General features: G+C 55.5%; 191 protein-coding genes, 1 tRNA gene and 8 pseudogenes (1 of these 200 running past the window's edge). 102 read left to right on the forward strand and 98 right to left on the reverse strand.

The window, feature by feature from the left end; translation table 11 throughout:
• Positions 1-52 precede the first annotated feature (52 nt).
• Positions 53-328, reverse strand: coding sequence for a hypothetical protein (locus tag AC2FH9_RS06430; RefSeq protein WP_496871108.1), 276 nt, complete (start codon positions 326-328; stop codon positions 53-55).
• A gap of 239 nt (positions 329-567) precedes the next feature.
• Complete coding sequence (locus AC2FH9_RS06435; protein ID WP_496871109.1) at positions 568-1,590, reverse strand: permease; 1,023 nt, start codon at positions 1,588-1,590, stop codon at positions 568-570.
• Between the two features lie 85 nt (positions 1,591-1,675).
• On the opposite strand from AC2FH9_RS06435, the gene AC2FH9_RS06440 reads away from it, so the two are divergent.
• Positions 1,676-2,533: a LysR substrate-binding domain-containing protein gene (locus AC2FH9_RS06440; RefSeq protein WP_496749932.1), complete on the forward strand. Its 858-nt coding sequence runs from the start codon at positions 1,676-1,678 to the stop codon at positions 2,531-2,533.
• 304 nt (positions 2,534-2,837) lie between these two features.
• Positions 2,838-3,311 (forward strand): tyrosine-type recombinase/integrase, encoded by a 474-nt coding sequence (locus tag AC2FH9_RS06445; protein WP_496749933.1) that lies wholly within the window; start codon positions 2,838-2,840, stop codon positions 3,309-3,311.
• Between the two features lie 343 nt (positions 3,312-3,654).
• On the opposite strand, the gene AC2FH9_RS06450 is transcribed toward AC2FH9_RS06445, so the two are convergent.
• The 3 genes from AC2FH9_RS06450 to AC2FH9_RS06460 form a co-directional block, all read right to left on the reverse strand.
• On the reverse strand, positions 3,655-4,545 hold the full coding sequence (locus AC2FH9_RS06450; protein WP_496749934.1) for a DUF2950 family protein: 891 nt from the start codon (positions 4,543-4,545) through the stop codon (positions 3,655-3,657).
• A 1-nt stretch (position 4,546) separates the two neighbouring features.
• Positions 4,547-5,890 carry a DUF3300 domain-containing protein gene (locus AC2FH9_RS06455; RefSeq protein WP_496749935.1) on the reverse strand — a complete coding sequence of 448 codons (1,344 nt, stop codon included), beginning with the start codon at positions 5,888-5,890 and terminating at the stop codon, positions 4,547-4,549.
• A 175-nt stretch (positions 5,891-6,065) separates the two neighbouring features.
• Positions 6,066-6,902, reverse strand: a complete 837-nt coding sequence (locus tag AC2FH9_RS06460) for an amino acid ABC transporter substrate-binding protein (protein WP_496709591.1) — start codon at positions 6,900-6,902, stop codon at positions 6,066-6,068.
• A 369-nt stretch (positions 6,903-7,271) separates the two neighbouring features.
• Between AC2FH9_RS06460 and AC2FH9_RS06465 the strand changes: the two genes are divergently transcribed.
• From AC2FH9_RS06465 to AC2FH9_RS06475, 3 genes and pseudogenes are all read left to right on the forward strand, one after another.
• Positions 7,272-8,144, forward strand: a complete 873-nt coding sequence (locus AC2FH9_RS06465; protein ID WP_496871110.1) for a hypothetical protein — start codon at positions 7,272-7,274, stop codon at positions 8,142-8,144.
• Positions 8,141-8,905, forward strand: a complete 765-nt coding sequence (locus tag AC2FH9_RS06470; protein ID WP_496871111.1) for a hypothetical protein — start codon at positions 8,141-8,143, stop codon at positions 8,903-8,905. The genes AC2FH9_RS06465 and AC2FH9_RS06470 overlap by 4 nt, the downstream gene beginning before the upstream one ends.
• A gap of 291 nt (positions 8,906-9,196) precedes the next feature.
• Positions 9,197-10,074, forward strand: a pseudogene (locus AC2FH9_RS06475) (DUF3604 domain-containing protein).
• Positions 10,075-10,500: 426 nt separating this feature from the next.
• Here the strand turns inward: AC2FH9_RS06475 and AC2FH9_RS06480 are convergent.
• The 6 genes and pseudogenes from AC2FH9_RS06480 to AC2FH9_RS06505 form a co-directional block, all read right to left on the reverse strand.
• Positions 10,501-10,833, reverse strand: coding sequence for an antibiotic biosynthesis monooxygenase (locus AC2FH9_RS06480; RefSeq protein ID WP_496871112.1), 333 nt, complete (start codon positions 10,831-10,833; stop codon positions 10,501-10,503).
• A 459-nt stretch (positions 10,834-11,292) separates the two neighbouring features.
• Positions 11,293-12,039, reverse strand: a complete 747-nt coding sequence (locus AC2FH9_RS06485) for an alpha/beta fold hydrolase (protein ID WP_496871113.1) — start codon at positions 12,037-12,039, stop codon at positions 11,293-11,295.
• A gap of 38 nt (positions 12,040-12,077) precedes the next feature.
• On the reverse strand, positions 12,078-12,590 hold the full coding sequence (locus tag AC2FH9_RS06490; RefSeq protein WP_496871114.1) for a DUF6653 family protein: 513 nt from the start codon (positions 12,588-12,590) through the stop codon (positions 12,078-12,080).
• A gap of 130 nt (positions 12,591-12,720) precedes the next feature.
• A pseudogene (locus AC2FH9_RS06495) lies at positions 12,721-13,776 on the reverse strand (alpha/beta fold hydrolase); the annotation flags it as partial.
• Positions 13,777-14,162: 386 nt separating this feature from the next.
• On the reverse strand, positions 14,163-14,666 hold the full coding sequence (locus AC2FH9_RS06500; RefSeq protein ID WP_496871115.1) for an outer membrane protein: 504 nt from the start codon (positions 14,664-14,666) through the stop codon (positions 14,163-14,165).
• Positions 14,667-14,811: 145 nt separating this feature from the next.
• On the reverse strand, positions 14,812-15,465 hold the full coding sequence (locus AC2FH9_RS06505) for a hypothetical protein (protein WP_496871116.1): 654 nt from the start codon (positions 15,463-15,465) through the stop codon (positions 14,812-14,814).
• A gap of 196 nt (positions 15,466-15,661) precedes the next feature.
• Between AC2FH9_RS06505 and AC2FH9_RS06510 the strand changes: the two genes are divergently transcribed.
• Positions 15,662-16,387, forward strand: coding sequence for a TetR/AcrR family transcriptional regulator (locus AC2FH9_RS06510; protein WP_496749944.1), 726 nt, complete (start codon positions 15,662-15,664; stop codon positions 16,385-16,387).
• A gap of 345 nt (positions 16,388-16,732) precedes the next feature.
• On the opposite strand, the gene AC2FH9_RS06515 is transcribed toward AC2FH9_RS06510, so the two are convergent.
• Positions 16,733-17,404 carry a TetR/AcrR family transcriptional regulator gene (locus AC2FH9_RS06515; protein ID WP_496871117.1) on the reverse strand — a complete coding sequence of 224 codons (672 nt, stop codon included), beginning with the start codon at positions 17,402-17,404 and terminating at the stop codon, positions 16,733-16,735.
• Between the two features lie 69 nt (positions 17,405-17,473).
• Between AC2FH9_RS06515 and AC2FH9_RS06520 the strand changes: the two genes are divergently transcribed.
• Both AC2FH9_RS06520 and AC2FH9_RS06525 read left to right on the forward strand, forming a co-directional pair.
• Positions 17,474-18,697, forward strand: coding sequence for an FAD-dependent monooxygenase (locus AC2FH9_RS06520; RefSeq protein WP_496871118.1), 1,224 nt, complete (start codon positions 17,474-17,476; stop codon positions 18,695-18,697).
• Between the two features lie 400 nt (positions 18,698-19,097).
• On the forward strand, positions 19,098-20,132 hold the full coding sequence (locus AC2FH9_RS06525) for an AraC family transcriptional regulator ligand-binding domain-containing protein (protein ID WP_496871119.1): 1,035 nt from the start codon (positions 19,098-19,100) through the stop codon (positions 20,130-20,132).
• Positions 20,133-20,557: 425 nt separating this feature from the next.
• On the opposite strand, the gene AC2FH9_RS06530 is transcribed toward AC2FH9_RS06525, so the two are convergent.
• The 3 genes and pseudogenes from AC2FH9_RS06530 to AC2FH9_RS06540 all read right to left on the reverse strand — a co-directional run.
• A complete protein-coding gene (locus AC2FH9_RS06530; RefSeq protein WP_496749701.1) occupies positions 20,558-21,568 on the reverse strand; it encodes an autotransporter outer membrane beta-barrel domain-containing protein in 1,011 nt (336 codons plus the stop codon).
• A gap of 469 nt (positions 21,569-22,037) precedes the next feature.
• The gene (locus AC2FH9_RS06535; RefSeq protein WP_496749703.1) at positions 22,038-22,436 is read right to left on the reverse strand and encodes a hypothetical protein; all 399 of its coding nucleotides are present in this window, start codon (positions 22,434-22,436) and stop codon (positions 22,038-22,040) included.
• A gap of 171 nt (positions 22,437-22,607) precedes the next feature.
• Positions 22,608-23,023: pseudogene (locus AC2FH9_RS06540) on the reverse strand (Tn3 family transposase); the annotation flags it as partial.
• Positions 23,024-23,143: 120 nt separating this feature from the next.
• Between AC2FH9_RS06540 and AC2FH9_RS06545 the strand changes: the two are divergent.
• Positions 23,144-23,713, forward strand: coding sequence for a hypothetical protein (locus AC2FH9_RS06545; protein ID WP_496749704.1), 570 nt, complete (start codon positions 23,144-23,146; stop codon positions 23,711-23,713).
• Positions 23,714-24,036: 323 nt separating this feature from the next.
• Here the strand turns inward: AC2FH9_RS06545 and AC2FH9_RS06550 are convergent.
• Positions 24,037-24,144 (reverse strand): annotated as a pseudogene (locus AC2FH9_RS06550) (IS6 family transposase); the annotation flags it as partial.
• A gap of 270 nt (positions 24,145-24,414) precedes the next feature.
• On the opposite strand from AC2FH9_RS06550, the gene AC2FH9_RS06555 reads away from it, so the two are divergent.
• Positions 24,415-24,927, forward strand: coding sequence for a class I SAM-dependent methyltransferase (locus AC2FH9_RS06555; RefSeq protein ID WP_496749705.1), 513 nt, complete (start codon positions 24,415-24,417; stop codon positions 24,925-24,927).
• A gap of 208 nt (positions 24,928-25,135) precedes the next feature.
• On the opposite strand, the pseudogene AC2FH9_RS06560 reads toward AC2FH9_RS06555, so the two are convergent.
• Positions 25,136-25,342 (reverse strand): annotated as a pseudogene (locus AC2FH9_RS06560) (isochorismatase family protein); the annotation flags it as partial.
• A 181-nt stretch (positions 25,343-25,523) separates the two neighbouring features.
• On the opposite strand from AC2FH9_RS06560, the gene AC2FH9_RS06565 reads away from it, so the two are divergent.
• Entirely contained in the window at positions 25,524-26,711 is a 1,188-nt protein-coding gene (locus AC2FH9_RS06565) for a YbfB/YjiJ family MFS transporter (RefSeq protein WP_496871120.1), read from the forward strand.
• A 97-nt stretch (positions 26,712-26,808) separates the two neighbouring features.
• Here AC2FH9_RS06565 and AC2FH9_RS06570 read toward each other — a convergent pair whose 3' ends face one another.
• On the reverse strand, positions 26,809-28,461 hold the full coding sequence (locus AC2FH9_RS06570; RefSeq protein WP_496871121.1) for an NAD-dependent malic enzyme: 1,653 nt from the start codon (positions 28,459-28,461) through the stop codon (positions 26,809-26,811).
• 123 nt (positions 28,462-28,584) lie between these two features.
• The gene (gene budA / locus AC2FH9_RS06575; protein ID WP_496871122.1) at positions 28,585-29,379 is read right to left on the reverse strand and encodes an acetolactate decarboxylase; all 795 of its coding nucleotides are present in this window, start codon (positions 29,377-29,379) and stop codon (positions 28,585-28,587) included.
• A 178-nt stretch (positions 29,380-29,557) separates the two neighbouring features.
• Between budA and AC2FH9_RS06580 the strand changes: the two are divergent.
• Positions 29,558-30,024 (forward strand): annotated as a pseudogene (locus AC2FH9_RS06580) (IS6 family transposase); the annotation flags it as partial.
• 454 nt (positions 30,025-30,478) lie between these two features.
• On the forward strand, positions 30,479-31,432 hold the full coding sequence (locus AC2FH9_RS06585; protein WP_496871123.1) for an autoinducer binding domain-containing protein: 954 nt from the start codon (positions 30,479-30,481) through the stop codon (positions 31,430-31,432).
• Between the two features lie 46 nt (positions 31,433-31,478).
• On the opposite strand, the gene AC2FH9_RS06590 is transcribed toward AC2FH9_RS06585, so the two are convergent.
• Entirely contained in the window at positions 31,479-32,045 is a 567-nt protein-coding gene (locus AC2FH9_RS06590; RefSeq protein WP_496691418.1) for a recombinase family protein, read from the reverse strand.
• Positions 32,046-32,154: 109 nt separating this feature from the next.
• On the opposite strand from AC2FH9_RS06590, the gene AC2FH9_RS06595 reads away from it, so the two are divergent.
• From AC2FH9_RS06595 to AC2FH9_RS06620, 6 genes and pseudogenes are all read left to right on the forward strand, one after another.
• Positions 32,155-33,612: an NCS1 family nucleobase:cation symporter-1 gene (locus tag AC2FH9_RS06595; protein ID WP_496749710.1), complete on the forward strand. Its 1,458-nt coding sequence runs from the start codon at positions 32,155-32,157 to the stop codon at positions 33,610-33,612.
• A gap of 222 nt (positions 33,613-33,834) precedes the next feature.
• Positions 33,835-35,268 carry an NCS1 family nucleobase:cation symporter-1 gene (locus AC2FH9_RS06600; protein ID WP_496691416.1) on the forward strand — a complete coding sequence of 478 codons (1,434 nt, stop codon included), beginning with the start codon at positions 33,835-33,837 and terminating at the stop codon, positions 35,266-35,268.
• 349 nt (positions 35,269-35,617) lie between these two features.
• Complete coding sequence (locus AC2FH9_RS06605) at positions 35,618-36,292, forward strand: phosphatidylserine decarboxylase (RefSeq protein ID WP_496749711.1); 675 nt, start codon at positions 35,618-35,620, stop codon at positions 36,290-36,292.
• Positions 36,293-36,304: 12 nt separating this feature from the next.
• On the forward strand, positions 36,305-37,051 hold the full coding sequence (gene pssA, locus AC2FH9_RS06610; RefSeq protein ID WP_496691414.1) for a CDP-diacylglycerol--serine O-phosphatidyltransferase: 747 nt from the start codon (positions 36,305-36,307) through the stop codon (positions 37,049-37,051).
• Positions 37,052-37,060: 9 nt separating this feature from the next.
• Positions 37,061-37,684 (forward strand): class I SAM-dependent methyltransferase, encoded by a 624-nt coding sequence (locus tag AC2FH9_RS06615; protein ID WP_496749712.1) that lies wholly within the window; start codon positions 37,061-37,063, stop codon positions 37,682-37,684.
• 53 nt (positions 37,685-37,737) lie between these two features.
• A pseudogene (locus AC2FH9_RS06620) lies at positions 37,738-38,916 on the forward strand (IS3 family transposase).
• 129 nt (positions 38,917-39,045) lie between these two features.
• On the opposite strand, the gene AC2FH9_RS06625 reads toward AC2FH9_RS06620, so the two are convergent.
• From AC2FH9_RS06625 to AC2FH9_RS06665, 9 genes are all read right to left on the reverse strand, one after another.
• Complete coding sequence (locus AC2FH9_RS06625) at positions 39,046-39,762, reverse strand: glycoside hydrolase family 25 protein (protein ID WP_496749713.1); 717 nt, start codon at positions 39,760-39,762, stop codon at positions 39,046-39,048.
• 21 nt (positions 39,763-39,783) lie between these two features.
• On the reverse strand, positions 39,784-40,422 hold the full coding sequence (locus AC2FH9_RS06630; RefSeq protein WP_496702403.1) for a tail fiber protein: 639 nt from the start codon (positions 40,420-40,422) through the stop codon (positions 39,784-39,786).
• Positions 40,419-43,715, reverse strand: coding sequence for a hypothetical protein (locus tag AC2FH9_RS06635; protein WP_496749714.1), 3,297 nt, complete (start codon positions 43,713-43,715; stop codon positions 40,419-40,421). The genes AC2FH9_RS06630 and AC2FH9_RS06635 overlap by 4 nt, the downstream gene beginning before the upstream one ends.
• Before the next feature lie 5 nt (positions 43,716-43,720).
• A complete protein-coding gene (locus AC2FH9_RS06640) occupies positions 43,721-44,401 on the reverse strand; it encodes a hypothetical protein (RefSeq protein ID WP_496702476.1) in 681 nt (226 codons plus the stop codon).
• Between the two features lie 41 nt (positions 44,402-44,442).
• Positions 44,443-45,750: a hypothetical protein gene (locus AC2FH9_RS06645; protein WP_496787383.1), complete on the reverse strand. Its 1,308-nt coding sequence runs from the start codon at positions 45,748-45,750 to the stop codon at positions 44,443-44,445.
• Between the two features lie 36 nt (positions 45,751-45,786).
• The gene (locus tag AC2FH9_RS06650; RefSeq protein WP_496787385.1) at positions 45,787-46,380 is read right to left on the reverse strand and encodes a hypothetical protein; all 594 of its coding nucleotides are present in this window, start codon (positions 46,378-46,380) and stop codon (positions 45,787-45,789) included.
• Positions 46,381-46,403: 23 nt separating this feature from the next.
• Complete coding sequence (locus tag AC2FH9_RS06655; protein WP_496871124.1) at positions 46,404-47,003, reverse strand: hypothetical protein; 600 nt, start codon at positions 47,001-47,003, stop codon at positions 46,404-46,406.
• Between the two features lie 73 nt (positions 47,004-47,076).
• Positions 47,077-47,703, reverse strand: coding sequence for a hypothetical protein (locus AC2FH9_RS06660; protein WP_142640307.1), 627 nt, complete (start codon positions 47,701-47,703; stop codon positions 47,077-47,079).
• A 210-nt stretch (positions 47,704-47,913) separates the two neighbouring features.
• Positions 47,914-48,759: a helix-turn-helix transcriptional regulator gene (locus AC2FH9_RS06665; RefSeq protein WP_496788944.1), complete on the reverse strand. Its 846-nt coding sequence runs from the start codon at positions 48,757-48,759 to the stop codon at positions 47,914-47,916.
• Between the two features lie 157 nt (positions 48,760-48,916).
• Between AC2FH9_RS06665 and AC2FH9_RS06670 the strand changes: the two genes are divergently transcribed.
• Together AC2FH9_RS06670 and AC2FH9_RS06675 are read left to right on the forward strand one after the other, a co-directional pair.
• A complete protein-coding gene (locus AC2FH9_RS06670; protein ID WP_496871125.1) occupies positions 48,917-49,939 on the forward strand; it encodes an Ldh family oxidoreductase in 1,023 nt (340 codons plus the stop codon).
• A gap of 64 nt (positions 49,940-50,003) precedes the next feature.
• Positions 50,004-52,310 (forward strand): Tex family protein, encoded by a 2,307-nt coding sequence (locus AC2FH9_RS06675; RefSeq protein ID WP_496871126.1) that lies wholly within the window; start codon positions 50,004-50,006, stop codon positions 52,308-52,310.
• Positions 52,311-52,348: 38 nt separating this feature from the next.
• Here AC2FH9_RS06675 and AC2FH9_RS06680 read toward each other — a convergent pair whose 3' ends face one another.
• Positions 52,349-53,608, reverse strand: coding sequence for a replication initiation protein (locus AC2FH9_RS06680; protein WP_496749725.1), 1,260 nt, complete (start codon positions 53,606-53,608; stop codon positions 52,349-52,351).
• Between the two features lie 581 nt (positions 53,609-54,189).
• Between AC2FH9_RS06680 and AC2FH9_RS06685 the strand changes: the two genes are divergently transcribed.
• The 3 genes from AC2FH9_RS06685 to AC2FH9_RS06695 all read left to right on the forward strand — a co-directional run bounded on the left by AC2FH9_RS06685 (position 54,190) and on the right by AC2FH9_RS06695 (position 57,985).
• On the forward strand, positions 54,190-55,575 hold the full coding sequence (locus AC2FH9_RS06685; protein WP_496871127.1) for an AAA family ATPase: 1,386 nt from the start codon (positions 54,190-54,192) through the stop codon (positions 55,573-55,575).
• Entirely contained in the window at positions 55,568-56,635 is a 1,068-nt protein-coding gene (locus tag AC2FH9_RS06690; RefSeq protein ID WP_496749727.1) for a ParB/RepB/Spo0J family partition protein, read from the forward strand. The genes AC2FH9_RS06685 and AC2FH9_RS06690 overlap by 8 nt, the downstream gene beginning before the upstream one ends.
• A gap of 462 nt (positions 56,636-57,097) precedes the next feature.
• Positions 57,098-57,985: a LysR family transcriptional regulator gene (locus AC2FH9_RS06695; RefSeq protein ID WP_496871128.1), complete on the forward strand. Its 888-nt coding sequence runs from the start codon at positions 57,098-57,100 to the stop codon at positions 57,983-57,985.
• Here AC2FH9_RS06695 and AC2FH9_RS06700 read toward each other — a convergent pair.
• The 4 genes from AC2FH9_RS06700 to AC2FH9_RS06715 form a co-directional block, all read right to left on the reverse strand.
• On the reverse strand, positions 57,896-58,204 hold the full coding sequence (locus AC2FH9_RS06700; RefSeq protein WP_496871129.1) for a DDE-type integrase/transposase/recombinase: 309 nt from the start codon (positions 58,202-58,204) through the stop codon (positions 57,896-57,898). The two genes, AC2FH9_RS06695 and AC2FH9_RS06700, sit on opposite strands and share 90 nt — an antisense overlap.
• A 286-nt stretch (positions 58,205-58,490) precedes the next feature.
• On the reverse strand, positions 58,491-59,141 hold the full coding sequence (locus AC2FH9_RS06705) for a hypothetical protein (protein ID WP_496702083.1): 651 nt from the start codon (positions 59,139-59,141) through the stop codon (positions 58,491-58,493).
• Positions 59,142-59,162: 21 nt separating this feature from the next.
• Complete coding sequence (locus tag AC2FH9_RS06710) at positions 59,163-60,563, reverse strand: selenium-binding protein SBP56-related protein (protein WP_496871130.1); 1,401 nt, start codon at positions 60,561-60,563, stop codon at positions 59,163-59,165.
• 81 nt (positions 60,564-60,644) lie between these two features.
• Positions 60,645-61,403 carry an IclR family transcriptional regulator gene (locus AC2FH9_RS06715; protein WP_282021716.1) on the reverse strand — a complete coding sequence of 253 codons (759 nt, stop codon included), beginning with the start codon at positions 61,401-61,403 and terminating at the stop codon, positions 60,645-60,647.
• An 87-nt stretch (positions 61,404-61,490) separates the two neighbouring features.
• On the opposite strand from AC2FH9_RS06715, the gene AC2FH9_RS06720 reads away from it, so the two are divergent.
• On the forward strand, positions 61,491-61,646 hold the full coding sequence (locus tag AC2FH9_RS06720) for a hypothetical protein (RefSeq protein WP_282021717.1): 156 nt from the start codon (positions 61,491-61,493) through the stop codon (positions 61,644-61,646).
• A gap of 485 nt (positions 61,647-62,131) precedes the next feature.
• The gene (locus tag AC2FH9_RS06725; RefSeq protein WP_496697191.1) at positions 62,132-63,958 is read left to right on the forward strand and encodes a BCCT family transporter; all 1,827 of its coding nucleotides are present in this window, start codon (positions 62,132-62,134) and stop codon (positions 63,956-63,958) included.
• Between the two features lie 371 nt (positions 63,959-64,329).
• Here the strand turns inward: AC2FH9_RS06725 and AC2FH9_RS06730 are convergent, their stop codons facing one another.
• Positions 64,330-65,091, reverse strand: a complete 762-nt coding sequence (locus tag AC2FH9_RS06730; RefSeq protein WP_281972993.1) for a helix-turn-helix transcriptional regulator — start codon at positions 65,089-65,091, stop codon at positions 64,330-64,332.
• A gap of 128 nt (positions 65,092-65,219) precedes the next feature.
• On the opposite strand from AC2FH9_RS06730, the gene AC2FH9_RS06735 reads away from it, so the two are divergent.
• The 8 genes from AC2FH9_RS06735 to AC2FH9_RS06770 all read left to right on the forward strand — a co-directional run bounded on the left by AC2FH9_RS06735 (position 65,220) and on the right by AC2FH9_RS06770 (position 75,744).
• Positions 65,220-67,196 carry a CocE/NonD family hydrolase gene (locus AC2FH9_RS06735; protein ID WP_496871131.1) on the forward strand — a complete coding sequence of 659 codons (1,977 nt, stop codon included), beginning with the start codon at positions 65,220-65,222 and terminating at the stop codon, positions 67,194-67,196.
• Between the two features lie 21 nt (positions 67,197-67,217).
• Positions 67,218-68,783 carry an ABC transporter substrate-binding protein gene (locus AC2FH9_RS06740; RefSeq protein ID WP_496871132.1) on the forward strand — a complete coding sequence of 522 codons (1,566 nt, stop codon included), beginning with the start codon at positions 67,218-67,220 and terminating at the stop codon, positions 68,781-68,783.
• Between the two features lie 86 nt (positions 68,784-68,869).
• On the forward strand, positions 68,870-69,808 hold the full coding sequence (locus AC2FH9_RS06745; RefSeq protein WP_271948705.1) for an ABC transporter permease: 939 nt from the start codon (positions 68,870-68,872) through the stop codon (positions 69,806-69,808).
• 12 nt (positions 69,809-69,820) lie between these two features.
• Positions 69,821-70,678 carry an ABC transporter permease gene (locus tag AC2FH9_RS06750; RefSeq protein ID WP_281995038.1) on the forward strand — a complete coding sequence of 286 codons (858 nt, stop codon included), beginning with the start codon at positions 69,821-69,823 and terminating at the stop codon, positions 70,676-70,678.
• The gene (locus tag AC2FH9_RS06755; protein WP_496871133.1) at positions 70,675-71,655 is read left to right on the forward strand and encodes an ABC transporter ATP-binding protein; all 981 of its coding nucleotides are present in this window, start codon (positions 70,675-70,677) and stop codon (positions 71,653-71,655) included. Before AC2FH9_RS06750 ends, AC2FH9_RS06755 begins: the two co-directional genes overlap by 4 nt.
• A complete protein-coding gene (locus AC2FH9_RS06760) occupies positions 71,652-72,575 on the forward strand; it encodes an oligopeptide/dipeptide ABC transporter ATP-binding protein (RefSeq protein ID WP_142636099.1) in 924 nt (307 codons plus the stop codon). The genes AC2FH9_RS06755 and AC2FH9_RS06760 overlap by 4 nt, the downstream gene beginning before the upstream one ends.
• Positions 72,576-72,586: 11 nt before the next feature.
• The gene (locus AC2FH9_RS06765) at positions 72,587-74,233 is read left to right on the forward strand and encodes an amidohydrolase (protein ID WP_496871134.1); all 1,647 of its coding nucleotides are present in this window, start codon (positions 72,587-72,589) and stop codon (positions 74,231-74,233) included.
• Entirely contained in the window at positions 74,230-75,744 is a 1,515-nt protein-coding gene (locus AC2FH9_RS06770; protein ID WP_496871135.1) for a M81 family metallopeptidase, read from the forward strand. Before AC2FH9_RS06765 ends, AC2FH9_RS06770 begins: the two co-directional genes overlap by 4 nt.
• Before the next feature lie 151 nt (positions 75,745-75,895).
• On the opposite strand, the gene AC2FH9_RS06775 is transcribed toward AC2FH9_RS06770, so the two are convergent.
• A complete protein-coding gene (locus tag AC2FH9_RS06775; RefSeq protein WP_496871136.1) occupies positions 75,896-76,081 on the reverse strand; it encodes a hypothetical protein in 186 nt (61 codons plus the stop codon).
• 195 nt (positions 76,082-76,276) lie between these two features.
• Between AC2FH9_RS06775 and AC2FH9_RS06780 the strand changes: the two genes are divergently transcribed.
• The 5 genes from AC2FH9_RS06780 (at position 76,277) to AC2FH9_RS06800 (ending at position 81,822) form a co-directional block, all read left to right on the forward strand.
• On the forward strand, positions 76,277-76,873 hold the full coding sequence (locus AC2FH9_RS06780) for an RNA polymerase sigma factor (protein ID WP_246097204.1): 597 nt from the start codon (positions 76,277-76,279) through the stop codon (positions 76,871-76,873).
• Positions 76,870-77,610: a hypothetical protein gene (locus AC2FH9_RS06785; protein WP_496871137.1), complete on the forward strand. Its 741-nt coding sequence runs from the start codon at positions 76,870-76,872 to the stop codon at positions 77,608-77,610. The genes AC2FH9_RS06780 and AC2FH9_RS06785 overlap by 4 nt, the downstream gene beginning before the upstream one ends.
• Before the next feature lie 54 nt (positions 77,611-77,664).
• Entirely contained in the window at positions 77,665-78,741 is a 1,077-nt protein-coding gene (locus AC2FH9_RS06790) for a helix-turn-helix domain-containing protein (protein ID WP_496871138.1), read from the forward strand.
• Positions 78,742-79,262: 521 nt separating this feature from the next.
• Positions 79,263-80,657, forward strand: coding sequence for a bifunctional enoyl-CoA hydratase/phosphate acetyltransferase (locus tag AC2FH9_RS06795; RefSeq protein WP_281972984.1), 1,395 nt, complete (start codon positions 79,263-79,265; stop codon positions 80,655-80,657).
• Entirely contained in the window at positions 80,650-81,822 is a 1,173-nt protein-coding gene (locus AC2FH9_RS06800) for an acetate/propionate family kinase (RefSeq protein WP_496871139.1), read from the forward strand. Before AC2FH9_RS06795 ends, AC2FH9_RS06800 begins: the two co-directional genes overlap by 8 nt.
• Before the next feature lie 3 nt (positions 81,823-81,825).
• Here the strand turns inward: AC2FH9_RS06800 and AC2FH9_RS06805 are convergent, their stop codons facing one another.
• From AC2FH9_RS06805 to AC2FH9_RS06835, 7 genes and pseudogenes are all read right to left on the reverse strand, one after another.
• The gene (locus tag AC2FH9_RS06805; RefSeq protein ID WP_496871140.1) at positions 81,826-82,299 is read right to left on the reverse strand and encodes a hypothetical protein; all 474 of its coding nucleotides are present in this window, start codon (positions 82,297-82,299) and stop codon (positions 81,826-81,828) included.
• Positions 82,300-82,308: 9 nt separating this feature from the next.
• Positions 82,309-82,578, reverse strand: a complete 270-nt coding sequence (locus AC2FH9_RS06810; protein ID WP_496677238.1) for a hypothetical protein — start codon at positions 82,576-82,578, stop codon at positions 82,309-82,311.
• A 127-nt stretch (positions 82,579-82,705) separates the two neighbouring features.
• Positions 82,706-83,371, reverse strand: a complete 666-nt coding sequence (locus tag AC2FH9_RS06815) for a D-lyxose/D-mannose family sugar isomerase (protein ID WP_496701954.1) — start codon at positions 83,369-83,371, stop codon at positions 82,706-82,708.
• A gap of 16 nt (positions 83,372-83,387) precedes the next feature.
• Entirely contained in the window at positions 83,388-84,314 is a 927-nt protein-coding gene (locus AC2FH9_RS06820) for a carbohydrate kinase family protein (RefSeq protein WP_496705191.1), read from the reverse strand.
• A 36-nt stretch (positions 84,315-84,350) separates the two neighbouring features.
• A complete protein-coding gene (locus AC2FH9_RS06825) occupies positions 84,351-85,331 on the reverse strand; it encodes a glucokinase (protein WP_496789047.1) in 981 nt (326 codons plus the stop codon).
• Positions 85,332-85,370: 39 nt separating this feature from the next.
• Positions 85,371-86,675, reverse strand: a pseudogene (locus AC2FH9_RS06830) (GH1 family beta-glucosidase); the annotation flags it as partial.
• Positions 86,676-86,677: 2 nt separating this feature from the next.
• Complete coding sequence (locus AC2FH9_RS06835) at positions 86,678-87,709, reverse strand: LacI family DNA-binding transcriptional regulator (protein WP_282027173.1); 1,032 nt, start codon at positions 87,707-87,709, stop codon at positions 86,678-86,680.
• A gap of 223 nt (positions 87,710-87,932) precedes the next feature.
• On the opposite strand from AC2FH9_RS06835, the gene AC2FH9_RS06840 reads away from it, so the two are divergent.
• The 14 genes from AC2FH9_RS06840 to AC2FH9_RS06905 all read left to right on the forward strand — a co-directional run bounded on the left by AC2FH9_RS06840 (position 87,933) and on the right by AC2FH9_RS06905 (position 105,182).
• Complete coding sequence (locus AC2FH9_RS06840; RefSeq protein ID WP_281995047.1) at positions 87,933-89,201, forward strand: ABC transporter substrate-binding protein; 1,269 nt, start codon at positions 87,933-87,935, stop codon at positions 89,199-89,201.
• A gap of 66 nt (positions 89,202-89,267) precedes the next feature.
• Positions 89,268-90,275: a carbohydrate ABC transporter permease gene (locus AC2FH9_RS06845; protein ID WP_281995048.1), complete on the forward strand. Its 1,008-nt coding sequence runs from the start codon at positions 89,268-89,270 to the stop codon at positions 90,273-90,275.
• 3 nt (positions 90,276-90,278) lie between these two features.
• Positions 90,279-91,427: a carbohydrate ABC transporter permease gene (locus tag AC2FH9_RS06850; protein ID WP_496871141.1), complete on the forward strand. Its 1,149-nt coding sequence runs from the start codon at positions 90,279-90,281 to the stop codon at positions 91,425-91,427.
• 9 nt (positions 91,428-91,436) lie between these two features.
• A complete protein-coding gene (locus AC2FH9_RS06855) occupies positions 91,437-93,092 on the forward strand; it encodes an alpha-amylase family glycosyl hydrolase (RefSeq protein ID WP_496871142.1) in 1,656 nt (551 codons plus the stop codon).
• Between the two features lie 3 nt (positions 93,093-93,095).
• On the forward strand, positions 93,096-94,178 hold the full coding sequence (locus AC2FH9_RS06860) for an ABC transporter ATP-binding protein (protein WP_496697111.1): 1,083 nt from the start codon (positions 93,096-93,098) through the stop codon (positions 94,176-94,178).
• Between the two features lie 84 nt (positions 94,179-94,262).
• Positions 94,263-95,015: a sugar phosphate isomerase/epimerase family protein gene (locus AC2FH9_RS06865; RefSeq protein WP_496749746.1), complete on the forward strand. Its 753-nt coding sequence runs from the start codon at positions 94,263-94,265 to the stop codon at positions 95,013-95,015.
• Positions 95,015-96,061 (forward strand): LacI family DNA-binding transcriptional regulator, encoded by a 1,047-nt coding sequence (locus AC2FH9_RS06870; protein WP_496749748.1) that lies wholly within the window; start codon positions 95,015-95,017, stop codon positions 96,059-96,061. The genes AC2FH9_RS06865 and AC2FH9_RS06870 overlap by 1 nt, the downstream gene beginning before the upstream one ends.
• 22 nt (positions 96,062-96,083) lie before the next feature.
• Positions 96,084-96,833: a basic amino acid ABC transporter substrate-binding protein gene (locus AC2FH9_RS06875; protein ID WP_142636138.1), complete on the forward strand. Its 750-nt coding sequence runs from the start codon at positions 96,084-96,086 to the stop codon at positions 96,831-96,833.
• 65 nt (positions 96,834-96,898) lie between these two features.
• Positions 96,899-98,545, forward strand: coding sequence for an amino acid ABC transporter permease (locus AC2FH9_RS06880; RefSeq protein WP_496749749.1), 1,647 nt, complete (start codon positions 96,899-96,901; stop codon positions 98,543-98,545).
• Positions 98,542-100,506 carry a beta-galactosidase gene (locus AC2FH9_RS06885; protein ID WP_496871143.1) on the forward strand — a complete coding sequence of 655 codons (1,965 nt, stop codon included), beginning with the start codon at positions 98,542-98,544 and terminating at the stop codon, positions 100,504-100,506. Before AC2FH9_RS06880 ends, AC2FH9_RS06885 begins: the two co-directional genes overlap by 4 nt.
• Positions 100,507-100,647: 141 nt before the next feature.
• Positions 100,648-101,772, forward strand: coding sequence for an extracellular solute-binding protein (locus AC2FH9_RS06890; RefSeq protein WP_496691368.1), 1,125 nt, complete (start codon positions 100,648-100,650; stop codon positions 101,770-101,772).
• A gap of 117 nt (positions 101,773-101,889) precedes the next feature.
• A complete protein-coding gene (locus AC2FH9_RS06895; protein WP_142636146.1) occupies positions 101,890-103,002 on the forward strand; it encodes an ABC transporter ATP-binding protein in 1,113 nt (370 codons plus the stop codon).
• A gap of 12 nt (positions 103,003-103,014) precedes the next feature.
• Positions 103,015-103,935, forward strand: coding sequence for an ABC transporter permease (locus tag AC2FH9_RS06900; protein ID WP_142636148.1), 921 nt, complete (start codon positions 103,015-103,017; stop codon positions 103,933-103,935).
• A complete protein-coding gene (locus AC2FH9_RS06905; protein WP_496786379.1) occupies positions 103,932-105,182 on the forward strand; it encodes an ABC transporter permease in 1,251 nt (416 codons plus the stop codon). The genes AC2FH9_RS06900 and AC2FH9_RS06905 overlap by 4 nt, the downstream gene beginning before the upstream one ends.
• 27 nt (positions 105,183-105,209) lie before the next feature.
• Here AC2FH9_RS06905 and AC2FH9_RS06910 read toward each other — a convergent pair whose 3' ends face one another.
• The 10 genes from AC2FH9_RS06910 to AC2FH9_RS06955 form a co-directional block, all read right to left on the reverse strand.
• Complete coding sequence (locus AC2FH9_RS06910) at positions 105,210-107,129, reverse strand: beta-galactosidase (protein WP_496871144.1); 1,920 nt, start codon at positions 107,127-107,129, stop codon at positions 105,210-105,212.
• Complete coding sequence (locus AC2FH9_RS06915) at positions 107,126-107,986, reverse strand: SMP-30/gluconolactonase/LRE family protein (protein WP_271948752.1); 861 nt, start codon at positions 107,984-107,986, stop codon at positions 107,126-107,128. Before AC2FH9_RS06915 ends, AC2FH9_RS06910 begins: the two co-directional genes overlap by 4 nt.
• On the reverse strand, positions 107,983-108,588 hold the full coding sequence (locus tag AC2FH9_RS06920) for a 2-dehydro-3-deoxy-6-phosphogalactonate aldolase (protein ID WP_271948753.1): 606 nt from the start codon (positions 108,586-108,588) through the stop codon (positions 107,983-107,985). Before AC2FH9_RS06920 ends, AC2FH9_RS06915 begins: the two co-directional genes overlap by 4 nt.
• Complete coding sequence (locus AC2FH9_RS06925; RefSeq protein WP_496703136.1) at positions 108,585-109,478, reverse strand: 2-dehydro-3-deoxygalactonokinase; 894 nt, start codon at positions 109,476-109,478, stop codon at positions 108,585-108,587. Before AC2FH9_RS06925 ends, AC2FH9_RS06920 begins: the two co-directional genes overlap by 4 nt.
• Positions 109,479-109,482: 4 nt before the next feature.
• Positions 109,483-110,250, reverse strand: coding sequence for an SDR family NAD(P)-dependent oxidoreductase (locus tag AC2FH9_RS06930; RefSeq protein ID WP_496749756.1), 768 nt, complete (start codon positions 110,248-110,250; stop codon positions 109,483-109,485).
• Positions 110,250-111,959, reverse strand: coding sequence for an IlvD/Edd family dehydratase (locus tag AC2FH9_RS06935; protein ID WP_496693727.1), 1,710 nt, complete (start codon positions 111,957-111,959; stop codon positions 110,250-110,252). The genes AC2FH9_RS06930 and AC2FH9_RS06935 overlap by 1 nt, the downstream gene beginning before the upstream one ends.
• Positions 111,960-111,983: 24 nt before the next feature.
• Positions 111,984-113,324 carry an alpha-glucosidase/alpha-galactosidase gene (locus tag AC2FH9_RS06940; RefSeq protein ID WP_496871145.1) on the reverse strand — a complete coding sequence of 447 codons (1,341 nt, stop codon included), beginning with the start codon at positions 113,322-113,324 and terminating at the stop codon, positions 111,984-111,986.
• A gap of 22 nt (positions 113,325-113,346) precedes the next feature.
• Positions 113,347-114,195: a carbohydrate ABC transporter permease gene (locus AC2FH9_RS06945; protein ID WP_142636166.1), complete on the reverse strand. Its 849-nt coding sequence runs from the start codon at positions 114,193-114,195 to the stop codon at positions 113,347-113,349.
• 1 nt (position 114,196) lies between these two features.
• Entirely contained in the window at positions 114,197-115,120 is a 924-nt protein-coding gene (locus tag AC2FH9_RS06950; protein WP_142636168.1) for a carbohydrate ABC transporter permease, read from the reverse strand.
• A gap of 94 nt (positions 115,121-115,214) precedes the next feature.
• Positions 115,215-116,474, reverse strand: a complete 1,260-nt coding sequence (locus AC2FH9_RS06955) for an ABC transporter substrate-binding protein (protein WP_142636170.1) — start codon at positions 116,472-116,474, stop codon at positions 115,215-115,217.
• A 140-nt stretch (positions 116,475-116,614) separates the two neighbouring features.
• Between AC2FH9_RS06955 and AC2FH9_RS06960 the strand changes: the two genes are divergently transcribed.
• From AC2FH9_RS06960 to AC2FH9_RS07030, 15 genes are all read left to right on the forward strand, one after another.
• Positions 116,615-117,421, forward strand: a complete 807-nt coding sequence (locus tag AC2FH9_RS06960) for an IclR family transcriptional regulator (protein WP_496871146.1) — start codon at positions 116,615-116,617, stop codon at positions 117,419-117,421.
• Complete coding sequence (locus AC2FH9_RS06965; RefSeq protein ID WP_496697090.1) at positions 117,418-118,476, forward strand: ABC transporter ATP-binding protein; 1,059 nt, start codon at positions 117,418-117,420, stop codon at positions 118,474-118,476. The genes AC2FH9_RS06960 and AC2FH9_RS06965 overlap by 4 nt, the downstream gene beginning before the upstream one ends.
• Before the next feature lie 158 nt (positions 118,477-118,634).
• Complete coding sequence (locus AC2FH9_RS06970; RefSeq protein WP_496871147.1) at positions 118,635-119,594, forward strand: dihydrodipicolinate synthase family protein; 960 nt, start codon at positions 118,635-118,637, stop codon at positions 119,592-119,594.
• Complete coding sequence (locus AC2FH9_RS06975; protein ID WP_281995061.1) at positions 119,585-120,517, forward strand: 4-hydroxyproline epimerase; 933 nt, start codon at positions 119,585-119,587, stop codon at positions 120,515-120,517. The genes AC2FH9_RS06970 and AC2FH9_RS06975 overlap by 10 nt, the downstream gene beginning before the upstream one ends.
• Positions 120,514-121,752: an NAD(P)/FAD-dependent oxidoreductase gene (locus AC2FH9_RS06980; RefSeq protein ID WP_496871148.1), complete on the forward strand. Its 1,239-nt coding sequence runs from the start codon at positions 120,514-120,516 to the stop codon at positions 121,750-121,752. Before AC2FH9_RS06975 ends, AC2FH9_RS06980 begins: the two co-directional genes overlap by 4 nt.
• 11 nt (positions 121,753-121,763) lie before the next feature.
• Entirely contained in the window at positions 121,764-122,789 is a 1,026-nt protein-coding gene (locus tag AC2FH9_RS06985) for a trans-3-hydroxy-L-proline dehydratase (protein ID WP_282021742.1), read from the forward strand.
• 219 nt (positions 122,790-123,008) lie between these two features.
• Positions 123,009-125,225 carry an NADP-dependent isocitrate dehydrogenase gene (locus AC2FH9_RS06990; protein WP_496749765.1) on the forward strand — a complete coding sequence of 739 codons (2,217 nt, stop codon included), beginning with the start codon at positions 123,009-123,011 and terminating at the stop codon, positions 125,223-125,225.
• Positions 125,226-125,830: 605 nt separating this feature from the next.
• Entirely contained in the window at positions 125,831-127,153 is a 1,323-nt protein-coding gene (locus AC2FH9_RS06995) for an alginate O-acetyltransferase AlgX-related protein (RefSeq protein ID WP_496697080.1), read from the forward strand.
• 54 nt (positions 127,154-127,207) lie between these two features.
• Positions 127,208-128,773: a carbamoyltransferase C-terminal domain-containing protein gene (locus AC2FH9_RS07000; RefSeq protein WP_496677171.1), complete on the forward strand. Its 1,566-nt coding sequence runs from the start codon at positions 127,208-127,210 to the stop codon at positions 128,771-128,773.
• A gap of 290 nt (positions 128,774-129,063) precedes the next feature.
• Entirely contained in the window at positions 129,064-130,920 is a 1,857-nt protein-coding gene (locus tag AC2FH9_RS07005; protein ID WP_496703151.1) for a GumC family protein, read from the forward strand.
• Between the two features lie 173 nt (positions 130,921-131,093).
• Positions 131,094-132,440 carry a lipopolysaccharide biosynthesis protein gene (locus tag AC2FH9_RS07010; protein ID WP_271948781.1) on the forward strand — a complete coding sequence of 449 codons (1,347 nt, stop codon included), beginning with the start codon at positions 131,094-131,096 and terminating at the stop codon, positions 132,438-132,440.
• Positions 132,437-133,714, forward strand: coding sequence for an O-antigen ligase family protein (locus tag AC2FH9_RS07015; protein ID WP_496749771.1), 1,278 nt, complete (start codon positions 132,437-132,439; stop codon positions 133,712-133,714). Before AC2FH9_RS07010 ends, AC2FH9_RS07015 begins: the two co-directional genes overlap by 4 nt.
• Positions 133,711-134,922, forward strand: coding sequence for a polysaccharide biosynthesis/export family protein (locus tag AC2FH9_RS07020; protein ID WP_496749773.1), 1,212 nt, complete (start codon positions 133,711-133,713; stop codon positions 134,920-134,922). The genes AC2FH9_RS07015 and AC2FH9_RS07020 overlap by 4 nt, the downstream gene beginning before the upstream one ends.
• A gap of 75 nt (positions 134,923-134,997) precedes the next feature.
• Positions 134,998-136,161: a glycosyltransferase family 4 protein gene (locus AC2FH9_RS07025; RefSeq protein ID WP_496749775.1), complete on the forward strand. Its 1,164-nt coding sequence runs from the start codon at positions 134,998-135,000 to the stop codon at positions 136,159-136,161.
• A 33-nt stretch (positions 136,162-136,194) separates the two neighbouring features.
• Complete coding sequence (locus AC2FH9_RS07030; RefSeq protein WP_496749777.1) at positions 136,195-137,043, forward strand: sulfotransferase family protein; 849 nt, start codon at positions 136,195-136,197, stop codon at positions 137,041-137,043.
• A gap of 12 nt (positions 137,044-137,055) precedes the next feature.
• On the opposite strand, the gene AC2FH9_RS07035 is transcribed toward AC2FH9_RS07030, so the two are convergent.
• The gene (locus tag AC2FH9_RS07035) at positions 137,056-138,288 is read right to left on the reverse strand and encodes a glycosyltransferase family 4 protein (RefSeq protein WP_496749778.1); all 1,233 of its coding nucleotides are present in this window, start codon (positions 138,286-138,288) and stop codon (positions 137,056-137,058) included.
• 424 nt (positions 138,289-138,712) lie between these two features.
• Here AC2FH9_RS07035 and AC2FH9_RS07040 point away from each other — a divergent pair, with 424 nt between their 5' ends.
• The 3 genes from AC2FH9_RS07040 to asnB all read left to right on the forward strand — a co-directional run bounded on the left by AC2FH9_RS07040 (position 138,713) and on the right by asnB (position 143,035).
• Positions 138,713-139,876 carry a DegT/DnrJ/EryC1/StrS family aminotransferase gene (locus AC2FH9_RS07040; RefSeq protein WP_496705147.1) on the forward strand — a complete coding sequence of 388 codons (1,164 nt, stop codon included), beginning with the start codon at positions 138,713-138,715 and terminating at the stop codon, positions 139,874-139,876.
• A gap of 81 nt (positions 139,877-139,957) precedes the next feature.
• Positions 139,958-141,082, forward strand: a complete 1,125-nt coding sequence (locus AC2FH9_RS07045) for a glycosyltransferase (RefSeq protein ID WP_496749780.1) — start codon at positions 139,958-139,960, stop codon at positions 141,080-141,082.
• Positions 141,083-141,085: 3 nt separating this feature from the next.
• Entirely contained in the window at positions 141,086-143,035 is a 1,950-nt protein-coding gene (gene asnB / locus AC2FH9_RS07050; protein ID WP_496871149.1) for an asparagine synthase (glutamine-hydrolyzing), read from the forward strand.
• 30 nt (positions 143,036-143,065) lie between these two features.
• Here asnB and AC2FH9_RS07055 read toward each other — a convergent pair whose 3' ends face one another.
• The 3 genes from AC2FH9_RS07055 to AC2FH9_RS07065 are packed head-to-tail and all read right to left on the reverse strand — an operon-like array spanning position 143,066 to position 145,274.
• Complete coding sequence (locus tag AC2FH9_RS07055; protein WP_496871150.1) at positions 143,066-143,761, reverse strand: PIG-L deacetylase family protein; 696 nt, start codon at positions 143,759-143,761, stop codon at positions 143,066-143,068.
• Positions 143,758-144,672, reverse strand: coding sequence for a methionyl-tRNA formyltransferase (locus tag AC2FH9_RS07060; RefSeq protein ID WP_496871151.1), 915 nt, complete (start codon positions 144,670-144,672; stop codon positions 143,758-143,760). The genes AC2FH9_RS07055 and AC2FH9_RS07060 overlap by 4 nt, the downstream gene beginning before the upstream one ends.
• Positions 144,669-145,274, reverse strand: coding sequence for a sugar transferase (locus tag AC2FH9_RS07065; RefSeq protein ID WP_496697059.1), 606 nt, complete (start codon positions 145,272-145,274; stop codon positions 144,669-144,671). The genes AC2FH9_RS07060 and AC2FH9_RS07065 overlap by 4 nt, the downstream gene beginning before the upstream one ends.
• A 1,020-nt stretch (positions 145,275-146,294) precedes the next feature.
• Here AC2FH9_RS07065 and AC2FH9_RS07070 point away from each other — a divergent pair.
• The 10 genes from AC2FH9_RS07070 (at position 146,295) to AC2FH9_RS07115 (ending at position 157,950) form a co-directional block, all read left to right on the forward strand.
• Positions 146,295-148,229 (forward strand): polysaccharide biosynthesis protein, encoded by a 1,935-nt coding sequence (locus tag AC2FH9_RS07070; protein WP_496871152.1) that lies wholly within the window; start codon positions 146,295-146,297, stop codon positions 148,227-148,229.
• Positions 148,230-148,312: 83 nt separating this feature from the next.
• Positions 148,313-148,735 carry a GtrA family protein gene (locus AC2FH9_RS07075; RefSeq protein ID WP_496693742.1) on the forward strand — a complete coding sequence of 141 codons (423 nt, stop codon included), beginning with the start codon at positions 148,313-148,315 and terminating at the stop codon, positions 148,733-148,735.
• Between the two features lies 1 nt (position 148,736).
• The gene (locus AC2FH9_RS07080) at positions 148,737-150,371 is read left to right on the forward strand and encodes a glycosyltransferase family protein (protein ID WP_496871153.1); all 1,635 of its coding nucleotides are present in this window, start codon (positions 148,737-148,739) and stop codon (positions 150,369-150,371) included.
• 96 nt (positions 150,372-150,467) lie between these two features.
• The gene (gene rfbF / locus AC2FH9_RS07085) at positions 150,468-151,277 is read left to right on the forward strand and encodes a glucose-1-phosphate cytidylyltransferase (protein ID WP_142636222.1); all 810 of its coding nucleotides are present in this window, start codon (positions 150,468-150,470) and stop codon (positions 151,275-151,277) included.
• Positions 151,278-151,285: 8 nt separating this feature from the next.
• Complete coding sequence (rfbG, locus tag AC2FH9_RS07090; protein ID WP_496871154.1) at positions 151,286-152,419, forward strand: CDP-glucose 4,6-dehydratase; 1,134 nt, start codon at positions 151,286-151,288, stop codon at positions 152,417-152,419.
• A gap of 24 nt (positions 152,420-152,443) precedes the next feature.
• Positions 152,444-153,646 carry a DegT/DnrJ/EryC1/StrS family aminotransferase gene (locus AC2FH9_RS07095; RefSeq protein ID WP_142636227.1) on the forward strand — a complete coding sequence of 401 codons (1,203 nt, stop codon included), beginning with the start codon at positions 152,444-152,446 and terminating at the stop codon, positions 153,644-153,646.
• Entirely contained in the window at positions 153,646-154,890 is a 1,245-nt protein-coding gene (locus tag AC2FH9_RS07100; RefSeq protein ID WP_496709020.1) for a class I SAM-dependent methyltransferase, read from the forward strand. The genes AC2FH9_RS07095 and AC2FH9_RS07100 overlap by 1 nt, the downstream gene beginning before the upstream one ends.
• Before the next feature lie 10 nt (positions 154,891-154,900).
• A complete protein-coding gene (locus AC2FH9_RS07105; RefSeq protein WP_496871155.1) occupies positions 154,901-155,848 on the forward strand; it encodes an NAD-dependent epimerase/dehydratase family protein in 948 nt (315 codons plus the stop codon).
• A complete protein-coding gene (locus tag AC2FH9_RS07110; RefSeq protein ID WP_185956666.1) occupies positions 155,809-156,828 on the forward strand; it encodes a glycosyltransferase family 2 protein in 1,020 nt (339 codons plus the stop codon). The genes AC2FH9_RS07105 and AC2FH9_RS07110 overlap by 40 nt, the downstream gene beginning before the upstream one ends.
• A gap of 3 nt (positions 156,829-156,831) precedes the next feature.
• Positions 156,832-157,950, forward strand: a complete 1,119-nt coding sequence (locus tag AC2FH9_RS07115) for a glycosyltransferase family 4 protein (protein ID WP_496871156.1) — start codon at positions 156,832-156,834, stop codon at positions 157,948-157,950.
• On the opposite strand, the gene AC2FH9_RS07120 is transcribed toward AC2FH9_RS07115, so the two are convergent.
• The 16 genes from AC2FH9_RS07120 to AC2FH9_RS07195 form a co-directional block, all read right to left on the reverse strand.
• Positions 157,925-158,581, reverse strand: a complete 657-nt coding sequence (locus tag AC2FH9_RS07120; RefSeq protein ID WP_496871157.1) for an HAD family hydrolase — start codon at positions 158,579-158,581, stop codon at positions 157,925-157,927. The genes AC2FH9_RS07115 and AC2FH9_RS07120 overlap by 26 nt on opposite strands.
• Positions 158,581-159,552, reverse strand: a complete 972-nt coding sequence (locus AC2FH9_RS07125; RefSeq protein ID WP_496705131.1) for an ATP-grasp domain-containing protein — start codon at positions 159,550-159,552, stop codon at positions 158,581-158,583. Before AC2FH9_RS07125 ends, AC2FH9_RS07120 begins: the two co-directional genes overlap by 1 nt.
• 155 nt (positions 159,553-159,707) lie before the next feature.
• Entirely contained in the window at positions 159,708-163,082 is a 3,375-nt protein-coding gene (locus AC2FH9_RS07130) for an error-prone DNA polymerase (RefSeq protein WP_496871158.1), read from the reverse strand.
• Positions 163,079-164,557: a Y-family DNA polymerase gene (locus tag AC2FH9_RS07135; protein ID WP_496871159.1), complete on the reverse strand. Its 1,479-nt coding sequence runs from the start codon at positions 164,555-164,557 to the stop codon at positions 163,079-163,081. Before AC2FH9_RS07135 ends, AC2FH9_RS07130 begins: the two co-directional genes overlap by 4 nt.
• A gap of 258 nt (positions 164,558-164,815) precedes the next feature.
• A complete protein-coding gene (locus AC2FH9_RS07140; protein ID WP_496697039.1) occupies positions 164,816-165,922 on the reverse strand; it encodes a peptidoglycan-binding protein LysM in 1,107 nt (368 codons plus the stop codon).
• A 44-nt stretch (positions 165,923-165,966) separates the two neighbouring features.
• Positions 165,967-167,208 (reverse strand): peptidoglycan-binding protein LysM, encoded by a 1,242-nt coding sequence (locus AC2FH9_RS07145; RefSeq protein ID WP_496691621.1) that lies wholly within the window; start codon positions 167,206-167,208, stop codon positions 165,967-165,969.
• Positions 167,209-167,227: 19 nt separating this feature from the next.
• Positions 167,228-168,016, reverse strand: a complete 789-nt coding sequence (locus tag AC2FH9_RS07150) for a PP2C family protein-serine/threonine phosphatase (protein WP_281995081.1) — start codon at positions 168,014-168,016, stop codon at positions 167,228-167,230.
• Positions 168,017-168,019: 3 nt separating this feature from the next.
• Positions 168,020-168,991 carry an FHA domain-containing protein gene (locus AC2FH9_RS07155; RefSeq protein WP_496871160.1) on the reverse strand — a complete coding sequence of 324 codons (972 nt, stop codon included), beginning with the start codon at positions 168,989-168,991 and terminating at the stop codon, positions 168,020-168,022.
• Between the two features lie 202 nt (positions 168,992-169,193).
• Positions 169,194-171,353: a serine/threonine protein kinase gene (locus AC2FH9_RS07160; protein WP_496871161.1), complete on the reverse strand. Its 2,160-nt coding sequence runs from the start codon at positions 171,351-171,353 to the stop codon at positions 169,194-169,196.
• Positions 171,354-171,687: 334 nt separating this feature from the next.
• Entirely contained in the window at positions 171,688-172,974 is a 1,287-nt protein-coding gene (locus tag AC2FH9_RS07165; protein ID WP_271948831.1) for a dynamin family protein, read from the reverse strand.
• Positions 172,971-175,013 carry a dynamin family protein gene (locus AC2FH9_RS07170; RefSeq protein WP_496701886.1) on the reverse strand — a complete coding sequence of 681 codons (2,043 nt, stop codon included), beginning with the start codon at positions 175,011-175,013 and terminating at the stop codon, positions 172,971-172,973. The genes AC2FH9_RS07165 and AC2FH9_RS07170 overlap by 4 nt, the downstream gene beginning before the upstream one ends.
• A 67-nt stretch (positions 175,014-175,080) precedes the next feature.
• Positions 175,081-175,953, reverse strand: a complete 873-nt coding sequence (locus tag AC2FH9_RS07175; protein WP_496871162.1) for a hypothetical protein — start codon at positions 175,951-175,953, stop codon at positions 175,081-175,083.
• Positions 175,954-175,975: 22 nt separating this feature from the next.
• Complete coding sequence (locus AC2FH9_RS07180; protein WP_142636257.1) at positions 175,976-176,377, reverse strand: hypothetical protein; 402 nt, start codon at positions 176,375-176,377, stop codon at positions 175,976-175,978.
• A gap of 30 nt (positions 176,378-176,407) precedes the next feature.
• Complete coding sequence (locus AC2FH9_RS07185; RefSeq protein WP_496697029.1) at positions 176,408-178,123, reverse strand: dynamin family protein; 1,716 nt, start codon at positions 178,121-178,123, stop codon at positions 176,408-176,410.
• Positions 178,124-178,131: 8 nt separating this feature from the next.
• Positions 178,132-180,144, reverse strand: coding sequence for a dynamin family protein (locus tag AC2FH9_RS07190; RefSeq protein ID WP_496749804.1), 2,013 nt, complete (start codon positions 180,142-180,144; stop codon positions 178,132-178,134).
• 2 nt (positions 180,145-180,146) lie between these two features.
• Entirely contained in the window at positions 180,147-180,551 is a 405-nt protein-coding gene (locus AC2FH9_RS07195; protein WP_496677113.1) for a hypothetical protein, read from the reverse strand.
• 741 nt (positions 180,552-181,292) lie between these two features.
• Between AC2FH9_RS07195 and AC2FH9_RS07200 the strand changes: the two genes are divergently transcribed.
• The 5 genes from AC2FH9_RS07200 to AC2FH9_RS07220 all read left to right on the forward strand — a co-directional run bounded on the left by AC2FH9_RS07200 (position 181,293) and on the right by AC2FH9_RS07220 (position 186,364).
• Positions 181,293-181,377, forward strand: a tRNA-Leu gene (locus AC2FH9_RS07200).
• A gap of 404 nt (positions 181,378-181,781) precedes the next feature.
• Entirely contained in the window at positions 181,782-182,987 is a 1,206-nt protein-coding gene (locus tag AC2FH9_RS07205; protein ID WP_496871163.1) for a YcaO-like family protein, read from the forward strand.
• Positions 182,984-184,306, forward strand: a complete 1,323-nt coding sequence (locus AC2FH9_RS07210) for a TfuA-like protein (protein WP_496871164.1) — start codon at positions 182,984-182,986, stop codon at positions 184,304-184,306. Before AC2FH9_RS07205 ends, AC2FH9_RS07210 begins: the two co-directional genes overlap by 4 nt.
• A 43-nt stretch (positions 184,307-184,349) precedes the next feature.
• The gene (locus tag AC2FH9_RS07215; protein ID WP_496697021.1) at positions 184,350-185,645 is read left to right on the forward strand and encodes a gluzincin family metallopeptidase; all 1,296 of its coding nucleotides are present in this window, start codon (positions 184,350-184,352) and stop codon (positions 185,643-185,645) included.
• A gap of 140 nt (positions 185,646-185,785) precedes the next feature.
• A complete protein-coding gene (locus tag AC2FH9_RS07220; protein WP_496697019.1) occupies positions 185,786-186,364 on the forward strand; it encodes a hypothetical protein in 579 nt (192 codons plus the stop codon).
• Positions 186,365-186,416: 52 nt separating this feature from the next.
• On the opposite strand, the gene AC2FH9_RS07225 is transcribed toward AC2FH9_RS07220, so the two are convergent.
• The 6 genes from AC2FH9_RS07225 to AC2FH9_RS07250 all read right to left on the reverse strand — a co-directional run bounded on the left by AC2FH9_RS07225 (position 186,417) and on the right by AC2FH9_RS07250 (position 194,190).
• Positions 186,417-188,186 (reverse strand): adenylate/guanylate cyclase domain-containing protein, encoded by a 1,770-nt coding sequence (locus AC2FH9_RS07225; protein ID WP_281286267.1) that lies wholly within the window; start codon positions 188,184-188,186, stop codon positions 186,417-186,419.
• An 85-nt stretch (positions 188,187-188,271) separates the two neighbouring features.
• Positions 188,272-188,919, reverse strand: coding sequence for a GNAT family N-acetyltransferase (locus tag AC2FH9_RS07230; RefSeq protein ID WP_246097210.1), 648 nt, complete (start codon positions 188,917-188,919; stop codon positions 188,272-188,274).
• Positions 188,920-189,072: 153 nt separating this feature from the next.
• Positions 189,073-190,017: an ABC transporter substrate-binding protein gene (locus AC2FH9_RS07235; protein WP_271948847.1), complete on the reverse strand. Its 945-nt coding sequence runs from the start codon at positions 190,015-190,017 to the stop codon at positions 189,073-189,075.
• 48 nt (positions 190,018-190,065) lie between these two features.
• Positions 190,066-191,073: an ABC transporter permease gene (locus AC2FH9_RS07240; RefSeq protein WP_142636296.1), complete on the reverse strand. Its 1,008-nt coding sequence runs from the start codon at positions 191,071-191,073 to the stop codon at positions 190,066-190,068.
• Positions 191,070-192,596: a sugar ABC transporter ATP-binding protein gene (locus tag AC2FH9_RS07245; protein WP_496871165.1), complete on the reverse strand. Its 1,527-nt coding sequence runs from the start codon at positions 192,594-192,596 to the stop codon at positions 191,070-191,072. Before AC2FH9_RS07245 ends, AC2FH9_RS07240 begins: the two co-directional genes overlap by 4 nt.
• Positions 192,597-192,636: 40 nt before the next feature.
• A complete protein-coding gene (locus AC2FH9_RS07250) occupies positions 192,637-194,190 on the reverse strand; it encodes a UxaA family hydrolase (protein WP_496749951.1) in 1,554 nt (517 codons plus the stop codon).
• Between the two features lie 83 nt (positions 194,191-194,273).
• Here AC2FH9_RS07250 and AC2FH9_RS07255 point away from each other — a divergent pair, with 83 nt between their 5' ends.
• The 6 genes from AC2FH9_RS07255 (at position 194,274) to AC2FH9_RS07280 (ending at position 199,009) form a co-directional block, all read left to right on the forward strand.
• Entirely contained in the window at positions 194,274-195,011 is a 738-nt protein-coding gene (locus tag AC2FH9_RS07255; RefSeq protein ID WP_281995093.1) for a GntR family transcriptional regulator, read from the forward strand.
• A complete protein-coding gene (locus tag AC2FH9_RS07260; protein WP_496871166.1) occupies positions 195,008-196,060 on the forward strand; it encodes an aldo/keto reductase in 1,053 nt (350 codons plus the stop codon). Before AC2FH9_RS07255 ends, AC2FH9_RS07260 begins: the two co-directional genes overlap by 4 nt.
• Positions 196,050-196,478, forward strand: coding sequence for an RbsD/FucU family protein (locus tag AC2FH9_RS07265; protein ID WP_142636301.1), 429 nt, complete (start codon positions 196,050-196,052; stop codon positions 196,476-196,478). Before AC2FH9_RS07260 ends, AC2FH9_RS07265 begins: the two co-directional genes overlap by 11 nt.
• A complete protein-coding gene (locus AC2FH9_RS07270) occupies positions 196,475-197,305 on the forward strand; it encodes an amidohydrolase family protein (RefSeq protein ID WP_496749809.1) in 831 nt (276 codons plus the stop codon). The genes AC2FH9_RS07265 and AC2FH9_RS07270 overlap by 4 nt, the downstream gene beginning before the upstream one ends.
• A gap of 86 nt (positions 197,306-197,391) precedes the next feature.
• Positions 197,392-198,147 carry an SDR family oxidoreductase gene (locus tag AC2FH9_RS07275; RefSeq protein ID WP_496749811.1) on the forward strand — a complete coding sequence of 252 codons (756 nt, stop codon included), beginning with the start codon at positions 197,392-197,394 and terminating at the stop codon, positions 198,145-198,147.
• Positions 198,148-198,166: 19 nt separating this feature from the next.
• Complete coding sequence (locus AC2FH9_RS07280; RefSeq protein ID WP_496693755.1) at positions 198,167-199,009, forward strand: fumarylacetoacetate hydrolase family protein; 843 nt, start codon at positions 198,167-198,169, stop codon at positions 199,007-199,009.
• 32 nt (positions 199,010-199,041) lie between these two features.
• Here the strand turns inward: AC2FH9_RS07280 and AC2FH9_RS07285 are convergent, their stop codons facing one another.
• On the reverse strand, positions 199,042-200,079 hold the full coding sequence (locus AC2FH9_RS07285) for a GlxA family transcriptional regulator (protein ID WP_246097212.1): 1,038 nt from the start codon (positions 200,077-200,079) through the stop codon (positions 199,042-199,044).
• 157 nt (positions 200,080-200,236) lie between these two features.
• Between AC2FH9_RS07285 and AC2FH9_RS07290 the strand changes: the two genes are divergently transcribed.
• A complete protein-coding gene (locus AC2FH9_RS07290; protein ID WP_142636309.1) occupies positions 200,237-200,914 on the forward strand; it encodes a GntR family transcriptional regulator in 678 nt (225 codons plus the stop codon).
• 1 nt (position 200,915) lies between these two features.
• On the opposite strand, the gene AC2FH9_RS07295 is transcribed toward AC2FH9_RS07290, so the two are convergent.
• From AC2FH9_RS07295 to AC2FH9_RS07325, 7 genes are all read right to left on the reverse strand, one after another.
• Entirely contained in the window at positions 200,916-201,872 is a 957-nt protein-coding gene (locus AC2FH9_RS07295; protein ID WP_496871167.1) for an ABC transporter ATP-binding protein, read from the reverse strand.
• Positions 201,869-202,846 (reverse strand): ABC transporter ATP-binding protein, encoded by a 978-nt coding sequence (locus AC2FH9_RS07300; RefSeq protein ID WP_142636312.1) that lies wholly within the window; start codon positions 202,844-202,846, stop codon positions 201,869-201,871. Before AC2FH9_RS07300 ends, AC2FH9_RS07295 begins: the two co-directional genes overlap by 4 nt.
• A 4-nt stretch (positions 202,847-202,850) precedes the next feature.
• Positions 202,851-203,753 carry an ABC transporter permease subunit gene (locus AC2FH9_RS07305; RefSeq protein WP_185956667.1) on the reverse strand — a complete coding sequence of 301 codons (903 nt, stop codon included), beginning with the start codon at positions 203,751-203,753 and terminating at the stop codon, positions 202,851-202,853.
• Positions 203,753-204,760, reverse strand: a complete 1,008-nt coding sequence (locus AC2FH9_RS07310; RefSeq protein WP_142636316.1) for an ABC transporter permease subunit — start codon at positions 204,758-204,760, stop codon at positions 203,753-203,755. Before AC2FH9_RS07310 ends, AC2FH9_RS07305 begins: the two co-directional genes overlap by 1 nt.
• On the reverse strand, positions 204,760-205,854 hold the full coding sequence (locus AC2FH9_RS07315; RefSeq protein ID WP_496691599.1) for a M24 family metallopeptidase: 1,095 nt from the start codon (positions 205,852-205,854) through the stop codon (positions 204,760-204,762). Before AC2FH9_RS07315 ends, AC2FH9_RS07310 begins: the two co-directional genes overlap by 1 nt.
• A 65-nt stretch (positions 205,855-205,919) precedes the next feature.
• Complete coding sequence (locus tag AC2FH9_RS07320) at positions 205,920-207,503, reverse strand: ABC transporter substrate-binding protein (RefSeq protein WP_142636319.1); 1,584 nt, start codon at positions 207,501-207,503, stop codon at positions 205,920-205,922.
• Between the two features lie 368 nt (positions 207,504-207,871).
• Entirely contained in the window at positions 207,872-208,489 is a 618-nt protein-coding gene (locus tag AC2FH9_RS07325; RefSeq protein WP_142636321.1) for a TetR/AcrR family transcriptional regulator, read from the reverse strand.
• A gap of 193 nt (positions 208,490-208,682) precedes the next feature.
• Here AC2FH9_RS07325 and AC2FH9_RS07330 point away from each other — a divergent pair, with 193 nt between their 5' ends.
• The 5 genes from AC2FH9_RS07330 (at position 208,683) to AC2FH9_RS07350 (ending at position 213,216) form a co-directional block, all read left to right on the forward strand.
• Positions 208,683-209,612 (forward strand): AEC family transporter, encoded by a 930-nt coding sequence (locus tag AC2FH9_RS07330; protein WP_496871168.1) that lies wholly within the window; start codon positions 208,683-208,685, stop codon positions 209,610-209,612.
• A 103-nt stretch (positions 209,613-209,715) separates the two neighbouring features.
• Complete coding sequence (gene fghA, locus AC2FH9_RS07335; RefSeq protein WP_142636325.1) at positions 209,716-210,549, forward strand: S-formylglutathione hydrolase; 834 nt, start codon at positions 209,716-209,718, stop codon at positions 210,547-210,549.
• Positions 210,550-210,552: 3 nt separating this feature from the next.
• Positions 210,553-212,001, forward strand: a complete 1,449-nt coding sequence (gene sthA / locus AC2FH9_RS07340) for a Si-specific NAD(P)(+) transhydrogenase (protein WP_496677079.1) — start codon at positions 210,553-210,555, stop codon at positions 211,999-212,001.
• Entirely contained in the window at positions 211,998-212,453 is a 456-nt protein-coding gene (locus AC2FH9_RS07345) for a YaiI/YqxD family protein (protein WP_281972917.1), read from the forward strand. The genes sthA and AC2FH9_RS07345 overlap by 4 nt, the downstream gene beginning before the upstream one ends.
• Positions 212,454-212,595: 142 nt before the next feature.
• Positions 212,596-213,216 carry an HAD family hydrolase gene (locus AC2FH9_RS07350; RefSeq protein ID WP_496749818.1) on the forward strand — a complete coding sequence of 207 codons (621 nt, stop codon included), beginning with the start codon at positions 212,596-212,598 and terminating at the stop codon, positions 213,214-213,216.
• Position 213,217: 1 nt separating this feature from the next.
• Here the strand turns inward: AC2FH9_RS07350 and AC2FH9_RS07355 are convergent, their stop codons facing one another.
• Complete coding sequence (locus AC2FH9_RS07355) at positions 213,218-214,456, reverse strand: MFS transporter (RefSeq protein WP_496749819.1); 1,239 nt, start codon at positions 214,454-214,456, stop codon at positions 213,218-213,220.
• Positions 214,457-214,602: 146 nt separating this feature from the next.
• Between AC2FH9_RS07355 and zapE the strand changes: the two genes are divergently transcribed.
• Positions 214,603-215,661 carry a cell division protein ZapE gene (gene zapE, locus AC2FH9_RS07360; RefSeq protein ID WP_496693759.1) on the forward strand — a complete coding sequence of 353 codons (1,059 nt, stop codon included), beginning with the start codon at positions 214,603-214,605 and terminating at the stop codon, positions 215,659-215,661.
• Between the two features lie 59 nt (positions 215,662-215,720).
• Here zapE and AC2FH9_RS07365 read toward each other — a convergent pair whose 3' ends face one another.
• From AC2FH9_RS07365 to AC2FH9_RS07380, 4 genes are read right to left on the reverse strand one after another with little or no spacing between them, the layout of a single operon-like run.
• A complete protein-coding gene (locus tag AC2FH9_RS07365) occupies positions 215,721-216,995 on the reverse strand; it encodes a bifunctional folylpolyglutamate synthase/dihydrofolate synthase (RefSeq protein ID WP_496749820.1) in 1,275 nt (424 codons plus the stop codon).
• On the reverse strand, positions 216,992-217,909 hold the full coding sequence (gene accD / locus AC2FH9_RS07370; RefSeq protein WP_142636339.1) for an acetyl-CoA carboxylase, carboxyltransferase subunit beta: 918 nt from the start codon (positions 217,907-217,909) through the stop codon (positions 216,992-216,994). Before accD ends, AC2FH9_RS07365 begins: the two co-directional genes overlap by 4 nt.
• Positions 217,910-217,968: 59 nt before the next feature.
• Positions 217,969-218,865, reverse strand: coding sequence for a CPBP family intramembrane glutamic endopeptidase (locus AC2FH9_RS07375; RefSeq protein ID WP_496693760.1), 897 nt, complete (start codon positions 218,863-218,865; stop codon positions 217,969-217,971).
• Positions 218,858-221,956, reverse strand: coding sequence for an ABC transporter transmembrane domain-containing protein (locus AC2FH9_RS07380; protein WP_496871169.1), 3,099 nt, complete (start codon positions 221,954-221,956; stop codon positions 218,858-218,860). Before AC2FH9_RS07380 ends, AC2FH9_RS07375 begins: the two co-directional genes overlap by 8 nt.
• A gap of 246 nt (positions 221,957-222,202) precedes the next feature.
• Between AC2FH9_RS07380 and AC2FH9_RS07385 the strand changes: the two genes are divergently transcribed.
• Both AC2FH9_RS07385 and AC2FH9_RS07390 read left to right on the forward strand, forming a co-directional pair.
• A complete protein-coding gene (locus AC2FH9_RS07385) occupies positions 222,203-222,964 on the forward strand; it encodes a DUF6478 family protein (protein ID WP_496871170.1) in 762 nt (253 codons plus the stop codon).
• 10 nt (positions 222,965-222,974) lie between these two features.
• Positions 222,975-223,322 carry a hypothetical protein gene (locus AC2FH9_RS07390; protein WP_496786289.1) on the forward strand — a complete coding sequence of 116 codons (348 nt, stop codon included), beginning with the start codon at positions 222,975-222,977 and terminating at the stop codon, positions 223,320-223,322.
• A gap of 74 nt (positions 223,323-223,396) precedes the next feature.
• Here AC2FH9_RS07390 and AC2FH9_RS07395 read toward each other — a convergent pair whose 3' ends face one another.
• Entirely contained in the window at positions 223,397-224,095 is a 699-nt protein-coding gene (locus tag AC2FH9_RS07395) for a helix-turn-helix transcriptional regulator (RefSeq protein ID WP_496813706.1), read from the reverse strand.
• A 133-nt stretch (positions 224,096-224,228) separates the two neighbouring features.
• Here AC2FH9_RS07395 and AC2FH9_RS07400 point away from each other — a divergent pair, with 133 nt between their 5' ends.
• Positions 224,229-224,585 carry a VOC family protein gene (locus AC2FH9_RS07400; protein WP_496871171.1) on the forward strand — a complete coding sequence of 119 codons (357 nt, stop codon included), beginning with the start codon at positions 224,229-224,231 and terminating at the stop codon, positions 224,583-224,585.
• Positions 224,586-224,710: 125 nt separating this feature from the next.
• Here AC2FH9_RS07400 and AC2FH9_RS07405 read toward each other — a convergent pair whose 3' ends face one another.
• The 5 genes from AC2FH9_RS07405 to nqrM all read right to left on the reverse strand — a co-directional run.
• Positions 224,711-226,051 (reverse strand): S41 family peptidase, encoded by a 1,341-nt coding sequence (locus tag AC2FH9_RS07405; protein ID WP_142636359.1) that lies wholly within the window; start codon positions 226,049-226,051, stop codon positions 224,711-224,713.
• A 6-nt stretch (positions 226,052-226,057) separates the two neighbouring features.
• The gene (locus AC2FH9_RS07410; protein WP_281972910.1) at positions 226,058-227,188 is read right to left on the reverse strand and encodes a murein hydrolase activator EnvC family protein; all 1,131 of its coding nucleotides are present in this window, start codon (positions 227,186-227,188) and stop codon (positions 226,058-226,060) included.
• Complete coding sequence (gene gpmI / locus AC2FH9_RS07415; RefSeq protein ID WP_496871172.1) at positions 227,185-228,702, reverse strand: 2,3-bisphosphoglycerate-independent phosphoglycerate mutase; 1,518 nt, start codon at positions 228,700-228,702, stop codon at positions 227,185-227,187. The genes AC2FH9_RS07410 and gpmI overlap by 4 nt, the downstream gene beginning before the upstream one ends.
• 104 nt (positions 228,703-228,806) lie before the next feature.
• On the reverse strand, positions 228,807-230,480 hold the full coding sequence (locus tag AC2FH9_RS07420; protein ID WP_496871173.1) for a sulfatase-like hydrolase/transferase: 1,674 nt from the start codon (positions 230,478-230,480) through the stop codon (positions 228,807-228,809).
• Between the two features lie 66 nt (positions 230,481-230,546).
• A protein-coding gene (nqrM, locus tag AC2FH9_RS07425; protein WP_271948901.1) for a (Na+)-NQR maturation NqrM crosses the window boundary here: on the reverse strand, positions 230,547-230,686 show its 3' portion. 97 nt of this gene lie beyond the right edge of the window; 140 of the gene's 237 nt are visible here — the last part of the coding sequence; its start codon lies beyond the right edge, outside the window; its stop codon occupies positions 230,547-230,549.

Below are 230,686 nucleotides of genomic sequence, written 5' to 3' on the forward strand. Positions count from 1 at the left end.
CGCAGTTCGGGTGTTATATGCACCTGTCCCTCGTTGAACGCCCGATCTGCTGTCACATGCCTTCGATAATGGCATTTCTGGCCGTGGCATTTTCCCTAACGATGTACCGCAGCAAGTTATTACCCTCGGCGATGAGGTCGAGGCGATCTTCGTTCTTTTTCACCACGGCTGCCCACGCCATTTGATCGTGTATGAAATCGTCAAGGATCGCTATGCGTTGTCCACGGCCGATTTCCTTGGTTTTGCTTTTTAACACCAAAAGTCTGTCAATATGCCCGATGAGGTCGGGTGCCAGGTCCTGATCTTTAATGAGATCATGCAGGTTCATCGGCGGCGACATATCGGGTACCGTAGGTTTTTCGTATGCGTCTCAGGGGGCATTCTAGCAGACCTAGAAAACTCTTGGTTCGGCCCATACCAGCCATTCATCAGGACAGACCACGCCGCAATGCAGCTTCACCAGACCGGACTTTCGCTGCGAGCGCAAAATCGGGGGCGAGTCGAACTTACAGCCCGCCGAACGAAGCTGCCGGTTGCTGAACGTCTGCTTCCCGTTAACGCTGAATCTCAGACGATCCACCCAAAGACATACCCCGCCCCAAGCGACCCCAGAACTGCAAGCAGCAGATAGAGCATGAACGGTTGCAATTTGAGCACCGGTGCGATGGCCATAGCACCCCAGATGCTGACAACACCGCCCGAGACAAGGAAAGCCATCGCCGCGCCTTCGGACATGCCGTTGTCGATCAACCCGCGTGTCAGCGGGAGCGCAGCGTAACCGTCGATATAGGCCGGGGCACCGACGAAGACTGCGGCGGGTATTGCCCACCATTTGTCTTCGCCAACATATGTTGCTAGTGCGCCCGGCGTCAGTGCGGTGTTCAGGGCATACTCGGCGGCAAATGCCGGGATCAGGCAGATCAGGATCAGCCGCGTGGTCGCCCAGAACTGTCTGCTGAAAGAATGCCTTCGTGCCTCAGACTGCCATACCCATGGATCAAAGGGTTGATCCCTGCCGCATCGTGCGGCACTCAGTTGGCGCGCAAGACCATTGTTTCGAAGCGCGCTCATTGCCCAAGGTGTCTTGGCGAATAGCCCTGTGACCACGCCCCCGAATATGCCTAATCCGAAAGCTGCGAGTGTTTTGCCGATCGCAAAGCTCAAACCCAGTGTCGCGGCTGTTGTCGCGAGCATCGCCGGATCAGTTATTGGGGAGGACAGCCAGAATGCCATGATCGGAGCGAGTGGCACGCCCGCTGCCAGCAATCCGGCCATTAAAGGCAGCACTGTCACACCGCAGACCGGCGTGATGGCTCCGATGAGCGATGCAGCCAAAACCGTTCGCAACGTCCTGCCCTCGAACGCGCCAGCGATGTGGGTATCCGCGCCGCTGGCGATGATCCAAGCTGCTAGAACGATGCCCGGAATGACAATGGGGGCAACGACAATTAGACCCCATAGGACGAACCTTGCTGCGTTTGCGGCGTGTTCCGGCCAAGCAAAACCTACACCTGCCAACAGAAGCAGAAACAGGCCCCACACTAAGGGTTTCCGGTTGGATGGTCGGTTGGCAGCTGTCTGATCGGACATGGGATACTCCTCTGACCTTGAAAAATAGTGCGGCGCGAGGCATCTGTGAAACGCATAGTTTCAATTTCCGATATTGGAAAATCAAATGGAAAACCTGGATAGCGATCTTCTGCGAACCTTCGTCGCCGTGGCTGATGCCGGAAGCGTCACAGACGGTGCTGCCCGCATCCACCGGTCGCAATCTGCAACAAGTCTTCAAATCAAGCGCCTCGAAGCGATCCTGGGTCAGCCGGTCTTTGACAGGCATGGTCGCGGGGTGGTCCTGAGCGACACGGGACGAAAGCTCTTTCCAGTCGCGCAGGAGGTGACGGCACGTCTCGACGCGGCACTACAGGAGATTTCCCAGAACACTGTAAGCGGGAAACTACGTTTGGGCATACCCGACGATCACGGACGAACGAAACTCGCGGCGATCATTGCGACCTTCACCCGCCATCATCCGAAAGTCGAACTGGATATCACATGCGCTCTGAGCACCAGTTTTCCCGAGGCCCTCGACAAAGGTTCGCTGGACCTTGCGGTCTATGAGGTCGAAAACCCGTCCAGCCATGAGGAAGTTCTTTATGAAGACCCAACTTGTTGGGTGTCGTCGGCGCGCCGCAATTTTCAGATCGATGAAAGCCTTCCGGTTGCCTTGTTCGATCATGCATGCTGGTGGCGCGACGCGGCAGTCAATTCATTGCAGGCCCGCGGAGAGCCATATCGCGTTGTATATTCCAGCCAGAGCGTCTCTGGCGTGATTGCAGCGGTTGAAGCTGGGATTGCAGTAGGTCTACTTGGTCGCTCGTCGTTTCACGCAGGTCTATCTGTGGTGAACGACGCATTGGGCTTCGGGAACACACCTGCCTCCAAGCTGGTGATGGCATCCAGCAAGCCGAAAGAACGAGGGCCTCAGGACGCTATGAAGGAGGCGATCCGAGCCGCATTTATGGCCAAGCCATAAAAAGCTGACTTTCGCTGCGCTCTGTCGAATGGGCAGGTCGGACTCGGTTCCTGACATCGGAGGCGGCGCGGCATCCTGTGGTATGACGCCTGTGCCAACGTCGGGTCGTCGTTTTGGGAGGGCATGACGGATCGGAGGATTAGTCATGGAAATACCAAACTTACCTGCCATTCGCGCACTTCGGCTAGCCTGGAACAAGGGCCGCATTGTCGGTCAGAAGCGGCCACTGAAACCTAAGCATGTCTGAGCAATCTAGGTGCGGCTTGAATTGGCAGAGAACCATCGTGATCTTGCTCTGTTCAATATGGCAATCGACAGCAAGCTTTGCGGCTGCGACCTTGTGAAGATGAAAGTTGTGGATGTGATGGCGTCAGGCCAGATCAAGGAACGCGCCTCAGTGCTACAGAACAAGACGCAGAAGTCAGTTCGGTTTGAGATATCGGAAGGCACCCGCACATCCGTCGAGAAATGGATCGAAGACGAACTGATGGTCGGATCAGAGTATCTTTGGCCAGGCCGTTTTCATGAGCGGCTTCACATATCGACACGTCAGTATGCGCGGATTGTTCGGGACTGGGTCACGTCGATCGGATTGGAAGCCAGTGCATATGGCACGCATTCGATATGGCGCACGAAAGTCACTCAGATCTACAAGAAGACTGGCAACTTTCGCGCCGTTCAGCTTCTGTTGGGGCACACAAAGATGGACAGTACAGTCAGTTATCTTGGCGTTGAACTTGAGGATGCCTTGGCCATTGCTGAAGCCATTGAAATCTAACATTCTGGGCCGCCTACACGGTCGGCCCTTACCGGTCACTCGACATGCCGTCACGATGCTGCAGTTGCAGCCCACTTTGCGGTCATTCGCTACGACAGCAATATCTCAACACAAGCGGACTCACAGAACGCGGACAAAGCGGCCGTTCGGTCAAACCATTGCGGGCAAGTTGGGTCAAATTGAATCAAGGGCAGTTATTTCATCGATTAATTAGATTTCCCAAAATCGATCCTTCCCGAACCAGTGCCACTTAAGTCGAAAATTGCATTCAATCTACACCTGCACACGGCAAAAAATCGGTCAAACCAAAGCCCTGCAACTAAGCGTCGCCGCCGATCTAATTTTACTCGGCTGGTGACCAATTTGGGCCGGGATCATAGGTCGATATCTCAGCTGTTTTTTCAAGCGTATCCGGCCCAAAGTCCGCCTCGAACACGGTGCCGTTTTCACCCACGAGAAAAGAATGGATACCCGTTTCTCCGTAGTCCGCAGGCACCGCAAGCAAGGCGTGACCTGCCACGAACCGATCGCCGACAAAATAGGAATAGGCACCACCCGGAGCATTTGGTCCCTGCCCCTGCAAAATTGCGAAGTAGTAACCGAGGAAAGGTTCGGGTTCGAAATCATCCGCACCGTCGCTCCACCCCGAGGCGGTGGCGCGGGCAAGGGCTTCACCGACAAAACTGTCTTCTTCTGGCCAGAAGAGGCCGTTTCGTGCGCCGGGATCCGATATGATCGTTTGGGCAAATTCCATGACGCCATCGCCATTGTGGTCCACAAGACGAAACGCCGCCTGAAGATCAACATACGCCTCAAGCGTTTCGATTACTTCCAATTCATTCAGTCCGATTTCACGGGCGGAAAGCTCCTCTACCCCGGCTTCTAAATCAAACTTCCAACCATTCTCAGCTTGCAGAATTGGGATCGGAAAGGGCCAACTATCTTCGCCAAGCAGAAGAAAAACCCCATCATCCTCGGGCTGAAAGCGGTATCCCTCAGCATACATGCCAAGCACTTCCTGCCTTCTTTGCTGATCTTCCACCGGATCACCCGTTCCGATTAGATCTTCTGCCTCTGGTCCGAAAATCTCGAGCAGCTTGTTCTGATCATCGGCCCTTAACGCTTCGACAAAAGCGTCCAGTGCGGTTTGCGGAGTTTCGAACAGCGCACCGTCGGAAAACGCCGGTCCAGTAGCCACTGCGATCACTAAAATAGAAAAAACCGATTTACGCATGTTACCGCCTCCCCTTGCCTTTGGCAGCATGTCCCCGTTTGGACGCCTTGTGAGCTTTGCCGCCTGAAGATTTTTTCTTCATAGCCTTACCTTTGGACGCAGCGGTTTTTTGCTGAGCCGTGGCCTTTTTTACTTGAGGTTTCTTAGCTGCTTGCGGTTTCTTTTTGACAGGCTTTTTCGCCGCATCTGGCCGTTTAGTCCGATCGATGGCCTGCTGCTTGGCAGCAGCCTTGTCCCGATCTACGTTACCGCGATTAACCTGCGGCAAGGACTTGCTCCCACTACCTCGATTGGCCAGAGCACCGCTCGCGATAGCCCCCGCCCCTGCACCGGCTGCAACTGCTGCCGCGCCTCCCCTGCTAATATCTGCAGCACCGGATTCACGGCTCAGTTTTGCGCGGAGTTCGTCCGTGCGACCCTCGGGGCGGTTGACAGGCAGGTCGCCGCGACCACCTTCCGGCCTTTTGTGATCAGCGATCTTGTCCCGGGCTTCCTTTTTTCGGTCAGGATCGGGTTTCCATCCGATATCAGTTCGGTCACCAAGATCTATATCGTTACCGATATTGACGTTGCCGTCGACGTCTATGTCGATGTCCGGGTTTCTGTATATCGGGCCACCGCCCCATCCGCCGCAATTCCGGCACCCCCAATAGTCATACCAGTCGTCGTCATCGTCGAAAATCTCGTCGATCAGCGCCACGGTGCCAAATGTCAGCAAGGCCGCGCCCACTACGTCCCCGGTCGACGGGCCGGTATAGACAGTCTCGGGATTATATTGCGGGACGTACACTGTTTCGGGTTGTGTCGGAGTAATTACAACAGTTTCTTCATCAGATACCACGACAGTTTGCTCGGGCCCGGAAACAAGAGCTCCGCTGTCAATTGCCTGATCCCGCATTACCTGCACCGCATCCAGCACATCGTCGGACTGGGCCAGCATGGCGGTGCCGACTGTCTCGGTCCAATCGATGTGGGTGGCCATTTGACCGACGACTTCGGGGAACGCCGTGGCCAATACACTTACAGACGGATCCCAGCCCATAGCTTCGATTTCCGGCTCGAGCTCTACGGGGTCGCGGTCGGCGTTATCCAACAAATACCGTTCTGCTTTAACAATCTCCAGTGGCTGAGTGGCCGCAACGAATATCTGTATGAGTAGAGTGTCGGGAAAAAGAGCCACCGGGGCGACCAAAGTTTGCAACTCAGCATCAGATAGAAGGTCGGATGAAGTTTCAGACGTAACTTCCGTTGCAACAGTATCGGACGCCTCTTGTGCGAACAGGGCGTTAGATGTGCTTAAACTGAGAGCAAATATTATATATCTAAACATATTGCGATCCTTCAATTTATCGAAGGATCGCCTAAGACCGTGATTCTGGCAACTGGCCTGCCAAATGGAGGATCATTTAGTAAAACATGGTCATTGGTCAAGCTGGCTTGAGCGGTCAGTTTGCTTACAAGGCCAGCTTCTATTGTGCAGGGCGATTAACTCCCGACAAAACTGTTTTGCGCGACAAGCTTCAGGGATTAATGGGGGCGAAAACATACAGAGCTTTTAGTGCTTCGCTCGGCTCCACCCCCGGCAAAGCGAGACGAAATATCTCTTCCATTGTGCCCTGAGCATACATTTCCGACAGAATACTATCGACAACGAGTCGAAAGTTATCGTCACCCCTCGCGATGGCCAATCCTTGCTTTTCTATCGTCAGTATTTCCTGGGATAGTTTGAATTTGCCCTTTAGTCCCGCAGCAATGTAGTTGACCAGCAAAATCGACTGATCTGCAAAATAGGCGTCAATTTCACCGTCTCGAAGTGCTTTGATACCGTCTGGGTGTGAAGCGAACCGCACCATTTCTGCGTCGATACCTGCAGCTTCAAATGAATTCAGAACGGACGCTTCTGTTGTTGTGCTGCTTCTCATTCCAACCTTCTTTCCCGCGAGTGCACCCATGGTGCCCTCAGCCTCGATTGGTAACAATATGGACGTGCCATCGACATAAGTTGGAATTGAGAAATCAACAATTTCGCGTCGGGAAAGTGTAATCGACGCTGCCCCGCAGAGCATATCCACCTCTCCGGAAGCTACTTTGTCGAAACGATCCTTAGAGTCGACCGGAATGAACTGAACATTCAAATCCTTCAATTCCAGTTTCTGCGCAATTACCTTCGCTACATGATCGCAAATCAACGGCGACAGACCAAATGGGCGACCTTGGTCGTTAATGTAAGACAACGGAGCAGCATCTGTTCGAAAACCAAATCGGATTTCGTTGTTTTTTGTTATCCTGTCGATTGTTTGGGCAACCGCGCCGGTTGTGAATAGAACCGTCACAATAAGTATAGAAAGCAAGCGCATGGTTTTTCCCTCTTTAGTGGCGTAACACCCTTGTGGAGGTGAAAAGCACCTTGTGTCGAGAGTAAAACACATTGTGTCGCCTAGGAGTCGTTTTGTTGATGAGAGGTGCAGGCATGGCGACGAATCGAAAGTATACCCTCGCAATATTGGCAGATGCCCGAATGCATCTGCTCCTGCTCAGGGCTTAACGCGAGAGAAAAGTCTTGTGGGCAGAGCTTGTGCTCGAAGTTTCAAAGGACCCGCGTCAACTGCAAGTCGTTGCGACAACACAACACCGCACCAGTATATTTTCGTGGTGCAAACTGTTGACCTTCGCCGTGACGCTGTACGTTAGGGTTGATATTCAACGGTGAGGTTGAGCGAAGGGTAATGGGAATAGAACTACAATGGAGTTTGGCGGAACTTGGGGCGCGTAAAACCGTACCTTTTGCCTTTGTGTGTTTACTGTTCTTCGCATCCTGCGCAACCACGAACCCAGAACTTTTGAAGTCCGAGTTGAACGCTCGACCCAGTGCACAGAATGCGTCGCCAAGCGACTACGCCGGGGAAGTTCAATTTAGCATCTCAAACAAGATTCCCGCTCGTGGGAAAAACCTACCTTACACATTTAACGCGGGCATCAGCAGTGTTACGTCAACGCGCCTAGGTTTCCGAGGGCTCTTAGATCTGCGAGAAATCCAAGTCCAAGCGCCAGCGCTTCTGTCGGGTACTCTGGAACAAAGTTGCTCTTTGAATGTTGACTTTGAACTCGACGACGCCCGCGCCAGCGGTGATCTCATCGAACTCGTAGGCTCAGTGGACGTCGAGCTTTATCGTTGTCGAAACGAAGAATCCGAGGGAACCAACGGGCGTGGAATACGCTTTATCTCGACGACTGTTGGGATCGCCGCAGCGGCACGCGCCAATGTTCAAGATCAATGCGTTCACTTTGATCTTGCCGACGTCGTGCTTCAACCTACTGGGTTTGTCGGCGGGTTGGTTAATCTAATTGGCCTCACAGAGCGCGTCGAGGAGGTCGTTCTCACCAAGGCAAAGGAGTTCACCGAAGAGAATGTGATTTGTCCGGAGATGCCTTCGGAGCTTTCTTCGTTGAATCCGGTTTTCGACGCCGGCGGTACACGAGAAATTGGTGACGGTGGCATCGGTGTTGCGTTGAGCGGCTCAATCGACACCAGTGCGATGACGATGATGGAACTCCTGGCGGTTATGCAATCTCGCGGTATTGTTGGGGGGGCAGGATGATGGATCGGAACTTTCTTCTGATACTAGCTACTGCCGGGCTTTTCGGAACCGCGCTGTTGGCTGAAGAGGTTACCTTCGAAGCAAACGGGGACGTCAAGTTAGGAGATCGTGAGTTTCCCGTTGATCTAGCATTGAGACTAAAAGATGTGAACGCGACAAGGATCTCAATCGAAAGTGTCATAGACCTTCGCCGGGCAAAAGAAATACTTGTAGAGGAACTCAAACGAGCCGCGTTTGTAGATGTCTGCAACGCACTGATCGGTGTGACCGAAGCAACGGCCCGTGCCGACGATACAGTGATTTCGCTAAGTGGGAGGATCGAAGCAGAGCTTTTCCGATGCGAAAGCCGCAGCGACGGTGGATCTATACGCGGCGAGAACACTTTCGCTGGTGGTTTGACGGTGGGTGCTTCCGCTTCGGCCGAATTCAAAGATGACTGCCTTTTTTTCCGTTTGGATGACCTGAGACTTGCTCCGGATCAACTCACCGAGTCGTCCGATGCAAAGGGCAATGTCGAAAAGGTTCGGCAGGTATTCATCGAGACCGCGAACGCAATACTTCAAAGAAACCCGGTATGCCCAGAACTACCTCCCGAACTTGTCTCTCTCTCGCCGACTTACGACGCCGGTGGCACACGGGAGTTAGGGGAAGGTGGCGTCGGACTGTTCTTCCGAGGTTCAATCGAAACGAGTACTGAGGCAATTATTGACATCCTTCAGGTACTCCAGTCGAAGAAGGTGCTTCCACCTCCGCCCCGCTGAACCTAGCCAACGGCTTAGTGCGGTAGATAGAATCTAATTATTTCGAAGAACAAGAACGAGTCGTAGAAATATGCATTTAACGTAGCATCATTCGTGCAATAGATGAGGTCGAAAATGATCCGTTTTGCATCTGTTCTTACCATTTTGCTTGCTTTTTGCGCCCATGCCGAGGACATCCCGAGCACTCAACGCGGCGACAGGCAGTATTCACCTTATCCACGGCAGAGCTTCCCCAATCAGGTCTTTCTTGGCGACACTCATTTGCATACGTCCTACTCTGCAGATGCCGGTATGATCGGCAATGTGCTAGGCCCTGATGAAGCGTACCGCTTTGCCAAGGACGAGGTGGTGATATCCAGCACAGGTGTCGAAGCTAGGCTGCGCAGACCATTGGACTTTTTGGTGGTTGCCGATCACGCTGAGAACTTGGGTCTCGCGCCGCTGTTGGCAGCGAAAGACGCCACGCTTCTCATGACTGAGTTTGGGCAACAACTTAACGCTGCCGTTGAATCCACTGCGGATCCGGTCCGCTTCGAAGAAGTCGTGGGCGGCATCGGTGGGGACGAGAAGGTTGCCCAATATGCATGGCAAACTTCGGCGTCGGGAATGGCGGCAGTTTGGGCAAGAGAAAACACACGCGAGGCCATTTGGCACGCTCTTGCTGAGAAAGAAGTCTACGCAACCACAGGTCCGCGCATGCGCATTCGCGTTTTTGCCGGATACGATTTTGAAGATACGGACCTGCCGCGTGCTGATTTTGCCGCGTATGGATATGAAGGAGGCGTTCCGATGGAGCCAATCTAGACCGCATTCAAATCGTCAAAGGGTGGTTAAATAGCGACGGGACAACTTCGGAACGCGTTTACGATATTTCTTGCGGCGGGCGCGAACTATTGAACGCGAAGTGTGACGGGTCCGTTGGCGGCACGGTTGGCGTTGAGAGTGCTACTTGGACAAACGATATTGGTCAGGCAATTCTATCGGGGTATTGGGAAGACCCCGATTACGATTCGGAACAAAGCTCTTTCTACTATGCCAGAGTGTTGGCAATACCAACGCCACGTTGGACAACATACGATGCCAAAGTGCTCGGAACGGAGATCCCTGACGAAGCCCCACGGTCGATACAAGAGAGGGCATACACATCGCCAATCTGGCACACACCTTAGGGACGATTGTTATAAGGCTGAAATCAGAATTTACTTGGTCCGCTTTGGGCTCGAAGCCGACCTCGGGGCCGTTGCAGCAAAGCCCCCTGCCTCGATAGTAGCTGATCACGAGGACGGCCCAGAGCCGACATCCAGCAGCCAACCGAAATGCTGCGGTAACGCCCGCTTTGCTGCCATTCGCTGCACTAGCGAGAAGGGAGGCCTGTCGAACTCACGAACTGCGGGACATCGGCGACTTGCATTCGAAATCTAATGCCGTCTTCGCTTCGGTTAGTTGGGTGTGTATTGGCGACGTAATTTTGCCATGCGATCACGGTCTGTTTCGGGCTATCGCCACTCACCGCGTACACGCCAGTGGCAACAATCGGTGTTGCGGAGCGTGTCTCGTTCTTTTCTGTGAGCCCTTCGGCTTGTGGGTCCCGGAATTCAGAGAGATACGCCACCGCCGAAACTCTCAAACCCGTTTGTTGTTTCGGTCACATCCGCATCGAAATGGAGGATTAAGGGCATTACCAAGGGCTCGATGTGCTCATTCCATACCGGTCCTTTGTAGAAACTATCTTTGATCCTGTCTCGCTCCTCGAGCGACGAGAATGCCCGCATCCAGTGGACTTTGTCAGGATTGTCCAGATCCCGCAGAGGGCCAAAGACCAGCATCCCGGCGTCGCGCAGAGCAACACGGTTCTCCTGCTCAAAGAACTCGATAAACTCCTCGCGACATCCGGGTTTTAGTGTGTAGCGACGAACTTCGATAATCATGTGTGTAACCTGTTCGCTCAGAAAGTTCTCTTGGGGGAAGTCTGTTGAGATTGATCCTTACCGTACCACTTAACGTACACATTTGTGATACTAGGAACTCAGAACTTCCTGGGTTTCCGCACCCACGTCAATCTTGATAACCCATGATATCTCCCTCCGCACAATGGATGTGGTTGATACTAAATCTCTGTAGAAGTCCGCCAAGTTCGAACAAAGTCTGTCCAGACCCACTAGCCATCGATTGACCGAAACAACGGATCTTGCGCATATGAATTTCATACGTCGAATTTCGGGGCGATGCCGCATGCATTTTCTTGATGAATCCGGTCGAACATCCGACTGCCTCCAGCCGAGGTGACCGAGCCAAAGACGCCTCTTCCTTCGAGTGCCTATTCTAAATGAAATCAGTATATTATCCAGAATCTGTACACCTCCAAAAGCGTCAATCTTGAGTGTGAACTACAGTTCAGCTTGTACTAGAGTTGAATAGTGTTCAGCGCCTTGAACCAAGTTTATTGTGGCTTTTTCACCAAACACACCCTTTAGCGAGTGAGACATTTCAACCGGCGACCAAGTGTCATTAGTCCCGTGCCAAAGGACGACGTCGCACTGCACCGCTGACATAGTTTCGCTCCAATCCGCGACATAGGCGCTGATAAATGCAAGATAGGCCGCTGGCCTCTGTACGAAGCTCTCCGATAGCGCCTTTTTCATAACGCTGACGAAGGTCTCGTCTTCTAAAAGAACTCTTTCCGCAGGGCCGCACTTTGCGAACAATACTTTGACCATAGTTTCTGGAAAAAACCGGGTCAGCAAACTTTGAAGACGCGTCAGAATCCGGAGTATCCTTGGACGCTTCATGGCCAACTCAAAAACCGGTTTTCCCGCCATCTTGGGTAGAAAATCACCTATGAAAAGTGGGGCAGCGGGCGATATCAATGTTAGTCGGCCAACCAGGTTTGGCCTGGACGCCGCAACTTTTATTGCCGCCATGGCGCCGATGGAAAAGCCAACCACATGCACACACTCGCCGTCGTTTTCCCCCAACGCTGCATCTATGGCATCACAAAGATCTGCGTCGATGGCCTTCGGATCAAAGTTCAGCAAATTCAGAGCAATGGCTTCAATACCAGGATTGGCCTTACTTAGTAGCTCCGCATCTGATGGGCTGCCAGGCATACCGTGGCAAAACACTACTTTCTTCATGATCGTATTCCCGAGTGGTTTAAATGTGGCGCCACAGATCAACTGCCAACCGTCAGGTCTTCAATAGTTCCGCCGTCGCGCAGGAAGTCGTTCCAAACCCAGGCCATGCGGTCCACAAACCAAATCTTGCCGCCCGAGATCACTACTATGCCGAGGCACGTGAAACCTAAGTCGAATGCCCACAGACCATAGGCAAATGGCAATAGACCAACGCCGCTGGCAATGGCGACCGTATTTGCGACGCGCTTATGATGTTCCGCAACTTTGTCGCGGTGCCGCAGCCAGACACGCTCGCCAAGAACACCCTGTGCGGACCAACTGTCGAAAGACTCCGGCCGCGAAAAAGCGCGTGGATTGATCCATATCCAGACAAGAACGATGCCGACCGCAAGCCACGCCCAATAACCAATCCATGCTCTGCTCCAGATTGCCAACGCCAGAAGCGGCAGGGGTGTCAACACACGGGTCCAAACGGACCAAGAGTTCGCATGCCGCAGCCAAACCTCGTCCTTCATGCCCATGAGGCGTTCGGAAAATCGAGCTATGTCCATCTTTGCAACTCCTGGATCCACCTCTCCGCAAATGGGAGGGATAGGGTTTATTTATGTGGATGAGGAGACGCCGCCCCGCTCGCCAGTTGGTAGGCGTCTGGTTTCTTATTTGAACCAGGGCTTCAGCCCAGGCATTGGGTTGGTCGTACATCACCATATGGGCGGCGCCATCGATAGGGGTAAAACTCTTCGCTGGAGCCTTAAGGTGTTCGTAATACTCACGTGCCAAATCGGCCGGGGTGTTCTGGTCTTCTGCTCCGGTTATAAAGTGGATCGGCAGATCCAGGACCGGGTGCGAGGTGAAGAGGTCGTATGCACCAACAATCTCTGGCTGTTCAATCGCTGTGCTCGATAGATCAAGACCGCGGCGATAGTTCTTAACCTGTGCGTCCGTGTAGTAGGGGCTCCGCCCTTCTAGCACATAGAAGAGATAGCGATCCCATAGCCCTTCGGTGTTAAAGTCTCCGGCACCGTATTCTGCCAAAACTTCACGCTGAACGGTGAGATCTGCCTCATCAAGTGCATCGAACGGCTCAATCGCCTTGAGTTTACGCTGAGTTTCAGCATCGCCGCGAACTTCAGCCTGATCCAATGCCCACTCAAAACCCATGTTCATACTGCGCACCCACGCGACACGCTCAGACGTTGGGATGAATGCGTGATAGGGGGAACTATCCTCTGCGATAGTCATGAAACCCAGCGCGCTGCCCCACGAATGACCGCTCAGAAATATTTTCTCTTGCCTGTAGCGGTCGCGTAGGAGGTTGGTGAGTTGAAGCGTATCCGCCACCAACTTGGATGGCGTGATGTCCTCTATCGTGAGATCGTCGTTGAATGAACTTCCGGCTCCACGTTGATCCCAATGGACAACGACAAAGTTCTCTTCCAACAAGGGCGTGTGGAACAGATCGACCCAGGGCATCACGGCACCACCCGGACCCCCGTGCAAAAATAGCAGGACCGGTTGGGATAAATCACAAGTGCGAATAAGTATTGTTTGCTCAATCCCGCCAAGAACAACTATTTCCTGTGAAACGAAGCTTCCGAAACACTCTATAGCTGCAACATCTTCGCCGCTGCGCGTCACGGAAATTTCTTGACGATCCTGGGCAAATGACGACCCAGCAAAATTGGCGGCACAGAATGTCAACAGTAAGAGACGGCGTTGAAGCTTGAATGAGTACATTGTTCGCTGTCCATTGGATTAATGCATTGTGGTTGCGTCTCGAATCTATTGCGACCTGAACTCAATACCTCAGGTAGAGATTGGGCTCGCGCTCGTGATATTCTGGGAGGCCAACATCGCGACGCATGTGATTAGATAGGAATGCCAGCTCGCCATGTTTGGGTAAACGCGGGAAAACAGGACCGCCCATAAACGCTGGGCGTTTCGAGACCATAAAAGTAAGATAGTCGAGCCAAGCTTTTACTTTAAGTGGTCTTAGGTGTAGCCGCTCATTCATTAGAGTTGATACTTTAGTCACCTGGCGCCCCGTCGAAATTTGAAGGTGGTAGAAAAATGGGGAACCGTTTGAAGTCCCCCGCCATTTTCGAAATCTCGAATGGCTAGCGCTAGAACTTGTAGGACACCCGAAGCGCGACAGAGTCAGCCGTGATATCATCACCAGACGTGTCGTACGTGTCTCGTAGGTATTCAAGACCAACCAGAACCCTGTCCGCCGCGCGATAGGTCACGCCAACACCAGCGGAATAGCCGTCTTCGTTCTTGGATCCGCCATCAATGTTTGCATAGCCAATCACGCCATAGAGGTATGTCCGGCCAAATACATGACCACCTTTGAACTTCAGGCGTACAGTATCGACTTTTTCGACTTTCCTTCCGGACTCAACCTCAGCGCCCGCGTCATAAGTAAGTTCACCACCAATTACGTAACCGTCAAAATCGTGTAGATAACCGGCATGGAGACCCAGAGTTGCATTTCCATTGTCGTTGTTGCCCTCGGAGACATCGATTGTGGATAGCTGCAAGCCCGCATTGAAACCGGTCCAGCTTTCATTTGCCAAGGACAAAGTTGGCATCATGGCTGCCAGTGTGATCATCGTGATAGTCTTCATTTAAACGGTCCGTTCTCTTGATTGTACGGAAAGACCATCTGGACGCTGGGCATGCGTGATGCGCCAGCGGGAATGATTTTCCGTTAGTGGGGGTGTTGGAATTACCGCTTTCCGTTTTCCGTCCAGCGGTGATCCAAAACTTGGATTAGAGGATGGGTTTGGGTTTGCTGGTCATTTGAATCAGTTTCCCTGATTGGTCATATCGGGCAGTGACCAGTACCCGACGCGCATGTGCCACCTCCAGCGGGCCACCAACAACTTCCCAAAGCCCGAAGGTAAAAAGATCCAGTGTTCCATGACCTGCTGCTCGCGCCAGGTTCGGTTTTGTCCTGGGCTCAACATCATAGACGGCCACCCAGTCTCCATTGGCTTGTTGCTGCAATTCATCGGGCGAGCCCAACTGGCGTTCTACATTGAACCGGGTGGCCTCCTGGCTAACGACGCTCAGGTCAGGGCCATCTCTGCCAGTCGCTGCCATGTTGGCGGCGCATCCGCTCAGAGCGGCACCAAAGATGAGCGCGACGAACACTGAACGCACAAACTGACTGGAGGTCGCAAGGCGTTGCATTGCTAACCATCGAACTCGACCTGCTTCAAAAGAGACTGGGTTCTTCGGCCCTATTGATTTATGGGGTTTTTTCATGGCCTTTCCATATCCTGATTGAATTGTGCGTTGCATTGGGGGCTTCTGCTTCAAGCAGTTTGTAATCAGAATCCCGAGCAGTTGGCGAATACCCGCCAGGCGAGACATTCGACGCAACTCGGATGGCGAAGTAATTCCACAGACAAGAGCATTCATGACATTCGATCCTGCATCGTGCGCGCAACTCAACCGGATCCGCAAAGCACTACCGCTTGCGGAGTTTGGCTGCGTAAACGCATCGTTAAATTCGGGTTGGCAGGTGAATTACATTGCTCTGCCAGGTGAGTCGGGGTACAAACCGACCATGGGTCTGTATTTGCAGACCGCCGGTCGGTTTGCAAGAGGAAAGTGTATGAAATCTACGAAGCGAAAGAACATGCCGCCCGAAGAACGGCGTGCTCAGCTGCTGGGATGCGCACAGATGTTGTTCTTTTCCAAAGGTTTCGAGGATACGACCATACAAGATGTGCTGGATATGGCGAGCGTCTCAAAGGGCGGATTTTATCATCACTTCAAATCAAAGGACGAGCTGTTGTTCGGTGTCTTGGACGGAATGGCTGAGGGTGTCTTTTCGCAGATGGCTGTTGTTGCCTCTGATGAGACCTCCTCTGCGCTCGACCTGTTGCACAGCTTTATCCACCTGCGGGCAAACTACCTGCGTGAACATGACTACCCTGGTCAGGTTGAATTTTTCCGGGTCATGAATCAGGACAAAAACATGGTTCTGCTTGAACAGTTCAAGCGCAGGGTCAGAACCGGTGCTATGCCCGTCCTGACCGGGATCATTCAGAAAGGCTGTGATGAGGGCACATTTACTGTCGCAGATGTTGATACTGCCGCAGAACTCATATTGTTCCTAAGCACCTTTATTGATCTCGCGCTGTTGCGCGCGATTGATGCACGGGGATCTGACATAGCCGATCAAGCCGCAGAAAAATTGCAGGCGGCAATCGACATGCAGTTTCTCACACTCGACCGCATTCTGGGATTGCCGGACGGGACAACAGATTTCGGCTGGCCAGAAGCGGTGGAGGTTACCATGGCAACTGTGCCTGCAACTCTTCCATCGGCAAACTAATCTGGCCTAGTCAGCGATTACCTGGTGCAGCATTCGGTAATAAGGGCTCGCCACTGACATTCTCCGCAACACGCGTCAGCGCCGTTTCCCTAAGCCGTCGGATATTGGCGTAAGTCGCAGCGTCAAGAACATTGGGCTCGATGCTGACCTCGGTGCCGTTGCAGCAAAACCCCCTGCCCCGCAAAAACTGAAATAAGGACGGCCCAGAGCCGACATCCAGCAGCCAACCGACATGCTGCGGTCGCAGCCCGCATTCCGGACATTCACGGGACACGCTGAGAGCACAGGTCGGTCTAAGGTGTGAAGAACGGAGTTGCCGACCAAAAACCAAAGATCAAGATCGGCTTAAAAGGTTTTGGTTCTGGATCCTGTTGCATCCGCTTGAGTGACCCCATCAAGAATCCAGCCTATAGCAAGCATGAACCGTTCGCCGCCGTCTCTGGTTGCATAGGTTTGCATGTTCTTTTGTAAGATCGGGGTATCCTCGGGCGCGAGTTGCTTGCCCAACTCCTCACGTATCTGCGGTGGCCGGGTGAGATCGTTGGCGATCGATCCGATGAGTAGCATGGTAATTGCGTCACTCGCTTCGGCGATGGCCCTACCGCTGAACCCACCCGCCCTGAGACATTCAAACATCAGCTCTGTCGTGGTGGCGGTTCCGGGGCCGATGATAGCCTGGCGGACAAAGATCATGCCCGCACCAGGTGTTTCCAATAGCCGCTTTCGAACCTCCTCCAAAAAATCGAGTAAGCGGTCTCTCCAATCTTCCCCTATTCGCAGACCCTGCGCGGCTGCAAGAAAGAGGCTATCAACTGCGAGGGTGGCGAGTTGGTTCTTGTCGTCGATATGATGATAGATCGCCATGGCTGAAACACCGCATTCTTCTGCCACGCGCCGCATTGTCAGTGCGGATGGGTCGCTTGACTTCAAAACGACAAGGGACGCTTCAACAATTTTGTCCACCGTTAAGTCACGGCGTTTGTTTGTTTTTTTTGATCGCTTAGTGGGTTTGTGCATTTCTTTATTTTACATTGTATAATTAAATATACAAGGTAAAGTTATATAAGTTCGACTTGGGAGGAATGCATGAGTCTGGAAGGTTTGCAAGTTGGAGTGATCGGTGGCAGCATCGCAGGCTGCGCTGCAGCAACAGCGTTGACCCGAGCTGGCTGCAATGTGGACGTGTTCGAACGATCCTCAAAAGGGCTGATGGACCGCGGGTCCGGCATCGGCATTCCGGGCCCTCTACGCGCCACGCTTATGGACAAGGGATATCTTCCTAAGAATTTCCCAAGTTGCGAGATGAAATCGCGTTGGTGGCAGTTTCCCGATGGAAGTCGTGACGGAAAGCGCTTGTGGACCCAAGCGACCCCCGCCTTCGCCAATAACTGGGGGAACCTGTGGCGTGCGCTGCGGGAAACAGTCTCCGATGACATCTATCACGAGGGCAAGATGCTCTTGGATTTCACAGAGACTGCAAATGGCGTCACAGTGACCTTCCAGGACGGTGATACGCGAGACTTTGATCTTCTCATAGGCGCGGATGGATACAACTCTGCGGTGCGCCAAAGGATGCATCCCCACATCGAAATGGACTACGCAGGCTATGTGCTTTGGCGCGGGAATTATCCTGAGGCAGAGTGTGCCGACACCCATTTGATTGAGGCGATCGACAAAGAGACGGCCTGGTTGACTGTCCCTTTTTCGGGCGGACACGGAGTCCTTTACATGATCCCGAATTTTGACGGCAGCGCCGCGACCGGGCAACGCCGTGTGAATTGGGCAGTGTACGCATCCTGTCCTGAAGCACAACCGTTGAACGGCGTCGAATCTATTCCCCCAGGCAGTGTCACGATGGCGGCGTTCGCCGAGCTTCAGATGCTGTTGAACGATCACTTTCCACCCGCCATTCGCAGCCTCCTCGCCCAAACCCGCCACAAAGACGTGTCGATACAGCCGATCTATGACAGCATCGTCGATACCTATGTCAGCAAAAGAACGCTGCTGATTGGCGATGCAGGAACAATGACCCGCCCGCACACTGCAAGCGGGGCTACAAAGGCATTAGAAGACGCGCTGGCGCTGGAAATGCTTGCGGTCGCAGCCAAAGATCTACCTGACCTGCTCAAAAGCTACGACGCCCAACGATGCGAGCAAGCAAAAACCCTCAGTCAAATTGGCCGACGTATTGGCCACCTGCAGGTCGTTGAAACCCCTAATTGGGAGGATATGTCGCCAAAGGATTTTGAGGATCTGCACTCTGCGATCCTGTCAGGTGACAAGCTCTATCTCTACGGTGAGGATGCGTGAGCCGAAGTGGCGGGCATGACTGGTCCAATTTTGAGCAGCCTTAGAAACTTGATTCAGCGGATCTTCTTAAGCGTTTATCGCCCATAATCCACAAGGCGGGCGCTCGCTTTTCGATGATGACTGGACAGTCTAGGCTTCTTGCAGCCCCCGGTGTCGCCGCAGCATATTGGCGGCGAGGACTATGCGCGCGGATCACGGCCCTTTCCGGACATACAGTATACGATAACGATACTGCGGTCGCAGCCGGCATTTCTGCCGTTCGCTTCAGGCTCAAAACCCACTACATTGCCGCCGACAATCAAACGATTTCTTGGCATGGCTTTTGGACCCTGCTTATTGTTACCTAAACCACAAAACGCCCTGATTTGCAGGGTACTTCAGACTCGGGCGGCATATGAGCATGAAAGAGGACAAGGTGAGTTCTGACGGCCAATCTTGGAATGTTCCAGGTTTTGGTGTGCATCACATAGCCAGGCTTCTGGAAAACCGTGGTTCAGATATTGTTGCGCTTCTGAGATCGACCAACTTACCCGTTGATCTCCACGAAACCCCGCCGGATTTTATTGATGTTCGCAATGAGCTCCGCCTCTTGGAGCTTGCAGTGCAAGAGACCCGAGACCCCCTGTTTGCGATCACTGCGGGAAAAACCTTCAACCCCAGAAAGACTACACTCCTCAGCTATGTCGTTTTGAACTCTCCGACCGTTGGCGAGGCAATCGAGAAGGCAGTGAACTATGCTCGCTTGGCTCGGGGCTTTGCCAAACTGTCCTTCTATGAAGATGAACGTGGCATGTTTCTGGAGATAGATTCCATCGCCGAACTGATGCGCTCTGATGGAGCTCACAATGAGTTTCGAATGTCTGCTTTTTTGACCAGCCTTCAAATTGCGGCTGAGACGCCCTTGCCAGTCCTTGAACTACGCTTTCCGCATGAATTGACCGAAGAAAAGCGGACCCAAATCTCCAGTGCATTGTCAGTCAATATCAAGCAGAAACAAAGAGTTCCCGGCATCTTGTTCGATAAAGCAGTGATGGATATCCCGATCAAGGATACGGACCCCGCATTGCTTCTGCACCTTGAAAAACATGTGCAAACGTTGATGAACGATTTACCGCCAGTAATAGGTGAAACAAGTTCTTTGGTGCAGAGCGAGATAACGTCGCGACTGTCTTTTTGCGCTCCAACACAAGATGATATCGCGAAGACACTGGGGATGAGCATCAGCACACTTGGGCGCAAACTTGCCAAGGAAGGCACAACTTACAAACAACTGCTAAAGGACATCCGTGCAAGGCTGGCAGAGCAGTATCTTGATGACCCCAAGCTAAATCTGTCTGAGATTGCTTTTGCGCTTGGTTATTCTGATCAAGCGGCGTTTAGCAATGCCTACAAGACTTGGACGGGCCAATCTCCGGGCAGTGCTCGAACCGCTTAGGTCGACCTCAGGATGTGCAAATCGGTTAACATTGCAGGCTGGGGCAAGAAAGCGGATGCTCATCGTCTCAAACGCAGTCCAAAGCATCCGCTGTTAAAGTTTATCCCCATGCATCTGTACATGAATCACAAGGGTCGGAACTCGATAGTTCTGAGTTCAAATGGAAGCCAGGGCCAGCCGCTTTGGAAGTTTGGTGGTCGTAGCCATCCAACGGGTGCGCCATGGACATTCCAGCACTCAGAACAATGGCGAACGCGGTGACGGAAGAAATCAGTGCCTTTTTCATTTCTTGGTTCCTTTCGGTTGAGCGTGTTTGAAACGCTGTGTGTGCATTCAATTTGGCGATCTGTCGGTCAGATTTATTGCGATGACACATCAAGGCTTTGAGAAAAAACATCAAGCTGACGTCTGAACCCCGTTACGCTTCAAAACTGCACCTCTACGCCGATGTTCCAGCTGAAGGCGTAGTCGTCCGAGCTGCTTCCCAATCCAGTTTCAGTAGTGATTTCACCATAGAACCAAGAGCGATCTGACAGGGAGACATTGCCGCCAAAGGTCAGGGCCGCTGTGTCCTGACCGCGCTCGGTGAACACTGCACCTTGCCCAAACACCATCGAGGTTGCGTTGTCGAACGTATGATAGACGTCGATTTGACCATACAGCATCGAATTGTTTGCAATGGCACGCTCAGCACGCAGTCCGACCCGAGCCGTCAATGTGTCACCATCCACCAGGGATCCGATCCGACCACCCCCGACGCCATCTGGGACATCGTTCATCTCGATATCGCTGTACATGATCTGCACTTGCGGGGTGAGCGTCCATTCGTTCAGCAGCGTGAAGGGCTTGCCAACTTCAACAGATACCTCATACCCACTGCCATCGGCATCCACTGCGCCCCTGCCATTCGCACGTATCTGGCTGTCGAAATACCCATAACGAAGCTGCCCGTCGACATAAAACAGACTGTCCGCAACCCAAAGCGCGCTCAGGGTTGCATCATAGGCTTCGGTCGAGATATTGGCACTGGCCAGGCTGGTGCCGACGTTCGATGACAGGCTGCCGATGCCAAATTCCAGCCCGCCAAACAGCTGTCCGCCCGCGATCTCACCCAAAGGCAAATTCGCGCCATATCGCAGAGTGCCATTGTTTGTCGTCAACTCGCCTTCACCGACATCATAGCTGTCGCGTTCACTTTGGGACTCAAACCAGAACAATGGTCCGGCGGTTGTGGTCAACTCAGTCAGCACCTGGCTGACGGTGAAGGCTTTGGAACCGTTGCCTTGCGTCTCAGTGCGGTTGTGTGCTTGCGAAACTGATGAGCGAACACCCTGTTTAAACCCGCTTAGGTTGCCACGCGAAGGACCGGCCATTGACATTCCGGCACTTACGACAAGCACGAATACTGTTGCGGATGTAATCATTGCCTTTTTCATCTTTTCGCGCCTTTCAGCTAAGCGTGTTTGGCACGCTGTGTGTCCAATCAAATTGGCAATCTGCGCCTCAGGTTGATTGCGCTGACACGTCAAGGTTTTGAGAAAAAGCATCAAGTTCCCCCGGTCCGCAGCATTTATTGCAGCGGGGCAGCCTCTGTCAGGCAAACATTGGCGTCGCGAAAACCACCCTCCGAATGCGCGTGATGGCAATGCTCATGGTCGGCTCGCAACCCCCAAAAGCAGGCCTCGGTGGGTCTATCGTCATAACGGCTATGAAACATCCGTACCTACCAACCATCTGGCTCAGGCGATGGTTGATGTCAGCGCAGGCTTGCCTGAGAAAAACCCGCTGACCCATTGCCGTCATGAGGTCAGAGCAGCCAGGCCCCGGAGTTCGTATCCGGGGCCCGGCGGTTGATGGAGGCAGGTCACGTTTTCTCTGACAAGACCTTCCATGATGGACACAGGTTTACCAGTAGTAGCTAAGGCGCGGGTATGGGGTCAGATCGGAGCCCGACGATTTGCCAATAATCAGTGTGTAGCTACCGTTTTCCTGAATCGGGATCACGACCACATTGGGGGCTTGCGAGCCCCCGCTCGCGCCATATGCGCCAGTCTGCTGTGTCGAGGACTGGTTCTTTTGGCCCAGATCGTATTTTGACGTCGAATGGGTGCCCGCGCCGGTCAAATAAGGGGTCTGGTAGGCCTTGGCTTTTTCACTGGCGTGACCAATTGCTTGTGAGGCCGAAACGTGGACATTCTTCCCAAACCCACGCTGGGCTTGATCACGCACCGGACCAGCCATGGACATTCCGGCGCTTGCAACAATCGCGAACACTGTGGCGGAGGCAATCAGTACTTTTTTCATCGTTTGGTTCCTTTTCAGCTGAGCGTATCTGAATCGCTGTGTGTGCACTCAATCTGGCAAACTGCGGTTCAGATTTATTGCGCTGACAGGTCAAGGTTTTGAGAAAAGTCATCAAGCTAGCGCCTGTTCGCAGCGTGTTTGGAGGGGAATCCGGTAAGGGGCAGGATTGTATCACAAGCGGTGACTGCTCGGATTCTTCCACTTGTATACGCGGGTGAGGAGGATGGAGCCCATCCAAGCGGTGAGATATACGCGAGAAGGTCATCGGGACAGGCCAGACCGGCGCGCTATCGTGCGATGATCGCCCCTCTCAGATGCTTGGTGTTCCAGTAGATGATGATAGCGGCCAGGAGGTTAAGGCCTGCCATCCGATAGCGCTGGTCCTTGGCAGTACGGTCGCGGATTTCACCCTGTCGACCAATTCTCAAGGCGGTCTTCGGGGCGTGATGCGCCTCGCCCTTGTTCAGCCCAATCTGTGCACGGCGCTGCATGTCGGCATCGAGCATCCAGTCGATGACAAACAGTGTCCGCTCCATCCTGCAAATTTTACGCAAGGCGGAGGCTAGTTCATGCTGGCGGGGATAGGCGTCAACTTGAAGCCTTTTCTCAAAACCTTGACCTGTCAGCGCAATAAATCCGAACCTCAAATTTCCAAATTGGTTCCACCTACAGCGTATCAGACACGCTCAACCTAGAGGGACCAAGAAATGAAAAAGACACTGATTACATCCGTCACCGCATTCGCCATTGTCCTGAGTGCCGGAACGTCCACAGCTGGTCCGTTGCGTGACCATGGCCAACGCGGGTTTGCGCACAAAGTTCACTCATCAGTTTCGCAAACAGTCAACCACACTGATGGGATGGCCAATACCTACCAAACCACCAATTCGTCCGGCTTTAGCTTCGATTTGCCTTCAGAGCGTCATCTGGGTCAAAACAACCTGTCCGCCACTCTGCAATATCCCGCAATAGACCCGAATTGGAGCTGGGATTTGTCCGATGTTGATGTGATCGGAACTGATACTGGTGGATACGCGATCGAAGACGGTATTCACCTGAATTGGGGGCCAAATCAAGAAAACCAAATGCTTGGTCAAGTTGAAGAAGATGGTCGATACCTCATTGGTTCCGTGATCATTGTCGCGGCAGGGTTTGGGGTTATCATCGAGGGTTTTGCGGAAATTATTTATGATATCGCTTGCCCACGTGGCAATCTTGGCCCAGCTGAATGCTACCAATTCTGGAATGCGGGAGAATTAGGTCCGGCTGCGATGTAGTTCCGGTAACTGCTGCGCTGCAATACTGAAAGGCCACCCGGTATAGTGGGAAGATCACCACGGTATGGACCGACCATGACCCAAAACCCCTGCGCCGGCTCACAAGAGACGGTTCAGGGGCTACTGCGTCGGGAAGATCATGCTGGGGTGTTCTGGGTGGAATCCGATATGTTGGCTGAAACCTAGAGCCCAGTCACGAGACGGCAAGCTCGGGATTTGCTACAAAAACAGATTGCAGCCCGAAGTCACTCACCGACCTGGACATTGCCGGTTTTGTTACAAAGATTTGAGCCCGACGAGCTGTCTTAACGATCAGATAGGAGCTAGACGGTCAGCTCTGCGAATTGTTTGAATGGACAGAGTCCGGGCGTGAATTGGTCCTTGCGGATCATGTGCGCCACCTCGATACCTGCAAAAGTTGCCGTAGCCGACCACTTAATACAGCACTGCGTGCAGGTGAATGATAAGTTTGCGAGTGCAAACCAGTAACGATAATGGCTCCCATTATCGTTATCGATACGAACGGCCCAGAGCCGACATCCAGCACCCAATCGAGATGCTGCGGTAGCAGCCCGCATTCCTGCCATTCGCCGCAGACGCGAAATCACGTGCAATCCGAACAGGAAATCTGCCGGACATTCCTGCCGCTCACGAAATATTTCACTTAGCTAATCACGTGGATATCTACTAACGCTGATTCCATGGCTTACAATTACGACAAACTGTACGGCGAGACACGAAATGCACTGGGGCAACCAACTTCGGTTTTTGTCAAATTTTTCGACCAACTTGACCAACATAACGTTCGTGTCCTGGACGTGGGGTGCGGACAAGGCCGTGACGCTATTTTCATTGCGAATTTGGGGCATCGCGTTGTGGGAGTGGACATATCCCCCAATGGCATTCGCGATCTAAGAGCTGCAGCGACAAAAGAAAATTTAAAAGTTGAAGGTGTTGTGGCCGACATCACTACCTACAACCCAGAGGGTCTATTTGACATAGTGCTGATCGACCGAACACTGCACATGTTAGATCGCCCATCTCGGGGCACGGTTCTGAATTCGTTGATGAACCATGTAACCGATGACGGATGGCTTCTAATCGCGGATGAGTCGCCCAATATCGCAGACTTTAAAGCCACCGCATTGGGCCATGAATTGGATTGGAAAGCACATTTCGCAGAACGCGGTTATCTGTTTATGCGCCGATCTTAACGAGCACATTGGGCTCAGAGCGGCCGTCACAGCCGGTGCAGCATTATCCCCCGCCCCACCTCAAACAGAATTCCCGGACGGGCACATACCTGGCGTTCGTGAGCTTGGTTAGCGCCGCAGTGCAGCTTCCCCAAAGCGGTCGTTGACGACCGATCGCAGCATTCGCAAGGTTTGCGTTTCTCGAGCGGTTCCCGGTCATGGCGGTGTGCTATTGTAAGATATTGTCGATATATTCGCCCGCAATGGCCATCGACGACACACATATGCTCGTCGAAATGCCACAAACGTACAGCGTTTCACCAGGAGTCAGGTAACTCGGAGGTGTCGACTGAAAAGCCGACAGACGATTGCGACGAAGCAGAATGTCGTCTCGCAGTCGAGCGACCTCTGAAGCAAGCTCAACACCCGGCCATCCAAACTGGCAGGTCGTTGCTCAGTTGAACTCACATAGCGTAGACGAAAGCAGCGCGGCAGCTTGTTGAGAATATTCAATCTGCTGTTTCTCAGGTTAAGCCGCACGGGGCTGACTAGGATCTGTTGAGATTGCACAGCCACTCACAATGGGGCACGGTGTTGTTCAACCTGGAAGAATATTCATGACTTCGGCAAAAACTACTAACCCTTGGCTCATATTGCTGGGCCTTGCGCTTGGCGTCAGCATATCCAACGCCTTTGGCCGCTTTGCATACGGTCTAATTCTGCCATCAATGAAAAGTAGCCTCGGCTGGAACCTCACTCAATCTGGTTGGCTAAACACCGCCAATTCGATTGGTTACATAATGGGTGCAATCCTAACACTTTTCCTGATCCGCTATATTTCGCCGTCACGGTTGTTTGCTGGCGGCACTGTGGCGACCGCACTGTGTCTGTTAATGACCGGGTTAAATGAGGACCTCGTATTTCAAACCGCTTGTCGTACATTGGTCGGGTTGTTCGGCGCTCTTTCCTTTGTATCAGGCGGCGTTCTGGCGGCATCGCTGTTCCAGAACTGCGCCCGAAGGAATGCACTGGCTATCGCCTTGTACTTTGGCGGCGGCGGTGGGTTTGGTATCGCCTTATGTGGCGCAACCCTTCCGACTATGCTGGACGTTTTCGGGCCGCAATACTGGGACTGGGCGTGGATCGGAGTTGGGATTGCAGCTCTGATCATTTGTCCATTTTCCGTTTGGGCGTCCACAAAGCTGAACAAAGCCGAGCACGACGCAGCGCTTCCTTCCATTCCTCCGGTGCGCAGGATGTTAGGCGAACTCGGCGGATACGCGCTGTTTGGGTTGGGTTACATAGTCTACGTAACTTTTATCGCTGTCTGGATGAAGGAGCAGCATTCCAGTGTCCTGTTGACCACGGCAACGTGGATGATCCTTGGATTCAGCATTATGGCGTCGCCATTTGTTTGGCGTGGGATATTAGCCCGCTTCGCTTCTGGGACGCCATTGGCGTTGATCTTAGCTGGCGTCGCTTGTGGTTCAGCCCTGCCGATCCTTGTTCCAAACGGATATGGATTGATCATGTCGGCGCTCGTGTTTGGGCTGTCGGTCTTTATGCCGCCCACTGCTGTCACCAGCTTTGTCCGCCAGAATCTGGATCAGCAGGATTGGGGTGCAACCGTAAGCTTTTTTACAGTTGTTTTCGCTATCTCACAAACACTCGGACCGATCGGAGCCGGCGTCATCGGAGACATAACCGGAGAAATTGGAGATAGCCTTGTGGTGGCCTCTGCTGTCCTGCTGGTGGGTGCCCTTTGTGCTGCGATGCAAAAACCACTCGGGCGTGCGGTGGCGTAACCGTCCTGTTCCGAACTGCGCTCATTCACTACAACAGGCTAGGTGGGTTCTGACTGCGCGAAGAATAGCGCTCTGGTTACTCCAGCGCGGGTCTGCTTCAGGCACTTGCCTCATATTGCGGGATCCAGAACTTCGCCTCTATCGCCGCTTTCAGATCATTTTCTGAGGATTTAGGCGCAACCCCGTCCAATTGCGCCTGTTGACCAACGGCAAATGCAATAGCTTTGCTGACCTGGCGAATATCTTCTACATTGGGTAGCAAGCTGGCTGTGCGATCAGTCTTCGCAGGTGACAACGTGGCGAGCGCCTCGGCGGCGGCCATGAACATTCCATCAGTGACTCGGCGCGCTCCTGCCGCCAGCACACCCAAGCCCATACCCGGGAAAATGTAGGAATTATTGCATTGCGCGACATGGTGCATCTTGCCGTTGTAGACAACGGGATCAAACGGGCTTCCGGTGGCGACTATTGCAAGGCCACCTGACCAGTCGATAATATCTGCGGGCGCGGCCTCAATTCGCGATGTCGGGTTCGAAAGCGGCAACACGACAGGATGATCAGTCTGTGCCGCCATTGCACGAATGATTTCTTCAGAGAACAAGCCTGCCTGACCGCTGACACCAACCAATATGTTGGGTCTAGCCTGTTTAATCACATCCAACAGGGAAATTTCACCATTGGACCAGCTCCTCACTTTGTTGAAGGGTTGGACAACCTGCTTCTGGAACGGCAGAAGATCTGTCATCGCATCGGTTAACAGGCCATTCCTATCCACCATGTAGACGCGCTCACGCGCCTCGGTTTCGGATAGTCCTTGCCGGATCATGAGTTGAACTAATTGTTCTGCGATACCCACTCCCGCTGACCCGGCGCCGAGGAACGCGATGGTAGCGTCCCTTAGTGGAATGCCGGTGACATCTGAGGCAGCCAGCAAAGTGCCCGCCGTTACCGCAGCCGTGCCCTGGATATCATCATTGAATGTACAGAGCTGATCGCGATACCGCGCAAGCAGGGGTGCCGCATGTTGCTGTGCAAAATCCTCGAATTGCAGCAACACATCCGGCCACTTGCGCATTACCGCCTGCACAAAAAGATCGACGAACTCGAAATAGTCATCCCCAGTCATGCGCTCATGACGCCAGCCGATATAAAGGGGATCTTCCAGCCGTTCCTGATTGTTGGTGCCGACGTCCAATACCACCGGGAGCGTTACAGACGGGCTAATCCCGCCTGCAGCGGTATAAAGCGAGAGCTTTCCGATCGGAATTCCCATACCGCCCGCGCCTTGATCACCCAAACCCAAAATCCGCTCTCCGTCGGTAACGACAATGGCTTCGACAGAGGGCAGGATGGCGTTCTCAAGTATGTCATCGATCCGGTCACGCTCTGGGTACGAAATGATAAATCCGCGTGGGTGATCATAGATCTCACTGAACTGCTTGCAGGCGTCACCCACAACGGGTGTGTAAATTATCGGCATCATCTCGGTCAGATGCCGCGCCAACAGAGCGTAGAACAGAACCTCGTTGTCATCCTGCAGGCCACGCAGATAGACATGTTTGTCCAGCGGTGTCTCTTCGCGCTCAAAGGCGGCATAGGCACGATCTACCTGGGTTTCGAGCGTTTCGATGTGTGGCGGAAGAAGGCCTAGCAATCCGAGCTTTTCTCGTTCGTGTAGAGAAAAGGCAGTACCTTTGTTCAAGAGTGGGTTTGTCAAATACTGTAAATTTACAGGACCGGAATCGACCATAGGTTACCCTTTCGGATCGGCACGCACTGTTTGCACGCGACGTCCAGTAAAGTCAGCATTATAAAACGGCAATTGCAACGAACTTAGAGCACGGTTGCATTTAACCATCTTGCATAGAAGTACTTAAGTATTGTTACTCTCTGCACTTAGGATGTTGTCTGCCGAAGCGCCTGCAGACAGATTGGCGTCTGAAAATGATCTGGTTTCTGGAAGTTCAAGATGCAGAGAAGACGTATGATCAATTTCTATTCGACCGTTGGTCAGAGTGTAATCCAGGACGTGTCCTCCTTTGCTCAGATCGCTGGAAATAAAGTGTAGGTGGTAGCCCGGGACGCCAATCCCGACGGCATAATCCGGGCATCGAAACCCCAGAATTGTCCCCTCGACGTTGTTCAGCTCAAACTCAGCCTGCGTTTTTACAACCTCCAGCAGAGGTTTGTATGGTTTCTCCTGCCGTAGGACGTTTCTGTACTTTATGTGTTTAATGTCGCCGGTAAATCGAACGGCATAGAACAGATTTCTTGCCTCCGCCAATGCATCAAGCTGGGCCTCAAGAGCATCCTTTTGTGTTTCTCTGTCCAAAGATCGATAAACCGCTGGTTCGAAATTGATGACGGCAGCATAAGGTGTCAGAGCCCTGTCGCTTGCGACCGAAGCATTGCCATTCCCGTCGAGGCGATAGGCAACGCCATCCAACACAATCATTTCTCCGTCGAGCGCATTGAACGTACCCAGGCCGAAGTTTCCATGTTCCAGCAGCTGTTCGATGAAAACGGTCCCGTCGTAAACGCCCTGCATAACTGCGCTCAGCAACGAAGCCTGATAATACTCATGTGCATGTTTTTCCGATTGGAAACCCCGTTCTCTGGAATGACTAGCCAGGGCCGTTGCAAAAGTAAGCTCTTTATCTTGTCGCATGCTGTTTCACCAATCTATCTGCCTGGCGTCTATACATTTTCGACCATTCGAAACTGTCTTGCTTTCCAGTATCGCGTGCCTCTCGAGATCGGGCAACACAAGAGATTATTTGATAATTTACAGCTTCATAGGGCATTGCAAAGATGATCGTGGGATTGCGCCGGGATAACCGATCATCATGAGAACGCCACGGACAATGCCGCGCCGGAAGGGCTTTCACTTTCCCCGCGAGATCATCGCCTAAGCTGTATGGGCTTATCACCGTTTCGCCCACAGCACGGCCACTGTCGAGTATTTGCTTGCTGAGCGCAGTGTAATCGTCAGCCCGGCAATGGGTTAACCGCTTTGGCCGTCATTTCGCCGACTGCATCAAGCGGGACCGGCCAAAGGCGACCGACAAATGGCATTTGCACTAAGTTGTTTACCGATCACCGGTTGGAAATGCCGACTCTGGCGGGCAGTGGATGCGAATGGGAATACCCTTGATATTCTTGTCCAACCACAGCGAAACACCAAGGCGGCCAGGCGTTATTAGAGCGATTGATCTCGCAGTTCGGCAAACCCCGTGTCGTGATCACGGATAAGTTGCGAAGCTATTTCAAGCCAATCTACGATCTTGCGCCGCACGCGGATCACCATCGACATGATCTCACCATCTGCGTTCCGTCTCAGGAACCTTTTTGCTGCGCGGTGATCGCTCACGGCTTTATCGCTATCTGACACATAGCCCTGGCGGCGCTTTTTGCGCTCCCCTGCCCTGCTGCAGATGTCGACGAAATGAAGGCTGAATTTCGTTCCTGGCCGCGTGCTGACAAGATGAAATACATGACGCCGGATAGGCTAAGATCACACGCTCAAGATGCCCACGACCTACGGAAACTGAACCGCGCAAGACCACAAAAACGGTTATTGCCGTGACGAGTTTTGCGCTGCCAGCTAGTCAATTTCATGTGTCTCATCAGCGGGTTTCCGCTCTATTACCGTCCCCATAACAGACCCGTATTCAAATGTGCGGTTGGCTACGGGAATTCCCGAATAGTTAGTTCAGTTTTAGGTTGCTACTCCGCCCCGACGGCAACGTAGGACAGAAAGACGATCTATGAAAATTGCAGATATTGGCAATTCTGAACTGGATCTCTGGCAATCTGGGGAAGCTCTTATTCAGGAAATTTGCCAAAAGTTTGGATTTGAAAACGCCTCCTACGCCCACATCGACAAGCATCATAATGTCGTTCATGGCTGCACTACATTTCCAGAGGAATGGGTCAAGTATTACGTCGACAACAATCTCGTTCTGGCCGATCCCCTCATTCGTTTCGGCGCCCAAATGATCGCACCAATCGACTGGGCAGTGTTCGACGACCAAGCCGACTATGCAGCGCTTTTTCAAGCGGCCAGAAGGTTTGGAGTGGGACAAAACGGTCTTTCCATTCCGGTGATCAACCCTTTTGGCGAGCGCGGCGTGTTTACCGTCACGTCCAATATGGCTCGTCCTGAGTGGAGCGCCTTGATCGCGAAAAAGCTCCCTGCCCTACGCCAGGAAGCGCAGGTCCTGCATCTGCTTGCCCTCGATGTCATAGAAACCGTATTCAACTTTCCATCGGATTCCCTGTCTGCGGATGAACTGGATGTGTTGAAGATGTTCGCGTCGGGTTTGAAACTGACTGTCATTGCCAGGAAAACGCGGCACGCTTCGAGAACGATCGATGTTCTGACTGCCTCCATCACTACCAAGCTCAAGAGTCGGACGATCGAACAGGCGGTTGCCCGAGCTGTCAGTACCGGTATCCTCAAATGGAGCGATTTCTTTGCCGACCCCGTGGCAGAAATAGTCAAACCAGAACGTCAGCGGCTGTGCGGTGGGATTGTCCGTTGGGCCGGCAGGTCCCATGAGTTGATCGCCTTTGACGACGGCGGACTCGCTCGAAACACTGATAGTTTTCGGTCCGCCCAAATCACAGACCTCGCCAGAGAGTTCAACTTGAGTTTAAAAAAAATGGTCGAAGAACTTGGGTGTAACCGTGATCAAAGATTGTGGGTCAGGTATCTTTGAATTCGTATTGAAAAAGCGCAGAGGCGCAAATTACACATAATTTCTCTTACCCGGGTTCGGCTTGCGCAGTCTTGAGCCGAGAGATTGTGGATCTGCTCACACCCAGCATACGACCGATCTCTGCCGCAGTCTTGCCCATCGATAGCAGGGAAATCGCCTCTTCGCGTTCCGTTGCGCTCAGTTTTTGCGGTCGTCCTTTACTCAGGCCGAAGGATTTGGGCCGATCTTCCACTGCACGGCTTTCCAAGTCAGCCAGCCCAAGCTCATAGTCGATGACTCCGCCTAGTACTTCCAAGACCATACTCGCGCGCCCGTCTGCGGTATTGATCCAGGGTTCAGACATTGACCGAAATGCCGCTCCTTTTTCGTGAAGCCGTTCTAACAGATTGAATAGCTCTGCGATCGAGTCAGCAATCGCAGACAGACGAGACACGACGATTACGTCACCAGCCGAAACATCCGCCAGAAATTCCTCCAGCGTTTCGCCTCGGTTGGTCCCGTCCTGCGCGGTATCGCTCCATATGCGGTCGCATCCTTGACGCTTGAGCTCGCTGAGTTGAACCTCACTTCGGTACCATTTCGATGATACCCGCGCATATCCGATTTTTACCATTTTAAATCAGTCTCGTAGGATTGGATCACAGTAGTTCTTGACTTTTGCACGCATTTATGACCGTTTAATTGCACGCAGTTCTGCACGACAATAGCGCTGAATCTGTGCAATGACAATCGCCGCAGCGAATGACCGGGACGAAATGCAGCATTCTCTTACAGAAGCTACAAAGGATTCCAGCCTCTACAACGAGGACCTGGCCCCCGTTCCTGTCGAAAAGCGCGATTGGGGTTGGTTTGAGCTCTTCAATGTCTGGGCCAACGATGTTCAATCGCTGTTTGGGTACACATTGGCGGCGTCGCTGTTCTTGACTTACGGGCTGAATGGCTGGGCGGTGTTTGCGGGTATCGTGTTGGCGGGATTCATTGTCATGGGGCTCGTCAACTTGATCGGCAAACCCAGTGTCAAATATGGAATACCATTTGCTGTAATGGCACGAGCCAGCATGGGCGTTCGCGGGGCGAATTTCCCTGCCCTCATCCGGGCCGTCGTGGCTATCTTCTGGTACGGTGTGCAAACATATTTTGCATCGACTGCACTTGCCTTGGCCATGGTCGCACTGATCGGGGAAAATGGCCCTGCAATCTTTCTGGGCCTCAGCGTCATCGAGTGGGGTGCCTTTCTGGCAGTCTGGGCCTTTCAGATTGCACTTTTCTGGAACGGTATTGATCCGATTGTCGGTTTTCTCAATTTCGCTGGCCCATTTGTGTATGCGGTGATGGTGGCGCTGGCGATCATGATCTGGGTCGAAGTCGGCAACGATCTCTGGCTGGAGGTCGGCACTATTTTCCGCGGAACCGGCGACTACAAGGGCAACTCACTTGGCGCATTCGCTGCAGTCGTGGGCACAATGACCGCCTATTTTTCGGCCGTGGTGATCAATTTCGGCGATTTTTCCAGGTTCGTACGGTCAGAAGATGAAATGCGAAAGGGTAACCTGATCGGTCTACCGATCAATATCGCCTTCTTTTCCCTGATTGCTTTGATTGTAACGGCAGGTACTGTCGCAATCTGGGGCGAGGCGTTAACCAACCCGACCGCTATAATTGCAAGGGTCGATTCCTTGCCACTAACACTCCTGGCGGCGGCGACATTTCTGGCCGCCACGGTCGGCATCAACCTCGTCGCCAACTTCATACCACCCGCATACGATTTGGCGAACCTTATGCCCAGTCGGATCAATTTCCGCGTTGCCGGGATAATTACCTCGGCCTACGCGCTGGTGATTGGCGGGCTTTGGGTATCGACGATCAGCCAGATCGGTATCTTGGGGTTTGTGAACACATTAGGCGCCATTCTGGCACCTGTTTATGGGATCATCATCGCAGATTTTTATCTGGTGAAATCCGGTGAGCTGGACGTTGATCAGCTTTTTTCGGCGGCCCGCGACGGCCCCTATTTCTACAGTAACGGATGGAATATGGCCGCGATCGTGTCGTTCATCCTTCCGGCTACATTTTCGGTACTCACAGTCTGGGTTCCCATGCTGAATACGCTGTCAGGCTTTGCATGGGTGATTGGCGCAGGATTTGGAGGTGTTTTCTACTGGGCAATTGCAAAGCGCTGATAGGCTGAGACATCCACCAGTTTGATGCCTACGGGCAAAGCAACCGATTGCAGATACATGCAATCGGACTGGATTGATTTGTCTCAGACAACAAGCCGACACGGGAACGAACGTCGCAACCATGCGACGGAAACGGTTCAGGCCACAAACCCTGAATCGATGGGCGGCTATTGCCGCAAATCTTGGGGGCTTTCCCCCCGAAAGCAAAATGGGAGGACCATTATGGTAACCGCAGAAACAACTGCAAAAAATGCAAGTACTACAGATCCGGAAGGTGACACGCTAAATCCGGTCACGCCCAATGAAAAAACCTGGGGCGCGTTTGCGATATTCAACATCTGGGCCAACGATGTTCAATCACTGTTTGGCTATTCGCTAGTTGCGTCACTCTTTATATCCTACGGCGTTGGGGGTTGGACAGCTTTCCTGGCACTCATCTTCGCGGGGCTGTTCGTTATGTGGATGGTGAACCTATCCGGCGCGCCCGGAGAAAAATACGGTATCCCCTATCCGGTTCTGGCGCGCGCCAGTATGGGCACAACCGGATCCAAGCTACCGGCAGTATTGCGGGCCACAGTCGCTGTCTTCTGGTATGGCGTTCAGGTCTATTTCGCTTCGACCGCCCTTTCATTGTTGATCCGTTCGATAACAGGCATCAGCGGTGGTGCAGAGATGTTAGGGTTGACGGGCATCGACTGGCTTGCCTTTCTCCTCGTTTGGGTGTTCCACATCGTCATTTTCTGGCGCGGCATGGGTTGGGTCGAGACATTTCTGAACTTTGCCGGACCATTCGTCTATGCGGTGATGATAGGCTTGGTCATCGTGCTATGGCAGCGCGCGGACGGGCAGCTTCTGAGCGCAACCGCGACCATCTTCGCCAACCCAGAAGGCACCTTTGGATCTGAGGTTAAAGGCTTCATCGCCATATTCGGAACCATGGTTGCCTATTTCTCAGCCGTGATGATCAACTTCTCGGACTTTTCGCGCTATTCCCGCGACAAGGCATCCATGAAGGCGGGTAACCTTGCCGGTTTGCCGCTGAACATGATCCTTTTTTCGGCATTAGCGCTTTTGACGACCGGTGGTGCCGCCGTGGTCTTTGGTGAAGAAATCATCAACCCAACCGAAATCGTCGAGAAGACCGACAGCGTTCTGCTGGCCATCATCGCAGCGATTACCTTCTTCGCTGCGACCGTTGGCATCAATCTGGTCGCGAATTTCATTCCGGCGGTGAATGGCATAGCCAACCTGGCCCCTGGTAAGATCAGCTTCCGTCAGGCTGGTCTGGCCACTTCAGTCTTTGCCTTGGTAATTGGCGGTCTTTGGACGGCCATTATCTCGAATATCGGCATTGCCGGGTTCGTGAACACGCTGGGTGCGACTCTGGCTCCGATCTTTGGGATCATGATCGTAGATTACTACAAAATTCGGAAGGAAGAGCTGAATGTGGACGACCTCTACAACATGGAAGGCGGTGCCTACCATTATGGTAACGGTTGGAATGACTCGGCACTAATTGCCTTTGGTTTTGCTTCAGTATTCTCGGTCGCTACTGTTTGGGTGCCAGCACTGGGAATTCTGTCAGGATATGCCTGGATCATCGGTGCGATACTTGGCGGTGTTATCTATAACGCTATGGCCAAGAAGAACACTTAATCTTTCAGAAGATAGATGGCGGGCGGCGCGCCGCCTGCCATCAGGTATTGAGGTTGTTGACAGTGGCTCTGACCAAAAGCTGCTTGCAATGGAGCGCTAAAGAGATCGCAGCATGGCGCATTTGGACCTTTTTGCATGGATCAGGGATCTATAACGGTGCGGAATGCCACAACGAAAATCTGACGCCTAGTCCAACCCCCGATACCTGGGCATCAAAAAAAAGCTGTCAGCAGAACCCATCAAATTGTAACACCCCGCCATCAATCGCTGCCCACAGCAATAGTCCCACTTGCCTTCCCTACCAATCCACTTATGAAGTTCAATCAGTTGACCTAGGGGAAAGATTGCAATGCGCATGCGCGATACGTTCATCAAACCGATGCACCCGGAAGGTATTCGGTTTGTCGCGATCTTTGCCGCCATTACTTTCGGTCTGTTTATCCTGTCTAACATTCTGGGCTGGATTGGTGTCGGCCTCACGATCTGGTGCTACTATTTCTTTCGCGACCCGGAACGCGTGCCACCCAAAGGAGAAGGGTTGATCGTCAGCCCAGCGGACGGGGTAGTTTCGCTGATCGAAGCGGCGGTGCCGCCGAACGAGCTTGGGATGCCTGACACGCCTCTCACCCGTGTCAGTGTGTTCATGAGTGTCTTCAACTGTCATGTGAACCGCACGCCAATTGAAGGTGAGATTACCGCTGTTGCATATCGCCCCGGCAAGTTTTTCAACGCATCCCTGGACAAGGCCAGTGCTGATAATGAGCGCAACAGCCTGCGCATTCGTATGAAAAACGGTCAGAATCTGGCTGTTGTCCAGATTGCCGGCCTGGTGGCCAGACGGATCGTCTGCTTCGTGAAGCCAGGCGCAGCTATGCAAACTGGAGAACGATTTGGATTGATCCGCTTCGGGTCGCGGCTGGATGTTTATCTTCCTGATGGCATGGTCCTACAAGTGCGTGTAGGGCAAACGATGATTGCGGGCGAAACCGTCCTTGCCAGTTTGCCCACGCCTGAAGAAAAGTAGGTAACTGGATCAGTGGAAAAACCACCCAAACAGGAAGAGACCGAGTTTGCGCTGATCCATTTGTTGCCGAATGCATTGACCATAACGGCCATATGCGCGGGCCTGTCAGCAATCAGATTTGGCGTTCAGGGCAATTATGTGCTCGCTGTCCAGTTGATAATTGCCGCCTGTGTGCTGGATGGGCTGGATGGCCGTATTGCGCGCCTTCTCAGCAGTGACAGCAAACTGGGGGCCGAACTGGACTCACTTGCAGATTTCTTGAACTTCGGGGTCGCCCCACCGCTCGTTCTTTATTTCTGGGCCTTGCAGGATATACGCAGTGCGGCTTGGATTGCGGTTCTGTTTTTTGCGGTGTGCTGCGTCATGCGACTTGCCCGGTTCAATGTGGGCGGCAAATCCGAAACCTGCGATCAAGATGGGGCCTATTTCGAGGGAGTCCCCGCCCCTGCAGGGGCGCTGCTTGTCATGTTGCCAATGTATCTGTCCTTCGCCTTCGCCGATGCCCCTTTGCTGCCCAGTATATTGATTTGCCTTTATATGGTGATCATAGGTCTTCTGCTTATCAGCCAAATACCGACCTGGTCATTCAAGACGACGCGAATCTCGCGCGAGAACGCAAAGTTTTTTCTCATCGGTGTCGCTGTTGCGGGGGCCGCATTGCTGACTTTCGCCTGGGCTACGTTGATTGTGCTTTGTTTCGGATATGTGGGCACGGTCGCCTGGGCGTGGCTCGACAGGGGAATACCTTCTAACCGTTAAGGACTCGATATGGACATCAAAGCCGTTCAAACTTCCTATGCTCGCTGGGCCCCCATCTACGACAAGACGTTTGGGGCAGTTACCAATGTCGGACGGCAGCAGGCGGTTGATTTTATCAATAGACGTCCAGGCAAAGTTCTGGAGGTTGGCGTCGGCACCGGACTTTCGCTGGAACATTACGGGCCCGAAACGCAAGTGACCGGAATCGATTTCAGTGAGGACATGCTGCAAAAAGCGCGCGACAAAGCAAAAGATCTATCGCTGGACCATCTTGTCGAGCTGAGGCAAATGGATGCCCGCACGCTTGATTTTCCCGACAACTATTTCGATACGGTTGCGGCAATGCACGTGCTATCCGTCGTACCGGAACCGGAAAGGGTAATGGCGGAAATAGCGCGGGTCTGTAAACCGGGTGGAAAAGTAGTGATTACCAACCATTTCCAACGAAAGCGGGGGTTGCTCGCATCCTTGGAACGCGCGATTGCTCCGGTCGCAAATACGATTGGCTGGCATTCTGATTTCGATATTGAAACAGTGCTGCAGGAGGATGCGCTTGCCGTAGAGGAGCAAAGAACCCTTCCACCTCTGGGGATGATGACATTTTTGGTACTGAAAAAATCAGTTGTCACGTAACTGTTCGGCAAAAGAACTGGGTACGGCTGCAAACAGGAAACGGAGGACCTAGAATGGCAAACAAGAGACCGAAGCCGGAAGAGATTGTCTCGAAGTTACGGCAAGTTGAAGTTCTGATGGGTCAAGGCATGTCCCGTCTTGATGCGATCAGGCGGATCGGCGTTGTTGAACAAACCTATTACCGCTGGCGGAAGAAGTACGGTGGAATGGGTGTTGATCAATTGAAGGAACTGAAACGGCTTCAGAAAGAGAACGAACGATTGCGACGTGCGGTTTCTGATCTGACGCTGGACAAACTGATCTTGACGGAAGCCACAAAGGATGAAGGGCGGTTAGCAAACCATCCCGTGGATGGTTTGCAGCCCTGAACGCGAAGCCCTACTGAGCCCCGCTCGCCGTCGTGCTTGTATTAATCATGTACGCAACCAGCTGAACGTTTCCGAGAGACGCGCCTGTCGCGTTCTGGGGCAACACCGGTCCACGCAACGGCGCGCCCCACAAGGTCGCGCAGACGAAGGCCGACTGGTGGCCGACATGATCGAGTTGACCCGACAGTACGGCCGATATGGTTATCGCAGGATCGCAGCGCTGCTGAGAGGGGCTGGATGGTCTGTCAGCGATGGGCGAATTGAACGGCTTTGGCGACGAGAGGGGCTGAAAGTGCCAATAAAGCAACCGAAGAAAGGACGGCTCTGGCTAAATGACGGCTCATGCGTTCGGCTACGGCCAGAGTATCGCAACCATGTTTGGTCGTATGACTTCGTTCATTGTCGAACCGACGACGGCAAAGCCTTCAGGACGCTGAACATCCTTGATGAGTACAGCCGGGAATGCTTGGCAATCAGGGTCGAGCGGAAACTGAACTCGACCGATGTAATCGACGTTCTGACAGACCTGTTCATACTTCGCGGCGCGCCCAGTTCATACGTTCTGACAATGGGCCGGAATTTGTCGCCCAGGCGGTCCGAGACTGGATCGCCGCCGTTGGCGCCAAGACGGCTTACATCGAACCTGGCAGCCCGTGGGAGAACGGATATTGTGAAAGCTTCAACGGCCGGGTCAGGGACGAGCTGCTCAACGGTGAGATCTTCTACAGCTTGCGCGAAGCTCAAATCCTGATCGAACAATGGAGGAAACACTACAACACAAAACGTCCCCACAGTGCACTGGGCTACCGCCCGTCAGCTCCCGAAACCATCATCTCAATGGATCACAGGCCAATGATGCACTAACAATCAAATTGAACCAGTCAGATGAGGCTGCTCAACGGGATCACTCAAATTCTTTGCGGAGTTGCACTACCGTTTTTTGGGTTTGCCCAAGTTAGCAACTGATCATTTTGGTGAATCGAACTGTGACAATTATAAGTTTCGACTTTGCACCCCGTACTGCGCCTTCAGTTGCTGAACCGATCCGCAATACACGTCCAAATCAACCTCTGGGGCAATACCGGACACTCGCTCGTTCGTAGAGTGCTGCCAAAACTCCCATTGCGGAGCATTCGGTGCGGGTCTGGCTGCGTATTCTGCCAGCCAGACCGGGTAGTTCCCGAAACCCGATGTCAGCTCGGTCTCCCAGGTGTTCAGATTGGCATATACCATCGGAACCGTTCCGAAAGCCCTCTGAACGCTGGTAAGCCATTCCAGCGCGAGGCTTCGATAGGCCGCCCCCTGTGCCGTCGGGACGCCTTCAAGATCGAGTGTAAATGGCAGGTGCAGAAGGCCGGATTTTCCAACCGGGCCTTTCGAAAGAACAGCCTGCACTGCATCGACAAAATTCGTGACCTGTGGCTTGGCCGGGTGGCTGATGTGAAGCAGGTGGTAGGCGCCGCACAGGATACCCACCTCATTCGCGCCCAGTACATTTGGCTGAAAATACGCATCCTTGATGCTGACGCTTTCGGTCGCCTTTATCAGCGCAAAAGAAACACCCGAGGCTGCGACTTGCGGCCAGTTGATATCCCGCTGATGATCACTGACATCTATCCCTTTTGCCTGCGCCTTATCTGGCGCCGCTTTGGGAATCTGACCCGATGGTTTGCGAAACGACCTTACAATTCTGCCCAGCCTACATGCCATCAGATCGGCCTTTTCTATCTGTCATAACACCGCATCCAACCGACATTTGATCAGCCAATAGACCGAGATGTTGATTGCGCGGGTCTCGGTCTCGCTGGTCAGGGCCGACCCTTTAACGACGTTGCCCGAATTGGATTGGGGTGTGGGGGCTATAACCGGTTCCGGGCCTAACACTCCGTTTGAAACCGTGCTGTCGCTTTGTTCCAGCACATGTTGATGTTGCTGGAGCGCAGACAGTTGCAGCGACCCTACCCCGGCATATTTCTGGTTCTTTTTGTCGGTTCGGTACCTCTGGTCCTGATCCTTATCGACTTTCCCGCCGGGGTCGACCCCGCGCAGAAAATAGCCCTGGTAATCAGGCAGTCGAAACTCTCCGTCCTTGCCTTTACCAAACAGATATCCGATGGCGGCAAACAACTCCGGATAAGCGGAAATCAACAGAGGTGAGCCGTCGCAAACCTTCCAGCCATAATGTTGCAGATCAGTGGTCCCGCCCGCCAGCTTTTTGGATTGTCCCAGAAGCTCCCCGGAAAAAGCGATCACCGCGCCAACCGGCATCCCCAATACCCGGCCCGGAGACGGACCCCAGCCTTGTTGCGGCTCAAGCGGTCCGCCAGGAGCATTTGGTCGGGGCGGGGTCGGAAAGCCTGGCGGTCTCATTCTGAATCCGCCTGACCTGGCAGATCACTATCCGCACTCAGCATGCACATATGCGTGGGCACCTGAACCGACCAGGATTGCGCATTGCCTTCATCGTCTTGTGTATGTTCCGATTTAATCCGGGCCACAATTTCGGCGTCTTCGGGCAAGCAAGGGGCAAGATGGTCTGCATCCGGCCAGATCCGGCCGGTGCGCAGGAAATACAGGAAACTGCGCGCGTGCTTTCTGTCGACCGGCGCCAGAATGCGCACACGGTCAGCGCGCAGAAAATCCCGGAACCGCAGGTCGGGTACGGTCTCGCGCAGGGCAAGATCCGCGGGGTCGCCTGTCAGATCGCTGACTTCGTCCTCGATATCCATAAATGTGGCGATGTCGGACCACCCGACCGTTTGTTGCAGATAGTGCCGGATACGCGGCTTGGCATAATCCGGGGCCACGGCATCTTTCTCGGATCCGCTGAGGGTCAAGATTTGCTCCTGGGCCGCGGACAGGATTTCCGTCGTCACCGCCTTGTTCAGGAACGCAGGGTTCTGAGCCTCAATCGCAGCCACCTGTTGTTCCAGTTTGCGACGATATCCCTCTAGCTGCCGCGCATACGCTTCCTTGATCAGCCTATAGGTTTCGAATTGCCAATCGGAATAAGTCTGCGCCGACCGTTGGCACGTCACTTCAAGAGTTGCCGCAAAGAAACCGGTCAATTCGGATTGCAGATGCATTGGTGCAGGATCGGGAACCGGCATATCCGGCGGAGAGTTGGGCTCGGACGATTGTGTGGCTGCGGTTTGCTTGAGGCTGCACAGAATGGTGAAACCAAGCGGATGGCCTTCATCCGCCGGAGAGGTTCCGGTTCCGAACCCTTTATCCAGCTGGGCGCTCAGCACCTGCGCGCCCGAGGCTTGGCGGACAGGCAGGCGCAGTGGCTGCGGTGACTTGTCCGCATGGCCGTTTGAACCGGGCGGGACGGATTTGCCCCCCGCTTGCTGAGGTTGCAGGGCGACCGACCCCACGATGACATGGGTTTCTGCGGGGGTTCCGACACTCATCACCGAGGCTGTTGCACTGATCGGATCAAAGCCGCCGGGGATCAGCAGGGCGCCTTCGGCCACTGGCGTGTGGCTTTGCACCGTTTGGCTGACCACAAGCTGGGATGGCGGGGCCATTCGGGTCTCTTCCACGCCAAATTCCTGAAACGCATCGAGATAAAAGATCTTGCCATCGTCTGTCTTGCCAGCCTCGTCGGTCAAATCCTGAAACCCGCTTATCCCAAACTCACCTGGAGACTTCGGTGGGCGCAGATCAAGCTGCCAGGACCGGCGAATATGCCGGACAAGATTCTCACCCGGGCTGGGGACCATGATCTCAAAAATCAAAACCTCGCCCAGACTTTTCGTGCGCAAGCGAAAGCTTCTGTTCACCCAGCGATAAATGCCGCGGATATCCGTGCCGTTCCGCCGATTGTCAAAGCGCGTCACATCCGAGTATTCGGTTTCTTCAACTTCGGATAGCTCGCGCGTATGGCGCATTTCGCGTGACAGGTTTCGCACCGTTTTCTCGACGATGTCGCGAGCAAATTTCAGGTCGTTTTTCGCGAAGCCTCCGGCTGGCTGCTCTTGCACCCACCAATTCCCAGTAACACTCATCTTATTGCCATCTGTCGGCATTCCGTACTGGGTGTCGTAAGAGTTGACATGCGTGGTCGAGACATGGTCGGCCAACGTCTTTTGCACCTGATTGATCAGGTCCGAAACCGAGGTATCCTCGTCCCTCCGGGCAATTTTGGTGGTCACATCGGAATGTGCCTCATGGCTTTCGCGGCGCTGCAACCTCCGGTTTCGCGTCTCGCGCATTTCACCGCGCAGGACATTTTCGATACGCTGCACGTCGCCCAATTCATACCCAAGCGGCTGATACCGGATCGAACGGGCAAGCCCGTATGAATAGGCGCGCACCCAGCCGGGCTTTGTCAATTTCAAAGGGATCTGATGATCTGTATCCTTTGCCGCAACCGGCGCAGGCTTTTTCAGCTCGAATATGGAGCCAGGCAAAACCAGCGTCGCATGCATCCAAGCTTTGATCTGTTGCCCGGTGACCGGATCGGTCATCAAACTGGCCTGCCCTCCTTCGGTTGCAGCCAGCGCACGGGTCAGAACGTGATGGGTAGTCAACACCTGAATCAGAACTGCAAGTTCGTCTTTTTGCCAGCCAGCCAAAAGGTTCAGCGCAACGATGCTCTCCCAGATGCGGGCCAGTTCCTTTTGCGCATCCGGTGCATTTGCCAGAACCTTGAATGCGGCCCATCCGCCCAGACGGGCCTTGATCAGATCTGTGATCTGGGCCAGCGAAAATTCCGGCAGCTCTCGCAGAGCCGGCCACAGTTCAGGATATGAACTGAATGGCGGGCCAAGCGTTTCAATCGAGGAGATGAACCCTTTGGGTTTGCCCGGTTCGGCCGCAGGCTGAGCCTTGCCGGATTGCCCCGCATCCGATGCCGGATGGGGCGAACTATCCCCACCTGGTGTCTTGTCGGTGTTCGAGCTTGGATCCACGTAACTAACCGCCAAAGCCTCCTGCCCTGACCTGTCCCCGGATTTTGAAACAAGGCTTTGCAGGAACACGCTGTTCGCCAGGATCTTTTGCGGAACTTCCATGAAACCCGCATCCAGCGCGCCCGGCGCTATCGACGGCCAATGTTTCATATAGATGAAGGGGAACAGCTCATCCCAGCGCAGGTTAGCACCCTGAGTGACCGGGCTCAGCCCTTCGGAATCTGGATCATCGCTGAAGGGATCACTGCCATCTCCGGCGTGATTGTGGCTTGGCTGATCTGGGTCATGCCCGTCATGTCCGCCTGAACCGTTTTGCCCGGTGCCAGAGTTCCCACCATCATCGGCCCCGCCCCCTGCCCCGGAATCGGGCGATGGAATATGGCTTGGCTTGCCAAATTCAGACATGAAACCCTGAAAGCGCCAGACACGACCGGTCTCGGGTTCTTGCAGAGCCAAAGCCCCAAGGACCTGCTGAGACAGCGGCGTACTCAACCCGCTTTGCCAGGTCAGGGTACCGGTCAACCGCTCACCGGTTTCGAACAGCACATTCAGCGGCGTTCTTTCCTTGTACCTCAGAACAGGGCCGCGCACGGCCTTGCCCGGTGTCTTGGTGAAAAAGAACTGGACGGTCACGAATTCCGGGGGATCGGCACCATGCGGATGGGTTTCGAAATTGGCCACCAACTGGTTACGCAGATCCTCGAACGGCGCATCCATCCAAATGAGTTTGGGGTCCTGGCTGGTCATGCCCGTTAAGCGTCTTCCACCGCCAACACGACCTCAAGCTCGCTGATCGCCTGCAGTGAACCCTTGGTCAGCTTGCTGGATTTCAGGCCACTGATTTCCAGACGCTCGATGTCGAGTTGCCAGACATCAACACCGGTATGGATATTGTCAAAAGGCGCATGCGGAAAGAAGGCCTCGATCTCGGTGTATTCATACAGGTTGTCTTGAATCACGGCCAACATCGCCGCGCGAGCCTCGGCCAACACCTCAACCATATAGTCGCGAATGCGGTCTAGATCCGCGTCGGACACTTCGGCGAAATAAACCGCGGATCGCGTGCCATCTTCGTCGAAACGGGTCACGACTTCGGTCGCCGGGGCGAGCAATATCTCATGCTCACCCTCGATTGAAAAAGGCCCCTTGTCTGCCGCTTCTGGGGGAAGAAACTCGATCAGCGCACCGCAACAATCAATCAGAATTTGCTGCCCGGCTTCGGCAATGAAATTATCATCCTCCCAAAGCTCAATCGCGATTTCAGGATCAACCTGAGCATATGGCAGAGCATAGCGCCCGCCGCCCTGTAATTTCTGACCTTCGGGGAAAATTTGACCCCCATTTCCGCGCTGGAAAAAGGTCAAGATAGGTCGACGAAACATCAGAAACCGACCAGAGCGGGTATGTACGAGTGCATAAACCTGAAAGGCCATGTGTCTTCTCCTCCGATATGTTAATTCGGGCTGTTGGTGACTTAGTCCAAACCCAATACGCGACGGACGCGGCTCAGCTCGCGGTCATGAACAGTCAGGGCATCCAGAAACAGAGAGACCGCAACCCGGTTATCCGCAGAATAATGCCCGCCCAGAACATGCTCCAGCGCAGCCGGGCAGTGGTCATAGGCACCCGCGATATTGTCGACGCTCAGCGCGCGCATCCCAGTACGCAGAACCTTGTCGCAATAGGCAGCAAAGCTGGCGTTCAGGTCGTTGATCACGATCCGCTCGGTTTTAGGTGAGGTCGACGGCTTGTACGGCTCGTAAAGTGGCACCCAGCTTTCGGCGCGCCCCAGATGGGTCGAGGTGGGCGGATAGCCATTGGCGGTCATGAACATCGTACAGCCAAAACACGAGGCCAGCTTGGTGGTACAGTCACCAACCGTAATTTCATAAGGCGTGCAATGCGGGCCCAGATGATAGGCCTTATAGATCGCCTGGATCATACCGTGGGTATAGCCCTTAACGCCTTCGTCCCCGCTTTCATCGACGAAATTCATACCCTGATCAAAGCGCATGATATTGGTGATCTGGTCTGACCGGTTTGTCGCCCCGTGATCGGGTTCCCCTTCCTTTGGAGCATCCTGCGCCAGATCGCCGCCAATGATGCCCCAACCAACGCAGTCATGTTCATGGGTATCGCGACGAACGCGCGGGTTCCACAGGGCAGAATCCTCGGGCGGCAACCACCGAGGGTACCATCCCTCGAAAATATTGTCGTCATGATCGCCCGCATCCAGATCAGGGATATGGAACCGCGCGCTTGGCATCGGACCGACCGGATCGGTGTCGCCTTCGACATTTCCGTTATCGACAAACCCGGTATAGGCCCCCAGCCCGATATACTGATAAGCGGGGTCGCGATCCCTTTGCTTGATCTCATCATATAGCACCTGCCCCTTGTCACTGAGGTGGTGTTCGGGGTGGCGGATATCGCCCTCGGTCGGAGGCTCATGCCCGGCCAAACCATAAACCCCAACGATCACAGCGCCGGTTTTATGATCGACGGCCGTCCCTGCCCTGACCGAATGGCCCTGCATGTCGATTTCCAAAGCGGCCAGCTGTCCGATTTTCTGGGCGGCTTGCTGAAGCTGATCCCATTCGCGGGACCATTTGTCGGGCCTGGGCATCTCGTCAGAAGGTTCCATTGAAAACTGCACATCGACATTGGCGCGGATCTGTTCGATCGAATGACCTACGATGGCGGCGGCAACAATATAGTCCGCCTCAAGCTTGGGGTCAGCACCGCCGTTGGTCAGGATTCCGGATGTACGTCTGTAAGCCATCAATTCACTCCTCCAAAGTTTCGCCCGCTTGGGGCGTCATGAATATTGAATGTCGTAACCAACAAAATTGATTGGATCGGATTTCGGACCCGGCGTGCCACCGAACATGGCGACGCGCATTGCCTGGATCTGGTGCAGATCAAAACTGGCCACACCCGGACCTATTTCCCGGCGGTCGATCCGAAAACCCTGCCGCGTTGTCATATCGGCCGCAAAGTTCAGCCGGTCCGGAGCCCTGACGACACATTTTCCCTGTAAAGGCAGGCGGGCTTCGGTCAGGGGATAGCCACAGCGCACGACCTGCACCTTGTGCAACCGATGCCCTTTTGGAACCGTGATGGTCAGGTCAATCCCGTCGCCTTTGCGCCGGGGTTCGATCGTTGCCTCGCCACAGACAACTTTGCGATCCACCAGAACATCGGGCGAGATATTGCCCTCGCGGGTGACGAACCTGACCGACAGGGTCAGGTCAATCTGAAAGCTTCGGTACCAGCGATACGGGCATTGCAGAACAACCTGCCAGGTTAACGGCCTGATGTGCTGGTCGTGATCCAAACAGTCCCAGAACAGGCCAACCCTGCGCACATTGGGGTTTAATGATCGGTTCTCAAATACGAGTTGGGTTGTCATCGCGCCACCCTGACGAATCTGTGTTAGGAACTCGACGGCGGCGGCGACAGCCTCATGATAAAACCAAGCTGTTGAAACCCCGGCTCCAGGCCGGATTTCAGACGCAACCTCAAGAACTTTCCATCCGGCTCGCCACTGATTTTGACGTGGCCGACCACTGTGAAATCTGTTTTGCCCTTATCGCCCTTGGGCGTTGACGCCTTGGTATCACTGCTGGACTTGGGTTTGGCCGGTTTGGGAACTTCAACCCAGCCATCACTGACCGCAAGAGCCTGAATTTTGGATGAAACCCCGTCCTTAGAATATGTGTAGTCAGTGAAGGTGACGGTTACGTCCTCAAATTTCCCGGCATCGTCCACCTTGTACTGGACCGAAATCTGAAGCCCGTTATAGGGGGGCTTGTTGCGCCCGGTCTTATGGAAATCGCCAGATTGCCAAACCTGTTTGATGGGCTTCAAACTGTCTTTCTTGTCCGCGTCATCCTTGGGTTTCGAATCCGGCTTTTTGGGATTCGCGGGCTTTACCGGCGTCGGGGTATCAGCGGCAGCCTTCTGATCGCTGTCTTCGTCGCCCTCAGACCATTTGCGTTTTAGGGCGATTGTTGTGTCGGCAGTTTTGGTCATGACACACCTCCTTCTTCCATAGCTCCGTCAAGCGGGGTGCATCCTGCGGCGAGTAATCCGCCGCAGGGCACGTTTACGCATTGATGTTTGCCAGCTGGAAATCGAAGGGGGTAGAGTTTTTGCCAGGCCCGCCGCCCGACATCACGATATCAGCGCTTTGGATGCCGAACAGATTGATCTCGGTGTTGATCTGACTGATGATCGCCGAGTCCATGACCTGGCCCTCTTCGATCTGCGACACCACGCCGATATAGATGGTCGGGTGGAACTGAAAGACGCCCTTCTGCCCCGGCGCAAGGTTGGTCTTGGCGGCCAGAAGTTTACCTTCGCGATAGATATTCGCGTTGATCGATCCCATGGTCAGGTTGTTGCGCAGCTCGACCTCATTCGGCGACGTTGCCGGGGTCTTGGCCAGGCGCAAGATATCCCCGCTGGTGTCTTTGACCATTTCGTAGGCCTGACCGTCATAGGCCGTCATCTGCGGCGTATAGTTCCCATAGCTGTCCGAGGCCGAAACCTGAAACTTCAGCGGGTATTTGAAGGGGTGATAATCCAGACGCCCCAGGTTTTTGATGACTTTCCACGCGATAGCGAGTTCGCCGAAATCTTCGGCCACGTTTTGCTGGAAAATAACGATCGATGAATTATTGGCATCATCCGAGTGATTGACCAATCTGAGTTGAATATTTTCGGTAACCAATTTCAGATTCCTTCCATTAGCGGTTCTTGTCGAGAACGACGAAATCGTGAATCAATGCTAGCTGAGAACTCTGTAATTCGATCTTTGCAGGAATCATCATTTCCTTTGATCTTTGCACTGTTAGACCCCTGCCCGCGGTAACCGGTGCACACTTTGGCCAGCCTCGCGCGCGCAGGAGCATGCTCATCCAGGACGTGTTTTGGGTAATGCTTAATTCATCGAATTGCGATAGCGCCGATACTCCGACGGCGAGACGTCGAATTCCCGTTTGAACGCGGTCGAAAAGTTATTCGCATCCTCGTAGCCAACCTTGAAGGCGATGTCCTGAATGCTGTGCTGCCCCTCAAGAACCAGGGCCGCTGCATAGTTCAACCTGTAGCGCCGAAACCAAGCCATGGGGCCAACACCGAACTCTTCCTTGAAGCGCTTGGACAAGGTGTTCCGGTTTGACCCGACCACTTGCGCCAAGGCGTCAATGCCGCCTGCAAATTCGGGCTCGGTAGAAAGGAAATTACAAGCAGCATTGACCAACGTATCTTTTGAAAAGTACTCGGCAGAGACATCCTGTTTCATCAATGCTCGCGCCGCACTGAATCTGTGCTGGATTTCGCTGGTGACAAATGGATAGGCAATATAGTCGCTGTATCCTTGCGAATATACTTCGGCACGCGCCGTCGACAAACCCAGGTTGATCAGTGCAAAACTATGCTGGCGCTTATGCGACCCGGCAGGTTTTGGGGCGTTGGCCGGCACAAAACGCTTCAGGCACTGACGTACAACGATTGCTTTTTCATGGTAAGAAATGCCTGTGCTTTCTGCATCGTTCGACACGCGGTATCCCATAGACCTTTCAACTATGCTGCGAAATTCGGACAAAAGGCGCGGTGTAAACTCCAAGCAGATCACTCGGTCACGATCATAAGGACTATGCATAAAATTCCCCATCCAAAAAACTTCTGAAAATTTTGTAGGGCGCCACGCAGGGTGCGACCTCTGCTGATCTGAAAAATCAACTTGAGTCGCTGTGCCGCCACCACAACTTTCGATTGAGTACAAAAGGTCTGGGAACTTCTGTTAACTTATTCACATATTGCATTATTAGACCAATCCAATACGGCATTAACCATAAATGAATGGCAAATTGCCAAGGGTTCTCCTTGTCAGCCAGACCAAGCTATGCCTTCTTCTGCCAACGCAATGGGAGACATGGCAGATGAGCGAAGCGGTCAAGCTGACACTGGATGAAATACGAAACCTAAGCCTGAACATCCTGTCCGGATCCGGATACGGGCCGGACCATGCAGCGGCCATCGCGGATATGCTGGTCACCTGTCAGATTGATGATTGCCAGTCGCACGGCCTGTTCCGACTGTTCATGTGCAATGACACCATGAAGGCAGGCAAGATTGACGGAAATGTCGCGCCAACCATTACCCAATCAGATAACGCCATCGTTCGGGTCGATGCTCGCGGGGGTATGTCCCTGCTGGCATTTCATGAGGCACTGCCAATTCTGATCGAGAAAACCCGAACCCATGGTATTGCAGCCATGGCCATCAATCGCTGTTTTCATTTCTCTGCCCTCTGGCCCGAAGTGGAGCGGCTATCTGCTGTCGGCCTTGCAGCGATGGCGATGGTACCAAGCCATTCCTGGGTTGCCCCTGCCGGCGGCACCCGCGGTTCGTTGGGCACCAACCCGCTGGCCTTCAGCTGGCCGCGACGAGGCAAGGATCCCTTCACCTTTGACTTCGCAACAAGCGCCTTTGCCCGTGGCGAAATCGAACTCTATCGCCGCGCAGGCAAGCCCCTGCCCGATGGCGTAGCAATCGATAAGGACGGCAACCCAACCAACGATCCGCAGGCTGCGATGGAGGGTGCGATGCTGACCTTCGGCAGCTACAAGGGTTCGGCGCTGTCCATTATGATCGAACTCTTGGCCGGTCCGCTGATCGACGACCTGACCAGCCTGGAAAGCATGGAGTTTGCCGGCAACTCAGGCGGCGCCCCCTATCATGGTGAAATCCTTCTGGCCTTCGATCCGGGGCATTTCAGCGGTGGCCGCATAGACCCGAACGATGCAAGGGCAGAAGGCCTGTTCGCTGACATCACCGATCAGGGCGCGCGCTTGCCATCCCAACGCCGGTTTGCCGCCCGGGCCCATAACACGGAACGCGGATATGTAGAGATTGCCAAAACCCTCTATGACGATCTGCAAGAGTTGGCCCAACAGATTTAGGCCCCTTCCCCTCAGCAAAGCAGCTGGCTAAGAAGTCTCTCCGAACGACTGTCAGGAGGCCCCATTGGACCGCATCGCCCGCACCATCGCCACCGAGATCAACGCCCGACCCGATCAGGTAGGGGCCGCAGTAAAATTGCTGGACGAAGGCGCGACTGTGCCCTTTGTTGCGCGCTACCGCAAAGAAGCGACAGGCGGTTTGGACGACACCCAACTGCGCACCCTGTCAGAACGCCTGACCTATCTGCGCGAATTGGACGCCCGTCGCGCAACCATCCTGAATTCGATCAAGGATCAGGGCAAGCTGACAGACGATCTTGCAAAATCCATTACGCTGGCTGACACCAAAGCACAGCTGGAAGACATCTACCTGCCCTACAAACCCAAGCGGCGCACCAAGGCAATGATCGCACGCGAGAACGGGTTGGAACCTCTGGCTGACGCAATTCTTGCAGACCGGTCTGTCGATCCCGATACCCTTGCCCAATCCTACCTGTCCGAGGCTGTTCCGACCAGCAAGGATGCCCTGAACGGTGCCCGCGACATTGTCACCGAACGACTAACCGAAAACGCCACCCTGTTAGGCGAACTGCGCAGCTTCATGCAGCGCGAGGCGCTGCTGACCTCGAAGGTGATTGATGGCAAACAACAGGATGGCGCGAAATTCAGTGACTATTTCGACCATTCCGAGCTGTGGGCCAAAACGCCGTCTCATCGGGCTTTGGCGATGCTTCGCGCGTCAAAAGAGGGCATCGTGACATTGGACATCGCGCCGGACCCCGAGACCGGCGCTGCTCGGGCGGAAGCGATCGTCGCATCACATCTGCTAACCCGCACGGATTCAACTGCCGATACTTGGTTACGCAAGGTGGCCGGTTGGACCTGGAGAGTAAAGCTCTCGCTGACGATGATGGTTGACCTGATGGCCGACCTCCGCAGCCGTGCCCAGGACGAGGCAATTTCTGTTTTCTCTCGCAATCTTAAAGACTTACTTTTCTCTGCGCCAGCTGGCGCCCGCCCAACCTTGGGGCTGGACCCTGGAATACGAACAGGTGTCAAAGCAGCGGTTGTCGATGCAACTGGCAAAGTGGTTGCAACTGAAACAATTTACCCGTTCCAACCCAAGAATGACCTTCGAGGCGCGCAGGCCACAATCCTGCGCCTGATCGCCCAGCACGGCATTGAGCTTGTTGCAATCGGCAACGGAACAGCCAGCCGCGAAACCGAAAAGCTGGTCGGCGACACGCTCTTAGATTTGCCCAAAACCGTCACTCCTCCCACCAAAGTCGTGGTCTCGGAAGCCGGAGCATCGGTCTATTCCGCATCCGAACTGGCCGCCCGAGAGTTCCCGGACCTGGATGTTTCCCTTAGGGGCGCAGTTTCAATCGCCCGTCGTTTACAGGACCCCTTGGCGGAACTGGTCAAGATCGAACCCAAATCCATCGGGGTCGGGCAATATCAGCACGATGTGGATCAATATAAGCTTTCGCAATCATTGGCATCTGTCATTGAAGACGTTGTGAACGCTGTCGGGGTTGATCTGAATACTGCTTCTGCCCCATTGCTGTCGCATGTGTCCGGGCTGGGCCCGGGGCTGGCAGAATCCATCGTGTTGCACCGCGACATGAATGGTGCCTTTCAATCTCGTGCAGAGTTGCTGAAGGTGGCGCGCCTTGGTCCCCGCGCGTTCGAACAATGCGCAGGTTTTTTGAGAATACGCGATGGGGCCGAGCCCCTTGATGCGTCTTCCGTGCACCCCGAGGCTTATTCCGTGGCCCGACGCGTTGTCGCAACATGTGGGCGGGATATTCGGCAAATCCTGGGGAATGAAGGTGCCCTGAAAGGCCTGCGCGCCGAACAGTTTGTTAACGACAGTTTTGGCCTGCCCACGGTTCAGGACATATTCTCCGAGCTTGAAAAACCCGGTCGTGATCCCCGGCCACATTTCAAAACTGCTTCGTTCACTGATGGCGTGGAAGAGATCAGCGATTTGAAACCTGGAATGACCCTGGAGGGCACAGTTACCAATGTCGCGGCATTCGGCGCTTTTGTTGATATCGGTGTTCATCAGGACGGGTTGGTGCATATCAGTCAACTGGCAGATCGGTTTGTCAAAGATCCCCATGATGTCGTCAAAACCGGCCAGGTAGTTAAGGTACGGGTCGTCGAGGTGGATGCGCCGCGAAAACGCATCGGTCTGACGATGCGCAAGGATGGTGGCATTGAAACCCGGCAAAAGCGCGTTCAAAGCAGCGACCAAACGCGGCAAAGCCATACAAAACAAAAGGAATCACAACGCGCAAAAAACGGCAATAATGCGCAGCAGGGGGCACTTGCAGATGCACTGAAATCTGCGTTCAAAAAACAATAATCTGCTAAAGCGTGTGCACCCCCCTGCCCTTACCGCGATCAGTCGAAAGCGTCTGGCTCTAGCTCTTGCCAGAATTCGAAGATTGCGGTTGCATTCAGCCCCGAGCGCCACGCATGCGCTCGGAAATGCTCGCGGTCCAGGTCGTTGTCTAGACCGGCAAGAAACAGTCTTTTATCTGCGTCCCTCTGTGTCGGGTTTCGCCGCGAAACCAGCTCTTCTACGATCGAGAGTTTCCGCGCCCGCTCCTCCCGCTCGGCTACCCGTTCGGCATAGGCTTTGTCTTCAACCGCCACTTGGGCCTGCCTCGCCTGCGCTTCTACCAGTGCTTCGGGGCTGGGCTTCGCTGGCTGTTCCGGTTCAGGTGGCTGATAGTCATCGCGCAATGCGGCCGACAGATAGCCCAATGTGGATTTCACTCCGCCCTTTTGCCTTACGTAATCAAGTTTCTGCGCGACGTAGTCTTCACCATGTTCGGAAATCCACTGTCGGGCCAAACGGTCCGAGACCCCTTGATCACGTAGCTTCGTGTACACCTGCATATTCCGAGCACCGTCGCTGTCATCAATTTCGAACATCGCCTTTTGCGGGTTTCCCTTAATCCGAAAGCGAATATCAGTGACCGTCCGGCCTTTCTTTTGGAACTCGGGTTCGATCAGAATGTCCGAGCTTTTGTTCACCTCGGCAACCGCCGGCTTGATGATCTTAGCGTTGAGATGTTTAAAGCTGGTATAATAGTCGCTGCCATCTACACCCATGAGCTTTCGAAAAACGTCCAAGGCCCACCAACCTGTCGACCCGATGCGCACAAAGCGATAGCAGTTTTCATACAGTGCCAATCCGTGCCCAGAACTAAAGTTGCGCTGAATCTGAACGTTGATCAGCGCATAGATTTTGGGATCATACAGCTTCTGCGCCAGCGCCGGTGAGTAGGCATATTCACAAACACCATTCTTGAGCTTGGCAAAACTCAGCAGAGAGGAAACACCCCATTCCTGACGCCCCTGCTCATCCAACATGTCCCATTCAGCGACAGTCTCGGCCAGGGCGCGCAGGCTTGCACGCAAGGTATCAAAATCGTTCGAGTTATAGCCGACCATCATCGCCAGAGTTCGTGCATCGATGGTATGAGTCTGTGCAGATGTCAGCGCATCATAGGCATTGAGAAGCAGGACATTCGACAGCTTTCGCTGAAGCAATGTCAACTTACCGCTGATGTGAATCGCGGCGACGTTCTTTTTCACCGTTTCCCTTCGCAAGGCTCCGGAAAGGTGATCCATGTCTATTTGTGTTTCCGGCATGATTCTGCCTGACTGCTCTTTTTTTGCATTTCTGCCATGAAAGGTACCTATCAATCAACTTCTATTAGGTGCCCAAATACAGGATCTGGCTCATCCCGAATACGGGTACCCTAAACAGATATACCGAAACTTATCCCCAGACCCATCATCGCGAGCCCGTCATAAGAACGACTCAGACAGGATCGAACGTACTAGAAACGGCTTTGTAAGTGTCTAATAGCGTCGAAGATCCACGTCCCTGCGAATCGGTGCCCTTGTTCCTGTCGAATGGTTCCCTTGGTCCCGTATCTGGGCACCTTTGATCCCGGAATCGGATACCCTAGGAACTGTAAATGGGTCCCTAAGGTGATCTAACTTGTTGTTATAATTATCATATTCTTAATCTAAATCTCTTAAAGACTCTATAAATAATAAACTCTTTGTTGGCGTGCTCTCTCATTTTTCTAGAGTTTCGTGGCGAAACCCAGCCTTGCGCGCAAAAACTGTGGAAAACTTCCGATCGCAGGATAGCTTTAGAAGATAATGTTCGCTACATTCCTAAATATACGCCGCTAAGGCGAACATCTTCTGAGGCAACGACAGTGAACAAATCAAACCAACCTCCGCTACCGCCATATCTGAATCTTGATCCCGCAACAGCGGCCGGGAAGTTACCTGATCCTATAGGAACCTCTCGATTCGCAAAAGCAGCGGCATTCTGCGCCAAAGGCCGTGAGGATCTTGCTCGCCGAGGTTATGCTCCTGATGGGGAAAAGCGGCTGCGTAGGTTTTCAATTTGGGAAATAACTAAGTACCTAATTCCGGTTGCACCTGCGCATCTCCGCCGTGTCCTCAAAGCACATCCTGATCTTCCTCAAGGCGAAGGAGAAGCCGGTTCAAAATGGTTCACTTTGGAAGAGGTCCTGACCTTGCGCCAGCATTTTGCGGCTGAAGGCGTCAGCACGAAGGAGTATCTTCCCTACCGGCCTGAAGGGCTTCCGGCTAAGGTTGTTTCCGTTGCAAATTTCAAAGGCGGCGTTGGAAAAACCTCGACCGCGGCCCATCTGGCTATGTCCGCCGCCTTGGACGGGTACAAAGTTCTGGTAATCGACCTCGACAGCCAAGGATCCATGACGTCGATCCTTGGCGGGTCCGTCGCAGATGAATGGCAAACTGTGTTCCCCTTGATCGCGAAGGACTATGCTCGGGCGGTGCAGGAGGAAAACCGCGTGCGCAATGCGGCAGGTCAACCTGAAATTCCATTGGATGAGACCTTGCAAGAGGCGCTTAAAACGATCCCTGGCGATGTAATTCAGAACACCCATTGGCCAAATATTGATCTGATAGGTGCGCAGTTGAACCTTTACTGGGCCGAGTTCCAGATCCCAGTGTGGAGGATGGGGCTGAGAAGTTGGCCTTTGTGGGATGGCCTGACCAATTTCCTCGAGGATGAAGGGATCCTCAACGATTATGACATCGTCTTTCTCGATACGCCTCCTGCACTTGGGTACCTTACGATCAATGCACTGGCTGCTGCAGATATCCTTCTGGTTCCGCTTGGAGCTTCGTTTTTGGAGTTTGATTCAACGGGTCGGTTCTTTGACATGCTCTATACGACCTTCGCCAGTATCGAGGATGGTGAAAACACGGCACAGCGTGCAGCTGGCTTGCCCGAGCTCAAGTTCGAATGGGATGTTGTCCGCGCAATCATCACCCGGTTTGACGCAAGTCAGCAGACCGATATGGCAAATGTAATTCAGGCCTATTTCGGGGATTTCATGAATGCCTACCGGCAAGACTATACCGCTTTGGTCGGGCAGGCGGGTGAGCAGGTGAATGGGATCTACGAAGCCGACTACCGCGATTTTAACCGGGACACATATGTTCGGGGTCGGGAGACGTTTGACCGGACTTACGCAGAATTCAAAGAAGTCCTGATCGGTTGCTGGTGGCGCGACGCTCAGATGGGAGGAGAGGCAGATGGCTAAACGCAGAAGACTGACCGCACCGGATACAACAGAGCTCGAACAGCTTGAAGCGGGTTTCGCCGCGAAACCGTCGATCAGCCCGTTTGAAGCAAGCTCGTCCGCACCTCCGATAGCTCAGGTTGCGGCGGAGGCCGCCACTTTGGGTGGCATGGCGTCCGTGACAGACAGGGTCGCTTTGGCCCAGGACCAAGGTGATGCAGCTCGATGGCGCGATGCACAAACCGCCGGTTTGATTGCGGAAAAAATATCGGTGGATCAGATTGATCCGGATTTTATCCGCCGTGACCGGATGGTTGAAGACGAAGAAGCCATGGCGGAACTGTTGGAATCGTTGCGCGTTCACGGCTTGAGAACGCCAATCGAGGTGAGCCGGGTCGGTGACAGTTTTGGTCTGATCTCGGGCTATCGGCGTCTGGAGGCCTTCAAGCGGCTGTCCCAAAGTGATGCTCGGTTCACCGAGATTCCTGCATTTGTCCGTGAGGCTGGAACGGGGCAGGGCGCTTACGTCTCGATGGTGGAAGAGAATGAGCTGCGCTCGAACCTCAGCCCTTATGAACGCGGGCGCGTCGCGGTTCTGGCGGCAGGGCAGGGGGTTTTTGCTTCAACCGAGGCCGCTGTCGATGTGCTTTTTGCTGCAGCGTCCAAAGCCAAACGGTCCAAGGTCCGTAGCTTTGCTATGGTGCATGAAGCGTTGGGGGATTTGCTGCAGCATCCCGTGTCGTTATCAGAAAAGGCCGGGCTCAAGCTTGCTTCGGCATTGCGGGACGGGGCACAAACCAGATTGCGTCAGGCATTGGCTGGCGCCGGCCCGTTGGATTCCAAATCCGAATGGGGTCTGCTTGAAACTGCGATCAAGGGCGTGCCGGACGCGAAAAAAGCTAAATCGCGCGGCGGGCGCCCGCAGCAGGTGCAACGCTTGACACCGGTTATCATTCCCACAGGCGGCACAATTCAGGCGGAGGTGACATCTGGGGAACTCCGCCTCAGGATACGCGGGCGGGAAATTTCAGTTGATGAGGCTCAAAAACTGATCGACCAGATTGGCAACCATCTGGGTTAGTCCTTTGACGAGACCGGGATAGGTCGGTCTCGTCGCCAAACAAATCAAAGAGCTGACTGGATTGGTTAGCAGAGGTGAATTCTACTACCGTCAAGGTAATGATCAAAATGTGGAAAAAATGATCATTATGAATTCAAGATCCTTTGGAGGTGCTCGCTAGAGGAATTTGGGTAAATGCTGATGTCGCTAAGTTAAACGGTTACATTGCAACGCCAAGAACAGCAGCTCTCGAACCCGCTTTGGTCACGGCTGATCACCGGTTTCATCTGCGAAACCGCAGATAGAACTGTCGGTTCCTAAAGTAGATTGATGGGCCAATTACCTGCTGATTTATGTTTGTTTTCAGTCATGTCCGCATTTCCTGGTCGAGTGAAAGAACAAAACCAGACCTTATTTGGGAACTTGCTGATAAAAGAAAAATGATAAATAAACCGAGCTATCGCAAATTTTTCTTGGTGGTAAATGCCGTCGAACCAGATAAGTCTAACCTGGCTGCGTAGCTTTGAAGCCGCGGCCCGACATCTGAATTTTACCAGTGCAAGCGTCGAATTGGGGCTGACGCAGGCTGCCGTCAGCCTGCACATCCGATCGTTGGAACAGCAGTTGCAGCACAAGTTATTTGTGAGGCGCGCAAGACACCTGTCTCTCACAGAGCTTGGTCAGGCTTATTGCTCAACTGTCCGGCAGGCGCTTGCTGATATCGATATGGCCTCGGCAAACCTTTTCGGGTCGATGGCGACGAAGACAGTTACGATCAAGGCGCCGATATCGACCGCTTCACTTTGGCTTGCGCCCCGTCTTCCGTCGTTCAAGAAAGACCACCCGACGATAAATCTTCGCCTTGTGACAAATATCTGGACCGAGACCACCAATTTAGAAGAGATCGACGTAGAGCTGCGTTTGGGTCGTGGCAACTGGACCGACGCACTCTCCGAGAAACTCTCTGATGAAACGATCGTCCCGATATGCGCCAAAGGCCGGAAGAACAGTGCAAAGCAAGTGCAGAATCTGCTGTCTGGTCCATTTGTTCACATATTGGGCCATGAAGGCCATTGGGAAAGATACTTGAGCGCATATGATTGCACCAAGCCGCAAGACGCCCCGCAATACCTGGTAGACACAACCATTTCTGCGCTGCAACTTGTCGCGAGTGGCGGTGGCTATGCCCTAGTGTTCTCGCGACTGGTTAATACCGAAAATGGGCTCGCCTCGGGCGTTCGATTTGCCGGCAAACCGTTGCCACACCCGGATGCACATTTCCTAATGCAACCTGTTTCCAAAAAAGCTGTACGACCAGAGGTCGAGATCTTTGTGGACTGGTTGCGTAAGCAGTTTAAAGAAGATGTTTGATCTTGGGATGAAAACAGATTTTGCAGCGAGAGGGACGGTTTTGTCGACCACGATCTGCAACGGAATGTCCTTGTTGACCAATGCCTCCGCGAAGAATTGCTTCACGGCCGCGGTATCGCGACTTTCAGGCGGCATAAAATCAAGGGTTTCCCCGTCGCGATCAACCGCACGATACCGATACATCCAATGGCCGCGCACTTTGAGATAGGATTCGTCCATGCGCCATGAAACTCCACTAGAGTGCTTACGTTTATGCGTCTCAATCTTGACCTAGGGTGAGAATTTCACCACCCAATCTGCAGATTGACTCACGCATCATGCCGGTCGGGGTTATTCCAGGCAATCAAGTTGAAAAGTTTGCGGCAGAGCCTGCAGGAGAAATTCCACCTGACTAAACCGGCAACGCGGTGCTTCAGGTGCCACTAGATGCGTTGAAAGATTAACTGCCGGGATTGCTGGTTTCTGCCAGCTCGTGAACAGGTGGCATTTGGTCGGGTAACCGATTTCAATGGCCAAAAAGTGCTGCATAGAGTCCGAATGCCCCGACGGCGATGAGGCTGAGTGCCCAAACGACATCAAGATTGAACCATGTCTTTGAGAGGAACCTGAGCCCCAGCCAAAGGTAGATCACAACTGCGATGGTGCCGCCAGCAATTGTCATCGACAACGTGTGTACTGCTGCAACAAGAAACGCAGTCGTCACGTTGCTGCTCATAAGTGTTTGTGCTGCGGCATGACCGGTTTCGTTCGCTCCAATCGCACAGATGCCCAGAAAAATCGGCACCAGCATCAAACCAGCCCCATGCGCCATCGCAGCGAGGAATGACCAGAGCGCCAACCGGGCAGGGTGCACGCGCGCCAGAATTTTCGGATGTCTTCGGTTGATCAGCAGATAGAGGCCCATGGCGATAACCAAAAGCCCGGCGACCACGCGGATTTGAACTTCCCACTGAACAAGGAACATCATCAGTGAGAATGGCAACAAGATGCCAATCATCGCGAGGAAATGCCCCGTGGCCAACATTGCCAGCGCTTTTGGCAGGGCGCTGTGCTTTCGCTCCATCAACGCCGCCGAAACGGCCAGCGGCCAACCCATGCCGGGGTTGATACCGTGGTAGAGTCCAGAAAAAATGACAGCCCACCAAAGGGCTGTCATTGTTGTTATGTCGCCCATTTCTTAGACGGACGGATAGCAGAAGCTGTCGGTCGAACAGTCACCGCCTTCCAGGCGAATTTGGTGACTGCGCAGACCTTTGGGGAAGTCGACATAAAAGTCATTGTTCAGCGTCAGCCCCCCGTTTTCGCCCACATCGGCCATCACCATTTGTCCACCTTCGTCGTCGGGATAGAACTGGTTGTCCCAGGTGGAGTAAAGCGAGTTGGTCCAGTAGACGCGCTTGCCGTCGCGGCTGATTTCAACCATTTGCGGGCCATAGGCAAAATCCTTACCGTTGGAGTGCTTGGTACCGCGGGCGATGCCGCCCTGCTCGACTTTTCCGGTCAGCTTCGGGTTCATCGGGTCGCTGACATCGTATTGATGCATCTCGCCCAGCCCCCAGCACGCAACATAGAGGTATTTGTCGTCTAGGCTCAGGTCGATATCGGTGACCAGCGGCGGCACGGCCTCGAACCCTTGCAACAGTGGCGGCAGGTTCTCGGGCTTTTCGGGGCGCGGGTTGATGGTGATCGTTTTCTTGGACTGCCATTTGCCGTCGTCACCGCGCCACCATGTGAAAATGGCGCCTTGCAGGTTGGTGGTGTCCACCACGACACCACAGAAACCATAAGATTTTGTCGGGTCATGCGCAGGGCGAATTTCCAGTGCCATCTGGTAATTGTCGCCGAAATCCATCGTCTGGATATTCTTGCGCGCGCGCAAGTCCCAGAAGTGGATCGAATGGCCATACTTGTTCGACAACAGGTCCTCGGGCACTACGCCGTTTTCAAACTGCGGCGGCAAACCCCATTCGGAACTAACCATGTAGTCCTGCGGCAGGTTCCACCAGAAATCATAGTGCTTGTCCTGCTTGCCGCGATCCATCTCGTATTGCCCGATAATTTCGAACGTCTCGCAATCCATGATGAAGATGCCCGGAGGTCCGTCTGTACCGTCTTCGCCGCCACCTCCAAGGCAGGAAACATAGATCCCTTCGGGACCGCAGTGGATGGTGTGCGGGCGCGAATAACCGGTTTTTGCAAATAGTTCTTCGGGTTCGATCGTCTTGTGGATCTTGGCCTTCAACGGGTCTTTCACGTCGATGACGTAAATACGTGAGGATCGGATTCCAGGTACGATCAGATAACGTCGTTCCAGAAAGGCGTGTCCGGTCAGAGGAGACAGAGATGATGAACAGGCGTTCCAGCCGAAATGGTGAAATTCGTCGCCTTTGTTGGGGACAATGACCTGATGTACGATCTGGCCATAGGTGTCGGAGTCCGGTTTGAGGTCAATGACCGCGATGCCATCAGATTGCGATCCGTCCGGGCTGAGCATTACAGTGAAGGCGTAGTTTTCCACCGGTGCCTGCATTGCAAGCTTAGGCGAGGCGTGAAACGTTGGATCTGGTCTCAGGTTCATTTGGTTTCCTCCGGTTTGTTGAATTTTTCCTATTCTCAGTGTCATCCTTTTGGCCAAAAGGGCCGGTAGTTATTCGTTTCCTTATGTATCCGTTACGTTGCACAGCTGGATTGCGCCACTGACCTTCTTGGACAAGCCTTTCAGTTTCTCGCCGATCTCGATGCGGTATTCGGTGCGGAACCGGCGAATGGGGCCAACCGCACCAATACTGAACGTAGCTCCGATGTTGCCGATCGATACCGGTGCCGCAACGCTGGCAATTCCGATGTCGATTTCCTGATCACAATCGGCAAAGCCGCGTTCGCTAATTATCTCGAATTCGCGACGTAGCTCATCTTCGGACGTCTTGGTGTGTTCAGTATACGCCTTCAGGCTCCCTGACATGATGCTTTCGCGAAATTCCGGTTCCGCAAAGGCGGCAATGGCTTTCGAGCACGAGCAGGCATGCATGGGACGTACGCCCAAGCCCGGATGAATGAAGGCACGAGCGGGATCATCGGGTGTTTCTACGTGGATGATTTCAACTTTGTTGTCGCGAAAGCGCGCAAGAAAAACCGTTTCATTAAAATTTGTCGCTGCGAGGCGCATGAGGGGGGCTGCACAGCGCCGGACATCGGCATCGGACTTTCCGAGCAAGGCAATCCTGATCATCCGCTCTCCAATGATGTATTTTCCGTCATCAGAGGGTTCGTCGAGGAGATTTTGTTCAACAAGTGACTGAATGAGCCGGTAACATGTGGGCTTGGGCAGATCGGTTGCACGTTGAACCTCTGCCACCGAAACAGGGCGTCCGACGACTGCGATGATTTCAAGTATCTGGATCAGACGTTCTAGGTGCATATTAATTAAATTCTCACAATACGAGACTGTATATCGAATGATGGGAATCTTTCGTCCAAACGCAAGTATAATCTTTGGGAAATCTATATGCGGACAATGGCGGTGGCTGCGATTGAGACCGAAAAATTCCTTGAGATCATTGAGGTGGAGCTAGATGGATCACAGACTGGCGAAGCCCTGATAGAGATCTATGCGACGGGGACTGTAGCTGTTACCAACCCGGCCGAGGCCGAAATTGAGTGAACCGGTTTCGCGTCGGATAGGGCGGGATAGGCCCAACGCTATTCAAAGGTTACGACCTGTTGGCGCGGTTCAGATCATCAGTGTCGACCCAATGCATGCACCTAAGTAGATCCGTGCGGTTGTTGAATTCTGGCAAGGAAAGTTACCGACTTCATCTTTACTGAAGTTAATTAAAGCTAATTGAGTTTGACTGATATCACCCTCTAGCTGCATTCTGCTCTGAATCGGAATTGCCGAATTTGGAGCCAGACGTGACCACTTCTGAACCTGATCGCGTCGTTTCAGTCGGCGAGCAATGCTCGCCTGCCAGATGTGAACCGTCGGTAATCCTTGAATGTGCCGCTACCGGAGACGTAGCGCTAACCGCCACGCTGCATGAGAAGATCGGCACGTGTGTACGAACCAAAGGCCCGTCGGGTTCATGGTACAAAGCCAACTAACCTGTGCGGAAAAATAATGAAAAAGTGACAACTGGGAGGAACCTTATGTCATTACCTGAACCATTTACGGATCTAGAGATAGAAACGGCGGATGCCGGTTTCTATGAGAATTACAGCGTACCGATCGCGCTGATCAGCAAGGGCATCATGGTTGCCCTTGTACTGTGGGCGCTTGTCTTCCCGGCCAATGCCAACAGCACCCTCGGTAGCTGGAATGGCAAGCTGTTGGAAATTTTCAACAGCTTCTACGTTGTCATTGTTGGCCTGTTTGCCATCTTCCTGGTGATTGTGGCGATCCTGCCGTCGACAGGGAAGCGGGTCATGGGAACACCTGGCGAAAAGCCCGAGTTCTCGAACTTCTCGTGGTTCTCGATGATGTTTGGCGCCGGTCTGGGTGTCGGCCTGATGGTCTTTGCGACCGCTGAACCGCTGGGCCTGTGGGGATCAAACCCCGAGGTCGTCTCCGGTGCAGTTGCTGGCAACGATCCCGAATCCGTTCAGTCGGCCTATCGGTACACGTTCCTGCACTATGGCTTCCACGCCTGGGCAATCTATGTGGTGACCGGCCTGTCGCTGGCCTATTACGCCTATACCCGTGACATGCCTCTGACCATTCGCGCGGCTCTGACACCGCTGTTCGGTCGTTTGATGAACGGTTTCCTTGGCCATGTGGTCGACGTTCTGGGCGTTGTTGCAACGATCCTGGGTGTGTCCGTGACTATCGGTTTTGGCGTCAGCCAGTTCATCGACGGTCTCTATGCCATCACCGGCATGGAATGGATCATGGACTTTGGCGGAGATGTTCCGACGCCAAGCAAAGTTGGTCTGATTGCAGGCCTGGTCGTTATCATGGGCTTGTCCATCATTTCGGCTGTCTCAGGTGTTGGCCGGGGTGTTAAATACCTGTCGAACCTGAACCTTGTCCTGTCGATCATCCTGCTGGGCACGTTTGTGATCTTCGGGTCGTTCGTCTTTGCCATGACCACCTATGGTACAGCACTGGTTGACTACCTTCTGAACTTCCTCTCGCTGAGCTTTGGGGCCTATGGTCCGCTATCAGCCGAGGCCTTTGCGGCGGCTCTGCCCGCCGAAGCGCAGGCACATGCGGATGCCCTGATGGGTGGCGCAACCAATGCCTGGGGCAGCTTCGATGGGTTCAAGAGCGGTCTCGAAGGTGCAGCAGCTGAGCTGGACGAGGCCACGCTGGCCGCGGCATATGCCGCTGGTGAACAGGGTCGTCAATTCGGCTGGCAGGCTGGTTGGACCACGTTCTACTGGGCCTGGTGGATCGCGTTCTCGCCGTTCGTGGGTCTGTTCCTTGCGCGCATCTCCAAAGGTCGTTCGGTACGTGAGTTCATTCTGGGCTGTGTCTTCGCACCGGCGCTGGTGTGCTTCGCCTGGATGACTGTACTGGGTGGCACCGCGATTGATCTGGAACTGGCCGGTGCCGCAGAAGGCGCGATCATTGGTGCCTCGAACACTAACAAGCTGTTCGTGACCCTGTCCTACATGATCGACGGAGGGCTGCTGTCCATGCTGAACGTCATGTGCGTGATCCTGATCATGACCTTCCTGGTGACCTCAGCTGACTCGGGCATTCTGGTGATGAACACCATCATGTCCGGCGGCAGCCAGGAGACCGGCATCAAGCACCGCATCATCTGGGGGGTGATCCTGACGGCTGTGATCGGCGCGCTGATCCTTGCTGCAGGGGAAAACAACCCGATGGATGCGTTGCGCAACGCGATGATCATCGGTGCATTGCCATTTACCATGGTGATGGCCCTGATGATGGTCTCGCTGACCAAAGCGCTTTACCGCGACGGACAGCGTGACAAGCATGCTGACGCAAGCACACAGGCTGCCGAGTAATCAACCTATAGCGTTACGAACCTTGCGCCGCCCCTTTGATCGGGGGCGGCGTTTTCGTGCAGCGGTGGATTAAGTTCTGACCAGTGTTTCGTGCCAGACGTCAGACAGGCAGCATGTTTGCAGAAGCAGCACAAATGCTACTGCGCGCACATGGTATTGCCAGATCGGTGTTGATGCCTGGGTCATAATCCGCCTCTTCGCTGCAATCAGAGACGAACATTACCCGTTGCACGAGCTAGACTTGCGGCATTGTCAGTGCTGTCTCGAAGAACTGGTACGAATTGATCTCGTACAGCTTGGACGAAAAATTGCTATCGGAATTGGAGTCGGCACCTAAAGAACGATGCTGCCGCTTATGTCAATCCGGCGATTCAAACCTCGGTCAGGTGCTTTCTGACAGTTGGATCAATCCTATTACTTTGAATTGGGTAAATGCCACAAGCTGCGATCGCCTCGCGCGCAGTTACGCGTTCGTGCAGACGTTTCCAGATTGTTTTGGCTGCGTATGGATGGGGGTATGGGCGCCAAGCAACGCCCATGGTCATCCCTCGCAAATACTTCAGTTGCTGGCGATGCGCCGAGTACAAGATTGTATTGGAAACGCTGCCTTCGCGCGCGAGCTCGTGTTCGGTCACGAATATCCTGTTCCCGCGCATAGTTACAAAGCCTGCGTAGCGCGAAATCTGATGCATGCTCTTGTCTGGAGACGTGGCAATTTCACGGGACCGGATCGTGATTAGCCCTTCAACTTCCTGAATGCGGATCAATGAACAGAAGATTTTTCCTTCCCAAGATGGCGTGCAGAAATAGGAATGATAAAAACCTATGTAGCGCCTCAGGTTCTTCTGTTGCCCCCGGAAGGGTTCCAAAAACGCATCTGTGGGCGTTTTCCCAACTTGTGGCAGGACGCCTCTTAGCATTCGTTCGAAGCTTGCAGTTTCCTCGAAAAGCTGTGCTTCGGTCAGGTCGAAATGACGTGCAATGCGGCGCATGTTATGGGCAGAGGGCAGGCTGGAGCCATTCAAATAGCGATTGAATTGCTGTCTATTGACGCCGATTTCGCGGCAAATCTGCGAAATGTTTCCATGCTCTGCGCACAACGATCGTAAGTTGGCAGAAAAATACTCGGACACAAGAAAAACCTTTCGCGTTTTGACGCTATATCACTGCAAACTGCGTCAACTCGCATAAGATTGCACAATTTGATTTATCTGCAAATCGGTTTCTTCTTCAGCATCAGATCGTAACAGACAAGCTTCAGATGCCAATCGAAACAATCGAAAACACATGGATCACACTCGCCGATGGGCGACGGCTTGCGGCGCGCCTCTGGTTGCCCGAGACAGGCCCCACACCGGCCATTCTGGAATATCTGCCATATCGCAAACGTGACGGCACCGCGCCCAGAGACGAAACAACACACACGGTTTTTGCAAAGGCGGGCTATGCCTGTATTCGGGTCGACATAGCTGGCACCGGGGACAGCGAAGGGCAATTCGACGACGAATACTCGGAACAGGAACTGCATGATGGTGAGGAAGTCATAGCCTGGATTGCCGCGCAGGATTGGTGTGACGGCAATGTCGGGATGATTGGGATATCTTGGGGCGGGTTTAATGGTCTGCAGCTGGCCTTCAGGCAACCACCTGCACTGAAAGCCATCGTCAGTGTCGCTTCGACTGTGGATCGATATGCCGATGACATCCACTTCATGGGTGGGTGCCTGCTGAGTGACAACATGAATTGGGGCAGTCAGATGTTTGCCTATCTGACGCGCCCAGCTGATCCAGAGCTTCGAGCAGATTGGCGACAGGACTGGCTTGCCCGACTGCAAAACGTCCCATTCTCTTCTGCAGATTGGCTGCGACATCAGACGCGCGACCCATATTGGAAGCACGGCTCAGTTTGCGAGGATTGGACCGCGATCCAAACCCCTGTCTTGGCGATTACAGGCTGGGCAGATGCTTACGTCAATGCGCCTCCGGCTTTGGCAGCCAACCTGACGGCGCCAACCAAAGCTATCATTGGGCCGTGGGAACACCGCTATCCGCACATCTCAAAGCTTGATCCCGCAGATTTCCATTCCGAAGTCGTCGGATGGTTTGACCGCTGGCTGAAGGGACAACAAAACGGCGCCGAGGACTTGCCTGCCTATCGGACATACATGCAGGAACACTTCAATCCGACTGCGCAAAACGGTCCTCGGAAAGGTCGTTGGATTGCAGAGACGGCATGGCCGTCACCTCATGTCTCAGAACGGGTCTGGCATCTGGTTCCTGGTGGGTTTTCGCGCGACCCGGTGGTTGGTGCGGTCGCTGTGGCATCGCCTTGCTATGTTGGTGAAGACAGCGGATATTTCTGTGCGGGCATGCGTATCGACAATGAACTTGCAGGGGATCAGGCCGGTGATGATGCCTTATCGGTCTGTTTTGACAGCTCGCCGCTGCAAACACCGCTCGAGCTGCTGGGTCGGGCAAAGCTAAAGTTTCAGTTTTCAGTGGATCAGCCGGTTGCCCAGCTTGTCGCGCGGCTGTGTGATGTTTCACCCGAAGGTGTGTCACAGCGGATCAGCTATCGTCCGTTGAACCTGTGTCACTACCACAGTCATGAGACGCCGCAGGTCCTGCAACCAGGTGAGTTCTACGAGGCTGAAATCACGCTGAACGAATGTGCGCACCATTTGCGCGAGGGCCACGTTTTGCGACTGGCGTTGTCGACGTCTTATTGGCCGATTGTCTGGCCAGCACCTCAATCGGCCACGGTAACTTTACACTTGCTGGATTGTGCTCTTCATCTGCCGGTGCGCGAAGTTGCGCATGAAATTCAAGCCTCTGAACCCGGCCCGGCGCAGGCGTATCCGGTTCTGGCAGCTGAGCAGTTGCGTTTACCTTCAGCGCAATCAGAACGCACGGTGACGGAAAGCGGTTGCGTGGTTCTGGAGACGTTTGATGACTATGGTAAAACGCGCGATCCCTACCACGATCTGATTGTTGGTAGCGACGTACGCATGCTTTACCGCATTCACCCCGATGATCCGACAACCGCGTATTTCGAGACCGCTTGGAGTTTTTCGTTCGAGCGCGAAGAATGGCAGGTCGCCATCACGACCGAGTGCCGCATGACCTGTGACACCGAGAATTTCTATCTCTACCGCAAACTACGCGCCACTGAAGGCGCAAATGAAATCGAAGTCCTAACAAGGGAATGGTCCGAAACCGTTCCACGCGGACTTCTCTGACTTAATCTAAGGGAGGATACTATGAAGATCGAATGGACAAAGGCCAATGTTGGTCGCCGGAGGTTTCTGAAAGGTGCAACTGCGCTAGGGGCCGCTACAGCGCTTCCGATGGGGTGGGCGAACCGCGCGTTTGCAGCAGATGACGGTGTTCTGCGGGTGCGGGCTTATGGTGATGCACAGAACATGGATCCAGCACATTCCGTTGGTGTCGTTGAAGAAGAAGTGCATGCCTCCATCTACAACAAGCTGATCCAATACAAGCCGGGCGAGGAATGGGGTTGGCAAATGGATGCGGCAACTATGATCGAGCAGGTTGACCCGACCCATATCAAGTTCGCATTGCGTGACGATATTGGATTCACCAACGGATTTGGCGCAATGACTGCTGAAGACGTCAAATTCAGCATGGAACGGATCGTGGACGACACGACCGACAGTCCGAATAAGCCCGACCTAGGGCCATTCAGCCATGTTGAAGTGACAGGAGACCGTGAAGGGACAATCGTTCTGAACAGCCCGTTTGCCCCGATCTGGTCGATTGCCCTGCCGTATATTACTGGAAACATCGTCTCGAAGGCAGCGGTCGAAGCCGCCGGTGGCCGGATCGGTGCTGATCCGGTTGCGGAATCCGGCCCGTATCTGCGAGACAGTTGGTCGCCCAAAGAAAAGACCGTTCTAAAGCGCAACCCTGACTGGAAAGGGGATGCCCCCGCTTGGGATACCGTCGAGATCTATCCGATCGATGATGAAAACACGGCCGAGATTGCGTTCGAGGCAGGCGAGTTGGACGTAACTCGCGTGTCGCTGGGCTCGGTTGAGCGGTATCGCGCCGGGGTTCCCAATGGTGGGTCGCTGGTTGAGAAACCCTCGCTTTACTATGTCTGGATGGGCATGAACGTCGAGCATCCAAAGCTGCAAAATCAAAAACTGCGGCAGGCGATTCAGCACGCAGTGGATGTTCCGAGCATCCTGGAGGCAGCATATTTTGGAGCTGCTGAACCGGCTACCGGCATCATCGCACCGGGCCTTGCTGGCCATCGGCCATCTTCGCTTGTACCACCTGAGGCGAACTTCGAGAAAGCCACGCAGTTGCTCGCGGAATCCGGTGAAACCAATGTCACGCTAACCCTCGATACGTTGAACAAGACGACCTTTACAACAACTGCACAGATTATTCAGGCGACGCTGGCGCAGATCGGAATCACGGTTGAGGTTAACGTTCTGGAATCTGGGGCATTCTGGGCGTCTGGTGACAATGAGAACCTACAGCTTGTTCTGAACCGTTTCTCGATGACGCCTGATCCGTATTATGCGACGTCGTGGTTCACACCAGAACAGATCGGGAAATGGAACTGGGAACGGTTTAACAGCCCGGAATTTAACGAAATCCATGAATCTGCGGCTGCTGAAACGGACATCTCAAAGCGAGCTGAAATGTATCAGCGTGCGCAGGATCTGATGGAAGAAAGCGGTGCTTATCGCTTTATCACTCACGAGGCGACACCGGTTATTCACAGCGCACGCGTCATTCCAGCTCTGCGGCCAGATGGCCTGTCCCTGCTTCGCTATTTTGGCAAGGCGACCTGATCTCCCCAGGTCGACCGGGTGCGGCGGGTGCGTAACGCTCGCCGTACCAACACCAACGCCATCAAGCCAAAAGGAGCCAGTTGGCCATGCTGAAATTCGCAACCCGTCGCTTCGGGCTGTCGCTGCTTATCCTGTTCGTGGCGGTCACCGTCATGTTCCTGATGATCCGCGCCGTGCCAGGCGACCCGGTCCAAATCATGCTCGGCCCACGCGCCACGCCCGAGCTTCAGGCCCAACTCACAGTAGCGTTGGGGCTGGACCAGCCAATCTGGAAACAGCTTTTGATTTTTTACGGAAACCTCTTGCAGGGTGACTTGGGAACCGATGTCTTTTCGGGTCGTTCCGTGACTGACATCGTGTTCCAGCAACTACCATTCACATTGGAACTGATTTTCGCGTCGATCCTGTGGTCAGCTACGCTGGGCATCGCACTCGGCGCCTATGCGGCTGCGCATCCCAATACGTTGATCGACCGAGTTGCCGCCGCGATATCTGTCAGTTTTGTGGCCGCTCCGGCCTTTGTTGTCGCGCTCTTGGCTCTTTTGGTTTTTGCAGTGCATCTACAATGGTTTCCCGCGATCGGTGCCGGGGAAGGCTTCCTTGACCGTCTTGACCATTTGGTCCTGCCCGCCTTTGCCATCGGGCTCAGTTGGGTTGGCTATATTGCCCGGTTGGTACGCGCCTCGATGCTGGAGGTTATGGGTGAAAGCCATGTCCGCACGGCCCGAGCCTTTGGTATCGCCGAACGTCGCGTGGTCATGGTGTACGCGCTGCGGATCGCCATTTTGCCCGTGGTTACCGTGATCGGTGTTGGGATGGGTTTTCTTCTCAGCTCGGCGGTTTTCGCTGAAATCGTCTTTGCCCGACCTGGTTTGGGCAAACTGGTCATCGACAGCATTACGACCCGAAACTACCCGATTGTGATGGGCTCTGTCCTAGTATCAACAGCTTTGTTCGTGGTGTCGACCGCATTGGCCGATCTGATCAATGCGCTGCTTGATCCACGCGCGCGCACGGCTCATTGAGGAGGCAGGCACATGGAAAAATCTCGTTCCGAAATGGGCCAGATCATAGTCGGCGTTGCGCGCGACCCGCTTGGTCTCATGGGCTTAATCATCGTCGGTGTCATCGTTTTCTGCGCAATCTTTGCGTATTGGATCGTACCCTATGATCCGATTGCGATGGATATCAAATCCCGCTTGCAGGGACCGTCCACAGCACACCTGCTGGGCACAGATCAGTTAGGGCGCGATACGTTTTCGCGGGTCATCGCGGGGGGCCAAGTTGCGCTCAAGGTGGCATTGCCCGCCGTGTTCGGAGCAATGGCGATTGGCCTGACACTGGGCATGATTGCAGGGTATGGGCCGAAATGGCTCGATAATCTTCTAATGCTGTTCTTCGATACCATCCGGTCCTTTCCGACAGTGATGTTCGCGCTGGCCGTTGTGGCCCTGATCGGGCCCAGTCTGCAGACGGTCGTGTTTGTCGTCATGGCGACCTCGATCCCAACATATGGGCGCGTGGCGCGGACCCAAACGCTGACACTCCGCAACTCTGAGTTCATCCTGGCTGAACGTTCAATGGGGGCCAGCATGGCGCGCATTCTAGGCGTTCATATGCTGCCCAACATCATTGGCGTTCTGGCTGTGTTGGCAGCCATGGATATCCCCACAGTCATCGCGCTTGAGGCCGGCCTGTCCTTCCTGGGTCTGGGCGTTAAGCCTCCGACCCCGAGCTGGGGTGCTTTGCTTAAGGATGGCTATTCCCTGATCCGCCAAACTCCTTGGTTGGTTGTTGGCGGAGGCCTGCCGATCATTCTGGCAACGCTTGGCTTCACGTTTCTGGGTGAAAGCCTGCGCGATGTAGTTGACCCGAAACTGAGGAAACAGCGATGACCGAGACACTTCTGGAAATCGACCAGCTTTGCGTCGATTACGAAACAGGCCGTGGCGACCTCAGGGCATTGAGGGACATCACATTCAACGTCAACAAAGGTGAAATCGTTGGCATCGTGGGAGAGTCCGGTTGTGGTAAATCCACGTTGATCTCATCCATTCTGCGTTTGACCGCGCCCAATACCCGGTTCCGTGAAGGAGAAATTAGGTTCAAGGGGAAGGATTTGCTGCAAGCCTCTGAGCGGCACATGCGGGGCCTGCGCGGGGCGGATATATCCATCGTCTTTCAGGATCCGATGCAAACGCACAACCCGGTTCTGACTATCGGTCAGCAGATGCTGGATATTCAGCACCGATCCAGACAGTCCAAGGCTGACAAGTTGGCGCACGCGGCCAAAATGTTGGGCGCTGTTGGCATTCCTGACCCTGAGGCGCGTCTGGCGCAATATCCGCATGAATTCTCTGGCGGGATGCGTCAACGGATCGCCATCGCGATGGCGTTGATGTCCGAACCTGATCTTTTGATTGCGGATGAGCCGACAACTGCACTGGATGCGACACTGGAGGTGCAGATCATTGAGCGCCTGCAAGAGCTGCAGCGCGAGTTTCACTGTGCCATCCTATTCATCTCGCACCATTTGGGCGTGATCGCGGAACTCTGCGACCGGGTTGTTGTGATGTATGCTGGCGCAGTTGTTGAAAGCGGGGACGTGCGGGAGATTTTCCACAATCCTAAACACCCTTACACACGCCGACTGATCGAATGCGACCCCGGTCACATCAAAGAGCGTGCCCGTGTATTGCCAACCATTCCCGGTGAAGTGCCCGATTTGGCAAACCTGCCGGGGGGCTGCATTTTCAGGGATCGTTGTGATCAGGCCATGGCGCGCTGCGCCACCGAAGTGCCGCCACTGGATCAATTGAAAGAAGGCCATCACGCTGCGTGCTGGCTGAACCATCAGGAGGTCGCATCATGAGCTTGCTGAACGTTGTGGACCTCAATACCAGCTATGGCCCGGTCAATGTACTGGCGGGTGTCAGCTTTACCGTAGAACCCGGAGAGACTTACGCGCTGGTTGGTGAAAGTGGGTCTGGTAAAACCACGGTCATTCGCGCCATTGCCGGGTTAGCACCTGCGCAAGATGGCTCGGTCACCTTCGAAGGTCAGGAAATTCGGGGCGCACCCGAAAGTGTCATGCGCCCGTTGCGCAAAGACATGGCGATGATGTTTCAAGACCCGGTTGGAAGCCTGTCGCCGCGTCTGACCATCCGCAGTCTGATTACCGAGCCTTACCGCATTCAGGGCATGAAAGACCGTGACATGGACGCCGAAGCCAAGCGCCTGTTGGAAATGGTCAACTTGCCCACGCATTTCGCGGACCGCTATCCTTATCAGCTATCTGGTGGCCAAGCTCGGCGTGTGGGTGTGGCACGTGCACTGGCACTGGAACCCAAATTGATCCTTGCGGATGAGCCCACTGCAGGTCTCGATGTGTCGGTTCAGGGCGAGCTGTTGAACCTGCTCAACGACCTGCGCGAAAGGCTGGGGCTGGCGATGGTGATTATCACGCATAACCTTAGCGTCGTACGCCATGTGGCTGACAGAATGGGCATCATGTATTTGGGCCGATTGGTTGAAGAAGGTACAACCGAGGCCATCTTTAACGAGCCGCGCCATCCCTATACCCGCTGCCTGCTGAGTGCCAACCCAGAGCCGGACCCGGATGCGCGGTTGGAACGGATCGCTCTTAAAGGTGAGCCCCCCAGTTTGCTCAAACGCCCGTCCGGTTGTGAGTTCCGCGAGCGTTGTCCCTTTGCCAAGGATATCTGCACCCAGACTCCGGAATGGGAAGTAAATGGCGGCCACGGGCTGCGTTGTCTGGCACCGCTGTCTTAGTAGGAAACCCAATGCCAAGCACACTATATTTTAACGGCACAATCCTGACTATGGATGCACAGAACTCCTCTCCAGAGGCTGTTCTGACCGAGGGCAAAAGAATTCAGGCCGTCGGTGCTGAAGCAGATCTGCGCGCACGCATGCCGGCTGACTCACATGAGTATAACCTTCAGGGTCGTACACTGATGCCGGCGTTTATCGACCCGCACGGGCATTTCCCGGATCCAGGGTTCATACGGCTGTTCCGTGTCGACTTATCTTCGCCTCCTTTAGGGGACTGCAAACACATGGCGCAGGCGTTGACTAGGATTCGGGAAAAGGCTGGCGAGACGCCCGAGGGTGAGTGGGTCATGGGCGTGTTGTTTGATAATACTGCCATTCGCGAAGGCCGCATGCCCACGCGGGCTGAGCTGGACGATGTATCACAGCGTCATCCAATCTGGGTTATTCATGCGTCGGGGCACTGTGGCGTAGCCAATTCTGTTGCCCTTCAGAAGCGCGGGTTAACCTGTCAAACACCTGATCCAGAAGGCGGCCGCTTTGGCCGTGATCCTGAAACCGGAGCCCTGACGGGATTGATCGAAGGATTATCGGCCATGGGCGAGATGGGCGATACTGATTTCCTGATCGACCGCGAAAGGTTCTGGCAAGGCTTTGAGGCCTGTCGTGACGAATACCTATCCTATGGTGTGACCTATGCCCAAAACGCCTGGGCGTCGCAAACCATGTTGGAACACTTTGCCAGCCTGCCCGCGGATCTGGATCCGGGAATAGACATTGAGCTCTTACCCGTCGGAAGTCAGGAACCCGAATTGTCCGAGCATTGGATCGGTACGAACTGGCCCGACAACCCGCATTTCACTCTGGGTCCGCGCAAATTGTTCACGGACGGGGCTTTTCAGTTGCAGACCGCGTTTTTGTCTACCCCGTATTTCAAGCCTTCCGATCCCTGTCACCCTTGTGGGATGGTTTACACCTCACAAGAACAGTTAGATGCCGACGTCAGAAAACTTCATAGCAAGGGCTTGCAAATGCATTGCCACTGCAATGGTGATGCCGGTGCCGAGATGTTCATAGATGCGGTGGAAAAGGCGCTTATTGCGCATCCTCGCCAAGATCATCGCCACACCATTATCCACGGTCAGGTTCTGCGGGATGATCAGTTGGAGCGTATGGTCCAGCTTGGACTTACCGTCAGTTTCTTTCCGGCTCATATACATTTTTGGGGTGATCGCCACTACGATACATTCTTGGGGCCGCAGCGCTCCGAGCGGATATCCCCTGCGGCGTCTGCTGAGTGGTTTGGCTTGCGGTATACAATCCACAATGATGCCTCGGTCACGCCGACGCGTCCGATCCATCTGGCCCACTGTGCGGTAAATCGAAAATCCGTTTCTGGTCGCGTGCTCGGTGAAGATCAGAAGATCAGCGTTCTGTCAGCCTTACGCGCTCAGACCATCGACGCTGCTTGGCAAGTCTTCAAGGACGAGCAGCGCGGTTCTGTCGAACCGGGTAAAGTTGCTGACTTTGTTGTCCTTTCGCGTAATCCACTGCACGATCCGGACCGCCTGACAGATACGCGGGTGCTTGAAACGATCCGCAATGGCCAAAGTGTTTTTTCTGCACCCCATGCCGAAAAAGAAATCGAGCACACATGATGGCGACCAAGCGTATTGCGATCGCGGGTTTTCAGCATGAAACTAATTGCTTTGGTGTGACGCAGGCCGGTCTGCACGAGTTTGAGATGGCCGATTCCTGGCCCGGCATGTTGCACGGTGCGCAGGTGATATCGGAAACGTTTGGCATGAACCTACCTATCGCCGGTTTTGCGAAGGCTGCAGCGGCAGCAGGATTTGAAGTCGCACCAATCCTGTGGTGTTCCGCCGAGCCGTCTGCACATGTAACCGATCACGCATTCGAAACAATTTGCGAGATGTTGTTGGATCGCATCCGGGATGTGGGTGACATTGATGGCGTTTATCTCGATCTCCATGGGGCAATGGTCACCGAAAGCCTCGCTGACGGTGAGGGAGAGCTTCTGCGTCGTGTACGTGAAGTTGTGGGCTTCGAAGTGCCAGTGGTCGCAAGTTTGGACCTTCACGCCAACATCTCGGCTGAGATGGTCGACAATGCAGACTATTTGTCTGTTTTTAGAACCTATCCCCACTTGGATATGGCGGAAACGGGCGCACGATGCGTTCCTGTCCTGCAGCGGTTGCTAGCGGGCGAAACGCTCTACAAGGCTTTCCAACCGGTGCCTTACCTCATCCCTTTGCATGCGCAACATACGGGCTCCAAGCCATTCAGCGAGATCTATCAATTGCCGAAAAGATTTGAGAAGCAGGAAATTCTGGCAGAAATCGCCCTTGGCTTCACCGCTGCGGACTTCTCAGACACAGGCCCATCATGTCTTGCCTACGCGGCCACAGCCCAGAAAGCTGCTGCTGCCGCGGAAGAAGTCGTGCATTTGTTCGTATCTCGCGAAGCCGATCTTGATTGTTCAATGTTGTCTCTAGAGGAAACGGTTTCGATATGTCGCGAGAGGCGGGGAAAACCCATTGTTGTCGCAGATGTCCAGGACAACGCTGGTGCGGGCGGGACATCAGATACTACTGGCCTGCTGGCAGCACTGATTGAGGGCGGGACAAAGAGTGTCTTAATGGGTCTGTTCCATGACCCAGAAAGTGCAAAACAAGCCCATGCGGCCGGAGAAGGTGCACGGGTAAAACTTGCGGTCGGTGCAAAGTCCAACTTGGCTGGGCACGTTCCAGTCAAAGCAGAGTTTGAAGTTCTGGCTTTGGGTGATGGCCTTTGTCGCTATACCGGAAAAATGTATGGCGGTGGGATAGCTACGCTGGGCGAGACAGCTGCCCTACGTTTGGTTGGGCACGAGGCAAGTATTGACCTTGTTGTCACAAGTATACGGAACCAATGTCTTGATCGCGCGCATTTTACTCATATCGGATTAGACCCAACGAACTACGCGGTTATCTGTGTAAAAAGCACCGTACATTTCCGAGCGGACTTCGAACCTATTGCAGGAAATATCTGTTCCGTTTCTTCGCCAGGTGCCTTTCTCTGCAACCTGGAAGAAATCCCCTACACTTGTATCTCCAGAAGGCTGGTTAACACTCGCTGCGCTACCGTTGCCTCAACTGGCACAGGCTAGCGAATTCCGCTGATCTTGCGGGTCCATTATCATCTGTGAAGCGCGCCTTTTGCGGGCTGTGTGGGGTTTTGAGCGAGGCAGTTAACTGCCTCGCATTGTGCCCTTATTCTCGACGGCCAAATTCTAGGAGGTGATTTCGGCCAAGAGAATTTCAGCTCTCTGCCAGCAGACAATAGATAATCATCGTCATCCGCTCGGTTGGAATGTGAAACCAGGCGAACTTCTCAAAGACGGATAACGGATTTTGCGCCAGGACTTCATCCATGGACATGCCCGGATCGACGAGGGGTTTCATCGTGTCCTTGATCGCAAGCATCAAATCGACCGAAGCCTGCATGTCGAACTTGTTATGTACGTGTATCTTCGCGACCTAAACCCATCTCCTTGATCAGGCTGTCTGGATGTAGACTCCGTTCCTAGTGAGGATGTTTCGATCAGAGCCTGCAGATTTCCGATCAGATCACGGGAAATTTCAAAGACCGCATTGTACTTTCCTTTTCAACATAAGTTCCATTTCTTTCCCGCGCAGGGTATGTCAGGCCTGACCCAGCGAACCTGGTTCGTGAAAATGATAGAGGTCGTGAAGCAAACTATGGTCGGTGAATTGAGTTCCGAGCAGGCCGTGCGCGGCGCGATTCAGACGCATTCGAGGCGCGTCTGGCGGTTTGGGCTTGCCCTGTCGGGTGCTTCCGATGTGGCCGATGATCTGTTGCAGGCCACTTGCCTGCGTGCGCTTGAACGCCACCACCAGGTCACGTCATTTGAGCGGTTGGACAGTTGGTTGATGACGATCTGCCGTTCAATCTGGTTGAATGAGCTGCGTGCCCGCTCGGTCCGAAAAGCGCAGGCACTGTCGTTGACCCCAGAGTCAGAGCTGATTGCATCCGGACCGGACTCGGAAACGAATATATTCGCCGCCGAAGTGTTTACCCAAGTGATGCAGTTGCCAGAAGCACAGCGAGAAACGGTGATGCTGGTCTATGTCGAAGGCTATAGCTACCGCGAGGCCGCAGCATTGCTGGAGGTGCCAATAGGAACGATCATGAGCAGGCTGTCCAATGCGCGACAAAAACTGAAAGTCGTGATGCAGCATGAGGCGGCAGATGCCGTTCGACGGAGTCGCAAATGAAGTTTTCCGATGAAGTTCTCAAAGCGTATCTGGAAGGCAAAGCGAATGAAGCCGAGGCACAGGCGATAGAAGCTGCGGTTGCGGCCGAACCCGAGCTTGAGGCGCGCCTGATGGGGCTTGATCCATTCGCACCGGTGGTACAAGCGGTGTTTGAACATGTCCCGGCCGAGATGCCCCAGGTGGTTTTGTCTGACCCAAATGCCGAGATACAAACCAGTGGCGGTCCTCTGCGCCTGTTGGCCGTAGCTGCATCTGTCGCGGTGATTTCTGTGTCGGCCACATATTGGGTAACCAGGCCTCAGCCCATGGGGTGGGCTGAGCAGGCGGCGATCTATCAATCACTATATGCGGCGGACACGATCGCGGGGATGGACAGCTCGGAACAGGCGTTGACAACTCAGTTTGATCAGGCCGAGGCACAGCTGGGTCTGTCCCTGAGACGTGACACTCTTGAGGCGTTGCCGGGGATGGAATTGAAGCGTGCGCAGGTGTTGTCCTTCAGGGGCAAACCGTTGGTTCAAGTGGTCTTTGCGAATGAACAGGGCCAGCCTTTTGCCTTCTGTGTCATTCGTCAGGGTGAAGGCGCGCCAAGCAAGGATTTGAAAGAGGCAGTGCTCAGCGGGTTGGCGACGGCGACCTGGTCCAAAGACGGTTATGGCTATATGTTGATTGGTGACAGCGATCAGACTGACCTGGAAAGTAAGCTGGATATTCTGACCGCGACCTTTGCAAGCTGAGGCGGCGTCAAAAACGCCTTGTGAACCTGCGGAAATACCAGAAATATAGCGGACATGACCACCACACCCGTCATTCCCGATCCGGATGAGGACGAGGACCCCCTCGGCCCGCGCAGCATCTATGATGATAACGACGCTGATGAGGACGATCTGTGGTTCCTGCCACCTGACGAAGAGGCTGTCGAGGATTTCCTGCCGCCCGGTCCAAGGGTCGACCGCAGTCTTTTGTTTGATCCCAGGGACTGGCGTGCGGCGCAGGCAAATCTGTCGTTGGAACTGGCCGATCTGGCAGTTAGTTTTGGCGCCTTGGACGAACGTTTGCGCGCCGGTCCGGATGGGTGGACACACCGGCTGGCGCTGATGGATGTATCCGATTTGGGATGGTGGACCGGCGACCGGATCAGCGTTGATCGGCTGGCGCTTTGGACCGGGCTTCGCATTGGTGCAACCGGGGATGATGTGCAGGCCCTGTACCGCGCGGGCTGGGCCGTACGGCGGCTAACATCTGGCGCCGCGCCATCGGATGGCGGGTGGGAGACCGGCCTGACAGCCTTTTTAGATCGGATTGCGCAGGGGATTGACGAAGTCCCCGAAGCCATCGCCGATCTTGCCGAAGTCATGCGCAATTCCGAAGGGTTGCATCCGGTGACGCAGGCCGCCATCGGTTTTCATGCCTGGCGGGCCCTGTCTCAAGGCATCGGACAGGATACCGAGGCTGCAATCATTGCCGCCCGTCATGCGGCCAAGATGGGGCGGGGCGGGGCTGTGTTCATGCCCTTGGTTCTGTCGGGTCCGGGTGCTTTGAGAGGTGTTGGTGAACCATCAGAAAAGCTTGCTGCCTGGATCAGGGGAACAGGGCAGGCGGTATTGTCCGCCTTGCTGCACCTGGACCGGGTCAGCGCCTGGGAGCAGCGCGCCAGAGAGACCACTGCAGAGTTGAGCGGGCGCACACCACCAAGACTGATCGACGTGTTTACGGCCTGGCCAATGGTCTCGGCCCCATTGGCGGAAGAGCTGACCAAAGCCTCACGCGCTGCGGTTCAGCGCAACATTGACCGTTTCAGCCGGAGGGGCTTGATCCGCGAGGTGACAGGGCAGGGGCGTTACAGAGTTTGGACAGCGGCGCTGTAGCCCAAACAGGGTCATCAGACCAATATGCCCGGTCTGCCGCATTGAAGAATACCAGCTTCCGCAGGTTTTTGCCTGTGCAGATGTGAATGCCCGTCCCATTTTTGCCCCCGCATTACTGGCTAGTGGGAACAGGTCTAAGGGCGGCAAAGGGTTTGGCCGGGTCGTAATATGTCAAAAGTGGTTCTTAAATCAAAAGTTTAACTCGCAATTTGTGAAAACTATTCTTGGTTGACGGTGCGGATGGCAAGCCACTCAGGCGCAGTACTCCTTCGGAGGGTCCGGGCAGTGCTGTTGTCGAACAATCCATCATTTTAAATTGGGCTGCTGAAACATTGTCCGGCCTATTGCCGTCAGCAGAGGATCGGCTAGAGGTAGGTGAACGTGTTATTGGTGAAGGTATGGATCCGTCATCCGATCTGGAGGATTTGGCGCAGGTCGAATAGTGACCAAGAATGCCCCGCTCCGACCCGTCGCCAATTCCAAGGCATGCCGATGCACCGTCTGAAAAAAGGCCTGACCAAATGAAGATCCAGGAAAACCGAACCTTTTCACAGCTCGAGGTCGGAGACGAAGCCCAGCTGACACGATTGTGCACGGTTGACGATCTTTACGCTTTCGCCTCGGCATCGGGGGATCACAATCCTCTGCATCTGGCGGCCTATGACGGTGACGGCGACGGACACCCTGAGGCAGTGGCCCCTGCGCTTTGGCCCGCCGGTCTGGTGGCGGCCGTCTTGGGGAATATTTTGCCGGGCGCGGGAACCCAGACCCGCGCGGCCAATCTACGGTTTCACGCGATCGTTTTGGCCGGAGATGAGTTGACCGCAGTTGTTCGGGTTACAGAAAAATCCGACGATGGTGATGTTATCTGCACCGCCGAGGTTCGGCGTGTTGGCGACAGCACCCTGGTCCTGAGCGGAGATGTCCGAGTCACGCCGCCCGCAAAGCATATGGAATTCGATTCGATAGAGGTGCCGGGACTTATCGTACAACGCCACCGACATTTCGAAGCGCTGCTGGCGAAAGCCAGACCCCTTGACCCGATGCCAACTGCTGTTGTTGCACCTGAAGAGCCAAACTCTTTGGGGGGTGCTTTGCTGGGGTATAGCAACAGCATTATCACGCCGATCCTTGTGGGTGATCCCGGCAAGATCGCTGCCGCAGCCGAGGCACTGGGTGCCGATCTGTCCGGATTTGAAATTATCGAGGCCTATGGCCACCAAGCCGCCGCCCATCGCGCGGTTGACCTGGTGGTTGAGGGCAGGGCGCAAACACTGATGAAGGGGCATTTGCACACCGATGACCTGTTGCGCGCGGTTCTGCGCCGCGAAAACGGGTTGAGAACCGGGCGAAGGCTGTCACATATATTCGTTATGGATGTTCCAGGGATGTCGCGTCCGATCATGGTCACTGACGCGGCCGTGAATATTGCCCCTGACCTCGAAACCAAGGCTGATATTGTTCAGAATGCGATCCATCTGGCACATTCCATCGGGATTGAGACCCCAAAGGTAGGCGTGCTTTCAGCCATTGAGACGATCAACCCGCGCATGGCGTCGTCAGTTGATGCCGCCTTGCTGTCGAAGATGGCCGAACGGGGTCAGATCACAGGAGGGTTGGTTGACGGCCCCTTGGCTATGGACAACGCGGTCGATCTGAATGCGGCACGCACCAAAGGGATTACGTCCGAGGTGGCTGGTGCAGCGGACATTCTTGTCGCCCCAAACATAGAAGCAGGCAATATGGTGGCGAAACAGCTGACATTCATCTCTCATGCCGAGGCGGCAGGGATCGTGGTCGGGGCTGCTGCTCCGATTATCCTGACCTCGCGTTCGGATGATGACGACTCGCGTCTGGCGTCCTGCGCGGTGGCGGCGCTTCATGCATATGCAAGTAAAGGCAAACTCCATGGCTGACCATGTTCTGGCACTGAACGCCGGGTCCTCATCACTGAAATTCGCGCTGTACGAACTGGTTGATGACAACCGTCCCAGCATGCGGTGGCGCGGACAAATAGAACGTTTAGGTGATGCGCCACGCCTATTGGCCCAGTCGGCAGGCGGCAGATCGGTAAATCGTCCCCTGTCGAGCACCAAAAGCCATGATGAAGCAATCCACGCATTTCTTGAAATGGCGCGGGAATATCTTCCTGACATTCATGTGCGCGCAATAGGTCATCGCGTAGTGCATGGAGGAACGGTCTATTCCGAGCCTGTGCGCGTGGATGACACCGTCATCAACATTTTAGAAGGGTTTATTCCCTTTGCTCCTTTGCATCAGCCCTACAGTCTTTCGGGTATTCGCGCAGCCAGCGCCGCCTTCCCCGGAACAACTCAGGTTGCTTGTTTTGACACGGCGTTTCATCGCACCCATCCGTGGGTAAACGACACCTTTGCCTTGCCGAAAAGCTACTATGACAAAGGTGTTCGCCGCTATGGGTTCCACGGGCTGAGCTATGACTACATTTCGAGCAAGCTGAAAGAAACGGCACCGGGTCTGTATGATGGCCGTGTGGTTATCGCCCATCTTGGAAACGGGGCATCCATGTGTGCGGTTTCAGGTGGGCGCGCTGTGGCTTCGACCATGGGGTTCTCGGCGCTTGACGGGTTGCCGATGGGCACGCGCTGCGGTCAACTGGATCCAGGTGTCGTGCTGTATATGCTGCAGCAAGACGGAATGACCGCAGAAGAGATTGCCGAAATGTTGTACAGAAAATCCGGCCTGCTGGGCCTGTCGGGGATATCATCGGATATGCGCACGTTGTTGGCCGCTGATACGCCCGAAGCCCGAAAGGCAATCGACTATTACGTCTTCCGTATCCGGCGAGAGCTTGGCGCCCTGTCCGCCGCACTTGAGGGGATTGATGCGCTTGTCTTCACCGGTGGCGTTGGTGAGAACGCGGCCCAGATCCGGCAGATGGTGTGTGATGGAATGCGATGGATCGGGATCGAAATGGATCACGCCAGGAATGCCGATGGTGGAACAGTTCTGTCCACGGATTTCAGCCGTGTCCGGATTCTGACGATCCCCACAAATGAGGAGATGGTGATCGCGCAGGCTGCGGTGAATTTTCTGGAGTAGGTCTTATTCGTTCGGCGTTTCTTTCCGGCGCCGGGCGTATTTCAGCAGCATGCTCAGCAAGGCCGTGATGGCTTCGGGCGCCAGTACGCCAACCGGGTCGCGGCGAATTCCGGCTACGGTGTTTTGGACCTCGGCCAGGGATTCCCTGATTTCGGATTCAATGTCTTGCAGCGCCATATCCCGAAGTTCGACTGCGGCCGAGGCATCGCCGTGTTGGTTTATCGAATTGGCGAGCAGAACCAGAATCAAAGCAAGTACCAGATTGGTCCCCGCCACAAGTATCGCAGCAACGGGTTTCGACAGGATCGCGGAAAGCCAGAAAAATCCGGCGAGATTCAGCATGATGATCGCCAGGCCCACCGCCACTCCGGCGGCTATGTAAAACCCGGCCCGTTTCACGGTGATCGCTAGCTGTGCGCGTGCGATCAAGCGTTCAGCGCGCAAAATGACTGAGACATTGCGGGATATGCGGCTCATGGGCGTCTCCTAGCGTGACCGGCCAAGCATGTAGCCTAGGGCAAAAATACCAGCGGCAAACAGAATTGATTTTCTGTGCGGCAGATCTTCGAATTCCTCAAGTATATCGTCAAGCTGTGTGGACCAGGATTCGAGGTTATCTGTAAGCCGGTCGGCGATGGTTTCGCGCGGCGGGGCGTCAGCCCCTTTATCTGGCGAAGCGTTTTTTGCCGGTGGCTGCTCGGCAAGTTGCCGTCGCAACTCTGCGATCTCTGCTTCAAGCTCGGCTTTTGTCACCATTGCTCAGGCTCCTTCCCGGCGGACCACTATCAGCGTGCCAGTATCGCCCATGGTAGACTGATTTTCCGATTTAGTAAAAGGGGCTTATCGGGTTCAAAGCCGGTGCCAGCGCGCCTATGCGCCAATGTCAATAATCCGCAACCAGCAGGAAATCCGGGATGGCGTCTTCCTCGATTGTCGCAAAGCGAGGGATCGGCTGTTCGAAGACGTTGTCGGTTCGGTCGTCATTGACGGTAGACACTTCGCCAATCAAACAATCGCCTTTTTCCGCCCAGAACGCGTGCCAGATACCCGGCATCAAAGTCACGCTTTGACCGGGCTTTAGCCGCAGCAGTTCGCCAGGTTGAAGCGTCACAGGGCAGTTGTCGCTAGGCACGGTCACAGGGGTATCGCGGTCAATGCCGCCCTGAGGGTCTGAGGCGTAGATTTCCATCACCAGATCGCCACCGCCCCGGTTGATGATATCCTCGGCTTTAACGATGTGCCGGTGCATCGGCGAAAGCTGCTTGTCTCGCGACACCAGCAGTTTCTCGGCATAGAGCATGCCTTGCCCCTTGTTCAGATCGCTGACATCGCCATTGCGTAGGGTGAACAGGAACAGGCCAAGTTCGTCAAACCGACCCTGGCCATAGTCGGTTATGTCCCACCCAAGCCCGCGTTCACGGATACCGGCCGCCTGTTCGCTGCGCATTTTCTCGGGCGACCAGCCCGCAAAGGGCGGCAGCACCGCGCCAAAGGAACGGATAAAGGCCTCGGCCTCGGATTTGATTTCGTTGATTTCGGAACGTTTCATCGGCTTCTTCGTTGGGTCAGAGTTCATGGGCCCAGGGCGGGTTTGCCCCGGCGCGCGCGACGGTTACAGCGGCGACTTCCGCCCCTTTCGAAAGGGCTGCGCGCAAGGCGTTTGCTGGCAATGTGCGCAATTCGGGTTTTGTTAAGTGGCCTGATTGATCTAGGGCGGACAAGACGCCTGCGTTGAAAGTGTCACCGGCGCCAACGGTGTCGACGACCTCGACCTTTTTTACGGGAACAGAAACGTCGGACCCGTCCGCCAGATACCCGATTGCGCCTTCGCTGCCCCGGGTGACGATCACCACCGAAGGTCCTGCCTGCAGCAACAGCGGAACTTTCTCAGCAAGGCTTTCTGGGCCCGGAATGATCCAGTCCAGATCTTCGTCCGAGACCTTGACGATATCCGCTTGCGCAATCATGCGGTTCAGCCGGGTGCGATACCGGGTCTGATCCCGTATGAAATCCGGGCGAATGTTTGGGTCCAGCATGACGGCGCGCTCTGATCCAAAGCGGTCAAGCACCGCCGCATAGGCATCTGCGCAAGGCTCGCATGCCAGACTGATCCCGCCCAGATACAGCGCCGAGACCGAGGGCAGATGGGTTGGCATATCCTCTGGCGTCAACATCCGTCCGGCCGAGTTTTCATCGACGAAACTGTAGGCTGCCTGCCCATCCTTGAGCTGTACAAATGCCAATGTTGTCGGGCGGTCCGAGTGGATTACCCGGTCGGAGTCAACATGGCTGGCCTTGAGGGCGGTCATAAGCTGTTGCCCGAACATGTCAGACGAAAGCCCGGTCAGCAGACCCACCGGCGTATCCAATCGACCCAGGGCAATAGCCGTGTTGAAAATCGCACCGCCAGAATGGGGCACAAACCCCAGTTCGCCCGAGATCGTGGGCGTCTCGATCATATCGATCAGGGCTTCACCACAGCATAGGATCATGCCGGGACCTTTCTGTTTCTGAAACGTGCGGTCAGACTACCGCCTTAGCGCATTTTTACAGAAATTGTTAGCGCCAACAATGCCAAATTCATCCTGTTCCGAGACATACAGGTTCATGGATCGGCGCAACTCGCTGAACCGGCCTCCGGCATTAAAGGCGTCTCGGAAGGCGTCCTTGAACAGCCAGCGGTTTTTTTCGGCCACGCCGCCCACAAGGAACACGCCACCGGAAGGCATCATGACGACCGCCAGATCGCCCATGACCGCGCCTAGATGTGTGGTGAACATATGCGCGGCCTTGACGGCATGGGCATCGGTTCCGTCGCGTGCATCCTGAAGGATATCGCGCGCGGTTCGGGGCTCGGCCTTTGCCCGACCCCCTGCCAGTTCGATGGCCTGATAGAGGATTGGCAAACCCGTGCCGCTGAGGAACATTTCCGCCTCAAGTGTCAGAGTGTCGTCAAAGAAACACTCGGGGGCCACCTGCCGAGCGGCGTTGAATATTTCGACCTCGTCCTGATTTCGAGGCGAGAGGCCGATATGGCCGCCTTCGCCGGACACCGTGTGATAGCGGCCATTCGAATATAGCAGCGATCCGACACCTAGCCCGGTTCCAGGCCCGACGACCAGACGTGTGCCGGTCGGCGGATGCTTGGCCCCTTGCAAGACTTCAACATTCTCATGGGAAATTTCGGCAACAGACCACGCAGCGGCAGTGAAGTCGTTGATCACAAAGGTATGTCGGGCGCCCGTTGCCCGGGCGATATCATCCTCTGACAGATCAAGTTGGGCGTTGGTCAGCCTGATTGTACCGTTGCGGACAGGTCCTGCCCCGGCGGCGACCACGGCCCTTGGGTCGGTTCCGATCTCGTCGCGCAGGCTATGAAAGGCCTCAAGCAATTCGGGCAGCTTGCCGGTGGGGTATTTGCGCAGATCTGTCAGCTCACCATTGGTGATAACGCCAAGCCGCGTATTGGTGCCGCCGATATCGGCCACGAGGTTCCAATGGTCGTGCATGGCCCCAGCCGGTTGCGCCAGCGGTAAGGACACTGTGCTTCCCGTCAGGGCGTTTTGTACTGCGGTATAGGACGCCTTGGGTGTGCGCTCCATCGTCTGAAAGTCCACGTCCACAAGGCCAAACCTCTTCTCATATCCCAGCGCCCATTCGTAGTTGTCCAGCAGGGACCAGATGAAGTAGCCCTTGATCGGCACGCCCTGTGCCAAGGCGTCCTGTACCGCCGATAGATGTTGGTTCAGATAGTCGATCCGGTCGCTATCCTGCTGCCGTTCGGGGCTGGCCATGCCATTTTCCGTCACCAGAATCGGCAGGTCCCCGGTGTAATCCTGCTTGGTGCGGGTCAGAAACCGGGTCAGGGCGGCGGGTTCGATCTCCCACCCCATCTGAGTTTTGGGCAGCGGGCCGGCGATTTCCTGCAGGCTGGGCCAGGTGGTCTCCGAAGGCGCAATCAACTTGCGGGTATAGTAGTTCAGACCACACCAATCGACCGGCGTACCGATGATGTCGAAATCATCCTGCCAGCCAGCGGGCAGGTAGGGCTCTAACCCCTCCAGAACGTTGTCTGGATAGGCCTTGTTGAAAACGCCGCCCAGAAAGAACCGGTTGTAGATGCCGTCATATAGATCAGCCGCGCGGCGCGCTTCGGGGCTGTCATCTGCGGGTTCGGCCCATTCCAGGTTGAAAACCGCGCCCAGGTTAGACATGCCCAGGCCCCGCATCGCGTCGATGGCGCTGCCATGGGCCAGAAGGACGTGGTGCATCGCGCGGGCGGTTGCACGGATGTCGCGCAGACCCGGGGCGTGATGCCCTTCGAAATGGCTGAGCCAGCTGACGCACCACGGCTCATTTATGGGGGCGACGCTGTACATCCGATCGCCGATGCGGCCCATGATGACCTCGGTGAAATCGGCGAACCACCCGGCGATATCGCGATTGCGCCAGCCGCCCAGATCGGCCAGAGACGAAGGTAGTTCCCAATGGTAAAGCGTTGCGCAGGGGCGGATACCGCGTTCCAGCAGCGCATCGGCCAGCCGATCATAGTAATCCAGCCCGGCCTCATTCACCTGACCGCGGCCTTCGGGCAGCACCCGCGCCCAGCTGGTCGAAAACCGGTAGCAATCAAAGCCGCCATCGCGCACCAGATCCAGATCCTGCGGGAACCGGTTCAGGTGGTCACAGGCCAGATCCCCGTTTTCATTTCGCACAACATTGCCGGGGGTCCTGGCAAAGGTATCCCAATGGGTTTGCCCGGCCCCTCCCTGTGCGTGGCCTTCGATCTGATAGGCCGAGGTTGCGACGCCAAAGAGGAAATCTTTGGGGAAATCAGTGCGGTTGTATTTCATATTCAGAACCTGTTGGGGGCGGGACCGGTCGAGCCGCCAACTACCAGCTCAGCCTCCAGCAATCTAGTTTTGGCCGGGTCTTCGGGCGCATTTATTCGTTCGATCAGCATTTCGGCAGCTATTTCACCGGCCAACCGAACCGAGGATCGCGTGGCGGTGAAGATCGGTACATCCTGCCCGTTTTTCAGATAGGACAGGTCGTCATCATGGGCGATCACCGAAACATCGCGGCCCATCTGCAGCCCTGCTTCGTTCAATGCCCGCCGAACTCCGATGGCCGAAATCATTGACGAAACCAGGATGGCGGTTGGAGGATTCTTAAGTTGAGCCATATCGCGCGCTTCGTGGTGGCCATATACCTCTGTCATCTCGGCGCTGCGCATCAATTCAGGGTCCGGTGACAGACCGGCTTGATTCAGGGCCTGCAGGTAACCTGCCCGGCGGCGTTGGGCGAAATCCATATCTTCAAGTCCGTTGATAAGGGCGATCCGTCGATGCCCCAGGTCGATCAGAAACTGGGTGGCGCGCTTGAACGAGCTTTTGTTGTTCACATCAACCCAGTCATAGGGCGCGTCTATTCCAGTGGATCGTCCGTGCACAATGAAGGGCGCGCCCATGCGATTGAGGACTTCAATCCGCTGCTCGTTAACCTTGGGGCCCTGCAGAACGACACCGTCCACGGCACCACGCTGAAACAGGTCGCGATAAGCGCGTTCAATAGATGTGTCGTCGGCGCTGGTGAACATCAGGTCATAGCCGTGTTCAGCATATCTACGAGCAGCCCCGGCGACAAAATCGCCAAAGATTGGGTTCACCATTTCATGCTGGGATGAGCTGGGAATCACGTGCCCGATCACGTGTGATCGACCTGTCGCAAGACCCTTGGCTCGGCTGTTCGGGCGGTACCCGTGTTTTGTTGCGGCGGCCTGAACCCTTGTGCGCGTGGCTTCGCTGACCTCGGGGTATCCGTTCAGCGCACGGCTGACGGTTGTTTGGGACAAGCCAAGGATTTCAGAGAGCTGCTTTAGGTTCATATTTGTTCAAAGCGCCTACAAATTACTGCGTATTCCTGTTTTTGCGGGCATTTTCTCCGGTGGTCAACAGATTTTACGAACATCTCGTTTGATATTTATATTTATGGCCATTCGCAAAGCAATCGTTGACAGGTGGAGGCTGTTAGCGCATAAACTCACTCCAACCAAAGCGCTTTGGATATTTGAGAACAAAGGCGCGAGATATCGTTGGGAGGAGAAATTCATGAAACACTCGCTTTATGCTGGCGTCGCCGCATTTACCCTGATCGGGGGCGTCGCACAGGCCGACAAGGTTACCGTATTCGGCCCGTGGCTGGGGCCGGACCAAGAGAATGTCGAAAAGGTTCTGGATGGGTTCGCGGCGGCGACCGGGCATGAATACGCTTATGTCGGTTCGGACAGTTTTGAATCGCAAATCCGTATTGATGCTGAGGCCGGATCGGCCCCGAATATTGCCGTTTTCCCGCAACCTGGGTTGGCGGCGGATATGGCCAAATCCGGATTTCTGACGCCACTGGGAGAAGGGTCAGGGGACTGGATTCGCGACAACTATGCCGCCGGGCAATCCTGGGTCGATCTCGGCACCTATCCGGGGCCGGACGGTCAGGATCATCTCTATGGGTTCTTCTACAAGGTCGATGTGAAATCCCTTGTGTGGTTTGTGCCCGAGAATTTTGAGGATGCGGGATATGAGGTGCCGACCACGATGGAAGAGCTGAAGGCTCTGTCCGATCAGATTGTGGCAGATGGCGGCACGCCATGGTGTATTGGCCTGGGTTCGGGTGGGGCCACTGGCTGGCCTGCGACCGACTGGGTCGAGGATATGATGCTGCGTACACAATCCCCTGCGGATTACGACGCTTGGGTTGCCAATGAATTGAAGTTCAACGATCCAAAAGTCGTCGCGGCCATTGAGGAATTCGGGGCCTTTGCCCGCAATGAAGACTATGTCGCAGGGGGCGCCGGTGCTGTTGCAACGACGGATTTCCGCGACAGCCCGAAAGGCATGTTCAGCTCACCTCCGCAGTGTTACATGCACCGTCAGGCTTCATTCATTCCGGCATTCTTTCCAGAGGGCACCATCGTCGGGGAAGATGCAGATTTCTTCTACTTCCCTGCCTATGAAAGCAAAGACCTCGGCAGCCCGGTTCTGGGTGCGGGCACTTTATGGGCAATCACCAATGACAGTCCCGGTGCACATGCGCTGATCGAGTATCTGCAAACGCCTGAAGCGCATGAGACCTGGATGGCGCTGACCGGATTTCTGACCCCGCATAAGGGGGTAGATACTTCGGTCTTCTCGGATCCGACGCTGAAAAAGATGAACGACATTCTTCTTGGTGCAACGACGTTCCGGTTTGACGGTTCTGACCTGATGCCGGGCGGCGTAGGCGCCGGAACATTCTGGACTGGAATGGTTGATTATGCAGGCGGTGCCTCTGCCCAAGAAGTGGCGGATGAAATTCAGTCATCCTGGGATGCGCTGGACTAAGCGTCCGGGGTTGGGCAACCCGCACCATCGGGTTGCCCAAGCTAACCGTCACAAGGGAGAGGCGTCATGCATCCGGCATTTCAGGGCCTGCTGACCATCGCAATCGGCGTGTCAGCCTGTGTGGGCTATTTCTACCTGTCTAATCAGTTTCTGGACAAAGTTCTGTTCCCTGCGCGCGGTCCCAATGCAGGCCGCAACATCAACCGAGCGAGCATGATCCGCCCATGGCTGTTCCTGTTTCCCGCATTGGCTGCATTAAGCCTGTATCTGGCTTACCCGGTGGTGGAAACGCTGCGCCTGTCGTTGACGCAGCGCATTCCTGGCGGCGGGTACGAGTGGGTGGGCTTGGATAACTATGTCCAGATGGCGCAAGAGCCCAAATTCTGGGAAGCCATGCGCAACAACATGTTATGGCTGATCGTGGTGCCTGCAATGTCGACAGCGTTTGGCCTACTGGTGGCGCAGCTGACCGACCGTATCCGCTGGGGCAATATCGCCAAATCGCTGATTTTCATGCCGATGGCCATCTCGTTCGTGGGGGCCTCGGTGATTTGGAAGCTGGTCTATGACACCCGTCCGGTTGAGCAGGACCAGATCGGGATGCTGAACGCGCTTTACATCTTTTTCGGAGGAGTCGAGCCGCAGACATGGTTGACCATTCCCTTCTGGAACAGCTTTTTTCTTATGGTCGTGCTGGTCTGGATTCAGACCGGTTTTGCCATGGTTATCCTGTCGGCCGCCCTGCGCGGTATTCCCGAGGAAACCATCGAAGCTGCCATTCTGGATGGGGCCAATCCGTTCCAGATTTTCTTCCGTATCAAAGTGCCGCAGATCAAGACCACCATCCTGGTGGTCTGGACCACGATCACCATCACCGTGCTCAAGGTCTTTGACATCGTGTTTGCCATGACCAACGGCCAGTGGGAAACGCAGGTTCTGGCCAATTACATGTATGACAAGCTGTTTCGCGCCAATGACTGGGGCGTGGGCTCGGCCTCGGCCATGGTGATCATGCTGCTGGTGGCACCGATCCTTGTCTGGAATGTGCGCAATGCGCGTAAAGAGATGGAGTAGGCCATGAGCGATATAGCAGGAACCAAACCCGCCCTTCGCTGGGCTGTCCATGCCTCGGTGCTTTTTTTGGTTGTGCTCTGGGTGGTGCCGACGCTGGGGCTGTTGATCTCATCCTTTCGTACTGCCGACCAGATTGCCACAAGCGGCTGGTGGCGGTCGCTGTTCCCATCCGAGCAGAACCTGACCCTGCGCGCTGCCGCACCGGAAACTCAGGTGCTGGAGAACGGCGTTTACATGATCGAGGGCAACCTGTTTGAAACCGGCACGCAGGCGGCGATCTCGAAATGGGGCATCAGTTCTCGTGCGATCGATGATTTTGTACCGGGCGATACCGCGGAACTGCGTAAGGGTGGTACTATTACGGTGGATGCCGACGGCAAGTACCGGATGGAAAACACCGAAGAGTTCACCGGCAGTCGCGGCGTGCGCGTCTTTGTGACGGCGGAACTCCCTCCGGAGTTCACCTTGGCCAATTACCACAAGGTTCTGTTGGCAGAAGACAGCACGGACAGTATGGGACGGGCGTTTTTCAACACGCTGACCGTCACGATACCAGCGACGATCATTCCGATCCTAGTGGCCGCCTTTGCCGCCTATGCCTTGGCTTGGATGGATTTCCCCGGTCGGGCGCTGTTGATCGCTGCGGTTGTTGGCCTGTTGGTGGTGCCGCTGCAACTGGCACTGATCCCCTTGCTGAAATTTCACCTGAGTATCGGGATTGGCAAAGGCTATCTGGGCGTCTGGATGGCCCATACCGGGTTCGGGATGCCATTGGCCATCTACCTGTTGCGCAACTACATGGCCGGGCTGCCGCGCGATCTGATCGAAAACGCACGTGTTGACGGCGCGACCGAGTTTCAGATCTTTACCAAACTGATCCTGCCACTCAGCTTTCCGGCATTGGCGTCTTTTGCCATCTTCCAATTTCTCTGGACTTGGAATGATCTGCTGGTTGCCAAAGTGTTCCTGATCGATGCGTCCGGCCAGACCACAGTGATGACAAACCGGATTGTCGAGCTGTTGGGCACGCGCGGTGGGAACTGGGAAATCCTTGCCACGGCGGCCTTCGTCTCGATCGCTGTGCCGTTGGCTGTCTTCTTCGCAATGCAAAAATACCTGGTCCGAGGCCTGCTGGCCGGGTCCGTCAAATAGAGGCGTCTGATGAACGTGCAGAACACAGCAGAACTTTCCAATGCAACCAAGGTGACCGCTGACTGGTGGCGTGGTGGCGTCATCTATCAGATCTATCCGCGCAGCTTTCAGGACAGCAATGGTGACGGGATCGGAGATCTGAAAGGCATCACCCAGCGATTGGGGTACATTGCCTCTCTGGGCGTTGATGCGATCTGGATTTCGCCCTTCTTCAAATCTCCGATGAAGGATTTCGGATATGACGTCAGCGACTATCGCGATGTTGATCCGATGTTCGGCACGATGGAGGATTTCCGGGACCTGCTGGATCACGCCCATGCCCAGGGGTTGAAGGTGATGATTGATCTGGTTCTGTCGCATACGTCAGATCAGCACCCCTGGTTCAGCGAAAGCCGCGCCAGCCGTGAAAACGCCAAGTCCGACTGGTATGTCTGGGCCGATCCAAAACCGGACGGTACGCCGCCGAACAACTGGTTGTCGATTTTCGGGGGCTCGGCTTGGCAGTGGGACGCTCGGCGGTTGCAGTATTACCTGCATAATTTCCTGACCTCACAGCCGGATCTGAATTTTCACTGCGCGGATGTGCAGGACGCCTTGCTGGATGTCGCCAGGTTCTGGCTTGATCTGGGTGTCGATGGGTTTCGTCTGGATACAATCAACTTCTATTTCCACGACAAAAAGTTGCGAGATAATCCTGCCCTGCCCGTGGAGCAGCGCAATGCCTCAATCGCGCCGATGGTAAACCCGTATAACCATCAGGACCACCTGTTCTCCAAAAGCCAGCCCGAGAACATTGCCTTTCTGGAACGCCTGCGGGCCCTGACCGATCAATATGAAGGTCGCGCCTGTCTGGGCGAGGTGGGCGACGCACAGCGTGGGCTTGAGATTATGGGCGAATACACCAGCGGTAATAAGCGCATGCACATGTGCTATGCGTTCGAGTTCCTTGAAAAGCGCGCTTTGACTGCCAGCTATGCACAGCAGGTATTTGATCAGCTCGAGGACAAAGCAGGTGATGCCTGGCCTTGCTGGGCATTTTCGAACCATGACGTGGAACGTCACGCGTCGCGTTGGCGTCTGGACGATGCAGCCGCCAGACAGCATGCAGTTTTGATGATGTGCCTGCGCGGCTCGGCCTGCTTGTATCAAGGCGAAGAGTTGGGCCTGCCCGAGGCGGACGTGGCCTTTGACGATCTGCAAGACCCGTATGGCGTCGAATTCTGGCCCGAGTTCAAGGGCCGCGACGGATGCCGGACGCCGATGGTTTGGGCTGCGCAGGATGAACAATCGGGCTTTAGCACCGGCAAGCCTTGGTTGCCTGTCAGTGACCCTCAGGCCGAGCGTGCCGTGGATCGATCAGAGGCCGAGCCCGAATCTATGCTTCACCATTATCGTCGTGCGATTGCATTCCGCCATGCCCATTCGGCTTTGATGTTGGGGGCGCAAAAGAACATGACGCAGATCGGGACCGTTTTAACTTTCACGCGTGAAGATCATGCAGAAGAGGTGTTCTGCGCATTTAACCTCGGTACCGAACGTTCCGAAGTAATCTTGCCAGACGGGAACTGGTGCGTGATCGGGGAAGAGTTGGGCGGCGTCGCGGGAACGGGGACAGTGTCTCTGGGTGCTGCACAATTCTGCCTGCTGTTGAGGGAGAAGGAATAAACCATGTCAGAGCTAAACCTCACAGATGTCGCCAAAACCTATGGCAATGTGGATGTTCTTCAGAACATCAATCTTGAGATTGAGCGGGGCGAGTTGATCGTTTTTGTCGGGCCTTCGGGCTGTGGTAAATCCACCTTGCTGCGCATGGTCGCCGGGTTGGAAAAGATCTCGGGCGGAACGCTCGAGATTGAAGGGCAGGTGATGAACGATGTGCCGCCAGCACAGCGAGGCATCGCGATGGTGTTCCAAAGCTATGCGCTGTACCCACATATGACCGTTCGCGAAAACATGGCCTTTGCGCTGAAGATAGCCAAAATGCCGGCGGCTGAAGTTGGCGCCGCGGTCGATCGGGCGGCCCGCATCCTACAGCTTGAACCTTATCTGGACCGGTTGCCCAAAGCGCTATCCGGCGGTCAGCGTCAGCGTGTCGCAATCGGGCGCGCCATTGTTCGTGACCCCAAGGTTTACCTGTTCGACGAACCGCTTTCGAACCTGGACGCGGCGCTGCGTGTCGCCACCCGGATCGAAATCGCCCGTCTGAAAGAGGCGATGCCGGACAGCACGATGATCTATGTCACCCATGATCAGGTCGAAGCGATGACCCTGGCCAGCCGTATCGTTGTGCTAGCCAACAAAGGGATCGCCCAAGTTGGCACGCCGCTGGAGCTGTATGAGACGCCGGACAACGAGTTTGTCGCGCAATTCATCGGTTCACCAGCAATGAACCTGATGTCGGGGGTCATTACCGCGACCGGCGCACAGACAGTCGTCAAGCTGGACGGTGGCGGCACGGCGATATCAGCGGTACCAACCGAGGCTGGAGACGAAGGCAAGCAGGTGAATATCGGCGTCCGCCCCGAGGATTTTGTGTCCGTGGACAGCGACCCAATCCTTGAAGGGGTCGTAGACTTTACCGAGGCTTTGGGCGAGGTGACGCTGTTATACTTCGCGGTCGAGGATGGGACGGATGCCCTTATTGCCAAGCTTCCGGGCGTTCAGAAGAATATGCGGGGCAAAACTGTGATGGTCTCTGCGAATCCTGACAAGGTTCATTTGTTCCATCAGGGGGTTTCCATGCGGAAATAACCCTTTCCAACACGGTTCTTGACAAGACCCCTGATGCTGTTTCAACTTGATTGAAACGTTTCATTTTGTGGTAGAACCGTGGAAATGCGAGTTTCAGCGCAGTTATACACAGTCCGGCAGGTTGGGGATTTGGCGGCCCAGCTTGACTTGGTGCGTGCCTGCGGGTTCACCGATATTGAAACGGTTGGGTTCCACGATCTTACCCCCACGCAGGTTACCAATGTGGTTAGACAGGCTGGTTTCACTGTTCGATCGGCCCATTTTGACTGGGAAGAATTTGAAACCCGGTTTGATGACATTCTTAGAATGCTTGAAGCTTTGGAATGCCCTGTGGCGGTCATGCCTTGGCTGTCGCCCAAGGCTCGGCCCGGCACCGCCGAGGGGTGGAAGGCAGTGTCGGGCCGGTTGGCGGAATGGGCTGATGCCCTGTCAGCCAACGGTGTGCGCCTTGCCTATCATAACCACGATTTCGACCTTGTCGATCTTGGGCAGGGCTCGCCATTGGATATGGTCCTGTCGCACGAGGCCGTTGGATGGCAGCCGGATATCGGTTGGCTATATTCGGCGCTTTCTGACCCCGCTGCATTGTTGAGCCGTTATTCCGACCGGATCGTTTCCGTCCATGCTAAAGACGTCGATCCATTGGCCGGACAAGGCGACGAGCGCTGGCGAAATCTGGGGCAGGGGGTTGTGGACTGGCCTCTGGTCCTGCGTGTTCTGGCTGACAGTCCCTGCGCTGACCTTTTTGTGGAACATGATGAAACCGCCGATCACGCGCAAACATTGCAGACGGGACATGACCTGTTGATGCGAATGCGCAGCGTTGAGGTGACATAGTGGCGCGCGCGACGATCAAGTCGATTGCAAAGCAGACGGGGTTTTCTGTCGGAACCGTCTCGAACGCGCTGCGTGGTGCCGAAACCGTCAAGAAAGAAACGCGGCAGCAGATTCAGTCCGCCGCCGAACAGCTTGGATACCGGGTCAATCTGGACGGGCTGAAGCTGCGGACAAAAAAGTCCTATCGCATCGGCGTTCTGGTCAGCGTGTCGCCTGATTCAGATGAAGAATGGGAAGGCGTCGAATTCACACGCATTGTTGCGGGTATTTCACGGGCTTTGAAGGGGTCGCGTTATGAACTTGGCGTTCACAGCGTGGCTGGCCTGCAGGGAACGATGGCGACGCTGAAGGAAATCGTTCAGAACGGTTTGGCAGACGGGGTGATATTCTCGGGAACGCGCCACGCCGATCCGCGCATTGCCTATCTGCAACAGAATGGTTTCCCCTTTGTCACCATGGGTATGAGCGACAGCGGCAGATCACATGCCTATGTCGATTTCGACAGTCAGGCAGCAGGTCACGATGCAACGCAACGACTGCTAGCCTTGGGGCATCGCCGGATTGCCCTGGTGAACCCGCCGGATGACCTGGTTTATGCGACGCAACGTCGAACGGGCTATGCCCAGGCGTTCAGAGCGTCCGGTCTGGCCGTTGACCCGGCCCTGATCTTCAGCGGGCCTACGACCGCGCGAACGGGGTTTAATGCCTTTGAAGTTTTGATGCGGCTATCCGACAGGCCAACCGCGATCATCTGCGCGAACGAAGCCATGACCCTGGGTGTGCTTTCTGCTGCCCATGCGGCGGGTGTTGAGGTCGGTCGCGAACTGACCGTGATCTCGACCGATGATCTGCAACTTAGCCGATATTTTGTCCCTCCGCCCAGCACCTATTACGTCCCTATTGAGGAAACCAGTCGATTGCTGGGTGAGTATATGCTCAAGGCTTTGGACGGGGTTGACCCGTCCGAAACACAAAAAAAGATCAGGGCCATTTTGATCGAGCGGCAACCTGACACAGTCGCGCCAGAAGCGGCGCTAAACACCTGAACCAACAAAGGAGTAACCGGAGATGTTAAGAAACCTATTTGCCGCCGCCGCCCTGACCGCGCTTGCCGCGCCTGCTGTGTTTGCAGCGGATCTTGAAGGGCGCGTACTTAAGATCGGAACAGATGCCACCTATCCGCCCATGGAGACGGTCGATGAGTCCACGGGTCAGATTGTGGGATTTGATGTCGATGTCATGAATGCGATCTGTGAAAAGGTGAACTGCGTCCCGAATTTCGTAAATACAGCCTGGGATGGGATCTTTGCCGCGCTTCAGCAAGGGGAGTTCGACCTCGTGATCTCGGGTGTCTCAATCACTCCGGAACGCGAAGAGAACATGGATTTTTCCGAGCCTTATATCATTGTAAGTCAGGCGATCCTGCTGCAGGTCGACAATGCTGACATGACGTTGGATGACTTCAAAGCAGGTGGTCAGAAGCTAGCCGCGCAGACTGGCACCACCAATGCCCAGCTGGCCGAAGAGCTGGTCGGACGCGAGAATGTCAGCCTGTATGACAATTTCTCTGCAGCGATCCTGGCTTTGCAGAATGCTGACGTACAGGGGGTGATCATTGATGGAACCTCGGCATCGGCATATGAACAGGAATTTGCCGGGGAATTGGCTGTAGGCATCACAGGCCTTCAGTCTGATCCACTGGGTATTGTGTTTCAGGAAGGTGACGCAACCGTTGACGCCATAAACGAAGGGCTGGCCGCCATTCAGGCAGACGGTACGATGGACGCATTGGTTGCCAAATACTGGGGCACTGATTGAGCCGTTGAAACCCTTTCTGACCCGGCGGGAAAACCTGCCGGGTCAAGCATAACCCGAGGGACGCCATGATCCGCCTAAGCTCGATCCGGCCGAGTAATCTTGTTTTGCTCGCCGCTGCCCCGTTCATCATCTACCTGTTTGCCTCATCCTCGAAATATCTGAGGTCATTGGTTGCCATTTTGGGGATTGGTGAAAATGCGGGGCCCATTTTTGTTGGGTTTCTTCTGATACTGGCCGTGGCCATATTGGCCTATCTCTCGGCGCGCCGCATCCGGTTTCAAACCATCGCGCCGAACTGGTTGAGGATTGCGGCGGCTTTGGCAATGCCGGCCTCGGCCGGGTTGGCGATCCTTGGACTTGTCCAGCCTCAGATGCTGATGCCCTTTGCGGAATCCGTCTTCTTTAATGCGCTCAGCGAAAACACGTCTGAGTTCATTGACCGATCTTCGCAACCTTGGGTCTTGTTCCCCGAGATCGTCGCCAAGGTGCAAATGAGACTACAGGCCCTGCTGGTAGGGTTTGCGATGGTGGTCGCGGTGATCCCCCTGACGGCCCGTTTCCCACGATCCATGAAAGCCTATGTTCAGATTGGACTCGAACTGCTGACCGGGCTGGTTTTGTTTTACCTGATGTTTCTGGCGCATTGGCAATTTGCGACCGGGGTCGCGATAACGTTCCGTGCAGCGATCTTTGCCTATATCTTTGCGGCCATTATGGGTCTGGTCTGGGTCGGTTTGCAGTCCTTCAAGCCCAAAGCTCGAACAACCGTTGTCTATGGGTCCATCAGCCTGACACTATTGGCCGTGTCGGCGTTCTTTTTTATGCAACCAAAGGTGAGCTTTGTTCTGGTTGGCAGTACTGAAGCAAGAATTGCCATTGTTCGGGGTACGCCACAGGCCCAGGCGGATTTGATCCGGTTCGGAGAGTTCGACGGAGGTGAAGGCCAACAGTATCGCATTCGCAGCGCCCCCGATGCCGTCTCTGCACTGGATCAGATTACAACCGTCGACAGCGTATCTGGTGCTTTTGTTCCGGCTGGCGTTCATACGCAGGGCTATCCGGTGATCTGGCAATCCAGTTTTCTGCCAGACAAGTTTCGTAACCCGGCGCTGACTTTTGCGGTTTTTGGGTTTTTGCTTCTGACACTGACGGTCGGAGGCGCACAGCATAAGCTACATCCGCTGGCTGTAGGGGCCGAGTTTTTTGTCGATACCATTCGCGGCATTCCAATGCTGGTCATCATCCTCTATATCGGCTTGCCGCTTGCTGGTGCGGTCAAGGATGCCACAGGTGGCGGCATCGACATGACCAACATGACCCGCGGCATCATCGCCATTTCCATAGGGTATTCGGCCTATATGGCCGAGATTTTCCGATCAGGGATTGAGGCCATCCCACGAGGTCAGATCGAAGCAGGCGGCTCGCTTGGGCTGTCCCGCTGGCAAACTGCCCGGCTTATTATCCTGCCACAGGCATTGCGCATAGTGACGCCACCTTTGGGCAATGAATTTATCGCGATGATCAAGGATACCTCATTGCTGTCCATCCTGTCGGTCCGCGACATGACTCAGCGCATGCGCGAATTTCAGGCCTCAAGTTTTCTGCCCTTCGCGCCATTCAACACAGCGGCGATCCTCTATGTCGTGGTGACGCTTGGTTGCGCTAGTTTCCTCAAATGGATCGAACGCCGCAGCGCACGGGAAAACCGATGAGCAGGCTTGAGCTGGGCGTTTGCTATTACCCCGAGCAATGGGACAAATCGCAGTGGCGCGACGATGCTAAGCGCATGGTCGATATGGGATTGGATTGGGTTCGGATTGCTGAGTTTACCTGGGGCCTGATCGAGCCGGAAAGAGGCCGGTTCGAATGGGGCTGGCTGGACGAGGTGATTGGAATTCTGGGCGATGCCGGTTTGCGCGTGATGATGTCGACGCCTACGGCTGCACCTCCGAAATGGCTAGTGGATGACTGCCCTGAGATTCTGCCAGTGGGGCCGGATGGCCGGGTGCGTGGGTTCGGGTCGCGCCGACACTATTGTTTTTCCAGCGATATCTACCTGACCGAGGCCCGTCGGATCACCACGGAATATGCCCGTCGATATGGCGAAAATCCATTTGTTTGTGCTTGGCAGATCGACAATGAATATAACGATCACGATACGGTTCTGAGCTATTCCAATGCCGCTCGCACCGGTTTTCGCAGATGGTTGCAAGACCGCTACGGTACGATTGAGGCGCTTAACCGAACATGGGGGACAGTGTTTTGGGGGTCGCTCTATTCCGATTTTGATCAGATCGAACTGCCCATAAGTTTGGTGGCCAGCCCGAACCCGACCCATGCTCTGGATTTTGCCCGCTATTCTTCGGATCGGGTGCGGGATTTCAATCGTGCTCAGGCGGATATTCTGCGCAGGTTTGCGCCGGGGCGCGATATTACCCATAATTTCATGGCAGGCAGCTTTGAGTTCGACCATCACGCTGTTGCGGCGGATCTGGATGTGGTCGGTTTTGACAGCTATCCGCTGGGCAACCTGTTGGGATCGTCACTGTCTGATGAAGACAAACGTCGATACTTGCGAACAGGCGCGCCGGACTATCAGGGGTTTCACTGCGATTTGTATCGCAGCCAGGGCAGGGGCCGAATGTGGGTTCTGGAACAACAGCCCGGTCCGGTGGACTGGGCCGAAAAGAACCCCTCACCTGCGGATGGGATGGTCAGGCTTTGGACTTGGGCCGCTTTTGCCCACGGTGCACAGGCAGTGATGTTCTTCCGATGGCGTCAGGCGAAGTTCGCGCAGGAACAATTCCACACGGCGCTTCTGCGATCGGATGGCAGCCCGGATCAGGCCGCGCTGGAACTGGCTCAGGTTGCACAAGAGCGTGCTGCCCTGCCGGAAGTCACCCGGCAGAATGCAGCTGTGGCAATTCTGTTGGATTACGAATCCATTTGGGCTGCAGATATCCTGCCGCATGATGACGCATTCCCGAATGCCGGGATTTTCCGGATTTGGTATGCTGGCCTGCGTGCATTGGGGGTCGATCTGGATTTCGTTGGTCCCGATGATGATCTGACAGGGTATTCATTGATCGTATTGCCGCAAAACATGATCATCTCGCCCGATCTGGCAAAGAGATTGCACCACAGCCAGGCCAAATTGCTGATCGGTGCCCGTGCGGGCAGCAAGACTGTGGACATGTGGACCCCTGAAAATCTCGCTCCCGGAGAGTTGGCCGATCTTGCAGGGATAAAAGTCATACGCGTCGAATCCCTGCCGGATCTGGCGGGTGAATCCGTAAGCCTCGAGAGCACCGAGACCTTTGATTTTAAGGGCTGGCGGGAAGTCATCGAGACCGAAAATCAGGTAATTGCGCATTTCGTAAGTGCTTACAGGGCTGGCAGTCCGGCGATTGTGCAATCGGACCGGGCTATGTATCTGGCGATGATCCCAAACGGACCGTTGCTACGGGCGATCCTGATTAAAGCGCTGACATGGGCGGGCCTTCCGATACGGGAATGTGACCCGGACCTTCGTGTTACACAGCGGGGTGACCTCGGCTTTGCGTTCAACTTCGGGGCTGCCGCACAGGTTCTGCCGGATGACGAAAATCGGCAATATATTGTTGGTACTTCAGAAATCCCATCCTATGGTGTCTCAGTCTGGAAGTGGAAGTAAACCAGAGCTTGCGGACATGATTGCAAACTGGACCTATGAATTCTGCAAACTGTCACTTTTGGACTGACAGCTTTGCAGCAACCCTCTAGCCTGTGATTGCATAACAATAGGACTGAAAGTCCAACTATGGGAGAATCGAATATGGCCGAACGGAAAAACCTTTCCAGACGTACAATCTTGAAGAGCGCAGGGGCGGCAGCACTTGCAGCACCGCTGTACAGCAAAAGCGCGCTGGCGTCCTCGGGTGAGATCAACATTCTGATGTGGTCCGATTACCTGCCGCCAGCATTCTTGCAGGAATTCGAGACACTGACCGGAATCAAGGTGAACTATACCGGTATCGGGTCGAACGAAGAAATCATCAACAAGATGAAGGCCACCAAGGGTCAGGGTTTCGACATCGTGTCGCCGACCAATAACCGGTCTTTGCAGTGGGAACCGCTTGAGCTGTTGCAGCCTTTTGACATGAACAAGGTTCCGATTGATCTGGTGAACCCGGCGATGGCAGCGATTGGTACAGATGCCTGGAACTTTGGCGATTCCGGTGTGCATTGGTTGCCACATATCTGGGGAACTGAAGGCATCGCATATCGGACTGATCTGTGGCTGCCTGAAGGTGACGCACCGTCCTATGGCGACGTCTGGTCCGAAGCAAACGCAGGTAAGACCATGGGCCGCGCGCACTCGATGATGCTGGGCGCAGGCCTGTACATGGAGCGCGCAGGCGAGATGGAGCCCGGTTCCGTCTGGGCCGCTTATGGCGACGAAGATACCATGCGCAAGGTTTGGGGTCAGATCGCAGATTGGTGTATCGAACGTAAGAACCGCATCAAGCTGATCTGGAACGACGCCGACACACAGAAGAACGGTCTGTTGAACGAAGGCGTGATTGTTGGCCAGACATGGGATGGCCCGCCGCTGGCACTTAAATCTGCAGGTGAGCCTGTGCATTATCAGGCTCCGGTTGAGGGGGCGATGGCCTGGGTTGATGGTATGGCAATTCCAACAGGTGCTGCCAATATCGACCAGATCTATGCCTTCATCGACTTTGCCTACCAGGCCAAACCGGCCGGTGTTGCGATCGACAGCCACGGGTACAACTCGCCCGTTCTGGGTGCCGACCAATATTCGGGCGACACCTACAAGAAGAACTTCGCCGAAGCCTATCCGGGCGACTCGCTGGCCAACCTCAATCCGTGGCCGGCCGAAGCGCCCTGGTATGCGGAAACCCGGACCGAGTTCGTCAACAAGTTCAAAAGCGCCTGATAGCTTTTCAAAAAAGTGCCCTCCGCCAAACGCGGGGGGCTCCCAACCCGCACGCCACTGCGTGACGGAACCCATTTGGGTGCGCACCACCAAGCGCATCAATCGGAGATACCAAAAATGAGTGCAGGGGTCGGTGTAGATCTTGAAAACCTGTGGATCCGTTTCGGCGATTTTGTCGCGGTGCGGGACGCAAATGTGAACATAAACGGGGGCGATTTCTTTTCGTTCCTGGGACCATCCGGTTGCGGCAAGACAACGATTTTGCGCGCTGTTTCGGGGTTTCTGGACCCCAGCGAGGGTAAGGTTCTGATCGGTGGTAATGACATGCGCGGCATCGGGCCCAACAAGCGCCCGACTGCCCTGATCTTTCAGAACCTCGCGCTGTTCCCCCTGATGAAAGTCTGGGAAAACATCACTTTCTCGATGGAGATCAAAGGCGCCAGCGCGGCCGAGCGCCGCAAGCGGGCCGATGAGCTGTTGGACATGATCGCGCTGCCGGGACAGGGTGACAAGCTGCCCAGCGAACTTTCGGGTGGTCAGCGTCAGCGCGTGGCGATTGCCCGCGCCCTATGTGCCGAACCCGATGTACTGCTGCTGGACGAACCGCTTTCGGCGCTGGACCTGAAGTTGCGCCAGCATATGCGCACCGAGCTGCGCGAGATTCAGAAGCGTGTCGGTATCACCTTTATCTATATCACCCACGACCAGGGCGAAGCGCTGACCATGTCGGACAATATCGCCGTAATGCGTGCAGGAGTGATCGACCAGATTGCCGATGGCAAGACAATTTACAATGACCCCAACACGGCTTTTGCGGCGTCGTTCGTTGGCGAAAACAACGTTTTCCGCGGCAAGATCAAGCAAGTCATGGGAGATGAGGCGCTGATTGCAACCAACCGATCCGGCGATCTGGTCGCACGGATTTCCACTGTAAATCAGGGCAAGCTGAAAGAAGGCGATGACGCGATGATGTTCATTCGCCCCGAGGCGCTGGCGATTGCCCCGGACGGTGCAGTGGGCGACCATTTTGTAACCGCCCGCGTGAACCATGAAGAATTCGAAGGTAACGCCTTCAATATTTTCACCGAAGGCGATGGCGGCAAGGAAATTAAGGTATCGCTGCCCAATCTAGGCCAATCTTTCGATGACCATACCGGGCAGACCATCACGTTGGAATATCAGACCCATAATGCGGTTCTGGTTCCAGCGGGTGAGCTGGCCGCGGAATAAGGGGATAAAAATATGCCCCATTTTCTGAAAGAATTCTTCAACCGCAACGGCACCGGCATGGGATTGATGATACTGGGTTTGGTCCTGTTCTGGACCATCGGCCTGATCATCCTGCCGCAGCTGTCGATGCTGGATTTCTCATTCCGGCCAAACCTGCCCCCGCCCGAGATCGGGGGGCCAAAGGATGTCTATACGCTGGAGAACTACAAATACCTGATCTATGGCCCGGAAGGCGGCAGCCAGGACTATAACGCCGTCGATCTGAGGGTGTTTTTCCGCACCCTTCTGGCCGCGGTATGCGTTACGATTTTCAACCTGATCCTGTGCTATCCGATCGCCTATTATCTGGGTCAGTCCAAGGGCAGTCACATCCGCATCTTTGCGATCATGCTGATCATCCCCTACTGGATCAATGAGATCCTGCGCGCCTTTGCCCTGCGGATCATCTTTGGCGAAACCGGTGTACTGAACACGCTGTTCACTGGGCTGGGGGTCTGGGATATGCCGTTTGATTTCATCCGCAATGACATCGCGCTCTATGCCGGGCTGGGCTATGCCTATATCCTGCTGATGATCTTCCCGATGTATAACGTCATAGAAAGTCTGGATAAAAACCAGATCGAGGCGGCGCGAGATTTGGGAGCCCCCTGGTGGCGTATCCATTGGCGCGTGGTCATTCCCTATGCCAAGCCAGGGATCAGTTCGGGCTGTACTATGGTGTTCATGCTGTCCGCGGGTGCGCTGGCCGCGCCGCAAATTCTGGGCGGGCCGTCCTCCCTGTGGTTCACGCAGCTGATCTATCAGCAGTTCAACGACAACAATGACTGGCCGCAGGGTGCCGCCTACGCCATCGTTCTGCTCGTGACCTGTATCTTGTTCGTGCTGGCCGTAATGCGCCTGTTCAAGGTGAATATGGGGGATATCGGGAAATGAAATTGTCCTTCCTCCGTGTAAGCATCTGGGTCTACCTGGTGCTGTTCTTCCTGTACCTTCTGGGTCCGCTGGTGATCATGTCGGTCACGGCCTTCAACTCGTCCGAATTCCCAAGGATGACACCGTGGGAGTGTCTGACCTTCCAGTGGTTCGGCGAATTGTTTCAGGACCAACGCATCCTGAACGGCATCAAGAACTCACTGATCATCGGCGCCGGAACGGTGGTTCTATCGGTGGCGATGGGTCTAGCGGGCGCGCTGATGCTGACGCAGATCTGGCCGAAACTGCGTGCGACCTACTATACGGTCATCATCGCGCCGATCCTGATCCCGGGCGTTGTTCTGGGTATCTCGACACTGGTGTTCTGGGACCGGATCAACCGGATGTTGGGCTTGGGTGCCGACAGTTTCCTGTCAAACGGGATATTCCTGACGGTGATCGGCCAATCCACCTTTATCGCCAGCTATTGCATGCTGGTGCTGGTGGCACGGTTGCAGCGCTATGATATGGCGTTGACCGAGGCCGCGCTGGATCTGGGTGCAACCCATGCTCAGGCGTTCCGCAAGATTATGCTTCCGTTCATGCGTCCGGCGATTGCCAGCGCGGCAGTGCTGGCGTTCTTGGCCTCGTTTGAGAACTACAACACCACCACCTTCACCTTTGGTGAATACCCGACGCTGACCATCGAACTGGCGCAGAAGGTGCGCTATGGCATCACGCCCTCGATCTCGGCGCTGGCCTTCATCATCGTGGCGCTGACGGTGTTCTTTGCCCTGCTGAACGAGGCCAAGCTGAAGCGACAGGAACTGGTGGCTGCTGCACGCAAGAACGCCACGGTCGAGGAACTGGCGGGCAAGATCAAACTTCCCAGCTTCTTTGCCGGGAACCTTGCTGCGGTTCTACTGGTTGTCTTTGCGGTTGCCACGATCACTGTGGTCGGAACCGCAACCGCCTATAATCCGGCTCAGTGTGTCGCAGATGTCAAAGAGCAAAAGCGCCTTGAAGCTGACCTGCGTATTCAAGAGCTGCGCAAGCAGCGCGAAGAACAGCGCAAAAAGCGCGAGGCGGAAGCGGCTGAGCAAGAGGGAGAGGGTGCGCAGGAATCGGCCCCGAAACCCTCGAATAACAGCGGTTTCGGCAATGTGTTTGCGCCGAATACTCTGGGTGACGAAGAAGAGGATTCTGGTACTGAAACGCCTTCGGGCAATGGCGGTGCCTTTGATCCCAACAGTTTGCAGGCGAACTAAGCGCCTCGCAGTTTGCGCTCGCCGAGGTTACCCCTCGGCGGGCGTGTCATTTTCCTGAATGAACACATCACAGGCTTCGATCATCCGGCCGTTCCATTCAACCGGCGCCGAATTGTAGTTGATCAGGAATGTATGCCCGGACGTCTGGCGCCGCCGCAGACCCTGAGGCATCGGATGCAAGGCAATGCCTGTCCGAGCAGCGGCCTTGCTGATCACGCGATCCCATAACGTGTCATCCGGGAACCCGGCCAAATACCACATGTGGTCGGTCCCTTTCAGGGCAGGTGTTCCGTCTTGAAATGTCAAAAGGTCCGGGGCTTTTCCTGACAGGCGATCGACCCAGTGAAGGGCCGCGCCGCCACCATCAACTTCCCGGGTTACTTGAGGGGGCAGGGTTTCCACAAGATCGACAGTGCAATCCAGTGCAGTCAGCCCGGGGTGACCAGTTGCGGGTATCTGAAAGTCCTGCGTGATGGCGCCAGAGCGCGGGCCCAGAACAGCCAGATCACAACCATTGGTCAGGCGTTGTTCCAGATCGGGTCCGATGGTCGCCAGACCCGGTGCAAGGATCACCTTATATCCCGCCTTTGGGATACTATCCGCAGGCAGGAAATCCACTGACAATCCAGCTCTGCGCAGGGCTTGGTAGGTTGAAAAGACCAGTTTGAAATAGTCGAACCCAGCCCCTTGAGGTTGCGTCGCCCAGGCCCAATCCGAGGCATAGTCGAACAGGATCGCGACATCCGCTCTGGCCTGTGTGATTGCTCCCAGCCCGGCCAGATCATCGGCGGTTTGGCGTGCCTCGGCCAAAGCCGGGGCAGAGCGGTTGTCCGGCGTCAGCAGTCCTGCATGCATCTGTTCTTGCGCAAAGGGCGCCTGCCGCCAGCGGAAATAGCTGACCACCTCGGCCCCATGCGCCACGGCCTCAAGCGACCACAGGCGCACCATACCGGGCAGAGGTGCAGGGTTGTAAGGGGCCCAGTTCACCGGGCCGGGTTGCTGTTCCATTACCCACCAACGCCCGCGCCCCACAGCGCGATACAGATCGTGATGAAAGGCCTGCATGTCGGGATCGCCTTGCTGCAGAAAGGTCGACTTATGTGCCTTATCCGCCTCAAGCCGGTCAGATAGAAACCCGATCGGATAGCTGTCCCATGTGGCGATATCCAAATCGGCACCCACTGCGAAGTGGTCGAAATCCAGCACACGCCCCATGTAATTGTGCAGCAAAGGCGCATCGGTCAGGGGCCGCAGCACTTCGACCTGTGCCCTGTTGAAGGCCACCACCTGATCTGAACTGAACCGCCGGAAGGCCAGAACATGGGCCGGGTTGGGTTCTGTCACTGTCAGGTTCGGCAGGTCGATCTGATCAAACCTGTCATATTCCATTGACCAGAACACATTTCCCCACGCTGCATTCAGGGTTTCAATCGTGCTGTATTGACCTTCCAGCCAGTTTTGAAAGGCGTGTAGGGCGGGTTGGCTATAGCTGACAGTGGTGTCGTGGCAGCCATATTCATTGTCGATCTGCCATGCTGCGACATGTGGGTTGCGCCCATAGCGTTCGCCCATGACACATGCGATCCGAACGCATTCTTCGATATACCCGGTGTGGTTAAAGCAATAATGTCTGCGAGAGCCGAACTTGCGCGGCTGACCCTGCGCATCCACGGCAAGCATGTCCGGGTATTTGGCCAGCATCCAGCGTGGCGGCGTCGCTGTTGGCGTGCCCAGCACCACTTTCAACCCGGCAGCACCTAAGGTTTCGATTGCGCGATCCAGCCAGTCGAAGTGCATATCATCCGACGTGGGCTCCATCCGGCTCCAGCCGAACTCGCCTATCCGTACCCATGTCAGGCCGGTCTCGACCATCCGTGCGGCATCCTCCGCCCACATCGCCTCGGGCCAATGTTCGGGGTAATAGCAAACGCCAAGTTTGGGGTTCATAGGATGACTCTGTGCTCTGCCTGACCTTTGCCTGCGTCGGGTGCGGCGAAGGTCATTCCGTTAGTAGGTTGGATTTCAATCTGTGCCGCATCCAGCCCCTGGCGAGCGGTGGTGCAGAACAGCGTTGTCAGGTCAGGCCCGCCAAAAGCCGGGCACGAGGCATGGGCCGCGTCAAAACCGACCGACTTCAGGAACTGTCCGTCGGGCGCGTAAGCGGCCACGCGGTTGGCGCCCCATTGGGCGATCCAGATATTTCCGCTCGTATCGACCACCGCGCCATCAGGGTTCAGCTGGTCTTTGGTAAGGTCGAGGAACACGGTGCTTTGACCTTCTGGCCATCCGGTTTCCGGGTTCAAAGACCAGCGCATAACCTGTCTGGTGACCGTGTCGGTGAAATAGGCGCAGGAGCGATCGGGCGCAAAGCAGATGGCGTTCGAGATCGTGACATCTGGCACCAACTGCCGAACTTCGCCGCGCCAGAACCGATAGATGGACCCTGCGCCGGGTTCGGCGTTCTTGCCCATGGTACCGATCCAGAAACCGCCCCAGGGATCAGCGCGGCCATCGTTGGAACGGGTGACGGTATTGTCCGCTTCAAGATGGGTAACCAAGGCACGTTCGCCGGTTTTCAGGTCAAACCGCCATAGCCCGGTTTCAGATGCCTTCAACAGCGTGTCTTGGTCCACCCAGCCCGCGGCCGAGACATTTTCGGGGAAGTTCCAGCTTTGCTGTTGCCCGTCCTTCTGGGTCATCAGACGGTTGCCTGTGATGTCGAACCAGAACAGCTGCGCGCGCTCCGGGTGCCACAATGGCCCCTCGCCCAGATCGCAGGGACGGTCGTCAAACACGACACTCATTGGGTGGCCTTGTCATAGGCCAAGACGATCTTTCGCGCGCGCTCTGCAATGTCGGCAACGGCCATTCCCGGTTTATACAGGGCCGAGCCGATCCCGAACCCGTCCGCCCCGGCCTTGAGCCAATTGGCAAAGTTTTCGGGGCCTGCCCCACCGACGGCAAAGACCAGCGCGTCTTTGGGCAGGATCGGGCGTATTGCGGCCAGGCCCGAGGGCCCCGCCATCACGCCCGGAAACAGTTTGAGCCCGGTTGCCCCTGCCCTGAGCGCGCCAAAGGCCTCGGTCGGGGTATGGACGCCAGGCCAGCTTTGTATGCCCAGTTTGATAGTCTGCTGTATCACCTCAGCGTCGAAATTTGGCGAGACGATCAGCTTGCCGCCGACCCCGGCCACCGCATCGACCTGTTCGATGGTCAGGACGGTTCCGGCGCCGATCAATGCGCGATCGCCGAAACGTTCCGCCAGAATGCCGATGCTGGTCAACGGATCGGGTGAGTTCAGGGGCACCTCGATCCGGTCTATGCCCGCGTCGATCAGGGCCTGCCCGACTTCGGCAGCCTCGGTGGGTTGCAGACCGCGCAGAATTGCAATGATAGGACGGCTCATGCGGTTTGCCTCGTCAGATTTCGGGCCTGCAAAAGACCTGCCAATGTAGATTGCGTGCTGTCGGCTATTTCAACAAATGCACCCTGCTGTTTCAGCGCGATGGCATAGATTTCCGAGAGGCTTTGGTCCCCGATAATGGCAATCTGCTGGCCCAACCAATAGGGACGGGACGCGGCCAGTTCCGCTCCGATCAGGTATCCCGACAGACGCGCACGTGCGACACCGGAGCCCTGACCCTGCAGCAGATCAGTGGCCCGCAGGCCGAAAAGGCGCGCGGCAAGTTGTTCCGGTCGGGACAGGGCATCCGCCACAGCCTCGGCAAAAGCCGCGTCGTCCCAGCCTTCGCTGACCGTATGTTTTAGGACGGATTGATTGCTGAGCAATCCGAAGATTTCGCCTGTCATGAATGTGCGGAAGCTGACGACTTCATCCGCGCTGACCTGTACCCATTTGGTATGCGTTCCGGGCAGGCAAATGATGCCGTCCCAGTTTGGCCGGTGGGCCAGAAAACCGGCGATCTGTGTCTCTTCTCCGCGCATGACATCGGGGGGGCTTGTTTGCTTTAGCCCGGGTACGACAAAGGCGCGGATACGGGGATCTGTTGCCGGAACGCGGACAGGTGCAACGGAAACAGGAACCGAAGGTACAGCGGAATATGGTGCCTCAACCCAGCCTTGACGCGCACCCACCATACCGCAGGCGACCACATCCATGGCGGCATCGCCAAGCCAGCCCTCGATCAGGTCCAGCAATGCTTTTTGAAACCCATCCCGGGGAATTTGGTCCATGCCGCTTGCGGACTGAGCCTGGTCCAGAATGGTGTCACCTTGCATTGCCCATGCCCGCAGATGAGTTGTTCCCCAATCAACAGCGATCCATTCGATTGTCATGTTCTCATCCTGTTACTACAACACCGCCATCAACGGCCATGCATTGCCCGGTCATGGCGCGACTGGCTTCCGACGCAAGAAACAGGGTCGGTGCGATCATATCCTCGGGCGTCAGGTGGTCCTTTAGGCATTGGCGTTCCAGATGTGCGGCCAGATCTTCTGGCGTGGCCCACATGTCCAGCTGTTTCTGTGTCAGAACCCATCCGGGGGCCAGCGCATTAACGCGGATTTTCTGCGGGCCAAGCTCGCGCGCCAACGACCGGGTCATCCCGGTGATCCCGGCATTTGATGTTGTATAGATCGGATAACCGGAATTACCCATCATATAGCTGATCGAGCTGAAATTGATGATTGATCCGCCTTTGTCCTGCATTTGACGTGCGGCTTCTTGGCAGGCAAAGAAATACGCCTTCAGATTCACTTCGATCATCCAGTCCCAGAATTTGGGCGTGGTTTCGTCAAGCGAATGGCGTTTGTCGTTGGCGGCATTGTTGATCAGCACATCAAGGGGGCCATGGGCCTCGGCGGCTTTGGCCATTGAGGCGCGCAGCAGGTCGGTATCTGTCATGTCGCCTTGCAGAAACAGCGGCCCGCGCCCGTGCTTGGCGCGCATCTCATCAACAAAGGCACTGGCGTCGGAGCGCCCGATAAAGGCGACCTGCGCACCCTGCGCCAGAAATCCGTCCGTTAAAGCGGCCCCGACACCAGAACCACCTCCGGTGATAAAGACGGATGCACCGTTCAGGTCGTGGAAAGTGGCGGGTTGGTCCATCAGTGGCTCTCTCTGGTCACAAGGCGGGTGTCTTTGCCGACAAGAAAATCCAGGTCCGCACCCTGATCGGCCTGCAGGACGTGGTCTATGTAAAGCTTGGCATAGCCGCGGGTGTAATGCGGAGCATCCGGTTGCCATGCGGCGCGTCGGGCGTCCAGTTCAACTTGGTCAACCAGCAACTCGAGCGCGCCCTTGCTAGCGGATACACGGATACGGTCACCGGTTTTGACCAGCGCCAGCGTGCCGCCCGCCTGGGCTTCGGGGCTGACATGCAGGATGACAGTGCCAAATGCCGTGCCGGACATCCGTGCGTCCGAGATACGGATCATGTCGCGCACACCGTCCTTCACCAGCTTGGCCGGGATCGGCATATTGCCAACCTCGGGCATGCCGGGATAACCCTTGGGTCCACAGCCTTTCAGCACCAATATTGTCTCGGGCGTCACCGGCAAGTCATCCCTGTCGATATTGGCCTTCATATCTTCGATGCTTTCGAAGACATGGGCCACAGCCTCGGTCTCCAACAGTGCGTCCGTGGCCGCCGAAGGTTTCACAATGGCCCCGTTCGGCGCCAGATTTCCGCGCAGCACACGCAGGCCTGCGGCAGGTTTCACTGGGTCGTTGAAGGGACGGATCACATCGCGGTTGAAACATTCTGCACCTTCGTAATGGGCCGAAATATCCTTGTTCAGAACCGTTTTGGCGGGTCGTAGGAAGGGTTTGAGTTCGTTTAAAACCACAGGCACGCCACCTGCATAGCAGAAATCCTCCATCAGGTATTGGCCCGAGGGCATACAGTTCACAAGCAGCGGGATATCCGACCCGATCTCAAAATCCTTCAGTGTCAAGTCGATGCCTACACGACCGGCCAAAGCCAGCAGATGCACCACGGCGTTCGTCGATCCGCCCACGGCCGCATTGGCCAGGATGGCATTTTCAAACGCCTCTTTGGTCAGAATGCCCGAGGGTTTGAGGTCTTCATCCACCATCTCGACGATCCGTTTGCCGGTCAGATGCGCCAGCGCCATTCGGCGAGCATCAACGGCGGGCAGCGCGGCGTTGGTGGGCAGGCTCATGCCCATCGCCTCAACCAGGGATGCCATGGTCGACGCGGTGCCCATGGTCATGCAGACACCGGCGCTGCGCGACATGCCGGATTCAGCATTCATGAAATCCTGCAGGGTCATTTCCCCGGCGCGCACGGCTTCGGAAAACTTCCATACATCCGTGCCCGAGCCGATATCCTGTCCGCGATACTTGCCGTTCAGCATCGGGCCGGAACTGACAACGATGGCGGGCAGATCGACCGAGGCGGCTCCCATAAGTTGCCCCGGCGTAGTTTTGTCACAGCCACCCAGCAGAACCACGCCGTCAATCCCATAGGCGCGGATGGATTCTTCGACATCCATGGCCAGTAGGTTGCGAAACAGCATGGCGGTGGGCTTCATCTGGGTTTCACCCAGCGACATGACCGGGAATTCGACCGGGAAGCCGCCAGCCTCCCACACGCCGCGTTTGACGCCTTCGGCCAGATCGCGCAGGCCGGAATTGCACGGCGTCAGTTCGGACCATGTATTGCAGATGCCGATAATGGGACGCCCGTCAAAGGCATGGTCGGGAAAGCCCTGGTTCTTCATCCAGGACCGGTGGATGAAACCATCCTTGTCCAGCTTGCCATACCAATGCTGCGAGCGGCGTTTTTTTGTCATTATTGTCAGCCCTTTAATATTTGGTCATGCCGCTTTGGCCGGTTTGCACCAGCCTGGCAACCAATCCGCATGCGCGATCAAAAGATCGCTGACCAGATTGCGGATCTGTTGCAGGTCGAGCTCGGCGGCTGTGTGTGGGTCCATCATGGCGGCGTGGTATATGTATTCGGGGTTCTGGTCGGTCAGCGCCCGCACAGTCAGTTCCTGCACGTTGATCTGGGTGCGCATCAGCGCAATCAGCTGCGGTGGGATGTCGGTCACGACCGAGGGTTGCACCCCGTTGCTGTCCACCAGGCACGGCGTTTCCACAGCAGCCCCCAAGGGCAGTTGCGGGATCTGGCCGGTATTGGGCAGGTTGCCATAGGCGGTGTAGGGCATATTGGTCACGATGGCGTTCATCAGATCCGCCGCGAATTCGTGGCTGCGACATACCTCTACCGCCCGCCCGTCGGTCAGGGTTTTTGCCTGTTCCTTCCAGTCCTCGACCTGCTCGACGCAGCGGGTGGGGTATTCATCCAGCGGGATCGAGAACTGCTCGATCAGATCGTCGCGCCCATCCTTGATGAACCAGGGCACATATTCGGCCAGATGCTCCGAGCTTTCGGTGCAGAAATAGCCCAGATGATCCATCACTTCGTATCGGACCTTGTTGGGGCAGCGTGGCATCAAAAGGGGCGGTTTCGGCAGTTGTCCACCTGCATATCCCTGTCGGAGCGCAGGATAGAGATCGCGGCCCTGATGCTCGAGCTTGAGGAAGAAAGCCACATGGTTGACGCCTGCGACCTTATAGCGAAACTCCTGCTTGGGCAGCTCCAGATCATGGGCCAGTTCCTCGACCGTGTTTTGCACCGAATGGCACAGCCCGACATGTTTCAATGTCGGAAACCGTTCGGCCAAAGCCCAGGTGTTGATCGCCATCGGGTTCACATATTGCAACAGCGTCGCGTTGGGGCAGAGCTGCAACATATCCTGCGCCACGTCCCACAGAACCGGAACGGTGCGTAACCCGCGCATGATCCCGCCCACGCCCAGCGTATCGGCGATGGTCTGACGCAGGCCATATTGCTTGGGGATCTCGAAATCAGTCACTGTGCAGGGGTTATACCCTCCGATCTGAAAGGCGGTAATCACGAAATCCGCCCCCTCCAATGCGGCGCGTCGATCGGTATGGGTGGTTATGGTGGCCCCCGTGCCGACCGAGCGCACCATGGCGCGGGCCACGGATTCGCTCTCAGCCAGGCGCTGTGTGTCGATATCCATCAAGGCGAAATGGCTGTCGGCCAGGGCGGGGGTCAAAAGGGCATCGCCCACGATATTGCGCATGAAGATCGTGGAACCGGCCCCGATAAAAGTGATTTTGGTCATCAGGCAAACCTTTAGCTTGATGTTATTTTACGGCACCGAGTGTCAGGCCCGCGATAAAATGTTTCTGCATCAGGAAGAACATGGCAACCGGCGGCAGCGCCGCGACAATGGAACCGGCACTCATCAGCTGATAGGCGGCGCGGAACTGCGCGTTAAAGCTGGTGATCCCTGCGGTTACAGGCTGGCTCTCAGCACCTTGCGTCAGCACTACTGCCCAGAAATAGTCGTTCCAGATGAAGGTAAAGATCAGCACACTGAGCGCCGCGATGGCGGGCTTCATCAGCGGCAGCACCACGTACCAGAAGATACGCCATTCACTGATCCCTTCGACCCGCGCCGCCTCGATCAGTTCAAAGGGCAGGGCGCGGATGAAATTCCGCATGAACAGGGTGCAAAACCCGGTCTGGAACGCGATGTGGAACAAGACCAGCCCGGTCTTGGTGTTGTACAGGCCCAGGTCCAGCGTCAGGTCGCGCACGGGCACCATGAGGATTTGGAAAGGCACGAAATTGCCCGCTACGAACAGGAAGAAGATCCAAAGGTTCGATTTGAATTTGTAGATGCCGAGTGCAAACCCCGTCATGCTACTTAGCGCGACGCACCCGATGACCGTGGGAACGGTGATCAGGAAAGAATTCATCAGATAGCGCGGCATATCCGAATTGAAAAACACCTGCCCATAGTTGAATGCGCCCTCAAAGCTGGACGGCATCCCCCAGTAGTTGGCATTGGTGAAATCCGCGGCGGGTTTGACCGAGAATAGGGCGACGGCCAGCAACGGCCCGAGCCACAAAAGCAAGGCCAGCGGCAGCAACGCCTGATAGGTGATCTGCGCTGCACGAGGTTGTTTTTCGATTGGCTTGGGAAACATCTCAGTGCCCCCTTTCTTCGCGGTACATTGACCACAGGAAATAACCGATGAAACACAGCATGATAAGGAACAGGATCACCGCGATAGCCGCGCCATACCCCATGCGGAAGCCATACTCGGACAAGGCGACTTCGAACATGTAATAGGCCAGCACGCGCGATGATCCGAACGGACCGCCCTGTGTCATGATTGAGATCAGGTCAAAGCTGCGAAGCGCGCCAATGATGGTGACGACAAAGGCAATGAAGGTGGCAGGGCGCAGTTGCGGCAGGATGATATGCCACAACATCCGCCAGCTCTTGGCACCGTCCAGCCGCCCGGCTTCGATTTGTTCGGGGTCCACGGCGTTGAGGCCGGTCAGGTAAAGGATCATGCAATAAGCTGTCTGCGGCCAGAGACCGGCAAAGATGATGCCATAGGTCACGAACCGCTCGTCACCCAACACGTTCACGGGGCCCATGCCAAAGAATCCGAGGAATTCGTTCAGCAGGCCGAATGTGGGATCGTAGAACCATGTGAACACAAGGCCAACGACCACCTGAGAAATCACGAAGGGGAAGAAAAACAGGGATTTATACAGGCGAATGCCCCAGACCGTCTGGTTCAGGAACAGCGCGATGAACAGACCCGCCGGAATCGCCGCCAGATAGAGCAGCAGCCAGATCAGGTTGTTTTTGAGCGAGATGTAAAAGGCATCCCGGTCCGACCATTCCCAGTACAGGTCTTCATAATTGCGAAAGCCGACATATTCGGCAGCCCCCAGGCCGTCCCATTCGTAAAGCGACAGGTTGAAGGACTGAAAGACCGGAATGATCACATAGACCATAAAGAACAACAGGCCTGGGGCCAAAAATAACCAGGGCGCGATGCGCTGTTGGTTTCGGTGGAACCAGCTTTCTTGTTCGTGGGTATCGACGGCGGTCATGGGCGTCCCCGGTTCTGGTAGGCGGAGTAAGGCGGGTTGATACCCGCCTTACTCAGGTCATGGCTCAGGATTGGCTTTGCCAATCCTGACCGGTTCAGTTGTCGTAGATGCGCTGACGCGCCCGTTCGAGTTTGGCCAGGATTTTGTCCGCATTGTCTGGCTTGACCATGAATTCCTGGAAGCCTTCCATCGACGCCTTGGCCATTTCTGCCGGTGCGTCGCGGTCCCAGAACTGGGCGACTCCGCCCGGGCTGTTTGACGACAGCATGGTAAAGCCCTGCTGCAGGAACTTGTCGGCATCTACCGAGGACTGAGCATTGACCGGCAACTGGCCGAGATTCGAGCCATTGTTGATCTCGGTCTGTTCATCCGCAGACACAACGAAGCGCAGGAATTCACGGGCGGCTTCTTTGTTCGCCGCGTTTGACGGGATGTGGAACGTGTCGGTCGGTGCATCTTCGGCCAGTTCGACATCGGGGTTGATGGCAACAAACTGGTAGAAGTCCAGCTGGTCGTCACTCAGGCCCGCCTCACGCAGCGGCGCCACGGCGAAGTTGCCCATCAGATAAGCCGCCGCATCACCGTTGACCATGAAGGGCAGAGCTTCTTGCCAGCTATAGGTCTGGTGGTTGTCGATGAAGGCACCCATATCGATCAGCTGTTTCCAGTTGGCGAAGGTCTGCTTGACCCGGTCATCCTCCCAGCTGATTTCACCATTGGCCAGCTGGTTGTGGAAGTCATAGCCGTTGGTGCGCATGTTCAGGTAGTCGAACCAGCCACCGGCAGTCCACAGGAACTTGGTGCCGATCGTATAGCAAGCGCGACCGGAATCGACGATCTTTTGGCAATTCGCCAGCTCTTCTTCCCAGGTTGCGGGCTCGGTCAGGCCCAGCTCGTCAAAGATGTCTTTGCGATAATAAACGCCCCACTGATAGTAGGTGTAGGGCACGCCCCACTGTTTGCCGTCGATCGTCATCGCACCTTTGGTTGAGGCCAGATTGTCCGCAATCGCAGGTTCCGCCCACAGGTCCGAGACGTCTTCGAACAGGCCAGCCTCGACATAGGGTTTCATCCGATTCGCCGCGTACCACGTGGCGACATCCGGCGTATCCGCAGTCAAGAAGTTGCGGATCTGGGTTTTGTAGGCCTCGCGGTCGATCACCGTTGTCTCGATGGCCAAATCCGGATGCTGTTGCTGAAATCTGTCGATCATTGCTTCCATCGTGGCCCGGGGTGCCGGGTTCGATGTGTCCAGGAATATCCGCAATTCGCCGGTAAGCTCGGCAGAGGCGGGAACAGCAAGTGCAACGCTCATGGCCAGAGCGGCCGTGGTGCGCTTGTAGATGGAATGCATGGTTTCCTCCCTTAGCTTCCATTTTAGTTCCATATATTGGAACTTAGTTTTATATGTTGAAAACTACACATCGACTCGGTTAGTCTTGTCAAGACCCTCTTGGCTGAGGCCGAAGGTTAACTGGAGGAGACAGAGCGCCCGTGGCAGGTGATGGAACGATAGGGAAAGCATGTGACGTGCTTGATCAGGTGGCCGCGTTTCAGCGGCCGGTTCGCTTTGCGGAACTGCTGGATAGCAGCCGCTTTCCCAAGGCAACGCTCTATCGGTTTCTGCAATCCCTGACCAATCAGGGGATGTTGTCCTATGACCCGGATAGGCAGACCTATGCACCGGGTTTGAGGCTGGTTCGGCTGGCCCATGCGGCGTGGACGCAAAGCTCACTGGCGCCGATTGCCAGGCCTTTTCTCGATACGCTCAGCGGTGAAACGGGCGAGACTGTGCATCTGGCGCAGCTCGATTCTGGTCAGGTTCTGTATGTCGATAAGCGCAATGCCGCCCAGCCGGTTGAGATGTATTCACAGGCGGGCAAGGTCGGACCGGCCTATTGTACGGGTGTGGGCAAGGCGATGATGGCCTTTCTGGATGAGGCCGAGCTGAACAAGGTGATCTCACAGCAAAGCTTTCACCGGTTTACGGAAAAGACCCTAGCTTCGGAAGCTGCGCTGCGGTCCGATCTGGAACTGATCCGCAGCCGGGGCTACGCCCTGGATGATGAAGAACACGAGACGGGGATCATTTGTGTTGCCTGCCCGATCCGAACGCAGGGCGGGCGGATGTTGGGTGCAATTTCGGTGACCGGCTCGACTGAGCGGATGAATTTCGATCAGCTCGAGGCCTGGATTCCCCGCGTGCGCCGGGTGGCCGAACAAATCGCGGCCGAAGCTCAGGCCTGGCGGTTCCCTGAAACACGCCCCGATGGCCAGAAGGACAGGATACAAGCGACATGACCGGAGTAACTCTGAACCAAACGATTAAGCGGTATGGCCAGACACAGGTGATTCACGGAATCGACCTCGAAATCGAGGATGGTGAATTCTGTGTCTTTGTCGGCCCATCGGGTTGTGGAAAATCTACTTTGTTGCGGATGATCGCAGGGCTTGAGGAAACGACCGAGGGCCAAATTCACATCGGCGCGCGCGAGGTGACACATCAGGACCCTGCGAAACGGGGCGTGGCGATGGTGTTCCAGACCTATGCCCTGTACCCGCATATGACGGTGGCCGAGAATATGGGGTTTGGCCTGCGGATGAACGGCGTGGCAAAAGCCGAAATCGACAGGAAGGTTCAGGAAGCCTCGGGTATCCTGAAGCTGGACCAGTATCTGAAACGCAAACCCAAGGCTCTGTCGGGTGGTCAGCGCCAACGCGTTGCCATCGGGCGTGCGATTGTGCGCGGCCCCGAGGTGTTCCTGTTCGATGAACCTCTGTCCAACCTGGACGCCGAATTGCGCGTTGAGATGCGTGTGGAAATTGCCCGGCTTCACAATGAAATTGGCGCGACCATGATCTATGTGACTCACGATCAGGTCGAGGCGATGACCATGGCCGATAAGATCGTGGTGCTGCGCGATGGTCGGATCGAACAGGTCGGTGCGCCGATGGATCTGTATCGGGATCCAGATAACAAGTTTGTAGCAGGGTTCATTGGCTCGCCTGCCATGAACTTCCTGGATTGCGACATCGTTGATGGTCAGGTGACTCATCCGGCGATCACTCAGCCTCTGCCCGTCCCAGCATCGGTTCCTTTGGGTCTGTCTCGGGTCACGCTGGGTATCCGCCCGGAACATATTCAGGTTGATCGGTCGGGCGATACCTGCACCGTTGATCTGACCGAGGCGCTTGGCGGCGTCAGCTATTCCTATTTGCTGACATCGAATGGCGACAAGCTGATCGTTGAAGAGCGCGAAGACGAGCGCAGTAAGCAGGGTACACGCATTGGTATTTCGATCCGCCCGGAACGCACCATGCTGTTTGATCCCGAAACCGGGATGCGGTTGAGATAACTATCCTTTAGCCAGTCGAGAAAGCCGCGCCAGATGAAAGGTCCGACGCGGGTTTTTTGCGTCGAATTATATATGGATTTTGTATCCAATATCCGTTATCGCGTGAAAACGGGCGCATGACGCCTATCTGGACCCCTGTAACTAGAGGATAGCACCGTATGTCGACCAATGTATTTAGCGGTACGATGCCCGCGCTCATGACCCCTTGCTCGGCGGATCGGCAGCCGGATTTCGACGCACTTGTTCGCAAGGGCAAGCAAATGATCGACGCAGGCATGTCTGCGGTTGTCTATTGCGGATCCATGGGCGACTGGCCGCTTTTGACGGATGCACAGCGCATGGAAGGGGTGGAACGTCTGGTGGATGCCGGGCTGCCGGTTGTGGTCGGAACCGGGGCAATCAACACCAAATCCGCCGAGGCCCACGCAGCACATGCGCAAAAGGTCGGCGCTGTCGGGTTGATGGTCATTCCCCGGGTTCTGTCCCGCGGGAGCTCATCAACTGCGCAAAAGAACCATTTCAAGGCAATCCTGTCTGCTGCGCCGGACGTGCCGGCAATTATCTACAACAGCCCATATTATGGTTTCGCAACAAAGGCTGATCTGTTCTTTGCCCTGCGCGCCGAACACCCTAACCTCATTGGGTTCAAGGAATTCGGAGGCAAGGACGATCTGCGCTATGCAGCGGAAAACATCACCAGTCAGGATGATGATGTGACGTTGATGGTGGGTGTGGACACCGAGGTTTACCACGGTTTCGTCAACTGTGGGGCAACCGGTTCGATCACCGGGATCGGAACGGCCCTCCCACGTGAGGCGTTGCTGTTGGCTGCGCTTTCTCAAAAGGCCGCGCGGGGCAATGCCGAAGCCCGGTTACGGGCGCAAGAACTGACCGAGGCCATTCAGGTGCTGTCCAGTTTTGATGAGGGCCCGGATCTTGTGCTGTATTACAAGCATCTTCTGGTGTTGAACGGGGAAGAGGAATACCGCCTGCATTTCAATGAAACTGATGCCCTGACAGATGCACAGCGGAATTATTGCGAACAGCAATACGCGTTGTTTGGGGCTTGGTTCGCCGATTGGTTGAAACTAGGTGGGGTGATCGCAGAATGCATGTGATCGACAGCCACACCGGAGGAGAACCGACCCGGGTCATCCTCGATGGTGCACCAGATCTGGGCTCTGGCCCTCTGGCTGAACGCGCCCGGCGGCTGGACACCGAATACAGGGATTTCTATCGTTCGGTCATGCTTGAACCGCGCGGACAACCGGCCATGGTCGCGGCCTTGTTGGTGGAACCGGTTGATCCAACCTGTGTCACCGGCGTGATCTATTTTGATGTCGATGCTGTTTTGGGAATGTGCGGCCACGGAACCATTGGCCTGACCGTGACGCTGGCGCATCTTGGTCGGATCGATGTTGGAATACATCGGATCGAAACGCCAGCCGGAGTTGTCACGGTCGAACTGCACGATGCCAATACTGTCACGGTCACGAATATCGAAAGCCGCCGCGTTCACAGCGACATTTCACTTCATGTGCCCGGTTTCGGTGAGGTTGCAGGGGATGTGGCCTATGGTGGAAACTGGTTCTTTATCGTCGATCCAAGCCCGCTTTCCGTTATTCCGGCCAATATTCGGGAACTGACCGATAGGGCCGTTGCTATCCGCAAAGCCTCGATCGCGCAGGGGGTTGGGGGCGAGCAGGGTGAACCGATTGATCATGTAATCTTTCAGGACGCATCGCCCGAGCAAGCGATTCACAGCCGCAACTTTGTTCTGTGCCCGGATGACAATTACGACCGGTCGCCCTGTGGCACCGGCAGCTCTGCTCGGCTGGCCTGTCTGGCCGCTGAGGGTCTATTGGCCCCGGGGCAGGAAATCGTCCAGCAAAGTGTGATCGGCAGCACCTATCGCTTGTCCTATCAGGCTGGGTCCAATGGCGGTGTTATCCCCTCGATCACCGGGCAGGCCTATGTCATGGCGGAGTCGCGGTTGATTTTTGAAGCGGCTGATCCATTCCGTTCGGGGATTGAGGTATGACCCAGCAGATCGTCGTCATCGGAGCTGGTGTGATTGGCATGACCATTGCGCTGGAACTACAGCGCCGGGGTCATGCCGTGTTGGTCCTGGACAAGGAAGGCGTCGCCGCGCAGACCTCGGCCGGAAATGCCGGGGCCTTTGCTTTTTCCGAAGTTGAGCCTCTGGCAACGCCCGGCATCATGAAAAAGGCACCGAAGTGGCTGCTGGACCCGTTGGGGCCGTTGTCGATCCCGCCTGCATATGCATTGCAGATTGCGCCCTGGATGTACCGTTTCTGGCGCGCGAGCCAGCCCGGTCGCTATGCCGAGCTGTTGGCCGCTCAGGCCAGCCTCATGAAAGTGTCCAGCGCCGCGCTTGAACGGTTGATCCCAGCGGTTGACGGCGAGGCGATGATGCAGCGCGACGGTCAGATGCAGCTCTATGAATCCGAGGCCGAATACCGCGCAAGCCTGCCCGCCTGGGAGGTGCGCCGCCAGCATGGTATCGACTTTGAATTGCTGGAAAGCCCTCAGGCGATTGCCGAAAAACAGCCGGGCCTCAGCCCTCGGTTCACTCATGCGGGATTTACGCCCAACTGGTTGAATACCGTTGATCCCAAGAAATGGGTCGAGCGCCTTGCCCAGACCTTTCAAAGCCGGCAAGGCCGGATCGAGCGGCGCGATATTCAGGCGTTAGTGCCACAGCAAAGCGACATGCGCCTTGAAACGGCGGAAGGGCCCGTGGACGCGGCGAAAGTGGTCGTGGCTGCCGGCGCATGGTCTCATCACATCGCCAGAACACTTGGTGACCGGTTCCCGCTTGAAACCGAGCGAGGATACAACACGACCCTGCCCGAAGGTGCATTTGATCTGCGGATGCACCTGTCCTTCTCGCGGCATGGGTTCGTTGCCAGCCGGATCAACAATGGCGTCAGGATCGGCGGCGCGGTCGAGTTGGGCGGTCTGAACCTCGCCCCCAATTTCAAACGAGCCGACACGTTATTGCACAAAGCCGAAGAGTTTCTACCCGGCCTCAAGACCGAAGGAGGCACGCAATGGATGGGGTTCCGGCCGTCGATGCCTGACAGCATCCCGGTCATCGGTGTTTCTCCAAATGCGTCTTGCGTGTTCTATGCGTTCGGCCATGGGCATCTTGGGCTGACCCAATCCGCAGGCACGGCCGAGCTTGTTGGGGCCATGGTTGACCGTCAGGCCCCCCCGATTTCGCCAGCCCCCTTTGCTGCTGGCCGGTTCTGAGGGAGGGGGTCGTGCGCAGTATCAAAACTCTCCACGTGATCTCCGCCCATGCCGAAGGCGAGGTCGGAGATGTCATCGTTGGCGGTGTTCTTCCGCCACCCGGTGATACCTTATGGGAGCAGCGGTCGTTCATCGCGCGCGACCAGTCCTTGCGCAACTTTGTCCTGAATGAACCGCGCGGGGGTGTATTTCGTCATGTAAACCTGTTGGTGCCGCCCAAACATCCGCAAGCAGATGCAGGCTTCATTATCATGGAGCCCGAAGACACACCGCCAATGTCTGGTTCAAACTCGATCTGCGTGGCCACCGTGCTGCTGGATAGCGGGATCATTCCGATGCAGGAACCGGTTACACATCTGACGCTTGAGGCACCGGGCGGGCTGGTCCCGGTGCGCGCCGAATGCCGGAATGGCAAGGCCGAGCGCATATTTGTGCAGAACCTGCCCAGTTTTGTAGACCGGCTCGCCGTTCCGCTTGAAGTGCCGGGCCTTGGCACACTGACCGTGGATACGGCCTATGGGGGCGACAGTTTCGTGGTGGTCGATGCGGCGGCGCTTGGGTTTGACATCGTGCAGGACGAGGCGCGTGACATTGCGCGGCTGGGTGTAGCGATCACCAATGCGGCCAACGAACAAATTGGGTTTACGCATCCCGAAAACCCGGACTGGAATCACATTTCATTCTGCGCTTTTTGTGGCCCGACCGAGCGGGTAGCAAATGGCCTGCGCGGAAAATCCGCCGTGGCGATCCAGCCGGGCAAAGTTGATCGGTCCCCTACCGGTACCGCAGTTTCTGCCCGCATGGCCTTGATGGCCGCCAAGGGAGAAATGGCAGTCGGGCAATCTTTCCAGGCGGTTTCGATCATCGGCTCGTCTTTCACCGGACAGGTCGTCGAGGCCACAACGATCGGGGGGCGTGCCGCGATCATTCCCGAGATCAGTGGCCGCGGATGGATTACCGGTACACATCAACACATGCTTGACCCGGACGATCCCTGGCCGGGCGGATATAAGCTCAGCGATACCTGGGGCGTCTGAATTTTGCCCATTGGCAAGCAGTTTTGATGATTTTCCGCAAACCGTGTCAAAATGCGCGGCCTCTGGCGATTGATCCCAAGCCAAACGTCATTTAAGGGAGGCCCTGTCAATACAGAGTCATCCCGGGACGGCAGTCTTGTAACGTCCCTTACGTGCCACATCGACGTGGCCCCAACTCTTGGATCGCACGCCCCGAAAGGCTTAAAAAGGTAAAAGAATATGGCAGATAAATCGAACTTCGACATATTGTATACCATTGTAGACGAAGCGCCCGAGCTGGCCAGCGCCTCATTCCTACCCATCATTCGAAAGTTTGCATCCGCCGCCGGTGTCAGCGTCGGAACCAAGGATATTTCACTTGCTGGGCGGATTATTTCGACCTTCCCCGAAAAGCTGACAGATGCGCAGCGCATCACCGATGATCTGGCCGCATTGGGTGAGTTGGTGAAGACACCCGATGCCAATGTGATCAAGCTGCCCAACATCTCGGCCTCGGTGCCGCAGCTGGTGGCCGCCGTCGAAGAGTTGCAAGCACAGGGTTATGACATCCCGAGCTATCCCGAAGAACCTGCGACTGACGAAGAAAAAGCGATCCGCACGCGGTATGATGCTATCAAGGGTTCGGCTGTGAACCCGGTTCTGCGCGAAGGTAACAGCGACCGTCGCGCCGCGCGCGCCGTCAAGAATTATGCCCAGAAGAACCCGCATTCGATGGGTACATGGGCCGCTGACAGCAAGACTAAAGTCTCGTCCATGTCCGGCAATGATTTCTACGCGAATGAGAAATCGGCCACCATCACTGCGGCGCAAGCCGGTGACGCCAAAATCGAATTTGTCGGACAAGACGGCAGTACTACGGTTCTGAAAGACGGCTGGCCGCTGGCCGAGGGCACCGTTGCCGATGCGACCTTCATGTCCGTCAATGCGCTGTCGTCTTTCCTGGCCGAGGCCATCGAAGACACCAAAAAAGACGGCACCATGTTCTCGCTTCACCTGAAGGCCACAATGATGAAGGTCAGCGACCCGATCATCTTCGGCTATGCGGTCAAGGCGTGGCTTGCCCCGGTATTCGAGGCCTATGGCGCTGAATTGGATGCGCTGGGTGTGAACCCGAACTCGGGTCTGGGCGATCTGCTGGAGCGGGTTGCAGGCAACGCCGATATCATGGCAGCCATTGACGCGATCAAGGGCGACCGCCCGTCCATGTACATGGTCGACAGCGACAAGGGTATCACCAACCTGCACGTGCCGTCTGATGTGATCATCGACGCCTCGATGCCTGCCGTGATCCGTGCTGGTGGTAAGGGTTGGGACGAAACCGGGTCCAAGGGTGACACCAACTGTGTGATCCCGGACCGTTGTTATGCGTCTATTTATGATGAATCCGTCAAATTCTTCAAAGCCAATGGCGCGCTGAACCCAGCCACCGTCGGGGCTGTGGCCAATGTGGGTCTGATGGCACAGAAAGCTGAAGAATACGGCAGCCACCCGACAACATTCCAGGCGCCTGCGAATGGGACCATTCGCATCGTGCTGGCCAATGGTGAGACGTTGCACGAGCATGCGGTTGAAAAGGGCGACATCTGGCGTGCCTGCACCGTGAAGAAGGCTCCGATTGAGAACTGGATTCAACTGGCGATGGACCGTCAGCGTCTGACCGGATCCGAGGCGATCTTCTGGCTGGACGCAAACCGTGCCCATGATGCCGAACTGATCAAATCCGTCCAACCAACACTGGAAGCTGCTGGCGTGGCGGACAAGTTCCAAATCCTGGCACCGCGTGAGGCGACCCACCAGTCGTTGGAGACCATCACGGCCGGTAACGACAGCATCGCCATCACCGGCAACGTGCTGCGTGACTATCTGACCGACCTGTTCCCGATCCTTGAGCTGGGTACTTCGGCCAAGATGCTGTCGATCGTCAAGCTGATGCAGGGCGGCGGATTGTTCGAAACCGGCGCGGGTGGCTCTGCCCCGAAACACGTGCAGCAACTGGTCGAGGAAAACCACCTGCGCTGGGACTCGATGGGTGAGTTCTGCGCGCTTGGCGAGTCTTTGAATTTCCTAGCCGACAGCAAAGGCAACGCCAAAGCCGGAGTTCTTGGCGCCGCTGCCGAGGCCGCAACGCAGGGCATTCTGGACAACAATAAGTCGCCCAGCCGCAAAGTCGGGCAGCCGGATAACCGCGACAGCCACTATTGGTTCGCGCGCTATTGGGCCGAGGCGCTGGCCGCGCAATCCGATGATGCTGATCTGGCCGCCGAGTTCGCGCCGATTGCTGCAGAGTTGGCCGCGAAAGAACAGCAGATCCTATCCGAACTGGCCAACGCACAAGGGGCAGCGGCAGATCTGGGTGGTTACTATCACACCGACCCGACCAAGACTGCAGCAGTCATGCGCCCGAGCGCGACACTCAATGGTATCATTGACGGGTAATCCAGGTGCCCTCTGTCCTGATTTGGGCAGGGTTCTGAACCTGGCGTGAAAATTAAAAAGGGACCGACCCCCAAAGTCAGTCCCTTTTTGAGCGAGTGGGGAGGCCGAAGCCTCTCCGGTGTAGTTGCGTTAACTGTAACAAAACCCTGCTGGCTGGATATTAGGGGTTTCCCGTATATTCATCCGTCTGCTGTGCCGCTGACGATACACCTACCAAAATCATTGCTCTGCCGCCGCAGAAAGGGCTTTGGCGCCGTGTTGAATTCGGGAACAATAGGCTTGGAAAAGGCGAATTATGCGCGAAATGTGATTGTGCCATGTGCCCACAAGGTGTTGAAAGAGCGGGTGATTTGCTTTTCAGCACAACGGTGGTAAGAAAATCTGATTTTGTTTTGTATTCGAGTGTTGTGTGCCGTGTGTGTTTATCCCTTTGTTTTTGAGCATTTTTCCTATTTCACAGGTCCATGTGATGCGTCTTTTTCCTGCGCCTGTCCGGGCGCCGCAGAAAAGCTTGCCGATGATACGCAAATCGGTTCAACTGAATTCGCCCGGTTTCGCCGTTAATGACGGCAAATGTCGATATCGGTCGAAAGGGACCAGATGGAATGACTGAAAAAACCCGCAGTTCGCGTTTCGGGTCAATCCTATGTCTGGTTGCCGCTCTCTATTTCTTTGGGGTCGTCGCATACGCGCTGATGAATTCAGCGGAATTTGCCAATGGAACCGCGCGGCTGATCCGGTACATTCTGGCCCCGGGCGCGATTGGGCTGGTGCTGGCCTTATGCGCGGTCTTTTTATCAGACGAAGGCAGGCTGACAGTTGGCGTGAGCGCTGTTTCCCTGTTGGCGGCTCTGTTCGCATTCGAGGCCTATCTGACAATCAAGATAATCCCCGGGCGCCTGGGGCTGGTCGGGTTTGTCGGCGATGACGTCAGCGTCGAAGAATACAAGGAAAATTTGCCGCCGGGCCGGACAATGAAACATGTGAACGATGCGCTGGATACACAGCTGCTCGAATCCGCGTATCTGGCGCCCATGCCGGGTGACAAGATGCTGCTGTGCTCGGTGCTGGGCGAGCCGGTGACCTATACGCCTGATCGTTTGGGGTTTCGCAATCCACCTTCGGTCTTTGAAAACGATTTGAATGTGATGCTGCTGGGCGACTCGTTTTCCGAAGGGTTCTGCCTGAGAGAGGGTGAGCATCTGGCGGATAAGCTGCGTCAGGATATGCCGAGCTTGCTTAACACCGGTCACAGAGGCATTGGCCCGCTGTATCAACTGGCGGTTTTGGGCCGATACGGGCCAGAGTTCCAGCCTGATCTTACGATCTTTTCTTTCTTTGCGGGCAATGACTGGCGCAATCTGGAACGAGAGCTTGAGAAGCCGTGGCTGCGCGAAGCACTCGACCCGGCTGCAGATTTTGGCCCGATCGAGCATCCGGATCAGTCGGAAATATCCGCTCCAATTATTTCTGGATGGTGGTCTGAGACGACGTTGTCCTGGATCGACTACCTGCGGGCGCAAAGGGTGTTCAGGAACTTTCTGGCATTGCAGAAAACGGCCGAGATTCTTGGGATTCACTATCCCAAAGCGACCGATGAGAACCCGGTATTTGCGGATGTTCTGATCCGGGCAAAGCAGATAACATCACAATGGGATGGTGAGATCGTCATCGTGTATGTGCCGACGGTCAGCCGCTATATGGGTCTGGTCGCCCAGCCCTTTATCCACGACCCGCTGCGAGTATTGGTGAAAGATGCGGCTGCGCAGGCCGGGCTGGACGTGATAGACTTAACGGATGTTATCGAAATGCAAGAGGATCCGGCATCGTATTATGCGCCGGATTCTCATTTCAACGAAGCAGGCGCAGAACTGGCCGCTCGGGCAATTACAGAGGGGCTGCGCCAACGCAATTTGATAGAACAGTAACGAATTGGTGTGTTTTGCCAGGGCCGCGCAACAGGCGCGGTATTGAGGTGTGAAATGAAGATTTTGTCATTCAAGTCGGGTCACGACGGTACGGTTGCGGGTATTGATGCCCAAAACGGTAACCTGCTGTTTTCCTATGAATCCGAGAAAGACAGTTTTCCCCGCAATACGTCAGTCACACCGGATACATTTATCGACTCTGGCCTGTGGTTCCGGGACTTGCCTGATATCCTGGCCCTTAGCGGCTGGTCAACGACCGGAACACAACATGTGACGACCTCGGGGGCAGGGTATTTCGGCATTGGCGAAGATGCTCAGACCGTGGGGAAACGAACGTTTTTTGGCAAGGAGATCGACTTTTTCTCATCGACCCATGAAAGGGCACATATTTGGGGCGCTTATGGGATGTCTCCGTTTCGTCAGGGTGAACCTTGTTATGTGTTGGTTTGGGAAGACACGCTTGGCGATTTCTACAAGATTGATGAAGATCTAAAGCTGTCTCATGTCGGTCGGGTAATGACCGGGCCAGGTGCCCGATATTCATTCCTGAGCGCACTGGTTGATCCCGATTATCCCGTGCTTTCGCGTGAACAACGGCGTGAGGACCCCGGGAGGATGATGGCGGCATGTGCCTATGCAGAGCCCGGTTCACATGACGCGGATGAACATGCGCTGATAGACTATCTTTTGTCAGATCAGCCATTGGCCGAAATTCTGCGCAAGGATCGGTTGACCGATTCCCCGTTTTTCAATGTCGGAATGCACAGCCAGCAGTTCAGTAATCTTGCACAGAAACTCTCGGATGCGATTTTTTCACGGTTCCTTGCCTTTGCCGAACAGAACCTGACAGAGGGCTATCCGCTGGTGATTGCCGGCGGATGTGGATTGAACTGCGATTGGAACACCAAGTGGCAGAATTGCGGCTTGTTCCGAGATGTATTTGTACCACCTTGCAGCAGTGATTCCGGCTGCGCCATAGGAACTGCAGTTGATGCCATGCGCCACTATACGGGCCAGGCAAAGCTGGATTGGACGGTTTATTCCGGACAGTCCTTTGTGGATGATAAAATCGACAGTAGCGGCATGCGGGTCAGCGAGCTGCGTCTGAACGATGTCGCGGATGCGTTGATGTCCGGTGAGCTCATCGGTTGGGCCAGAGGGAACTGTGAAATCGGTCCGCGCGCATTGGGCAACCGCTCGATTCTGGCGGCCCCGTTCTGGGCCGAAACCCGCGTGCGCCTGAACAGGGCTAAAAACCGGCCGGATACAAGCCCCGTGGCCCCATCCTGCCTTGAGGAAGATGTCAGCCAGCATTTTGAGTGGGAAAACTCCGCGCCTTATATGTTGCATCTGCAGAAGGTGACCAATCAGAACCTGGCCGCGATCACGCATGTAGACGGGACAGCAAGGGTCCAAACAGTCCGCCGGGATCAGAATGCTTTCTTTTACGACCTGCTGAACGCATTCAAGTCGGCTTCGGGCACGGGTGTATTGTGCAATACGTCACTGAACTTTCGCGGAGCGGGGTTCATAAACAAAACCAGTGATCTGCATCACTATGCAAGATCGGCAAAGCTGGACGGCTTTGTCGCAGGAAACACGTTCTACAGGTTTAACTAGTAATATTGGCGCGCTTGCGGTGTCGCCGCACTTTTGGAGGTTAAGTACTTTGTCGTATGAATCAGGTCTGCAAAACTTTGAAAGACGCCGCCTCTTAGCTTCTGCAACAGCAAGGATTTCGGCCTATTGTCTCTTGTGTGGAAACATTGAGCAAATAACGACAAGAAAACTCGGAAAAATGGCCAAGCTGTCCAATCATTAGGATAAGAATTCGTTCGAACATGGGCGCAGCATCAAAGATTTGTATTTCAGGCGACGGTGATCTTGGTCGCTACAAGGGACGATAGAGAATGGATCAAAACCATATCGCAAACCAATTTGGCCAACAGCGTCTGGATGGCATATGGCGGATGATTTACCGTCATCTGAAGTTGATCCTCGGAGTGACCGCAGCTGTGATCGTCGGCACGTTTATGGTCGTCAATCAACTGGACCCAAGATACAAATCCCGCGCCGAAATCGTTCTCACATCTCTGGATATGCGCGTCCGCGCCGACAGTGTCGAACTTGAATCCTACGAGCTGACCCGCACTTTGATTGAAACCGAAATCGACATCCTGCGGTCACGGGAGTTTGCGGCAGAGGTCGCCCTGGCGCTGGACCTGTTCGAGAATGAGGCTTTTGCCGGGGCGCAAAACCCCGCAAATCCGCAATCCACATCCGTTATCCGCAATCGTGTAATCGACAATACACTGTCGACATATAACGTACTTCGGCAAGGAGAGAGCCTTGCGATTGAGATCATCTCAACAGCCGAAGACCCGCAGCTGGCAGCCGATATTGCTAATACAGTTGCAGAAACCTTTATCCTTCGCCTGCAGCAGCGGCGGCAGCAGGGTCTTTCATCTTCCATTTCTTTTCTTAAGGACCGCGTAAATGAGCTGGGTGACGAACTAACCCGTGACGAACTTCAGATGGCGGCCTTTATTCTTGAAGAAAATCTGGCGGATGAATCCGTGCCGGGTAGGCTTCGGTCGGAACTTGCGCGGCTGAACTCGCAAAAAGATGTGCATGAGATCAACGAAGCCAGCAGCGAAGAGGTCGACAAAATTGCTGACCAGATTGCCGTTGTTGAACAGGCATTGCGCAGCCGGACCGGTTCGGAAATTGCATTGCTGCGGATGGAACGCGCGCTAGAGCTTCTTCGGATCCGGTATCAGACGACGATTGAAAAGCTGAATGATTTCGAAACCCAGCAACAGTTTCTTGGCCAGGCGGTTCAGCAGGTTTCGGTTGCTCATGCGCCGACTTCGGCATTCTGGCCGAATACCAAAGTCGCCGTCGCAGTCAGCGCGATTGTCGGGTTCTCTCTGGCATTTGTGATCGCCCTGTTGATGGAGGGCAGCAACACGCGGATCGTCAACGAAAACCAGATCGAACAGCAAACCGATCTGACCAATCTGGGTTTCCTGCCGGATACGGTGATGGATTCGGACACGGATGGTCAGCAGGAGTTGTTGCGCTTTATCCGTGATCAGGGCCGCTCGCCTTATGTCGAGGCGCTGCGCAGTGTTTTGACCATGTGGTTTAACACAAATGATGACGGCAGCATCGTCATGGTCACCTCTGGTGTTCCTGGAGAAGGCAAGACCGTGGTTGCGGTTTCGCTGGCCCTAGTGGCGGGTACAGATGGGATGCGCGTTCTATTGTTGGATATGGACAACCACCGTTGCCGTGCCTCAAAAACACTGGGTCTTACCGGGGCGGCCCCGGTCGAGATCGAGGACGCGCTGAGCGGTGCCGTGCAACCCAGCCAGATTTATGTCGATGGTGAAAGGGTACCGGGGGTTTCGTCGATCAGTCTGAACCTGCGTCCGAAAATATCCCGCAAACAGTTGATGCAGCAACTTGGCGAATACGGGCGCATGTTGCGCAATCAGTACGATCTTGTGTTGGTCGATACGCCGCCGACATTGGTCATTGATGACACGATCCGACTTGGGCCGCTTGTCGATGGTACGTTCCTGGTGGTGCGCTGGGGGCAGACCACCGAAAAAATTCTCAAGGATGCAATCGAAAAGCTGCGGATGAGCAATATCAAGATTTCCGGTACGATCATGAATGGTGTGAACATGCGGAAGCAAAGGCAATATGGGTATGGTGCCTATACATATCATTACTCGGATGAGCCTGGGAAAAGCAGCTGATTACGGTTCGCAGACCCTTGTAGGATTTGTTAGATTGGTGATTGGGTATTGGTTTTTATTTGCGAATATGAGGGCACAGCGCCCGCGACGCTTTTGCGGCGTGGTCCAATGACCGGCAGCCGCCAAGGGGTGGAATTGGCCGGTCGTTTGTGCGGCGGGCGGGTGGATCAGACATGACCTCTCAGCCCGGCGCAACCTCAATCCCGACTGCTGTGCTTCGGCGTTTACTGCGCAATCTGAAATGGATCTTCTCCTCTCAGATCGCAGTCGCTTTGCTGGGCCTTGTGTTTCTGCCGGTGGCCGCTCGCGCACTTGGGGCTGCAGGCTTGGGGGTAATGGCAATAGGCGAGGCCTATGCACGGATCGTTTCCCGGTTCCTTCATCTTGAGCCCTGGCAGGCGGTGATTAGATATGGAAGCACTGCGCTGGAGGAAGAAGACCGCGAACGATTTCGCCGACTTGTCGGGCTGTCGGTCCTGATTGATGTGGTTGGGGGCGTATTGGCCGCCGGCGCTGCGATCGCATTCGCACCGATCATCGCCGGATGGCTGGGGCTGGATCAGGATCTTGCATGGGTGCTGCCGGTCGCATCGCTGGGAATTCTGGTTTCGCTGAGGCCAACCGGGCTGGCTTTGTTGCGGTCCTTCGACCGGTTCGATCTGTTGGCCAAACTGGATATTTTCGCAGCGTCTGTGCGGATGGTGCTGGGGGTAATTGCCTGGCAACTTGGGTTTGGGCTGCCTGGCTTTGTCGCGATATTTGTTGCTGTCAGCCTTTTAGACGGCGTTCTGGCCTTTGCCGCGGGGCTGCGAGAAATGTCGCGGAATGGCTATGGCCGCCCGATGCTTGGAATAAAGCAAACTCTGGGTGAAAATTCCGGGTTTCTGCGCTTTGTTTGGAACAGCAATCTCTCTGTCATCTTGCGTCAGACCACGCAGCGCCTGGACGTGATCATATTGGGTGTTCTGATTTCACCGACGATGGTGGGATATTACCATATCGCGAAACGGTGCGGCGAAGCTGCACTGCGTCTTGGACGACCGCTAAGCCAGGCGATCTATCCCGAGTTCACCCGGTTTGCCGCCCGAAATGAATTTGACCGTTTGCAAAAAATGCTAACGGGTCTCAGCGCCGGGTTCTGGGGGGTAATTGCCCTTGTCTTGATTCCAGTGATCTTGATGCTGGAACCGATCGTTACTGCGATTTTTGGCGTGGATTATGCTCCCGCAGTACCGGTCGTGCGCGTGCAGGCAATCGCGGTAGGTATTTATCTTGGTGGGATACTGCTGAACCCTGCACTGCTGAGCCTGGGGCAAGACCGGGCCTTGGTTCGGATCGGTTTGTTGAACACTATTTTGTTTCTGATCCTCATTGCACCGATGGTTTCTGTTTTGGGCGTGGTCGGTGCCGCTGTGGCGCATGTGCTGTGTAATTCCGTCTGGCTAGGGCTGTGTGTGTTACACTTGCGGCGTACATTGCTGAACCCTGCATTACACGGAAAGGAGCAGGTGCGCCCATGAGACCTGCATCGGCCCAATCAGTTTCCTTTGGCAAGCCGACCAATGGGATCGGCTATTTGCCAAGCGTAGACATGGCAGCTCTCTATTTCCTGATGGCGGCTGTAGCCCTGGCGCCGATGAACTATCTCAGAGTGGATTTCGTCTATTTCACCCTCTCGGATTTCTTCTTTGTGCTGGCTGGGTTTGTCATGCTGGCAACTGGCCAGCTGCCGGTTAAGATATTCGGGCCCGCAAGCGGGTTCTGGTACAGTTCGTTCCTGTTTTTCACAGGGGGCCTGACCATAGGTTCGTTGATCAACGGTGACCCGACCGAGCTGCTGACAGTGTTTGTTCAGTACTTCTTTTCGTTGATCGTGCTGCCAGTCCTGATCGGCAATCGAAGCTTTGATCAGATCGTCCTGCTGATGAAGGCATTTATTATTGGTATGGGCATTGTTGTGCTGTTTGGCATCTATGCAATCAACTTCATGGAAGACCCGACACACCGGTTTGTATCCGCCAATGGTCGCATGCTTTCGCTGGTCGAGCGGGCAAATGAATGCGCGCTTATGCTGGCGATGGCCATCGTTTTCCTGCTTAGCCTGATCCTGCAGAAGCAAAGCAGCCGCATCTGGGGGCTGATCGGGCTGCCAATCCTGTTTTACGGAGTCATTCTGACCGGTTCGAATTCTGGTCTGATCGTGACCATAGTGGGGACTGTCGCCATTATCCTCAGCAGCGGGTCCCCGCGTCATGTTGTGACCCTGATCGTCGGCACGTTGATTGCGGTTTTGGTGGTCCTGAACTTTGGTGAGCTTTTCTTGCCCGAGGTCTTTCGCGAACGAGTGCTGAATGCCGTTCTTGCAGGTGACATTAGCCAGGCGGGCACGTTCTCTGACCGGTTATTCCTGCTGCAAGAGGCTTTCGAGGTATCCCGTGGCACTTTGTTGATCGGGCTGGGTGCAAACCAGTACAGCCTGGCCAGCGAACAGGGAATCGTGGTTCATTCGGCCTATTTGCTGACTCTGTCCGAAGGTGGCTTGATTTCTCTGCTCGGTATGGTCGGCTTTATTTTGGCCAGCATATACTTGGCCTGGATGGCCATTTCTGTCGGCCGCTCGCCATCGGTCGGGGCACTGACCATCGTTGCCATGCTGATGTATGTCGTGCTGCTTGCCGGAGCGACGACCTTTTATGCCCGGTTCTGGAACGTACCCTTTGTCCTAGCCATTGCGCTTAGCGTGTCGCGCCTGCCGGTGTTTGGACCAACGAATACACTTAGGAGAATGTCGTGAAATTATTGCAAAAACTGATGCTTTCTGTGATCGCGGCTTCGGCTTGTTTTATCGGTGCGCTTCAGGCCGATGAATATGTTCTGGCACCGCAGGACAAGATCAATTTGCGTGCGATGCGCTGGGATCCGGTGGGCGCGTCTTTTGTGAACTGGCAAGGCGTTTCCGGTGAATATGCGCTTTCTTCGGGAGGAATGCTGATGGTGCCTCTGGCCGGTCAGGTTCATGCTGAAGGGCGAACGACCGAAGAACTGGTACTGCTGCTGGAAACTCAGATGCGCACTCGCGTGGGGATGGCAGAACCGCCTCATCTGGCGATCGAAGTCATCGGCCATCTGCCTGTATACATATTGGGGGATGTCCAGATTCCAGGCTCGTACCCCTATCGGCCACAACTGACTGCGCAGCAGGCGATGGCGCTTGCGGGCGGGGAATACCGGTTGCCGTTGCAAAATGACGTAGGAACGAACTTTACCGGATTGCGGGTTCAGGGTGAAGTTCAGTTGTACAATGAACAGATCGAAGCTCTGCAAGCCGAACAACGCCGACTGCTGGCTGATCTGTCAACACTATCCCCGGACGGTGGTGATGCCAAAATTGAACCCCCGCAAGGTCTGCAGGGGGAGATTCTGCAAGCGGATCAACAGGCCCGGGAAGGGCAGGGTGAACGCATCATCCAATTGCAGGAAACCCTCAAAGATCAGATCGATAGCCTCGAGCGGCAGCTGGAATTGCGCGCAAATCAGATCGGGATCACGCGCAAAGATCTGGATGATGCTCTGGCACTACAGAAAAAGGGCCTTACGGTCAGTTCGCGCGTGTCATCTCTGTCCAACTCGCTGAACGATCTGGAAAGCAAAAGTGTGGATATCGAGATCGCTTTGGGCTTGGCCCGGCAACAGCTGAACCGCGCGCAACGCGATGAGCTGGAGTTGCTTGATACCGCGCGCTCGAATGCGCTGGTGCGGCTGAATCTGGTGCAGATCGAACTCGAGGATTTGCAGACCCGGCTGGGCACCGCGAAAATCCTGCAGGCCGAGCTGGCAGCGCTTGGCGTTGTTGAAGAGGTTGATGCGGTCGAAGAGATCGTCATCGAATACTCGGTCACCCGCGCGGCCGGAGGAGCCGCAACGGCGATTTCGGGTGACACTGTCTTGTCCCCCGGGGATACGCTTTCGGTTTCTCGAACCTTCGTCACGCAAACACAATAGATTTCAGTTCAATGATTTATGGTTCAGCGCGCGGTTCTGATGTTCGGCGCTGAGCCAAAAAGGCGGCAGGCCAGAATGAAAAAGATACGCGTTTTATTTCCCTTTGCAGGTTGGGCAGATCTGGGCGGCAGTCATGTTTCCGCGCTCAAACTTGCGTCCTGTCTGGACCGGGATCAGTTTGAACCATTGGTCCTTTGCCACAACGAAGCCGGGTCGGTCGGGCAGTATGCTCAATCGTTGGGTCTGAATGTCGATGTTTTGCAGGGCCCCAGGCTTATGGGCCCTCCAAACAACAAAACGGATGCAGATGTTGGCTTTCCGGAATACTGGAGCCGGACCTACGGCCAGCTCGTCCGGTTTTTGCGGGACAAAAAGCCAGATATCGTCCACACAAATGAGGGCCGATTGCATGTGAATTGGGTGTTTCCGGCCAGACGGTTGGGGATCAAGCATATCTGGCACCACAGGCAGGATCCGCGCGCGGTAGGCGTTAACTATGTCGCGCCGGTGTTTTCGAACCGCATCCTAAGCGTGTCGTATTTTTCGAAACCCTCGCGCCCGATACGCTCGGTTGACAAAAAGTTTCAGGTCATCCGCAGCCCCTTCGACCTGAGCATTCAGCGCCCGGATCCAGACGCGGCGCGTCGGATGATCCTGAACGAAATCGGTGCGCCGGAAAATGCAGTTCTTCTGGGATATTTTGGCCATCTGGAACCGCGAAAACGCCCGGTACATTTTGTCCAAAGCCTTGTGGCCATTCAGAAACAGTTTGGGGACAGGCCGGTACATGGCCTGCTGTTTGGCAAAGTACTCAATCCCGATGACGGGTTGGACTCAGGCTCCATGGACGTGGCCCGAGAACAGGGGATGGGCGCGCAGATTCATATGATGGGTTTTCGGCAGGATGTTGAAAAGTGCATGGTCGCCATGGATGCCACCCTTGTGCCGGCCCTGAACGAGCCATTTGGACGCACCTTGATCGAGGCCATGCACCTTGGGCTGCCCGTTGTGGCCACACGGCACGGCGGCAATATTGAGGCAATTGATCATGGCAAAACCGGTTTTCTGGTAGATCCGCAGGACCCCGAGGCCTTTGTTGAGCCGGTCGTCTCTCTGATTGAGGACCCGAGCCTGAGGCAGCAGGTAACACAGGCTGCATACCAATATGTGCAGGATAATTTTGGGTTGGATAAACACGTGGCCGAAGTGTCCGACGTGTACCGAGAATTGGTTTCGTAATCCGGATGCGAAATGTAAGGTTTTGGGGGTAAAATGGGTTTGCCGAACGAACGAAAAATAGATTTCCTGATTTTCGGTGCTGCGAAATGTGCGACCACTTGGTTGCAGAATTCATTGACGGCTACACCGCAAATTTTCATGCCGGATCCCGAGCTGCACTATTTCTCGGATCATTATGACCGGGGGGCGGTCTGGTATCGCGATCAATACGAGGGTTATTCAGACCAGAGTATCGTAGGCGAAAAATGCAATACCTATCTGACACATCCAGAGGCGGCCAAAAGGATTGCCCGTGACTATCCTGATGTCAGGTTGATCCTGCAGATGCGCGATCCGGTTCGAAGGGCCTATTCCGACTACTGCATGCTGTTTCGCAGAGGCACTGTTGGGGACGACATTCATCGGTATCTGGACCCTGACAAGGCTGGTGATGAAAGGTTCCTGCACAATGGTAGATATGCCTATCACCTGCGCCGTTTCTACGATCTGTTTCCGACCGATCAGATTCTGTTGCTGGCCTACGAAAACACGATCTCACAACCGGTTGAAACCTTACGCCGTGTCGCCGAACACATCGGTTATTCCGGCGTCGTGGAGCCGCCACTAGAAGAGCGGGTCAAAAACAAAAATACGCCAATCGTGCCCTTGCCTCTGAGGCGGGTTCTGGCGCCGCTTCGACCGTTGCTTGACCCGATCCGGCATACGGGGCCGTTAAAGGCCATTCGCAAAGCGGTGGCGCGGCAGGTGGAGTATCCTGAATTGCCGGATGTATTGGCGCAGAAAATGGCCGATTTCTATAGACCGGATGTCGCCGAGCTTGATGCGATTGATCCGGGTCTCAGCCGCGGCTGGCGCAGTTTCTCTGATCAAACGTCAGCTTAGGGCGGGCGCGGATCAGTCCGTGGCAGTGGAGGGCAGGGTGGTATCACTGTCGATCAGCCCCATTTTCCGCAGCAGGATCGTGTTGATCCGCGCGACGTCAAACTCTTGCTCGGCACGCGCCCGCGCGGCCTGACCCATGGATTCGATTAGGCTCCGGTCTTCAACGAATTTTCTCATCGCATCCGCCAGCCCTTCGGGGTTGCGTTTGGGGACGATGAAACCGTTTTCCCCGTCGCCGACCGCATCGGCACATCCCGGGGCATCGGTCGTAATGACGGCGCGCCCGGTCGACATCGCCTCAAGAATGGCGCGGGGGATGCCCTCGCGATAGACGGTGGGCAATACGAAAACCGAACATTCCTTGAGAAAAGGCCGAACATCCTTGGTCTCGCCCAGATACTCGATATGCCCCTGCCGGCCCCATTCTTCGAGCTGCTGTGCGTTGACCGAGTCTGGATTGTCGTCCAGCGGGCCCAAAAGCTGACAGCGAACATCGGGGAATTGTTCCCTAAGCTGCCGGGCGGCCTCGGCATATTCGAACACGCCCTTGTCACGCAGCAAACGTGCGATCATCAGGAACACGGGTGGATCCGTAGGCTGATGGGATTTTGCGTATCTGGCGAGATTGACACCGGAACCGGGCACAATCGACAGCGCGGCCTGAGGTGCCAGCAAACGTCTGCTGCGAAACTCCTCGGCGTCGACCGAGTTGTAAACCAGAACTTCGTCGGCACCTTTCAATCCGAACCGGTAAAGGCCTGTCGCCACCGCTCTCAGCACTTTTCGGCGCAGGGTCAGTTCGGCATCCGCAAATACATAACCTAACCCGGTACACATCGCGAACCGCCGCCGAACGCCGGTCAACCGCGCCGCAAGGCCGCTGAAGATGATCGGCTTCATCGTATAGGCAAAGACGATATCGGGCCGTATTTCCCGGCAGATCCCGATCAGTGTGAACAGGGTGGACAGATCCTGAAATGGATTTAACCCCGCGCGCGCCATAGGGATTTGCCGAAATGTCACGCCGATCTCGGCTAGGGCTGCTTCGGTGGCCGCATCGTTTTCCGGTGCGCAAGCAAGTACGTCTGCGCGTTCCGCAAGCTCTTTCAGCAGGTCATAACGAAAATTGGTCAAAGAGGTCGTAAGATTGCCGACAAACAGAACTTTTGGGCGTCCGCCAGTTGTCGAACCACGTTCGGCAGGTACGGCCTGGGCACCGGAAGCGGTGTTGGGAAAATCACTCATCAAAGAAACATTTCAAACTTTAAAAACCAAGGTTGAGACGATGCTGATCCATGTCGCCGAAGCTGTCAACGGGGCTGTCACCAAAGCCGATTGTTGCCTATTTTTCACCTCTGACTGTCTGCGGCCTGATTGTTGAAAAATCACGCTGTTAAGTGACCTGGAACCTTGCATAAGCAATCGATTCAGGTCAGGTTTCGCCTGCCGCGGCACAAAAAGATATTTCCGAAACTGCGGAGTTTGTTTCCAATTCAGGCGCTGGCCGCCAAAAATTTGTTAATTGTTGAGTTTGCCTGACCTCCTCGGATGGTTTGGCGTGAGGTAAAGAAATGATCCGGAAATCCTGCTGTCTAAATTTGAGCAATAATAGGCTTGGCCCATCTTCCCTCGGCTATCCTCTGGCCGCTTATCTGAAGGGAAACAGCTGATGCCCAAATGGCCATTCTTCGAAGAAGATGAAATTGATGCTGTCAGCGCAGTGCTAAGATCCGGTTGCGTGAATGCCTGGACCGGCCCCGATGTCAAAGAGTTCGAACGTGAATACAGCGCCTATACCGGCGCGCAGCATGCGATCGCCATGGCAAATGGCACGGTCACTCTGGACGCCGCGCTGCTGGCGTTGAACATCCGACCCGGAGACGAGGTTATCGTCACACCGCGTAGCTTTATCGCGTCTGCCAGTTCGATCCTTCTGGCCGGTGGCAAGCCGGTATTTGCAGATGTGGATCGCGAGAGCCAGAATATCACCGCAGAAACGATTGCACCGGTTCTGACCGACAGAACCGTGGGGATTATCGCAGTCCATCTGGCCGGGTGGCCATCGGATATGGCGGGTCTCATGGATCTGGCGCGCAGTCGGGACCTCTGGGTGATCGAGGACTGTGCGCAGGCGCATGGTGCCATGATCGGTGACCAGCACGTGGGAACCTTTGGTACCTGCGGCTCGTATTCTTTCTGTCAGGATAAAATCATCACAACCGGCGGTGAAGGCGGCATGCTGATCACCGATGATGATGAACTGTGGTCCAGGGTCTGGAGCTATAAGGATCACGGCAAAAGCTATGATCAGGTGTTCAACAAAAGCCACCCTCCGGGGTTTCGATGGCTGCATAGTGGTCAGCCGGGCACCAATCTGCGGATGACCGGGCTGTCCGCCGCCATCGGGCGCATTCAGCTGGCGAAACTGGACGGTTGGCGCGCCCATAGAGCCAAAAACGCCGAGATTCTGGCGCAGGCTCTTTCCGGTTGCGCTGCGTTTCGGGTTCCCGTGCCGCCTGCCGAACTGACACATGCCTATTACCGGTTCTATGCGTTTGTGAGGCCCGAGGCTCTGGCCTCGGATTGGAGCCGCGATCGCATCATCGCCGAGATTTCAGAGGCGGGTTTCCCTGCGTTCTCGGGCAGTTGTTCCGAGATATACAGAGAAGAGATGTTCGCCCGCCTTGGCATCGGCCCGGGTGATCCCTTGCCGGTGGCGAAAGAGCTTGGAGAAACCAGCCTGGCATTTCTGGTCGATCCGACCTGGTCGCATCAAGACGTCGCCGGCCTGGCCGAACTTGTGCGCGAAATCGGAGATCGGGCGCGTGCATAGCCAGTTCACACCGCCGCATCCAGGTCGTGTGTCTAAAGGTTCCGGCCCGGTTTGTCAGTTTCGGGTGTTGAACCGATGATCATGCATGTCATCACCGATTTTTCCGGTCAGGGCGGGGCCCAGGCGATGCTGGCGCGGCTGGTTGCCAAATCCGGGGATCGGGTATTGGTGGTGTCGCTGACGGAGGTTTCGGACAGGATCAAAAGCCAATGTGCAAATCCAAACGCCGTTCTGATCGGATTGAATGCCAGATCACTGTCGTCCATGCCCCGCGCGATATTGCAGATATCGCGTCTTATCCGTCAGTATAAACCGCAGGCAGTTCTGTGCTGGATGTACCATGCGATGGTCATCGGGCTGATTGCCAGCTGGATATCAGGTCGAAAGGTGCCAATTTACTGGACGGTGCGGCAGGCTTTGGACGATACCAGCTCATTCACGCGCAGCACACGGATTGCGGTGGACCTGTGTCGGCGTTTGTCGGGCAGGTGCGCGGGGATCATCTATAATTCGCAACGCGCATTGGATCAGCACGCGAAGAACGGGTTTGCTGCTGCGCGGTCTTGCGTCATTCCGAACGGTCTGATCATGCCTCAAGCCTCTGTGGTGCGGAGCGACCCGCCCAGGGTTTTCGGGATTGCGGCGCGGTTTCATCCACAGAAGGATCACGAAACCCTTTTCCAGGCTCTGTCCCTGGCGCTGCGGTCAGTCCCCGATCTGCGCATCATCGCGGCCGGAGAGAATATGTCGCCTGAAAACTCCGAAGTACAATCATTGCTGGCGCGCAATAACCTGACTGCGGACAATGTAGAGCTGTGCGGCGACCTGCATGATATGGCTGCATTCTACAAACGGATTGATGCGTTGGTGCTTTCATCCCGAACCGAAGGGTTTCCGAATGTCATTGTCGAAGCGATGAGCTATGGCCACCCCGTTGTGTCGACGGATGTGGGTGATGCGGCGGTGATCATTCGCGACTGCGGATTGATCGTACCGCCCCGCAACGCGGAATTGCTGGCAGACGCTTTGGTCCATGCCGCAAATTGGTCGGCCCCGGAGTATCTGGAAAAAAGAGAAAAAGCCCGGGCGATTGTGGCCAATACCTACCAGCTTGACCGCGTTGCCGCGCAGTATCGGAACATTTTGGAGAGCGGCAGTCTTGATCCCGAAAAGATTGCCTCTCAGCCAGAACAGAAGGGGATCTGAGCGATGTGTGGCATCACCGGATTTATCAACTTTGGCAACGTTGATCGGTCTCAGGCCTCATCCGTCCTTGGCAGGATGTGTCAATCGATTGAACACCGTGGCCCGGATGGAACCGGGTTGTTTGTGGACCCAGATCAGGGTGTGGCCCTGGGGCATCTGCGTCTGGCCATTATTGATCTGTCGGAAACTGGGGTACAGCCGATGGATTCCGCCGATGGCCGGTTCACCATTGTGTTCAATGGTGAGATCTATGGCTATCTGGAATTGCGTCAGGAATTGCAGGATCTGGGCATAAGCTTCAGGGGCACATCCGATACCGAAGTTTTGCTGGCGGCGATGCAGCTTTGGGGTATCCGCAAGACACTGGACCGCGTCCACGGGATGTTTGCCATTGCCGTGTTTGACCGGAAAACCCAGAGCGTGACACTGGCGCGCGACCGGATTGGCAAAAAACCTCTCTATCTGGGCCTGGCCGGGAAAACCGTTCTGTTTGGGTCCGAATTGAAGTCACTGCGCGCGCATCCGGAATTTGGACCGGCAGAGGTGGACCGCGCAGCCTTAGGATCGTTTCTTCGGTTGGGATATATTCCTGCCCCGCGCACGATTTACCCAAATGTCCTGAAACTACCTGCGGGCTCTATGGTCGAGATCAAACTTGACACCCCACCGGCCTCGTTGGATGCGCTTCTGCAAGGGATCGAGCGGTTTTGGGATATCGAGGCGGTAGTCACCGAGGCGCGCGCAAACCCATATCCCGACGATGAAACAGCAATAGCTGAAATCGAATCCGAACTGCTGCGCGCGGTGGGCGAACGGATGGTTGCGGATGTGCCGGTTGGGACATTTCTGTCCGGAGGTGTCGACTCGTCGCTGATCACCGCGATGATGCAAGAGCAGTCGAACAGAAAAGTGCCCAGCTTTACCGTGCGTTTCGATGACGAAGACACCAACGAAGCCGACCATGCAAAGGCCATCGCCGAATATCTTGGGACGGATTACCACGAGGTGACGGCGACGCCGGAAATGGCGTTTCAAGCCATCGAAGGCTTGCCGCAAGTGTTTGACGAACCCTTCGCCGACCCGTCGCAACTACCAACCCTGCTGGTTTCGCAACTGGCGCGCCAGCAGCTTAAGGTCGTCATGTCCGGCGACGGCGGTGACGAGTCGTTTGGTGGCTATGCTCGCTATGTTCGGATGCAGGCTTTTGAACGCCTGAAGGGCAAGATGCCTGACCTGGCGATTCAGGCGCTGTCGCAGACGCCGCAATCGGTGCTGAGCGCTCTGGTGCCTGTCCTCAAGCCATTCGCCCCAAGCAGCATGCGTGACGATCTGAGCGCGGATCGTCTGGCCAAGCTGGCGCCGGTTCTGCAGGGGCGAGAGTTCCAGTGCCGCTATCAGGCCCAGTTTTCGATCTGGTCCTCCGGTATGCTTGGAAAGTCCGGCATCCCGCTGGGCAATGAGATCGGAACGCATGATTTGCCCGCAGGGTTGAGCCAGTTGGACAGCATGATGTTGTTGGATTCGCTCTATTATTTGCCGGATGATATTCTGGTGAAGGCCGACCGCACTTCGATGTCGGTGGGCCTTGAGATGCGCGCGCCGTTGTTGGACTACCGCGTTGTCACCGCCGCCTGGCGCTCTTCGGCATCGCTTCGGTGCGACGGGAAGGTTGGCAAGGTGGCGTTGCGGGAGCTTCTGAAAAAGCGGGTTCCGCAATCGCTGTACGACCGGCCAAAGCGCGGGTTCGGTATCCCACTCAACGCTTGGCTGCGCGGGCCCCTAAAGTCCCGTGTTTCCAGCATTCTTCTGGATGGGAACGGGCTTGAGGGTTTCGTGGACAAGGCAGCGTTGGAAAAATGCTGGTCCGAGCACCAATCAGGCAAACGCAACTGGGGTGCTCAGCTGTGGACGGTCTTTATGTTCCAACTATGGTCCGAAGCGTGGATGCGCTGATCGCAGCTTGGCGATTTTGCGATCAGTCAGTCAGATAACCGACCTGACCAAGACAAAGCCCTCAGCCGCGGCCCGGTGAACTGTCGCGCCACGCAAAGTTGCCAACGCTTTCAAGCTCTGAACCGAACGCTCGTGCGGGGGCTGTTTGACCTGGCTTGCAAATAACTGGAAGGCTTCCAGTTTACGCTCCAATGTATCCGAAATGTCCACAAACATGTTCGGCACGAACGGCGGCGTCAGATATGGCGCGTTCCAATTTGTCTCGGAAAGCGTCTCATAGGCCGCGATCGTCGTCGGGTATTTGTCCTGATAAGGTCGGCTTGCCACCAAAGTCGAAAGGAAACTCAACTGGTGGTCCAGATGGATGTCGCCGGGATGCGGCGCCAGGATGACACTTGGGTCGAGATCGCGGATCAGTGTTCCCAGACCTGCGTTCAGGTCACCATGGGGGTGCTCAGCCAGTTCAGCGGCAGGGAAATCCAACCAATGCGTATGCGTCACACCAAGATGCTCATGTGCGGCCCTGGCTTCGGCCTGTACATTGGCGATCTGTTCCGTGCTGAACCGGGGCGACCGACCCGTTGTGACAATCGCGATATGGACTGTGCGACCTGCATCTGCCAGTCGTGCGATGGTGCCGCCAGCCCCAAGGACTTCATCATCCGGGTGCGGAGCAACCACAAGTACCGGTCCGTCCTGTCCGTCAAAAGGTGTCAGTGATGTCATTCGGAATTCCTGAGCTTTGAGTGCTGTTCGAGCGGCGCATCCGTGCCTGTCCAGTGTGTGATGTCCAGACATTTCCCATCCCCACAGGCGACCGTAAACCGGTTTCCTTCGATGGCCTGTATCTGACCAGGCAGGCCGATATAGTAGCCCTGCAGGGCGGTGTTCTGTACACCCAGCAGGACCAACTTCTCACCGGAGGAAGTGTAGGTGAAAGCGCCGGGATAGGGCGGCCCGGCTGCGCGTATCAACCGGTTAATCTCTGCCGCCGGTCTGGTCCAGTCGATCAAGCCGTCCTCGGGCCGCCGCCGCGCACAAAGGCTGATCCCGGTTTCCGGTTGCGGCGCCGCCGGTATGTCACCTTCGGAGATTTGTGTCAAAAGCTGAGGCAGCAGCTGCGTCAGGGCCTGAAGCGCCCGGTCATACAGCTCGCGCGCTGTTACCGTGTCGGGATCGACCGCATATCGAGCTTGCGCCGCAATCGGGCCGTCATCGGCCCCTTCGCCAAGCCAGAACAATGACGCGCCTACATCGGTTTCGCCCAATATGACAGTCCAGGGGATCACACCGCGTCCGCGCAGACGGGGCAGAGCGGATGGGTGAAACCCGACGCATCCGATCTTTGCCTGGGCCCGAAATTCCGGCCCGCATATCTGAGACCACCCGATGACCAGTATCAGATCAGGTTTTACGGCTTGAATGGTTTTGATTGTTCCGGCCGAGTCACTTTTGGCCGTATAGTGGACAGGAATATCATACCGATCTGCAGTGGGTTTGAGATCTGCAAAATCAGAGTGCCGGTGGGACAAGTCCGGCGGTAGTGTCACCACCAAATCCGGTACAAACCCTCGGGCACATATGGCGGATAAGGCGACATGCGATCCTTCGACCGCCCCCACAAATACCGTCTTCATGCAGGTGTCTCCTTTCGGCTGTCCAGCCAGTTGTCTGCGGCCTGAATTCGGTCAGGGCGTTTATGCTCTCCGGCCAAGGCTACCATGATGGTTTCGAACAATATCTTCAGATCAAGCGACAGTGACCGGTGCGCGACATACCATAGATCCAGCTTTAGCTTCTCGTCATTTGAAAGCGCGGTATTGCCGCTGACCTGAGCCCAACCTGTCAGGCCGGGCCGAACCGTGCAGCGCACCCGCCCATTGTCTCCAAACTCTTCGATGGTTTCGGGAAGCAGGGGACGGGGGCCAACAAGGGCCATATCTCCGCGCAAGATGATCACAAGCTGGGGCATCTCATCCAGCCTTACGCGGCGCAGAAGCTTGGTGGTTTTTGTCTGACGTTCCGAATCTGGCAGCAAAGCCCCGCTTTGATCGCGTGTGTTGGACATTGTTCTCAGCTTCCAGATGCGAAAGACGCGCCCGTTGCAGCCTGCCCGCCGTTGGCCAAAAAACAAAGGTCGCCCGACCGAAAACAGCACAATCACACAACCCGCCAGAAAAAAGGGCAGCGCGATCGTGCCCGCGATCAGGCAACACAGTATTTCGAGAAATCTGTTCATATTCAAACCCAAGAACTGTAGCTGAAAACTACGAATATCAAACCAAGAACCAACATCTCTCCGGATCATCCTGCTGGCGGGATCCAAGTTCCGGCGCACTGATACGAAGTCTGGGCTGAGTTGATCCCAAATCGATTCTCGATTCAAGCGGCAGAGCTGACCGACACCCTGACTATGCGGAAATTTTTCCAAGCATGCGCCAAGTTCACAAAGCCTTTGTCAGGAAAACCGGCCTGCGACTCATTAGAGGATTGGCCGAAAGGAGTTGTCATCTTTGTTGCGTCTTGGTTCACAATGCCCCGATAGGGGCTTATTGTGGATCGATTGGGCAATATTGAGACCCGGACAGCGGCCCCCGAAGATTTCATCGGATTGAGAAAATGACTGTAATTTTCCCCGTGAGATTAGCATTTCTCTTGTTTACGCTAGGTCAATCGGCGCTCAAGTCAGCCGAAACAGGGAGGAAATTCTGCAACCCTCAGCAAAATATCAGTCAAAGAGTACTTCTGAAAACGCTGCAATTCGTTAATGAAGTGTGAAGAAATTACTTTTGAGGGCGCGGAAACGTATGTTAGCGTTGAAGGAGATTGAAGAAATTGCGCTAACCGGCGAACCAGAGGAACAATTTTGTTACTTGCGCGAATTATTATTATTAACGAGTGAAGTGAGTGTGTTCAACTTGGGCGATTGAGACAAGCTCAAGTGAAGGGGGCAAAACAAAGATACGGGTACAAGGCTTTCGGTTGATCATCTGATCGCGAGCCTTTGGTTTATATAGGACAGCTGCAAGCGGTCTGTGAGTGATCAGTTGGGAGCTGTGGCAATGTTTTGATGCTGCAGGATCCTGTTGGGTAACGATGTACGAGTAATTCTCGACCGGAATTGAGCCGGTGATGAGATAAAGGGGTGAGGTAAATGGTTTCGGGTTTTCATTGCTGGCAAACGCAGATTGTTAGTGAGTTGCGTGCCAATCATCGATTAGTCTTTGGAGACATTGTTGCTTCGTCTTTCTCAGCCGTAGTGGCAATCAATCTTGCGAATGGTGGAACGGTAGCGCAACAGATGGCGCCAGCCATGTTCCCGCTGATGCTCTTGTCCAGCCTGATTGGACTGGCGGTTTTCCCGCTTGCGGGCATGTACCGGCGCCACACACGCTCGACGTCATTGCGAGACATTCGTCTGATCCTGCGGGGATCGACAATGTTGGTCCTGTGCCTCATGGCTGCCAGTGCAGTTTTCGAAGTGACCAAGGCTGTACCCTTCGCTGCCTTCATTATTCAGCTTGGCTTGATGATCCTTCTGCTCAGTGCCCTGCGTGTAGTTGCCCGTAGCCGTGAGCTGAATCGCCAGAATGCGCGGTTGATGGCCGAACATCAGGACAAAGTTCCGGTGCTTTTGGTTGGTACAGGTGCAAGTTGTGATCTGTTTGTCAGGTCTTTGCGGAATACGCATTCCAAGTATCAGCCGGTGGGCATTATTGACGATGCGCGCAATACCATGGGGCTGTATTTCCACGATGTTCAGATTATCGGATCTCTTCTGGATGCCGATCGCGTGGTCGAGCGACTTAAAGCCTGGGATCATTTGCCCAGACGCTTGTTCCTGACCGAACCGATCACGCATTTTGAAAGTGACGGCATCCGCAAGCTGACCAGCTGGTGTGAATCCAACGGTATCGCTGTCTCACGCGTGCCGGGTCTTGGGGAAGAAGGCCCGGATGCGGCCAATGGCTGTATTATCAACCCGGAAGAAATTCTCGAGCGGCCACAAAAAGCTGTCGAACGCTCGATGTTGCGCGAGATGTTCCGTGGGCGCCGCGTATTGGTGACCGGTGCCGGTGGTTCGATCGGTAGCGAACTGGCACGTCAGATAGCCTCTTTCGATCCGGCGGAACTGGTGATGATCGACCATTGCGAGTTCAACGCCTATTCCATCGACATGGATTTGTCGCAGAACTTTCCAGATGTTCCCCGGCGGATGTATATCGCAAGCATTCGCAATGCGTCGCGTGTGAATGACATCTTTGAACGTCATCGCCCCGAGCTGGTATTCAATGCCGCCGCCCTGAAGCATGTTCCGATGGTTGAGATGAATCCCTGCGAGGGCGTTTTGACCAATGTGATCGGAACCCGTAACGTCGCGGATGCGGCCCGGAACTATGGTGCCATCGCGATGGTACAGGTTTCCACGGACAAGGCTGTAAACACCACCAATGTGATGGGTGCAACCAAGCGCGTTGCTGAGTTCTACGTTCAGGCGCAGGACCGTGTAACCAACGGAACCGAGGAAGAAACCCGGTTCTTCTCGGTGCGGTTTGGCAATGTTCTGGGGTCGTCGGGCTCGCTGATCCCGCTGTTTCAACGTCAAATCTCGAACGGTGGTCCGCTGACCGTGACTGATCCCCGGATGGAACGGTACTTCATGACCATCCGTGAGGCCGTGCAACTGACTCTGGTTGCGGCCGCAAGCGGGTTGAAAATGGAAAGCAGCCACGGAGAGATTTTCGTTCTGGATATGGGTCGGCCGGTCAAGATCGTGGATTTGGCCGAACGGATGATCCGCCTTGCCGGGCTAAAGCCTTATGAGGATATCGACATCGAATTCATTGGAATTCGTCCAGGCGAAAAGCTGTTCGAGGAATTGTTTGATGCGTCTGAGAAGCGCCACGAATGTGGCATTCCGGGCGTCGGATCCGCGCGGCCCGAGGGCATTCCCGTCGCCCGCCTGCGCGCCATGATCCGGAAACTGGAACAGGCTGCGGCAGAAGGTGACGAACTGGCAGCCAAGCGCCTGCTGAAAGAGCTCGTGCCTGGGTATGGTGCAAATGGCCTGCGTCCGGTTCCGATCTCGGAATTTTCATCCAAGCCCATTTTCAAAAGCGCTGGCACAAACGCAGCAAATGCGGTCAGTCAGTCTGAAGGAGAAAACCCGGAACTGCTGCCCGCTGGCAGCTGATTTAGCATTGTTTTTCTGGTGTCGGTTATTTTGCCGAATTTGGTTTCTGTGTTTAATATTTCCGCCGAAAGGGCCAACATTTGATGGCGAGGCTTAATATACGCTCGGCTTTTGCGCCGTCAGAGGAACGTGCGCAGGTGGTACGGTTTATCTGGGCCGGCCTGATCAACACGGCGTTTGGCTATAGCGTGTTTGCCCTTTTGATTTTTGCGGGCATGCATCCGCAGCTTGCGCTTCTGCTTCAGTTTATTTTGGGTGTGATCTGGAATTTTTGTATCCACGCCCGGTTTGTCTTTGGCGTGCAGGGATACCGCCGTTTCCCGCTATATGCGATGTCTTATGTCGTGCTGTATTTTGTGAATGCGCTGCTTTTGCGCGGTTTGATGCAGGTTGGGCTTGATCCCTATCTGGCACAGGCGGTCGCATTGGGGCCCGTTGTCATATTGTCTTACCTCATGATTTCGCGTGCGCTTGGCCGGGGTCAGGCGATGGATCGGAGGGGCTGAGATGAGCGATGCGAGAATATCAAGCTTTAAGGGCACCACCCCGTCAAGTACGCGCATGGGTGCTATGCTTGGGATCGTGACCGCTGGTCTGGGGCTTGTGTTGCTGATTGCCGGTTTGTTCGGCCGCCTGATGACCTATGATCTGCGCCGGGATGAGCTGATGTTCGTCCCTCCGGCGCGTTTGCTCGGAGAGTGGGAGCTTTATTCGGACTTCTTCTACAATCACGTCCCTTATTCGGCGTGGTATTACCTTGGGTCCGGCATTCTGTTCGATGAGTTCGGCCTGTTGGGGTCCGCTCGGATCGGCCTGTTTCTGGCCTGGCTTGGATTGATCGCGGCGACTGGCTGGGTAACGCTGCGCTTGTCGGGATCACCGGTTCTCGCTGTCTTTTCAATTATCGGCATTGTGACATGCGAGCTGTTTCTGACCGGTGCCGGTATGGCCGCAACCAACAATCTGTTGCCACTGCCATTTGCGGTCATCGGGCTTGGCCTGTTTTTGATCGAGACGTCAAAGCCCACGCCGCGATTTTTGACGCTGGTCCTATCGGGCGTCGCATTGTCTATTGCGGCGGGGATGAAGGTCAGTGCGGTACTGTTTATTCCGCCGATTGCTCTTGCCGCATTCTTGTTGCCTGCGGATGTTTCGATGGCACGACGACTGAAAGCCGTGGTCCTGCCGCTGCTGATCGGAGGGCTGATCGGGGCCTTGCCCCTGTTTGCCTTCCTGCTCGCTGATCCGGGCGTCTTTCTGGCGCATGTCTTGGGGTTTCACACCGGACCACATGTCGCCTATTGGGAGGCCAACGCCGCAACAGAACCGGGGCTGGCCCTGAGATTGTCGGGCAAGTTGATGCTGGCCCATTCGGCATGGGTGGCCGGAGTGGGCCTGGTGATGGTTATGGCCATTCTGTCCGTGCTTTGGATTATCCTGCGTGGTGGTGCGCGTGTCGACGAAATGCAGCCCTCGCAACTGCGGCATGGTGGTGTTGTTCTGGCGATCATTATCCTGACTGCCTCAATGGCTTTTGTCCCAACGCCCGGTTTTCCGCAATATTATATCCAGCCTCTGGTCTGTCTGCCTCTGCTGCTCGCGGTTCTGTTTCGTCGGCTTGACCCGCCACGGCGGCACGAGGCAGTGCCTGTGCTTGCGGCAGGTATTGTCTTGATGGTCATCCTGGGACTCCCGCGTATCGGGATGGGCCTGGTCTCGCTGACAGAGCCTTCGAAGTTCACCTCGGCCCGTTTTGCCGGTTCCGGTGCTGTCCTTCGGGATGCGGTGGCAGGCAGTGCACTGCCTGATGGTCCGGTCGCGACTTTGCTGCCGATCTATCCGCTTGAGGCGGGCCTGAGCGTTTATCCAGAATTTGCAACGGGGCCATTCGCTTACCGAATTGCACCCTTCACGGACCCGGAACTTGCCGGCAAATACGTGATGGCAGGCGCCGAAGACTTACCGGCTCTGTTTGAAGTTAACCCGCCTTCGGCTTTCCTGCTTGGATACGATTCCGTTCTGGAAGCCCCATTGTTGAGCTATGCGCGGGCAAACAACTACCGCCCGGTCGAATTATCAGGTCTGAACAACCGCTACGGCCAAGGTGTGGTATACTTGAAAGCTGCAGGGGCTGAACAATGACCAGTGCCTGCGCGACTCAACCTGCCTATATTTTTCCTGGGCGGGCCCATTCACATGACCATCAATTCTATTGATCGAATAAAGGAAGGATAGACAATGAAAACGGTACTTCTGGCTGGTGGACTAGGCTCGCGTCTGGCCGAAGAAACGGTTTCCATTCCCAAGCCCATGGTTGAAGTGGGCGGGCGTCCGATCATCGCACGCGTGATGGATATCTACAGCCATTTCGGGCATCGTGATTTTGTTGTGGCTGCCGGGTACAAAGCATTGCTGCTGAAGCAGTTCTTTGCCAATTATCACCTGATCGCCAACAATATATCGGTATCGCTGGACACTGGGGAATTGCAACTGGTCCCTTCTGCTCCGGGCGGGTGGAATGTGTCAGTGGTCGACACCGGTGCGCATACTATGACCAGTGGTCGTATCCGTCGGCTCAAGGATTGGCTGACTCCTGATGAGCCGTTCATGTGCACCTATTCGGACGGCGTGGGAAATATCGACATCAATGCACTGATTGATTTCCACAAATCACACGGCAAGCTGGCGACCGTAACTGCGGTTCAGCCCCCGGCGCGGTTTGGTAACATCGAGCTCAAGGGCGACAGGGTTGACGCCTTCACCGAAAAGGTCCGCAATCGCGAAACCTGGATCAATGGCGGCTTCTTCGTCTTCGAGCCGGGCGTCTTGGACTATATGGTTGATGACAATGAGCCGCTGGAACAGACCCCGCTGACCCAGATGGCCCGCGACGGAGAGTTGATGGCCTATCGCCATGATGGGTTTTGGCACCCGATGGATACCCTGCGCGACAGGAATACCCTGGACGGTCTGTGCGAAGGTGAAACGCCGCCCTGGCTTAATTTCAACGAAGGTTCGGGCAAGAGCTACCCAGCTCTGGCGATATGAGGTGAACCGTGAGCGGGCAGGTCAATTCTCAGTTTGATGGCGTTTTTTCCGGCCGCCGTGTTCTTGTGACCGGGCATACCGGATTCAAGGGCGGGTGGATTTGTGCATGGCTGAGGCGTCTGGGGGCAGAGGTGACAGGCTTGTCATTGCCTCCCGAACAGGGGCATTCATTCTTTGATGCCTGTTCTGTTGACGGGCTGACCGACAGCCGGATTGCGGATATCCGCAATCGTCAGGCGGTGCTGGATACACTGTCAGGGGTGGACACTGAAATCGTGTTCCACATGGCTGCACAGCCTTTGGTTCGCCGGTCCTATAGGGATCCTGCCGAAACCTTTGCGACCAATGTATCTGGAACGGCCCATGTTCTGGATGCCGCTTTGGGGATGCGCTCACTGAAGGCGGTGGTCGTTGTCACCAGTGACAAATGTTACGACAACAAGGAATGGACCTGGGGTTATCGCGAAAACGATCCGATGGGCGGCAGGGACCCATATAGCGCCTCGAAGGGCTGTACCGAGCTAGTGGCGCAATCTTATGGTCATTCCTTCTTTTCATCAGCGGATGGGCCGCAACTTGCAACAGTCCGGGCCGGGAATGTGTTCGGAGGGGGCGACTGGGGCGAAGATCGGCTTATCCCCGACGTGATCCGCGCATCCGAGGCGGGCGAACCGGTGGTTATCCGCAACCCGCTCAGCGTGCGCCCCTGGCAGCATGTTCTTGAACCGCTGTCGGGCTATCTGGCCTTGGCCGCGCGAATGTATCGGGATGGGCAAAGCTTTGCTGGCGCCTGGAATTTTGGCCCTGATGTGTCGGGGACGGTGGATGTCCGGCAGTTGGCAACCTTGATGCAGGATGCCTGGGGCGACGGAGCTCCACAGTTTTCGATGGCGTCTGCTGAACAGACATCTGCCGCGCCGCATGAGGCAGGTATTCTTCGACTGGACAGCACTAAGGCGCAAACGGGATTGGGTTGGCATCCGCAACTGACATTGCCCGAAGCCGTTCGCCTGACAGTAGACTGGTACAAGGCCCATGCCGCCGGTGCGGAGATGGGTGGGATCACAAACAATCAGATCGGGTTCTACAGTGACCTGATGTCTTCACGGGATTTCGACCGGGCTCCGGTCGCCGCGCAATAGCGGGTTATTGAGGAGAAAAGAATAATGCGAGTGAATTACGGTCAAACCGTGCATGGCCAGGAAGAGATCGACGCGGTTGTCGAAGTTCTGAAAACGTCCACCCAGATGGGCCCCAAAGTGCGCGAGATGCAGGAAAAAGTGGCTGCTTTGTTTTCCAAACGCCACGGCATCATGGTGAACTCGGGGTCATCGGCGAACTACCTCGCGGTCGAGATTCTGGACTTGCCAAAGGGCAGCGAAGTTATCACTCCGGCCCTGACTTTTGCCACGACGGTTGCTCCGCTTGTCCGTCAGGGCCTGATCCCGACCTTTGTGGATGCCGCGGTCGGGACCTATAATATCGACGTAGACGCGATCGAACGCATGATCACGCCAAATACATCTGCTGTCATGATTCCGTCACTTATCGGAAACCTGCCAGATTGGCGCCGTATCCGCGAGCTGGCCGATGCGCATGGCCTGAAGGTGATTGAAGACAGCGCCGACACGCTGGGCGCGACCATCGACGGTACAAGCACGGGCGTCTATTCCGACGTCTCTACCACCAGCTTTTACGGCAGCCACGTCATCAATGGCGCCGGGAATGGCGGCATGTTGTGCGTGAATGACGAAGAGCTTGGCCGCAAGGCGCTTTTGCTGAGGTCCTGGGGGCGGTCGTCCTCGCTGTTTGTGGAATCCGAGGCCATCGAGAACCGGTTCAACGTCAAACTGGACGGGATCGAGTATGATGCCAAATTTCTGTTCGAGGATCTTGGCTATAACGTTGAACCTTCGGAAATCAGCGCGGCATTCGGGTTGGTGCAGCTGAGCAAACTGGACAACAACATCCGCGTGCGCGAAGAAGCCTTCGCTGCTCATCGCGCCTTTTTTGCCCGCTATGAAGACTGGTTCATCCTGCCTGAACAACTGCCGAACTCGCGCACCGGTTGGCTGGCCTTCCCGCTGACATTGCGCGAAGGTGCCCCATTCACACGGCGCGAGATGCAGATTTTCCTTGAGACTTCGGACATTCAAACTCGGCCCGTCTTTACCGGAAACATTCTGCGTCAGCCTGCCATGAAGCAAGTAGAATACCGAGCAGATCCCGCGGGCTATCCCAATTCCGATGCGGTTATGCGCGGGGGTATCCTGCTGGCTTGTCACCATGGTCTGATACAAGCGCAAATCGATTATATGCATGCAAAATTTGAAGAATTTGCATTGAAATTCCAAGGAGCACTGGTCTGATGAACGATCAAAGCATCAATACGTCTGTTCGCACGACCTGCCGGACCTGCCGGTCTACCAACCTTATGCTTGTGCTGCCGATGGGCGATCACCCGCCCGCCAATATGTTCGCACGGCCCGAGCAAAAGGATGTTCCGCAACCGGCTTTCCCGCTGAATACTCAGGCCTGTCTGGATTGTGGCTTGATCCAGGTTGCAGATCAGGTGCCTGCTGATTTCTTTACGGACTATCTTTATGTCCCGTCCGGTGCGGCAACAATGCATACACATTTCGCCGAACTCGCCTCGGTCGCGGTAGAGCGTGCGCAAGGTGGGCTGATCATTGATATCGGTTGTAATGACGGGCTGATGCTGTCCCATGCCAACGATCAGGGCGGGCGCACATTGGGCATCGACCCGGCGGCCAACCTTGCCAAGATCGCAGGTGAACGGGGCGTCCGGGTCCATGTCGACTTTTTCAACCGCGCCACCGCGCAGCAGATTCGTGAAACCGAAGGGCCGGCCAGCGTCATCACGACGACCAATACCTTCAACCATATAGACGATCTGCACGGCTTTACCGAAGGTGTTCTGGACCTGTTGACAGATGACGGCGTCTTCATCATCGAAGTGCCTTGGGGCAAGATGATCCTCGAGACCAACGAGTTCGACAATGTTTATCACGAACATGTCTCTGAACTGAGCCTTCTGTCCGTCGTCAAACTGGGCCAGTCCGTTGGGCTCGATGTAGTGGATGTCACAAAACTGCCGGTTCATGGCGGTTCGATGCGCGTGTTCATGCAACCCGCCGCGCTGAACAAAACCCCGGCGCCGATTGTTGCTGATATGCTGGCTGACGAAGATGCCGCGGGTATGACCAACAAAGAGGCTTACGAAGCTTTTGCCGAGCGTGTTCACGTGATGCAGGACAGCCTTGTTTCCATGCTGGCCGACCTCAAGGCATCGGGTAAAACGATCGCTGGCTACGGCGCGCCCGCCAAGGGCAACACGTTGCTGAACTATTTTGATATCGGCACGGAAACGCTGGATTTTCTGGTTGATCGGAACACGTTAAAGCAGGGCCTGTATTCGCCCGGCAAGCTTATTCCTGTTCTGGCACCCGAAGCGGTCATGGAACGCAAACCTGATTACCTGTTGGTTTTGGCCTGGAACTTCTTTGACGAAATCCGCGAGCAGATGGCTGATTTCGAAGCCGCTGGCGGCAAGTTCATCGTGCCTTTGCCAATGCCAGTAGTTATTCCCTGAAGGGAAAACAATGACGCGCGTACTGATCACCGGAGCCAGCGGATTCATCGGCTCTCATCTGGCTCGGGCCTGTTTGGCCCGGGGCGATGAGGTCGCTGTGCTTACGCGGCCGGATTCCTCTCTGGACCGTTTGCAAGGTGTTTCGGGAATCCGCGTTTTCACTGATGGTTATTCGGATGTTGCCGCGATCAAACGCGTCGCGAATGCGTTCCGACCCCAGGTAGTTCTGCACACCGCCGCGCAGACAAAATTTGCCGAGACTGATGACCTGGCAGATCTGAATGCCAGTATTTTGCAAAATCTCTCGACGCTGGTTGCGATCCTGTCGGCTTTGGCCATCTGTGATCAGCCGCCCAATGCGTTTGTGCGCACCGGATCCATTGCGGAATATGGTGATATCAAGCTGCCCTATGTCGAAACTTCGCGAGAGAACCCGCGAAATTCCTATGGCGCCTCTCTGGTGGCCGGAACGCACTATATTGAAATGGCTCAGCCCCGGCTGCCGTTCAAGGCTGTTACGGCTCGGTTGGCGCTGACCTATGGTCCCGGACAGTCAGAAGATTTCTTCATACCCCATGCCATTGGCCGCCTGTTGCGGAAAGCCCCGGTTTTCCTTCATCGTCCACATGATCGGCGTGATCTGATACATATTGACGACATAGTCGAAGCGCTGCTTCTGATTGCTGACGCACCGGACAAGGCGGGGTCGGTCATTAATGTTGTCACTGGCGATGCTCCGGATATGGCCGCGGTCGCAGGAGAGTTGCAGGTGTTGACCGGAGCAGCTCCTGATATGGTTTCTTCTGCGCCGCCGAAGGATGACCCGATATTGTTGGTTTCGGATCCTTCACAGATGGCGGAACGTTATGGCTGGTCGGCAAAAATCGCTTTGCGTGAAGGCCTTGAAAGGACGGTTCAATGGACAAAACAGTCACAACAAGCGGAGATGAACGCGTGACTTTGGTTTCAATCCTGATCCCCGCTTTGAACGAAGAAGATAACGTTCGCACGGCCTATGAACGTGTGACCAAGGTGTTTGACGATCTGCCCTCTTATGAGCCCGAGATCATTTTCACTGACAACCATTCCACGGATCGTACATTTGAAATCCTGTCGGATATTGCTGCTGCTGATCCCCGTGTCCGGGTTATCCGGTTTGCCCGCAATATGGGATATCAGTCATCAGTTCTGACGGCCTATCGATCCGCAAACGGGGCCTGTTCGATCCAACTGGATTGCGACATGCAGGACCCGCCCGAGCTGATCCCGCAGATGCTGGATACCTGGCGGCAGGGATATCACGTGGTTTACGGCATTCGCCGTAGCCTGCCGGACGGCCCCATCGTCGCTGCCGCGCGGCGCGGCTTTTATGCGTTGATCGACATGATCAGCAATGATGATTTGCCGAGAAATGCGGGCGAGTTTCGGCTGACTGACCGGCGTATTCTGGACGAGCTGCGCCGGGTCGATGATCGCTCTCCTTATGTTCGCGGGTTAATCAGTGGGATGGGTTTCCGCCAGATCGGCTTTGAATATGATCGCAATGCGCGCACCGCTGGCGAGTCGAAATTTCCGTTTCGGGCCATGCTGTCGCTTGCTGTCGACGGGTTGATCAACCACTCGCTTCTGCCCTTGCGCCTTGCCTCGATGATCAGTCTGACGGTTGGCACAGGGACGTTTTTGCTGATGATCGGATATGTGATCGGCAAGCTGTTCTTTGGCCAGAACTGGCCGGGCGGTTTTGCCACGACCACCATCCTGTTGCTGCTGTCGATGACCTTGAATGCGATGTTCCTGGGAATAATGGGCGAATATATTGGGCGGATTTTCCTTCAGTCCAAAGACCTGAACCGGCCCATTGTCGAACAAGAGTTGAACCGTCCAGAAACTCTGGATCTGGTACAGCAAGCTGATCGTGTAAAAAGCGCCGCTGAGTGAAAAATGAAACTGTTATTGGTGCAAGCTGGGTTCGGAGCAGGCGGTGCGGAAAAGATCGCCGCAATGATCGCCGCGCATCGGATCTCGGCCGGGGATGAGGTTCACGTCGCCGGGATGGCGACAGAGGATTCTGGTTCCTATTTCGCCTATCCTGAGTGCGCGCATTTGCACATGATTCAGCCGCTAAAGATTTCGCGGCGACTGACGCAGGCACGGCGCTACTTGCATATTCGCAAGATCATCCGGGCTGTGCGTCCCGATCTGATCATCTCGTTTCTGACCAAGGTGAATGTGCTGACCATGTTGGCCGCGCGTGGAACCGGGGTGCCGGTTGTAATTTCCGAGCGGAACAATCCACTGGTCCAAAGCGGAAATCCCATGTGGCTGAAAGCGGTGAACAGGCTTGCGCGGGGGGCGTCCGGAATTGTCATGCAGACCGAACGTGCGCGTTTGGATTTGCCTGCGGACCTGATCCCAAAGGCCAGTGTAATCCCCAATCCATGTGCTCCGCTGGGGGGGATTCACATCGGGTCCGGACAGACCCGGCTTGTGGCTGTCGGGCGTTTGGATCGTCAAAAGGGGTTCGATATGCTGCTGCGGGCAATGCCCGAAGTGCTGCGCAACAACCCAGACATCCGGTTGACGATCTTTGGCGAGGGCCCCGAGCGCGGCGCCTTGGAACAGCAGATATCGACGGCGAATTTGTCGGATATCGTGTCATTGCCCGGCGCCAGCCCAAAACCCGGAGACTGGATGCAAGACGCGGATATTCTGGTATTCCCCTCCCGCTTTGAAGGGTTTCCGAACGTGGTTGCCGAAGCCACGGTCACAGGTCTGCCGGTCATATCGTTCGATTGCGCCTATGGGCCACGGGAATTGATCCGCGACAGAGGAAACGGATTGCTTGTTCCGGCCGAGGATGTTGCCGGTCTGACCAAGGCGATTGTCAGCCTGTCAAAGGATGATGCCTTGCTGCATAAAATGCGTCAGAATGCACGCCATAACAGGGAATGGCTGGAGCCGCAGCAAATCCTGTCCGACTGGGATTCTTTAATTGCCAATGTGCAAATCGGAGTGTCTGCCAAAGCCGGCACGGCTAAAGGTCTGACAGAACTTCTGTAAGCTGGTCAAAGCTGGTGATTGTCGCATATGCGGCATGCTCAGAACTGGGTGGAATCGGATCATGCACAGCCCCGGGTCGGAGGATTTGAACGGTCCGCCAACCCCTTGCATTCGGAGTGATAAAATCCTTGGCCGGGTTGTCCGCGACATAGACCATTTTGCGGGGTTTTTTCGCGATCAACTCCATCTCTTCATAGGCGCGGGGATGCGGTTTCCCGTAGCCATCCGGCCAGGCGCCGGTCGGGCGGATATGCGCAATAAAGCGGTCCAGATCCAGCGCGGCGATCTTGTTGCGCTGCATCTTTTCGGGCCCGTCGGTGATCAACCCCATTGGCTGATCTGCGTTTGTCAAAAACCGCTCGGCGTCTTCGCACAGCGAAATGAGGGGCGGGTGTGACCGGTATTTGGTGATCAGGTCCTGTATGAAAGCATCGGTCGCATCAAGGCCGGTCTGCGCGCAAGCCACATTGAATATGCGTCGTCTTTCCCCCGCATTGTACGCGGCCTGACACTGTTGTCCGAACCCTTCAACGCCGGTTTTTTCGTGGACCCAACCGTTCAGCCAGTTATAGCCGCTAAAGGCAAAACCTCGCTCCAGATACAGGGTGTCGTCCAGATCAAATACCAGCATCAGCCCTGATACACCGCACTGTCATATCGCATCATTTTCACACCATCGCGCCAGTTGTTATGAGCGGTTGACGGTAATTCGGCGACCTCTTCCAAAAGCCACTGTGCGAACTGTGCGCCCGCATGATCGGCCAGAGGGTAGCCACCCCCGAAACGCGCATTGATCTCAAGCACTGCGGGGCCATGTTCTGGGTCATCGATGATCTGAAAACAGGCGACACCGCGCAGATCGGGCAGGGCCTGTGCAATGCCTTCGGCGATGGTTTGCAGATCATTGCGTCGCCTGGTTTCACCCTTTTCAACCTCACCGGCGCGAATTTGAATGCGCAGATGCGGGATCACCGTGCAGAGCTGACCCGAGGCATCTACAAACATGTTGATTGTGTATTCCGGTCCGTTCAGCTTGTCCTGAAAGATCATCGGTTCGGGGAATTCAGAGGGGACATCAGCGAGGGTTTCGAATACATCCAGCCCCCGGCTTGCACTGCCGCCACTTGGCTTTGCAAAGATGGGCCAACTGATGTCTTGTGGCCGCTCTAGCAATTCCTGATGATCCAATGTGCGCGGAACTGGAACCCCGGCTTCGGACAGTTTCTGGATTGTCAGGCGCTTGTCCCGGACAACCTCGATCACGTTCACTGGCGAGACATGGACTCGCGCGCCCAGATTGGCAAAGGCGGGCGCGGCCTGTGCCAGGGGCATCAGTTCCGGGTCGATTGTGGGGATCACCAAGCTGACTCCGTGTTGACGCACAATCTCGAGGATCGAGGTTGCATAGTCGGGGCTGTCACATCGCGGCACGGCGGCGGCGTGATCGGCAAGCGCGCAAGCCGCGCTTTCATCTGGGTTCAGGTCGCAGGCGATGATGGTCAGATCTATATCCAGACGATCCGCAGCCGCCCTGAAGCATTGCAGCAGGCCAACACGGCGACCCGCCGACGTAATCAGGATTGCCAGACATTTTCGCGCCATCGGAAACTCACCAATTCATAAACAATTATACGTGCTTAACCTAGCACAGGGTGTCTTGCCCTGTGAACGGGGTAGGGGTGAGTTTGCCTCAATATTGTTTTGAGTTGCGGCAATCCGACAGTGCGGACCCTGCCAGAGATATGCAGCAGTGCGGTTCAATGAAAATCCCGGCTTGGAAACAGCCGCTTTGCCTGATCCCGTGGGTGCATTGCCCTGGCAGGATAGCGGGATTTCTTCGGTGTATCATCAGTGCGGGACCCTTCGGTGCTTAGGACCTCTGGTTGCGGGTGCCCCAATTCGGAAAGCTTATGTGACATGTCCTGAACGTCCTGGGCGATCAGGTGCACGATAATCCCTTCACGTTGCAGATACCCTGTGATCCGCAGCAGGCGCCCGCCCATCACGGCCCGGCGGAAACGCTCATAAACCTTGGGCCAGACCACCACATTGCTGACCCCGGTTTCATCCTCTAGCGTCAGGAAAATTATGCCCGACGCCGTGCCCGGCCGCTGACGGGTGATAACCAGACCACAAACGCTGTGCCGCCCCAGGGGCACCTCTAGCAAGGCGACATGTGTGGTCAGCCCTGGCAGAGAGGGGCGCAGCAGTTCCATCGGGTGGGCCCGCAGGGTCAGGCGGGTGGCAACATAATCCTCGACCACCTCTTCGCCCAGCTGCATGGCGGGCAGGTTGACCGGGGGTTCGTGAACCGTTTCCCCGTCAATCGGATCATTGAACAAGGGCAGAGGTTTGGGGCTTTGAATGGCTTTGACCTGCCAGAGTGCATCGCGCCGGGTCAGCCCCATATCGGAAAAAGCGTCTGCCTCGGCCAAGCGCGTCAGTACATCAGGCCGCAGCCCCGCACGCAGCCACAGCGCCTCTGGATCCTGATATCCATTGCCGCGGGCGGCCTCAATCCAGCCGGCGTCTTCTTCCCTGAACCCCTTGATCTGGCGGAATCCCAGCCGCAGCGCCAGCGCGCCATCGGGGCGGCGTTCCAGTATATTGTCCCACTCGGAATGATTGACGCAGATAGGGCGGATTTCGACCCCATGCTCGCGGGCGTCGCGCACGATCTGAGCGGGCGCGTAAAACCCCATGGGTTGAGAGTTCAAAAGCGCGCAGGCAAAGATCGCCGGGTGATGGCGTTTCAGCCAGGCCGAGACATAGGCAAGCATGGCAAAGGCCGCCGCATGGCTTTCCGGGAACCCGTAATCGGCAAAGCCTTCGATCTGGGAAAAACACTGCTCAGCTACTTTGATGTCATAGCCGTTGCCCAGCATCCCATTGATGAATTTATCCCGGAATGTGCCGATTGTGCCCATTCGCCGGAACGTGGCCAATGAGCGGCGCAGATGGTCGGCCTCTTCCGCCGTGAATCCGGCCCCGACCACGGCAATCTGCATGGCCTGTTCCTGAAACAGGGGGACGCCCAATGTGCGCGCTGTCACCTGTTCCAGTTTCGGGCCAAAGGGTTCGGGGTTTTCCAGCCCATTGCGTCGCCGGATATAGGGCTTCACCATATCCCCTTGAATGGGGCCAGGGCGCACAATGGCAACTTCGATTATCAGGTCATAAAGCTCGCGGGGGCGCATCCGGGGCAGGAAATTCATCTGCGCCCGACTTTCGACCTGAAAGACGCCGATCGCATCCGCCCGGCAGAGCATGTCATATGTGGCGGTGTCGTCCTGAGGCACCTTGGCGATGCTCAGGGTCTGGCCTTCATGCTGTTGCAGCAGGCCAAAGGATTTGCGCAGACAACTGAGCATACCAAGCCCCAGCACATCGACTTTCAGGATGTTCAGAGCATCAATATCATCTTTGTCCCAGCAGATGACGGTGCGGTTTTCCATTGCGGCATTTTCAATCGGGCAAAGCTCGTCCAGGCGTCCTTTGGTGATCACAAAACCACCAACATGCTGGGACAGATGGCGGGGAAATCCGATGATTTCGCCAATCAGATGAATGGTTTGCATGAGGCGCCGGTCGCTGAGGTCCAGCCCCAGCTCGCGAATACGGTCTAGATCAACGCCGCCATTGCTCATGCCCCAGATCTGGCTCGACAGCCCAGCGGTCACATCCTGCGACAGCCCCATGACCTTGCCCACCTCGCGAATGGCTGCACGGGTGCGGAAATGGATGACAGTTGCGCAAAGACCAGCACGTTCGCGGCCATATTTCTCGTAAATCCACTGGATCACCTCCTCACGCCGCTCATGCTCGAAATCGACATCAATATCCGGCGGCTCGCCCCGGTATCTGGACACGAATCGCTCAAAGACCATGGCGATCTGGTCGGGGCTGACATCCGTGATGCCCAAGAGGTAACAGAGCACCGAATTGGCCGCGGACCCGCGCCCCTGACACAGAATGCCCTGCGACCGGGCATATTGTACGATGTCATGTACAGTCAGGAAATAAGCGGGAAACTGCAGATCCGCGACCACCGCCAGTTCCTTGCGCATCAGCCCGACCACCGTGTCGGGCGGCCCTTCGGGGTACCGGCGCTGCAACCCTTCGTGTGCCAGACGTTCCAGACGCGTTTGCGGATGTTCCCCGCTTGCAATCTCATCGGGGTATTCATACGAAAGCTCCGCCAGATCAAAGCTGCACCTGTCGGCAATCTCCATCGTGCGCCGCAAGGCGCTGGGGTGATGGCGGAACAGCCGGACCAGATCCTGGCCGGATTTGAGGCGGCGTTCGGCATTGGGGAATGCGCGGGTGCCGATCTGATCAATCGTGATGTTTTCACGCATGCAGGTCAGGATATCGGCCAGTTGCTTGCGGTGGGCGCGGTGCATCAGAACATCCCCGACCGCCACCATGGGGGCGCAGCTTTTCTGCGCCAGTTGGGCGCATTCGGCCAGATAGGCCTGATCGCTGCCGTCATAGCGTGGCACTGCGCCCAGAAAAACATGATTGGGAAATCGTCGCCGCACGGTTTGAATATCCGATGCGACCTCTGACAGGGTGGTCTGGGGCAGGGCGATCAGGATCATGCCCTTGCAGGCCGTCAGCATGTCTTGCGTATAGAGCTCGCAATCGCCCTTATCTGTACGCCGTTTGCCCAGAGTCAGCAGGCGGGCCAAGCGTTTGTAGGCTGCCAGATCACAGGGCAACGCCACCCAATCTACCGCACTGTCGCGCAGCAGCAGCCGGCAGCCAGTAATCAGTTTAGGCAGAACAGTACAGTCCGGTTTCGGAAGCGCCTGCCTGTGGCCAACCTCCTGCCGGGAAGAGGCATCAACACGATGTTCGGATCTGATTTGAAGGGGCTGTTTGGTCTGTCGTTTAAGCTCTCGCAGTGCCGACCATGCGCGCACAACCCCTGCCAACGAATTGTGATCCGTGATAGCTATTGCCGACAATCCCAGCTCGGCGGCGCGCAGGACGAGCTCTTCGGGGTGGGAGGCCCCGGTCAGAAAGGTGAAATTCGTGGTGACACAGAGTTCGGCATAACCCAGCCCCTGCGCGTGGGGTTTTGGCATGTGGCGATGCAGGGCGTCTATCGGGCGGTTTGCGGCGATCATGCGAACTCTCCCTGTACAAACCAGCCCGGATTCTGAGGCGTGTAAAACAGCCAGAGCCTGCGCCCCTGCGTGGTTTCCACTCGCCAGTAATCCCGCAGGCCAGAGCGCCAGCTTTCATCCTGATGCCACCACTCGGGCGCGATGCGTTCGGGGCCCGTGGCATGGCCGGTTGTCAGGGGCATGCGTCTCCAGCGGAACCGCGCGGGCGGATGCGGGCCGGTTGCCGCAATCGGTTCGGGTGGAAACAGGTAGAGCGGGCGTGGGTTCAGGATGCTCCACCCGCTGGATGGGTTGGAATAGGCGGCGGCCGCGATGATGAAACTGTGTTCGGGAATATGGCTGTCCGCAGGTAGGAAACGCTGTATGTTTTCAAGCCCGACCCGGGTGCCCAGCCGGGTGATCAGGTCATCCAGCCGGCTCTTGCTGTGGTCCGAAACATGGCTGATTTGTTGTACTGGCAGCGCTTCAACCCCGGTGGCCTCCAACCGCATTTGATCAATGCCAAAGCCAGCATCTATTTCCCCCAAACCGCGTTCGAACAAAGACAGGATACGCTGAGGATCGCGCAGAGGTCGGGCCAGACGCAGTTCAACCTGCTGGCAGTCCTGGTCCACCCGACGCAATGTCATGCAAAGTTTCCGGGCGCCCATCTCTTGCGCCTTCAGCTTGGCGCAGAGCTGGGCCAACAGCCGTTCGGTACCAGCCATCACGTCCGACAGTAATCCGATGGGGTCCGGCAGGGTCATGCGCACCGCGTAATGGGGGGGATCGGACAGCGGCGTGATTGCTTCGGGTTGCGCGCCCAGAGCCTGATCCAGCCTGAGCAGCAGACCGGGACCAAAACGCCGTGTCAGCGGTGCGCGCGGTGCTGCCGCCAATGTACCAATTTTGCGCAGGCCCATGCGCTGTAAGGCGACCGAGGTCTTCTCATCCAGACGCAAGGCCGCCACCGGCAGCGACTTTAGGGCCGTCAGCATATTGCCAGAGGCTGCGACCCCCTCGTTATAACGGGCAAGCGCCCAAGCCGCACCGCGCGTATCCCCCAACCCGATCTGCACCCAGAGCCCTGCGCGCGCAAACCGTCCGCGCATATCAGCCAACATCGCCTCTTCGCCGCCAAAGAGATGGGCTGACCCGGTGACGTCAAGCACCAGCCCATCCTCGCCTTCCATCCCCACCCAGGGGCAATAGCGCGTTGCCCAGCGACGCAGGATGTGCAGGAAACGCATATCGGCCTGAGGATCGGCTGTGCAGCTTTGCAAAGCGGGGCAAAAGGCGCGCGCATCCGCATAGGACATGCCCTGATGCAGCCCCTGTTCCGCAGCCTGAGCGTTCAGGCAATAAATACGATTGGCATTCTGTTGTTTGAGCGTCAGGACAAAGGGCCCATTCACCAGGCGTCGACGCAGAACCCGGTCGCTTGCCAACCGAGGAAACCACAATGAAACGACGCGACGCTGCATTCCATCGAACATGCCAGATACCAATATGTTCTTGATTTGTTCTTTTTATGCTTCCGCTTTTACAGAGTCGAGTCTTTTGGATCAAACGCCGGCAGATAGTGCCACCGGGACCAAGTTGTTTCGGCTTCGAAGGGAAGGTCGGCCCTTTTAGGCATCAAACCGCGGCAGCCATTATTCGGACTCTCATTCCTGTCGCAAAAATCTTCGGATCTTGAAAAAAGACAGGGCCGGTCCAAAGACCGGCCCTGCGACTGTTCATATGTATCGGTATTAGTTCGACGCGGCGTTCAGCTTCTCGTTCTGTTCACGCAGCGTGTCCGAGATGATCGCGTACCATTCGCCGGATTCACGCATTTCGTTCAGGCCCTTGTTGACCATAGCGATGTATTCGCGTGCAAACGGGTTGGTGCGGTGAGCAAGGAAGCTCATCGAGGACAGCGTGGAAACATAGGGGTTTTCTACGATATCTTCCGAGGTCAGGCCCATGTCCTTCATGGTTGCGGCGAAAAGATCGACCTCGAACGCGGCCACATCGGCTGAGCCGGTCAAAACGGCATCCAGACACTCGCGGGCCGAGCTGGGGTGAACCAACGTCAGGTTCTCGGAATTCAAGCCGACTTCTTCAAGTACAACCATGCTCCAGCCGTCCATACGACACAGGGTTGCACCTTTGAGGTCTTCGAAGGCCGTCGCTTGTGAGTATTCGCTTTCCGGCAGAGTGAAGAAGCCGCCGACGATGTCATAGACCGGAACCGAAGCAACAAACTCGTTACACCGGGATTCAGTCGCTGCAGACCACTCATAGGTGTGGTTTGTACAATCTGGAACTGTCCAGGCGATCGAGATGTCGAATGCGCCGAGCGGCAAGAGAGTTTCCAAATGCGAAGTCCAGTCGTCGACAAAGCTGACCGAGAAATCACGGCTGTTGCCGGCACGCTGAAGACTTGTGGTCGCCAGGCGGGTCATGATCCCACCACCATTCAGACTTTCGGTTGTGAATGGCTCCCATCCGTTACCCGCTACCAGCTTGATTGGCGGGGCGTAGACGTTCGAACGTTTCACACTGGCCGCACGCTTTTCTTCTGCTGCGATCAGTTCCTGTGCTGACTGGCCATTCGGCAGACTACCGTCTTCACAGGGCAAGGACAGAACCAATCCAGGCGCCAGCGCGTTTGGGTTGGTGATGATGTTGCGGTTGGCGTTGAAGATCGGCTGATAGTTCGAGGTGCCATAAGCCGCGATGGCGATGGTCGCCATCGTGTCACCATCCGCGACGGTATAGTTGCTACAGGCTTCCTGTGCTGCGGCAGCTCCGGCGCTCAGGGCGGTGACGGCGGTGGCCGAAATCACGACTTTCTTCAGGTTAAATTTATACATGTCCACTTCCTCCAGACTTTTTTGAGTTTAGGCCGATAAGGGCCTTAGCCATTTTCCATTTGATAACGCAGAGCGGTTGAGACGATGTCGCGCCACTCGCCTGATTGCTGCATGATCGCCAGACCCTGATTAAGCGTTTCAAGGATCGCTTCTCCATCAGGATTCTCCTTGTGAGTCATGATGTTAAGAGACTTGATTGCTGCCAGGTTGGGGTTTTCTACAATGCGATGCTCGTAACCCAGCCGACCGATTGCCTCGACGGCTAGATGGGCCTCAATTGCGGCGATGTCGGCGGTTCCATCCATCAATGCATGGAAACATTCATCCGGCGAAACCGGGCGCAGCATCGTGATCGCGGGCTCGTACAGCCCCACCGCGTCCATATGCGACAGAGACCAGCCCTCGGGTCGGCAGATGGTTGCACCGGCAAAGTCCGCATATGTCAGGGTCTCTTCATAGCCCGAACCTTCGCGAGCAAAGAACGTGTCCACAACTTCATAGAACGGGTTCGAGAAATTGTAGGTTTCACAACGTGAACGGTCATTTTCAGACAGTGCATCTGCGTCGTCACAATCTGGACGCGACCACGGGAAGGTTGCGTCAAATGCCAGCGTCGGCATCAACAGATCCAGATGTGAAGACCAGTCATTGACGAACTGGATCTTGTAGGACTGTTCCGGTGCTGCGCGCAACATCGCGGTTTCCACAAGATTTGTATATAGACCACGATGCGGCAGAGCTTCATCCGTGAACGGGGAATAGTTGCCGCCAGTGATCAAAATCAACTGACGGTCCCGGATTTCAGGACGTTCACCGGTACCTGCATTGCGGATTAGGGCAGCACCTTCAGCACGCGCGGCCTCGATCTCATCCTTGGCCGCAGCCTTGGCGGCGATGACCGCCTCTGCTTTGGCTTCGGCCACGCGGGACTCGGCTTCGGCGATAGCTTTGGCAGCGCGATCTTCCGCAGCCTTGACAAGTTCGGCGGCCATTTCGGCGGCCATTGCTTCGGCCTCTGTCTGCGGCACGGCAGCCGCGCGCCCGATATCTTCCAAACAGGGCAGGGTCAAAACGTCGCCGACGCGGATGACATTGGGATTATTTCCGATTACATCGCGGTTTGCCTCGAAGATGATCCGAAAATCTTCGGTCGAATAGACTGCGATGGTCAGTTCCCGCAGGCTGTCGCCTCGCTGGATTTCATAGGTTGAGCATGCTTCTTGTGCCGAAGCAGCGCCCGTCGCGGCAGCTAGTGCCAGGCTGGATATGATCAGATGGAGTTTCATTGGTCCGGTTGCTTTGCCTCTAGTCGTTTCTTCTGAGTTTGATGACGCCAATCGACGTATTGTCTTGATCCGGGTCGTTCCTGGTTCTCAGTGCCCGCAACAGCGCATCCGCAATATCTTGAGCCAGCGCATCTTCGTTTTCCTCAAGAATTGCCTGAATTTCTGTGTTGCTCAGATATTGCAGCCCATCACTTCCCACGATCAGCACATCCGCGGTGCTAAGACCCAATGGTTCTTCCGGGCAATCGACCTTGGGAATTGCGGCGCCCATTATCACCGAAGTCAGTTGGTTTCGGTCGGGGTGAGACGACGCCTGGTCTGGCGTAAGGGTACCTGCAGCAACCTGAGCATCAATCATCGGAGCCATCGAATGGTCTTCGTTGATTTGGCTGAGGGTACGGTCGCGATAGAGATATAGGGGGCTGTCGCCAATCGAAATCCAGAAGACGCGCTTTTCCAGCAGCAAAACTCCCAACATGGTTGATCCCATGTTGAAATCTTCACCCTGCTCCTCGCAGTAAGTCGAAATCGCGGCATTTGCCTGCATGGCTGCCAAGGGTAAGGCGTCGATCAGCGCAGTCTCAGCCGGAGCGTCTGCTTCAAGTTCGGTATCCAGTGCATCGCGCCAGGCTTTGACCACCAGCTCGGATGCCACTTCTCCTGCCGCATGCCCACCCATTCCGTCCGCGACGATGACATAGCCCGCATCCGCCGCGTCGAACATACGCGACGCGACCGCGTCTTCCTGCGTGTCGCGCTGACCCTGATCCAGGATCAGCGCAAGATCATATGCCGGGGTCGCCAGCATCAATTAAACATCCCGCCAATCAAAGCCGTCATCGCAGAAGGCTGCAAAACGGATTGAGGTTTCACTGATCCGGATAAGATCGCCTGTGGAGAGTGGAACCGTGCTGAGAACGGGTTTGCCGTTCAGGCGCACCAGATTGGCCTTGCCGCCGTGGCCCAGATAGCATTTGCGGTCTTCCGGGTCATAGGCAATTACCGCATGGTTGCTGCGGGAAATCCCAGTGTCGCCAAAGTCCAGCTGGATCGCCTGGTCATCATTACGCCCAATCTGCATCAGGCCTTCTGTCAGCGTAACGCTGGAACCGCGGCCGGGGCCGGAAGTTACAACAAGCCATCCTACCGGGAATGTCGCCTGCGCTGCCTCGGTCTTGGCCATAGCCACCGGCTCGGCTGTTTCCATCAAGTCCTGAACATGCGTATCCGCGCGCTCGAAGCCCAGGAAGGTGGTTTTCACACGGCTGCGTCTATCTTCTTTTGCCGCAGGAGCAGGCTGAGGTTGTGCCTCGACCTCTGGGGCAGAAGGCGCTTCTGGTTCCGGATCAACTGTCTCGACGACTACGTCTACGACCGGTTCTTCCATCGCCATTTCAGGCGCGGGATCTTCAATCGTGGCTGTCAGTTCTTCGGTTGACACATGCAGTGTCACAACCGGTTCGTCGTCCTTTGGGTCGGCATCAACTGTAACCTCGGTGGCGCTTTGCACTTCGGCGACCACTTCCTCGACGATAATCTCATCGGCAGTGGCTTGTTCTGCTTCGGAGAACTCCGGCATCTTGTCTTCTGGTAATAGTTCTTCGCTTTCATCGTAGCTATCAGCGGTAGTGTTGCCGCCTGCCAGTGCATTACGAAGTGCGTTGAAATCCGCAATCGGTTCAGCGTTATCAGTCTCAGGTGCCGCGACCTCCTCGGTTTTGGTCTCTTGAGGTTTGCCGGCACCTTCGAGAAGCCGGCTAAGGGGGCTTTTATATTTAAACATGGTGTCGACACCTTTGTTTCTTGGCACAGGAACTACGTCCCATGGGGCTGCTACTCACCTCTGCACGTTCGGTACACAGGCACTGATGATTGGGAACAAAAAACTCATTTACCTTCTGCGACGGGCCGGTCCCCGTCAGAGTGATGGCTTTCGCTTCACTCTCAGCAAACACACACAGGCAGATCACAATCAGACCGGATCATTACTCCTGTACCAGGGGCATAACCGCACCCGTTTCAGTACCGTTGCGCAGAACTGTAAAGCGGGCTTCGGACTGGTTTTCGGAAACAAGGAGCTGCAAAAGCGCGTCCAGCCCTTCAGGGTTGGTAATGTTCTGACCGGTATGATTTTCCGAGATCAGTACATCGCCTTTGCGCAGGCTGCCTGCTGCGGGCGCGTCTGGTGCAGCGTCAACAACAGTTGCCCAGCCGTTTCCATTGCTGTTCCTGATAGTGAACACATAACCATTCTCGAGACCCAACATGCGAATGGCGGGCAGGGCCAGCAATCCGTTCTGCGCACGGGTTTTTCCGAGTTCCCGATAACGGGCAGTGATGCGGATATACCCATCCGGATCGACCTTCAGGTCATCCAAAATCTGGGCGGCAAAACTTGCATCTGCCTGGACCGGCACTCCGTTCACAGTATAAATTGACGCCCCATGCTGCACCCATTCTCCGATCACGGAAGTATCCAGCGTGGGGTCAAAGCCGGTCACGACAACGACGCTGCCAGTCGAGGCGCGGCGTTTCGAAGTCTGGAACGGTATTTCCACATCCCAATGAGAATACGCAATCTGCGCTTCGGCCGGTTGGCCAGCAGCAGCGCTGATTTCTACCGGGTCAGCAGCAACCGGGGCTGCCTCGACAGGTTGCGCTTCGGCGTTTTGCGCCGTGAGGGTATCCGTCTGCTCAACAGGTTCTGCGCTTGCGACTTCTTGTTCTGGTGCTTCAGCTTCCGCAGCGGCCGGTTCTGCCGTTTCCACGACCTCTTCCGCAGCGGCCGGTGCCGCCGTTTCCACGACTTCTTCCGGCTGTTCCGAGGCTGGTGCCTCTGTCTCGGTCACCTGGACCGGCGCTGCTGTCGGTTCGGGGGTTTCTTCGCTGCCACTGAACAAAACGAATCCGCCTGCAGCCAAGGCAACCACCACCGCAGCAGCGCCTGCGATGACTTTACCGCTGCCGCCTGATCCGTTCTTGACGATCGTGTCGACCGCAACCGCGGCCTCTTCTTTTTGTGCAAACTTGGCCAGATCGCCCTCTGACTTATCCTCATTACCCAGGGCAATGTCAGGGTTCCCAGCCAACAAGGCAGTCACCACCGCCTCGGCATTTTCACTTTCGGCTTTGATCCGGGCTTGCTCTTCGACTTCGTCCTTACGGTCCATCGCCACGATGACCGAGACCGGACGATAGGCGAAGGAGTCAAACATGACGCCGGGACCACGGAACATCCGCAGCCAATCCAGGGCCGTTTGCAGACGATCTGTTGCGTGAACTTCCATCGCTTTGTCGATCGCTTCAAGGAACCCATCGGGATAGCCGCTGTGCTGACCTGCGAGGGGCGTATAGGGATCATCCTGGCCATTGTTGAAGGCATTCAGTCGGGTTTGCCCGTCGATCGGACGTTCGCCACTGATGGCGTGATAAAGCGTCGCCGCAAGAACATACAGGTCGCTGCTAGGTCCCTGATCTGCGCCGCGTACATAGAATTCGTGCGGGGAATAGCCGTCTTTGATAACGCGCAAAGTCAACAGGGCAGCAGATTGATTGGCTGCCTGTTCGCGCGCGGCACCAAAGTCGATGAGGACCGGGTCTCCGTTTTGGTCAATCAGAATATTGTCCGGTGAGATATCGCGATGCAGCATTCCGCTTTGGTGGATGAACGAAACGGCCGACAGCATTTTCTCGGTGACTTGGACAATGAAATCCGGGCCCGCGTCGTTTTCGGGGTTCTCGGAATAATCCAGAAGATCGCAACCCCGGATCAGGTCCATTGCGATATACGCCGTGTCGTTGTCTTCAAAGACCTGATGTACGTCAACGATATTGGGATGAACCAGTCGGGCGTGATTGCGGGCTTCCTGAATGAACAGGTCGATGATCGCGCGCAGATCTTCTTTGTGGTCGGGATTGATGGGTTCAACCGCGTCACCATTCCGACGGCACAGAGCGCCCGGATAGCACTCTTTGATCACGACATCGCGTTCTAGGCTGTCGCGGGCCAGGTAGGTAATCCCAAACCCGCCATTGCTGAGGAAACGAAGAATCTCATACTGCCCGCGCAACAGCTTTGCGCCAGGTTCAAGTCCTTCAATCTTAGGTTCGTCGTGCGTTGCACCGACAGCCTGGTTATGGCTCATTTCATTCCGCCCGTTCTAATCGTTTTGCGGCAAAAAACCTGGGCAAATAGCCCGCAAACACACAACCAAAAACAACCGCAGGACACTCAAGTCGGTTAGACGATTCAAATTTGACTTTATTGGGGCCGCCTGATGGCTTCACTAAGGATCGTTTTTGCGATTGATCTATATGTAGTGTTTATTTGACAGTTTATACTACATATAGAAATATATTGTGATAAAATCGAAAGCTAAAAACAAATTCTTAAGGATTGGTCTACAAATTCGAAACAATAGATTCGTAGGAATCGCCTCTACGATTCGCGGAATTGCCGCTCAGCCTTGAGCGGAAATTTCAGGTTCCGGTCTTTGGTTGTGCCGATTCAACCCGGCTGCCGGCCCAAGCAAGGTTGTCACTCAGCTGTGCCAGGATGCTAATCGCATCCTTCAGTGGCGCAACGCCGCTTTCGAACTGAAGCAAAAGCAACAAGTCCGTGGCCTTTTCGAACTCACCCGGAATCCAATCCGCCGTCGGGTCAATCTCGCCATCGTTTTCCAGGCGCTCGGCGAAATCCTCAACGATTTCCTGACAGCTTTGCAGGAAAGCCGCAGGCTCCATATTTGAGGTTTCCCGCAGGTCTTCATAGATACTGGCAATTGCGGCAAGCCAGTCTTCCAGGATCGGATTGTCGATAGGGGGTAGCACGTTTTCCAGCGTAGCCTGCATAGAGGGCGCGTCGAGGGCGGCTATGTCCGGCACCTGAACGTCAATCGATTTCAGATAGGGTAGAAAGTGCTGTTCCAGATCTTCGCGCGCCGAACTCAGGTCTGCCTGTCGCCGGTTCGAAGCAATATCAAGCACCTGCTCGGCCAGCCCCTGTCCACCGCAGGTTTCCCAAAGGGCGAAATCCGGTTCTGGCTCTTGCGCCATGGCACGGACAGCCACTGGGGTGCCGATCGGCACAACCGAGCGGAACATATTGCGCTTTTCTTTGTTCAAGCGGGCCAACACCCGGTCAAGCGCGTCGCGTACCGGAGGCAAATCTGTATGTGTCACAGCCAATATGCTGTTTGCTCGCAACTCTTCCGGAACCTTAGCCCAAAGATGGCGTTCCGTTTCGCGCCATGCATTTGTGCCGTTGGTGCACCAGATCGCGCAATCCACAAATTTGAGCAGATCGAGCGTCGGTTTATAGGTATCATCCAAAGCGCCTGACCCAGGCAGATCGTAGAGCGATATCTCTTGCAGGGCAGGGGTGTTCAATCCAACAGAGATAAAGTCGGGTTCGTCTTTGGCGGCTTTTTCAAGTGCAATTCCAGAATAGACCTTAGGTTCCCGGTCCCACCACCCGACAGTTGTTTCGGGGGTTTCGGAATATGCCACAATAACGAGCGGCAGTTTCAGATGTTGCGGCCCGGTAGGCAGAATATCTGCCCCGGCCAGCATGTTGGCCAGGCTGGATTTTCCCGCCCCAAATTCTCCGGCGAATCCAATATTGACCGCGTTTGACAAGCGTTCGGCATGCGCCAAAGCACGGGCGCGCATATCTTCGAGCGCCACGTCGCTCGGCAGGCTTTCGGTCGCGGTCAGAAAGCGCTCGAGCTGCCTCACTTCCTTGTCGGTTCCGGGAAATTCGATCATTCCGCTGCCTCTGCTAGTCTTTCATCTGTTTGATGCTGGCTGAATAGGGTGCCCAGCTCGTCAGAAATATGTTGTGCGTGGTTGAAGGAGGCTTGCGCCTCGGCCCGGGCATTTGTTTCGCCGGTTCCGGCACGATGTTCAAGATGTGTGGCGAGCAGGGCCAGATAATGGTCCAGCACGGTATTAAGCCGCTCGGTCAAATCACCGCGGGCGGTATCCACCAGATCATCTCCGATCATCTCAAACTCCTGAACGATCATGCGTTCGGCACGGGACACGACACTTTTACGCGAAATCAGCCGGGACAACCAGTTTACCCGAAGTTCGACAGTGATGCCACGGGTCAAAGCGGACGTGTCCGGACGGAACCAGCGAACTGCGCTGGTGTTCATCCGGTTGTCGGTTGCGTCCTGCCAGCCGGGCAGAGCCCGCAGCGTGGCATTGCTTTGCATGTCGATTGCGTAGAGCTCGCTCAGCATTCTTTGGCGGACAACTTGGGTGGCCCCCTGAACAAGTTCGCGCATGCGGTCACGCAGCGGAGTGAAATTCAGCTCGGTTTCTCCGGTTTTCGACAACAGCGGAGAATCTCCGTTCGGGCCGCGAACAACGCCCGACACGGCCTCGGCCACGGTGTCATCCATTACGCCTCTCAGGTTGGCCAGGACGTCATCCATTTCGTCAATGATCTTGGTGGTCTTGTCGCTGACCGAGTTCCGCAGATCGGCCAATATCCTGTTGTTTTCACCAGCGTCTTCTGCCGAGGTTGTGGTGTCGTTCTCGATCGCGCGCAGATGCGCTTTGGACCGGTCTAATTCACCTTGGGCAAAGCTGTTGAGATGCTGCCAGGCCATACGCAGTTGTTCATCGCGCGGGCCTTCTGTCAGCGCTCGGGTCACATGCCGGCGCAGATCGGGCAACCCGGAGGCGATCATAGCGGCAAAGCGCAAAACACCTTCGCGGCTGATCGGGCCGGGGCCTTGTTTGATCTCTTCGACACCGTCCAGATATTGCTTCATCTGATCGGGGTGCGCGCGCAGCCAGGCCAGGACATCGTCGTGATTGATACCGGCTTCGTCACCGGTCAGGGCGTAATGCGCCCATTGGGCACTGCCGGTCAGCACGTCAATGTTCGAGTTCCCAAGCGCCTTCTCAAGCCCGTCCAGAACATCGGCCCGCACCTTGAAGGCATCTTCGGCACCATTTCCCAATTCGTCCACGCGGTTGATAAAAACCACGATCTGGCCCAGCTCCAGCGCTTGCATTAGGCGGAACAGTTTCAAGTCCGCCCGAGAAAGCGCCTGATGCGCCGACAGGACAACCACAAAAAAGTCGGACTCTTTGAGGTATTGACGAGAGATCTCTTCGCGGATCAGCAGAGGGTCATTTACACCGGGTGTATCGGTGACCGTAAGCGGAAATGGGAAATGTCCGATGTCAAAATAGACCTCGGCCTTTCGGGTGATGTCGCTGTAAAGGCCCCGGTCCGATGCCGGATCATGTGTCCCACCCTCGGTCGGGTCATCGCCTGCGCAAACATAACGTGCCAAATCATCCGAATTCAGGTCTTCCAGATCATGATGTTGGCCCAGCAGCTGTTCATAGCTATCGCCCAGCCGAAGCTTGGCGCGGGTCTTCATTGCGTCGACCTGTTCTTCGATCATCTCGCGTTTATAACTGTCCTCGTCATCGGGGAACATGTTGCGCAGCTCTTCGCCTTCGGCAATCAGGGACTGCCACTGACGGTTGTCGAAGAAATGGAACTCGGCACCTTGCGTCCGGCCCGACGGGTGGCCGAAATGCATATCAGTGATTACGGTTGTCCAAGGGTTCACATCCGACGGCAGATATTCGGCCTGTCCGGTAAAACCATTGATCAGTCGGGATTTGCCGGCCTTGATCTGACCAACAAAAGCAATCGAGGGCTTCAGGTTCGAAAGATCACCAATGATCCGAGAGATAAACTGCCCGGTTTCGTCATTGCTGACGCCTTTCATCTCGTTGGCTATACGAAGTAACTCGCGACGATTATTCTCACTCATAACACATACCCTGACTACTTAATTTCACGGATCGAATTCGTTGAAAAATTGAACTGTTGGCACCGGATCATTTTTCCGGTCCCGTAACTGATTTCCAAAGGTTTACGACGGCACCCAGTTTGCGCGCTTCATGAATGGCCAGCGCAAATTGTGACCCGTCATGCAGAACTGCAAGCGCATCCCCTTTGCCCCCTGAAGGCCGCATTACAATCAGCTGAGGATGATCCAGCGCGGTGGCGGCGTCACCGTCCCACCCAACAAGATCCTGTGCAAACTGACGAAGCAGATCCTGATCGGCGTGCATGGGTTGCCCGACGTCGCATACTCCTTCGAGCCGCGAGATGGCTGCACCGTCCAAGGTGACTTCGGCGCGTCCCAATGCGAACCGTTCAGCGCCGTCAAAAAACGCGCTGGCAATGGTTCCGGCTGTCGCCCCGGTGGCGGGCGCTGGAATATCTGTTTCTTGCAGGGCAGGCGTGTCGGGAACCAAAGAAACGACCGTCTCGGGCGGCAGCTCGATAGTGCCGCAAGCCTTTGCAATCTCGCTGAAAGTCACACCGACATCATCGACCTCAAGCGCCGTGTCGGGTTGCAGAGAAAGCAGCTCCAACGGGGCAGGGGCTGCTGCAATATCGGACACCAATTCGGCCAAGCGGGTCGCAAGCTCTTCACGCGGAGTAGTTTCAAAATCCGGTATCATGCCCGAGCGGACCCGGAAAACATCAGTTACCCGCGAGCTGTTGACCTCCATTGCCAGACAATCGCCATTGGCCGCGGTAAATTCCAGCCGACGCGGCAAAATGGTTCCGCGAATTGTACGCAGGATCTTTTCACGACGAATCTCAGTCGTCTCAGCCGCTAATGTAACCGTCGGATTCAAACGGGCGACCGACAACCGCCCGATGTCTTCGAGCATGTCCAGTATGTCAGTATCCATCATGCCGTGACCCCCTCTGGTCCCGTTATACAGCGGCCGTAACCGGCCCCAGGCTTATGTGCGATTTAGTAAGTGCCAGCCCCACATTGGCACTGTCGCGACAGATGTAGCAGACCACATGGTCCGGGTAGTCCGGGGTCCGCAGGAAGATATTCAGCCGATCCTTTGAAAACACTGCGATTTCGCCAAACCCAGGATTTTCCGTATCGTCGGCGTCGGTCGAACGCAGCAGATTCTCAAACGCGATCACACCGCGCCCCTGAAAAAGGTTGGCCACCGCTATGGCCAGAGTGTCCAACGCTTCGGCACTTTCCGAGTCTGTGACATGGGTGCCTAGCAACATACCTGTCTTCATGTCGACATACCCGGCTGCTATGCAGTCGGGTATGGTCGCCATCGCATCGTTTAATGCTGTTTCGATAGACATCAGTTGCCCTGTCTCCTAGGTTTCTCACCGCTAAAGTACATGTCGTTCAACACCCGTGTCTTCAGAGGTATTGGCCATGGGCCTTACCGCGTTATCTGATTTTCGCGCATTGTGTTCGGCCGTGATTTGGTCAAACTCCTCAAGAAATGCTTGAAATACCTTCTTCAACGCTTCTGGGTTGGTGGGCATGTCTTCGCCATCCGTGACCTCGCGCCACATCGCCGCCGCGCTAAGCGGGGTGTCGACGGACACGTTCACAATGTCTTCAAACGAGCCCGCGATTTCCGGTCTGCTCTCTGGCAGGGCGACAACCTGAGTGTTCACCAGGCCATTGGTTTCCGGCTCTGGTTCGAACTCATCCTCGGCATCATCCGATTGTTCAGCCATCAACGCTGTGATCGAGGATACGGAAAGTTCGACCGGGGTTTCTTCCGGCTCTGCCTGAGTGGTCTCTTCGGGCTCCGGAACATCTGTAAGCTGGTCCTCCAAAGAGGCCATGAATGTGTCAGCTTCGTCTTCGTCACTGAACAGGTTTTCTTCTTCAGCAACTTCGACTTCCGCAGAAAGTGGCTGAACTTCCACAAAGTCAGTTTCATCAATGACGGATACGGCCTGTGGGTCTGTTTCATCATCCTCGGTAGGAGCAACGGACAGATCGGCAACGTCCGAGTCCTCGGGAGTGGTCTCCCGGAAGAACGCCCGCAATTCGTCTTCTTTTTCTTCTTTTACGATCTCGGCGCCCGAGGTCATGTCGGCGCGCAGACGTTCGGCCTCTTGTGGGTCAATGCGCGGGGCACGTTCAACCTCATCAGGGCGCAGTTCGACCCGGGCAGGGCGCACGGGGAATTGTGTCACCACCTCGGGCTCTGTTCCCTCATGCAGCGGATTTACCAGCTTCAGCGGAGCGGTTCCCTGTACATTCGAGAAATTGCGCCGCGGGCGCAGCGGGTGTACCTGAGGAGCATCGGACAAGCTGGTGTCAATTTGATAACGCGCCAGCTGATGAGCGCGGCTGTCCATGATCAGTTCTGTGATTTCCAGGAAGCTGTCGACCATCTTGCCACCGCCACTGCGGGTCCACAATTCGGCGTCCCCGCTTTTGTCGCGGGCCATGATGGCATCACGGGCTGAAAACAGGATCGAACGGTTGAACAGGTGACCTGCTTCGCGGTTCACACGACGAAGGACCTTTTGGCGATCCTTGACATCCAAAACGTCTGCACGTGTGACCAGCAGCAATGAATTGTGTTGCAACCGTTCGGGCAGGGAAACCCAGGTTGCCCGTTCCGTTTCGCGCCATGCCTGCGTGGCGTGCGTACACCAAATAACGCCATTTGCCTGACCGACAGCCCGTCGCCAGACATCAGTAGAAATCTTGGGGTCGGAAATACCCGGAGTGTCGATCAGGTCGACGGCTTCAAGAATGTCGGATTCCAGAAATATGCGAATAAACTGGGCATCATTCACCCCGACTTGTTCCAGCTGGTCCAGGTCAATGTTTTCGCGAGTTCCGTCAGGGCGTTGTACATAGGCCGACCTTCTACCCCAACTGAACCAAACTGGTGGCAGCTGTGTGGCTGTAACCTGTGTAGGCAGTGCCTCCGAGCGCAGCAGAAAGTTCATCAAGGTTGATTTGCCGGCGCTGAATTCCCCCATAAGTGCGAAAACAGGTTTCCTGCGGGACCATTTCTCAATGCGGTCCCATGCTTTTGAAGAGACGAAGCGGGTTTGTGAATCTTTTGCCATATCGCTACTTATGCTGCCTCGTTACTAAGATCTTTCAGGATATCGCCGAGGATATCGTCGCGGGATTTCTGAGGGGCCAGCCCCTCCATCAGCGCTGCACTGCGACCGGGGTCCTTTTCGGCCGAGGCCGAAATGTTCAACAGAGTCTCCTTTTGCTCGCGCATAAAGTCGGAAAGGGCGGCGCGGACATTTTCAAGAACTGCTGCAATCTGGTTTTCTTCGATATCCTTGGTGATCGAATTCGCCTCTGATGTGATCAGGCGCGTATAATCCGCCGCATAGGCCTCGAAACCATTGCGGCGTTGCCACCAGCGGCGCCACCATGTGCTTTGCAAGTCCAGGGCAATCGTGCGTCCGATACCCAGTGGAGGTGGTACCCGCGGGACGATTGGTGCCTCGATGCTGAACTCTCCCAGATGGTTGCCCAGCAAGCTTTGATACAACGCTTCGATGTCAGCGGCTGCCGCTGAATACAACGCACCAACTTCTTTGCGCATCGACCGGGCAAAGCTAAAATAGGCCGCTTTTTGCAAGGTCCGCAGCCCGGCAGGATCGTATTGCCACGTTCCTTGCTCGCCATTTTGCTCAAGATGCGCGATCAGAGAATCGGTGGCACGTTTAACAAAGTTGGCTTCGGCCGAGTTCAGACGCTCAAGCACTTTCGCGCGCAAGGAAGCAGTAAGCTCAGCGGCCTTCTTTTCATATTCTGCGTTGACCTCGGCCACGGCCTCTTCAGGTGCTACCCCGTTCAGCTCTCGCACGATCCCTTCGCTGTCGGATAGTTTTTTGGCCACGGCGGTCGCCCGGATCTGACTGGCGATGTTGCGCGCCCGGTGGCGTACACGGTCCAGAAGTCGAGTTCCTGCGCCTTCGGCAATGCGTTCATTCATCGCCAGCAATAGGTCGGGCAAACCGGACAACGCCCAAATCTTGTCCAGTGACGGGGCCTGATCGCCAAACCCGGCCGCCAGATAGAACGTGTTAAGGGCTTTCCGGGATTCCTCGGACAGAATATCGGGATTGCCAGTTATCGCGGCCTCGGCCCACAGGGCGCTGCCGAACACGACACTTGCCTTGGTGTCGATATTGTTCTGTTTCAGTGTGTCCAGAATCCGATCCCGAATCTCAGGAACCTGGGTGACCGGATCTGCAAGTTCGTCAATTCGGTTAACAAACAGGATGATCTGACGATTTTCGAACTGAGCGATGATCCGCATCAGCGCCATGTCCATTGTGGTCAGAGCCTGACTGGCTGCCAGAACCACAATGCAGACTTCGGACCCGCGCAGGCTGCGCAGGGTGATCTGTTCACGCACCATAAATGTATCGTTTACACCCGGTGTGTCGCACAGCTTGAGGGAAATCGGGTACTGGGGGATGTCCATGTACAGCTCAGCCGACTTTGTCACATCCGCAAAACGACCGGTCTTGGGGTTGATGTCCGGGTCGTCTTCATCACCCAGACACACATACCTTTGGATCAGTTCCTCATCGAAATAGTCGTATTGATGGCTTTGCCCCAGAATCAGGTCGAAATGCTTACCCAGTCGTTCCTCGGACTTAGCTTTCATTTCGCCGATCTGACGGCGGATATCGTCCATTTCATCGTCGGCGCCGGCCCGATTGGCCAGCTCTCCCAGCCGGCCGCCGCCAACCATCAGATTGTCCCATTCCTCTTGTTCGAAGAAAGTGAACCGGGATTTTGTATCACCCTGGGTTCTGGTGTTGATGTTCAGCGTGGTAACCACAGAGGTCCAGGGGTTCACATCCGAAGGCAGCAGGGCAGGGCGTGCGGACAGAATGTTCACAAGCGAAGATTTTCCCGCCTTGACCTGACCGACCAGCGTGACGCTGGCAGTAAAATTCTCCATGCGTGTCTTGAGCGTCGCAAGACGTGCCGAGGAGCGCGCGTCCGCCACCTCTGTCAGTTGGTCAATCTGTGTCGTCAATGCCGACATGGCCGAAGTCATTGGGGTCAGCGCTTCGTTTCCAACAGACAAAAGATGATCGTTACGCGCCATGGTTAGCCTCCGGTTCCTGTAGCGGCGATATGAGGTTCGATCTGCCCGTGTGGTGCGCTGGTCAGCGTATCAATCCGGGCGATCAGGTTCAGGGCGTTGCCCAAAATTGCGGCTTCGGCGCTTGGTGTGATCGATTCATATGCGCGGGCATCGGCCAGCACTTCGATCGAGCTGAAGCAGTCGCTATTTTCCAGGCACGCAACACTGCGCCCTGTTGGGAAACCCTGGGATTTGACCTCGGGCAGGGGCATTCGGGAATTGGCAAGCAAATAATGCCCGCCAGAATGCGTACGCAGCGAGATGCCAAACCCGGTATTCGGGTGTTCGCGATTCAGGGTTTTGAGTTCACCAAGAAAACTTTCGCGTGCAAGACCAATCGCGTCTTGCTCGGCAGATGCAGAGTTCATCATGTTGGTCACGGTAAAGACCCTTGTACTGGAGTTGAGCGAACGAACTGGTAAGACGCCCGAAGGCAAAAGACTCATTAACTCCTTTCCACCCATCAACTACTGGCAAGGCGGTCTTATTTTGACGCGAATAAGATTTTTTGGCGTTTGAATTGTGGCGCAAGTATGGCTGCGGACTTGCCCGGGCCCACTACTAAACTAAAAAGCGTATAAAAATATGAGCATATCGGCTGATGTTCACAGCCTGCCAAATTTGATAGCTGGTCTCCAAATGGGGTGTAACTATTTATTAAATTATAGTTTTACATACATGTGGTCAGCTCCATATTTGGCAAAATCTTGTCATGAGACAGAATCCATCGCCCAAACAAAGTGCGCTTTCGGGAAAGGCAACAACAACACGGCACAACGTGAGGGTGTTTAAATTTGGCAGGTTCATCAATGGTGAATTTTAACAGGACGCTATGTTTCACAAAGTCTTTTTTGGGTCTGCCTGGTCTACGAGATTTCTGTTTTAGGCGGCGTCAGGCAAAGCTTGGTCAGCTGCAAGCCCATTGGCCTTTCCGGTCGGTGTGGTCGTGCGGTCTTTCATATGTTTTCGGGTTGTGTGGTGCCTCTGAGCAGAGGTTGGGTTTGTTCTGAAACGGGCATCAATATTCTTCGTGTAAACTACAATTTCCCTCTCGCACTCGTTCAAAAGCTTTGCTATTGAGCGGCATTCCGGCAGCTGCTGCTGGTCGTGCGGGTGTGGCGAAATTGGTAGACGCACCAGATTTAGGTTCTGGCGCCGCAAGGCGTGGGGGTTCAAGTCCCTCCACCCGCACCATAGTTCAGTGTATTGCATTGATTATATTTTATAAATTAGACTCAATAGAGCAACTTTCCCGATTGCCCTGAGACCTTCGCACGAAAGAAGGCGCGCTTCTGACAGCTTTTCGAGACATTTTGGGTTTCCGGTCTAGTAATAAATGCCGCAGAATGAAGATTATGTTAAAATAGCGCGACATCCTTTGATTATCGTTGCTGCAATTCGATTCTAGGTGCTGGCTGCTGGACACAGTTGGTTCAGCCCGCGCTTATCATTGTCCAGCAAGTAGATTGTCGTGTTGAGAAAATTATGGGCGGCAGAGTTGACCCATATGAAATCATCCCCCATCCTGAGCTGATCCGGTCACCGGCATGTATTTTCGCCTGGTGGCCAATTTCTTTTGTTTTTGGCAAGGTTGCATCATGTCTGACGTATCGGAAAAGCAATATGTGCTTGATACTCATCGCCTGCGAAGCCCCAGCCAAACATTGGAAATCGTAACGCCCTATTTGCGTGAAATGGGCATTACTCGAATAGCGAACTTAACCGGCCTGGATCGTATCGGATTGCCCACGGTCATGGTTGCGCGCCCGAATTCACGATCGGTTTCGGTGTCGCTCGGCAAAGGATTGTCAGTCCCGGCCGCGCAAGCGTCGGGGGTTATGGAAGCGATCGAAAGCTGGCACGCGGAACGGGTAACGGCGCCTCAACGTCTGGCACGATTTACCGATATAGCGCGCGATGCGCCGTTGGTGGATGTTGATAAGCTACCTCGGGTGACTGGTGGCCGATTTGATCCTGATGCGAACAGATTGTGGGTAGAGGGTCGGGATTTGAATTCCGCTTGCGCCCGTTGGGTTCCAATGGAGATGGTCGATACCGATTATACATCTTTGCCGATGGGTGGGCAGGTTGCTTTTCCCAGAACGACAAACGGTTTGGCATCCGGCAACAACCTGTTTGAAGCCAGTTGCCATGCGATCTTTGAACTCATCGAACGCGATGCCACCACACTGTGGCAATTTCAGTCCGCGCCAGCACGGATCCACCCAGACACTATCGATGATGACAGGTGCAAGGACGCAATAAGCATGATTGAGGCGGCGGGCCTGAACCTGGGCATCTGGGACACCACCTCGGACATCGGAATCGCCTGTTTCCGCTGTACGATCAGCGAGCCGGACGGGCAGAACGGCCACATCGGTATCGGTGATGGCTGCCATCCAGATCGCGCCATTGCTTTGTTGCGGGCCCTGACCGAAGCGGCACAAACCCGCCTCACCTATATCTCTGGCGCGCGTGATGATCTGGACCCAGAAGAGTTTACTGACCAGGCGCAGACCGAAAGATGTGCCTATATTCGCAATCAGATTGACAGCTCGGACGCGACGCAGGATTTTTCGAATACTCCGACATATGCCACCGGTTCATTCCAAGAGGATTTGAACTTGCTGACTACCCGCCTCGAAACTGTAGGTATTTCGCAGGTGATCATGGTCGATCTATCGCGCCCGGAATATGAGATCGCCGTTGTCCGAGCTGTCATACCGGGGCTTGAAGCGCCTCATGACGACCCCGATTATATCGCCGGGGAACGCGCGCAGCGTGTAATGGAAACATACGGATGAGTGTCGTTATTTTTGTGGGCCCGACGTTGACTGCCGATGTTGTGGCCCAATGCTTGGACCCTGTGATCTTGCCCCCGGTCCGGCAGGGGGACGTATATCGCGTGGCACGTGATCGTCCGCGTGCGATCGGGATAATAGACGGCTTTTTTGAGGGCGTCCCGTCGGTCTGGCACAAAGAGATTCTTTGGGCCATGGATCAGGGAATCCCCGTTTATGGCAGTGCCAGCATGGGTGCTTTGCGCGCGGCAGAGTTGGCTGATTTTGGTATGATCGGCGTGGGTCGAATCTTTGAGGATTTCTACAGCCAAACCCTGCAGGATGACGACGAAGTTGCGGTCCTGCACAGCCCAGCAGAATTGGGCTATTTGCCATTGAGCGAGCCCATGGTCTCGGTCCGAGCAACGGTTGAGGAGGCGCAAAATCTAGGCATGTTGGTCGCTGAACGTGCCGCAGAGGTTCTGCGGATTGCCAAAGGCATGAACTATCGTCAGCGCAGTTGGCCCAACATAATTGACGCGTTGAACGGGCTTTCTGGTATCCAGAGTTTTGTGGACTGGCTGCCAAACGGCAAGGTCGATGCAAAAGCGCGTGATGCCGTTGAGATGCTTGGGCGTATGGCCGAAGATCTGGCAAACGACCTTCCCTTCCCGGCGACGCAGCAACCGACCGAAGAAACGCTGATGTGGAAAGGGCTGCGTGCCCGCGTGGATGCCGATCAGAAGGCCGATCAGGCGGTTATCGACGAAGTCAGGCTGAACCCGGACATGTATACGCGGCTGCGTGAACGGGCCGCGCTGACTCTGCTGGCGCGGGAAGAGGCTGATCGGCGGGATGAAGAGCCTGACCGCCCTGCCCTGATGGAACAAATGGATGCGCACCGGCAAAAAGCCGGCCTGTCGCGCCGCGCCGCTTTGATGGCATGGCTGGACGAGAATGATCTGAGTGTCGAGGAATACGAGGCGATGCTGGCCGATGCCGCTCGGGTGCACGGCCACATTACCTCTCGGGCTTCGGTCCTTGAGTCATCGCTTTTGCGCGAGTTGCGCCGTGACGGGAGCTATGCCGAATTGCGGGATCGTGCCCATCGCAAGGCACAAAGGGGAGCTGAATCATTGACTGCCCGAGGCGGTCCCGCAAGCAGGCGCCTACCTATGGTTATGTGGTATTTTGAAACACAGCTTGACCAACCAGTGCCGGATGATCTTGAATCATATGCAGTTTCACTTGGATTGGCCGGGCGGGAAGCATTTTTTGATTTGATAGAAGCAGAGTATTTGTTTTGTCACGCGGATGCCGGATTAAATAGTACCGTTGACTAGCCGCCCAAGGCGGATCCGAGGCGTGGCCTGAAAGGGGGGTATTGTGAACTTACCAGATCACCTTGATGAAGAAGAGCCAGGAACGCGATTTCTGCTGTATCCGCAATCCCCTTTTCTGGAAGAGGACCCACAGCTTGAGCTAGTCGAAATATCGGCCCCGCAGGGCAGTATCGGCCCAGGTCCATCGGGTCCGCGCATGTACACGGTTAACCCTGTCGGAAAGACTACACCCTATGGGGCCATCGTGCCCGGACCGGATGGTCCGGGAATGTATCTGCCGCCCTGGAACGGATATATCCATCCCCCTGCAATGCCTGATGAGTTCGGTAACTTTATCCATATTGGCCCGTCGGACCCGGCTTTTGAGGCAGCGCATCTGTTTGGCTCGGCGCATTTCACGATGGACGTCTGGCAGGGCTATTTTGACCGACCAATCCCATGGCATTTCGCCCGCGATTTTGACCGGCTGGAACTGTCGCTGCTGCCAAGCCTGGACAATGCGCATATCGGTTGGGGTTTCCTTGAAACCGGGGGCACCCACGAACACGGGGACGAATATCGCCCCTACAGCCTGAATTTCGACGTGGTCGCACATGAAATCGGCCACTCAATCATTTACAGCGTCGTGGGCATGCCCACCGACGGAGATGTTTCGGGCGAGTATTACGGGTTCCATGAATCCGCCGCCGATATGGTGGCGCTTCTGGCCTCTTTGCATTTTGGCTCAGTGGTAGAGGCGCTGTTGGAGAACACCAAAGGCAATCTCTACAGCTTCAACCGACTGAATCGCTTTGCCGAACTTTCGGAAAATGCACAGATCAGGACGGCCGCAAACAACCGGTCACTATCGGAATTCGCTGCCGGATGGTCCAGTGAACATGCACTTTCCGAGCCACTGACAGGTGCAATGTTCGACATTTTGGTGGACATCTATCATGAGCGCCTGTTGGTTCATGACCTTATCACACAGGCCGAGGAAGACCTGTCCGACCAGCTAGAGGATTCACCCGATTACAGCGCGGTCATGCAGGGTATTTTTGACAAGCGATATGCCGAAAACCCCGATGGATTCCGCGTGGCACTTCTTGAGGCGCGCGATTTCCTGGGCACCTATCTGGCCGACGCCTGGAGCATGTTGGATGCCGATATGCTCAGCTATTTCGGTGTCGAAAAGGCCATGCTGGCGGTGGATCAGGAAATTACCGGGGGTGCCTTCCGTCGGATCATCGAAGGTAACTTTCGGATGCGTGATATCGGGGTGGCAACTGCCGGTCCGCGGCTGCCGGACCCCGATGAAGACAGTCACGCACACTCCGTCCGCACGCAGGTTCCAGACTGATGACAGCAAAATTCTTTTTTTTTCGGCAGATTTATGGCATTTAGAGGCGGGGTGATTTTTGAGGAGACACCGATGCGGTCATCCTCGGGATTTAATCGAAGGGGGTTCGGGTGATGAACCCATATTTGGGAGATGAGTTTATGGCGGAATCCTTGCTCAGTTTTTCGGAAGTGTTGATTTACGGCAGAGTTATCGACGATTTGGATTACGACCCTGCGAAAAAGAAAAGCAGAGGCAAAGGCAACAACAAACATCTTGATGAGCAACTCGCGAGTTCAGGAAATGACGAAGCAAAATTTGCCAAGATTTACGGGTTTGCCTATGAAGGCACCTACTACGACCTGCCCGAGCCGGTGATTTTCCTGGTTCACGGCGATGGTCAAGATGTCGCCAAAAAGGGCGAGCCACCTAACCAGGCCTCGCGCGCGCCCACGGATCCTTCGATCGGCGGTGTTGCGGCGGCGGACTATCAGGTCGCTGACGGTATCAAGTTCTGGAGCTATGATAAGTCCGATCAGACCATGCGCATGGATGTCACGACAGGCCAGTTCGAACAGGTTCTTCTAGACCTCTATTTTGGCTTTGACAGCCCTGCTATCAGCGGTGCAAAGGTCAGCGGTGCCAAAGTAAGTGGTGCCAAGGTCAGTGGCGCGAAAGTCAGCGGTGCCAAGGTCAGTGGCGCCAAGGTTAGCGGAGCCAAAGTACGCGGCGGCGACTGATTTTCGGACAAAGTCAGCAAAGAAGGCGCGGGTTATCGCGCCTTTTTCCGTTCTAAAATCCCGCTTTTTTCAGCCCTTCGACAAAGTGCTGCGTGTCGTCTTCCAGACGGTCGGGCAGCACCTTGGCCCAGCGTGACAAAGAAAAGTTCGGGTGTGCGGCGCGGTGCTTTTCAGCAATCATACGTGCCATATCCATGTTGCCCAGCTGCGCATGGCTGGCGGCCAGCATCCGTTGACCCTCGGTCGGATTGTTCATCTTGTTGACGGTTTCGATAACATCTTCATAGCGCCTGAGATTGTAATAGGCGCCGCCGAGGTGCCAGAGATACTGATCCGGAAAGTACGGGTTCAGACGCATGGCCTGTTGCAGATGCGTGATGGCAGTCTCATTTTCCCCCGAATGTGCAAGCGCATCGGCGAAATCCGAATGCATATCTGCATCATTGGGGTTGAGAGCCAAAGCACGTTGGTAAGACTGTAGCGCCGCACTATGTTCCTTGCGATACAGGTGGACAAATCCCAGCTCGCCAAATCCCCGTGCGTCTGTTGGGTCCAATTCGATCGACCGCTGTGCCAAAGACAGCGCCTGCTCGAAAGCACTGCCTGGATCTTCGGTCCACGAGTATCGCCAATCCAGATTCAACGTTCGGGACAAGGCGGCGGCGGCACGGGCATAGTTGCCATCCCGTTCCAGCGCAGATTGATAGAAGTTCTGTGCCTTGCGGTTGTCGTTGCGCGTGTATTTGAAGATGTGCTGCTGCCCCTGCAGGACAGAGCCATATGCCTCCAGATCTGAAGGAACGGCCTGAACCATAACTTGGCGCTCATGGGATTCGATCATTACGGCCGTGGCCGCGACGATACATTCAGTCACCTCGTCCAGAATATCAAATATATCGTCAATGTTTCGATCAAACCGCTCACCCCAAATCGTGCGTTCAGTGTTTGCATCGACCAGTTCCGCAGTAATGCGGATTCGACTGGAAGAGCGACGCACACTGCCACGGGCGATATACCGGACATTCAGCTTTCTTGCGGCTTCCTTCGGTGGCATGGACTGCGCCCTGAAGAAGAATGATGAGTTTCGGGCGATGACGAAAAGGTTTCTGAATTTGGAAAGGTTCAGAATGATGTCGTCGGTCAGACCATCGGCAATCCAGCCGTCAGACTCATCCCCACCGCTGATGCTGAACGGTAGCACAGCGACCGACGGAGTGTCCGGGCGTTCCAACAGATCGACAATAGCGTCGGGACGCATAGTGCCCGCCAAAGTAGCACCGGCAACCTCGCTGCGGACACAGTAGGTTGAAACCGGCGAAAGAATGTTCTTCAGATGCTGCGGACCAAGAAATTCGTACCCATACCGCAACCGGTTACAAACCTGATCATACACCGCAGAGCTGACATAGACCCGCTCGGGTTCCGCAATTTCTTGCAATCGCGCTGCAATGTTGACGTTGTCGCCATGAATTCCACGCTCATCTATCAGGATCTCTCCAAGATGGATGCCAACGCGAAACTTGATTTGCTGTTGATCTGATCCTGAATCGTTGTGCTGGGCAGAAATTTGGTGCAGCTCAACACCAAATTCGACCGCGCTGGTCGCTGTTTCAAACAGGGCCAGGATGCCGTCACCGCGCACTTCGACAACACGCCCCTGATAACGGGCGCATGCGGCTTCGATCTGCGATAGAAGTGTCTTCAATGCGTTGTAGGTGTCGAGTTCGTTCTCACTCATCAGGCGAGAATAGCCGACGACATCTGCAAATAAGACTGCACCCAGCTTCTGAGTGATTGATGAATTCGGGTTAACTGTATTCACTGGCGGTACTCGATTCCTGAGTTCTGAACGAACCCTAACTTTTGTATAACAAAAAAAGATTTGAAATGATTGGTAATAACGTCTCTTAGTCCGACCCAGTCTCTTGCGGGGGCCAACACCAGCAATCCGAGGCATTATTGCCAAGCTTAACGATGGTTTCACCGCCCAATTCTTTCGCCAGTGAATTTCGGTTTTCGAACCAATCGCTGCTCAGCAACCCGACCACAACCATATCGTGAAATTGACCATCTGCAAACCAGGCCTGACGCATCGACCCCTCGATCTGGCACCCCAGTCTGGCAACCAAGTCTCTGCTGCTGACATTATCCGCCCTATAATACGACGTCAGCCGGTTCAGCCCCAGTTGTCGAAAGGCGAAATCGGCGACCAAAGCCGTCGCTCTGATACCAACCCCATGGCGGCGCACCGAATGATCGACGAACATCGCAACGACAGCATCGCGATTGATCGGCGATATCCCCTCGAGGCCGCTCATGCCGACCAGTTTTCCCGCCGAATTCTCAACAACGAACCAACACCTGCGGCCGATGGCTGAGCCGGTGAACATGTCGCTCCAGCTTTCCTCTGTCTGTGCAAGATTAAGAGGGATGCGGGACACGCGTTCGAATTTGGCTAAATCCTCTACATTTTGAAACCAGGGCAGAATTGTCTCAAGATCGGATTTTTCCAGGGGACGCAGGACATAGGTCTTGTTGCTGGGCTTTTTTTTCACCGGAATTTCAACCTTCAATAAACATCAAAAAAATAACCCGTAGAGGATAGCATGAAAACGCCACAAACAGAAAAGATGATTGTTGCAACCCAGTAAAACAAAAAAACCGGTCCGCCGATCGGGCGAACCGGTCCGTATTAAGCTGTCAGGCTCTTAGTCGTAAAGAACTGCCGCGATCTTCGGATCGTCAATATTGGAAGCATCGTAATAGTAAAAGCCGGTGTCGATTAGGGCCGGGACTTCTTCGCCTTTCATCGCCGCGACGGCCGCCTTGACCGTTTCATAGCCGATACCAACCGGGTTCTGGGTGATTGCCCCGGTCATCAGACCGCTTTTGATCGCGTCTTTTTGGGCTTTGCCGCTGTCATAGCCAATGATGACAAGGCCTTCGGTGCCCAATTCCTGTACCCCGTTCACGACACCAATGGCAGAACCTTCATTGGTGCCAAAAATACCATCCAGATCGGGGTTTGCAGTGAGGATCGCTTTTGTCACCTCGGTTGATTTCAGATGGTCTCCCTGCCCGTACTGAACGGTGACAACCTCGATATCAGGGTATTTTTCCGCAATGCGGTTCACAAATCCATCGCGGCGGTCAATGCCAGTGCGGCTGGTCTGGTCGTGGGCTACCACTGCAACTTTGCCTTTTCCACCAATCTTTTCGGCCATTTTGTCAGCGGCAAGCCCCGCTGCAGCTAGGTTGTCGGTTGTGGCAGTAGAAACAGGAATATCACTGTCGACACCGCTGTCAAAAGCGATGATCGGGATACCCTTGTCATTTGCCTGCTTCAGCAACGGAATGGCGGCCTGACTGTCGAGTGCGGCAAAGCCGATGGCTTTTGGATTGTTTGCCAGTGCTGCGGCCAGCATGTCGATCTGACGGTCGACCATCGTTTCGTTGTCCGGTCCTTCGAATGTGATTGTGACGTCAAACTCTTCGGCTGCCTGTTCGGCGCCCTGCTTTACCGCCTGCCAGAATTGGTGCTGGAACCCTTTGGATACCAGCGGAATATAGATTTCTTCCGCCATGGCCATCGAGGCCGGAGCTGCGAGGGTGGCTGCGCTGAGCACCCCCAGAACGAAACGACGTGTTAACATGATATTCTCCTCCAGTTGGTCGTTATCTTCTTTGGTTCTAAAAATTGTTCACCCGGTCTTTTTGCGCCGCGCCATGTCGGCATAGACGGCCAGAATGATGATCGCGCCAGTGACAACGGTCTGCCATTCCTGCGCGACAGACAGAACGCGCAGCCCATTGGTCAGGACAGCCATGATAAGCGCGCCGATGAGCGTTCCCAGGATCGTGCCGCGCCCGCCGGACAGAGAGGTTCCGCCAATGACCACAGCCGCGATGGCCTCAAGTTCGTATCCCAGCCCCAAAGCGGGTTGTGCCGAGTTCAGGCGCGAGGCGATCAGGATGCCGCCGATGCCGCAAATTCCCCCGGCCAGCGCGTAGATTCGCATCTTCCAGGCGTCGGTGTTGACACCCGACAAGCGGACCGCCTCTTCGTTTGATCCCAAAGCGAACGTATAGCGGCCCAAAACAGTGCGGCTGAGGATATAGGATGCTGCAATCGCGACCAAAAACAAGATCAGCACACCGTTAGGGATAGGTACCGAGGGGATGATTTCTCCGATCAAAGACCCGCGCGAGATCTGGTCGAAGCCCGGCGTGTCATTGAAATAGATCGGTCGTGTGCCCGAGATAACCAGCGATAGACCCTTGAGGATCAGCATCATGCCCAGCGTCGCGATGAACGGCGGGATTTTCATTTTGGCCACAAATGTGCCCGAACACAGACCACAAAACGCACCCGCTGCAATGGCTGCAGCAACCCCCAAAAGCAGGGGCATGCCGAGATAAGTCAGGGCCACGCCCGCAATCACGGCGCAGAAGGTCATCAAAGTGCCAACCGACAGGTCGATTCCGCCCGTGATGATCACCAGAGTTGCGGCAACGGCCAGTACGCCGTTGACCGAAGTTGCCTGCAGAATGGCAATCATGTTCGAGGTCTGCATGAAGTTCGGCGATGCGATCGAAAAGCCGATCAACAGGGCGATGAGACTGGCAAAGGCCAGCAGCTTTTGATACGCGCCGCTTTCCGACAGGCCCGCCAGGGGCTTTTTCTTGTCTATATCCGTTGCTGTGGTCATATTGCTGTCCCTGTGACCTGCATCGCCGCCGTGCGTTGGGTGGCCAGATGCATGATGTCTTCCTGAGTGGTGTTGTTTCCGCCGGGCAGAATTCCGGTCAGCCGGCCTTCGCACATGACGGCGATTCGGTGGCTGAGGCGCATGATTTCCGGCAATTCGGATGAGATCACGATGATCGTCTTTCCCTGCGCGGCCAGTTCTTCGAGCAGTTTGTAGATTTCCGATTTTGCACCGACATCAATACCGCGCGTGGGTTCGTCAAAGATCAGGATGTCGCAATCTCGCAAAAGCCATTTTGCGATGACTACCTTTTGCTGATTGCCGCCGGACAACAGGCGCACCTCTTGCACATCCGAGGGTGTGCGAATGCCAAGCTGGGCGATATAGCCTTTGGCCGTAATGCTGATTTCGCTATCGTTCAGAACACCGGTGGCACTGGTAAACCTATCCATCGAAGCCAGAGCGATATTGTCGCGGACGTTCATTCCCGTGGCGAGGCCGAAATGCTTGCGATCCTCGGACAGGTACCCGATCCCGGCACGCACGGCATCCACAGGGGAACGGATGGACACGATCTGCCCATGTACCCGGATTTCACCGCCATCGATAGTGTCAGCCCCAAAGATTGCCCGCGCAACTTCGGTCCGCCCTGCCCCCATCAGCCCAGCAAACCCCAAGATTTCACCCTTCCGGACCGAAAAGCTGACATCTTTCAGATCCGTGCCTCGCGACAGTCCTGCGACTTCCAGAGAAACCTCGGCATCGCTCAGGTCCGGCACATCCAGAGGGTCTTCGGATACTTCGCGCCCGACCATCATCGCAATGATCTTGCTGATCGGCGTGTCGCTGGCACCAACAGTGCCAACATATTCGCCGTCGCGCATGACGGTCACGCGGTCGGCGATCTGTTTCAACTCGTCCATTTTGTGGCTGATATAGACAATCCCCACCCCTTCGGCCCTCAGGCGGCGGATGATGACGAACAGCTCGGCAATCTCGGCATCGTTCAGGGCTGCGGTCGGTTCGTCCATGACCAGAACCTTGGAGCGATAGGACAGCGCCTTGGCTATTTCGACCATCTGCTGTTTGGCAATGGTCAACCCGCCGACCAGCGCTTTGGGATCAAGGTTCAGGTTCATCGCCCCGAAGATTTCAGCGGTTTGAGCGTTCAGCGCGGCCTCGTCCAGGCGACCAAAACGTTTCCGGGGCTCGCGTCCGATAAAGATGTTCTGCGCTACGGTCAGATCATTCATCAGACTCAGTTCCTGATGGATGATCCCGATCCCGAGGTTCTGAGCCTCACGCGGGGATGTGGGACTGGCTGATTTGCCTTGAATGGCCAAGTCGCCGCCATCGCGCTGATAGATCCCGGACAGGATTTTCATCAACGTACTCTTACCCGCCCCGTTTTCCCCCATAAGCGCGTGGATTTCGCCCGAAAACAGATCGAACTGCACGGATTTCAGCGCGTGCACACCGGGGAAATACTTTTCGATCCCCTTCATTTCGACCAGTTTTTCCATCTCTCCTCCCATTTTGCCCCTACCCCTGACGAACCTGCGGCTACATAACAGCGCCGATTTGCCAGGGGACAAATTCAACGCCCCCAAAACCAAGCTCTTCGCTTTTTGTTTGTTCGCCCGATGCGACACGGATCAACATTTCGAACAACTCTTCGCCCTTGGCCTCGATACTGACCCCGTCAGTGACGATGTCGCCGCAATTCAGATCCATGTCTTCGGACATGCGGGCGTACATTTCCGAATTTGTTGCCAGCTTAATGCAGGGCGTGGGTTGATATCCGGAGACCGACCCCCTGCCCGTGGTGAACACGATCAAATTGGCACCCGCTGCGACCTGACCCGTGACTGAGCAAGGATCGAACCCGGGGCTGTCCATGAAGACAAAGCCCTTTTTGTCGATAATTTCACCAAATCTGTAGACGTCGCGCATTGGGGCCGTGCCCCCCTTGGCCACCGCACCCAGAGACTTTTCAAGAATGGTCGTCAGTCCACCGCGCTTGTTTCCGGGGCTTGGATTGTTGTCCATCTCGCCACCATTGCGCTTGGTGTAATCTTCCCACCAATGAATACGGTCGATCAGTTTTTCGCCGATTTCCGGTGTTTCTGCGCGCCGGGTCAAAAGATGCTCGGCGCCATAAATTTCAGAGGTTTCCGATAGGATTGTTGTTCCGCCATGGCGCACAAGCAGATCAGAGGCATATCCAAGCGCCGGATTGGCAGTGATGCCGGAATAACCATCCGAACCTCCGCATTGCATCCCGACCGTAATCGCACTGATCCGAGCGGGCTTGCGCACCGCCTGATTGGCCAGCCGCGCGATCCCCTCCAGCTCGGCAAGCCCGCGCTCGATCGTGCGGCGCGTACCGCCTTCGTTTTGGATGGTCATATAGCGCAAGGCACCGTCCTCGCGGATGGGGCGGCCATCAACCAGACTGGCCACTTGCATGACCTCACATCCCAGCCCGATCAGCAGAATGCCGGCAAAGTTCGGGTGCTGGGCGTACCCGGCCAGGGTGCGCATCAACGTAGCATAGCCGTCATCCTTGGCCGACATACCGCAGCCCGTGCCATGCACGATGGGCACCACCCCGTCCACGTTGGGATATGGATCAAGCAACCCGCTTTTTGAGGCCGCTTCGGCGATGAACCGGGCTACTGAACCCGAACAATTCACTGTCGTCAGAATTCCGATATAGTTGCGCGTGCCAACCTTCCCATCGGACCGGTGATACCCAAGAAAACTCCGCTCTTCGTCGATATGCGGCAAAGGGGTATTTGCGGTCGCATGGGCATAGTCCTGCTGATGGGCCCCCATACCAAGATTGTGGACATGGACGTGATCTCCGGCTGCGATATCTGCCTTTGCCTGACCAATGATCTGACCATAGCGAATGACGTTTTCTCCGGCAGAAATTGGGGCAATAGCAATCTTATGCCCACGCAGAACCTGATCCCGAAGCGGGACATTCAGCCCGGAAGGCTGCGTGCCGATCTTCAGATCTCGGAGTGCAATGACGATATTGTCGTCCGGGTTCAACCTGACTGCATCGCGCGCTGCGGGCTGAGAAGCCTTTATTTTCTGATCTGGTTGCATCATTTTCCTGTTTGCTGATCCCGACTGCTAATCGTCGGGCACGCACTTGTCAACTAACATGTTAGTATGCTAGGTCACCAAATATGAATAAACCACAGGACATAAACGCTCTGCACCTGCGCGATATTTCTACGTCTGAGGGCTCTTTGTCTCAGCGCGTTTACCTCTCAATCAAGCATGCAATCCTGTCGCTGGACTTCGCGCCGGGCGACAACCTCAGGAAGGCACCGATATGCGAACGCCTTGGCGTTTCGCGTGCGCCCGTGACCGAGGCGATTGCCCGACTTGCTTCCGAGGGTCTGGTGGATGTCGTGCCCCAATCCGGCACGCGCGTATCCTATTTCTCGATGTCCGAAATTCGCGAGGGCATGTTCCTGCGTGAAGCACTTGAACTTGCGACGGTCGCCAAAGTCGCGCGCGATTTGACCGAGGATCAGCGCAAGATACTGGGCCGCAACATGCGTCTGCAAGAGCTGCTGATCGAAGATGAAGATGTCCCCGGCTTTTACGAGGCGGATGAAGAATTCCACGGCCTGCTGATGAAATTCACAGGATTCAACAGGTTAAGCGACGTCGCGCAAACCGTTTCACTGCAAGTGACCAGAGCGCGAATGCTGCTGCTGCCTACCCCGGGCCGGGTGGTGGAAACGCTGGCCGAACACCGCGCCATTTTCAACGCGGTTCTTGAGAGAGATGAAAAAGCTGCACAGGACGCCATGCAACGTCATCTGGGGCAGTTGATGCCTCGGATTCAACGCTTGCAGCAGGAACAGTCCCACCTTTTCACGGACTCCCCTCATCCAATACGCGAGGCAGGATGACAGTTACCGCAACAGAGCTTCTAAATGGCCGCACGGCGCGACCCGTTCCGCTGACTCGGATGGGATTTGGTGGCGCGCCTTTGGGGAATCTCTATCGCAAAGTGTCAGACGAGGATGCGCAGGCTGCGCTGCAGGCAGCCTTTGATTTGGGTATCCGATTTTTTGACACTGCACCGCAATATGGGTTGGGCCGCTCCGAGCAACGATTTGGCCAGGCTATTGCCCGGTTCGGACGCGAAGAGATTCAACTTTCGACCAAGATCGGGCGTCTGCTGCTGGATTGCGCACCGCATCATGTCACACCCGAAGCCTTTGTTGATGTGCCGCAGAAACGTATCGTTTTCGACTATACCTATGACGGGGTCATGCGATCCTACGACGCCAGCCGCGACCGGTTGGGTGTCTCATGCGCCGATATCCTGCTTGTGCATGACGTCTGTGCGTTCAGTCAGGGCAGTCAGGAGGCATCTGATGCCAAGATCCGGGAACTGTTCGATGGCGGCGGATACAAAGCTCTGGTTGAACTTCGTGAAGCCGGTGAAATCTCCGCCATTGGAGCCGGTGTAAATGAATGGCAGGTCTGCGAAAGATTATCGGGCTTGGGCGACTTTGACGGGTTTCTTCTGGCAGGCCGTTATACCCTCTTGGAACAAGACGCTTTAGACAGCTTTCTACCCCTTTGCGAAAAGCGGGACGTGGGCATAATTCTTGGCGGGCCGTACAACTCGGGTATCCTCGCAACCGGCGCTGTTCCCGGTGCGAAATACAATTATGCTGATGCACCCGAAGACATCCTTGCCCGAGTTCGCCAGATCGAGGCTGTCTGCTCAGCCCATGATACACCACTGATCGCTGCTGCCTTACAATTTGTCCTTGGCCATCCCTGCGTCAAAACCGTTGTCCCCGGCGCGGTGAATGCTGCCGAGGTGCAGGCCAATGCGGCCCTGCTCGAACGTCAAATCCCCGCTGCGCTTTGGTCTGATCTGTGTTCGGAAGGATTGATCCGTTCCGACGCCCCCCTTCCCGGAGAGGCTGCCTATGTTGCGTAATATTGATCCCATCCTGTCGCCTGACCTGTTGTACACCCTGCGCGCTATGGGGCATGGCGATGAAATCGTGATTGCGGATGCGAATTTCCCCGGCTCCAGCTCTGGGCCGGGCTGCATACGTGCCGACGGGTCAAGCGCCAGCGAAATCCTAAGAGCTATTTTGTCTGTCATGCCGTTGGACACATTTGTGCCTGACCCGGCCCTGACCATGCAGGTTGTTGGCGATCCGGATGCTATACCTGAGGCCATCGCCGATTTTCAGACCATTATCAGCGAAATAGCGGACCACCCGGCCACGATACAGGGCCTTGAACGTTTCGCCTTTTACGACCGGGCGGCCACAGCTTTTGCGATCGTGCAAACCGGCGAACGTCGGCTGTATGGCAACATCATCCTGAAAAAGGGTGTTCTTGGATGAAGATCGACGCCCATCAGCATTTTTGGACATTGGCGCGCGAAGACTATGGCTGGCTGACACCGGATCTGGGGCCGATTTACGCGGATTTCGCGCCCGCGGATCTGGCCCCATTGCTGAAAGGAGCGGGAATTGACGGTACGGTCTTAGTACAGGCTGCGCCGACAGCTGCTGAGACCGAATATCTGCTGTCACTCGCCGAGCAGGCCCCGTTCATAAAAGGCGTTGTCGGATGGGTTGATTTTGAGGCCGCCGACGCACCGGAACAAATCGCACGACTGGCTGCCCACCCGGTTTTTGTCGGTTTGCGCCCCATGGTTCAGGACATTCCCGACCCATTATGGATGCTCAAGGATGGGCTGACACCGTCTTTTGACTCTCTGCAACAGTCAAACCTTACCTTTGATGCGCTGACCCTGCCGCGACATCTGGGGCCACTTCAACAGCTGCTGGATCGGCACCCACATATGCGCACGGTGATTGATCACGGTGCCAAGCCCCTGATCCGGGAGGGAGTCATGGAGGGCTGGCTAGAAGACATGTCGACATTGGCCCGAAATACAAATGCCTGGTGCAAACTTTCCGGGTTGGTGACCGAGGCCGGGGCGAATTGGACGGTAGAAGATTTGAAGCCCTATGTGGATCACCTGCTGAACACTTTCGGGCCCTATCGCCTGATCTGGGGCAGCGACTGGCCGGTTTGCACATTAAACAGCAGTTATGAACGATGGCTCGAGGCGACCGATACGCTGTTAACCGGTCTGTCACCACACGAGCATCAGGCGATACGGGGCGGTAATGCTGCCCAGGCCTATGACCTCAGGGACTAGATTGATCTTTCCGAGGCTGTATGCCGATGGGATTTTGCCGTCGTGGTTCCCCGAAGCTTGGATTTTAGAAGGAGAGTGAAATAGATATGACATCATCCGAAAACCTTGGCCGTCTGGCTGGAAAAACTGCTCTGATCACCGCTGCGGGACAGGGCATAGGGCGTGCAACAGCCGAATTGTTCGCCGCCGAAGGTGCACAGGTTTTTGCCAGCGACATCAATGATACCTCTCTGGCAGAGTTGCAAAATATCCAAGGCGTTACGTCGGTAAAACTTGACGTAACCGATGCGGCGGCAGTGCAGGCCTTCGTCGCGGACACGCCCCCGTTGGATGTTTTGTTCAACTGCGCAGGATATGTGGCTGGCGGGTCCATTCTGGAATGTGATGAACGTGACTGGGATTTCAGTTTTGAGCTGAACGTCAAATCGATGTACCGGCTGATCCAATGTGCCCTGCCAACTATGCTGGAGCATGGTGGCGGGTCTATCATCAACATGTCTTCGGTCGCCTCTTCGTTGAAGGGCGTTCCAAACAGGTTTGCATACTGCGCCTCGAAAGCCGCCGTAATCGGACTGACGAAATCGATCGCAGCCGATTTCGTCACACAAGGCATCCGGTGCAATGCGATCTGCCCCGGCACTGTCGACAGCCCCAGCTTGCACGACCGGTTGCGCGCAACTGGGGATTACGAGAAAGCAATGACTGATTTTATCGCGCGGCAACCCATGGGCCGCATCGGAACCGCAGATGAGATCGCGGAACTTGCGCTCTATCTGGCCAGCGATGCCAGCAAATACACAACCGGACAGCCCTTTGCCATTGATGGCGGCTGGACGATTTGAAGCAAATGAGGAATGTGAAATGAAATTGCTACGATACGGCCCAGCAGGCGCGGAAAAGCCGGGCATAGTTGATAAAGACGGCACTATCCGGGACCTGTCGGGGATCGTCGCCGACATTGCTGGGGAAGCGCTTAGCGATGAAACCCTTGCACGGCTGCGCGCGCTGGATCTTGAAACGCTGCCACCCGTCGATGCCGACAGCCGTATCGGCGCCTGTGTTGGACGTGTCGGAAAGTTCATCTGCATCGGTTTAAACTTTGCCGATCACGCGGCCGAAAGCGGCATGGACCTACCTGCTGAGCCGGTGGTCTTTTTCAAAGCGACATCCGCCATCATAGGCCCCGATGACACGGTTGAAATCCCCCGCGGGTCAGTCAAGACCGACTGGGAGGTGGAACTGGGCGTCGTCATCGGAAAAGAAGCAAAATACATCTCGGAGGATGAAGCACTGGCCCATGTGGCAGGATATTGTGTGATCAATGACCTGTCAGAACGGGATTTTCAACTGCACCGTTCAGGTCAGTGGGTCAAAGGTAAATCCGCAGATACGTTCGGCCCAATCGGTCCCTGGCTGGTGACACGGGACGAAATCCCTGATCCCCAAGACCTGCCAATGTATCTTGAGGTGAACGGGCATCGGTATCAGGATGGCTCGACCAGAACGATGCATTTCAGTGTCACAGCGGTGATCTCGCACCTGTCGCAATTCATGTCACTACAACCCGGCGACGTGATCTCGACCGGGACACCCCCCGGTGTGGGTCTGGGGCAAAATCCGCAGGTTTACCTCAAACCTGGAGACAAGATGGAACTGGGGATCGAAGGTCTGGGGGTTCAACGTCAGAACGTCATACAGGGATAGTCCCTGGGACCTATCAAGTGGTGCTCATTCGGTTATTCTGGGTGGGTTTCCTCGGACCAGGATCGCCGGAAATTATGCGGTGATATTCTGAATCGGTTCCGGAAATGCACAGAAAGCCTATCCGTACTGGAAAACCCGGATGCAAAGGCTATCTCAGAAACGCTCAGGTTTGTTTCATTCAACAGGGCAAAAGCACGGTCCAGCCTGAGTTCATTGTAGAACCGTCCCGGCGACATGTTAGTGTGCTGCCTGAACAGCCGCTCCATATGCCGCCGGGACAGGGACGCCTGATCCGCTATTGCCTCGAGGCTGAGCTGCGTTTCAATATTCTCGCGCATGATTTGCACCGCTTCGATCAATTTGGCATTTCGCGTGCCCAAAAGCGCCGAAACCGGCGATACCTGTTTGCTACCGCCTTCTCCCAGCCTTCTGTGCAGGCACATTTCCGAAACGTTGTTCGCCAAGGCGTTTCCAAACAATTCCTCGATAACTTCAAGCATCATGTCAGTGCTGGCGTGCCCGCCCCCGCATGTTCTAAGTTTCCCGTCAATTTCATAGAGGTTCTGGGTCGGCTCCATTGTTGGGAAGTTCTCACAAAAGCCAGGCCGGTTTTCCCAATGGACGGTAAAGTTTCTGGTTCCGATCACGCCCGCCTTTGCTAAAGCAAATGCACCGGTACAAATCCCACCGAACTCACATCCATGCGCCTTTTGTCGCCGAATCCAGTTCAGGACATTTGTGTTGAAAGACCTCATCGGTTGCGTTCCGGAACACACAAAGACAAACGCTCCCTTCTCCAGGTCATGAACCGAGTGATCCGCCTGAACACGTATGCCGTTGGAACAGGTCACGGGTTCTCCGTCGGTGGAGAGCACGTACCACTCGAACAGCTGCTTTCTGGAAAGTTGATTTGATATGCGCAGAGGCTCAATCGCGGCACTGAAAGCCAGCATCGTCGTGTTGGGTAAAAGCAGAAAATAGAAGGCCTTGGGCGGCCCGTCATAGGAAACGTCCACGGAAATTGCGCCTTTTGGCAAAAAGCGCGGATTATCCATACGATCCTCTTTCATGTTTAATCCTTATAGAACGTGACCATTTTTACTGTGGCAGCCGAGGCGGCTTGAAATCAATCAACACTTTATATTCATTAGTGAATGCAAGGCTCTTGGAAAACCGGTGTCTATTTTGTATTTTGGATACAAAATTACACCAGCAGAGACTGTAACAATGCCAAGAACCCGCGCAATTCCCAGGCAAAGTTTGCCCGATGTCATCACAAATGACCTGCGCGAGCGGATTCTAAGCGGTGAGATGGCAGAAGGTGAAGCCATCCGTCAAGAAGCCCTGGCAGAAGACTATGACGTGTCACGCATGCCCATACGAGAAGCGTTAAAACGGCTTGATGCAGAGGGTCTTGTGCAACTGACCAACAATCGCGGCGCTGCGGTGACAAGACATTCGCTGTCAGAAATCGGTGAGATATTTGACCTCCGGATAATGTTGGAGGTCGATCTGTTCAGGCGTGCAATTCCACAGATGACCGAGGCAAATTTTGCCGAATGCGAAAGGTTTCTGGATGAAATGGAAACGTCCTACGAAGCCTATGATGTCGGGCGGTGGGGTGGTTTGAACTACGAATACCACAATGCGCTTTACGCTGCAGCAGACCGTGGGATCACCAATGATATACTACAACGGATCAATCTACAGTCCGATCGCTATGTCCGTATGCACCTGAGCGTTATGGAACAACGCGAGCCCGCAAAAAAGGACCATCGCCAACTGCTGACGCTGGCCGAGAATGGGCAAGTTGAGGAAGCCTGCGCGCTGTTGACCCAACATATTGGGCGTACAAAAGACCATTTGCTTGCGATGGTCACCGCTACGCGCAGTTCCGAGAGCTAACCTAACCCAGCGGATGCAGGCATGCAGCCTGATGGGTTGTTCCTTGCAGATCGGGTGGTGCTGCACGGCATTCGTCAGTTGCCAGCCAGCATCGCTGAGCAAAGGCACATCCTTTGGGGATATTCATCGGTGAGGGCAACTCACCTTCCAGCTTGATCCGTTCCTTACGCGCCTCGGGGTTGGCACGCGGTGTCGTCGACAACAACGCTTTGGAATAAGGATGCCGGGGCGCCGCGAACAACTGTTCTTTCGGAGCTTTCTCGACTGCGCGCCCCAGATACATGACGATTACGTCATCAGCGAAATGCTTCACCACCGACAGGTCATGCGAGATGAACAGGTAGGCCAGGTTCAGACGCTCTTGCAGTTCAACCAGCAGGTTCAGGATTTGTGACTGGATCGAAACATCCAGCGCCGATACCGGTTCATCCAAAACCAGAACCTTGGGGTTCAGCATCAGGGCTCGGGCAATCGCAATCCGCTGCCGTTGGCCGCCCGAAAACATGTGGGGGTAGCGATCATAATGCTCGGGGCGCAGACCGACAAGATCAATCATTTCGCGCGCGCGAGTTTCCCGTTCCGCAGCGGTCAAATCGGGCCGGTTGATGATCAGAGGTTCCTGCAGGATCTGACCGATCCGTTGTCGCGGATTAAGCGAACCATAGGGATCCTGAAACACGATCTGCACGTTTTTGCGCATCTCAGCCCATTTTGACGGGGTGATATCGACGCCGTCGATGGTCAGTGTTCCCGAAGTGGGCTCTTCAATCATCGTTACGACGCGAGCGAGGGTGGATTTACCGCACCCGGACTCTCCTACAATGGCCAGCGTCTTGCCAGGCTCTAGGGCAAAATCCACACCGGAAAGGGCTTTGACCGTTGCCGATTTCGACAGCAATCCCCCTTTGACCTCATAGTGCCGGGCCAACGCGTTTGCCTGAACGATCGGGGCGGTCATGCCAATTCTCCAGCGGTGATTTCCTTGACGTGGTGACAGCGGGCCTTGCCGAAATCTGCTCCATGCGGAGCGGGTGGTGTGTTCCGGCACAGGTCATCGGCGAATTGGCATCGCGGGCTGAACAAGCAACCTTTGGGACGGTCAAATTGACCAGGTACAACACCTGGAATCGTCGGCAGCAATTTCGAAGTTGCCCGTTCAGGCAAAGCGTTCAGCAAAGCTGAGGTATAAGGATGGCGCGGTGTGCGGAACAGATCGCGTACCGGCTGTTCCTCGACCTTTTGACCGGCATATTGGACCTGAACCCGCTCGGCGGTTTCTGCCACAACACCCATGTCATGGGTAATCAGAACAAGGCCCATCCCCTGCTCATCGCGCAATCGGACCAACAGATCCAGAATCTGCGCCTGAATTGTTACATCAAGCGCGGTAGTGGGTTCGTCCGCGATCAGAAGTTTCGGGGTGCAGGCAATCGCCATCGCGATCATGACCCGCTGATTCATGCCGCCCGACATCTGGTGAGGAAACGTATTCAGACGGCTCTCGGGTGCCGGGATACCCACCAGGTCAAACAGCTCAATCGCGCGCTGATGACGGTCTTTGCGGTTTAGCCCAAGATGGATACGCAGTGCTTCTTTGATCTGGAAACCGACCGTGAAACAGGGGTTTAGCGAAGACATCGGCTCTTGAAAGATCATGGCAATATCTTTGCCGATGATCTTGCGCCGATCCCGTGCCGAGATTTTGGTCAGGTCGCGACCCTCAAAGCTCATTTCATCTGCCGTGATCGTCGCCGTCCATGGCAGCAAACCCATCAGCGCCAGCATTGACACTGATTTCCCCGAGCCGCTTTCTCCGACGATGGCCATCAACTCGCCCTTGTTGACAGACAGGTCAACGCCATCCACAGCGCGGAACTCACCCGACGCAGTAGCAAACTCGACCGAAAGATTTCGGATTTCCAACAGGCTCATGTCTTCAGCTCCGTTTCAGCTTGGGGTCCAGCGCGTCGCGCAGACCGTCGCCCATCAGGTTGATTGCCAGCACCGTGACCAGAATGGCCAGGCCAGGGAAAGTTACCACCCACCAGGCGCGCAGAATGAATTCGCGCGCTTCGGCCAGCATTGTGCCCCATTCCGGCGTGGGCGGCTGCGCCCCCATGCCCAGAAAGCCAAGTGCCGCAGCATCCAGAATCGCGGTCGAGAAGGACAGCGCCGCCTGGACAATGATCGGCGCCAGACAGTTCGGCAGCACGGTTTTGAACATCAGGCGTGCCTTGCTTGCACCGGCCACACGGGCCGAGGTCACATAATCCTTTTGCCGTTCGGCCAGAACCGAGGCGCGGGTGAGGCGCACGTAATGTGGTTGAAACACAATGGCGATGGCGATCATTGCATTGGTCAGAGACGGGCCCAGAATGGCGACCAGAACCAGTGCCAGCAGCAGCGACGGAAAGGACAGGATAATATCCATCACGCGCATGATCATCGTGTCGACCCATTTGGGTGCAAACCCGGAAAGCAGGCCAAGAACCACTCCGCCTGACACGGCCACACAAACCACGACGATCCCGACAAAGAAGGAATAGCGAGATCCCATAATCAGCCGCGACAGCATATCCCGGCCCAGCGGATCAGTTCCCAGCGGGAAGGCCCAACTGCCGCCTTCCTGCCATGCCGGAGGCTGCAGGATATGCTCGCGGAACTGTTCGGTTGGATCGTAGGGGGCCAGCAAAGGTGCGAAGGCAGCGCAAAAGACAAAGGCCGCGAATACCCACAGGCCAATCACCGCGCCGCGGTTTTCACTGAAATAAAACCAGAATTCGCGCAAGGCGCTTGGGCGGTCTTCGGTTTTGGGTGCGTTTGCGGATAGTTCAGCCATCACCGCCTCCGGATTTTTGGATTGATGATGCCATAAAGGACATCGACCAGCAGGTTCACCAGCATCACGATCACGGCGATCATCAGAAGACCGCCCTGCACCACCGGGTAATCGCGCCGGAAGATGCTGTCGACCATCCACTTGCCGATGCCCGGCCAGCTAAAGATCGTCTCGGTCAGAATTGCACCAGCCAGCAAAGTTCCAACCGACAGGCCGATCACCGTAATCACGGGGATCAACGCATTACGCAGAGCATGCAGCCCGTTGATCCGAGTGGGTGACAGGCCTTTTGCCCGCGCGGTACGAATGTAGTCCTCGCCCAGAACCTCAAGCATCGCCGAGCGCGTCTGACGCGCAATGACAGCCAGCGGGATCGTCCCCAGAACAATCGTTGGCAGAATCAAATGCCGAACAGCCGACGTGAATGCCCCGGGTTGCCCCGACAAAAGACTGTCGATCAGCATAAAGCCGGTCACGCTGGGGAAGTAATACAGAAGGTCGATCCGGCCCGAAACAGGCGTCCAGCCCAGATTGCCCGAGAACACGATGATCAGCAGCAGCGCCCACCAGAAGATCGGCATTGAATACCCAACCAGCGCCGAAGACATCAGCGCCCGGTCAAAGAATTTGCCCCGGTTGACTGCGGCAATGACACCGGCGGGCAACCCAAGGGCCACCGCGAAGATCATCGCGCAGATTGACAACTCCAGCGTCGCTGGGAACAGGGCAAAGAACTCGTCCCAGACCGGTTTCTTGGTGACAAAGCTTTCGCCCAGATCGCCCTGCATAACGCCGGTCAGATAGTCCCAATATTGTTGGAGGACCGGCTTGTCGAAGCCCAGTTTGACCACCATTTCCTGATAGCGTTCCTCGGACATTCCGCGTTCACCGGCCATGACGATGATCGGATCACCGGGCAAAACCCGAATGAACATGAAGGAGATAAGCGTTACACCCAGGAATGTCGGAATGAACATACCGAGACGAGAAAGAAAGTAGCCAAACATCAGCGACCTATGATTGTGAGATCTTTGGGAAAGTGGGTCAGCGACCGACAGCCATCCCCTGTAACAAGCACGTCATCTTCTATGCGCACGCCGAAATTGTCCAGCGCGTAAAGGCCAGGCTCGTTTGTCCAAACCATGCCCGGCAGGATTTCCTGGTCGTTTCCACGCATGATATACGGCGCTTCGTGAACGTCGCGGCCCAGACCGTGGCCCGTTTTGGTGCGGATCCGATCGGCATAGGGTGACGCTTCGAGAACGCCGATCACGGCATCGTCGATATCATGCGCCGTGACACCGGGACGGCAGGCTTTGAATCCTGCCAGATTGGCGCGCAGAACGGTGTCATAGACCGCCCTGCCCTCGTCCGAGACCTCTTCGACAAAGAACGTGCGGGTGATGTCGGCGGCAAACCCATGTTTGCGGGCTCCGAAATCAAACAAAAGCGCATCGCCCGGTTTGATCTGGTAATCCGCCCGCGCCTTACCATGGGGCCGCGCCGAGTTATCCCCGGCGGCAACAATCGGCGAAAATGCCAGCGAGGCGGCGCCTTCCGCAAACAGCGCCTGAATCAAGGCCTGTTCAATCTGCAATTCGGTCTGACCGACGCGCACATCCGCAATCACGCGCTCTAACGCGCGTTCAGAGATGTCGATCGCGGCTTGAAGCGCTGCGATATCGTCTTCTGTCTTGATAATGCGCAAGCCAGAAATTTCACGCTCGGCATCGACAATCTGCAGGTCCGGTAACGCGTTGGTAAACGCCTTCGACACAAAGACTCGCATCACCTGCCCTTCCACAGCCAGCGATGTCAGCGGCATATGCTTGGCGAGGGCTGCAAAGGCGTCATCATACCCGGTCTGGTCGAACCAGTCGAAAACGGCGCCTTCAAATCCAACCAGGTCCCAACTGCCGAGCTCAAGGTTGGGAACGATGGCCGCAGGAGAACCTTCGCCGGGGACCACGACCACAAAAGGCCGTTCGTGGCTCATGAAAGGTTTTCCCAATGCGCGGGTGAAATTCGGGCCGGGCACAAGGGCCACGGCATCAACTGACATGTCCTTTGCCAGTTGACGGTACTCGGACAAATTCGGCATCAGGGCCGACCTCCAATAAGAAACCGGAGCCGCCACGCGGGCGGCTCCGGTCGGTAAGTGATGAATTATTCGACGCTCACACCGTAGAAGATGTGGCCGCCCAGCGGGTGCACTTTATAGCCCTGCACTTCGTTGCGCATCGGCATAAAGACCACCGAGTGTGCGATCGTTGCCCAAGGCGCCTGCTCTTTGAAGACCACCTGAGCGTCTTCGTACAGCTTGGTGCGTTCGGCCTGATCGGTGGACTGCTTGGCCTTGAGGATCAGCTCTTCGAAGGGCTCGTGGCACCACTGCGCCCGGTTCGAGGCTTCGCGTCCGTCACAACCCAGCAGAACCGCCAAGAAGTTGTCTGGATCGCCATTGTCACCGGTCCAACCCAGCAGAACGGCTCCGTCACGGTCCAGATCTTTCGAACGCGAAAGGTATTCACCCCATTCATAGGACACGATTTCGACGTCGACACCAACCTTGGCAAAATCCGCTTGGATCAGCTCGGCCATACGGCGTGCATTCGGGTTATAGGGACGCTGTACCGGCATCGCCCAAACCTTCATCGACAGGTCGGATACGCCTTCGGCTTCCAGCATCGCCTTGGCCGCTTCGGGATCATACGCGTCATCGGTGATGGCGTCGTTATAGCCCCACATGGTTGGCGGGATCGGGTTCTTGGCAACTTGGCCCGAGCCCTGGAACACGACGTCGATGATCGCATTCTTGTCGATCGCCATGTTTAGCGCCTTGCGGACCTTCGGATTGTCGAACGGTGCCATGGTGGTGTTGTAGGCGAGGTAGCCGACGTTCAGGCCTTCCTGCTCCAACATGTTGATATCCGCATCGTCCTGCATCGCCTGAATGTCGGCCGGGTTCGGATAAGGCATGATATGACATTCGCCTGCTTTCAGCTTTTGATAGCGAACCGATGCATCCGGCGTGATCGCGAAGATCAGGTTCTCCACATCCGCAGGGGCCTTCCAGTAGTCGGCATTCTGCGCATAGCGGATCACCGCGTCTTTCTGATAGGCTACAAACGAGAACGGACCAGTCCCGATCGGTGCTGTGTTCAGCTTCTCAGGCGTACCCGCGGCCATCATCGCATCCGCATATTCCGCAGACAGGATCGAGGCAAAGTCCATCGCCATGTTGGCCACAAAAGGCGCTTCAGGCTTGGACAGGGTGAACTTCACTGTGTAGTCGTCGACTTTTTCAATCGACTCGACCAGGTCCGGCATACCCATGCCCTGGAAATATTCCCAGGTACCACCAGATACCTGATTATAGGCATGGCCTTCATCCTTCTGGCGCATGAACGAGAAGATCACGTCATCAGCATTGAAATCACGCGTCGGCGTGAATTCGTCATTCGAATGGAATTTGACGCCCTGACGCAATTTGAAGGTATATTCCAGACCATCATCGCTGGCCTCAACGCTTTCCGCCAGACCGGGGATAACATTGGTAGTACCGGTCTCAAACTCGAGCAGACGGTTATAAATCGGGTGTGACGAGGCATCAAAGGTTGTCCCTGCGGTAAATAGCGCCGGGTCAAAGCCTTCGGGTGATCCTTCCGAGCAATATACCAAAGTATTTGCTTGGGCCGCAGCACTGGACAACGCAATCGCTGCAGTTGCGGCCATCAATCTAAGTTTCATGAGTTTCTCCCAGAAATGTTTTTTCTTCAGATTTTCGCGTTGTTCTAATTTCTAGTCAGAACAATCTTTGATGACTGTCACCGCCGCGAAATCCCTGCCCAATGTATCCAAAATACAAAATCCATTGTCAACTGAGTTCACCGCCCAGCGATCAGGAAGTAAAAAAGAGGGCAGGTACAGCGTTATGATTTGCCTGGTCGGGCCTGTTTTCTAACTGATTTCGGTTCTTTGGCGATTAGAGCCAAGCAGTGGCGAAACCGCCGGGCAGGAGCGTCCAAACTCTTGAATGCCGTCAATCCTAAATGCCGCGGGCTTCAGGGATCGACCTCCACATCCATATCTTGAATCGAGTCGATCCGACCCAAATGTCAGGCGCCGTAACGGGCCATGAACATGTCGACAGCCTGCAGCGCGACCTCTTCAATCTCAGCCTCTGAAAAACTGCTTTGAATGCCGAATGTGGATCGGGGCCAAAGGCGGACCTTGCACAATTCCGAAAACTGTTCAGCGGCAAATTGAAGGTCCTCGATAACCAATTCGCCTTTATTCACCGCTTTTTGCAGATATTCTGCAAGTTGCCGGGTGCCATTTTGCGGCCCCGCCTCATAGAAGGCACGGCCAAGTTCGGGGAACCGATCTTGCTCGGCCACGCAGATGCGGAACACCTGCTGCGCAAAATCCGACACCAGAAATGCGGCCAGCTGGGTCGCAGCGATGGTCAGCACCTCGCGTGCGGGTTTTGTATCGTCAACCATCGAAACGACATTCTCGGCCATACGGCAGCATTCGTTCTGAGCGACCTCCATGAAAAGAAGACGCTTATCCGGGAAATAGCTGTACAATGTCGCCTTGGAAACACCCGCCGCGCGCGCAATGTCATCTACGCTAGCTCCTTCGAAACCATCTGCCATGAACACCGATCGGGCTCCTTGCAGGACCTGATCAAATTTTCGGCCTGTTCGCAAAATGGCAGTTGCTTCGGACATGCGCTCTCCTTCAGGGGTGGATTCGTCGAATCTATAAACTGATCAGTTCAGATACAACGATTCGCATAGGATTTCGGCCATGGGCAGGCGGGATTATGGTAATTTTTCCGTTAGGTCAGTCCGCGAAGGTCGTTCGGCGGGGCCTGATTGGCCAGGGGTTGCCGCCAGAGAAAACCGTGCTAACACTCTGGCCATGGCTGATATTTTTCTACGTACGCTGCCGTTCTTTGCGATTATCGGCCTGGGGTATTGGGCTGGGCGCAGTCGGTTCTTTTCGGAAGAAGCCACGGCCTATCTGACGAAATTCGTGTTCTATTTTGCACTTTCGGCAATGTTGTTCCGCTTTGCCGCCACCCTGCCCTTTGCCGAGATATTCGACGGCAGATTGGTCGCGGGCTATCTGCTGGGAACGCTTACGGTTTATGCTCTGGCCAGTCTGATCGCGTGGATGCGCGGCCTTGACATACCAACTTCTGCCGTCGAGGCCCAATGCGCTGCGATCGGCAATGTGGGCTTTCTGGGGCTGCCGATGCTTGCGCTTTTGTTCACCGAAGCAGCAATCGGCCCGGTCATGCTGGTATTGACTGTCGACCTTGTGGTGTTTTCCTCGCTGATCGTGATTTTGATCAATGCCGGACGCGATGGGCGGCTGACGCCGGCAACATTTCGGTTGATTGGCCTCGGTTTGATCAAAAACCCGATGATCGTATCTATTTCAGCGGGGCTTTTGTGGTCAGCCTTCCAAATTCCCGTGCCAGTTCCACTGAACGATTTTCTGACAATCCTGGGCGGGGCAGCCACTCCGGGAGCCTTGTTTGCGATAGGGGCATCGCTCGCCAGCAAATCCGCCGAGCGTGTTCAGATCGCTGCCTGGCTGAGTTTTTGCAAGCTGATCATTCATCCGCTCTGCGTTGCTGTCTTCGTAATCTGGTTGATCCCGGCGGAAAGCTTCTCGGCTTCGGTTGCCATTGCAGCGGCAGCACTGCCTGTCGCTGGGAATGTCTATATGCTGGCGGCCTATTACGGGGTCGCACCCCATCGGGCTTCGGCCGCAATTCTCTTGTCCACCGTAGTCAGCATCCTGACACTGCCGCTGGTGATTGCCATAGCCGGAACATTCTAAGCCACAGGTAGGGAAAATACTCGCTGGCCACAGGAACACAGACTTTACGCACGGACCGAGTAACGATAGCCATGGCGCGAACCTAACGTAAGGACGGAACCAAATGGAAACCCTTTCGGAAAACGCTTGTTTCGGAGGCGTCCAGGGCGTCTATCGCCACGCCTCGGCTGCCTGCCAATGCGACATGACTTTTGGACTGTTCCTGCCCGCCGAGGCAAAGGACGGCCCGGTTCCGGTTCTATGGTATCTGTCTGGTCTGACCTGTACCCATGAAAACGCCATGACCAAGGCCGGGGCGCAGGCCTGGGCCGCGGAACAGGGTATCGCCCTTGTTTTCCCTGACACATCCCCGCGCGGCGAAGGCGTTGCCGATCACGAGGACTACGATCTGGGCCAGGGCGCGGGGTTTTATGTGAATGCCACGCAATCACCCTGGGCACCGCACTTCAACATGTGGGACTATGTGGCCGAGGAATTGCCCGCTCTGCTGGTTGAAACCTTTGCAATCGACGCAGACCGCCAGGCCATTACCGGCCATTCCATGGGCGGCCATGGCGCCCTGACATTGGCAATGAACCTACCGGGTCGGTTCCGATCGGTTTCGGCATTTGCACCGATTTCAAACCCAACAAGCGCCGATTGGGGCCGCAAACAACTGAAGGCATATCTGGGCGACGACGCGGCCCAATGGGCCAAGCACGACGCATCGCTGATGATGAAGAACACCGGTTTCGACGGCCCTGTCCTGATCGACACCGGCGACAATGACCAGTTCATCGACCTGTTGCGCCCCGAGGCGCTGGCCCAGGCGATTGCCGAACGTCGCCAACAGGCAGTTTTCCGTCTGCAGCCCGGCTATGACCATTCTTACTTCTTTGTGTCGACCTTCATGGAAGACCACATCACTTTCCACGCCGAAGCACTGTATGGAGACTGAGGCATGAGCAAATACGACTATGACCTGATCATTGTCGGGTCCGGCCCTTCCGGTCGTTCGGCGGCGATTCAGGCAGGCAAGTTGAAACGCCGGGTGCTGGTTATCGACCGCAAGGATCGGTTGGGTGGGGTCTCGGTCCATACCGGGACCATCCCGTCAAAAACCCTCCGCGAGACAGTGCTGAACCTGTCTGGCTGGCGCGAGCGCAGCTTTTACGGGCGCTCGTACCGGGTAAAGGATCAGATCCGGGCCGAAGACCTCAAGGCTCGGCTGCACATGACGCTGGACCATGAGGTCGATGTGCTGGAACATCAGTTCAACCGGAACCACGTGGAAACCTTAAATGGTCTGGCAAGATTTGTCGGTCCCCACGAGATTGAGGTTGCAACCGACGCAGGCGAAACCACACGTCTGTCCGCCGCAAAGTTCCTGATTGCCACCGGAACCAAGACCTATCGTCCCGATTATGTGCCCTTCAACGGGAAGACCATCGTCGATGGCGATGATTTTCTGGAGATGGCCGAGATACCGCGCTCGCTATGCGTGATCGGGGCCGGTGTAATCGGTGTTGAATATGCCACGATGTTTTCCGCGCTTGATGTACGTGTCACCCTGATTGAACCCCGCGAGACGTTTCTGGATTTCATCGACAGCCGGCTGATCCACGACTTTACCCACCAAATCCGCGAAAACGGCGTGGATTTGCGGCTGGGCTCTGCCGTTGAAAAGATCGAAGATGGAGGTGGCCACGTAGAAGTGACGCTCGAGAATGGACGACATGTCCGGGCCGAGATGTTGCTGTTTGCCGCCGGGCGGATGGGCGCGACCTCGGCCTTGAATCTGGATGCGGTCGGGCTGACAACCGATCACCGCAACCGGATTGAGGTCGATCGCAAGACCTATCAGACAGCGGTACCGCATATCTATGCGACCGGAGATGTAATCGGACATCCCTCGCTGGCATCAACCTCGCTGCAGCAGGGGCGCGTGGCGGCATGTCACGCGTTGGAGACCCCGACCCTGCCGGAAAGCCCCTGGTACCCTTACGGCATCTATTCGGTGCCCGAGATATCCACCTGCGGCATGTCCGAAGAGGAGTTACAGGAGCGCGATATCCCTTACGAGGTTGGCGTCGCGCGATTCCGCGAAACTTCTCGCGGGCATATCATGGGGTTGGAACATGGCATGTTGAAGATGCTGTTTTCGCTGAAAACCCGCCGGGTTCTTGGTGTGCAGATCGTAGGCGAAGGCGCGACTGAGCTGATCCATATCGCACAGGCTGTATTGAACCTGAAAGGCACAGTGGATTATTTCGTTCAAAACACATTCAACTACCCGACCTTGGCCGAGGCCTATAAGATCGCAGGTCTGGATGCGTTTAACCGGATGCCCATCCCCGAGGAATTCAAGGTCAAGAAGAAGCCTGCCGAGAAACAGGCAAAGAAAGCGTGACAACCCTGTACATAGACGCAGATGCCTGTCCAGTGAAGGCCGAAGCCGAGCGTGTAGCGACCCGACATAAGATTCCGATGGCTCTGGTATCGAACGGTGGCCTGAGGCCTTCGGCCAATCCTCTGGTACAGGTTGTGATCGTGTCCGCAGGTGCGGATGAGGCCGATAAATGGATCGCAGAGCGTTGTGGTACAGGGGACGTGGTTGTGACCTCAGACATTCCTTTAGCCGCGAAATGTGTTGAAGCAGGTGCGCGTGTATTACGTCACAACGGCGAGGCCTTTACCGCCGCCAATATTGGTCAGCAACTGGCGATGCGCGACCTGATGGCAGACCTGCGTTCGGCAAACCCTCTGGGCGCCGGGGGCGGTGGCAAGCCTTTTGGCAAGGCCGATAGGTCCCGGTTTTTGGATGCGTTGGAACGGGAATTGCGGGCGGCACTAAGGGCGTGACCCTCCCGCCCGTCTCAGACGCATCTGAGATGCGTCCCCTCCGGTTGGGCCGGGCAGCGCTGCGCGCTGCAGTTCCTGTCTTGAAAAGCGCAGCAAGGATTGATTCAGTCAGCCCCAGTAGAGATTCTAAGAAGGATTATTCATGCCAATAGAAGCGGTGGTTTTCGACATCGGGAATGTCCTGATAGAATGGCAGCCAGAACGGTACTACGATGCGGTTATTGGTGAAGACCGTCGCCGGGCTATGTTTGCCGAGGTTGACCTGCATGGAATGAATGATCTGGTTGATCAGGGGCAACATTTCACTGACACCATCTATGGCTGGGCCGATAAATATCCCCAATGGCGGGATGAAATCCGGATGTGGCACGACAAATGGATCGAATTGGCCACGCCAGAAATTCCCCACTCGGTACGGCTGCAACGTGCGTTGCGCGCCAAAGGCATCTCGGTCTTTGCGCTCACAAATTTCGGGGTGCAGAATTTTGAGTATGCAACCACGGTCTATCCATTCCTCAACGAGTTTGACCGGCTGTATGTTTCAGGTCGCATGCAGACCGTGAAACCGCATGTCCCGATTTACGAGATGGTCGAAGCCGATTGTGGTCTGGCGCCTGAGGCGTTGTTGTTCACTGACGACCGGATCGACAATATCGAAACGGCGCAGGCGCGGGGCTGGCAGACGCATCACTTTGAGGGCCCGCAAGGATGGGCAGACCGGTTGGTGGCAGAGGGGCTTTTGACCCGCGAAGAAGCGCGATAGATCAGGCCGCGACGGGTTGTGCGCGGTTCTCGCGGACGGGAAGGTGAACGATGGCGCTGAAGGCGCCGATGGCCACGCCGATCCACCAGACAAAGGTGTAATCTCCGTACTGGTCATACATGCGGCCGCCAAGCCAGACGCCAAGAAAACTGCCGACCTGATGGCTGAAGAAGATGATGCCGTAAAGCGTACCCATGTAGCGCAACCCGTACAAATGTGCGACAAGCCCCGAGGTCAGTGGAACCGTTGCCAGCCAGAGCGAACCCATGACCAATGAGAATACAACGACCGTGATTGGCGTGATTGGCAGGATTATGAAAGCCGCCGCTGTAAGCGTGCGGGCGGCATAAATAGAGGCCAGAAGGTATTTCTTGGGAAAGTGCATTCCGGCCCACCCCGCCAGCAATGTCCCTCCGATATTGGCCAACCCGATCAATGAAATCGACACAGCCCCTAATGCGGAAGTTGTCGTTATACCAATGGAATCCAGTACTCCACCCGGCTGAATCGGGCCGCACATTTCGGTAACGAAAGCGGGAAAATGCGCTGTGATAAAGCCAAGCTGATAACCACAGCTGAAAAATCCCAGGAAAATCAGGGTATAAGACGGGTCCCGGAAGGCCTTGCCCAGAATTTGCCCCATGCTTTCTTCGATTTCGGCTTTGGTTGCGGCTTGGGGGGCGCGCATGAAGGGCAGAGTCATGACCAGTGCCAGGATGGCAACGGCAAACACGATGAAAACCTGTTGCCAGGGCATAAAAGACAAAAGCCATTCCGCCGTTGGAGCACCCAAAACCTGGCCAAAGCTTCCTGCCGCTGTCACGACGGCCAGAGACATAGAGCGGTTATGATCAGAGGACGCCCGTCCAACTACGGCAAGCACGACACCAAACCCCGTGCCGGCAATCCCAAAGCCCACAAGCCAGGCGTACATCTGATGCTCGAAAGGGGTAACGGACCACGCCGACAACACCATGCCCGATGCATAGGTCAATGCCCCGAGCACAATCGCACGGCGATCCCCCACCTTCTCGGCGATGGCGGCAAAAATGGGTTGTCCAATTCCCCAAGCGAGGTTCTGGATCGCAATCGCCATCGAAAAATCGGAGCGCAGCCAGCCGAATTCAGTCGCAATGGGGATCTGGAATACGCCAAAGGATGCCCGCACTGCAAAACTGACTGCGATAATGATGCAGCCGACGATCAAGATCGGATTTAGCAGGCGCGCGTGTTGGGGCATTGAATCCTCGGAATGGCCGAGCCGCGACGGTACCCAAATTTGTACCGTGGTCAATTCAGGAGTTTTGACGCCGCGGATAAGCAAAATTGATGCATCTTCCAAATGCCTGCTTTTCAACGCCCAGAGGTGAAGGTATCCCTCGGGATATGTCAGATTTGATATCGCTTTACGAGACACGCATCGCCGATGGCACTTTGACGCGGGACGATGCGCAAGAGGCTGTCCTTCCGCATTTCGAACGCATTCGCGCGGCCTTGGCTACCCCGGTCAAGCGTGGTTTCTTTCGCAAGACACCCCCGCCGCCCCAGGGACTTTATCTGTGGGGCGGAGTTGGTCGTGGCAAGTCGATGTTGATGGATATGTTTGTCGACGCGCTTGGCGACATCCCCGCCCGTCGCGTCCATTTTCATGCTTTCATGCAGGAAATCCACGCGGGAATGCATAAAGCTCGTAAGGACGGAGTTGAGGATGCGCTTGCACCGGTCGCGGACTCGGTTGTCAAATCCGTAAAACTGCTGGCATTTGACGAGATGCAGATCACCGATATCACCGATGCGATGATCGTCGGGCGGCTGTTTGATCTTTTGCATGCTGGCGGGGTCGTGGTCATCACCACATCCAACCGGCACCCGGACGAATTGTACAAGAACGGCTTGAACCGCCAGCTCTTTTTGCCATTCATCGCGCATATCAAGGAGCAGCTTCAGATATGGGAACTGGTCTCGCCCACTGATTACCGACAGAACCGTCTTGAAGGTGCGCCAGTCTATTTCACGCCGATCGGCCCCGAGGCTCGACAGAATATCCGATCCGTCTGGAACGATCTCGCGGGCGGTGCGGCGGAACCGCTGGTGTTGCAGGTAAATGGCCGTGCTGTCGAATTGCCGGCCTTTCGGAACGGGATAGCCCGAGCAAGCTTCTATGATCTGTGCGGACGGATGCTGGGCCCTGCAGATTATCTGGCCGTTGCCGAGGCGGTCAAAGTTCTGGTTCTGGAGGACATCCCGCGCCTGTCCCGGAATAATTTCAATGAGGCCAAGCGTTTTGTGACGTTGATTGACGCCTTGTATGAGGCGCGGGTACGCCTGATCTGTTCGGCGGCCGCAGAGCCCGAGATGTTGTATGTCGAGGGTGAAGGGACGTTCGAGTTCGAACGCACTGCCTCGCGACTGCGCGAGATGCAAGCCGAAGATTGGGGGGCATAGGGGCGCTGCCCCGTCACGTTTTGCGCGCCTTCCCCAAGGTACCTCCGCCAGGTGAAGACCTATCCGTTTTCCCGTAGGATGTTGCCCGCCAAATAGAGTGATCCGCAAATCAGGATACGGGCCTGAGGGTCTTGGTCTGTGATTTTCTGCAGGGCCGCGGATACACTCTCTGCTGTGTCGGCTTTCATGCCAACCTGGTCAGCAGCCTGCGCCGTATCTTCAGCGCTAAGCGTCGCGGCCTCACCCGGTATCGACACTGCGGTCAGGCTTTGAGCCTGCGTGGCAAGCGGTGCAAGATAGCCAGCGACATCTTTGGTGTTGAGCATTCCGCAGATCAAATGTGTCGGAGATTGCGGTAATTTTCTCAGCACTTCAGCAAGCGCAATTCCCGCGGCGGCATTGTGCCCACCATCCAGCCACAGCTCGGCCTGTGCGGCCTGTTCAACAAGCGGGCCGGATTTCAGACGCTGCATCCGTGCTGGCCACTCGGCCTTGGTAACGGCGGCCTCATAGGCCTGATCACCAAGTTCGAGATGGCGCAATACCGCTATTGCCGCACCCGCATTCTGAATTTGATGTGCGCCAAGCAGGTTGGGCAGCGGCAGATCCCGCAGCCCGATTTCGTCCTGATACACAAGACGTCCGTTTTCCTCGGTCACATGCCAGTGCTGACCGTGTACCAGCAATGGGGCGCCCAGACGGGCCGCTGTATATTCGATGACCTCAAGCGCTTCGTCCTGCTGTGGGCCGACGATACAAGGGACGCCCGGCTTGATGATCCCGGCTTTTTCGGCAGCAATCTTGCCCAACGTGTCGCCTAGAAACTGTTCATGGTCGATGGAAACCGGCGTGATAACCGTCACGGCGGGTTCGTGCACCACGTTTGTTGCATCCAGGCGCCCGCCAAGGCCGACCTCAAGCAAGGTATAATCAGCCTGTTTGCGGGCAAAGGCCAGCAGGGCCGCACAGGTCGTAATCTCGAAATACGTGATGTTCTCACCACCATTGGCGGCATAGCACTCATCAAGGACGTTTGTCAGTTCGGCTTCCGAAATCAACTCACCTGCCAGCCGAATACGCTCGTGAAACCGGGCAAGATGCGGAGAGGTATAGGCGTGAATCGTTTTCCCCGCCCCTTCCATACCGGCGCGGATCATGGCCTGCGTAGACCCCTTGCCGTTTGTCCCTGCGATATGCACGACCGGAGGCAATTTGGTCTGAGGGCTTTCCAGTGCGGCAAGCAAACGCCACACCCGATCCAGCGTCAGGTCAATGATCTTGGGATGCAGCGCCATCATTCGATCAAGGACGACGTCTGACGATGGCGAAGTCATTCCTGATCCGCGTCTTTCTCTGGGGCTTCGGGGGTGGGCGCGGGCAAATCACCTTTGACCGCAGGAGGCTGGTTCATCAGCATGCGGGTAATGGTGATCAATTCGTCACGCATTTCGGTTCGCTTCGTTACCCGGTCCAGCATTCCGTGGTCCAGCAGGTATTCTGCGCGCTGAAATCCTTCGGGCAGCTTTTCCCGAATGGTCTGTTCGATCACGCGCGGGCCTGCAAAGCAGATTAGCGCATTGGGTTCCGAGATATGGACGTCGCCCAGCATCGCATAAGAAGCGGTCACGCCTCCGGTGGTAGGATGGGTGAGTACAACGATATAGGGCAGTTTTGCCTCTTTCAGCATCTCAACCGCCACGGTGGTTCGCGGCATCTGCATCAAGCTCAGGATGCCTTCCTGCATTCGCGCGCCACCCGCTGCCGAGAACAGGATCAGCGGGCGTTTCAACTTCACTGCCTCTTGCGCGGCCGCAATGATGGCATTGCCGACATACATACCCATCGAGCCGCCCATGAACGAGAAATCCTGGGCCGCTGCCACGATCGGCGTACGTCCGATATCACCTTTGGCGACCAGCATCGCCTCTTGCTCGCCAGTTTTCTTCTGCGCTGCTTTCATCCGGTCGGGGTATCTCTTCTGGTCCCGGAACTGCAGCGGATCATCTTTGGGAGCGGGAACATCGACCTCGGTAAATATACCACCGTCAAACAGGTGCCCGAACCGGTCGCGCGGAGTGATCGCCATATGATGATCACATTGGGTGCAGACATTCTGGTTTTCCGCCAATTCGCGGTGGAACAGCATCGTGCCGCATTCGTCACACTTGTGCCAAAGGTTTTCGGGGACTTCCCGGCGTGAGAAGATCGAATTAATCCGGGGACGGACGTAGTTTGTGATCCAGTTCATGTCGGAACCTTGCTAGTACGGCGTTGACGTCACATAAGACGCTACGGAAAGAATTGCAATCAGCGCCTGAGCGCAAGGCGCGCGATAAACCAGCTGACAATCATCACGGCAAAATCCACATATAACCATTGCCGCAATGTCAGAGTATCGGTCATATCAAAGGGCAGTACAAATAAGGCAAGACCGCTGAGGGTGTCAGGTAGCGAGACAAACAAGAGCGCTATGACATTGTTGAAAAAATGCAGCGCTATGGCCGGGCCCAGGGTTCCCGCCCGCGCGGTCAAATCCGCAGCCAAAAGTCCAAACAGACCAGTCCACAGCACCAGCAACTCTGCATTGCCGCCCGCCGCATCGGGCGAATAGTGCCCCACCGCGAATAGAAGCGACGGTACCCCCATCCAGATGATCGGAGAACGAAATCGCGCCGCCAGGCTTTGCTGCATATATCCGCGGAAAAGCAGCTCCTCTGCACTGATTTGGACAAACACAGCCAATAGCGACAGAGGCAGGAATACCAGCCAAACCGAAAAGGACAGGTTTTGAACAAGCGGCGCGCCCAAAATGACGTGCGGCACGGTTACGATAACCACGCCAAGCACCATCAGGGCGCGCAGCACAAGCCAGAACTGTCTGGCCGCTTTGCCCCGAGTCCCTAAAATAGAACCCAGGGACCGCTTCTGAAACTGTCGCGCTGCGGTCCACACACCAAATGTGACAAACCCAAAGCTTGACAGCAGGATCACCATCGAGATCGGGGTCGAGCCGTTCATCAACCCGCTGGCCCATTCCTGCGGTCCGGCCACGGTTACGACTGCAAACAGGATCAGATTGAAGACGGTTGCAACGACCACGATTGTTGCCAGGCCGGCCAGCAGGCGCCACAGCTGTGGTTTGTCGCGTGCGTCGGCGACCAGTTGCTCATGCGGGGCGTAAGAGGGCGCGCGGATTTCAGACATTCTGGTGGGAACTTTCGGTCTGGTCCTCATCATCGAAGAACAAGGTCGATGCTTTGGTGGCGTTGATCTTTTCCGAAATGGTTGTCAGGTATCCGGCAACTGTTTCAAGCAACTGAACCGCAACGCTTGCATCGCTTTCGATCACCGCGCGCAGTTCCACTGCACCAATCCGCAGGAATGAACAGTTTTCGCCTGCCACAAGATCCAACTGTCTGGTCTCACCGGTGATAACAGACAGGTCACCGATCAGGCGCCCGGGTTCAATGACAGATATGGACCGAGTCGAACCGTCTTCTTCGTGCCACATAAGCTTCGCATGACCCGAAATGCACAGATAGGCCGCATCCGGCGCCTGCCCACGAGAGAAAATGACCTGACCAGCGGCAGCATCATACCACTGCGCCGAAAACGCCAGCAATCTCTGGTTGCGACCGTCGATATTGGCAAAAAGCGGAGTTGATGAGATAATCTTCAGCTTGCGGCTGAGGTCAGCGGTGGTGCCGGATTCTTGTTCGAGCTGCGTTTTCGAGACACCGTCAATGCGGCCATCCTTGATTTCAACAAACAGATCATAGGCCTCGGGATGGGCGAAACTGTCCTCCATGAAAATCATGATGGAATCGGGCAGCAGTTCGCGCAGTTTCAACCGGGTGCGTAAACGGCTCTCAGAGTCATGGCTGGCCAACGCTTTATCCAGGATTAGCAAATCCGGCCGTTTAATCCCGGCGCGCGAGAAGGCAATTCGTTCCTGAAAGACGGTTGTCAGATTGTTCCCACTCAGCCCTGCGGACAGATCATAGACGATGGCCGCTGCCTGTCTGCGCAGACCTGCGGCATTGATCACTTCGGCAACCACATCCTCTATCTCGTCAGCATGAGCTCCCGCCGTCACAGACACCCGCCCGAAAAGCGCATTTTCCATAACCGTCATACGCGCGATGTATGTGTCCGGTGTGACCGGTACAAATATCTCCTGCAGGCTTCCACGTAACCTTTCGCCCTGTTCAGTGCGGATTTTCAGAATCTTCTGTTTGTATTCATCCGGGAAATCAGGGCCAATCTGTTCGGCGGTCAGCAGGAACGGAACGGTCAGAAGAAAGGCGTGTTCGCGCTGCGACAGCTCGTCCACTCCTTTTGCCTTGCGCTTGTCTTCGATTGCAAGCAGCCGGTGGAACATTTCCTTGCTCAAGCCCAGGCGCAGGAACAGCGGATGGTCGGTTCCGTCCCGCCCAAAAGCATGGTTCAGCGTTTCCAGAACAGCGCTTGAGATACTCAGCGCGTCGTCATCAAGCTCATGTGTACGCAGCATTTGCATGAACCGATTATCGCCGGCCAAAATGTCCGGCGAGATTTCCTGCGACGGTGCTGCATAAAGAAGGTTGCCGCCCAAAGGCACAGTTGGGTTGAACCTGTCCGGATCGAACCGGTAGACAAAGCGGTCCAGATCTTTTTCCACCAACTTGTCATGGATGGGGCCACGGAGGTCGATGATATTTTGCACAAACTCGGGATGCTGATCTGGATTCAACTGGCTGCGCAGGGTGCGGCGGAACATGAATTCATCCGTTCCCATCGCCTCGACCAGCTTGAACCACCAATCCTGGATGTCGTCAGTGTTGTTGAGCCCGGCCAGACCGGGATCAATCCATTCATCTGACAGCGAATCCACCGAGTTCCCCGCTCGCGCGGCCTCGATCTGGCGGCGGCTAGGGGCCCTGGCGGCGTCGGCTTCATGCTGAGGGCGTGTTTTCAGGGGCATCATCAAGTTGTCCCCAATCGACCCATCAAACAGATATGGTCGAGAATAGGCATATCCGATCCGCGCCGCGATGACGGATTGGTGCAAAGATTGGATGTCATGTCCGGCAATCGTGACGTCGCCCTGAACCGGCAGCAATTCGCGGGTCAGCAGCTGAGCCAATGCCCCTCTTTCGGCCGCATTCGAGGATTTGATGGCCACGCGGGCCCCTTTGGGTATGACGAGGTCTATATCCTCGAGAACAGTTTTCCCATCGTTATCCCGAACGGTAATATTCTGCAGCTTGATCTCGCCAGTCAGATGCGGAATGGAATCAGGCTCGCCCTCGAACAGCTCTTCGGGCACCATGTTGTCGGGTGCGAAGCGTTCGGTCACGATTTCCCACCGCAACGACATGTCCTGAACCTGATTGTAATAGGTCAGCAGATCCTTCCAAGGTCCGCTAAGATCCTTATATGCTCCCAGTGCCGCCACCAGCGCGCCCACTGTTACCTCGCCCGTGATCGCCAGATATCCGCCCACCGAATAAAACAGAAACGGGGTCATCTGAGTGATCAGATTGTTGAGAAACTTCATGAAGAACTTTTTGTTATAGATCTTGAATCGGATCTCGAACAAAGTTCCCAAACGATGGCTGAACTGGGCCAATCTGTGCCGCCAGCCTCCGTTGGTGCGCAGATCGCTGATCCCGGCTGCGCTTTCGCCGATTTCTGAGCTCAAGCGCCTAACTTCCTGGATTCGGTCTTTGTTCAACAGGTTGATCTGGCGCTGCAATTTTGGAATCAACCAAGCCTGCAGCGGGATCAGCGCAATACTTGCAAGACCAAACCACACGCTTTGCATGAACAGAAACGTCACAATGGTCATCATCTGACCAAACTGGAATACAGGTTGTGCGATCGCATCCCCCATCAGGCCGCCCATCGGTTCAGCCTCGGACGTGATCATCGACACCAACTCGCCCTGACTGGTGGTGGCAAAATAGGATTTCGGGAACCGCAGAGTTCGGTGGATCAGCGTGTACCTCAGTCGGCGTAACATGCGTTCGGCCAACACACCTTTCATCGTGTTGATCCGCATTTTCATCAGACCGCTGGCGATGACCGTCGCCAGAAAGGCCAGACACAGAATCAACAAATACTGCACCTGCGTCACCGTAACTCCTAAGAAAGTTACCGAGCTGCCTGGAGCACCAATCGCATCGTTAATGATCTGCTTGGGCAGCTCCAATGATGCATAGAGGAAGGGAAAAGAAAACAATGTCAGCAGCAACAATACCAGTTGCTGTTTCTTGGAATGCTTCCAGATGAATGCGAATAGAGTGGGTTCCATGCCCCGTCTTTGCCTCGGAAATATTGCTATAGGGTTGTAACGGATGGTCCACTGCAATCAGGTGTCAGACGGTACGCACTGACCGGGTCGATTGCAAGAACGGCGCCCTCCGTAACAGGTCACAACTTTGCTGCCTAGCCAAAAGCGTGTTCACATTTTCGGTAATTTACCGACGCTATGATGCAAATCGGCTTTATCCTCGGGTGGATATCCGACAAAAGATGTGTGGAGCAATAGATTGGGATCATGGGCAAGCTACTGGATCGCTATATTCACCGCAAAGCACTGACGCGCTGGCAGCGGGACGCCCGGGCAGCGCCCGAGGCTGTGCTTTCTGAATTGCGGCAGCAGCGTGATGATGCACGTCGCTTGCGATCCGAGCTGGATGCGCTGATCCTTCAGGCCAACAGCCGCCTTACACGGCCTGTGGCGGGATCAACCCATTTCCCGAAACCGTTGGGCACCGACTGGAGCTGGAGGCCCGAGCTGTGGCGCTATCCTCAACCCCGCCCCGGTGTCGCCTCGGCCCCGCGTAAGGCTCGTATCAATGATGAGGCAACGCTGTTTCACGACTGTCCACGCCAGGAAATCAGCACGCGCCAAATCAGGAACACGCGCAAGCATGATCTGTCACCGTTCAGCTTGGCGGTCGAGGTTTTCGGGTTCGAGGGATCATTTCTCTCTCTCTCTATCGAGCTTCCACAAGAGGCTGTGCAAGAGCTGACGCGGCAGCATCTGATCCGAGTCGATTGCCATATTGAGGCCGAACGCCCACAGGAATTGTTCGCGCGGCTCAATATCCGACACGGCCCAAACGCCGAACAGGTTCTGCGCAAACTTGATCCCACTGGTCCTTCAAACAGCGTGGATTTTGATCTTGCACATTTACCACTGAATGAACGCCGCATGGACAAAGTCTGGCTGGATATCATTCTGGATAATCCTCGGATGAACCGGATAGTGTTGCAGGACCTGACCGTCTGTCGTCACCATCGCGCCGATTTATGAGAACCCTGCCATGACCGATCTGATACTCACATCACTGGGCCTGGAAAATGGCACCTGGATGGGCCACCTGCAGGCTGATACGCAGCCCGAGATCAGCGTGTCCTACCGTGGTGACGCGCTGGATGAGGTTCACCTGTCACCAGCCGACACCGGGTGGGAGCTTCGTGTACAGGTGCCTGATGTGGCCCTGTCTGACGGGGTCCACAGTTTTGTAATCTCAGATTCCGTTTCAGGGCTTAAACTGGGCGGGTTCTCGATCATTGCAGGAAACGCCGCCGCCGATGACCTGCGCGCCGAACTGGACCTGATACGAGCAGAGCTTGATATGCTAAAACGAGTCTTTCGCCGGTCTCAGTAGGCGGTAGAAGTGCGGACGAAGTGCGTGCCTATAATTCAGGCGTCATTGTCCGCATACGGTTGGCCATGACCCGATCACATCGAAGAATCATCAATTACCAATGAGGGTTGAAATTTTTCTTTCGGCAGGAGCTTGAAGCGCGTTTCGCCCATTGAGGCCCCAAGCATCCGGTCGCACCGAAATGTCCTTGGTTCGTTTCTCAGACGGTCGATCGCAACGACGTACCAAATGGGATACTTCAACAAGAGATACTGAGGCTCAATTTGCCGGTTGGAAATGACACCGTCTTCTCTTTGATATCGCAGCTCCAAGACCTTTTGATCGACGAATGCCTGATGAACCGCTTGCACAATCCTTTTTGGTGGGGCGCTCGCGCTGGCTTGAACATAAGTCGAAGCCGTGACGCCTATAAGAATACGGGACTTGAGCTGGTTCACCTTGTTGCGTTTCTCGGGTGAAAACGAGGCCACAAGCTGCCGCCTTACCGATGCCAAGTTCGCAAGCAACATTGGTGATTTCATCTGCTCTGCGACAGCAATGCTGATTAGCAGATCGACCGCCTCAGCGTATGTCAGGTTCATACGACCAACGCCCCAGTTGCGGTCGAGGCGCACACCTCCTCCACGACCGCGATCAGCGTCTATCTGCATGCCTTGGTCCCGCATAAGCACAAGGTCGCGGGCTATCGTGCGCATACTGACACCATGCTGTTGCGCCAAGTCTCTAACCGTACAATGGGCATCTTGCTTGAGTTGAACCGCAAGCAATTCCAATCGCCTCAGCCTGTTGTGCGTATTAGCCCGTGCCATGAATCAAATAAGACATAAAATGGCACATTAGTCGATATAGCTTGGGTCACTGAAACCAATGCCTGACGCAGGCCACTCACTTGCAGGAGCTAAATCGATGAAAATGAATTACTTTGTTGTCGGAACGAATGACATGGCAGCTGCAAGAACCTTCTACGACACACTGTTTTCGCAATCGGGTCTCCAAAGCATGTCGCCTTCAGAAAGAATGACTTACTGGCTTGGAAAGGATTTTGCCTTCGCCGTGGCCAAACCCTTCGACACGTTGCCGGCCACTAACGGTAATGGAACGATGGTTGGATTTTGCGTTGGTGGCGAAGCAGAAGTCAGAAGGCTGTACGCTTTAGCCACAGATCTCGGGGGTGATTGTGAGGGAGCCCCCAACCAACGAGGGCCAAAGTTCTCTGCATACGTTCGAGACCTGGATGGAAACAAGATGTGTTTTTCTGACTAGCTTTTCACAGAGCGGACGTTGGTTGGGAGACAACATAGGCGGCATCGGGCTCTAATCAGCCACCCTACCTCGATCGGCAGCGGCCCCATCAGGAAAAGGGCCGCCTGTCAGGCGGCCCGGTTTATTTATTGCGATGGCCCGTCCGGGTTGAAGGCTGACAGCCCCTTGAGGATGTCGATGGCATAGGCCAGCTGGTAATCCTCTTCCCGCAATTCGGCGGTGGCTTCGGCCTTGGCCCTATCTTCTTCGATCTGGCGGATTTCATCCTCGCTCAGGCTGTCATTGTTCAGACTGCCACGCAGATCAGCCTCGGAACGGGTGTTCCCATTGGCCTCTTCTTCCTCGGTCTCCGGGGCTGGGCGGGGCTGCTCAACGATGATGTCGGGGCTGACACCAAGCGCCTGAATAGACCGGCCCGACGGCGTGTAGTAGCGCGACGTGGTCAAACGCATCGCGCCATCGCTCCGCAGTGGCATGACAGTCTGGACCGAGCCTTTGCCGAAACTTTTGGTTCCCACAACGATTGCGCGGCGATGATCCTGCAGCGCGCCGGCTACAATCTCGGATGCTGAGGCGGACCCGCCATTGATCAGCACCACAATCGGCTTTCCTTCTGCCAGATCACCCACAGTTGCGTTGAAACGCTCACCATCGCTTGGATCGCGGCCACGGGTTGATACGATCTCACCCTCGTTTAGGAATGCGTCCGAAACCTTGATTGCCTGTGTCAGCAGACCACCGGGATTGTTGCGCAGGTCCAGAACGACACCATTCACCTTGTCGATCCCTCCGGCCTCTTCGATCTGCTCGGCCAGGCCTTCCTGCAAGTTGGGATAAGTTTGGTCGTTAAAGGTGGTCACACGCAGAACCACACTGGTCCCTTCGGTGCGCGCGCGTACTGCCGTCAGTTTGATTGTGTCGCGGATGATAGGCACGTCAAAAGGTTCCTGTTCACCCTCGCGGACAACGGTGATCACGATTTCCGAGCCCACCGGCCCGCGCATCAGATCGACCGCTTTGTCCAGGGTCAGGCCCAGTATGCTTTCGCCATCGACATGGGTGATGAAATCTCCGGCTTCGATCCCGGCCTCATCCGCAGGCGTATCATCGATCGGCGAGACAACTTTGACAAAGCCCTCTTCCTGCGTGACTTCGATACCCAGACCGCCAAACTCGCCACGGGTCTGGACCCGCATTTGTTCGGCATCATCCGGCGACAGATAGCTGGAATGCGGATCCAGCGAGGTCAGCATACCGTCAATGGCCGCTTCAATCAGGTCTTCGGGCTCAACCTCTTCGACATATTGCGCGCGGATGCGTTCGAAAATATCGCCAAACAGATCCAGCTGTTCATAGACACTAGCCTTGTTTTCGGCTTCTTGGGCAAGCAACGGACCGGCGATCTGCGTCGTAACAATCAGGCCTGCTATAGTTCCAGCCAAACCGGCCATCACAAATTTCTTCATACTCGTTTATCCATCCTTGTCGGTCCGAAACCACGATTCCGGGTCCACGGGGCTGTTATCCTGTCTTACCTCTATATAGAGCGTTTCTGACCGGTCAGTTCCAGTGCCATCACTGCTTGTTGACAAAATTGCGCCGATTTCCTTCGATTCTGCAGGCATCAATCCGACTGGCGTCCCCCGGGGAATCACCTGACCCGCTTCTCCATAGACCTCTTGTAGCCCGGAAAAGACAAATAGAAGCCCCGGTTGCGGCTCGAGGATCACCAGATTCCCCAACTCCAGTAGTGGCCCGCGATACCGTATCGTGGCCGCCGTTGGCGAGGTGACTATTGCGCGCGGTCGGGTGCCCAATACGATACCAGGGCGTTTGACACCGGCCGCATCGGTTTCATTTGCCCGGTGCAGGATGATGCCCTGCGTCGGCAGCGCAATCTGACCCTTGATACTTGATATATCCGCATCCGTTTCGGCGATTTGCCCTTCGGAGATCTGGGAAAGCCCGCTGGCAAAACCGTCAAGCGTTTCAGTCGATGAGATCAGGATAGCAGTGCGGATCGGGTCCTCGACAAAGCGCCGCGGCAAATCCGTTCGGTCTGCGATGGCGGTGCTGAGCTGGGTGCGGGCATTCTGAACGCCCGTCAAGCCCTCGACCAAGGTTTCCGAGGCGCTTTGCTGCAGCAATCGAAGCGTGCGCACTTCCTGAAGATCACGCGCAAGAGACTGCGCTTTTGCGTTCAGGCCCGGCGTAACCTCGGACAGCATCATACCGGCCCGGGCCGAGCCCAACGGCCCTGACGGGTGTAGCATCAGAACCGGAGGCGCCGTGGTTTCGATCGTTTGCAATACGCCCAACAGCTGTGCCACATCCTTTTCCCGACTGCGCAATTCGGCTGTTAGCTGGGCTTCGCGTGTTGCCGCCCGTCGTAGGCCATCGCGCATGGCCGACAGACCCGCCTCATACGCCTGTATGGTTTCGGTCAGGGCACGGACCCGGTCGCGGGCGCTTTCGGCCTCGGTCAACGATACTGATGCCTGCTCAAGCATCTGCGCTGCATTCAATGCGGCGGTCGCGGGGTCGGTCTGGGCAACCGCCCTGGATGCAAAGAAAATCGCCAGAAGCAGCGCACGAAGCGTCATGAAAGCAGGCTCTTTCCAGTCATTTCAGGGGGCTGATCCAACGCCATCAGTTCCAGCAGTGTGGGCGCCAGATCGGACAGGCGACCATCTCGCAAGGATACCCCTGCTGGTCCCCCGACCAACGCCACGGGCACGGGGTTCAGCGTATGGGCTGTATGCGGCCCACCGGTTTCGGGATCGACCATCATCTCGCAATTTCCATGATCGGCCGTTACAATCATTGCGCCCCCCACTTTTTCCAACGCGGCGACGACTTGCGCCAGCCCTTGATCCACAGCCTCACAGGCGCGGATTGCCGCTTGCAGGTCGCCGGTATGCCCAACCATATCCGGATTGGCATAATTGGTTATGATCAGATCATAGCCCGCCCCGATGGCTTCTACGAATTTTGCGGTTACTTCGGCCGATGACATTTCGGGTTGCAGGTCGTAGGTCGCCACTTTGGGTGATTTCGGCATAAAGCGGTCTTCGTTCGCCTCGGGCGTTTCCTTGCCGCCATTGAGGAAGAAGGTCACATGCGGGTATTTCTCGGTCTCGGCCAGTCGGAACTGGCTGAGCCCATGTTTCGCCACCCACTCACCCAGCGTATTCACGATGTCACGCTTGGGGAAAACAGTGGTCATATAGGCGCTGTGCCCGACGGAATATTCGACCATGCCCAGCAGGGCTGAAAGCTGTGGACGCGAGCCGGTGTCGAAATCATCAAAGCCGGGTTCGCCAATCGCCCGCAGAATCTCGCGGGCCCGGTCGGCGCGGAAGTTGAGGCAGAAGAACCCATCTCCGTCTTTGATGCCGTGATAGCCGTCGAGGACGGTCGGGACGATAAATTCGTCCGTTTCCGACTGCTGATAGGCCTGATCCACGGCATTGCGCGCCGAAACAGCGCTGCGCCCTTGCCCCTTGATCATTGCACCATAGGCTTCGCTAACACGTTCCCATCGGTTGTCGCGGTCCATGGCAAAATAGCGCCCGCAGACCGAGGCAACACGGGCGCCGTCGGGCAAGCGCTCCTCAAGCTCTGTGATATAGGTCAGCGCTGATTTCGGGGCCACATCCCGGCCATCCGTAACCGCGTGCAAGGCAACGGGCACACCAGCATCCGTTATCGCCTTTGCCGCAGCAATGATATGGCTCAGGTGGCCATGCACTCCCCCGTCCGAGACCACGCCCAACAGATGTGCGGTGCCACCTGCAGCCTTTACCTTACCGATAAAGTTCTGCAGCGCGGAGTTGGCAAAGAAAGAACCGTCCTCAATCGCCAGATCAATCTGGCCCAAATCCATCGCAACAACGCGGCCAGCCCCAATATTTGTGTGACCGACTTCGGAATTGCCCATCTGACCACTTGGCAGACCAACATCCGGACCATGCGTGATCAGCTTGGCATGCGGACCGTTTGCCATGATCGCATCGAATGTCGGCGTATCGGCAAGGTAAGGCGCATTGGCTCCGGTGTCCTCGGACAGGCCCCAGCCATCAAGAATACACAGGACGACGGGTTTCGGGGCGGTCATTTCGGCTCTCCGGGTTTGCTGCTCTTGGTTGGTCTTGTATCGCCTGCCCCGCGCAGGGTGAACCGCCTTTTGCCCTGATCAGGTCAGAATTCATGTTACAAAGGCTATTCCTTGCCGGTATGGTCCAGATAGGGGCGCGTTTTGCGGCCTCTGTATTTCACGGTCAAATCCAGTGGCGCGTCGTTTTCGTCATAGATTCCAATAACCACCCCTCTGCCCCGACTATTGGTGCGCATTTCGATCAGTTGCTGTTCGGAACGTGTTGTGCGCTGCGACGGGCGACGCGCCCAAGTGAACAGATGGTCATACATCTTGGCGATGATATCTGCGTGTTCAGCACTGTTGCCAAGGTCGGTTAGTTCATTCGGGTCGTTTTCAAGATCGAACAGCAGTGGCCGATGCCCGCCTTCGCAATGGATCAGCTTCCAATTCTTGTTGGCCACCATGAACATCACTGCATCCCGAACCGAGGCATTCAGCTTTTCCGCCATGGGCGAGGCGGAATAGTCATACTCACTGACTACCACATCCCGAGGTGTCTCGACCTGATGGCCACGCAAGATCGGCAACAAGGAGTGACCTTCCAGAATGTGACCCGACGCTTCGCCTCCGGCTATGTCCAAGAATGTTGGGGCAAGGTCGATGGACTCGACCAGCGCGTCGCTGACAGTGCCACGGGTCGCCTCAGCCTCGGGGGATGGGTCATAGATGATCAACGGCACCTTGACCGATGCGTCCTGAAAAAAGGTCTTCTCACCCATCCAGTGATCGCCCAGAAAATCCCCGTGGTCCGAGGTTAACACGATCATCGTGTCCTCCATCCGGCCCGTCTTTTCCAGCCATGCGAACAGCCGGCCCATCTGGTCGTCGGCCTGCTTGATCAGACCCATATAAGCGGGGATCACGGCGTCGCGCACATCCTGCCGCGAGAACGCCTCGCCAACCTTGGTGTCCATGAATGCCCGGAGCACCGGATGCGCTTTCTGGCGTTCCGCCTCAGACCGGACCACGGGCAGGATATGTTTCGGTCCGTACATTGAGGCATAGGGTTCCGGCACGACATAGGGCCAGTGCGGTTTGATAAAGCTCAGGTGGCAACACCAGGGGCCGTCATGGGTTTCCACGAATTCGATCCCCCGCCCAGTCAGATAGGGCGTTTCGCTGTCTTCCTCGGCAATATTCGCCGGTTGGGACGAGTTCTTGAGAAACCAGCCCGACAGAACATTGCCCTCAGCGTCGAGACCTGAATTGGCGAAGTCATGCCAGGGGTTGTCACTGTCATATCCTTTGGCCGATAGGTATTTGTTGTATTCCTTGGCCCCGTCCGGGTCATAATACCCATCCGGCCCTTCGGGCAGCATTCCGTCATCACGCTCGAACACATCGAACCCGCATTCGGCCACGCGGGCACCGATCAGACTGTCCGGTTCCAGCCCCAACCGCGCCATGCCTTCGGCATCCGCGCGCATATGGGTCTTGCCCACCAGCCAACAGTCCATCCCAGCCTTGCGCAGATGATCACCCATGGTCATCTCACCCACTTTCAGCGGGATTCCATTCCAAGAAGCCCCATGCGAATGCACATAGCGCCCGGTATAGGTCGACATACGGGAGGAACCGCAAATAGGAGACTGGATATAGGCCCTGTCGAACCGCACACCACGCGCTGCCAGGCGGTCTATGTTGGGGGTGTGCAGATGCGGATGTCCGTAACAGCTCAGATAGTCCCAGCGCAGCTGGTCGAACATGATGAACAGGATGTTTCTTGCTTTGGCCAAATCTGCGCCCCCGTTATTCAGGGACCTGCTTAGCCAATTCCAACCGCCAAACGAAGCGCTAAGTTATTAGGCCTGCCGTTCCATCTGCTCAAGCATCTTTTGGGCGCGTTTGCACTGAAGCTTGTCGCGCAAGGGGCTGTTAGGGTCCACGTCCTTTTGGCAGACCACACATTTATCCGCACCCGAGATCGCATTCAGGCCACCGC

This window comes from Ruegeria sp. CDSC081 (assembly GCF_059610485.1).

Bases quoted from the DNA above. Each gene is read 5' to 3' on its own strand.
- AC2FH9_RS06430 (WP_496871108.1), bottom strand. From the start codon at position 328: ATGAACCTGCATGATCTCATTAAAGATCAGGACCTGGCACCCGACCTC.
- AC2FH9_RS06435 (WP_496871109.1), bottom strand. From the start codon at position 1,590: ATGTCCGATCAGACAGCTGCCAACCGACCATCCAACCGGAAACCCTTA.
- AC2FH9_RS06440 (WP_496749932.1), top strand. From the start codon at position 1,676: ATGGAAAACCTGGATAGCGATCTTCTGCGAACCTTCGTCGCCGTGGCT.
- AC2FH9_RS06445 (WP_496749933.1), top strand. From the start codon at position 2,838: ATGGCAATCGACAGCAAGCTTTGCGGCTGCGACCTTGTGAAGATGAAA.
- AC2FH9_RS06450 (WP_496749934.1), bottom strand. From the start codon at position 4,545: ATGCGTAAATCGGTTTTTTCTATTTTAGTGATCGCAGTGGCTACTGGA.
- AC2FH9_RS06460 (WP_496709591.1), bottom strand. From the start codon at position 6,902: ATGCGCTTGCTTTCTATACTTATTGTGACGGTTCTATTCACAACCGGC.
- AC2FH9_RS06465 (WP_496871110.1), top strand. From the start codon at position 7,272: ATGGGAATAGAACTACAATGGAGTTTGGCGGAACTTGGGGCGCGTAAA.
- AC2FH9_RS06470 (WP_496871111.1), top strand. From the start codon at position 8,141: ATGATGGATCGGAACTTTCTTCTGATACTAGCTACTGCCGGGCTTTTC.
- AC2FH9_RS06480 (WP_496871112.1), bottom strand. From the start codon at position 10,833: ATGATTATCGAAGTTCGTCGCTACACACTAAAACCCGGATGTCGCGAG.
- AC2FH9_RS06485 (WP_496871113.1), bottom strand. From the start codon at position 12,039: ATGAAGAAAGTAGTGTTTTGCCACGGTATGCCTGGCAGCCCATCAGAT.
- AC2FH9_RS06490 (WP_496871114.1), bottom strand. From the start codon at position 12,590: ATGGACATAGCTCGATTTTCCGAACGCCTCATGGGCATGAAGGACGAG.
- AC2FH9_RS06500 (WP_496871115.1), bottom strand. From the start codon at position 14,666: ATGAAGACTATCACGATGATCACACTGGCAGCCATGATGCCAACTTTG.
- AC2FH9_RS06505 (WP_496871116.1), bottom strand. From the start codon at position 15,465: ATGAATGCTCTTGTCTGTGGAATTACTTCGCCATCCGAGTTGCGTCGA.
- AC2FH9_RS06510 (WP_496749944.1), top strand. From the start codon at position 15,662: ATGAAATCTACGAAGCGAAAGAACATGCCGCCCGAAGAACGGCGTGCT.
- AC2FH9_RS06515 (WP_496871117.1), bottom strand. From the start codon at position 17,404: ATGCACAAACCCACTAAGCGATCAAAAAAAACAAACAAACGCCGTGAC.
- AC2FH9_RS06520 (WP_496871118.1), top strand. From the start codon at position 17,474: ATGAGTCTGGAAGGTTTGCAAGTTGGAGTGATCGGTGGCAGCATCGCA.
- AC2FH9_RS06525 (WP_496871119.1), top strand. From the start codon at position 19,098: ATGAAAGAGGACAAGGTGAGTTCTGACGGCCAATCTTGGAATGTTCCA.
- AC2FH9_RS06530 (WP_496749701.1), bottom strand. From the start codon at position 21,568: ATGAAAAAGGCAATGATTACATCCGCAACAGTATTCGTGCTTGTCGTA.
- AC2FH9_RS06535 (WP_496749703.1), bottom strand. From the start codon at position 22,436: ATGAAAAAAGTACTGATTGCCTCCGCCACAGTGTTCGCGATTGTTGCA.
- AC2FH9_RS06545 (WP_496749704.1), top strand. From the start codon at position 23,144: ATGAAAAAGACACTGATTACATCCGTCACCGCATTCGCCATTGTCCTG.
- AC2FH9_RS06555 (WP_496749705.1), top strand. From the start codon at position 24,415: ATGGCTTACAATTACGACAAACTGTACGGCGAGACACGAAATGCACTG.
- AC2FH9_RS06565 (WP_496871120.1), top strand. From the start codon at position 25,524: ATGACTTCGGCAAAAACTACTAACCCTTGGCTCATATTGCTGGGCCTT.
- AC2FH9_RS06570 (WP_496871121.1), bottom strand. From the start codon at position 28,461: ATGGTCGATTCCGGTCCTGTAAATTTACAGTATTTGACAAACCCACTC.
- budA (WP_496871122.1), bottom strand. From the start codon at position 29,379: ATGCGACAAGATAAAGAGCTTACTTTTGCAACGGCCCTGGCTAGTCAT.
- AC2FH9_RS06585 (WP_496871123.1), top strand. From the start codon at position 30,479: ATGAAAATTGCAGATATTGGCAATTCTGAACTGGATCTCTGGCAATCT.
- AC2FH9_RS06590 (WP_496691418.1), bottom strand. From the start codon at position 32,045: ATGGTAAAAATCGGATATGCGCGGGTATCATCGAAATGGTACCGAAGT.
- AC2FH9_RS06595 (WP_496749710.1), top strand. From the start codon at position 32,155: ATGACAATCGCCGCAGCGAATGACCGGGACGAAATGCAGCATTCTCTT.
- AC2FH9_RS06600 (WP_496691416.1), top strand. From the start codon at position 33,835: ATGGTAACCGCAGAAACAACTGCAAAAAATGCAAGTACTACAGATCCG.
- AC2FH9_RS06605 (WP_496749711.1), top strand. From the start codon at position 35,618: ATGCGCATGCGCGATACGTTCATCAAACCGATGCACCCGGAAGGTATT.
- AC2FH9_RS06615 (WP_496749712.1), top strand. From the start codon at position 37,061: ATGGACATCAAAGCCGTTCAAACTTCCTATGCTCGCTGGGCCCCCATC.
- AC2FH9_RS06625 (WP_496749713.1), bottom strand. From the start codon at position 39,762: ATGGCATGTAGGCTGGGCAGAATTGTAAGGTCGTTTCGCAAACCATCG.
- AC2FH9_RS06630 (WP_496702403.1), bottom strand. From the start codon at position 40,422: ATGAGACCGCCAGGCTTTCCGACCCCGCCCCGACCAAATGCTCCTGGC.
- AC2FH9_RS06635 (WP_496749714.1), bottom strand. From the start codon at position 43,715: ATGACCAGCCAGGACCCCAAACTCATTTGGATGGATGCGCCGTTCGAG.
- AC2FH9_RS06640 (WP_496702476.1), bottom strand. From the start codon at position 44,401: ATGGCCTTTCAGGTTTATGCACTCGTACATACCCGCTCTGGTCGGTTT.
- AC2FH9_RS06645 (WP_496787383.1), bottom strand. From the start codon at position 45,750: ATGGCTTACAGACGTACATCCGGAATCCTGACCAACGGCGGTGCTGAC.
- AC2FH9_RS06650 (WP_496787385.1), bottom strand. From the start codon at position 46,380: ATGACAACCCAACTCGTATTTGAGAACCGATCATTAAACCCCAATGTG.
- AC2FH9_RS06655 (WP_496871124.1), bottom strand. From the start codon at position 47,003: ATGACCAAAACTGCCGACACAACAATCGCCCTAAAACGCAAATGGTCT.
- AC2FH9_RS06670 (WP_496871125.1), top strand. From the start codon at position 48,917: ATGAGCGAAGCGGTCAAGCTGACACTGGATGAAATACGAAACCTAAGC.
- AC2FH9_RS06680 (WP_496749725.1), bottom strand. From the start codon at position 53,608: ATGCCGGAAACACAAATAGACATGGATCACCTTTCCGGAGCCTTGCGA.
- AC2FH9_RS06690 (WP_496749727.1), top strand. From the start codon at position 55,568: ATGGCTAAACGCAGAAGACTGACCGCACCGGATACAACAGAGCTCGAA.
- AC2FH9_RS06695 (WP_496871128.1), top strand. From the start codon at position 57,098: ATGCCGTCGAACCAGATAAGTCTAACCTGGCTGCGTAGCTTTGAAGCC.
- AC2FH9_RS06700 (WP_496871129.1), bottom strand. From the start codon at position 58,204: ATGGACGAATCCTATCTCAAAGTGCGCGGCCATTGGATGTATCGGTAT.
- AC2FH9_RS06705 (WP_496702083.1), bottom strand. From the start codon at position 59,141: ATGACAGCCCTTTGGTGGGCTGTCATTTTTTCTGGACTCTACCACGGT.
- AC2FH9_RS06710 (WP_496871130.1), bottom strand. From the start codon at position 60,563: ATGAACCTGAGACCAGATCCAACGTTTCACGCCTCGCCTAAGCTTGCA.
- AC2FH9_RS06715 (WP_282021716.1), bottom strand. From the start codon at position 61,403: ATGCACCTAGAACGTCTGATCCAGATACTTGAAATCATCGCAGTCGTC.
- AC2FH9_RS06720 (WP_282021717.1), top strand. From the start codon at position 61,491: ATGCGGACAATGGCGGTGGCTGCGATTGAGACCGAAAAATTCCTTGAG.
- AC2FH9_RS06725 (WP_496697191.1), top strand. From the start codon at position 62,132: ATGTCATTACCTGAACCATTTACGGATCTAGAGATAGAAACGGCGGAT.
- AC2FH9_RS06735 (WP_496871131.1), top strand. From the start codon at position 65,220: ATGCCAATCGAAACAATCGAAAACACATGGATCACACTCGCCGATGGG.
- AC2FH9_RS06740 (WP_496871132.1), top strand. From the start codon at position 67,218: ATGAAGATCGAATGGACAAAGGCCAATGTTGGTCGCCGGAGGTTTCTG.
- AC2FH9_RS06745 (WP_271948705.1), top strand. From the start codon at position 68,870: ATGCTGAAATTCGCAACCCGTCGCTTCGGGCTGTCGCTGCTTATCCTG.
- AC2FH9_RS06750 (WP_281995038.1), top strand. From the start codon at position 69,821: ATGGAAAAATCTCGTTCCGAAATGGGCCAGATCATAGTCGGCGTTGCG.
- AC2FH9_RS06755 (WP_496871133.1), top strand. From the start codon at position 70,675: ATGACCGAGACACTTCTGGAAATCGACCAGCTTTGCGTCGATTACGAA.
- AC2FH9_RS06760 (WP_142636099.1), top strand. From the start codon at position 71,652: ATGAGCTTGCTGAACGTTGTGGACCTCAATACCAGCTATGGCCCGGTC.
- AC2FH9_RS06765 (WP_496871134.1), top strand. From the start codon at position 72,587: ATGCCAAGCACACTATATTTTAACGGCACAATCCTGACTATGGATGCA.
- AC2FH9_RS06770 (WP_496871135.1), top strand. From the start codon at position 74,230: ATGATGGCGACCAAGCGTATTGCGATCGCGGGTTTTCAGCATGAAACT.
- AC2FH9_RS06775 (WP_496871136.1), bottom strand. From the start codon at position 76,081: ATGCAGGCTTCGGTCGATTTGATGCTTGCGATCAAGGACACGATGAAA.
- AC2FH9_RS06780 (WP_246097204.1), top strand. From the start codon at position 76,277: ATGTCAGGCCTGACCCAGCGAACCTGGTTCGTGAAAATGATAGAGGTC.
- AC2FH9_RS06785 (WP_496871137.1), top strand. From the start codon at position 76,870: ATGAAGTTTTCCGATGAAGTTCTCAAAGCGTATCTGGAAGGCAAAGCG.
- AC2FH9_RS06790 (WP_496871138.1), top strand. From the start codon at position 77,665: ATGACCACCACACCCGTCATTCCCGATCCGGATGAGGACGAGGACCCC.
- AC2FH9_RS06795 (WP_281972984.1), top strand. From the start codon at position 79,263: ATGAAGATCCAGGAAAACCGAACCTTTTCACAGCTCGAGGTCGGAGAC.
- AC2FH9_RS06800 (WP_496871139.1), top strand. From the start codon at position 80,650: ATGGCTGACCATGTTCTGGCACTGAACGCCGGGTCCTCATCACTGAAA.
- AC2FH9_RS06805 (WP_496871140.1), bottom strand. From the start codon at position 82,299: ATGAGCCGCATATCCCGCAATGTCTCAGTCATTTTGCGCGCTGAACGC.
- AC2FH9_RS06810 (WP_496677238.1), bottom strand. From the start codon at position 82,578: ATGGTGACAAAAGCCGAGCTTGAAGCAGAGATCGCAGAGTTGCGACGG.
- AC2FH9_RS06815 (WP_496701954.1), bottom strand. From the start codon at position 83,371: ATGAAACGTTCCGAAATCAACGAAATCAAATCCGAGGCCGAGGCCTTT.
- AC2FH9_RS06820 (WP_496705191.1), bottom strand. From the start codon at position 84,314: ATGATCCTATGCTGTGGTGAAGCCCTGATCGATATGATCGAGACGCCC.
- AC2FH9_RS06825 (WP_496789047.1), bottom strand. From the start codon at position 85,331: ATGCACGACCATTGGAACCTCGTGGCCGATATCGGCGGCACCAATACG.
- AC2FH9_RS06835 (WP_282027173.1), bottom strand. From the start codon at position 87,709: ATGAACCTAAAGCAGCTCTCTGAAATCCTTGGCTTGTCCCAAACAACC.
- AC2FH9_RS06840 (WP_281995047.1), top strand. From the start codon at position 87,933: ATGAAACACTCGCTTTATGCTGGCGTCGCCGCATTTACCCTGATCGGG.
- AC2FH9_RS06845 (WP_281995048.1), top strand. From the start codon at position 89,268: ATGCATCCGGCATTTCAGGGCCTGCTGACCATCGCAATCGGCGTGTCA.
- AC2FH9_RS06850 (WP_496871141.1), top strand. From the start codon at position 90,279: ATGAGCGATATAGCAGGAACCAAACCCGCCCTTCGCTGGGCTGTCCAT.
- AC2FH9_RS06855 (WP_496871142.1), top strand. From the start codon at position 91,437: ATGAACGTGCAGAACACAGCAGAACTTTCCAATGCAACCAAGGTGACC.
- AC2FH9_RS06860 (WP_496697111.1), top strand. From the start codon at position 93,096: ATGTCAGAGCTAAACCTCACAGATGTCGCCAAAACCTATGGCAATGTG.
- AC2FH9_RS06865 (WP_496749746.1), top strand. From the start codon at position 94,263: ATGCGAGTTTCAGCGCAGTTATACACAGTCCGGCAGGTTGGGGATTTG.
- AC2FH9_RS06875 (WP_142636138.1), top strand. From the start codon at position 96,084: ATGTTAAGAAACCTATTTGCCGCCGCCGCCCTGACCGCGCTTGCCGCG.
- AC2FH9_RS06880 (WP_496749749.1), top strand. From the start codon at position 96,899: ATGATCCGCCTAAGCTCGATCCGGCCGAGTAATCTTGTTTTGCTCGCC.
- AC2FH9_RS06885 (WP_496871143.1), top strand. From the start codon at position 98,542: ATGAGCAGGCTTGAGCTGGGCGTTTGCTATTACCCCGAGCAATGGGAC.
- AC2FH9_RS06890 (WP_496691368.1), top strand. From the start codon at position 100,648: ATGGCCGAACGGAAAAACCTTTCCAGACGTACAATCTTGAAGAGCGCA.
- AC2FH9_RS06895 (WP_142636146.1), top strand. From the start codon at position 101,890: ATGAGTGCAGGGGTCGGTGTAGATCTTGAAAACCTGTGGATCCGTTTC.
- AC2FH9_RS06900 (WP_142636148.1), top strand. From the start codon at position 103,015: ATGCCCCATTTTCTGAAAGAATTCTTCAACCGCAACGGCACCGGCATG.
- AC2FH9_RS06905 (WP_496786379.1), top strand. From the start codon at position 103,932: ATGAAATTGTCCTTCCTCCGTGTAAGCATCTGGGTCTACCTGGTGCTG.
- AC2FH9_RS06910 (WP_496871144.1), bottom strand. From the start codon at position 107,129: ATGAACCCCAAACTTGGCGTTTGCTATTACCCCGAACATTGGCCCGAG.
- AC2FH9_RS06915 (WP_271948752.1), bottom strand. From the start codon at position 107,986: ATGAGTGTCGTGTTTGACGACCGTCCCTGCGATCTGGGCGAGGGGCCA.
- AC2FH9_RS06920 (WP_271948753.1), bottom strand. From the start codon at position 108,588: ATGAGCCGTCCTATCATTGCAATTCTGCGCGGTCTGCAACCCACCGAG.
- AC2FH9_RS06925 (WP_496703136.1), bottom strand. From the start codon at position 109,478: ATGACAATCGAATGGATCGCTGTTGATTGGGGAACAACTCATCTGCGG.
- AC2FH9_RS06930 (WP_496749756.1), bottom strand. From the start codon at position 110,250: ATGGACCAACCCGCCACTTTCCACGACCTGAACGGTGCATCCGTCTTT.
- AC2FH9_RS06935 (WP_496693727.1), bottom strand. From the start codon at position 111,959: ATGACAAAAAAACGCCGCTCGCAGCATTGGTATGGCAAGCTGGACAAG.
- AC2FH9_RS06940 (WP_496871145.1), bottom strand. From the start codon at position 113,324: ATGACCAAAATCACTTTTATCGGGGCCGGTTCCACGATCTTCATGCGC.
- AC2FH9_RS06945 (WP_142636166.1), bottom strand. From the start codon at position 114,195: ATGTTTCCCAAGCCAATCGAAAAACAACCTCGTGCAGCGCAGATCACC.
- AC2FH9_RS06950 (WP_142636168.1), bottom strand. From the start codon at position 115,120: ATGACCGCCGTCGATACCCACGAACAAGAAAGCTGGTTCCACCGAAAC.
- AC2FH9_RS06955 (WP_142636170.1), bottom strand. From the start codon at position 116,474: ATGCATTCCATCTACAAGCGCACCACGGCCGCTCTGGCCATGAGCGTT.
- AC2FH9_RS06965 (WP_496697090.1), top strand. From the start codon at position 117,418: ATGACCGGAGTAACTCTGAACCAAACGATTAAGCGGTATGGCCAGACA.
- AC2FH9_RS06970 (WP_496871147.1), top strand. From the start codon at position 118,635: ATGTCGACCAATGTATTTAGCGGTACGATGCCCGCGCTCATGACCCCT.
- AC2FH9_RS06975 (WP_281995061.1), top strand. From the start codon at position 119,585: ATGCATGTGATCGACAGCCACACCGGAGGAGAACCGACCCGGGTCATC.
- AC2FH9_RS06980 (WP_496871148.1), top strand. From the start codon at position 120,514: ATGACCCAGCAGATCGTCGTCATCGGAGCTGGTGTGATTGGCATGACC.
- AC2FH9_RS06990 (WP_496749765.1), top strand. From the start codon at position 123,009: ATGGCAGATAAATCGAACTTCGACATATTGTATACCATTGTAGACGAA.
- AC2FH9_RS06995 (WP_496697080.1), top strand. From the start codon at position 125,831: ATGACTGAAAAAACCCGCAGTTCGCGTTTCGGGTCAATCCTATGTCTG.
- AC2FH9_RS07000 (WP_496677171.1), top strand. From the start codon at position 127,208: ATGAAGATTTTGTCATTCAAGTCGGGTCACGACGGTACGGTTGCGGGT.
- AC2FH9_RS07005 (WP_496703151.1), top strand. From the start codon at position 129,064: ATGGATCAAAACCATATCGCAAACCAATTTGGCCAACAGCGTCTGGAT.
- AC2FH9_RS07010 (WP_271948781.1), top strand. From the start codon at position 131,094: ATGACCTCTCAGCCCGGCGCAACCTCAATCCCGACTGCTGTGCTTCGG.
- AC2FH9_RS07015 (WP_496749771.1), top strand. From the start codon at position 132,437: ATGAGACCTGCATCGGCCCAATCAGTTTCCTTTGGCAAGCCGACCAAT.
- AC2FH9_RS07025 (WP_496749775.1), top strand. From the start codon at position 134,998: ATGAAAAAGATACGCGTTTTATTTCCCTTTGCAGGTTGGGCAGATCTG.
- AC2FH9_RS07030 (WP_496749777.1), top strand. From the start codon at position 136,195: ATGGGTTTGCCGAACGAACGAAAAATAGATTTCCTGATTTTCGGTGCT.
- AC2FH9_RS07035 (WP_496749778.1), bottom strand. From the start codon at position 138,288: ATGAGTGATTTTCCCAACACCGCTTCCGGTGCCCAGGCCGTACCTGCC.
- AC2FH9_RS07040 (WP_496705147.1), top strand. From the start codon at position 138,713: ATGCCCAAATGGCCATTCTTCGAAGAAGATGAAATTGATGCTGTCAGC.
- AC2FH9_RS07045 (WP_496749780.1), top strand. From the start codon at position 139,958: ATGCATGTCATCACCGATTTTTCCGGTCAGGGCGGGGCCCAGGCGATG.
- asnB (WP_496871149.1), top strand. From the start codon at position 141,086: ATGTGTGGCATCACCGGATTTATCAACTTTGGCAACGTTGATCGGTCT.
- AC2FH9_RS07055 (WP_496871150.1), bottom strand. From the start codon at position 143,761: ATGACATCACTGACACCTTTTGACGGACAGGACGGACCGGTACTTGTG.
- AC2FH9_RS07060 (WP_496871151.1), bottom strand. From the start codon at position 144,672: ATGAAGACGGTATTTGTGGGGGCGGTCGAAGGATCGCATGTCGCCTTA.
- AC2FH9_RS07065 (WP_496697059.1), bottom strand. From the start codon at position 145,274: ATGAACAGATTTCTCGAAATACTGTGTTGCCTGATCGCGGGCACGATC.
- AC2FH9_RS07075 (WP_496693742.1), top strand. From the start codon at position 148,313: ATGGCGAGGCTTAATATACGCTCGGCTTTTGCGCCGTCAGAGGAACGT.
- AC2FH9_RS07080 (WP_496871153.1), top strand. From the start codon at position 148,737: ATGAGCGATGCGAGAATATCAAGCTTTAAGGGCACCACCCCGTCAAGT.
- rfbF (WP_142636222.1), top strand. From the start codon at position 150,468: ATGAAAACGGTACTTCTGGCTGGTGGACTAGGCTCGCGTCTGGCCGAA.
- AC2FH9_RS07095 (WP_142636227.1), top strand. From the start codon at position 152,444: ATGCGAGTGAATTACGGTCAAACCGTGCATGGCCAGGAAGAGATCGAC.
- AC2FH9_RS07100 (WP_496709020.1), top strand. From the start codon at position 153,646: ATGAACGATCAAAGCATCAATACGTCTGTTCGCACGACCTGCCGGACC.
- AC2FH9_RS07105 (WP_496871155.1), top strand. From the start codon at position 154,901: ATGACGCGCGTACTGATCACCGGAGCCAGCGGATTCATCGGCTCTCAT.
- AC2FH9_RS07110 (WP_185956666.1), top strand. From the start codon at position 155,809: ATGGACAAAACAGTCACAACAAGCGGAGATGAACGCGTGACTTTGGTT.
- AC2FH9_RS07115 (WP_496871156.1), top strand. From the start codon at position 156,832: ATGAAACTGTTATTGGTGCAAGCTGGGTTCGGAGCAGGCGGTGCGGAA.
- AC2FH9_RS07120 (WP_496871157.1), bottom strand. From the start codon at position 158,581: ATGCTGGTATTTGATCTGGACGACACCCTGTATCTGGAGCGAGGTTTT.
- AC2FH9_RS07125 (WP_496705131.1), bottom strand. From the start codon at position 159,552: ATGGCGCGAAAATGTCTGGCAATCCTGATTACGTCGGCGGGTCGCCGT.
- AC2FH9_RS07130 (WP_496871158.1), bottom strand. From the start codon at position 163,082: ATGATCGCCGCAAACCGCCCGATAGACGCCCTGCATCGCCACATGCCA.
- AC2FH9_RS07135 (WP_496871159.1), bottom strand. From the start codon at position 164,557: ATGTTCGATGGAATGCAGCGTCGCGTCGTTTCATTGTGGTTTCCTCGG.
- AC2FH9_RS07140 (WP_496697039.1), bottom strand. From the start codon at position 165,922: ATGTATAAATTTAACCTGAAGAAAGTCGTGATTTCGGCCACCGCCGTC.
- AC2FH9_RS07145 (WP_496691621.1), bottom strand. From the start codon at position 167,208: ATGAAACTCCATCTGATCATATCCAGCCTGGCACTAGCTGCCGCGACG.
- AC2FH9_RS07150 (WP_281995081.1), bottom strand. From the start codon at position 168,016: ATGCTGGCGACCCCGGCATATGATCTTGCGCTGATCCTGGATCAGGGT.
- AC2FH9_RS07155 (WP_496871160.1), bottom strand. From the start codon at position 168,991: ATGTTTAAATATAAAAGCCCCCTTAGCCGGCTTCTCGAAGGTGCCGGC.
- AC2FH9_RS07160 (WP_496871161.1), bottom strand. From the start codon at position 171,353: ATGAGCCATAACCAGGCTGTCGGTGCAACGCACGACGAACCTAAGATT.
- AC2FH9_RS07165 (WP_271948831.1), bottom strand. From the start codon at position 172,974: ATGATCGAATTTCCCGGAACCGACAAGGAAGTGAGGCAGCTCGAGCGC.
- AC2FH9_RS07170 (WP_496701886.1), bottom strand. From the start codon at position 175,013: ATGAGTGAGAATAATCGTCGCGAGTTACTTCGTATAGCCAACGAGATG.
- AC2FH9_RS07175 (WP_496871162.1), bottom strand. From the start codon at position 175,953: ATGATGGATACTGACATACTGGACATGCTCGAAGACATCGGGCGGTTG.
- AC2FH9_RS07180 (WP_142636257.1), bottom strand. From the start codon at position 176,377: ATGTCTATCGAAACAGCATTAAACGATGCGATGGCGACCATACCCGAC.
- AC2FH9_RS07185 (WP_496697029.1), bottom strand. From the start codon at position 178,123: ATGGCAAAAGATTCACAAACCCGCTTCGTCTCTTCAAAAGCATGGGAC.
- AC2FH9_RS07190 (WP_496749804.1), bottom strand. From the start codon at position 180,144: ATGGCGCGTAACGATCATCTTTTGTCTGTTGGAAACGAAGCGCTGACC.
- AC2FH9_RS07195 (WP_496677113.1), bottom strand. From the start codon at position 180,551: ATGAACTCTGCATCTGCCGAGCAAGACGCGATTGGTCTTGCACGCGAA.
- AC2FH9_RS07205 (WP_496871163.1), top strand. From the start codon at position 181,782: ATGTCTGACGTATCGGAAAAGCAATATGTGCTTGATACTCATCGCCTG.
- AC2FH9_RS07210 (WP_496871164.1), top strand. From the start codon at position 182,984: ATGAGTGTCGTTATTTTTGTGGGCCCGACGTTGACTGCCGATGTTGTG.
- AC2FH9_RS07220 (WP_496697019.1), top strand. From the start codon at position 185,786: ATGGCGGAATCCTTGCTCAGTTTTTCGGAAGTGTTGATTTACGGCAGA.
- AC2FH9_RS07235 (WP_271948847.1), bottom strand. From the start codon at position 190,017: ATGTTAACACGTCGTTTCGTTCTGGGGGTGCTCAGCGCAGCCACCCTC.
- AC2FH9_RS07240 (WP_142636296.1), bottom strand. From the start codon at position 191,073: ATGACCACAGCAACGGATATAGACAAGAAAAAGCCCCTGGCGGGCCTG.
- AC2FH9_RS07245 (WP_496871165.1), bottom strand. From the start codon at position 192,596: ATGGAAAAACTGGTCGAAATGAAGGGGATCGAAAAGTATTTCCCCGGT.
- AC2FH9_RS07250 (WP_496749951.1), bottom strand. From the start codon at position 194,190: ATGCAACCAGATCAGAAAATAAAGGCTTCTCAGCCCGCAGCGCGCGAT.
- AC2FH9_RS07255 (WP_281995093.1), top strand. From the start codon at position 194,274: ATGAATAAACCACAGGACATAAACGCTCTGCACCTGCGCGATATTTCT.
- AC2FH9_RS07260 (WP_496871166.1), top strand. From the start codon at position 195,008: ATGACAGTTACCGCAACAGAGCTTCTAAATGGCCGCACGGCGCGACCC.
- AC2FH9_RS07265 (WP_142636301.1), top strand. From the start codon at position 196,050: ATGTTGCGTAATATTGATCCCATCCTGTCGCCTGACCTGTTGTACACC.
- AC2FH9_RS07270 (WP_496749809.1), top strand. From the start codon at position 196,475: ATGAAGATCGACGCCCATCAGCATTTTTGGACATTGGCGCGCGAAGAC.
- AC2FH9_RS07275 (WP_496749811.1), top strand. From the start codon at position 197,392: ATGACATCATCCGAAAACCTTGGCCGTCTGGCTGGAAAAACTGCTCTG.
- AC2FH9_RS07280 (WP_496693755.1), top strand. From the start codon at position 198,167: ATGAAATTGCTACGATACGGCCCAGCAGGCGCGGAAAAGCCGGGCATA.
- AC2FH9_RS07285 (WP_246097212.1), bottom strand. From the start codon at position 200,079: ATGAAAGAGGATCGTATGGATAATCCGCGCTTTTTGCCAAAAGGCGCA.
- AC2FH9_RS07290 (WP_142636309.1), top strand. From the start codon at position 200,237: ATGCCAAGAACCCGCGCAATTCCCAGGCAAAGTTTGCCCGATGTCATC.
- AC2FH9_RS07295 (WP_496871167.1), bottom strand. From the start codon at position 201,872: ATGACCGCCCCGATCGTTCAGGCAAACGCGTTGGCCCGGCACTATGAG.
- AC2FH9_RS07300 (WP_142636312.1), bottom strand. From the start codon at position 202,846: ATGAGCCTGTTGGAAATCCGAAATCTTTCGGTCGAGTTTGCTACTGCG.
- AC2FH9_RS07305 (WP_185956667.1), bottom strand. From the start codon at position 203,753: ATGGCTGAACTATCCGCAAACGCACCCAAAACCGAAGACCGCCCAAGC.
- AC2FH9_RS07310 (WP_142636316.1), bottom strand. From the start codon at position 204,760: ATGTTTGGCTACTTTCTTTCTCGTCTCGGTATGTTCATTCCGACATTC.
- AC2FH9_RS07315 (WP_496691599.1), bottom strand. From the start codon at position 205,854: ATGCCGAATTTGTCCGAGTACCGTCAACTGGCAAAGGACATGTCAGTT.
- AC2FH9_RS07320 (WP_142636319.1), bottom strand. From the start codon at position 207,503: ATGAAACTTAGATTGATGGCCGCAACTGCAGCGATTGCGTTGTCCAGT.
- AC2FH9_RS07325 (WP_142636321.1), bottom strand. From the start codon at position 208,489: ATGTCCGAAGCAACTGCCATTTTGCGAACAGGCCGAAAATTTGATCAG.
- AC2FH9_RS07330 (WP_496871168.1), top strand. From the start codon at position 208,683: ATGGCTGATATTTTTCTACGTACGCTGCCGTTCTTTGCGATTATCGGC.
- fghA (WP_142636325.1), top strand. From the start codon at position 209,716: ATGGAAACCCTTTCGGAAAACGCTTGTTTCGGAGGCGTCCAGGGCGTC.
- sthA (WP_496677079.1), top strand. From the start codon at position 210,553: ATGAGCAAATACGACTATGACCTGATCATTGTCGGGTCCGGCCCTTCC.
- AC2FH9_RS07350 (WP_496749818.1), top strand. From the start codon at position 212,596: ATGCCAATAGAAGCGGTGGTTTTCGACATCGGGAATGTCCTGATAGAA.
- AC2FH9_RS07355 (WP_496749819.1), bottom strand. From the start codon at position 214,456: ATGCCCCAACACGCGCGCCTGCTAAATCCGATCTTGATCGTCGGCTGC.
- zapE (WP_496693759.1), top strand. From the start codon at position 214,603: ATGTCAGATTTGATATCGCTTTACGAGACACGCATCGCCGATGGCACT.
- AC2FH9_RS07365 (WP_496749820.1), bottom strand. From the start codon at position 216,995: ATGACTTCGCCATCGTCAGACGTCGTCCTTGATCGAATGATGGCGCTG.
- accD (WP_142636339.1), bottom strand. From the start codon at position 217,909: ATGAACTGGATCACAAACTACGTCCGTCCCCGGATTAATTCGATCTTC.
- AC2FH9_RS07375 (WP_496693760.1), bottom strand. From the start codon at position 218,865: ATGTCTGAAATCCGCGCGCCCTCTTACGCCCCGCATGAGCAACTGGTC.
- AC2FH9_RS07380 (WP_496871169.1), bottom strand. From the start codon at position 221,956: ATGGAACCCACTCTATTCGCATTCATCTGGAAGCATTCCAAGAAACAG.
- AC2FH9_RS07385 (WP_496871170.1), top strand. From the start codon at position 222,203: ATGGGCAAGCTACTGGATCGCTATATTCACCGCAAAGCACTGACGCGC.
- AC2FH9_RS07390 (WP_496786289.1), top strand. From the start codon at position 222,975: ATGACCGATCTGATACTCACATCACTGGGCCTGGAAAATGGCACCTGG.
- AC2FH9_RS07400 (WP_496871171.1), top strand. From the start codon at position 224,229: ATGAAAATGAATTACTTTGTTGTCGGAACGAATGACATGGCAGCTGCA.
- AC2FH9_RS07405 (WP_142636359.1), bottom strand. From the start codon at position 226,051: ATGAAGAAATTTGTGATGGCCGGTTTGGCTGGAACTATAGCAGGCCTG.
- AC2FH9_RS07410 (WP_281972910.1), bottom strand. From the start codon at position 227,188: ATGACGCTTCGTGCGCTGCTTCTGGCGATTTTCTTTGCATCCAGGGCG.
- gpmI (WP_496871172.1), bottom strand. From the start codon at position 228,702: ATGACCGCCCCGAAACCCGTCGTCCTGTGTATTCTTGATGGCTGGGGC.